General features: G+C 35.7%; 192 protein-coding genes and 4 tRNA genes (2 of these 196 running past the window's edge). 130 read left to right on the forward strand and 66 right to left on the reverse strand.

The window, feature by feature from the left end; all coding sequences use genetic code 11:
* Positions 1 to 406 carry the beginning of a beta-galactosidase gene (locus BW936_RS05210; protein WP_076547231.1) on the reverse strand. 2,102 nt of this gene lie to the left of the window's left edge, so the window shows 406 of its 2,508 coding nt (coding positions 1–406); it begins with the start codon at positions 404 to 406; its stop codon lies off the left edge, out of view.
* 448 nt (positions 407 to 854) lie between these two features.
* Here BW936_RS05210 and BW936_RS05215 point away from each other — a divergent pair, with 448 nt between their 5' ends.
* A complete protein-coding gene (locus BW936_RS05215; protein ID WP_084181985.1) occupies positions 855 to 3,119 on the forward strand; it encodes an alpha-L-rhamnosidase-related protein in 2,265 nt (754 codons plus the stop codon).
* A gap of 393 nt (positions 3,120 to 3,512) precedes the next feature.
* On the opposite strand, the gene BW936_RS05220 is transcribed toward BW936_RS05215, so the two are convergent.
* Positions 3,513 to 4,553, reverse strand: a complete 1,041-nt coding sequence (locus BW936_RS05220) for a GntR family transcriptional regulator (RefSeq protein WP_084182029.1) — start codon at positions 4,551 to 4,553, stop codon at positions 3,513 to 3,515.
* Between the two features lie 195 nt (positions 4,554 to 4,748).
* Between BW936_RS05220 and BW936_RS05225 the strand changes: the two genes are divergently transcribed.
* From BW936_RS05225 to BW936_RS05255, 7 genes are all read left to right on the forward strand, one after another.
* On the forward strand, positions 4,749 to 6,854 hold the full coding sequence (locus tag BW936_RS05225) for a bifunctional aldolase/short-chain dehydrogenase (protein ID WP_076547964.1): 2,106 nt from the start codon (positions 4,749 to 4,751) through the stop codon (positions 6,852 to 6,854).
* A gap of 78 nt (positions 6,855 to 6,932) precedes the next feature.
* On the forward strand, positions 6,933 to 8,213 hold the full coding sequence (locus tag BW936_RS05230) for a sugar isomerase (protein ID WP_076547234.1): 1,281 nt from the start codon (positions 6,933 to 6,935) through the stop codon (positions 8,211 to 8,213).
* A gap of 9 nt (positions 8,214 to 8,222) precedes the next feature.
* Positions 8,223 to 9,596, forward strand: a complete 1,374-nt coding sequence (locus BW936_RS05235) for an FGGY-family carbohydrate kinase (RefSeq protein ID WP_076547235.1) — start codon at positions 8,223 to 8,225, stop codon at positions 9,594 to 9,596.
* A gap of 2 nt (positions 9,597 to 9,598) precedes the next feature.
* The gene (locus tag BW936_RS05240) at positions 9,599 to 10,744 is read left to right on the forward strand and encodes an alpha-hydroxy acid oxidase (protein ID WP_076547236.1); all 1,146 of its coding nucleotides are present in this window, start codon (positions 9,599 to 9,601) and stop codon (positions 10,742 to 10,744) included.
* A gap of 19 nt (positions 10,745 to 10,763) precedes the next feature.
* Entirely contained in the window at positions 10,764 to 12,170 is a 1,407-nt protein-coding gene (locus tag BW936_RS05245; RefSeq protein WP_076547237.1) for a purine-cytosine permease family protein, read from the forward strand.
* A 368-nt stretch (positions 12,171 to 12,538) separates the two neighbouring features.
* Positions 12,539 to 13,744 (forward strand): bifunctional alpha/beta hydrolase/OsmC family protein, encoded by a 1,206-nt coding sequence (locus BW936_RS05250; RefSeq protein ID WP_076547238.1) that lies wholly within the window; start codon positions 12,539 to 12,541, stop codon positions 13,742 to 13,744.
* Between the two features lie 23 nt (positions 13,745 to 13,767).
* Positions 13,768 to 14,046, forward strand: a complete 279-nt coding sequence (locus BW936_RS05255; RefSeq protein WP_208611114.1) for a DUF427 domain-containing protein — start codon at positions 13,768 to 13,770, stop codon at positions 14,044 to 14,046.
* Positions 14,047 to 14,109: 63 nt separating this feature from the next.
* Here BW936_RS05255 and BW936_RS05260 read toward each other — a convergent pair whose 3' ends face one another.
* Positions 14,110 to 14,358, reverse strand: a complete 249-nt coding sequence (locus BW936_RS05260; protein WP_076547240.1) for a hypothetical protein — start codon at positions 14,356 to 14,358, stop codon at positions 14,110 to 14,112.
* Positions 14,359 to 14,490: 132 nt separating this feature from the next.
* Positions 14,491 to 16,869: a TonB-dependent receptor gene (locus tag BW936_RS05265; protein WP_076547241.1), complete on the reverse strand. Its 2,379-nt coding sequence runs from the start codon at positions 16,867 to 16,869 to the stop codon at positions 14,491 to 14,493.
* A gap of 184 nt (positions 16,870 to 17,053) precedes the next feature.
* On the opposite strand from BW936_RS05265, the gene BW936_RS05270 reads away from it, so the two are divergent.
* Together BW936_RS05270 and BW936_RS05275 are read left to right on the forward strand one after the other, a co-directional pair.
* Entirely contained in the window at positions 17,054 to 18,082 is a 1,029-nt protein-coding gene (locus BW936_RS05270; RefSeq protein WP_076547242.1) for a sensor histidine kinase, read from the forward strand.
* A complete protein-coding gene (locus tag BW936_RS05275; protein ID WP_076547243.1) occupies positions 18,079 to 18,786 on the forward strand; it encodes a LytR/AlgR family response regulator transcription factor in 708 nt (235 codons plus the stop codon). The genes BW936_RS05270 and BW936_RS05275 overlap by 4 nt, the downstream gene beginning before the upstream one ends.
* A gap of 100 nt (positions 18,787 to 18,886) precedes the next feature.
* Here BW936_RS05275 and BW936_RS20045 read toward each other — a convergent pair whose 3' ends face one another.
* Together BW936_RS20045 and BW936_RS05280 are read right to left on the reverse strand one after the other, a co-directional pair.
* Positions 18,887 to 19,009 (reverse strand): hypothetical protein, encoded by a 123-nt coding sequence (locus BW936_RS20045; RefSeq protein ID WP_262493991.1) that lies wholly within the window; start codon positions 19,007 to 19,009, stop codon positions 18,887 to 18,889.
* A gap of 532 nt (positions 19,010 to 19,541) precedes the next feature.
* On the reverse strand, positions 19,542 to 20,789 hold the full coding sequence (locus tag BW936_RS05280) for a 3-deoxy-D-manno-octulosonic acid transferase (RefSeq protein ID WP_076547244.1): 1,248 nt from the start codon (positions 20,787 to 20,789) through the stop codon (positions 19,542 to 19,544).
* A gap of 90 nt (positions 20,790 to 20,879) precedes the next feature.
* Between BW936_RS05280 and BW936_RS05285 the strand changes: the two genes are divergently transcribed.
* The 4 genes from BW936_RS05285 to BW936_RS05300 all read left to right on the forward strand — a co-directional run bounded on the left by BW936_RS05285 (position 20,880) and on the right by BW936_RS05300 (position 24,845).
* The gene (locus BW936_RS05285) at positions 20,880 to 22,034 is read left to right on the forward strand and encodes a DegT/DnrJ/EryC1/StrS family aminotransferase (protein WP_076547245.1); all 1,155 of its coding nucleotides are present in this window, start codon (positions 20,880 to 20,882) and stop codon (positions 22,032 to 22,034) included.
* A gap of 43 nt (positions 22,035 to 22,077) precedes the next feature.
* Positions 22,078 to 23,094, forward strand: coding sequence for a UDP-glucose 4-epimerase GalE (gene galE / locus BW936_RS05290; protein ID WP_076547246.1), 1,017 nt, complete (start codon positions 22,078 to 22,080; stop codon positions 23,092 to 23,094).
* A 76-nt stretch (positions 23,095 to 23,170) separates the two neighbouring features.
* Positions 23,171 to 24,445 carry a metal-dependent hydrolase family protein gene (locus tag BW936_RS05295; protein WP_076547247.1) on the forward strand — a complete coding sequence of 425 codons (1,275 nt, stop codon included), beginning with the start codon at positions 23,171 to 23,173 and terminating at the stop codon, positions 24,443 to 24,445.
* 46 nt (positions 24,446 to 24,491) lie between these two features.
* Positions 24,492 to 24,845 carry a hypothetical protein gene (locus tag BW936_RS05300; protein WP_076547248.1) on the forward strand — a complete coding sequence of 118 codons (354 nt, stop codon included), beginning with the start codon at positions 24,492 to 24,494 and terminating at the stop codon, positions 24,843 to 24,845.
* Positions 24,846 to 24,852: 7 nt separating this feature from the next.
* Here the strand turns inward: BW936_RS05300 and BW936_RS05305 are convergent, their stop codons facing one another.
* Together BW936_RS05305 and BW936_RS05310 are read right to left on the reverse strand one after the other, a co-directional pair.
* Positions 24,853 to 25,956: an acyltransferase family protein gene (locus BW936_RS05305; RefSeq protein ID WP_076547249.1), complete on the reverse strand. Its 1,104-nt coding sequence runs from the start codon at positions 25,954 to 25,956 to the stop codon at positions 24,853 to 24,855.
* Between the two features lie 36 nt (positions 25,957 to 25,992).
* The gene (locus BW936_RS05310; protein WP_143744057.1) at positions 25,993 to 26,484 is read right to left on the reverse strand and encodes an alpha-ketoglutarate decarboxylase; all 492 of its coding nucleotides are present in this window, start codon (positions 26,482 to 26,484) and stop codon (positions 25,993 to 25,995) included.
* A gap of 142 nt (positions 26,485 to 26,626) precedes the next feature.
* Between BW936_RS05310 and BW936_RS05315 the strand changes: the two genes are divergently transcribed.
* Both BW936_RS05315 and odhB read left to right on the forward strand, forming a co-directional pair.
* Positions 26,627 to 29,422, forward strand: a complete 2,796-nt coding sequence (locus BW936_RS05315) for a 2-oxoglutarate dehydrogenase E1 component (protein WP_076547251.1) — start codon at positions 26,627 to 26,629, stop codon at positions 29,420 to 29,422.
* Between the two features lie 25 nt (positions 29,423 to 29,447).
* The gene (gene odhB, locus BW936_RS05320) at positions 29,448 to 30,665 is read left to right on the forward strand and encodes a 2-oxoglutarate dehydrogenase complex dihydrolipoyllysine-residue succinyltransferase (RefSeq protein ID WP_076547252.1); all 1,218 of its coding nucleotides are present in this window, start codon (positions 29,448 to 29,450) and stop codon (positions 30,663 to 30,665) included.
* A gap of 42 nt (positions 30,666 to 30,707) precedes the next feature.
* Here odhB and BW936_RS05325 read toward each other — a convergent pair whose 3' ends face one another.
* Positions 30,708 to 31,157, reverse strand: a complete 450-nt coding sequence (locus BW936_RS05325) for a retropepsin-like aspartic protease (RefSeq protein WP_076547253.1) — start codon at positions 31,155 to 31,157, stop codon at positions 30,708 to 30,710.
* 37 nt (positions 31,158 to 31,194) lie between these two features.
* Here BW936_RS05325 and BW936_RS05330 point away from each other — a divergent pair, with 37 nt between their 5' ends.
* From BW936_RS05330 to BW936_RS05365, 8 genes are all read left to right on the forward strand, one after another.
* The gene (locus BW936_RS05330) at positions 31,195 to 31,962 is read left to right on the forward strand and encodes a TatD family hydrolase (protein ID WP_076547254.1); all 768 of its coding nucleotides are present in this window, start codon (positions 31,195 to 31,197) and stop codon (positions 31,960 to 31,962) included.
* 22 nt (positions 31,963 to 31,984) lie between these two features.
* On the forward strand, positions 31,985 to 33,016 hold the full coding sequence (locus tag BW936_RS05335) for an asparaginase (protein ID WP_076547255.1): 1,032 nt from the start codon (positions 31,985 to 31,987) through the stop codon (positions 33,014 to 33,016).
* Between the two features lie 71 nt (positions 33,017 to 33,087).
* Positions 33,088 to 33,175, forward strand: a tRNA-Ser gene (locus tag BW936_RS05340).
* Positions 33,176 to 33,252: 77 nt separating this feature from the next.
* A complete protein-coding gene (locus BW936_RS05345; RefSeq protein WP_027065007.1) occupies positions 33,253 to 34,002 on the forward strand; it encodes a MotA/TolQ/ExbB proton channel family protein in 750 nt (249 codons plus the stop codon).
* A 25-nt stretch (positions 34,003 to 34,027) separates the two neighbouring features.
* Positions 34,028 to 34,459: a hypothetical protein gene (locus BW936_RS05350; protein ID WP_076547256.1), complete on the forward strand. Its 432-nt coding sequence runs from the start codon at positions 34,028 to 34,030 to the stop codon at positions 34,457 to 34,459.
* Positions 34,460 to 34,474: 15 nt separating this feature from the next.
* Complete coding sequence (locus BW936_RS05355; RefSeq protein ID WP_076547257.1) at positions 34,475 to 35,098, forward strand: ExbD/TolR family protein; 624 nt, start codon at positions 34,475 to 34,477, stop codon at positions 35,096 to 35,098.
* A gap of 22 nt (positions 35,099 to 35,120) precedes the next feature.
* Complete coding sequence (locus tag BW936_RS05360) at positions 35,121 to 35,603, forward strand: ExbD/TolR family protein (protein ID WP_076547258.1); 483 nt, start codon at positions 35,121 to 35,123, stop codon at positions 35,601 to 35,603.
* 77 nt (positions 35,604 to 35,680) lie between these two features.
* The gene (locus tag BW936_RS05365) at positions 35,681 to 36,349 is read left to right on the forward strand and encodes a porin family protein (RefSeq protein ID WP_076547259.1); all 669 of its coding nucleotides are present in this window, start codon (positions 35,681 to 35,683) and stop codon (positions 36,347 to 36,349) included.
* A gap of 599 nt (positions 36,350 to 36,948) precedes the next feature.
* Here BW936_RS05365 and rpoN read toward each other — a convergent pair.
* The 5 genes from rpoN to pyrH form a co-directional block, all read right to left on the reverse strand.
* Positions 36,949 to 38,406 carry an RNA polymerase factor sigma-54 gene (gene rpoN / locus BW936_RS05375; RefSeq protein ID WP_076547261.1) on the reverse strand — a complete coding sequence of 486 codons (1,458 nt, stop codon included), beginning with the start codon at positions 38,404 to 38,406 and terminating at the stop codon, positions 36,949 to 36,951.
* 38 nt (positions 38,407 to 38,444) lie between these two features.
* Positions 38,445 to 39,878: an asparagine--tRNA ligase gene (asnS, locus tag BW936_RS05380; protein WP_076547262.1), complete on the reverse strand. Its 1,434-nt coding sequence runs from the start codon at positions 39,876 to 39,878 to the stop codon at positions 38,445 to 38,447.
* A gap of 92 nt (positions 39,879 to 39,970) precedes the next feature.
* Positions 39,971 to 42,358: an efflux RND transporter permease subunit gene (locus BW936_RS05385; protein ID WP_076547263.1), complete on the reverse strand. Its 2,388-nt coding sequence runs from the start codon at positions 42,356 to 42,358 to the stop codon at positions 39,971 to 39,973.
* Between the two features lie 130 nt (positions 42,359 to 42,488).
* Positions 42,489 to 43,043 (reverse strand): ribosome recycling factor, encoded by a 555-nt coding sequence (gene frr, locus BW936_RS05390; RefSeq protein WP_076547264.1) that lies wholly within the window; start codon positions 43,041 to 43,043, stop codon positions 42,489 to 42,491.
* A gap of 45 nt (positions 43,044 to 43,088) precedes the next feature.
* On the reverse strand, positions 43,089 to 43,796 hold the full coding sequence (pyrH, locus tag BW936_RS05395) for a UMP kinase (protein WP_076547265.1): 708 nt from the start codon (positions 43,794 to 43,796) through the stop codon (positions 43,089 to 43,091).
* Positions 43,797 to 43,951: 155 nt separating this feature from the next.
* Between pyrH and BW936_RS05400 the strand changes: the two genes are divergently transcribed.
* Positions 43,952 to 45,823 carry a M61 family metallopeptidase gene (locus tag BW936_RS05400; RefSeq protein ID WP_076547965.1) on the forward strand — a complete coding sequence of 624 codons (1,872 nt, stop codon included), beginning with the start codon at positions 43,952 to 43,954 and terminating at the stop codon, positions 45,821 to 45,823.
* Between the two features lie 83 nt (positions 45,824 to 45,906).
* Here BW936_RS05400 and tsf read toward each other — a convergent pair whose 3' ends face one another.
* The 4 genes from tsf to rplM form a co-directional block, all read right to left on the reverse strand.
* The gene (gene tsf / locus BW936_RS05405) at positions 45,907 to 46,872 is read right to left on the reverse strand and encodes a translation elongation factor Ts (RefSeq protein ID WP_076547266.1); all 966 of its coding nucleotides are present in this window, start codon (positions 46,870 to 46,872) and stop codon (positions 45,907 to 45,909) included.
* Between the two features lie 70 nt (positions 46,873 to 46,942).
* Positions 46,943 to 48,079, reverse strand: a complete 1,137-nt coding sequence (rpsB, locus tag BW936_RS05410; RefSeq protein WP_076547267.1) for a 30S ribosomal protein S2 — start codon at positions 48,077 to 48,079, stop codon at positions 46,943 to 46,945.
* A gap of 243 nt (positions 48,080 to 48,322) precedes the next feature.
* The gene (gene rpsI / locus BW936_RS05415) at positions 48,323 to 48,709 is read right to left on the reverse strand and encodes a 30S ribosomal protein S9 (RefSeq protein WP_076547268.1); all 387 of its coding nucleotides are present in this window, start codon (positions 48,707 to 48,709) and stop codon (positions 48,323 to 48,325) included.
* Position 48,710: 1 nt separating this feature from the next.
* Positions 48,711 to 49,166 (reverse strand): 50S ribosomal protein L13, encoded by a 456-nt coding sequence (gene rplM, locus BW936_RS05420; RefSeq protein WP_036151839.1) that lies wholly within the window; start codon positions 49,164 to 49,166, stop codon positions 48,711 to 48,713.
* Positions 49,167 to 49,796: 630 nt separating this feature from the next.
* Here rplM and BW936_RS19600 point away from each other — a divergent pair.
* Positions 49,797 to 49,937 (forward strand): hypothetical protein, encoded by a 141-nt coding sequence (locus tag BW936_RS19600; protein WP_159439000.1) that lies wholly within the window; start codon positions 49,797 to 49,799, stop codon positions 49,935 to 49,937.
* A gap of 374 nt (positions 49,938 to 50,311) precedes the next feature.
* Here the strand turns inward: BW936_RS19600 and BW936_RS05425 are convergent, their stop codons facing one another.
* From BW936_RS05425 to BW936_RS05435, 3 genes are all read right to left on the reverse strand, one after another.
* Positions 50,312 to 50,611 (reverse strand): T9SS type A sorting domain-containing protein, encoded by a 300-nt coding sequence (locus BW936_RS05425; RefSeq protein WP_076547269.1) that lies wholly within the window; start codon positions 50,609 to 50,611, stop codon positions 50,312 to 50,314.
* A 97-nt stretch (positions 50,612 to 50,708) separates the two neighbouring features.
* The gene (polA, locus tag BW936_RS05430) at positions 50,709 to 53,543 is read right to left on the reverse strand and encodes a DNA polymerase I (RefSeq protein ID WP_076547270.1); all 2,835 of its coding nucleotides are present in this window, start codon (positions 53,541 to 53,543) and stop codon (positions 50,709 to 50,711) included.
* A gap of 102 nt (positions 53,544 to 53,645) precedes the next feature.
* The gene (locus BW936_RS05435) at positions 53,646 to 54,632 is read right to left on the reverse strand and encodes an isoaspartyl peptidase/L-asparaginase (RefSeq protein WP_076547271.1); all 987 of its coding nucleotides are present in this window, start codon (positions 54,630 to 54,632) and stop codon (positions 53,646 to 53,648) included.
* Positions 54,633 to 54,673: 41 nt separating this feature from the next.
* Between BW936_RS05435 and BW936_RS05440 the strand changes: the two genes are divergently transcribed.
* The 3 genes from BW936_RS05440 (at position 54,674) to BW936_RS05450 (ending at position 57,073) form a co-directional block, all read left to right on the forward strand.
* The gene (locus BW936_RS05440; RefSeq protein ID WP_076547272.1) at positions 54,674 to 55,396 is read left to right on the forward strand and encodes a copper homeostasis protein CutC; all 723 of its coding nucleotides are present in this window, start codon (positions 54,674 to 54,676) and stop codon (positions 55,394 to 55,396) included.
* Positions 55,397 to 55,454: 58 nt separating this feature from the next.
* Positions 55,455 to 56,684, forward strand: a complete 1,230-nt coding sequence (locus BW936_RS05445) for a metallophosphoesterase (protein WP_076547273.1) — start codon at positions 55,455 to 55,457, stop codon at positions 56,682 to 56,684.
* A gap of 92 nt (positions 56,685 to 56,776) precedes the next feature.
* Positions 56,777 to 57,073 carry a thioredoxin family protein gene (locus BW936_RS05450; protein ID WP_073242336.1) on the forward strand — a complete coding sequence of 99 codons (297 nt, stop codon included), beginning with the start codon at positions 56,777 to 56,779 and terminating at the stop codon, positions 57,071 to 57,073.
* An 81-nt stretch (positions 57,074 to 57,154) separates the two neighbouring features.
* On the opposite strand, the gene BW936_RS05455 is transcribed toward BW936_RS05450, so the two are convergent.
* On the reverse strand, positions 57,155 to 60,478 hold the full coding sequence (locus tag BW936_RS05455) for a glycosyltransferase family 117 protein (protein ID WP_076547274.1): 3,324 nt from the start codon (positions 60,476 to 60,478) through the stop codon (positions 57,155 to 57,157).
* Positions 60,479 to 60,646: 168 nt separating this feature from the next.
* Between BW936_RS05455 and BW936_RS05460 the strand changes: the two genes are divergently transcribed.
* The 5 genes from BW936_RS05460 to infB all read left to right on the forward strand — a co-directional run bounded on the left by BW936_RS05460 (position 60,647) and on the right by infB (position 66,482).
* Positions 60,647 to 60,717, forward strand: a tRNA-Gln gene (locus BW936_RS05460).
* A gap of 246 nt (positions 60,718 to 60,963) precedes the next feature.
* Positions 60,964 to 61,296: a hypothetical protein gene (locus tag BW936_RS05465; RefSeq protein ID WP_076547275.1), complete on the forward strand. Its 333-nt coding sequence runs from the start codon at positions 60,964 to 60,966 to the stop codon at positions 61,294 to 61,296.
* 593 nt (positions 61,297 to 61,889) lie between these two features.
* On the forward strand, positions 61,890 to 62,351 hold the full coding sequence (gene rimP, locus BW936_RS05470; RefSeq protein WP_076547276.1) for a ribosome assembly cofactor RimP: 462 nt from the start codon (positions 61,890 to 61,892) through the stop codon (positions 62,349 to 62,351).
* Between the two features lie 12 nt (positions 62,352 to 62,363).
* On the forward strand, positions 62,364 to 63,596 hold the full coding sequence (gene nusA / locus BW936_RS05475; RefSeq protein ID WP_076547277.1) for a transcription termination factor NusA: 1,233 nt from the start codon (positions 62,364 to 62,366) through the stop codon (positions 63,594 to 63,596).
* Between the two features lie 42 nt (positions 63,597 to 63,638).
* The gene (gene infB / locus BW936_RS05480; RefSeq protein WP_076547278.1) at positions 63,639 to 66,482 is read left to right on the forward strand and encodes a translation initiation factor IF-2; all 2,844 of its coding nucleotides are present in this window, start codon (positions 63,639 to 63,641) and stop codon (positions 66,480 to 66,482) included.
* Positions 66,483 to 66,519: 37 nt separating this feature from the next.
* Here the strand turns inward: infB and BW936_RS05485 are convergent, their stop codons facing one another.
* The gene (locus BW936_RS05485; protein ID WP_076547279.1) at positions 66,520 to 66,891 is read right to left on the reverse strand and encodes an SPOR domain-containing protein; all 372 of its coding nucleotides are present in this window, start codon (positions 66,889 to 66,891) and stop codon (positions 66,520 to 66,522) included.
* Between the two features lie 231 nt (positions 66,892 to 67,122).
* On the opposite strand from BW936_RS05485, the gene BW936_RS05490 reads away from it, so the two are divergent.
* The 9 genes from BW936_RS05490 to BW936_RS05530 all read left to right on the forward strand — a co-directional run bounded on the left by BW936_RS05490 (position 67,123) and on the right by BW936_RS05530 (position 79,840).
* Positions 67,123 to 68,469, forward strand: coding sequence for a c-type cytochrome (locus BW936_RS05490; protein ID WP_076547280.1), 1,347 nt, complete (start codon positions 67,123 to 67,125; stop codon positions 68,467 to 68,469).
* Positions 68,470 to 68,504: 35 nt separating this feature from the next.
* Positions 68,505 to 71,624, forward strand: a complete 3,120-nt coding sequence (locus BW936_RS05495) for a TAT-variant-translocated molybdopterin oxidoreductase (protein WP_076547281.1) — start codon at positions 68,505 to 68,507, stop codon at positions 71,622 to 71,624.
* 32 nt (positions 71,625 to 71,656) lie between these two features.
* Positions 71,657 to 73,402 (forward strand): NrfD/PsrC family molybdoenzyme membrane anchor subunit, encoded by a 1,746-nt coding sequence (gene nrfD / locus BW936_RS05500; RefSeq protein ID WP_076547282.1) that lies wholly within the window; start codon positions 71,657 to 71,659, stop codon positions 73,400 to 73,402.
* 2 nt (positions 73,403 to 73,404) lie between these two features.
* Positions 73,405 to 73,935, forward strand: a complete 531-nt coding sequence (locus BW936_RS05505; RefSeq protein ID WP_076547283.1) for a DUF3341 domain-containing protein — start codon at positions 73,405 to 73,407, stop codon at positions 73,933 to 73,935.
* Positions 73,936 to 73,937: 2 nt separating this feature from the next.
* Positions 73,938 to 74,498: a c-type cytochrome gene (locus tag BW936_RS05510; RefSeq protein WP_076547284.1), complete on the forward strand. Its 561-nt coding sequence runs from the start codon at positions 73,938 to 73,940 to the stop codon at positions 74,496 to 74,498.
* Positions 74,499 to 74,513: 15 nt separating this feature from the next.
* The gene (locus tag BW936_RS05515; RefSeq protein WP_076547285.1) at positions 74,514 to 75,848 is read left to right on the forward strand and encodes a quinol:cytochrome C oxidoreductase; all 1,335 of its coding nucleotides are present in this window, start codon (positions 74,514 to 74,516) and stop codon (positions 75,846 to 75,848) included.
* A 32-nt stretch (positions 75,849 to 75,880) separates the two neighbouring features.
* On the forward strand, positions 75,881 to 76,984 hold the full coding sequence (locus tag BW936_RS05520) for a cytochrome c oxidase subunit II (protein WP_076547286.1): 1,104 nt from the start codon (positions 75,881 to 75,883) through the stop codon (positions 76,982 to 76,984).
* Positions 76,985 to 77,045: 61 nt separating this feature from the next.
* Positions 77,046 to 78,875 (forward strand): cytochrome c oxidase subunit I, encoded by a 1,830-nt coding sequence (locus BW936_RS05525; RefSeq protein WP_076547287.1) that lies wholly within the window; start codon positions 77,046 to 77,048, stop codon positions 78,873 to 78,875.
* Positions 78,876 to 79,012: 137 nt separating this feature from the next.
* On the forward strand, positions 79,013 to 79,840 hold the full coding sequence (locus BW936_RS05530; RefSeq protein ID WP_076547288.1) for a GIN domain-containing protein: 828 nt from the start codon (positions 79,013 to 79,015) through the stop codon (positions 79,838 to 79,840).
* Here the strand turns inward: BW936_RS05530 and BW936_RS05535 are convergent.
* Positions 79,837 to 82,101, reverse strand: coding sequence for an acyl-CoA dehydrogenase family protein (locus BW936_RS05535; RefSeq protein WP_084181986.1), 2,265 nt, complete (start codon positions 82,099 to 82,101; stop codon positions 79,837 to 79,839). The genes BW936_RS05530 and BW936_RS05535 overlap by 4 nt on opposite strands.
* A 129-nt stretch (positions 82,102 to 82,230) precedes the next feature.
* Here BW936_RS05535 and ruvB point away from each other — a divergent pair, with 129 nt between their 5' ends.
* From ruvB to tsaB, 26 genes are all read left to right on the forward strand, one after another.
* Positions 82,231 to 83,253, forward strand: coding sequence for a Holliday junction branch migration DNA helicase RuvB (gene ruvB, locus BW936_RS05540; RefSeq protein WP_076547289.1), 1,023 nt, complete (start codon positions 82,231 to 82,233; stop codon positions 83,251 to 83,253).
* Between the two features lie 2 nt (positions 83,254 to 83,255).
* On the forward strand, positions 83,256 to 84,176 hold the full coding sequence (gene queG / locus BW936_RS05545) for a tRNA epoxyqueuosine(34) reductase QueG (RefSeq protein ID WP_076547967.1): 921 nt from the start codon (positions 83,256 to 83,258) through the stop codon (positions 84,174 to 84,176).
* Positions 84,177 to 84,342: 166 nt separating this feature from the next.
* Positions 84,343 to 85,662 carry an MFS transporter gene (locus BW936_RS05550; RefSeq protein ID WP_076547290.1) on the forward strand — a complete coding sequence of 440 codons (1,320 nt, stop codon included), beginning with the start codon at positions 84,343 to 84,345 and terminating at the stop codon, positions 85,660 to 85,662.
* Positions 85,663 to 85,781: 119 nt separating this feature from the next.
* Positions 85,782 to 88,076, forward strand: a complete 2,295-nt coding sequence (locus BW936_RS05555; protein WP_076547291.1) for an NADP-dependent malic enzyme — start codon at positions 85,782 to 85,784, stop codon at positions 88,074 to 88,076.
* A 75-nt stretch (positions 88,077 to 88,151) separates the two neighbouring features.
* Entirely contained in the window at positions 88,152 to 88,733 is a 582-nt protein-coding gene (ruvA, locus tag BW936_RS05560; protein WP_076547292.1) for a Holliday junction branch migration protein RuvA, read from the forward strand.
* A gap of 5 nt (positions 88,734 to 88,738) precedes the next feature.
* Positions 88,739 to 95,917, forward strand: coding sequence for a T9SS outer membrane translocon Sov/SprA (gene sov, locus BW936_RS05565; RefSeq protein WP_076547293.1), 7,179 nt, complete (start codon positions 88,739 to 88,741; stop codon positions 95,915 to 95,917).
* Between the two features lie 131 nt (positions 95,918 to 96,048).
* Complete coding sequence (gene gcvH, locus BW936_RS05570) at positions 96,049 to 96,429, forward strand: glycine cleavage system protein GcvH (protein WP_076547294.1); 381 nt, start codon at positions 96,049 to 96,051, stop codon at positions 96,427 to 96,429.
* Between the two features lie 37 nt (positions 96,430 to 96,466).
* Positions 96,467 to 96,814, forward strand: coding sequence for a VanZ family protein (locus BW936_RS05575; RefSeq protein WP_076547295.1), 348 nt, complete (start codon positions 96,467 to 96,469; stop codon positions 96,812 to 96,814).
* A gap of 62 nt (positions 96,815 to 96,876) precedes the next feature.
* The gene (locus BW936_RS05580; RefSeq protein ID WP_076547296.1) at positions 96,877 to 97,581 is read left to right on the forward strand and encodes an energy transducer TonB; all 705 of its coding nucleotides are present in this window, start codon (positions 96,877 to 96,879) and stop codon (positions 97,579 to 97,581) included.
* Positions 97,582 to 97,888: 307 nt separating this feature from the next.
* On the forward strand, positions 97,889 to 98,791 hold the full coding sequence (gene cyoE, locus BW936_RS05585; protein ID WP_076547297.1) for a heme o synthase: 903 nt from the start codon (positions 97,889 to 97,891) through the stop codon (positions 98,789 to 98,791).
* Between the two features lie 2 nt (positions 98,792 to 98,793).
* Positions 98,794 to 99,375, forward strand: coding sequence for a cytochrome c oxidase subunit 3 (locus tag BW936_RS05590; RefSeq protein WP_076547298.1), 582 nt, complete (start codon positions 98,794 to 98,796; stop codon positions 99,373 to 99,375).
* A 96-nt stretch (positions 99,376 to 99,471) separates the two neighbouring features.
* Positions 99,472 to 100,446, forward strand: coding sequence for a cytochrome c oxidase subunit 3 (locus BW936_RS05595; protein WP_076547299.1), 975 nt, complete (start codon positions 99,472 to 99,474; stop codon positions 100,444 to 100,446).
* 53 nt (positions 100,447 to 100,499) lie between these two features.
* Positions 100,500 to 100,883, forward strand: a complete 384-nt coding sequence (locus tag BW936_RS05600; protein ID WP_076547300.1) for a cytochrome C oxidase subunit IV family protein — start codon at positions 100,500 to 100,502, stop codon at positions 100,881 to 100,883.
* Between the two features lie 124 nt (positions 100,884 to 101,007).
* The gene (locus BW936_RS05605; RefSeq protein WP_076547301.1) at positions 101,008 to 101,643 is read left to right on the forward strand and encodes a thioredoxin domain-containing protein; all 636 of its coding nucleotides are present in this window, start codon (positions 101,008 to 101,010) and stop codon (positions 101,641 to 101,643) included.
* Entirely contained in the window at positions 101,636 to 102,367 is a 732-nt protein-coding gene (locus tag BW936_RS05610; protein ID WP_076547302.1) for an SCO family protein, read from the forward strand. The genes BW936_RS05605 and BW936_RS05610 overlap by 8 nt, the downstream gene beginning before the upstream one ends.
* A gap of 4 nt (positions 102,368 to 102,371) precedes the next feature.
* Positions 102,372 to 102,905 (forward strand): DUF420 domain-containing protein, encoded by a 534-nt coding sequence (locus BW936_RS05615; RefSeq protein WP_076547303.1) that lies wholly within the window; start codon positions 102,372 to 102,374, stop codon positions 102,903 to 102,905.
* Positions 102,895 to 103,113, forward strand: a complete 219-nt coding sequence (locus tag BW936_RS05620; protein WP_076547304.1) for a hypothetical protein — start codon at positions 102,895 to 102,897, stop codon at positions 103,111 to 103,113. The genes BW936_RS05615 and BW936_RS05620 overlap by 11 nt, the downstream gene beginning before the upstream one ends.
* Positions 103,114 to 103,221: 108 nt before the next feature.
* Entirely contained in the window at positions 103,222 to 104,469 is a 1,248-nt protein-coding gene (locus BW936_RS05625; protein WP_076547305.1) for an ABC transporter permease, read from the forward strand.
* 38 nt (positions 104,470 to 104,507) lie between these two features.
* Entirely contained in the window at positions 104,508 to 105,764 is a 1,257-nt protein-coding gene (locus tag BW936_RS05630) for an ABC transporter permease (RefSeq protein ID WP_076547306.1), read from the forward strand.
* Positions 105,765 to 105,794: 30 nt separating this feature from the next.
* A complete protein-coding gene (locus BW936_RS05635; RefSeq protein ID WP_076547307.1) occupies positions 105,795 to 106,910 on the forward strand; it encodes an efflux RND transporter periplasmic adaptor subunit in 1,116 nt (371 codons plus the stop codon).
* Positions 106,911 to 107,005: 95 nt separating this feature from the next.
* Positions 107,006 to 107,707 (forward strand): ABC transporter ATP-binding protein, encoded by a 702-nt coding sequence (locus BW936_RS05640; RefSeq protein WP_076547308.1) that lies wholly within the window; start codon positions 107,006 to 107,008, stop codon positions 107,705 to 107,707.
* Positions 107,700 to 108,929 (forward strand): ABC transporter permease, encoded by a 1,230-nt coding sequence (locus BW936_RS05645; protein ID WP_076547309.1) that lies wholly within the window; start codon positions 107,700 to 107,702, stop codon positions 108,927 to 108,929. Before BW936_RS05640 ends, BW936_RS05645 begins: the two co-directional genes overlap by 8 nt.
* Before the next feature lies 1 nt (position 108,930).
* Positions 108,931 to 110,187 (forward strand): ABC transporter permease, encoded by a 1,257-nt coding sequence (locus tag BW936_RS05650; RefSeq protein WP_076547310.1) that lies wholly within the window; start codon positions 108,931 to 108,933, stop codon positions 110,185 to 110,187.
* Positions 110,188 to 110,230: 43 nt separating this feature from the next.
* Positions 110,231 to 111,355: an efflux RND transporter periplasmic adaptor subunit gene (locus tag BW936_RS05655; RefSeq protein ID WP_076547311.1), complete on the forward strand. Its 1,125-nt coding sequence runs from the start codon at positions 110,231 to 110,233 to the stop codon at positions 111,353 to 111,355.
* A gap of 68 nt (positions 111,356 to 111,423) precedes the next feature.
* Entirely contained in the window at positions 111,424 to 112,764 is a 1,341-nt protein-coding gene (locus BW936_RS05660) for a TolC family protein (RefSeq protein ID WP_076547312.1), read from the forward strand.
* 85 nt (positions 112,765 to 112,849) lie between these two features.
* The gene (gene tsaB, locus BW936_RS05665; protein ID WP_076547313.1) at positions 112,850 to 113,545 is read left to right on the forward strand and encodes a tRNA (adenosine(37)-N6)-threonylcarbamoyltransferase complex dimerization subunit type 1 TsaB; all 696 of its coding nucleotides are present in this window, start codon (positions 112,850 to 112,852) and stop codon (positions 113,543 to 113,545) included.
* Positions 113,546 to 113,685: 140 nt separating this feature from the next.
* Here tsaB and BW936_RS05670 read toward each other — a convergent pair whose 3' ends face one another.
* From BW936_RS05670 to BW936_RS05685, 4 genes are all read right to left on the reverse strand, one after another.
* Entirely contained in the window at positions 113,686 to 114,510 is an 825-nt protein-coding gene (locus tag BW936_RS05670) for a mechanosensitive ion channel family protein (RefSeq protein WP_076547314.1), read from the reverse strand.
* A 77-nt stretch (positions 114,511 to 114,587) separates the two neighbouring features.
* The gene (locus BW936_RS05675) at positions 114,588 to 116,639 is read right to left on the reverse strand and encodes a thioredoxin domain-containing protein (protein WP_076547315.1); all 2,052 of its coding nucleotides are present in this window, start codon (positions 116,637 to 116,639) and stop codon (positions 114,588 to 114,590) included.
* A gap of 67 nt (positions 116,640 to 116,706) precedes the next feature.
* Entirely contained in the window at positions 116,707 to 116,907 is a 201-nt protein-coding gene (locus BW936_RS05680) for a dodecin family protein (protein WP_076547316.1), read from the reverse strand.
* Positions 116,908 to 116,980: 73 nt separating this feature from the next.
* The gene (locus BW936_RS05685; protein WP_076547317.1) at positions 116,981 to 117,892 is read right to left on the reverse strand and encodes a NifU family protein; all 912 of its coding nucleotides are present in this window, start codon (positions 117,890 to 117,892) and stop codon (positions 116,981 to 116,983) included.
* A 123-nt stretch (positions 117,893 to 118,015) separates the two neighbouring features.
* Here BW936_RS05685 and BW936_RS05690 point away from each other — a divergent pair, with 123 nt between their 5' ends.
* On the forward strand, positions 118,016 to 119,038 hold the full coding sequence (locus BW936_RS05690) for a PorP/SprF family type IX secretion system membrane protein (protein WP_076547318.1): 1,023 nt from the start codon (positions 118,016 to 118,018) through the stop codon (positions 119,036 to 119,038).
* 46 nt (positions 119,039 to 119,084) lie between these two features.
* Here the strand turns inward: BW936_RS05690 and BW936_RS05695 are convergent, their stop codons facing one another.
* Positions 119,085 to 120,260 carry a vWA domain-containing protein gene (locus tag BW936_RS05695; protein ID WP_076547319.1) on the reverse strand — a complete coding sequence of 392 codons (1,176 nt, stop codon included), beginning with the start codon at positions 120,258 to 120,260 and terminating at the stop codon, positions 119,085 to 119,087.
* A 202-nt stretch (positions 120,261 to 120,462) separates the two neighbouring features.
* Between BW936_RS05695 and BW936_RS05700 the strand changes: the two genes are divergently transcribed.
* The 7 genes from BW936_RS05700 to BW936_RS05730 all read left to right on the forward strand — a co-directional run bounded on the left by BW936_RS05700 (position 120,463) and on the right by BW936_RS05730 (position 132,738).
* Positions 120,463 to 122,664 (forward strand): histidine kinase, encoded by a 2,202-nt coding sequence (locus BW936_RS05700; protein WP_076547320.1) that lies wholly within the window; start codon positions 120,463 to 120,465, stop codon positions 122,662 to 122,664.
* The gene (locus tag BW936_RS05705) at positions 122,661 to 123,392 is read left to right on the forward strand and encodes a LytR/AlgR family response regulator transcription factor (RefSeq protein WP_076547321.1); all 732 of its coding nucleotides are present in this window, start codon (positions 122,661 to 122,663) and stop codon (positions 123,390 to 123,392) included. Before BW936_RS05700 ends, BW936_RS05705 begins: the two co-directional genes overlap by 4 nt.
* Before the next feature lie 10 nt (positions 123,393 to 123,402).
* Positions 123,403 to 123,912 carry a gamma carbonic anhydrase family protein gene (locus BW936_RS05710; protein ID WP_076547322.1) on the forward strand — a complete coding sequence of 170 codons (510 nt, stop codon included), beginning with the start codon at positions 123,403 to 123,405 and terminating at the stop codon, positions 123,910 to 123,912.
* Between the two features lie 76 nt (positions 123,913 to 123,988).
* Positions 123,989 to 124,876, forward strand: a complete 888-nt coding sequence (gene fabD, locus BW936_RS05715) for an ACP S-malonyltransferase (RefSeq protein ID WP_076547323.1) — start codon at positions 123,989 to 123,991, stop codon at positions 124,874 to 124,876.
* 157 nt (positions 124,877 to 125,033) lie between these two features.
* Positions 125,034 to 129,827, forward strand: a complete 4,794-nt coding sequence (locus BW936_RS05720; protein WP_076547324.1) for a Calx-beta domain-containing protein — start codon at positions 125,034 to 125,036, stop codon at positions 129,825 to 129,827.
* 47 nt (positions 129,828 to 129,874) lie between these two features.
* Entirely contained in the window at positions 129,875 to 130,816 is a 942-nt protein-coding gene (locus BW936_RS05725; RefSeq protein ID WP_244156169.1) for a PorP/SprF family type IX secretion system membrane protein, read from the forward strand.
* Between the two features lie 11 nt (positions 130,817 to 130,827).
* Positions 130,828 to 132,738 (forward strand): OmpA family protein, encoded by a 1,911-nt coding sequence (locus tag BW936_RS05730; protein ID WP_076547326.1) that lies wholly within the window; start codon positions 130,828 to 130,830, stop codon positions 132,736 to 132,738.
* Positions 132,739 to 132,743: 5 nt separating this feature from the next.
* Here BW936_RS05730 and BW936_RS05735 read toward each other — a convergent pair whose 3' ends face one another.
* The 5 genes from BW936_RS05735 to mutS all read right to left on the reverse strand — a co-directional run bounded on the left by BW936_RS05735 (position 132,744) and on the right by mutS (position 137,662).
* Complete coding sequence (locus BW936_RS05735) at positions 132,744 to 133,994, reverse strand: NRAMP family divalent metal transporter (RefSeq protein ID WP_076547327.1); 1,251 nt, start codon at positions 133,992 to 133,994, stop codon at positions 132,744 to 132,746.
* A gap of 48 nt (positions 133,995 to 134,042) precedes the next feature.
* Positions 134,043 to 134,678, reverse strand: coding sequence for a SanA/YdcF family protein (locus BW936_RS05740; protein ID WP_076547328.1), 636 nt, complete (start codon positions 134,676 to 134,678; stop codon positions 134,043 to 134,045).
* 103 nt (positions 134,679 to 134,781) lie between these two features.
* A tRNA-Leu gene (locus BW936_RS05745) sits at positions 134,782 to 134,868 on the reverse strand.
* Between the two features lie 42 nt (positions 134,869 to 134,910).
* Positions 134,911 to 134,982 (reverse strand) — tRNA-Gly (locus BW936_RS05750).
* A gap of 97 nt (positions 134,983 to 135,079) precedes the next feature.
* Positions 135,080 to 137,662 carry a DNA mismatch repair protein MutS gene (gene mutS, locus BW936_RS05755; protein WP_076547968.1) on the reverse strand — a complete coding sequence of 861 codons (2,583 nt, stop codon included), beginning with the start codon at positions 137,660 to 137,662 and terminating at the stop codon, positions 135,080 to 135,082.
* 165 nt (positions 137,663 to 137,827) lie between these two features.
* On the opposite strand from mutS, the gene BW936_RS05760 reads away from it, so the two are divergent.
* Complete coding sequence (locus BW936_RS05760) at positions 137,828 to 138,358, forward strand: RNA methyltransferase (RefSeq protein ID WP_076547329.1); 531 nt, start codon at positions 137,828 to 137,830, stop codon at positions 138,356 to 138,358.
* 117 nt (positions 138,359 to 138,475) lie between these two features.
* On the opposite strand, the gene folK is transcribed toward BW936_RS05760, so the two are convergent.
* Positions 138,476 to 139,618, reverse strand: coding sequence for a 2-amino-4-hydroxy-6-hydroxymethyldihydropteridine diphosphokinase (gene folK / locus BW936_RS05765; RefSeq protein WP_076547330.1), 1,143 nt, complete (start codon positions 139,616 to 139,618; stop codon positions 138,476 to 138,478).
* 72 nt (positions 139,619 to 139,690) lie between these two features.
* Here folK and sppA point away from each other — a divergent pair, with 72 nt between their 5' ends.
* Genes sppA through BW936_RS05780 form a run of 3 tightly spaced genes read left to right on the forward strand, consistent with a single transcriptional unit; the run spans position 139,691 to position 144,930 of the window.
* On the forward strand, positions 139,691 to 141,451 hold the full coding sequence (sppA, locus tag BW936_RS05770; RefSeq protein WP_076547331.1) for a signal peptide peptidase SppA: 1,761 nt from the start codon (positions 139,691 to 139,693) through the stop codon (positions 141,449 to 141,451).
* A 3-nt stretch (positions 141,452 to 141,454) separates the two neighbouring features.
* Positions 141,455 to 142,165, forward strand: coding sequence for a queuosine precursor transporter (locus tag BW936_RS05775; protein WP_076547332.1), 711 nt, complete (start codon positions 141,455 to 141,457; stop codon positions 142,163 to 142,165).
* Between the two features lie 38 nt (positions 142,166 to 142,203).
* Complete coding sequence (locus tag BW936_RS05780) at positions 142,204 to 144,930, forward strand: AsmA-like C-terminal region-containing protein (protein ID WP_076547333.1); 2,727 nt, start codon at positions 142,204 to 142,206, stop codon at positions 144,928 to 144,930.
* On the opposite strand, the gene BW936_RS05785 is transcribed toward BW936_RS05780, so the two are convergent.
* Positions 144,923 to 145,717, reverse strand: a complete 795-nt coding sequence (locus BW936_RS05785) for a DUF2797 domain-containing protein (RefSeq protein WP_076547334.1) — start codon at positions 145,715 to 145,717, stop codon at positions 144,923 to 144,925. The genes BW936_RS05780 and BW936_RS05785 overlap by 8 nt on opposite strands.
* 79 nt (positions 145,718 to 145,796) lie before the next feature.
* On the opposite strand from BW936_RS05785, the gene BW936_RS05790 reads away from it, so the two are divergent.
* Together BW936_RS05790 and BW936_RS05795 are read left to right on the forward strand one after the other, a co-directional pair.
* On the forward strand, positions 145,797 to 147,311 hold the full coding sequence (locus tag BW936_RS05790) for a GH3 auxin-responsive promoter family protein (protein WP_076547335.1): 1,515 nt from the start codon (positions 145,797 to 145,799) through the stop codon (positions 147,309 to 147,311).
* A gap of 253 nt (positions 147,312 to 147,564) precedes the next feature.
* Positions 147,565 to 148,122 (forward strand): hypothetical protein, encoded by a 558-nt coding sequence (locus BW936_RS05795; RefSeq protein WP_076547969.1) that lies wholly within the window; start codon positions 147,565 to 147,567, stop codon positions 148,120 to 148,122.
* Between the two features lie 81 nt (positions 148,123 to 148,203).
* Here the strand turns inward: BW936_RS05795 and clpX are convergent, their stop codons facing one another.
* The 6 genes from clpX to BW936_RS05825 all read right to left on the reverse strand — a co-directional run bounded on the left by clpX (position 148,204) and on the right by BW936_RS05825 (position 153,577).
* Positions 148,204 to 149,439, reverse strand: a complete 1,236-nt coding sequence (gene clpX, locus BW936_RS05800) for an ATP-dependent Clp protease ATP-binding subunit ClpX (protein WP_076547336.1) — start codon at positions 149,437 to 149,439, stop codon at positions 148,204 to 148,206.
* An 87-nt stretch (positions 149,440 to 149,526) separates the two neighbouring features.
* Positions 149,527 to 150,207, reverse strand: coding sequence for an ATP-dependent Clp endopeptidase proteolytic subunit ClpP (gene clpP, locus BW936_RS05805; RefSeq protein WP_076547337.1), 681 nt, complete (start codon positions 150,205 to 150,207; stop codon positions 149,527 to 149,529).
* A gap of 87 nt (positions 150,208 to 150,294) precedes the next feature.
* Positions 150,295 to 151,617: a trigger factor gene (gene tig, locus BW936_RS05810; RefSeq protein WP_076547338.1), complete on the reverse strand. Its 1,323-nt coding sequence runs from the start codon at positions 151,615 to 151,617 to the stop codon at positions 150,295 to 150,297.
* Positions 151,618 to 151,717: 100 nt separating this feature from the next.
* Complete coding sequence (locus tag BW936_RS05815; RefSeq protein WP_076547339.1) at positions 151,718 to 152,065, reverse strand: phage holin family protein; 348 nt, start codon at positions 152,063 to 152,065, stop codon at positions 151,718 to 151,720.
* A 25-nt stretch (positions 152,066 to 152,090) separates the two neighbouring features.
* Entirely contained in the window at positions 152,091 to 152,867 is a 777-nt protein-coding gene (locus BW936_RS05820) for an alpha/beta fold hydrolase (RefSeq protein WP_076547340.1), read from the reverse strand.
* Entirely contained in the window at positions 152,864 to 153,577 is a 714-nt protein-coding gene (locus BW936_RS05825; protein WP_076547341.1) for a pyridoxine 5'-phosphate synthase, read from the reverse strand. Before BW936_RS05825 ends, BW936_RS05820 begins: the two co-directional genes overlap by 4 nt.
* Before the next feature lie 92 nt (positions 153,578 to 153,669).
* Here BW936_RS05825 and BW936_RS05830 point away from each other — a divergent pair, with 92 nt between their 5' ends.
* The 7 genes from BW936_RS05830 to BW936_RS05860 all read left to right on the forward strand — a co-directional run bounded on the left by BW936_RS05830 (position 153,670) and on the right by BW936_RS05860 (position 160,866).
* Positions 153,670 to 154,326 carry a CBS domain-containing protein gene (locus tag BW936_RS05830; protein WP_076547342.1) on the forward strand — a complete coding sequence of 219 codons (657 nt, stop codon included), beginning with the start codon at positions 153,670 to 153,672 and terminating at the stop codon, positions 154,324 to 154,326.
* 1 nt (position 154,327) lies between these two features.
* Positions 154,328 to 155,209, forward strand: a complete 882-nt coding sequence (locus BW936_RS05835) for an NAD kinase (RefSeq protein WP_076547970.1) — start codon at positions 154,328 to 154,330, stop codon at positions 155,207 to 155,209.
* 113 nt (positions 155,210 to 155,322) lie between these two features.
* Positions 155,323 to 156,009 carry a type IX secretion system protein PorG gene (porG, locus tag BW936_RS05840; protein WP_076547343.1) on the forward strand — a complete coding sequence of 229 codons (687 nt, stop codon included), beginning with the start codon at positions 155,323 to 155,325 and terminating at the stop codon, positions 156,007 to 156,009.
* A gap of 8 nt (positions 156,010 to 156,017) precedes the next feature.
* Positions 156,018 to 156,758: an isoprenyl transferase gene (locus tag BW936_RS05845; RefSeq protein WP_076547344.1), complete on the forward strand. Its 741-nt coding sequence runs from the start codon at positions 156,018 to 156,020 to the stop codon at positions 156,756 to 156,758.
* A 4-nt stretch (positions 156,759 to 156,762) separates the two neighbouring features.
* Entirely contained in the window at positions 156,763 to 159,366 is a 2,604-nt protein-coding gene (locus tag BW936_RS05850) for a BamA/OMP85 family outer membrane protein (protein ID WP_076547345.1), read from the forward strand.
* A 103-nt stretch (positions 159,367 to 159,469) separates the two neighbouring features.
* Complete coding sequence (locus tag BW936_RS05855) at positions 159,470 to 160,303, forward strand: OmpH/Skp family outer membrane protein (protein ID WP_076547346.1); 834 nt, start codon at positions 159,470 to 159,472, stop codon at positions 160,301 to 160,303.
* A gap of 53 nt (positions 160,304 to 160,356) precedes the next feature.
* Positions 160,357 to 160,866, forward strand: a complete 510-nt coding sequence (locus tag BW936_RS05860) for an OmpH/Skp family outer membrane protein (RefSeq protein WP_076547347.1) — start codon at positions 160,357 to 160,359, stop codon at positions 160,864 to 160,866.
* 49 nt (positions 160,867 to 160,915) lie between these two features.
* Here the strand turns inward: BW936_RS05860 and BW936_RS05865 are convergent, their stop codons facing one another.
* The 4 genes from BW936_RS05865 to gcvP all read right to left on the reverse strand — a co-directional run bounded on the left by BW936_RS05865 (position 160,916) and on the right by gcvP (position 166,385).
* A complete protein-coding gene (locus BW936_RS05865; RefSeq protein ID WP_076547348.1) occupies positions 160,916 to 161,770 on the reverse strand; it encodes a glycosyltransferase family 2 protein in 855 nt (284 codons plus the stop codon).
* A 15-nt stretch (positions 161,771 to 161,785) separates the two neighbouring features.
* Positions 161,786 to 162,307: a methyltransferase gene (locus BW936_RS05870; protein ID WP_076547349.1), complete on the reverse strand. Its 522-nt coding sequence runs from the start codon at positions 162,305 to 162,307 to the stop codon at positions 161,786 to 161,788.
* A 2-nt stretch (positions 162,308 to 162,309) separates the two neighbouring features.
* A complete protein-coding gene (locus tag BW936_RS05875; RefSeq protein WP_076547350.1) occupies positions 162,310 to 163,368 on the reverse strand; it encodes a 3-oxoacyl-ACP synthase III family protein in 1,059 nt (352 codons plus the stop codon).
* Positions 163,369 to 163,532: 164 nt separating this feature from the next.
* Entirely contained in the window at positions 163,533 to 166,385 is a 2,853-nt protein-coding gene (gene gcvP / locus BW936_RS05880; RefSeq protein ID WP_076547351.1) for an aminomethyl-transferring glycine dehydrogenase, read from the reverse strand.
* A gap of 129 nt (positions 166,386 to 166,514) precedes the next feature.
* On the opposite strand from gcvP, the gene BW936_RS05885 reads away from it, so the two are divergent.
* Positions 166,515 to 167,348: a UbiA prenyltransferase family protein gene (locus tag BW936_RS05885; RefSeq protein WP_076547352.1), complete on the forward strand. Its 834-nt coding sequence runs from the start codon at positions 166,515 to 166,517 to the stop codon at positions 167,346 to 167,348.
* A 219-nt stretch (positions 167,349 to 167,567) separates the two neighbouring features.
* On the opposite strand, the gene BW936_RS05895 is transcribed toward BW936_RS05885, so the two are convergent.
* The gene (locus BW936_RS05895; RefSeq protein WP_076547353.1) at positions 167,568 to 168,122 is read right to left on the reverse strand and encodes a sigma-70 family RNA polymerase sigma factor; all 555 of its coding nucleotides are present in this window, start codon (positions 168,120 to 168,122) and stop codon (positions 167,568 to 167,570) included.
* A 72-nt stretch (positions 168,123 to 168,194) separates the two neighbouring features.
* On the opposite strand from BW936_RS05895, the gene BW936_RS05900 reads away from it, so the two are divergent.
* Positions 168,195 to 168,545, forward strand: a complete 351-nt coding sequence (locus tag BW936_RS05900) for a rhodanese-like domain-containing protein (RefSeq protein ID WP_076547354.1) — start codon at positions 168,195 to 168,197, stop codon at positions 168,543 to 168,545.
* Between the two features lie 26 nt (positions 168,546 to 168,571).
* Here BW936_RS05900 and BW936_RS05905 read toward each other — a convergent pair whose 3' ends face one another.
* The 5 genes from BW936_RS05905 to BW936_RS05925 form a co-directional block, all read right to left on the reverse strand.
* The gene (locus tag BW936_RS05905) at positions 168,572 to 168,970 is read right to left on the reverse strand and encodes a response regulator (RefSeq protein WP_076547355.1); all 399 of its coding nucleotides are present in this window, start codon (positions 168,968 to 168,970) and stop codon (positions 168,572 to 168,574) included.
* Positions 168,971 to 168,982: 12 nt separating this feature from the next.
* Entirely contained in the window at positions 168,983 to 173,146 is a 4,164-nt protein-coding gene (locus BW936_RS05910; RefSeq protein ID WP_076547356.1) for a PAS domain-containing protein, read from the reverse strand.
* Between the two features lie 462 nt (positions 173,147 to 173,608).
* Positions 173,609 to 175,627: a M3 family metallopeptidase gene (locus tag BW936_RS05915; RefSeq protein ID WP_076547357.1), complete on the reverse strand. Its 2,019-nt coding sequence runs from the start codon at positions 175,625 to 175,627 to the stop codon at positions 173,609 to 173,611.
* Positions 175,628 to 175,678: 51 nt separating this feature from the next.
* Complete coding sequence (gene purE / locus BW936_RS05920) at positions 175,679 to 176,167, reverse strand: 5-(carboxyamino)imidazole ribonucleotide mutase (protein WP_076547358.1); 489 nt, start codon at positions 176,165 to 176,167, stop codon at positions 175,679 to 175,681.
* A gap of 5 nt (positions 176,168 to 176,172) precedes the next feature.
* Complete coding sequence (locus tag BW936_RS05925) at positions 176,173 to 177,327, reverse strand: 5-(carboxyamino)imidazole ribonucleotide synthase (RefSeq protein ID WP_076547359.1); 1,155 nt, start codon at positions 177,325 to 177,327, stop codon at positions 176,173 to 176,175.
* 136 nt (positions 177,328 to 177,463) lie between these two features.
* Here BW936_RS05925 and BW936_RS05930 point away from each other — a divergent pair, with 136 nt between their 5' ends.
* The 4 genes from BW936_RS05930 (at position 177,464) to BW936_RS05945 (ending at position 180,987) form a co-directional block, all read left to right on the forward strand.
* Positions 177,464 to 178,573: an adenylate kinase gene (locus BW936_RS05930; protein WP_076547360.1), complete on the forward strand. Its 1,110-nt coding sequence runs from the start codon at positions 177,464 to 177,466 to the stop codon at positions 178,571 to 178,573.
* 56 nt (positions 178,574 to 178,629) lie between these two features.
* Complete coding sequence (obgE, locus tag BW936_RS05935; RefSeq protein ID WP_076547361.1) at positions 178,630 to 179,631, forward strand: GTPase ObgE; 1,002 nt, start codon at positions 178,630 to 178,632, stop codon at positions 179,629 to 179,631.
* Positions 179,632 to 179,639: 8 nt separating this feature from the next.
* The gene (locus tag BW936_RS05940; RefSeq protein ID WP_076547362.1) at positions 179,640 to 180,353 is read left to right on the forward strand and encodes an ion transporter; all 714 of its coding nucleotides are present in this window, start codon (positions 179,640 to 179,642) and stop codon (positions 180,351 to 180,353) included.
* A 115-nt stretch (positions 180,354 to 180,468) separates the two neighbouring features.
* Positions 180,469 to 180,987 (forward strand): DUF4136 domain-containing protein, encoded by a 519-nt coding sequence (locus tag BW936_RS05945; RefSeq protein ID WP_076547363.1) that lies wholly within the window; start codon positions 180,469 to 180,471, stop codon positions 180,985 to 180,987.
* Between the two features lie 2 nt (positions 180,988 to 180,989).
* Here BW936_RS05945 and BW936_RS05950 read toward each other — a convergent pair whose 3' ends face one another.
* Positions 180,990 to 181,955 (reverse strand): transglutaminase domain-containing protein, encoded by a 966-nt coding sequence (locus BW936_RS05950; RefSeq protein ID WP_159439001.1) that lies wholly within the window; start codon positions 181,953 to 181,955, stop codon positions 180,990 to 180,992.
* A 41-nt stretch (positions 181,956 to 181,996) separates the two neighbouring features.
* Positions 181,997 to 182,728 carry a carboxypeptidase-like regulatory domain-containing protein gene (locus BW936_RS05955; protein WP_076547365.1) on the reverse strand — a complete coding sequence of 244 codons (732 nt, stop codon included), beginning with the start codon at positions 182,726 to 182,728 and terminating at the stop codon, positions 181,997 to 181,999.
* 275 nt (positions 182,729 to 183,003) lie between these two features.
* Between BW936_RS05955 and BW936_RS05960 the strand changes: the two genes are divergently transcribed.
* Positions 183,004 to 185,052 carry a M13 family metallopeptidase gene (locus tag BW936_RS05960; RefSeq protein ID WP_076547366.1) on the forward strand — a complete coding sequence of 683 codons (2,049 nt, stop codon included), beginning with the start codon at positions 183,004 to 183,006 and terminating at the stop codon, positions 185,050 to 185,052.
* 167 nt (positions 185,053 to 185,219) lie between these two features.
* On the opposite strand, the gene BW936_RS05965 is transcribed toward BW936_RS05960, so the two are convergent.
* Both BW936_RS05965 and BW936_RS05970 read right to left on the reverse strand, forming a co-directional pair.
* The gene (locus BW936_RS05965) at positions 185,220 to 191,267 is read right to left on the reverse strand and encodes an alpha-2-macroglobulin family protein (protein WP_076547367.1); all 6,048 of its coding nucleotides are present in this window, start codon (positions 191,265 to 191,267) and stop codon (positions 185,220 to 185,222) included.
* Positions 191,268 to 191,625: 358 nt separating this feature from the next.
* Positions 191,626 to 192,762, reverse strand: a complete 1,137-nt coding sequence (locus BW936_RS05970) for a histidine decarboxylase (protein ID WP_076547368.1) — start codon at positions 192,760 to 192,762, stop codon at positions 191,626 to 191,628.
* A 166-nt stretch (positions 192,763 to 192,928) separates the two neighbouring features.
* Between BW936_RS05970 and BW936_RS05975 the strand changes: the two genes are divergently transcribed.
* On the forward strand, positions 192,929 to 193,381 hold the full coding sequence (locus BW936_RS05975) for an Lrp/AsnC family transcriptional regulator (protein WP_076547369.1): 453 nt from the start codon (positions 192,929 to 192,931) through the stop codon (positions 193,379 to 193,381).
* Positions 193,382 to 193,603: 222 nt separating this feature from the next.
* Here the strand turns inward: BW936_RS05975 and BW936_RS05980 are convergent, their stop codons facing one another.
* Both BW936_RS05980 and BW936_RS05985 read right to left on the reverse strand, forming a co-directional pair.
* Complete coding sequence (locus BW936_RS05980; protein ID WP_076547370.1) at positions 193,604 to 195,934, reverse strand: alpha/beta hydrolase family protein; 2,331 nt, start codon at positions 195,932 to 195,934, stop codon at positions 193,604 to 193,606.
* 454 nt (positions 195,935 to 196,388) lie between these two features.
* Positions 196,389 to 197,174 (reverse strand): SDR family oxidoreductase, encoded by a 786-nt coding sequence (locus tag BW936_RS05985; protein ID WP_076547371.1) that lies wholly within the window; start codon positions 197,172 to 197,174, stop codon positions 196,389 to 196,391.
* Between the two features lie 256 nt (positions 197,175 to 197,430).
* Here BW936_RS05985 and BW936_RS05990 point away from each other — a divergent pair, with 256 nt between their 5' ends.
* Positions 197,431 to 198,786 (forward strand): UDP-N-acetylmuramate--L-alanine ligase, encoded by a 1,356-nt coding sequence (locus BW936_RS05990; RefSeq protein ID WP_076547372.1) that lies wholly within the window; start codon positions 197,431 to 197,433, stop codon positions 198,784 to 198,786.
* A 137-nt stretch (positions 198,787 to 198,923) separates the two neighbouring features.
* Here BW936_RS05990 and BW936_RS05995 read toward each other — a convergent pair whose 3' ends face one another.
* The gene (locus BW936_RS05995; RefSeq protein WP_076547373.1) at positions 198,924 to 199,367 is read right to left on the reverse strand and encodes a DUF1569 domain-containing protein; all 444 of its coding nucleotides are present in this window, start codon (positions 199,365 to 199,367) and stop codon (positions 198,924 to 198,926) included.
* A gap of 61 nt (positions 199,368 to 199,428) precedes the next feature.
* Here BW936_RS05995 and radC point away from each other — a divergent pair, with 61 nt between their 5' ends.
* From radC to BW936_RS06025, 6 genes are all read left to right on the forward strand, one after another.
* Positions 199,429 to 200,127, forward strand: coding sequence for a RadC family protein (radC, locus tag BW936_RS06000; protein WP_076547374.1), 699 nt, complete (start codon positions 199,429 to 199,431; stop codon positions 200,125 to 200,127).
* Positions 200,128 to 201,423, forward strand: coding sequence for a polysaccharide deacetylase family protein (locus BW936_RS06005; protein ID WP_076547375.1), 1,296 nt, complete (start codon positions 200,128 to 200,130; stop codon positions 201,421 to 201,423).
* On the forward strand, positions 201,416 to 202,105 hold the full coding sequence (locus tag BW936_RS06010; RefSeq protein WP_076547376.1) for a YjjG family noncanonical pyrimidine nucleotidase: 690 nt from the start codon (positions 201,416 to 201,418) through the stop codon (positions 202,103 to 202,105). Before BW936_RS06005 ends, BW936_RS06010 begins: the two co-directional genes overlap by 8 nt.
* A 49-nt stretch (positions 202,106 to 202,154) precedes the next feature.
* The gene (locus BW936_RS06015; RefSeq protein WP_076547377.1) at positions 202,155 to 202,703 is read left to right on the forward strand and encodes a hypothetical protein; all 549 of its coding nucleotides are present in this window, start codon (positions 202,155 to 202,157) and stop codon (positions 202,701 to 202,703) included.
* A complete protein-coding gene (locus BW936_RS06020) occupies positions 202,700 to 204,139 on the forward strand; it encodes a DUF5723 family protein (protein WP_076547378.1) in 1,440 nt (479 codons plus the stop codon). The genes BW936_RS06015 and BW936_RS06020 overlap by 4 nt, the downstream gene beginning before the upstream one ends.
* Positions 204,140 to 204,218: 79 nt before the next feature.
* Positions 204,219 to 205,121 carry a hypothetical protein gene (locus tag BW936_RS06025; protein ID WP_076547379.1) on the forward strand — a complete coding sequence of 301 codons (903 nt, stop codon included), beginning with the start codon at positions 204,219 to 204,221 and terminating at the stop codon, positions 205,119 to 205,121.
* Here BW936_RS06025 and BW936_RS06030 read toward each other — a convergent pair.
* On the reverse strand, positions 205,118 to 206,395 hold the full coding sequence (locus BW936_RS06030) for a replication-associated recombination protein A (protein WP_076547380.1): 1,278 nt from the start codon (positions 206,393 to 206,395) through the stop codon (positions 205,118 to 205,120). The two genes, BW936_RS06025 and BW936_RS06030, sit on opposite strands and share 4 nt — an antisense overlap.
* Before the next feature lie 138 nt (positions 206,396 to 206,533).
* Between BW936_RS06030 and BW936_RS06035 the strand changes: the two genes are divergently transcribed.
* Entirely contained in the window at positions 206,534 to 207,280 is a 747-nt protein-coding gene (locus BW936_RS06035) for a rhomboid family intramembrane serine protease (protein WP_076547381.1), read from the forward strand.
* A 7-nt stretch (positions 207,281 to 207,287) separates the two neighbouring features.
* Here the strand turns inward: BW936_RS06035 and rlmB are convergent, their stop codons facing one another.
* From rlmB to BW936_RS06065, 6 genes are all read right to left on the reverse strand, one after another.
* Positions 207,288 to 208,022 (reverse strand): 23S rRNA (guanosine(2251)-2'-O)-methyltransferase RlmB, encoded by a 735-nt coding sequence (rlmB, locus tag BW936_RS06040; protein WP_076547382.1) that lies wholly within the window; start codon positions 208,020 to 208,022, stop codon positions 207,288 to 207,290.
* Between the two features lie 66 nt (positions 208,023 to 208,088).
* The gene (locus tag BW936_RS06045; RefSeq protein ID WP_076547383.1) at positions 208,089 to 208,835 is read right to left on the reverse strand and encodes a hypothetical protein; all 747 of its coding nucleotides are present in this window, start codon (positions 208,833 to 208,835) and stop codon (positions 208,089 to 208,091) included.
* 62 nt (positions 208,836 to 208,897) lie between these two features.
* The gene (locus tag BW936_RS06050) at positions 208,898 to 212,269 is read right to left on the reverse strand and encodes a CRTAC1 family protein (protein ID WP_084181988.1); all 3,372 of its coding nucleotides are present in this window, start codon (positions 212,267 to 212,269) and stop codon (positions 208,898 to 208,900) included.
* A gap of 81 nt (positions 212,270 to 212,350) precedes the next feature.
* Complete coding sequence (locus BW936_RS06055; protein ID WP_076547384.1) at positions 212,351 to 213,220, reverse strand: hypothetical protein; 870 nt, start codon at positions 213,218 to 213,220, stop codon at positions 212,351 to 212,353.
* Positions 213,221 to 213,231: 11 nt separating this feature from the next.
* Entirely contained in the window at positions 213,232 to 214,926 is a 1,695-nt protein-coding gene (locus BW936_RS06060) for a SusD/RagB family nutrient-binding outer membrane lipoprotein (RefSeq protein WP_076547385.1), read from the reverse strand.
* A 30-nt stretch (positions 214,927 to 214,956) separates the two neighbouring features.
* Positions 214,957 to 218,199: a SusC/RagA family TonB-linked outer membrane protein gene (locus tag BW936_RS06065; RefSeq protein WP_076547386.1), complete on the reverse strand. Its 3,243-nt coding sequence runs from the start codon at positions 218,197 to 218,199 to the stop codon at positions 214,957 to 214,959.
* A gap of 400 nt (positions 218,200 to 218,599) precedes the next feature.
* On the opposite strand from BW936_RS06065, the gene rpsL reads away from it, so the two are divergent.
* From rpsL to rplO, 24 genes are all read left to right on the forward strand, one after another.
* Entirely contained in the window at positions 218,600 to 218,974 is a 375-nt protein-coding gene (gene rpsL, locus BW936_RS06070; RefSeq protein ID WP_036152127.1) for a 30S ribosomal protein S12, read from the forward strand.
* A gap of 23 nt (positions 218,975 to 218,997) precedes the next feature.
* On the forward strand, positions 218,998 to 219,474 hold the full coding sequence (gene rpsG / locus BW936_RS06075) for a 30S ribosomal protein S7 (protein WP_027064831.1): 477 nt from the start codon (positions 218,998 to 219,000) through the stop codon (positions 219,472 to 219,474).
* A 6-nt stretch (positions 219,475 to 219,480) separates the two neighbouring features.
* Positions 219,481 to 221,613 carry an elongation factor G gene (gene fusA, locus BW936_RS06080; protein WP_076547387.1) on the forward strand — a complete coding sequence of 711 codons (2,133 nt, stop codon included), beginning with the start codon at positions 219,481 to 219,483 and terminating at the stop codon, positions 221,611 to 221,613.
* Positions 221,614 to 221,622: 9 nt separating this feature from the next.
* On the forward strand, positions 221,623 to 221,928 hold the full coding sequence (rpsJ, locus tag BW936_RS06085) for a 30S ribosomal protein S10 (RefSeq protein WP_007094989.1): 306 nt from the start codon (positions 221,623 to 221,625) through the stop codon (positions 221,926 to 221,928).
* 143 nt (positions 221,929 to 222,071) lie between these two features.
* Positions 222,072 to 222,689 (forward strand): 50S ribosomal protein L3, encoded by a 618-nt coding sequence (gene rplC / locus BW936_RS06090; protein ID WP_036152131.1) that lies wholly within the window; start codon positions 222,072 to 222,074, stop codon positions 222,687 to 222,689.
* Between the two features lie 5 nt (positions 222,690 to 222,694).
* The gene (gene rplD / locus BW936_RS06095; RefSeq protein WP_076547388.1) at positions 222,695 to 223,327 is read left to right on the forward strand and encodes a 50S ribosomal protein L4; all 633 of its coding nucleotides are present in this window, start codon (positions 222,695 to 222,697) and stop codon (positions 223,325 to 223,327) included.
* Positions 223,328 to 223,331: 4 nt separating this feature from the next.
* Entirely contained in the window at positions 223,332 to 223,622 is a 291-nt protein-coding gene (gene rplW, locus BW936_RS06100; protein WP_036152136.1) for a 50S ribosomal protein L23, read from the forward strand.
* Between the two features lie 9 nt (positions 223,623 to 223,631).
* Positions 223,632 to 224,456, forward strand: a complete 825-nt coding sequence (gene rplB / locus BW936_RS06105; RefSeq protein ID WP_076547389.1) for a 50S ribosomal protein L2 — start codon at positions 223,632 to 223,634, stop codon at positions 224,454 to 224,456.
* A gap of 13 nt (positions 224,457 to 224,469) precedes the next feature.
* A complete protein-coding gene (rpsS, locus tag BW936_RS06110; protein WP_027064825.1) occupies positions 224,470 to 224,748 on the forward strand; it encodes a 30S ribosomal protein S19 in 279 nt (92 codons plus the stop codon).
* 3 nt (positions 224,749 to 224,751) lie between these two features.
* On the forward strand, positions 224,752 to 225,159 hold the full coding sequence (gene rplV, locus BW936_RS06115; RefSeq protein WP_073242600.1) for a 50S ribosomal protein L22: 408 nt from the start codon (positions 224,752 to 224,754) through the stop codon (positions 225,157 to 225,159).
* Between the two features lies 1 nt (position 225,160).
* A complete protein-coding gene (gene rpsC / locus BW936_RS06120; RefSeq protein WP_027064823.1) occupies positions 225,161 to 225,877 on the forward strand; it encodes a 30S ribosomal protein S3 in 717 nt (238 codons plus the stop codon).
* Between the two features lie 20 nt (positions 225,878 to 225,897).
* Positions 225,898 to 226,326 (forward strand): 50S ribosomal protein L16, encoded by a 429-nt coding sequence (rplP, locus tag BW936_RS06125; RefSeq protein ID WP_036152144.1) that lies wholly within the window; start codon positions 225,898 to 225,900, stop codon positions 226,324 to 226,326.
* A gap of 12 nt (positions 226,327 to 226,338) precedes the next feature.
* Positions 226,339 to 226,530: a 50S ribosomal protein L29 gene (gene rpmC, locus BW936_RS06130; protein WP_036152146.1), complete on the forward strand. Its 192-nt coding sequence runs from the start codon at positions 226,339 to 226,341 to the stop codon at positions 226,528 to 226,530.
* 12 nt (positions 226,531 to 226,542) lie between these two features.
* The gene (gene rpsQ / locus BW936_RS06135) at positions 226,543 to 226,800 is read left to right on the forward strand and encodes a 30S ribosomal protein S17 (protein ID WP_027064820.1); all 258 of its coding nucleotides are present in this window, start codon (positions 226,543 to 226,545) and stop codon (positions 226,798 to 226,800) included.
* A 3-nt stretch (positions 226,801 to 226,803) separates the two neighbouring features.
* Positions 226,804 to 227,172, forward strand: a complete 369-nt coding sequence (gene rplN, locus BW936_RS06140) for a 50S ribosomal protein L14 (RefSeq protein ID WP_027064819.1) — start codon at positions 226,804 to 226,806, stop codon at positions 227,170 to 227,172.
* A gap of 13 nt (positions 227,173 to 227,185) precedes the next feature.
* Positions 227,186 to 227,500, forward strand: coding sequence for a 50S ribosomal protein L24 (gene rplX, locus BW936_RS06145; protein WP_076547390.1), 315 nt, complete (start codon positions 227,186 to 227,188; stop codon positions 227,498 to 227,500).
* A gap of 2 nt (positions 227,501 to 227,502) precedes the next feature.
* A complete protein-coding gene (gene rplE, locus BW936_RS06150) occupies positions 227,503 to 228,054 on the forward strand; it encodes a 50S ribosomal protein L5 (protein WP_036152150.1) in 552 nt (183 codons plus the stop codon).
* Position 228,055: 1 nt separating this feature from the next.
* Positions 228,056 to 228,325 carry a 30S ribosomal protein S14 gene (rpsN, locus tag BW936_RS06155; RefSeq protein ID WP_076547391.1) on the forward strand — a complete coding sequence of 90 codons (270 nt, stop codon included), beginning with the start codon at positions 228,056 to 228,058 and terminating at the stop codon, positions 228,323 to 228,325.
* Between the two features lie 66 nt (positions 228,326 to 228,391).
* Positions 228,392 to 228,790, forward strand: coding sequence for a 30S ribosomal protein S8 (rpsH, locus tag BW936_RS06160; protein WP_076547392.1), 399 nt, complete (start codon positions 228,392 to 228,394; stop codon positions 228,788 to 228,790).
* 19 nt (positions 228,791 to 228,809) lie between these two features.
* Positions 228,810 to 229,352, forward strand: a complete 543-nt coding sequence (gene rplF / locus BW936_RS06165; RefSeq protein ID WP_076547393.1) for a 50S ribosomal protein L6 — start codon at positions 228,810 to 228,812, stop codon at positions 229,350 to 229,352.
* Between the two features lie 11 nt (positions 229,353 to 229,363).
* Positions 229,364 to 229,720: a 50S ribosomal protein L18 gene (gene rplR, locus BW936_RS06170; protein ID WP_076547394.1), complete on the forward strand. Its 357-nt coding sequence runs from the start codon at positions 229,364 to 229,366 to the stop codon at positions 229,718 to 229,720.
* 9 nt (positions 229,721 to 229,729) lie between these two features.
* Entirely contained in the window at positions 229,730 to 230,254 is a 525-nt protein-coding gene (rpsE, locus tag BW936_RS06175) for a 30S ribosomal protein S5 (RefSeq protein ID WP_058103817.1), read from the forward strand.
* Between the two features lie 10 nt (positions 230,255 to 230,264).
* Positions 230,265 to 230,444 (forward strand): 50S ribosomal protein L30, encoded by a 180-nt coding sequence (gene rpmD / locus BW936_RS06180; RefSeq protein WP_036152161.1) that lies wholly within the window; start codon positions 230,265 to 230,267, stop codon positions 230,442 to 230,444.
* A gap of 12 nt (positions 230,445 to 230,456) precedes the next feature.
* A protein-coding gene (gene rplO / locus BW936_RS06185; protein WP_076547395.1) for a 50S ribosomal protein L15 crosses the window boundary here: on the forward strand, positions 230,457 to 230,686 show its 5' portion. 223 nt of this gene lie beyond the right edge of the window; only the first 230 of its 453 coding nucleotides appear in the window; it begins with the start codon at positions 230,457 to 230,459; its stop codon lies off the right edge, out of view.

Below are 230,686 nucleotides of genomic sequence, written 5' to 3' on the forward strand. Positions count from 1 at the left end.
GTTTGGCACACAATTCTATAAAATGACGTATATCTAGATTTTTGTCAAATGAAATTTCTCCTTCATTCTGTTCATGAAGTAGCCAAAGAGCATAAAATCCAATAGCGTCAATTCCGCTTGCTTTCATTTTTAATATTCCTTCTTCCCAATCCTCTCTTGGATATCTAGAATATTGAAATTCGCCCATTACCATTATTACGGGCTTACCATTTTTGGTTATGTAATAATTATTAATCTCAAATTTGCCTTCTTTAGGAGATGTGTTCGTTCCTAACTTATAATACTCATCATTAATGATTTCTGAATCATCTATAATAGTTATTTCATGTTTTTCTACATTTTCTTGTCCGTTTAGGTGAACACAACCAGTTACAAAGGGTAGAAGTAAGTAAATAATATATTTCATAATCTAATAATTTTATTCAAAATTAGATGTTAGCTACATGTTAACTGTTCTGTACTTACCTGTTTCAGTGAATAATAATTTATAATCTTAGATAGCTTTAATTGTACGTTATTCAAGAACTCGTGTTTCTTTTCATTCTTGGTATTGATGTTTGTGTTAAAGTCTCTACCTATCGGTTTTTACAACTATATTACACCCTGGTTTAATAGTTAACTCCTTCTTACCGGTGCTTTTAGGTAATGCATATATGCACCAAAAGGTAGCAGCGAATTTCTTTTTAGATTTGGGTCTAGATTGAGCTTTATGTTCTTAAAATCTACTGTATTTACAATGCTGGTTGGTTTAGAAAGAACTGTCATTACTTATTTGGAGAATTAGGCTACAGGTCAGTACAGGATAGGTATGTATATAGTAAGCTATAGATTTACCTGAATAAAATTTATAACTCATGATGAAGAATACTATTCTTTTTGCTTTTATTATTTTGTGTAGCTGTAACGTTGTAAACACAAGGTCGAAAAACGATATGGCTAAATGGATAACCGTTTCAGATTTTCAGCACGCACCTAACCAATGGTATAATTTAAGAAAATCATTCAATTTGGATGAAATTCCATCAAAGGCGACTGTAAAAATTTCGGTCGATAGTAAATATTGGTTATGGGTTAATGGAACTTTAGTGATTAGAGAAGGGATGGTTAAACGAGGGCCAAACCCTAGTGATACCTATTATGACGAATTAGATCTTGCTAAGTTTTTAAAAAAGGGCAAGAATACCGTAGCGGTACTGGCATGGTACTTTGGTAAAGAAGGTTTTTCTCATAAGGATAGCGGTAAGTTCGGTTTCTTTTTCAATGGGGATATAGGGGGGCAAAGTGTAGTTAGCGATCATACGTGGAAGATACGTGAAAATAGCGCTTATCAGCGTGTAACCGGGTGGGAGCGATCTTCAAATTATAGGCTACCGGAAGTTGATGTAAAATATGTGGCTACAGCAAATATAGAGAACTGGCAAAATATAGATTTTGATGACTCTTCTTGGGATACTCCTATTGAAGTTGGAGCGGAAGGCGTAGCTCCATGGAACAACTTGGTAAAACGTAATATTCCACAATGGAAGGATTTTGGATTGAAAAAAGTAGCTGCTGCAGATTTGGTAAAAAACAAGAATAGGGTAACCCTAAAATTACCCTACAATATGCAATTTTCATATTATATCAAGGTAAAATCTAAAGGAGCAGGTAAAGTTATTGATATTAAGACCGATAGCTATGATTGGCTAAATGACGTACCTATTAGTTCTCAATATGTAACAAAAGAAGGTATTCAAGAATATGAACATTTTCCTTGGATGAGCGGTCATGAGATTACCTTTGATTTGGAAGATGGAATTCAATTATTAGAGGCAGGCTATCGAGAAACTGGCTATAAATCAGAAATAGATGGTTCGTTTGAAATTGATGACCCCTTTATGATGACCTTTCTGCAAAAAGCTGAAAATACCCTATATGTAAATATGAGGGATACATGGTTCGATTGTCCGGATAGAGAAAGGGCACAATGGTGGGGTGACCTCGTATTACTAATGGAAGAGAGTTTCTATGTTCTGGATAATGATGCTCATGCTCTCAGTCTCAAGGGTATTCGTGAACTAGTAGATTGGCAAAAAGATAACGGTGTCTTGTATTCACCGATACCGGCAGGTAATTGGGATAGAGAGTTGCCTCAACAAATGTTGGCTGCTGTTGCTTTAGGCTTCAAAAACTATATGATGTATACTGGTGACATGGAAACCTATAAATATGTGTTTCCTCACGTAAAAAAATACCTTGACCTTTGGTCAGTAGATCCAAATGGACACGTAAATTTTAAATCTGGTGGATGGAATTGGTCAGATTGGGGTAGTAAGGTGGATTCAGAGCTATTAGAACAGGCTTGGTATTATATGGCCTTGGAAACCTATGCAGATATTGCAGATAAAGTAGGTGAAATAGCAGAGCGGGATAGGGCGACTGCTACATTGGAGAAAATTAAAACATTTGTCAACGATAATTATTGGACAAAAAAAGGGTATCGATCATCTAATTATAAGGAAGAAATTGATGACCGTGGAAATGGTATGATGGTTCTAGCGGGTATTGCGGAGCAAGATAAATATGAGACCATTTCAACTTTATTGCAAAATGTAAAACATTCCAGTCCTTATATTGATAAATACCAATTAGAGGCTTTGTTTATGATGGGGAAAAGTGAGCAAGCATTATCTAGAATTAAAACGAGGTATAAAGCCATGGTAGATTCAGAACTTACCACTTTATGGGAGCTCTTTGAGTTAGGAAATAGCTCTTACAATCACGGCTGGAGTGGAGGTCCCCTGACCATAATGTACAAATACATGGCAGGTATAAAGCCAATTAGACCTGGTTTTGAACAGTTTGAAGTATTTCCTGAACCATTAAGTTACAAAAACATAAAATGTAGTATATCTACCATTAAAGGTAATATATCCTTAAAATATGCTCAAAACTTGGATAATACATCCATAGAGATTTCAGTACCTGAACAGTCTGAGGCTATGATAAGGGTGCCGTCCGGGGCATTGAACGTTGAGATTAAAGGAAAGGGAGATTACCGTTCCGTGGCATCTAAAAATGATGAAAAATACAAGTACTATACGCTTTCAAGTGGTAAGTGGGTAGTAAATTATAAGTAATTAAACTTTAAAACTCGTACTACAAAACCAATTCATTTGGTTATGATAGCTAAGGAATTTATAGAAGTAGCCTCTAAAGTAAGTTTTAGAGGCTATTTTGTTCTCGTTAATAACAATATAGAACTAGGTGTCCCTTATTTGTAAATAGGTATTGATTCTGTCCTGAGTGTGGTGTCTATTGATGTCCTAATCGCCATTGGTGCCCATAACAAGTAGTTATACAAGTTTTAGACTGTTGAAGTATTTTCTTTTTTCTTTTTTCAATATTTAAATAGACAGATGATCGGTATTGACTACTATATGCTATTGTAAGTCTGATAAAAAATAGCACTCTGGAGTTATATGTTTAAGGGAGAATTAGTTGTTTTACTGTTGCCTTGGTTACTTGTAATATTACAGTGAGTTGCGGTCAATAAAATTAAAGGGGTTTTTAATTTTACCTTTCTCTTTGTTCATAATCATACGGGAAGCAGTTTCGCCCATGGCCTTAAAATCTGTAGAGATGACGGTAATGCCCAGTAGTTCCTTTAATGGGGTGTCATTATAAGAGATAACCCCTATTTCTACGCCTAAAATAAATTCTTTGTCACGTATTTGGTTTACCAAACTTACCAAGTCGTTTTCTTCAATGGTAATAAAAAGGTCACCCTTTTTAAGAATGATGTCATCAAAAATTTCATCTAGGATTTCAAAATCCAATTGGTGCTCACCGCAAAATTTACGAAAGCCATTCAAAATCCTTTTAGGATAAGGGTAAACGGCTTTTTCAGGATAGACTAAAATCAATTTTCCGTATCTAGATATTTTGGGTAACCCTTCCTTTAATGCATTATAGATGTCATTTTCAAAATCTTGATAAATTTCAACAATGTTTCCTTCAATGTCAAGATTGTTATTGTCCATTAAAATAAGCTTGTCCTTAGGAATCGCATTAATAGCGTTTATGGCTTCTTTGGTATAGCTTACATGTTTTAGATTTTCAGTCTTGAAATGCGGCATGATAATATAATAGTCATACGTATTGGAGTTTTTTTCTAAAGCATTTAAAAACAAAGAGTTGTCGCAATGGTAAATATGAAGGTCTGTATGTGAGTTGCCACCTATCGTATTTATGAATGAATTATAAATACGCATTTTATAGGCACTTAGCTTGTTAATGAGGAAAAGTATATTGACTTTAGATATCAGTTTTGTGCGGGTAATATAATACCCTTTCCCTCTTATAGATGTTATTATCTTACGTTCCTTTAAAATTTGATAAGCCTTTTCTACAGTATCTCGAGAGAGTATAAATTCTTCACTAAAGCTATTTATTGAAGGTATTTTGTCATCTATCTTTAGATTGCCATTGGCAACATTACTGATAATGGAATCTACTATCTGTCTATATTTAGGAATTCTAGAATTATTATCTATTTTAAAGTGTTTGTACATATCCATACTCATGAGTAATTTAAAAAGTTAAGTTTACCACTTTTTATTGTAAATAAACAATGTCGGATATTGGTTTTTCTTTTTTACCATACTCACCTAGAAAATCAAAAAGACCTGCTTGCAGTACAGTACAGGATGCAATAAGAAAAACTCTATTATACTTTAGCGAATATAAATATTATGAAGTTTTTAAATATGAATCATTCCATAAAGAATTTTAAGTATGTTAACTATCTCTGGGAAGAGAGTAAGGCAGAGGCGCTAGGTGATGACCAGGTAGAATTGTTTCTTTACCGGTCCAATATTTTGGGTGCCGATCTGCGTATTACTAATTACGGGGGGGGTAATACCAGTTGTAAGACTATAGAAAAAGACCCGCTTAGTAATGAAGAAGTAGAGGTAATGTGGGTTAAAGGTTCTGGAGGAGATATTGGTACTTTGAACAAAGCTGGTATTGCCGGGTTATATACAGAAAGGTTAAGAAACTTAAAGAATATTTATAGCGACCTTTCAGATGAGGACCGTATGGTTGGCCTTTTTAACCATTGTATCTATGACCTAGACAGTAAAGCACCATCTATAGATACGCCCTTACATGGTTTATTGCCTTTTAAGCATATAGATCATTTACATCCAGATGCATTGATAGCCGTAGCTGCTGCTAAGGATAGTGAAAAGATTACGAAAGAAATCTGGGGAGATACTATGGGTTGGGTGCCATGGCAAAAGCCAGGTTTTGATTTAGGCCTACAATTAGAGAAGTGTTTACATGATAACCCTGGAATACGAGGAATTGTTCTGGGAAGCCATGGTCTTTTCACTTGGGGAGATACTTCTTATGAATGTTATGTAAACAGTCTTGAGGTTATAGAATCAGCTTCGGCATATATTGCCAAAAAAATAGAGGAAAAAGGTAGTGTATTTGGAGGGCAAAAGGTGCAATCGCTGCCTAAAGAAGAGCGATTGGAAAAAGCTTCTCAATTAATACCGTTGCTTAGGGGGCTTTGTTCTTCTGAAAATAGGATGATAGGGCATTTTACCGACAATGATGTAGTCATGGAATTTATAAATAGTAATGACCTTTTGCGTCTAGCTCCTATGGGAACTTCTTGTCCTGATCATTTTCTTAGAACCAAAATACAACCCTTAGTATTAGATTTAAGTACTGACGAGGATTTGAGTGATCCAAAAGCGGTTCTGAAAAAACTAGAACCAGCTTTTGAAGCGTACAGAACAGAGTACAAAGACTATTATGAAGCCTGTAAAAAAGAAAACAGCCCAGCGGTACGTGACCCAAATCCCGTAATTATTATTTATCCGGGTATAGGAATGTTCAGTTTTGCCAAGAACAAACAGACCACCAGGGTGGCCAGTGAATTTTATATTAACGCAATAAACGTAATGAGAGGTGCAGAGGCTATAACGGAATATACCTCTTTGCCCAGACAAGAAGCTTTTGATATAGAATATTGGTTGCTAGAGGAGGCTAAATTACAACGAATGCCTAAAGAACAACCGCTGTCTAGGAAAGTAGCCTTGGTCACCGGGGCAGGAGGAGGCATAGGTAAAGCTATTGCGGATAAATTGGTGAAAGAGGGCGCTAACGTGGTATTGGCAGATATAGCCGAAGATCGATTAATGGAAGCAATGGAGACCTACAAACCAGATACCGTAAGTTATGCGGTTTGTGATGTTACCAAAAGAGAATCTATTGAAGCGGCTTTTAATAAAACTTGTTTAGAGTTTGGTGGTGTTGATATTGTGGTGCATAGCGCAGGCTTGGCTATTTCTAAACCATTGCAAGAAACTTCAGAAAAGGATTGGGATATTTTACAGAATGTGCTAGTAAAAGGACAGTTTGAACTTGCTAAACAGTCAGTTGCCATAATGCGAAAACAAGATTTTGGAGGTAATTTTATTAGTATAGCTAGTAAGAACGGCTTAGTTTCCGGTCCAAATAACGTAGGGTATGGAACAGCAAAGGCAGCACAACAGCATATGGTCCGTTTGTTGGCCGCAGAATTAGGTGGTGATAAAATACGGGTAAACACCATAAACCCTGATGGTGTGATCGTGGATAGTAAAATTTGGGAAGGCGATTGGGCCGAAGGTAGGGCAAAAGCTCATGGCATTACTGTAGATGAACTTCCTCAACATTACGCAAAAAGAAATTTATTGAATGAAATTATTTATCCAGAGGATATTGCAAAAGGTGTTTTTGCCTGTGTTGCCATCTTGGAAAAGACCACAGGTAATATAATAAACGTAGATGGTGGTATGGCCAACGCATTTGTAAGATAAATAGTGAGTTAGTTTTGTTAATGACCTGTCAGAATAACGTGTTAATTTCTGATAGGTCTAATGCTAATTGGGATTATAATGAGAATAGATAAAGATAGAATACAGGATAAGAACCAAAAAGATTTAAAATCGCATCAAGAAAGTTTTGATTTTTTATCGAACAGGCTAGAAAAGAACAATTGCAATGTTAATGATATCATTGATAAATTATCTAAATTTCAAGTAGCCATTCCTAGCTGGGCCTTAGGTGCCGGAGGAACTAGATTTGGTAGGTTTTCCTTTCAGGGAGAGCCATCTACCTTAGAACAGAAAATAGATGATGTGGGTATTTTACATGCTCTTACCCAAACTGCAGGGGCTATATCTCTCCATATTCCTTGGGATGTTCCACAGGATTATGAAGCTATAAAGCAGTTGGCAGTCTCGCATAATATTATTTTTGATGCGGTAAACTCAAATACTTTTCAAGATCAAAAAAACGCAGAGAAAAGCTATCGGTTCGGTTCGCTTAGTAACCGGGAAAAGACCATAAGGGAACAAGCGGTACAGCATAACATTGATGTGATCAATATAGGCAGAAAATTGGGGTCAAAAAGTCTAACGGTCTGGTTGGCAGATGGATCTAATTTTCCTGGTCAAAACAATTTTCAAAACGCTTTGCAGCATACACAGGATAGCTTAAAAAACATCTATGGGGCATTACCAGATGATTGGAAAATGTTCATTGAATACAAGCCTTATGAACCAAATTTTTATAGTACCGTAATCCAAGATTGGGGTACATCTTTTATGTTGGCTAACGAATGTGGCGAAAAAGCATATACTTTAGTGGATTTGGGCCACCATTTGCCAAATTCAAATATAGAGCAGATCGTAGCAACATTAATGTTAAAGGGAAAACTGGGGGGATTTCATTTTAACGATAGTAAATATGGTGATGACGATATTACCGTTGGTAGTATTAAGCCATACACCCTCTTTTTAATATTTAATGAACTGGTCTACGGGATGAATAATAACCCTCAAAATCCTTACCCAGCTTGGATGATAGATGCTAGCCATAATATTAAAGACCCATTAGAAGATTTAATCCAATCTTTGGAAGCTATTCAAGAAGCATATGCCAAGGCGCTTTTAATTGATCAAGCGCAATTGAGAGCTGCGCAAATAGAAAATGATGTGGTACGCTGTCAAGAGATACTTCAGAACGCCTATCGTACAGATGTAAGGCCTTTGTTGCAACAGGCTAGGCTCACAACCGGAGGGGCACTTTCGCCTTTACATATTTATCGATCACTTAAGGTAAGGGAGAATTTGATAACTGCTAGAGGTGTAAACAGTAAAGCCGTAGGATTATAATTCAACGAAATGAAAGAGAAAGTAACGGCTGTATTCGATATTGGAAAGACCAACAAAAAATTCTTTTTATTCGATAAAGATTTTCAAGAGGTGTATCGTGAATATACTCGTTTTGATACTACTGAAGATGAAGATGGCTATCCAACGGAAGACCTGGAAAAACTAAAAAAATGGTTGAAGAAGGTTTTTGATAGCATATTGAACGCTAAGCAGTACAACATTACTTCTATTAATTTTTCAACTTATGGTGCAAGCCTAGTTCATTTAGATGAAAATGATGAGGTGTTGACGCCCCTTTACAATTATACTAAAGATATTCCTCAGGATATTATAGATTTATTTAATGAAAAATATGGCTCAAAATTAGACTTTGCAGTAACCACCGGTTCACCCGTTTCGGGGATGCTAAATTCTGGTTTACAGCTTTTTTGGTTGAAACATACAAAACCGGAAATCTTTAAAAAGATAAAATATTCTTTGCACTTGCCGCAATATGTAAGTTATATTTTTACTGGTATAGCAGTAAGTGAATATACCAGTATTGGTTGCCATACTGCACTTTGGAATTACGCAAAAAAAGATTATCACGATTGGGTCTATAAAGAAGAAATAAACAAAATATTACCTAGAATTGTTTCTGCCGAGACCAGTATAAATATGAACTATAATGGTAAGCGTATTAAATTAGGTGTTGGTATACATGATAGCTCGGCAGCACTGTTGCCCTATATTCGAAGTGTTAAAAAGAAATTCATACTGGTGTCTACCGGTACATGGAGCATTGCCATGAATCCTTTCTCTAAAGGAGGATTAAAAGATTCTGATATTAAAAAAAAATGCATCAATTATATGCGTATTAATGGTAAGACCGTAAAAGCTTCTCGTTTGTTTCTTGGAAATGAATATAAGGAACAGATTAAAAGACTTTCTAATCATTTTCAAGTTCCATTAGATTATCATAAAACCATTCGTTTTGATCATGATATTTATTTTACAATCGTGAAGAATTTCGAACATATGTACAAGTGGGTTTGCATTAGTGATGAAAAGATGGCAAAGTCAACCAAAATTCCTTACACCACTTTTGAATATGCCTACCATCAATTAATGGTAGAGTTGGTTTTAATGCAGGTAGAAAGTATTAAGACCGTAAGTGGAAAAGAAAAAATAAAGAAATTATATATCGATGGAGGGTTTTCAGATAACGAAGTATTCATACAACTAATGTCACACTACCTTAGAAATATGACATTGAGTACTACAAATTCGTCTTTAGGATCTGCTCTTGGTGCGGCACTGTGTATTTCTGATACAAAACTAAACGCTAAGTTTCTTAGAAAGAACTATACCCTGAAAAAGCACTTGCCCTTTATAATTCAATAATTATGGAATTAAAAATAAATTCACGATACCCATCTGTAGATGACTTACGGATAAAAGCAAAAAAGAGGGTGCCTCAATTTGCTTTTGACTATTTAGATGGTGGTTGCAACGAAGATGTAAGTATAACAAGAAATACGGCAGAAATTAGAGAGGTGCAGTTACAACCCCGATACCTTCGAAATTTTGGGGAGAGCAACACCCGATCAAAAATTTTAGGATTAGAGTACGATGCTCCTTTTGGTATTTCTCCAGTAGGACTTCAAGGTCTAATGTGGCCTAATTCTCCTGAAATTTTGGCAAAGGCCGCGCATAAGCACAACGTTCCTTTTATTTTAAGTACCGTAACCACCATGGGTATAGAAAAAGCAAGTGAGCTTACGGAAGGGAAGGCTTGGTTTCAGTTATATAATCCTGTCGATGATGCTTTACGCGATGACATCATTGATCGTGTAGAAGCTTCCGGGAGTCCTGTATTGGTGCTTCTTTGCGATGTACCAACGTTTGGATACAGACCGCGCGATATCCGTAACGGTCTGGCATTACCTCCTAAAATGTCTTTAAAAAATATGCTTCAGATTTTAGGAAAGCCAACTTGGGCTTACAATACACTAAAATATGGACAGCCTACATTTCAGACCTTGAAACCCTATACCCCTGAAGGATTAAATCTAAAGCAATTGGGACAATTTATGGACCAGACCTTTTCTGGTAAATTAAATGCAGAGAGGATAAAGCCAATTCGCGATAGATGGAAAGGTAAGCTAGTACTAAAGGGCGTTACCTCTGAACAAGATGTGAAAGACTGTATAGGTATGGGTTTTGATGGTGTTATTATGTCAAACCACGGCGGTAGACAATTAGATGCCGCGCAATCGACAATAAATTCACTTCGTGACATTACCAAGTATAATGATCAAATTGAAATTATGATGGATAGTGGGCTTCGTTCTGGGCCAGATATAGCAAGAGCCATCGCCAGTGGCGCCAAGTTTACCTTTATGGGACGCTCTTTTATGTACGGAACCGCAGCTTTGGGAAACAGTGGCGGTGATCATACCATTGCTTTATTAAAGATTCAATTTAAGCAGGTGATGGACCAGCTTTGTTGCAAGCGGGTAGAAGATTTGCCTAGCTACCTATTGAAATAATGACCACTAATACCAATATATGAGCCAATTTAATATTGAAGAAGAAATAGAGGAGATTGCAGGAGGGGAATTTGAGCGTGTACCGGTACCTGCATCCAAACTTAGAAGTTGGAAGAGTTTTCTTGGTATGTATGCCGGTGAACATGCTGCCGGTACTGAATTTGTCATAGGACCTTTGTTCCTAACAACTGGGGTAAGTGCTTTTGATCTTATTGTGGGGCTTCTTTTAGGGAACCTATTGGCTGTGCTCAGCTGGCGTTTTTTGACAGCCGAGATTGCAGTAAAGTATAGATTGACCTTATATTATCAACTAGAAAATATCTGTGGTAAGAACCTGGTTACTGGCTATAATTTGGCCAACGGACTACTTTTTTGTTTTTTGGCGGGTGCTATGATAACTGTTTCGGCTACAGCAGTGGGTATACCGTTTGATATGGAAATGCCTAAACTTACCGATACGATGCCTAATGGTATAACGTGGGTCGTAATTGTTTTGTGTCTTGGTGCGGTTATCTCTTTAATCGCCTCAAAAGGGTATGAAACCGTGTCCAAAGCGGCAAATTGGATGTCTCCGGTTATAATAATGGCATTTGTGGCATGTGGTATAGTGGCCTTGAATAAATTGGAGGTAAATAGTCTATCTGAATTTTGGAGTATATGGGGTGAAGGTGCCGAGCCATTTCCAGGGCAGATTAAATTTACTTTTTGGCATGTACTTATTTGGTCATGGTTTGCTAATGCGGCTATGCACATTGGCATGTCTGATTTATCGGTTTTTAGATTTGCAAAGAAAGCTAGTAGCGGGTGGACCACGGCAGCCGGTATGTACGTAGGGCATTATATGGCGTGGATAGCGGCAGCCTTGCTTTACGCGGTTTATTTGAAATCACCAGAAGCTAAAGCATTGCTCTCTATTGGTGAAGCCCCAACGGTGGCTCCAGGTCCTTTGGCTAATGATGCTATTGGTATTTTTGGAATTATAGCTGTTGTTTTAGCTGGTTGGACCACTGCAAACCCAACTATCTACAGGGCAGGTCTTGCTTTTCAGGCAATTATGCCAAAAGTTTCTACTTTTTGGGTAACTATAATTGCAGGTTCTGTCGCAACTATAGCTGGTCTTTTTCCGGCATTTGCGATGAAATTATTAGGTTTTGTAGCATTCTACGGATTTATTTTGGCACCTTTTGGTGCAATTATAGTGTTTGAACATTTTTTCTATAAACAAGCAGGTATCGTTAAAAATTATGCCAGGGTAGCAAACCTAAAATTCAACAGTGCGGTGTTTTTTGCTTGGTTAATCAGCTTTGGACTGTTCTATTTTATATCAGTTCAATTTAACGTTTTCCTATCATTTGTAACATTGCCGGCATGGTTGCTTTGTGGATTACTTTTTCTAGTATTTAGTAAATTTATTCAAAGAAGGTGAATGGGTACCGTTAGTTCGTAAATAGTCAATTCAACTTTGTTTGTTGCAGGTTTTAGCCTTCTTGTTTTGGATTTATATAAGGTTGATGAGGTTGAAGTATTTAGTTCTGAATAATGAATAGGTAAGGAAATTTCAAAAAAAACAGTATGTTTTTATCATATATAATGACCGGTTATCAATGCTAAAGCTCAATCTATTGTCTTACAGATAGAGTTCATGCTTTTATGACCATTATAATATGAAGTTTTCTATTGTGTTGCGAAGTTTTTTATAGACTTACCTCATATTACTTTTCAACGACGTTGTAAGTTTTTCTTTTTGTTTACTTCTAATACCGTATATTAGGTAATAGCATAGAAAAATAACATATGGGTTTCGAAAAAGTATCTTTCACTAATTCTCAAGGTAAACAATTGGCGGCAAGATTAGAATTGCCTACAAATCAAGAAGCGCATAGTTATGCGATTTTTGCGCATTGTTTTACATGTAATAAGAATTTTTCTGCTGTTCGTAATATATCAAGGGCATTGGTTGGTAAGGGTATTGCCGTTCTCCGATTCGATTTTACCGGTTTGGGGGAGAGTGAAGGAGATTTTGAAGAGACCAATTTTTCTTCTAATGTATCTGACTTGATTGAGGCTGCTAAATTTTTAGAAGAAAATTATAAAGCACCTTCGTTGGTAATAGGTCATTCTTTAGGCGGGGCTGCGGTTATTTTTGCAGCTTCTGAATTAGATTCTGTAGTTGCCGTTTGTACAATTGGTGCACCTTCTTCTCCAGCTCATGTTCAACATTTGTTTAAATCTAATGTGGAAGAAATTAATGCAACGGGCAAGGCAAGAGTGAATATCGGTGGGCGTGATTTTACAATAAAAAAAGATTTTATAGACGATATTGAATCTAAGTCCATGAAAGAGGTTTTAAAGAGTATGAGAAAGCCATATGTGGTCATACATTCTCCTCAAGATACCGTTGTAGGTATTGAAAATGCAAAAGAACTGTATCAATATGCGCATCATCCTAAAAGTTTTATATCTATTGATAAGGCAGATCACCTTTTAACAAGTAGTGATGATTCTACTTACGTTGGTAATGTAATTGCAGGTTGGGCAGAACGTTATTTGGGAAAACCTAAAAGACAAAAGCTGAAAACTAATCATCAGGTTGCAGTAAGTATAGGTAATGAAGGGTTTACATCTGAAATTGTCTCTGGTAATCATTTGCTCATTGCTGATGAGCCAAAAGATTTTGGAGGTAATGATTTTGGACCATCACCCTATGATTATGTCTCTTCTGGTTTAGGTGCTTGTACGGTAATGACCTTGAGAATGTATGCTAGTAGAAAAAAATGGGATTTGACGAAAGTAATTGTTCATATTGACCATGGAAAAGAACATGCCCCAGATTCTGGAAATACGCAATTAGTTAATAAGATTGATACCTTTAGAAGACGAATAGAACTTTTTGGTGAATTAGATGATAAACAAAGAAATAGATTGATGGAAATAGCGGATAAATGTCCTGTGCATAAAACACTTTCTTCGGTAGCGCACATTGAAACGGAATTAATATAAATCTACTAAATTAAATACACATGATACAAGCCATTTGGAATGATACGGTTATAGCAGAGAGTGATGCTACCGTTGTAATAGAAGGTAATCATTATTTTCCTCCTCAAGATATTAAAAAAGAGTTTTTTAAACCTACAGAAACCAGTTCAATTTGTGCCTGGAAAGGAATAGCGTCCTATTATGACGTGGAAGTCAATAATGAGGTGAATAAAGACGCGGCTTGGTATTACCCTGAAGTTTCAGAATTGGCAAAAGGTATTAAAGGGTATGTGGCTTTCTGGAAAGGCGTTGAAGTAAAATAGTTTTGCATAAAAAAAGGACAGCCTTAGGCTGTCCTTTTTTTATGCAATGTGTAATTGTTGTATTTAAGCGGAGGCATTCTGTGGAGCCCAATGGCTACATGACATACCTGGAGCTGCTTTTTTAGGATTAGCACAATCGCTAGATTCAAAACGAATACAGGTTACACAATTGGTATCATCTTTTAAAGCGGCTTTCATTTCAAAACTATCACAGGTATAGCTGTTTCCAACTTGTACGCCGTGTACTTTACAAGTGTTACCTTCAACTAAATTGTCACAATTGACACAGCTATTTCCTAATCTTATCGACATAATCTTCTGTTTTAAATTCAATTAAAGCTACATCCATAGTCCTTTAGAAACAATTTAAATAGCTGTTTTTCAGTAGTATGTATTTAGATTATTTAAAAATAGCCGTGATAATATCTATGGTTTTTATGTGATTTAGAATCGCTTCTGACCTGAGAATTCCATGGCTTCTCCTTTTCCAAAACCGAAACTGATACCTAAGGTTACAAAGCGTCCTCTATTGCTATAATCCCTTAAGTAGTAGGTAGGTTGGCTAGTAATACTCTCGCTTATACGAGAAGCAAAAACATCTCTCACGCTTAAGTTAACAATAGCCTTGCCTTTAAGAATCTTTTTACGTGCTCCAAAATCCATAAATAGATTATCGGATACTTCTTGTTGAAGTGTTCGGTAGCTAGAGCGGTAATTGCCTGTAAGCTCTAAGTCAATAGCTGCGGGTAATTTAAATTTACCGGTTAGGCGTGTAGACCATTGATCACCTTTAAAATCGAACGAACTACCTTCAAAGTCTCCTTCTCTTGTAAAATGACTGTAATTGAAATCGTTAGTGAAGGACAACCAATTTGCGGGAATATATTTGGCATTAAACTCTACACCGGTAGTATTATTAATACCTACATTTTCAGGTCTTGAAATACTTATGTTGTCTTCAAACGCTACAATATCTTCCACAACGTCTTCTGTATGTCTATAAAAAACACCAAGATTCATAGAGACTTTTCCTAGCTTATAGATGCTGGTAACTTCAAAACTGTCGGTAAATTCTGGCTGTAGGTCTGCGTTACCAGTGCTAATGCTGAAATTGTTTCTAATATTATAAAACGGATTCAAATCCCATAGACGAGGTCTGAAAATACGTTTTGAATATCCTGCTTGCAATGACAGGTCATCGTTTATTTTATAAGATGTGTGCCCACTAGGGAAAAGATTATTATAATTTTTGTCATTGCTTACATTGGTAGTCTGTAGCAAGGTGGCAACATCGGTATCTTCAAAACGAAGCCCTAATTTTATACCCCATTTATCACCTTCATAAGCTGTTGTACCATAAATTCCTAATACCTTTTGGGTCCATTCGAATACATTGGTCAAGTTAGGATCTTCAATAAAATTTGCTCCATCAAAATTGCTAATGGCAAAATCATTTTCTACGTCGTTTATTTGATATTGAGCTCCGGTCTCCAATGTAAATTGTTCTGACCAAGGGTGTGTGTAGTCTGCCTTAAATGTATATTCTGCCTGAGTGAAATCTGTTCTACTTTTTTGAAGTGTGTCGTCATCAGTACCAATAGTAGTCGTGTTATTAAAGTCTGATGTTTGGTCTTTTGCAAAAAGATTTCCGGTTGCACTTAACAATAACGATTGTTCTTCATTGCCTTCAAAGTCTTTTTTGTATTGCAGTTCGTAGGAGTATTTGGGGTTTGTGGCTTCCGTCAGTTCTTGTCTTCTAAAAGCATCTGTCAATGTGTTGCTATCATCAAAAGTGCTGAATATGGCATCTGCATTTTCTTTTTCCCATTCATAAGCGAAATTTCCTGATAGTGTAATGACGTTAAGGTCGTTGATATGATAATCTGTACCTAGAATTAGGTTGAAGAATGTCTCGTTCTTGTCACTTTCGCCAAAACTGTTGATGTACGTGCCATTTTCCAAATTACGATTTTCGGTCTCTTGATCCCTAGGAAAGGTTCTGCGACCAAAACCAAGCTGACTAAATAGGTTGAATTTTTCTGTACGCCTATTTAAGCTAAGTCCTAAACTGTGATTGTTAGGTATACCCGTATTCAATGTAACAGCACCATTTAATCCTTTCTTCTCCTCTTTTTTAAGAACGATATTAATAATTCCTGATGTGCCTTCGGCATCGTATTTTGCAGAAGGGTTGGTAATAACCTCTATACGCTCGATCATATCTGCGGTTAAGGTTCCAAGGGCATTGCCTTGCTCATTGGCTAAAACAGATGGTTTTCCATTAATCAGCATTTGAACTCCTTGACTACCACGAAGACTTACCGCACCTTCAATATTTACATTTACAGAAGGTACATTGTTCAATACTTCTAAAGCACTGGCACCGGTACTGCTTAAATCTGCGCCTACATTGAAAACGCGTTTGTCTAATTTAAATACCGTCTGACTAATTTGACCTTCTACCACCACTTCGTTTAATTGTTGAGAATCTTCAGCAATGGAAACTGTTCCTAAATTAATTTTTCCGTTGGTAATGGTAGGGTTGTCAAATCTTTTGGTAGTAAACCCAATAAAACTAACTTCTATGTAGAATTCAGAAGCTGTGGTTTCTAAGGTGAAACTACCATCTTGTAAGGTTGTTGTACCTGCAATAGGTTTTTGATTGGTTGGGTTACCTACAAGAACGGTCGCAAATTCTATAGGACCGCCATTATTTGTTTCTACTATTTTTCCGGTAATAGTGGTTATATTTTGTGCAAATGTGCTGTTATTTGCTAATATTGAAATAACAATAAGTAATAAAAGATGGAACTGTTTATGCATAATTCTAATAATGTTGATCACTGTAAAGATGCATTTTACTTTTTTGGTATAAAATCTTAATTCTGCAAACGACAGTTGTTTTAGTGTAAACGACATTAGGTCTTTCTATGGCGTTTACCTGTTTAAATACGTTGATGACGGTTTTGTTAATTGGATTATGTTGGTAAAATGGTATTTTTAAATAATGACCTTAAACTCCTACATTGGCACTAGTCATACTAAAGAAGTTCTGTTTCAGATTTTCTTACATGGTGTGGTTTTTCTTTTTTTTACATTTGACAAATATGAGCCTGAAATACAAGGGTTTAAGGTTGTGGGATTTTTAAATTATGCGATAGGGGCTTTTATTATCAATTACATTTTGTTGCCTCGTTTTTTTTATAAAAAAAGGTATTGGTATTTTTTAAGTTATGTGGTAATTGTAGTAACGGTTAATATAGCTATTGAAGAGCTGGTTTTAGAACAAATTTTTTATCCAGATACGCGTGCTATGCATTTTCCGGGAGTTATATATAGCCTTCTTGACGTTATGCCGGTAATTTTGATTTTAGTAGGATTCAAATTTGCTTGGGACGCTTCTAAAAAACAATTAGAGGTAGAGGAGCTTCGTACCTCTGTTAAAGAAAGTGAATTGCTATTTTTAAAGTCACAGATAAATCCTCATTTTTTATTCAATAATTTAAACAATTTGTATTCCTATGCCATAGAACAATCACCGAAAACACCTTCTATTATTCTTGAGTTATCTTCTGTATTGCGTTACATGCTTTATGATTGCAAAGAGGAATATGTTGCTATACGGAAAGAAATGGAACACTTAAGGAACTTTACCCAGCTCAACGAAATGCAAATTGAAGAAAGGGGGAAAGTAAGTTTTCAAACTCCACAAATAACAGATGGTTATAGAATTGCACCATTAATTCTATCGGTATTTATAGAGAATGCCTTTAAACATAGTACGGGTAGCCAGTCAGAGAATATTTTTATAGATGTGAATATTTCTTTAAATGATAAGGGAGTTTTAAATTTTGAATGTAGAAATTCATTTTTGGCAGTAACAAATACAGCAAACCTCTCTAAAGGTATAGGGTTACAGAATGTGCAGAAAAGACTAGAATTACTATACCCAAAGTCACACCGATTGTTTATTCAGAAAGCGAATAATGTATATTATGTGCATTTAAAACTGCAACTAACCGAGACGCATAAATGATAAAATGTATAATCGTTGAAGATCAACCACCAGCGCAAAGGGTACTGAAAAAGTACATTGACGATGTTAAGAATCTTGAATTGAAAGCAATTTTTGCAGATGCAATTTCAGCTATAGATTATCTAAAAGAAGAAAAAATAGATCTAATTTTCTTAGATATTCATTTGCCTAAAATTTCAGGTATTGAATTTTTAAAAGTACTTAAAAACAAGCCAGCTGTAATTTTAACTACTGCATTTTCAGACTACGCTTTAGAAAGTTACGAATATGATGTGGTAGATTATCTCTTAAAACCCTTTTCGTTTAAGCGTTTTGTTCAAGCAGTACATAAATTGCCAAACCCAAATGAGGTTTTAGAACACAATTTTGAGGTAGCGGTACATGATGTTTTAGCTAACGTTATATTTATAAAATGTGGTTACGAGCATATTAAAATTGAAGTGGGAGATATACGATTTATACAGTCAGATGCGGATTATACGGAGCTTTATACAAAAGATAGAAAGTATCTTTCACATGAAACTTTGAAATACTGGCAAGAGTTTTTGGATTCGCAGCTATTTTTAAGAATTCATAGATCATACATTCTTAATATTTGTAAAATCCATAAAATTATTGGTAATCAGGTATTGTTGGAAAGTGGTGAAAGCCTGCCTATTGGTAGAGCGTATAAAGAAGATTTTATGAATAAAGTAATAAAATAACCTTAGGTCAGGAGTTTGTAAAATAATTTTAGAAAAAAAGCTCCTAATTAAAGGAGCTTTTTTAAAGTAGTTTTTACAATAAGGGTATGGTGTTAAAAGATTAAACAATCCCTAAAAGGGCTAATAATGAACCTACTGCAACAACTGCTAAAAATGCATTCATTGCTACAACAAGCACGGATAGATACGTTTCTACTCCGGTTTTAAATGATAAATTGTTCATAACATTACCTACTTTAAAGTTACACTACTAAAGTTAGTTGAATTAGGCAACAATTCTGCGAAAAAAGTTGTAAAACACTCATTTTCAGTTGTGAAGAGGTGTTTTTTTGTGGTCTAGAGTTTTGTGGGTGTGAATTTTAACCTAAAAATAAGTAGCTCGTCGACATTTAAATTACGGTTTGTTATAATTTGTGGCTTTTGTGAGCAACATAACTATTTTTCTAGTTAATCAGATTTAACCAATCTGCTATTGCCGCCAAGGGTACTGATAAAAGTATTATTATTAAGCAGATAATCATTAATTTAAGAAAGCCGTTAAGTATTTTAACTCCTGAAGATAGTTCTTGTTCCATAATAATTGTTCTATTGTTCTGTAATCAATATGGTGAATCTAACTTAAAGTGCTATCAAATAGGATAGTAAAAACGATTAAAGTATAAAAAATACCTTTGTATAGTTCACTTTCTGTAAACTAATGTATTGTTTTTAAGCCTTTATAATAAGAGGCGGGGCAGATGATCAATGGAAAGAATTCAATCATTTGAAGTAAACACTGCGTTTAATTCATTGACAATGTGATCGGTTGCACCAGATTTCTCTTTGATGTAATTCGTGTTAATTTGCCCGGTTTTTAATCTATAAGCATTGTTTTTATAATACTTGTTAGTAAGTTCTTCAAATTTCTCGGTACTTTTTATAGAGATAACTCCTCCTAGATTTACTAATTCTTCAGCCTCGGTAAATCCTTCAAACTTTGGGCCAATAATTACTGGAATACCAAAAACAGCAGGTTCTAATGTATTGTGTAGACCTGTGGCAAAACCACCGCCAACATATGCCATATCCGCATAGCTATACACCTTGGTTAAAAGACCAATAGTATCAATGATGATGACATCGTTATTAGCTAAGTTCTCATTATTCATTTCAGAATAACGAACAACCTTCTTATTAATAGCGTTAACAATCTCTTGAATGTGACTGTCCTTAATGGTGTGTGGTGCAATAACAAATTTTATTGGCCGTGTATTCTTATTGATGTATGCTATGATGATTTTTTCGTCTTCTGCCCAAGTACTTCCCGCTACAAAACAATAGTGCTTATTTTTAAAGCGTTTCATGAAGTCTAATTCATTATTGCGCTCTAATATTTCACTTACCCTATCAAAACGAGTATCACCTGCAATAGTAGCCTTAGTGTATTCAACGGAGTTTAGTAATGTTTTTGATTTTTCATTCTGTACAAAAATCTGTGTAAAGTTGTTCAGTGCTTTGCGCATAAAACCTCCAAAAGGCTTAAAGAAAATCTGATTTTCTTTAAATAGGGCAGAAATTAAGAAGGTAGGTGTATTTCGTTTTTTTAGGGCGGCAAGGTAGTTGGGCCAAATTTCATATTTAATAAATATGGCAATATCTGGGTGTGCGGCATTTAAAAAGGAAGAAACTTTTCTTTTGGTATCTAAAGGTAGATAGCAAATGACATCGGCAATTTTACTATTCTTCTTTACCTCATATCCTGAGGGAGAAAAGAAAGTGAGAAGTATTTTGTAGTTAGGATATTTGAATTTTAATTTTTCTAAAACCGGCAACCCTTGTTCATACTCACCTAACGATGCGGCGTGGATCCAAATGACTTTGTCTTCCTTTGAAATAGCTGCATTGATTAATGAAATTGTCTGTTTTCTTCCTTTTACAAATAAGGATAGTTTTGAGTTTGTTAGTGCTAATACCTTTAAAATGGCAGATGCGCTTATGACGAGAAAGTTATAGAGAAAGTACAAACTAATGGTTTTGGGCTAAATTACGTTTCTTTCCATAAAATTACTGTCGTCTGTTTTGTATTTTTGTATCACTTCATGTAATTATAACAGATGAAAAAGATACAAATGGTAGACCTAGGCGGTCAATACCAAGAAATTAAAGATCAAGTAAATACTTCAATAACCCAAATATTAGAAACATCGGCATTTATCAACGGTCCTGAGGTGCATGCTTTTCAAAAAGAACTAGAAGATTACCTACAGGTTAAACATGTAATTCCATGCGCCAACGGTACAGATGCTTTACAGATTGCAATGATGGGTTTAGGATTAAAGCCTGGCGATGAAGTCATAACTGCAGATTTTACTTTTGCCGCTACGGTAGAGGTAATTGCATTGTTACAATTGACTCCGGTTCTTGTTGATGTTTATCCTGATACGTTCAATATTGACATAGAGGCCATTGAAAAAGCGATTACGCCTAAAACGAAAGCCATTGTACCTGTGCATCTTTTTGGACAATGTGCCAATATGGATGCTATTCTTGCATTAGCTAAAAAACACAATTTATTCGTAATTGAGGATAATGCACAGGCAATTGGTGCTAGGTACTATTCAGAAGATAGTACTAAACATATGGCCGGTAGTATGGGCCATGTAGGTGCTACTTCATTTTTTCCGTCTAAAAACTTGGGTTGCTATGGAGATGGTGGGGCTATTTTTACCAATGATGATGAATTGGCCCATACCTTACGTGGTATTGTTAATCATGGTATGTATGAACGTTATCATCATGATGTAGTTGGGGTAAACTCAAGGTTGGATTCTATACAAGCTGCAGTGTTACGAGCCAAACTACCTAAACTAGATGGCTACTGTGAAGCGAGAAGAAATGCGGCACGTGCCTATTCAAAAGCATTTGAAGGGCAAGAGCATATTATTACACCTGTTACCGTGAATAATTGTGAAGGTATTTGTGATGTGTGCGACTGTCACGTTTTTCATCAATATACTTTGAGAATAACAAATGGTAAAAGAGATGAATTGGCACAATTTTTAGCTAAAAATGAAGTTCCTTTTGGTATCTATTATCCAATTCCTTTACATAAGCAAAAAGCGTATGTAGATGATCGATACAACGAAGCAGATTTTCCTGTAACGAATCAATTAGTGACAGAAGTCTTGTCGTTGCCAATGCATACAGAATTAGACGAAGAACAGATTAACTATATTACGGAGTTAATTATCGGGTTTGTAAATGGATAATAAGATAGTTTTTAAATTTGATAATGTTCAAATAGCAGTATAAATGAAAGTATTAGTAACAGGCGGATTAGGTTTTATTGGTTCTCATACCGTGGTAGAATTACAGAATAAAGGGTTTGAAGTTGTCATTATTGATGATTGTTCAAATTCTGATGAGAATGTACTTGATGGTATTAAAGCGATCACAGGTAAAAAGCCACTTTATGAGAAATTAGACTTAAAAGAAAAGCATAAGGTCGAAGACTTTTTTCAGCGTTATCAAGATGTTACAGGAGTCATTCATTTTGCAGCTTCAAAGGCGGTGGGAGAAAGTGTTGAGAAACCTCTTTTGTATTATGAAAACAATATCGGGACGTTAGTGTACATTCTAAAAGAGCTATGTAAAAAGAATAAAGCTAGTTTTATTTTTAGTTCTTCATGTACGGTATACGGGCAGGCAGATAAAATGCCAATTACGGAAGATGCCCCTGTTAAGGTTGCAGAATCTCCTTATGGCAATACGAAACAAATGGGCGAAGAAATAATTGCGGATACATGTAAAGTAACCCCTAGTTTAAATGCTATTGCCTTGCGTTATTTTAATCCAATGGGTGCACACCCAAGTGGGGAGATAGGAGAATTGCCTATAGGTGTGCCTCAGAATTTAGTGCCGTTTATTACCCAAACAGGCATTGGGTTAAGAGAGGAGTTGTCGGTTTTTGGTGCTGATTATCCTACTCCAGATGGTACTTGTATTAGAGATTATATTTATGTGGTAGATTTAGCTAAGGCCCATGTTGTAGCTTTAGAACGTTTACTAAATGATAAAAATGAATCTAATTATGAGGTTTTCAATGTTGGCACTGGTACAGGCAGTTCTGTCTTGGAAGCTATAAAAAGTTTTGAAAAGGTGTCTGGCAGAAAATTAAATTATAAGATAGTGGATAGAAGACCCGGTGATATCACTAGTGCGTATGCGGATACCACTAAGGCAAATAAAGTTTTAGGTTGGAAAGCAGAATATACTTTAGAAGAAGCTATGAATTACGCTTGGATCTGGGAGCAGAAAATACGGGATTGATTTTTTCACGTTTAACAGTATTAATAAGGGGAAATATAGCTATATTTCCCCTTATTAATTTAAAGACCAACCTCTTATGAAAAATGTATTGTTCCTTTTAATGTTAATGATGATTTCAGTTACAACTGCTCAAGATATTTATCTTCAGTGTGGTAAAATAGTTGATGTTGCATCTGGTAAAATTTTGTCTGAAAAAACAATAGTCATTTCAGAGAATAGGATAAAAGAGATTAAGAACGGTTTTGTAGTTGGTAGTGATACTGATCAAGTGATTGATTTATCATCTAAAACTATTTTACCAGGTTTTATAGATATGCATGTGCATATAGAAAGCGAATCTAGTCCGTCTAGATATTTGGAAGCTTTTACGATGAATGAAGCCGATGTGGCTTTTGAATCTACCGTATACGCCAAAAGAACTTTAATGGCGGGCTTTACAACGGTAAGGGATTTAGGAGGGTCAGGTGTAAATATAGCTTTAAAGAAAGCTATTGATAAGGGAGTGGTTGTAGGTCCAAGAATTTTTACTGCAGGTAAAGCATTGGCGTCTACGGGCGGTCATGCCGATCCCACTAACGGAAGAAGTAATGAATTAATGGGTGATCCAGGACCAAAAGAAGGTGTTGTAAATTCTCCTGAAGATGGAAGGAAAGCAGTTCGTCAACGCTATAAAGACGGTGCCGATGTTATTAAGATAACTGCTACTGGCGGAGTGCTGAGTGTTGCTAAGAGCGGTCAAAACCCTCAATTTACGATAGAAGAAATAAAAGCGATTACCGATACTGCAAATGACTACGGAATGCTGACTGCTGCCCATGCACATGGTGATGAAGGTATGCAAAGAGCAATTTTAGGAGGAATTAAAACTATTGAACACGGAACCTTGATGTCTGAGGAAACGATGGACTTGATGATTAAGCATAATACCTTTATGGTGCCTACTATTTCTGCAGGACAAGAAGCGGCAAGGTTGGCGAAAATACCAAACTACCTGCCACCGGTTGTAGCTAAAAAAGCGTTGGAAATTGGACCTAAGTTGAACGCTACCTTTACAAAAGCTTATAAAAAAGGGGTGAGTATCGCTTTTGGTACCGATTCTGGAGTGTCTCCTCATGGCGATAATGCCAAAGAATTTATTTATATGAACAAGGCAGGTATGCCTATAATTGAGGCTTTGCGTTCAGCTACGATTACTAATGCAATGCTTTTAGGTGAAAAAGAATTAGGCCAGATAAAAGAGGGTTATATAGCAGATATTGTAGCGGTAAATGAAAACCCTTTAGATCATGTTGAAACACTGACCAATGTGGTTTTTGTGATGAAAGAAGGGGTGGTTTATAAGAAACTATAACCGTATGGTTTTTTCCATTTAAAGATGTACTTAAAAGGGCGATGGTATGAAGTTGATAGTAGATAATAGTGAGCAGTTGATACAAGCTGCCTTGGGCAATTCTCTTTTTAGTGAATTAAAGCAACAGGTAGAAAAGGACTTTGTTCTTGCTAATATTCCCCTGCAAATACCTGAAATATTAGACCATTCTGATTTTATAGCGCTTATTCGCGAGAAGGTATATTACTTAATGATGGAGCATTTTGCTGAATATCTAAACTTAATGTACATCATAGATATTCCAGAAAGTGCATTTCATAATATTGAAATTACCGATACTGTTGATGTAGCGGATCAGATTACATTATTAATTTTAAAGCGGGAGTATAAAAAGGTGTGGTACCGTAATAGATATCAATAATGCTGTGCTATACTTTTATGTATACTCCTTTTTTATCCATAATATAACCAACAAGCCAGCAGGTAAACATAATCCATAAGGCAAATAAAAGTGAGCCGAAATAGTCTCCTGCAGAGGCGATGAATATATTGTCTGCAATCCAATTATAAGCTGTTGTGCCTTTCATGTTTATTTCTGCCAAACTGATAATGAACAGTTCTGATAATAAATAAATGAAGAGCGTATTTCTGCCAAATACTTCGAAGAAATAAGTCCATTTACCGGGTTTGGACATATCTAATAGATAGATTAAAACAGCTATTACAAATATGTCGATACCACTAGTTAATAAAACAAAAGAGCTAGACCATAGCTTTTTGTTGAACGGGAAAATCAAATCCCAGGCAAATCCTGCTACAACAAGAAGACCGGCAATCATTAAAAGTTTAGCAATAGTTTCAAAATTCTGACCACTCTTTTGAATGAATTTTCCAGTGAGGTAGCCGGCAATAACATTTACTATGGCAGGTAAGGTGCTTAGTAATCCTTCGGGGTCAAAGGCAACACCGCCATTACCGTGGTACATATGGTCTGTACCAATAAGAAATTCGTCAAGTTTTAATACTGCATTACCTGTCAACGACAAGTCGCCGAAAATCAATAATATAATATGATACCCTACTAGAGCTAGGACGCTAAAAATTAGAACAGATTTTGTTTTGAAATAATGGAGTAGAATTGATGCAAATAAATAGCATAATGCAATTCGCTGTAATACTCCGAAAATTCTGGTTTCGGCAATTGGTTTTAATTCGCCGTTTTCAAAAAATGGAAACCAATACATAAGAAATCCCAATAAGAATATAATAGAGAAACGTTTAAGTACCTTTTTAAAGAATGCGCCACTACCTTCTGCTTCGTATTTTTTCATACTAAAACTCATGGCATTACCAACGACAAATAAAAAAGTAGGGAAAACTAAATCGGTAAGTGTAAATCCGTTCCAGACGGCATGTTTTAAAATTCCAAAACTTGTATCGCCATTTCCGGGAGAGTTTACAATAATCATAAGGGCAACATCTATCCCTCTAAAGACATCTAAAGAAAGATATCGGTTTTTTAATTTGCTCATTGCGGTTGGTTTGGTCTAAGGAAAGGTAAGGATTTATTAAAAATAAACACGTACAAATGGCATTAAGGCATTACCGTAAATACTTTTATTGTCGTCATAAAGTACATCGTAACGTAGTCCAAATGTTACATTTCTACTGCTGTACCCTACGCCAATGAAAAAAGCTGGTAACCAATAATTGTCTTTTAGGTCTATGGTACGTGTTGCTATAGTCCTATTTATTCGTAATTGTTCAAATTCTGCAGACAGTTGTATTGGTGATATTGGGTTATATAATGAGAGAACACTACCACCATAAGCAAGTAATTTATCGTTATGGAACTTGGCATAGTTAAAACTTAAGCTCGCTCCTGTAGCAAATTGTTCATTAAATTGATAAATAGCACTCGGTGCAATGGATCCGTTAAAGCCATTATTTGAAAATCCCAGGCCAATACTTCCTCCAAATCTAACGTTACTCCAGAAATCAGTATTGTTCTTTAAAGATTGAGCCAGTGAAAAAGTGATATTCCATAGTACTAACCCCATAAAAATTATTTTTTTTAATCCCATGTCATAAATTTGTCTTTAAAGTCCCGTTTTTTTTAATAATACTTGGCATTATATCGTTAGATATTGTAAATGTTGTATTTTTGTTGGAAATTTATTCTAAAGATACAGAAAGTAATTCATGGATAAATATTCCTTTTTGAATACCGCTCATACCTCTTTTTTTTCAGAGTTATACGATAAGTATTTAGTAAATCCGGATAGTGTAGAGCCAAGTTGGAGAGCCTTTTTTCAAGGGTTTGATTTTGGCATGGAAAGTTCATTGGATGAACTTGAAATTGATGAGAATCGAACTACAGTTTTAGTAAACGGCAACAAGAGCGAAATGCCAGAATCTCTACAAAAAGAGTTTCAGGTAATTCGTTTAATTGACGGTTATAGAAGTCGGGGACACTTATTTACGAAAACTAACCCGGTACGTGAGCGAAGACATTATGAACCATCATTAGAGATTGAGAATTTCGGACTTTCATCGTCTGACCTTGAAACCATATTTAATGCGGGTGATATAATTGGTATAGGACCAAATTCCTTAAAAGAGATTGTAAGACATTTACAAAGTATCTATTGCGATGCCATTGGTGTAGAATACATGTTTATTCGAAAACCGGAACGTGTAAAATGGATTCAAGATTGGATAAATGTCAATGACAATCATCCGGATTATGAGCCAGATCGTAAAAAACACATTCTTAAGAAGCTAAACCATGCCATTTCTTTTGAATCTTTTTTACATACTAAATATGTAGGTCAAAAAAGATTCTCATTAGAAGGTAATGAATCTTTGATACCTGCCTTAGATGTAATTGTAGAGCGCGCAGCTGAAATGGGCGTTAAACAATTTGTTATGGGTATGGCTCACCGCGGCAGATTAAATGTGCTGACCAATATTTTTGGCAAGTCTGCAAAAGATATTTTCAGTGAGTTTGATGGTAAAGATTACGAGCAAGAGATTTTTGATGGTGACGTTAAATATCACTTAGGTTGGACATCTGATAGAAAATCTGATAACGGAAATAAAATTAAAATGAACATTGCGCCAAACCCTTCTCACTTAGAGACTGTTGGTGCAGTTGTTGAAGGTATAGCCAGAGCAAAACAAGACGCACATTACCAAGATGATTTTTCAAAAGTTCTACCCATAGTAGTTCATGGTGATGCAGCAATTGCTGGGCAAGGTTTAATTTATGAACTTGTGCAAATGGCAGGTTTAGATGGGTATAAGACCGGTGGTACCATACATATTGTTGTTAATAACCAAATAGGTTTTACAACGAACTATTTAGATGCTAGAACATCTACTTATTGTACTGATGTGGCTAAGGTAACATTGAGTCCGGTATTACATGTTAATGCAGATGATGCGGAAGCTGTTGTACATGCATCTCTTTTTGCTTTAGAATATAGAATGCGTTTTGAAAGTGATGTGTTCATAGATTTACTTGGGTATAGAAAATACGGTCATAATGAAGGTGATGAGCCAAGATTTACACAGCCAAAACTCTATAAAGCTATTTCAAAGCATAAAAATCCAAGAGATATTTATGCTGAAAAATTGATACAAGAGGGTGTTATTGACGAAACCTATGTTGCCCAATTAGAAAAACAATACAAAGATTCTTTAGAAGAGAAATTAGAAGATTCACGAAAAGAAGATAAAACTGTGATTACCCCGTTCATGGCAGATGAATGGAAAGGTTTTGAAAATGTTCGTGAATGGGAAATGATGGATCCTGTAAAGACCACATTCGCTAAAACAAAACTTGACAGAATAGCTAAGGTAATTACGGCCTTGCCAAAAGATAAGAAGTTTTTGCGTAAGGTGGAGAAATTAGTTAAGGATCGCTATAATATGTATTTTGAAGCGGATAACCTTGATTGGGCTATGGGAGAGCTTTTAGCTTATGGTAGTTTGTTGGAAGAAGGTTTTGCGGTTCGTATGTCTGGACAAGATGTTGAGCGTGGTACTTTTTCTCACCGTCATGCAGTTATGAAGGTTGAAGAGAGTGAAGAAGAGGTTATTTTGCTAAACCATTTATCTGAAGAACAAGCTAAATTTCAGATTTATAATTCACTTTTGTCAGAATATGGAGTTGTAGGTTTTGATTATGGCTATGCCATGGCTAGTCCTAATACACTTACTATATGGGAAGCTCAATTTGGAGATTTCAGTAATGGAGCCCAGATTATGATCGATCAGTATATTTCTGCAGCAGAGGATAAGTGGAAACTTCAAAACGGATTGGTAATGTTGTTGCCACATGGGTATGAAGGTCAAGGGGCGGAGCATTCTTCTGCTAGAATGGAACGTTACCTTCAATTGTGTGCTAAGGATAATATGTACATTGCAGATGTGACTACCCCGGCACAAATGTTTCATATTTTGCGTAGACAAATGAAGGCTAATTTTAGAAAGCCTTTAATCATATTTACGCCTAAGAGCTTGTTAAGACACCCTAAGGCGGTTTCTAAAATTGCGGACTTAACAGACGGTAGCTTCCAAGAAGTAATAGATGATGAAGTTGCAGATGCTAAAAAAGTGAAGAGCTTGGTTTTCTGTACTGGTAAGTTTTATTATGATTTATTAGCTACTAAAGAAGAGAATAATAGAGAGGATGTTGCTTTGGTAAGAGTTGAGCAGTTGTTCCCTGTGCCAGAAAAGAAGATGAAGGCTGCAATTGCTAAATATAAGAATGCAGATGATGTAGTTTGGGCTCAGGAAGAACCTAGGAATATGGGGGCATGGAGTCATATGTTAATGCATTTTAGTGAAGCTCAGAAATTTAGGGTAGTGTCTAGACGTTTTTATGCGGCGCCGGCTGCTGGTAGTTCTGTACGTTCAAAAGCACGGCATCAACAAGTTGTAGATTACGTCTTTGACAAGACAAAGGACAATATGTCCAAACCAAAAAAATAATATAACATATCAAATTATAGAAAGAATGATTCTAGAAATGAAAGTCCCTTCGCCGGGAGAGTCTATCACAGAGGTAGAAATAGCGGAATGGTTAGTTGAAGATGGGGATTATGTAGAAAAAGATCAGGCAATTGCAGAGGTAGATTCAGATAAGGCTACTTTAGAGCTGCCTGCTGAAGCTAGTGGTACAATTACATTGAAAGCAGAAGAAGGTGATGCAGTGGCGGTTGGTGCAGTGGTTTGTTTAATTGATACCAGTGCAGCTAAGCCAGAAAGTGCTGCCAATGTATCTAATGCTCCAAAAGAAGAAAAGGAAGCGCCTAAAAAAGAGGTTGCCCCTCAGCCTGCTAAAGCTAAAGAAACATATGCTTCTGGTGTGCCTTCGCCAGCTGCAAAGAAAATATTGGATGAAAAAGGTGTGGATAGTAAATCCGTAACAGGTTCTGGTCGTGATGGTAGAATTACCAAAGAAGATGCTGTAAGTGCGGTGCCTTCTATGGGGTCTCCTACAGGTGGTAACCGTGGTGAAACACGTTCAAAACTTTCCATGCTGCGTAGAAAAGTTGCGGAGAGATTAGTTGCAGCTAAAAATGAAACAGCTATGCTTACCACTTTTAACGAAGTGGATATGAGTGCCATTTTTGAACTAAGGAATAAGTACAAAGAAGACTTTAAAAGTAAGCATGGTGTAGGACTTGGGTTTATGTCCTTTTTCACCAAGGCTGTAGTTAGGGCCCTAGAAATGTATCCTGCGGTAAATTCCATGATAGACGGTAAAGAAATGGTTTCTTATGATTTCTGTGATATTAGTATTGCGGTATCTGGGCCTAAAGGATTAATGGTGCCTGTTATTCGTAATGCTGAAAATTTGACATTTAGAGGTGTTGAGGCTGAGGTAAAAAGATTGGCAATTAGAGCACGTGAGGGTGAAATTACTGTTGATGAGATGACAGGAGGTACATTTACTATTACTAATGGTGGCGTATTTGGGTCTATGTTGTCTACACCAATTATCAACCCGCCGCAAAGTGCTATTTTAGGTATGCATAATATTGTTGAAAGACCGATTGCTAGAGATGGCGCTATTGCAATTGCACCTATAATGTATGTTGCGGTTTCTTATGATCACAGAATTATTGATGGTAAAGAATCAGTAGGTTTCTTGGTGGCTATTAAAGAAGCTTTGGAAAATCCAGAAGAATTATTGATGAATAATGATGTAAAGAAAGCTTTAGAAATGTAAAGTTTTTAAAATTTGATATATGTAAAAAGCGTTGAGGTTATCTCAGCGCTTTTTCTTTTTTAAATAAATACACTTTTTATTATAGTCGATAATCGCTTTTGATTTTTTTAGAATATCTGCCCCAATAATACCGTCAACGGGTGCTGCATTGTGTGTGGTTAGGGCTTCGTTAACATGTTTTAAATCAAATAGTACAATTTCCAGTTTTTTATATTGCCAAGAGTTTAAATTAATCGTATTCTTTTTAGATACCAAGGTTTCCATATTGGTGGCGCCGGCACCTGCGGCTTTAATTATGGACTCTTCAGAAATCAATTTAAATTGTTCTATGCGATCCAGGCCAATGCAAGTGTTGGAAGCTCCGGTATCAAGAATAAACCTTCCTTCAACTGAATTTATTTCTGCAATAATTTCTAAATGGTCTGTTGCTGTTAAAGCTAAGGGGATGCGTACGTAATTTTTATCCTTCAAAATCTTTTTGAGGGTTGCCATAATTCATTTTTTTCAAAGATAAGTCTATTTTTGTGGCATGATTATAACAGATACGCATACCCATTTATATAGTGAAGCTTTTGATGAAGATCGAAAAGAAGCTGTGCAGAAAGCAATTGATTTAGGAGTGAAACGATTTTTCATCCCTGCTATAGATTCTACCTATACAGAAAGTATGTTGGCCTTAGAGAAAGACTTTCCGGGGTTCATGTTTTTAATGTCAGGGTTACATCCCACGCATGTGAAGGAAAATTTTGAAGAAGAGTTGGTGCATGTAGAAGAAATGTTAGCTAAACATACGTATTATGCTATTGGTGAAATAGGAATTGATCTGTACTGGGAAAAGAAGTATTTGAAACAACAGCAGCAGGCTTTTAGAAAGCAAATACAGTTGGCAAAAAAACATAGGTTGCCAATAGTAATACATTGTAGAGATGCCTTTAATGAGGTTTTTGAAATATTAGAAGAAGAGAAAGGAGATGATTTAAGAGGGATATTTCATTGTTTTACCGGAACATTTGAACAAGCTGAAAAAGCTATATCCTACAATATGAAGTTGGGTATTGGTGGGGTTGTTACTTTTAAGAATGGTAAAATAGATACATTTTTAAATAAAATTGACGTTAAGCATGTGGTCCTAGAAACAGATTCGCCTTATTTGGCACCAACACCGTATAGGGGGAAAAGAAATGAAAGTGCATACATTATAAATGTAATGGAGAAATTAGCCGATATTCACAGTGTTTCTAATGAAGAAATAGCTTTTTTAACTACGGAGAATTCTAAAGCTGTTTTTGGGGTGTAACTATTAATTTAAGATAAAGGTTTTGGGTACGGATAAAAGAAGTATTTTATTGATATATACAGGTGGTACTATAGGTATGATGAAAGATTATACCTCTGGTGCCTTAAAAGCTTTTGATTTTTCGCAATTGGTGAAGAATATACCGGAACTTAATCAATTGGATTGTACCATATCTAGTTTTTCATTTGATCACCCTATAGACTCATCTAACATGAATCCTGCACATTGGGTAGCTATTGCAGATAGTATTGCAGAAAAATATAAGGACTATGATGGTTTTGTGGTATTGCATGGTAGTGATACTATGAGTTATACGGCTTCTGCATTGAGTTTTTTGTTAGAGAATCTTTCTAAACCCGTGATATTGACCGGCTCACAATTGTCTATAGGTGACTTAAGGACGGATGCTAAAGAAAATTTGATTACTGCCATTCAAATTGCGGCACTTTATAAAAAGGGGAAGCCGGTAATACAGGAAGTAGGGCTGTATTTTGAATATAAGTTGTATCGCGGCAACAGAACTACGAAGATAAATGCAGAGCATTTTCAGGCTTTTGCATCCCTAAATTATCCTCATTTGGTGGAGTCTGGTGTTCATTTGACTGTTTTTAATGAGTATTTGTTGCCTCAGAAAAGAAAAATAGCGTTAAAATCTCATAGAATAATGGATGATAATGTAGCTATTTTAAAAATTTTTCCGGGAATTAACAAAAATGTTGTTAACGCAATATTGCAAGCAAAGGATTTAAAGGCATTGGTTTTGGAAACATATGGTTCTGGAAATGCACCTATGGAAGAATGGTTCTTACAGAAATTAAATTATGCAATAAATAATGGTATTCATATAATTAATGTTACACAGTGTTCAGGTGGTGCTGTTATGATGGGACACTACGAAACAAGCTCTAGACTAAAAAAAATGCAAGTAATTAATGGTAAGGATATTACAACTGAGGCTGCCATAACAAAGGCAATGTACTTACTTGGTAGTGGTGTGTCCAATGAGTTGTTTAAAACTGTGTTCGAGACCTCGCTACGTGGAGAGATGCTATAAATTTAACAGTGCTTTAATTTCTTAAACCAATATTTTTTTTGTTATTTGCTCACCCTTAAAAAAGGTATTTTAGAGAGGTGGCCGAGTGGTCGAAGGCGCACGCCTGGAAAGTGTGTATACCCCAAAAGGGTATCGAGGGTTCGAATCCCTTCCTCTCTGCAAGTAAGTTTTACTTTTTTTATATTGTTTTTTTTTTATCTTTAACCCTATTAACTAACTAATTTAAGTTTGAAAAAATGAAAAAATTATTCCCAAGCCTAGCAGTCGCTGGGGCATTTGTAGCAGGTACAAATATTGTAAGTGCAAAAGTAGCAGCAGTAGCGTTGCTAGTTCAAGAAGGAGCACCAGAAGCTGAAAGAGGATTTACTCAACTTTTAAAAGAGATGTTTATTACAGGTGGTGCCGGTTTTATGGGTATCGTTCTTTTATGTTTGATTCTTGGTTTGGCAGTTGCTATTGAAAGAATTATTTATTTGAATATGGCTAGTACAAACTCTGCCAAGTTGAAACAACAAGTTGAAGACGCTTTGGCTTCTGGTGGTGTTGAGGCTGCAAAAGAGGTTTGTAGAAATACTAAAGGTCCTGTTGCTTCAATATACTACCAAGGTTTGGATAGAGCTGGTGAGAGCATTGAATCTGCGGAGAAAGCGGTTGTAGCTTATGGTGGAGTTCAAATGGGTCAGTTAGAGAAAAACGTTTCTTGGTTGTCTTTGTTTATTGCTATTGCACCAATGCTTGGTTTCATGGGTACGGTAATTGGTATGATTGCAGCCTTCCAAAAGATTGCGGCGGTTGGTAACTTAAGTGCATCTCTTATTGCAGGTGATATTCAGGTTGCATTATTAACAACTGTATTTGGTCTTATTACGGCTATTATCCTTCAAATTTTCTATAACTACATTATCGCTAAAATTGATAGCATCGTTAATGATATGGAAGACTCTTCGATTACTTTAATCGATATGTTGGTAGATCACAAAAAATAAGTATCACTTTTAATACCTAAAAATTATGCAAAAAATTATTAAAATAGCATTAATTGCTATAGGTGTATTAAGTGCTATACTATGGTATTTATTACCAAGTTCAGATATGCCGGCAGCTGAGGCTGCTTCAAGTGGAGCTTTGAACACCATGTTTATTATTACATATGTTTTATTAGGAATAGCTGTGGTAGTAAGTTTAGTGTTTACTCTAAAAAACTTGTTTGCAAACCCACAGGGTCTTAAGAAGACTTTGTTCGTAGTAGGTGGTTTTTTATTGGTTGTTGGAGTTTCTTATGTGCTAGCTAGCGGAACGGATGTAGATCCTGAGTTTGCTGCTATGTCAGATGAGGGTACTGTGAAGTATATAGGAATGGGATTAAATGTATTTTTTATCCTTACTATTATCGCTGTATTGTCTTTGATTATACCAGCTGTTAAAAACATGTTTAGTAAATAATAAAATTAGAAAACTATGGCTAGAAGAGCAGGAGCACCAGAGGTTAGTGCGGGTTCAATGGCGGACATAGCTTTCCTATTACTTATCTTTTTCTTGGTGACAACTACTATTGAAACAGATGCAGGATTGGATCGTATGTTACCACCAATGGAGCCACCTACGGAAGCACCACCTATAATTAAACAAAAGAACATTTTTACGGTCAATATTAACCGGAATGGTCAATTGTTGGTGGAAGAGGAAATTCTTTCAATTGATAAATTGCGAGAAAAGGCAATAGCATTTTTAGATAATGGTGGCGCACCATCGGGAAGTCCTGATTATTGTAGCTACTGTAAGGGGAAACGACTTGCTGAATCTTCGGATAATCCGACGAAAGCAATTATTTCTTTGAAGAATGATCGTGAAACAAAGTATAGTACCTATATAACTGTTCAGAATGAATTGGTTGGGGCTTACAATGAGCTAAGAAATAGAGAAGCTAAACGTTTGTTCGGTAAAGATTATGTTGATATGGAAGCTGAGTATCTGAATCCTGAAACTGAAGATTCTGTTAAAGAGGAATTGAAAGAAAAGGTACAAAGAATACAAGGTTTGTTTCCACAGAAATTATCTGAAGCTGAAACTTCAAGCGAGTAATTAATAAATAAAAAGTAACACTATGTCAAAATTTGCAAAGAAAAAAGATGGAGAGGTACCAGCGGTATCAACAGCTTCCCTTCCTGACATTGTATTTATGCTTTTGTTTTTCTTTATGACGGTTACCGTTATGAAGGATAGTTCCTTGAAAGTTGAAAACGTACTTCCGAATGCTAGTGAAGTGAAGAAATTGGAGAAGAAAGATCGTGTAATCTATATTTATGTTGGTAAGCCAACTAGAGAATATGAGAAAACTTTTGGTACAGAACCAAAAATTCAATTAAACGACAAATTTGCTAGTCCATCAGAAGTTGGTGATTATATTTTAATGGAAAGAGCTAAGAAGCCTCAAGAAATTCAAAATGTGTTGACCACCGCGCTTAAGGTAGACAAAAACGCTAATATGGGTCTAATATCCGATATTAAACAAGAGTTAAGAAAAGTTAATGCCTTAAAGGTTAATTATACGACCTATGAAGGTGATGCTTTCAATAATCTACAATAGTTAGTTAAGTAGAATATTACAATTTCTAAACGCTTCAAATTTATTTGAAGCGTTTTTTATTTCATTAACTTTACTTCATGCGTTTCGTCATTTTATTTTTTTTGGTCACACTTTATTCTAATGCTCAAGTAGTAAGGGATAGTATTGAGGATAAGCGATATTTAGAAGACCAGTTTTATATAGGTTTGTCCTATAATTTTATTTTGAATCATCCTGAAGGTTCTGCTCAACGAAATCTTTCTTATGGACTACAGGCAGGTATAATTAAAGATATTCCTTTAAATCGAGCAGGAACTAGGGCTATTGGTATAGGAGCAGGCTTGGCACTAAATAGCTATTACTCAAACCTGGTGGCTGATATCTCTGGAGAAACTATTTCCTATAGTATTAACGATGATATTACTAGAAGTAAGTTAGAAACACACTTATTAGAGTTTCCTTTAGAGTTAAGGTGGCGTAATTCTACAGCAGAAGAGTACAAGTTCTGGCGTATTTATGGAGGTATAAAAGCTGCTTATGTGTTAGGGGCTCGATCAAAGTATGACTTAGAGGATATTAGTCAGGGTTTTAATAATACGGATCTCACTAAATTCCAATACGGACTCACGCTAAGCTTTGGATATAATACATTTAATATTAATGCATACTATTCATTAACCGAGTTGTTTGATGGGAATGCCGCTGTAAATGGAGAGGTGTTGCAATATCGACCGCTTAGGGTAGGACTTATTTTTTATATTTTATAACCAAAACCTTACGGTTAATAACTGTGATAGTAAACCTATAAACAGACCAATTACTACTTCAATAGCAGTATGTGCCTTTAAATAAAGTCTTGCACTTATAACACTTCCCGTAAAAAAAATAAAAAAGGTAATGGCTATAATTAGATTAATTTCAAAATGTATACTTAAATTAATAAGATACATTAAGAGGCCACTGACACCAACGGTATGTAAACTGGTTTTAAAGTTAAAAAGTAGCAATAATATGCACGCAATGGTAGCTCCTAATAGCCCCGTAAAATAAAAGTAGAGTTCACCTATATAATTGTCAGGAATAACCTTGTAGAGAATTAGAAGAAGAATTGAAGCGTGTATGTAAAGGGGGTATTTTCTTTCTTGTAAAGAGTTCAGTGAAATAGATTGAACCAAACCTAAATTCCTTAATATTAAAAATGTTATTATGGGTATTATAACCGTTAATATAAAAATAGGTAGAATGCTTGCGCTTTGAATTTCAGGCGGTGTGAATTTAGGGGTAATTAGAAAATAAGCAAGGGTGCCACTAATAGGAGTGAATAAAGGGTGTAGAGTGTATGAGATTAAATGAGAGAAAACCTTCATTATATTTCTTTTCTCATACGCGCTACGGGAATACCAAGTTGTTCCCTGTATTTGGCAACCGTTCTTCTGGCAATTGGGTAACCTTTTTCTTTTAAGATGGCAGCAAGTTTGTCATCTGTTAATGGCTTTTTCTTAGTTTCGTCTTGTATGACTGTTTCTAGAATTTTCTTTATCTCTTTAGTAGAAACATCTTCCCCTTGTTCATTTTTCATGGATTCGGAAAAGTACTCTTTAATGAGTTTAGTGCCGTATGGTGTGTCAACATATTTACTGTTTGCAACCCTAGAAACAGTAGAGACGTCCATACCAATTTCGTCCGCAATATCCTTTAAGATCATAGGTCTTAAATTACGCTCATCTCCTGTTAAGAAATATTCTTTTTGGTAATGCATAATAGAGTTCATTGTAATGAACAATGTCTGTTGACGTTGTCTGATGGCGTCTATAAACCATTTTGCAGCATCTAACTTCTGTTTAATGAACATTACCGTGTCTTTCTGAGACTTGGACTTTTCTTTGGCTTCTTTGTAGCCTTTAAGCATATTGCTATACTCTCTAGACACGTGCAATTCTGGTGCGTTTCTGCCATTAAGCGTAAGTTCTAATTCACCTTCTGTAATTCTAATAGCAAAATCAGGTACAACGTGCTCTACAATTCTGTTGTTTCCAGAATAAGAACCACCTGGCTTAGGATTCAATTTTTCTATTTCTCCAATAGCTTCCTTTAGTTCGGTCTCGGTGATATTGTGTTTTTGAATTAACTTTTGAAAGTGCTTTTTTGTGAAATGCTCAAAAGACTTTCTAAGAATATCAGTGGCAAGTTCAATACTTGGAGTAATTTCTTTACGTTCTAATTGTATGATCAAGCATTCTTCTAAAGATCTAGCGCCAACTCCTGGTGGATCTAACTCTTGAACTATAGATAATATTTTGGTGATAGTTTCTTCATCTGTGTAGACATTTTGCGTAAAAGCCAAATCGTCCATAATATCGGCAATGGGTCTACGTATGTATCCACTTTCATCTACACTGCCTACTAAGAACTCGGCAATGTTCCACTCATCATCTGTAAGATATACGGTGTTGAGCTGATTTAATAAATGCTGATTGAACGAAATACCTGCGGCATAAGGAACACTTTTTTCTTCATCGTCAGCACTGTAATTGTTTGCTTTGGTACGATAGTCGGGAATTTCATCGTCACTTAGATAATCATCTATATTGATATCTTCTGTGTTAATGGTTTCATTGTCCGACGAATCGTCATATAAATCATCATAATCATCCGTAGTGCTTTCAGTATCTTCTTTACCGGTTTCCAATGCCGGATTCTCCTCTAATTCTTGTTTTAGACGTTGTTCAAATGCCTGCGTAGGCAATTGAATCAGCTTCATCAATTGAATTTGCTGGGGAGATAACTTTTGGGATAGTTTAAATGATAAGTGTTGTTTTAGCATTACTTTAATCTAGTACTTGTAAAAGTAATTAAATCCGCTTAGAATTCTGCATTCTGCGGTGTTCTTGGAAACGGAATTACATCTCTAATATTGCCCATGCCTGTTGCAAAAAGAACCAAACGTTCAAAGCCAAGACCAAATCCACTATGTTCTGCGGTACCAAATTTTCTCAAATCTAAATACCACCATAGTTCTTTTTCATCGATACCCAATTCTTTGATTTTCTCTTTTAAGACATCTAAGCGCTCTTCTCTTTGTGATCCACCCACAATTTCACCTATTCCTGGAAATAAAATATCCATTGCTCTAACGGTTTTGCCATCTTCATTTAAGCGCATGTAAAAAGCTTTGATCTTCGCAGGATAATCAAATAAGATTACCGGACATTTAAAGTGCTTTTCTACTAAGTAACGTTCGTGTTCACTTTGTAGATCCGTACCCCATTCTTCAATTGGGTATGTAAATTTTTTCTTTTTATTGGGCTTGCAATTTTTTAGAATATCTATAGCTTCAGTGTAACTAACTCTTTTGAAGTTATTGTCTGCCACGAACTTTAATTTTTCAATTAAAGCCATATCGCTACGTTGCGCTTGTGGCTTGCTTTTCTCTTCGTCTATTAATCTCTTTTCTAAAAACTCTAAATCTTCTTGACAATGTTCTAACGTATAAGAAATAACGTTTTTAATAAAGTCTTCTGCCAGGTCCATATTAGCATCTAGGTCAAAGAAAGCCATTTCTGGTTCGATCATCCAGAATTCAGCTAAGTGTCTAGAGGTGTTAGAGTTTTCAGCCCTAAATGTTGGTCCAAATGTATATACTTTTCCTAAAGCCATGGCGTAAGCTTCAGCTTCCAATTGACCGGAAACGGTCAAATTAGTTTCCTTTCCAAAAAAGTCTTCTTTGTAATTAACATCACCTTCATCTGTTAAGGGAGGGGTTTTTTCATCTAATGTAGTTACACGGAACATTTCCCCCGCACCTTCTGCATCTGATCCTGTAATGATAGGAGCATGGAAGTAGTTGAATCCGTTTTCTCTAAAATAGTTGTGTATAGCAAAAGATAAGGTAGATCTAACGCGCATTATAGCTGCAAACGTGTTGGTTCGTATTCTTAAATGTGCCTTTTCTCTTAGGAATTCTAAAGAGTGTTTTTTGGGTTGAATAGGGTATTCTTCAGGATCCGCTACCCCTAATACTTCTAGAGAACTTACCTGTATCTCTACAGATTGACCACGACCTTGACTTTCAACAAGTGTACCGGTAACTTTTAATGCAGCTCCTGTATTTACTTTTTTTAATAATTCTTCATCAAAATTTTCAAAATCAACAACACATTGAATGGTGCCCAAGGTTGAACCATCGTTCAAAGCAATAAATCTATTGCTTCTAAAGGTTCTAACCCAACCTTTAATAGTTACTTCTTGTAGTAAGTTCTTACTTGCTAGTAATTCTTTTATTGTTGCTAAACGCATGATAGTGAATTGAAATTTAAAGTTCCAAAGATAGGATTTTGTTAAAAATAGAGGGCTTAAATAGCTATATAACTTAGCATGAAAATATTTTATTAGTTATTATTTTCATCTTGTGGTAAAATATCTATTTGTGGCTTTTTTAAAGTTTGTTTGTTGGCGATACTTTTCTCTAATGATAATAATAAAGAAGGTAACAGGATTAAATTGGCCAACATCGCTAATAATAGCGTCGCGGAAACTAAGGACCCTAAGGCTACGGTTCCGCCAAAATTAGATATTACAAAGACTGAAAAACCAAAGAATAATACAATAGAGGTGTAAAACATACTTACTCCTGTTTCTCTTAGAGCATTGTAAACTGATTTTTCTATGCGCCAATTGTTCGCCGTGAGTTCCTGTCTATATTTTGCAAGAAAGTGTATGGTATCATCTACTGAAATACCAAAGGCAATACTAAATACCAATATGGTAGATGGTTTTATAGGTACCCCTACAAACCCCATGATACCTGCGGTTATAATTAGTGGTAGTAAATTAGGGATCAATGAAATGATAATCATTCTAAAAGATCTAAATAAGTAGGCTATAAATAATGCAATCAGTCCAATTGCTAAGGCTAATGACATTATTAAGTTCTTTACTAGGTATTTGGTTCCTTTTAAGAATAATAAGGCACTACCTGTCATATAAACAGTATAACGTTCTGCTGGGAATATCTTCGTAATATTCTCTAACAGTCGTTGTTCTATTTCCTCCATGCGACTGGTGTTTACATCTCGCATAAATGTAGTCATTCTGGCTATTTGACCCGTGCTGTCAACAAATGACTTTAGTAATTCTCCATTGTTACCAGATTTACGGGCAACATCCATAATGAAGGTGTTTTCTTGACTTGTAGGTAATTGGTAATATTTTGGAATGCCATTATAAAAGGCTTGTTTGGAATATTTTACCAAATTCACTACAGATACCGGTGTTGAAAGTTCAGGAATTTCTTCTATATATTCCCCTAACTGATTCATACGTTTTAGGGTGACCGGTTTTAAAACACCTTTTGGGGTTTTGGTATCTACAACGATCTCTACAGGCATAATACCTTTAAACTCTTGTTCAAAAAAACGGATGTCATGAAAAAACTCCGCATTCTTAGGCATGTCTTCTATAGGGCTCCCTGAAATTCTTATTTGATATATACCAATAATGCTTATAACCAGTAAAGAGATAGAAACAATATAGACCGTAATTCTTCGGTGTCTTACAATACGCTCCATCCATAGTACAAAAGCATCAATCCATCTTTTGTTTAAATGTTTTAAATGTTTTGTTTTGGGTAAAGGCATAAAGCTATACACAATAGGGATGATCAGTAGTGATAGTATAAAAATCCCTAAGATGTTTATAGATGCGACAATCCCAAATTCTTTTAATAATGTACTGTCTGTTATAATGAACGTAGCAAAGCCAGATGCTGTTGTTATGTTCGTCATTAAGGTAGCATTACCAATTTTAGATATAACACGTTGCAGCGAAAGTGCTTGATTGCCGTGTTTCTTAACTTCTTGCTGATATTTATTGATTAAGAAAATACAATTGGGTATACCTATGACAATAATTAATGGAGGTATAAGTGCAGTAAGAACTGTGATTTCATATTGCAGTAAGCCTAGTAAGCCAAAGGCCCACATAACGCCAATAATTACCACACACATAGAAATGAACGTAGCTCTGATACTTCTAAAGAAAAAGAAGAAAATTAATGAGGTTACGCCAAGTGCCGCTAGTATAAATTTGCCAATTTCATCAATGATATTTTGAGAATTCATTGTTCTTACATAGGGCATACCAGATATGTGAACATCTAAATTCGTTTCTTCTTCAAATTTTTCAACTAACGTGTTTATGTCCTGTAATATGAAATCCTTTCTAACTGAGGTATTAACAATATCCTTATCTAGATTAACAATTGTTCTTATTGTTTTACTTTCCTTATTGTAAAGTAAGTTGTCGTAAAAAGGAATATCATTAAAAAGATGATTGGTAATACTGTCTATTTCTTCTTTGTTTTTTAGTTCGCCATTGATTAACGGACGCATTACTAATTCTTGCTTCTCGTTGTCTTTAATAAGCTCTTTTAAGTTATCTGTAGAAATAACAAATTCAACTTCTGGAAAAGCGGCCAATTGTTTACTAAACTTATTCCAACGGTTAAAGTTGTTAGGCGTAAACAAAGCACTATCGCGTATACCGAAAACGACTGCGTTACCTTCTTCACCAAATTTGCTTAGAAAATCTTGATATTGAACATTTACCGGATGGTCATCTGGCAGTAAGTTTGTTTGCGAGCTTGAAAATCGCATGTATTGCCATTGCCAACCCATAAAAACGGTAAAACCGGCAATCAAGAATAAAATTAGGATTCTGTTTCGTAGAATTATGTTTGCCGTTTTAGGCCAAAATCCTTTCGTAAGTTTAGCTACCATAACTGTTTTTGCAGGTCGCAAAGGTAACTATTAGCTACATCTGTTCCTAAATTGAAAAGTTTAAATTTTTTACAAAAAAATAAAGCTACCTAATTCAGATAGCTTTAAATGATAATTATAGATTTCTTGATCAGACTTTCATGATCTCAGCTTCTTTCTTGGCTAAGAAGTCGTCGATTTTCTTTATGAAAACATCGGTTAAATCTTGAACATCTGCAGTGGCATTTTTTTGAAAATCTTCAGAAATATCTAAATCCTTAATTTCTTTATTGGCATCTTGCCTTGCGCTACGTACACCTACTTTTGCATGTTCGGCTTCTGCCTTGGCTTGCTTTGTAAGTTGTATTCTGCGTTCTTCTGTTAATGGCGGAACATTAATAATGATCATATCACCGTTATTCATAGGGTTAAAACCTAAGTTGGCGTTCATGATCGCTTTTTCAATCTCTTGAAGCATGTTTTTTTCCCAAGGTTGAACTGAAATAGTTCTACCGTCTGGTGTATTTACATTAGCTACCTGAGATAGCGGAGTTTGCGACCCATAATAATCAACCATTACAGATGATAACATGGCGGGACTGGCTTTACCAGCTCTAATCTTTAAAAATTCACGTTCTAAGTGTGCTATAGCGGCATTCATGCCTTCTTTTGTAGCGTCTAAAACAAATTGTACTTCTTCGTTCATATAATAGGTATATTACTATCGCAATAACATAAACTATACCGCAAATTATAGATTGACAGTGGTGCCAATAGTTTGGCCGTCAACAATTTTTAGCAAGTTTCCTTTTTTGTTCATATCAAAAACTACAATGGGTAGTTCATTTTCTTGGCTAAGGGTAAAAGCTGTGGTGTCCATAACCTTAAGACCTTTGGTGAGTACATCTGAGAAAGAGATAGTATCGAATTTCGTTGCACTTTTATCTTTTTCTGGGTCGGCAGTGTAAATACCATCTACACGTGTACCTTTAAGAATTACATCGGCTTCAATTTCAATAGCGCGTAATACGGCTGCTGAATCTGTAGTAAAATATGGGTTTCCCGTACCACCGCCAAAGATAACAACTCTTCCTTTTTCTAAATGCCTCATGGCACGTCTTCTGATGAAAGGTTCGGCAACCTCATTAATTTTAATGGCACTCTGTAGTCTTGTTTGTACTCCGTTCATTTCTAGTGCACTCTGTAATGCCAAGCCATTTATAACCGTGGCTAACATGCCCATATGGTCACCTTGTACTCTGTCCATACCAGTTGCTGCACCAGCTAAACCACGAAATATATTTCCGCCGCCAATAACTATGGCTACCTCAATGCCTTTTTCAACTACTTCTCTTATTTCTTCTGCGTATTCATTTAAACGGTTAGAGTCTATTCCATATTGCTTTTCTCCCATCAATGCTTCACCGCTTAATTTTAGAAGAATTCTTTTGTAGTGCATCTTAATTTTTTATTTGCCATCAAAAATAATGAAAATTTTTGATGGGTGTAGTCATTATTTAAATCAGGCAAAACTTAATTCATCAAGATAGGGCGTAACATATTATCTATCTTTGATATTGTTGAAATTTTAATTAGTCATATATGAAGTTTTTTATGAAAAAAAATGTTTTAATTTTTGCTTATGCCTTAGTGCTTTATGGTTGTGGGGCAGGTAAGTCACTGTTGTCTGTTGAGAGTAGTCCTATTGTGACTTCTATAGATTTGGTAAATGTTGTTGATGATAAAGTGCAGGTAGGTATCAATCCTGGTGCATTTACATCGGCAACGGTAATTTTTAGAATTCCTAAGACGGTACCGGGAACTTATAGTTCTGATAATTACGGAAAGTATGTAGAGGATTTTGAAGCTCTTGATTATAAAGGCAATGTCTTATCTACTACAAAGCTAGATGACAACTCTTGGAGTATAACTAATGCTGAGCTATTAGATAGGGTTCAGTATTGGGTGAATGATACGTATGATACGGAGAATGATGTAGCGGATGCTGTTTTCTCACCGGCAGGTACCAATATTGCCAAGGGAAGCAATTTTATGCTTAATCTTCACGGATTTGTTGGTTATTTTGAAGGATTCAAAGAAGTACCTTATGCTATTCAGATTAAGAAACCGGCAGATTTAGTGGCTACTACCACACTTGCTAGTGATACAAATAGTAAACAAGAGCTCCTTTGGGATGCTTTTATTGCAAATCGGTATTTTGAGGTAATCGATAATCCCATTATGTACGCAAAACCAAATAGGGAATCTTTCGAGATAAATGGTATTACCGTTACTTTAAGTCTTTTTTCACCTAATAATGTGTACAAGGCATCAGACTTAAAAGAAAAAATGTTGGCTATGATGGGTGCTCAAAAGAGATTTTTGGGAGATGTTGATAGTACAAAAGAATATAATATTTTGTTGTACCTGTCTGACATTAACGTACCCGACGCTCAGGGTTTTGGAGCTTTAGAGCATCATACTTCAACCGTTGTCGTGTTGCCGGAGGCAATGGATATTGGTCGTTTAGAGCAGGCTATGGTAGATGTGGTCTCTCATGAGTTTTTTCATATTGTTACTCCATTGTCCGTTCACTCCAAAGAGGTTCAGTATTTCGATTTTAACGACCCAAAGATGTCAGCGCATTTATGGATGTATGAAGGAACTACAGAATATTTTGCCAATCTATTCCAGATTCAACAAGGTCTAATTTCTGAAGAGGATTTTTATGAGCGTATGCTAACTAAAATCACCAACTCAAAGTTCTATGATGACAGTATGTCTTTTACTGTTATGAGTAAAAATATATTAAACCAACCTTATGAGCCAAACTATGCCAATGTATATGAGAAAGGTGCTTTAATTAATATGTGTCTTGATATTATATTGAGGGAAAAAAGTGGTGGAGAAAAAAGTATGCTTTGGTTAATGAAGGAGCTGTCTAAGAAATACGGTACTGATGTGCCTTTTGAAGATGAGGCTTTATTTGATGAAATTGTTTCTATGACATACCCAGAAGTTGATGCCTTCTTTAAAGATCATGTAATTGGCGTAACCCCTATAGACTATAATTTGTATTTTGCTAAAGTGGGTTTAGCTACTAAGGAGGTTGAAGAGTCTACGGGTTACTTTTTTGATGGACAGGTGCCTTTTGTTGATGTTGATGTTAAAAATGATAGCGCAGTGTTCATTCGAAAGAATATGGAGTTGAATTCTTTTTTTGAGGATCTAAATTTAAAGGGAGGCGATATTTTTAAATCGATTAACGGGCAAGATATCAACTTGGAAACATTTCGTACGATCATAGGTGAAAGCTTTACTTGGACTCCTGAGACTGTAATTAATGTTACTATAGAAAGAGATAATGAGGTAATATCTATAGAAGGTCCGGTTGGGCAGCCTCTAAAGAAGGTTAATAGAATTGTTCCGTTACAGGGCGCTACTGAACAAACCGTTAAGCTTAGAAATGCCTGGTTGAAAAATTAGTAAATAGCTAAAGTATAGTAAATAAAAAAAACCGTCTACTTTTTACAGTAAGACGGTTTTTTATTGAGTTAGTTGTATTGTAATTAACCTACGGTTACACGTTTAAAACCTAAAACAGAAACATCTCCATGAGATTCAACATATTTAGCTACGTTAATTTTCTCATCTTTAATGAAGTTTTGGTCTAACAAACATTGCTCTTGGTCCAAAGTTGTATTGTCAGATACGAATCTTTCCATTTTTCCAGGAAGAATTTTATCCCAAATTTTCTCTGGCTTACCTTCAGCTTTTAATTGCGCTTTAGCATCTTCTTCTGCTTGAGCCATTACGTCAGGAGTTAATTGTGACATAGAAATATACTGAGGTACATTTTTAAGTGTTTTACCTAAACGACCTAATTCTTCATTGTCTTTTTCAATAACAGCTATTCTAGCTTCTGTTTCAGCAGCAACATATTCAGGGTCAAAATCTTTATAAGACAATGTAGTTGCACCCATGGATGCAACTTGCATAGAAACGTCTTTTGCCAATACATCAGCAGTTTCAACCTTAGCGGAAAGACCAACTAAAGCAGCGATTTTGTTAATATGAACGTAAGAACCAACATATGGTGCTTCTAATTTTTCAAAAGCAGTGATTTCTAATTTTTCACCAATAACACCAGTTTGCTCAACTAATTTGTCAGCAACTGTCATACCTCCAAAATCAGCAGCTAAAAGCTCTTCTTTAGAGTTGCAGCTAAGTGCTATTTCAGCTAATTGGTTGGCAAGAGCAATAAAATTCTCGTTTTTACCAACGAAGTCGGTTTCGCAACCTAGTACTATAGCAACACCAACGGTTTCGTCAGCGTTTAACTTAGCAATAGCAGCACCTTCTGATGAATCTCTGTCTGCTCTTTTTGCTGCTACTTTTTGTCCTTTTTTACGAAGAACTTCAATGGCTTTGTCAAAATCACCTTCGGCCTCAACCAAAGCGTTTTTACAATCCATCATTCCAGCGCCAGTCGCCTTTCTTAATTTATTTACTTCTGCGGCGGTAATCTTTGCCATTTTTTTTTCTTTTAAAGTACCCGTTTTAAAGGGTTGTTCTTAGATTTATTTATATCAGAAATAGAGAAACCTATTCTACGCCACCTTTAGCATTGTCTTGCCATTCTTTTAGCTCGTCCCATTTACCATCTGCAGCCATTTTAGCTTGTTTTGACCAAGAAGTTGGGTCTAAATGAGCCAGCTTAGGGTTTGCTTCGGTTAAGATTTCTTTAATCTTGTCAGCATCTCCTTTAGAAAGGTCGTTGTACGTAGTTAAACCTGCAGCAACTAATGCTTCGGCTGCTTTTGGTCCAACACCTTCAATTTTAGTTAGGTCATCAGCTTCTGCTTTAGCATCTTTTGCAACAGCTTCTTTAGTAGCTTCAACATCTACTTCAACGTTTGGTACATTGTCAACCATTGGTGCTGGTTTAGTATCAACTTTTGCTGGAGTTGGTGTTGGCTTTTCAGCTGTAACTTTTTTCTTGGGAGCTTTTGCTTTTTTTTCAGATTTACCTTCAGATGCATCACCTTTTTCAGCCTTACGCTCAGCAAGACCTTCAGCAACTGCATTGGTAACTTCTGTCATAATGATGTCAATAGACTTAGAGGCATCATCGTTAGAAGGAATAAGGTAGTCTACATCTCTAGGATCACAGTTGGTATCAACCATTGCGAAAATAGGAATGTTCAATTTTTGAGCTTCTTTTACAGCAATGTGTTCTCTCATTGTATCAACAATGAACAAAGCACCTGGTAAACGAGTCATTTCAGAAATAGAACCTAAGTTCTTTTCTAATTTTGCACGTAAACGATCAACTTGTAATCTTTCTTTCTTAGATAATGTAAGGAAGGTGCCATCTTTCTTCATACGATCAATAGAAGCCATTTTCTTAACAGCTTTACGGATAGTAACGAAGTTGGTTAACATACCACCTGGCCATCTTTCTGTGATGTAAGGCATGTTTACTGCTGCTGCTTTTTCAGCAACGATATCTTTTGCTTGTTTTTTGGTAGCTACGAAAAGTATTTTTCTACCTGATGCTGCAATCTTGCTAAGAGCCTCATTGGTCTCGTCTAGTTTTGCAACTGTTTTGTAAAGGTTGATTACGTGAATACCATTACGCTCCATGTAGATGTAAGGAGCCATGTTAGGATTCCACTTTCTTGTTAGGTGACCAAAATGTACACCTGCTTCTAATAATTGTTTTACTTCGACTCTCGCCATTTTAAATTTAGTTTACGTTCTTATGAATTAGCAATGATAAAGTGGTATTTCGATTTTAAACCGAAAAGCCTTCATCATTTAGATGCTAAACTAATCTTACCTATAATTTGTAAGAAATTAAAGGATTTTTAATTGACCCCGAAAGGACTTTCAATGAACTTGTTAATAATCTGGATTTTCCAGTAATATGAAATATAAAAATAGACACCCAAAAAGGGTGCCTGGTAATCTTGTAATTCCGAATTAACGTTTCGAGAATTGGAATTTTTTACGTGCTTTCTTCTGACCGAATTTCTTACGTTCAACCATTCTTGGATCTCTAGTTAATAGACCTTCTGGCTTTAAGATAGTTCTGTTCTCAGCGTCAATCTCACACATTGCTCTGGATAAAGCAAGACGAATAGCTTCTGCTTGCCCAGTGATACCACCACCGTAAACATTTACTTTTACGTCATAAGTATCTAAACTTTCAGTTAATGTGAAAGGTTGTTTTACTTTGTATTGAAGTGTTGCAGTTGGGAAGTATACGCTTAAATCTTTGTTGTTAATAGTGATGTCGCCATTACCATCAGAAAGATATACTCTCGCTACAGCGGTCTTTCTACGACCAATTTTATGAATTACTTCCATCTTATTTAATGTCTTTTAAATTAACAACAGTAGGTTTTTGAGCTTCTTGACCATGCTCTGTACCCGCGTAGACTTTAAGGTTTCTAAAAAGTTCCGCCCCTAATCTGTTCTTAGGTAACATCCCTTTTATTGCTTTTTCAAGAATACCTTCTGGATTTTTATCCAATAATTGTTTTACACTAGTAGTACGTTGACCACCTGGGTAGCCAGTGTATCTCATATATGATTTATCAGACCACTTGTTTCCTGTAAGAACAATTTTCTCTGCGTTGATAATAACAACATTATCACCACAATCTACGTGAGGGGTGAAACTTGGTTTGTGCTTTCCTCTTAACAAATAGGCGACTTTAGAAGCCATGCGTCCTAATGTTTCTCCTTCGGCATCTACCAATAACCACTCTTTGTTGACAGTTGTTCTGTTGGCCGAAACGGTCTTATAACTTAATGTATCCACTACTGCTATTTTTAACTATTATTTTAATCAATCCCTAGAAAGGGGCTGCAAATCTACGATTATTAAGTTGAATTGCAAATACTTGTTTCTTATTTTTTTTGCATTTTTTAAATTAAAACAAAATCTAGCTGTGTTGCATTTATTGATATGTTGTTAAACTAGTTGGTTTTATTACTATTTCCCTAACAATAGTATTTATTTTCAGCTTACCAAAATTGATATTATATGAAGAATAAATGGCTTTTTATGAAAAAAAAACTATGCTAAATTAGCTTTATTGGTGTTTAGAAATGAAAGTAATCGTTAAAAATATTCTTAGTATATGCACTAATAATTCTTTTAAAAAGACGGTAAAAATAGAAAATAGTATTACATATATGTAAAGGACTTTCTAATGTTTTCTTTGTAAGAATTTGAGTGATATCTGTTCAGGTAATTTTTGAAATTGGAATAGTCGTTTGTAATTTATATTGGATTCTCAACTTAAATTGGTACTTAGATTAAAAAGATGATAATGTTATTTTTAAAAAGATTCTTTAGCTGTATTTGATAATTATGTTGTTGGTAATTGTCAGTTTTGAAATAATGGACATAGTATTCGTTTTTAAAAGCGACTAAAAAACAAAAAGGATGTTTATCTATATTTTGCTATTTGCAGTAGAGATATTAATTCTTGTTTCCTGTAGTATTGATAAAGATGATGTTCAGGATGGCGCTGAAATTAAAAGCTATGCAATAATTGGCACGTGGAATGCTACAGAACTTGAATAGGAGATCGCAAGTAGTGATATTAATTTCCTTAAATAAATATTGGATTTTCTAACTGCAAAAGATTATTAAGTAATAGGGTTACAGTTTAATGAGGGCTTAATAGCTAGTGCTTCAAATGCTGTAAATTACATTATTGTAAATTCTGCTGCGACAGGGTTGGATATTCCTTATCCAACAGAGGCTGATACAAATGTAAGTACCTATACTTTTGATGGTGAGAGCGTAATTACCATAGATGAAGATGGTTAAGAGTTAGAAATTTGTGTAAATATAGAAGGGGATGTAATGATAGTTGATGCAAATGATCTTGATATTCCTAATTTCTCCAGAGAAGGAATATTGAAATTCTTGAAATGATAAAAATGCTTGGTTTGTTATTTCTTATAAAATTTGGCTTTTACATTTTGAAGCTCGGATTGAATGGTTATCATGTATAAACCTTTTTCAAGTTTGATGACGGGAATGTTCAAGGCATTTCTTCTAATATCCCACTTGTGGTATATAAATTGTGTGCCATAACTATCTGTGATACGTATAACGGCGTTCAAATCATTTTTAAGTCCTAAGACGTTAATGACATTTGTAGCGGGATTAGGAAATATCTTTATCTCTTGTGCTTCAATTTTACCTGTACTTAGCGTTATAAAAATGAATATGGTCAAAATATTTTTCATAAAATATAGCGTACATAATCATAATAGTACGCAATGTTTTAACGTTCAAAGAGTACATTTTCGTCTCTTTTTGATGAAACTTTAACAAAGATTAGGTTTAATGCGCAACCAACCAGTTATCTCCCATACCCACTTCAACATCTAAGGGAACTGCAATTTTATAGGCATTTTCCATTTCAGATTTAATAAGTGTCTGTAATTCTTCTAATTCTGGCTTGTAAATATCGAATACCAATTCATCATGTACTTGCAAAAGCATTTTAGATTTGTAATTGCCTTCATCTAATTTGTGATGAATATTAATCATGGCGATTTTTATAATATCTGCCGCACTACCTTGAATAGGTGCATTTACGGCATTTCGTTCTGCGGCACCACGAACTATGGCGTTACTTCCATTGATATCTTTTAGGTATCGTCTTCTTCCTAAAACAGTTGAAACATAACCATTGTCACGTGCAAAATTTACTTGCTCGCTCATGTAGTTTCGTAATTTTGGATAAGTTTTATAATATGTGTCTATTAATTCTTTCGCTTCTTTTCTTGACAAGTCCGTTTGGTTACTTAAACCAAATGCTGATACACCATAGATGATTCCGAAGTTTACTGTCTTGGCATTGCTACGTTGTTCTCTAGTCACTTCTTCCAAAGGCACGTTAAATACTTTTGATGCCGTAGAAGCATGAATATCTTCCCCGTTTTTAAAGGCTTCTATCATGGTAGTTTCTTCACTTAAAGCTGCAATAATACGCAGTTCTATTTGTGAATAATCTGCCGCTAATAAAGTGTAGTTATCATCTCTTGGTACAAACGCTTTTCTAACTTGTCTACCGCGTTCTGTTCTAATGGGTATGTTCTGTAAATTCGGGTTATTACTACTCAAACGTCCTGTTACAGCAACGGTTTGCATATAATCTGTATGCACTCTTCCTGTAGATGGTTCTACCTGCTCTGGCAGGGCATCTACATAAGTACTTTTTAATTTGGCAAGACCTCTATAATCTAATACGTTCTGAATGATTTCATGGTCCTTTGCTAAATAGGATAATACATCTTCTGCAGTGGAATACTGACCGGTCTTGGTCTTTTTGGGCTTGTCTACTAATTTAAGCTTATCAAATAGAATTTCACCTAATTGTTTAGGAGAACCAATATTGAATTCTTCACCTGCAACTTCGTAAATTTTCTTTTCTAGATTGCTAATATCATTGTTCAAATCTTCTGAAAGTGAATTCAAGAATTCTTTGTCTAAATTGATGCCTTCCAATTCCATATCTGCCAATACGCGTAATAAAGGAATTTCAATTTCTTCAAATAATTTTTCTGTATTGGCTTCTTTTAATTCTGGTCTAAAATGTTGTGCAAGCTGATAGGTGATATCGGCATCCTCAACCGCGTATTCCGTTTGTTTTTCTAACGGAACATTGCGCATGCTCAATTGATTTTTACCTTTTTTACCTATAAGTTCTGTAATCGAAACCGGAGTATAGTTTAAATACGTCTCTGCTAATACATCCATATTATGGCGCATATCAGGATTGATAAGGTAATGAGCTAACATGGTGTCGAACAAAGGTCCTTTAACATCAATATTGTACTTGTCCAATACCTTGATATCGTACTTAAGGTTTTGACCTATTTTTTCAATTTCTTCGGCTTCAAAGAAAGGGCGTAATTCTTCTAAAAGTGTCTGCGCTTCTTCTTTGTTGTCCGAAAAGGGAATGTAATATCCTTTTGTTGCTTCCCAAGAAAAAGCAATACCAACTAATTCTGCCGTTAATGGATCTAAACCTGTAGTTTCCGTATCAAAACAAACTGAAGTTTGCTGCATTAGGCTTTTTAGAAATAACTTCATTGCCATACCAGGAGCAACACTTTGGTAGGAGTGTGCTACATCTGCAATAGTTTTTCTGCTAGAAAAGTCTTTTACGGTTGCGCCAGAATTTGCAGGGCTGCCAAATAATGAAAACTGTCCAGATCCGGCATCTTGAGTTTCCTTGTTAGTTGCGGGTTTATTTGAAGTCTCTGTGGTAGTTTCTTCAACTTCCGCAGAAAATAATTTTATAAACTGGTCTTTTAATCTTCTAAACTCAAGCTCTTCAAATATTTTCTGAACCTCTTCGGCATTCGGTTCTGACATTTCATAATCACCGGCATTAAAAGTGACATCAACCTCTAAACAGATAGTAGCTAATTTTTTAGAAAGCAAACCAAGTTCGCCATTAGCTTCTACTTTCTCTTTCATTTTGCCTTTTAGCTTGTCTGTATTTGCTAAAAGTCCTTCCATAGAGTCAAACTGCTCAATAAATTTCTTGGCAGTTTTATCGCCAACACCTGGCAGTCCTGGGATGTTATCACTAGCATCACCCATCATTCCCAAGTAATCAATAACCTGTTCCGGTCTTTCTACGCCAAAGCGTTTTTGTATTTCTGGAATACCCCAAATTTCAATACCATTACCCATTCTTGCCGGGCGGTACATAAAGATATTTTCAGACACTAACTGTCCAAAATCCTTATCTGGTGTTACCATAAAAACCTTGTACTCTTCTTTTTCGGCTTGTTTTGCCAGGGTCCCTATGATATCATCCGCTTCCCAGCCTTCCTTTACAACTACGGGAATATGCATTGCTTTTAAAATATCTTGAATGTAAGGTATGGCAATACGTATGGCATCTGGTGTTTCAGATCTATTGGCTTTATATTCCGGGAACAATTCTGTGCGTTCAGAGCTTCCTCCTTTGTCAAAACAAACGGCTAAATGGTCTGGTTTTTCACGGCGTATAACATCGAACAAAGAGTTCATGAACCCCATAATTGCAGAGGTGTCCATACCTTGAGAATTTATTCTTGGGTTTTTTATAAGTGCGTAATAACCACGAAAAATAAGTGCATATGCATCTAGCAAAAAGAGTCTTTTTTGGTCTGCCATTTTTGAATATTAGTTGTAAAGCGTTAAAAGTACAAATTGATAGGGAAACAATAGTCGGAATTACGCTATTGCTTCGGGATTAAATCATTTTGCAATATCAAATTAACTTTTTAAATAGCTATCAGAAGGATTGTTTATATGGCCTTCTTTAGTGTAAGTTCTATATGTAAAACCTGGGTGAATACAATAGCCACCTGTTTCTCCTTTTTTATTGATTGCGATAAATCCGATTTGAAAATCTTGTTTGTCCTTATTTTTTGCAATAATGCGCTTTACACCTTCTTCGCAAGCTTCTTGTGGCGATTTACCTTGCCTCATTAATTCAACAATTAGAAAACTACCTACGGTTCTAACTACTTCTTCGCCAACTCCTGTAGCCGTAGCTCCGCCAACTTCGTTATCTACAAAAAGTCCGGCACCAATAATGGGGGAGTCACCAACTCTGCCTGCCATTTTATAGGCCATACCGCTAGTAGTACATGCGCCTGCAATATCGCCATCGGCATCAATTGCCAGCATGCCAATGGTGTCATGGTTCTCTATATTGATGATAGGTTTGTATTGCGATGTTTTTTTCCATTCTAACCACGCCTGTTTCGACTCTTCTGTCAATAGGTTGGTTTTTTCAAAACCTTGTTCGTATGCAAATTGTTCGGCTCCTTTTCCGGCAAGCATAACATGTGGGGTCTCTTCCATTACTTTTCTGGCCACAGAAATTGGATTGGCAATATTTTGCATTGCCAATACAGCACCGCAGTTACCGTCTTTATCCATAATGCAGGCATCTAAGGTGACATTGCCATCTCTATCAGGTCTACCGCCATTACCTACAGTGCTGTTATTTAGATCGTTCTCCTCTACCATAACTCCTTGGTGAACGGCATCCAGGGCATTACCTCCTTTTTCGAGAACTTCCCATGCTTTTGCTGTTGCATTACCAAAATTCCAAGTGCAAATTGCTATTGGTAATATAGGTGGCGTTTCTGTCTTGTTTGCTGTTGTTGTCTCATTACATGAGGCAAAAATTGGAGCGGACATAATACCAGCTGCAACGGTACTAGAATTTCTTAGAAACTTTCTTCTTTTCATGGGTTTGGTTCTTTACTTTTAGTGACCTTAAATATAATAATATGATAGTAGAAGTTTGTGCTAATTCTTTAGAATCTGCTTTAGTGGCCGAATGTGCTGGGGCAGACCGTATTGAGTTGTGCTCAGAATTGGCAGTTGGTGGATTAACCCCTTCTTATGGGTTGTTGAAAGCGGTAAAAGATCAAGTATCTATTCCTGTTCATGTATTAATTCGTCCTAGAAGTGGAGATTTTACGTATTCAGAAGACGAGTTGGACATTATGCTTTCGGATATAAAACTCTGTGCGGAATTAGGTTTTGACGGAATTGTATCGGGAGTGCTTTTAGAGAATTTTTCATTGGACGTGGATCGAACAAAAAAACTAATGGCGACGGCAGGTAATTTGAAATTCACGTTTCATAGGGCATTTGATTGGATCAAGAATACATCTGAAGCATTAGGTCAGCTGGAAGCTATGCAGGTAGATTACATTTTGTCATCTGGTCAACAAAAATCAGCACCTTTAGGAATTGATTTTTTATCTGAATTAAATAGTAAAAGTAAGAAGGTGCAAATTATGCCTGGGTCAGGTGTAAATGCAGGAAATGTAAATGCTTTTAAGCTTAAGGGCTTTCCTGCAGTTCATCTATCGGGAACGGCAATGATCAAAACATTGTCTAATAAGCCTGCTATTTCTATGAATTCTGAGGGCTTTTTAAGTGATGATCATTGTGCCGTTACTCAATTAAGCAATATAAAAGAAGTAATAGCTAAGGTTAAATAAATTGCAAATGGGAGCATATACCGCTGTGATACAGATATCTTTGTAAAAAAAATTCATCATGATTCGTTGGTTTATTTTCGTTGTAGGCTATGTAGCTTTAAGTTTTTATGTGCTTCAGGCATTGAAAACCATCACTAAACAGCCGTGGTGGTCATGGATTTATATAGCGATTTCATTGGTGGTCATGTTAAATTTCATCTACCAATTTTCAATAGGTGAAGAGACAGGGCGTGTTTTAAGTATATCTAAAAGTTATGCTTTCGGTTTTTTATTGACCATGCTCACTTTTAATATCATAACGATTATATTTCTTTTCTCGGAAGATATGTATCGCTTTATTTCTGGGGTTTACCAAAAAATGTATGGAGAAGGAAAAGAATTTGGTTTGCCGGCACGTAGACGATTTCTTAGTTTATTGGCCCTAGGTGTTGCCGCTATTCCTTTTGGGGCTCTTTTGTACGGTATGTATAAAGGCAAGTACAACTTTAAAGTGTTGCGTTACAACTTAGAGTTCGATGATCTTCCCGATAGTTTTGATGGTTATCAAATTACCCAAATATCTGATATACATAGTGGTAGTTTTGATGATAGAAAAATGATTGAATACGGTGTAGATTTAATCAATAAACAAAAAAGTGATATACTTTTGTTTACAGGTGATATGGTAAATAATATGACCTCTGAAATGGAACCTTGGGCAGAACTTTTTAGTACGCTTGAAGCCAAAGATGGTAAGTTTTCAGTTTTGGGTAATCATGATTATGGTGATTACATTCCATGGGAAACAGAAGAGTTAAAGCATCAAAATTTAGAAGACCTAAAAGTATTACAAAAGCAAATGGGATTTGATCTTTTGCTTAATGAACATAGGTATCTTCAAAAAGGGGATGATAAAATAGCTTTGGTAGGAGTGGAGAACTGGGGTAAAGGCGGATTTAAAAAGGCAGGGGATCTTAAAAAAGCTGCTTCGCAGATTAAAGAGAACGATTTTAAAATATTAATGAGCCATGACCCATCTCATTGGGAAATGGAAGTGATCAAAGATGCCTACCATTACCATTTAACCTTGAGCGGGCATACCCACGGTATGCAATTTGGTATTGAAATACCTGGTTGGATCAAGTGGAGTCCGGTGAAATGGAGATACCCTTATTGGGCGGGCATTTACAAAGAAATGGGACAATTTATTAATGTTAACAGAGGTTTTGGCTTTTTAGGTTATCCTGGAAGGGTAGGAATTTGGCCAGAAATCACGGTAATAACTTTAAAGAAAAAGGCATTAACATGATTTTAACCCTATTACAGAATTACAATTGAGTTGTCAGGTGTAGTATTTTAACAATTTTTATTACATTTGGCTAACTAAGAAAAGCATTTTATATGTCCAAATTTGGTGAGCTAATAGATTTAAAGGTACCCGTTCTGCTTGATTTTTATGCAGAGTGGAACGAGCAGTCGACTGCAATGCATTCTGTATTAAGAGATGTAGCCGCTGCCTTGGGTAATAGAGGTAAGGTTATTAAGATAGATGTAGATAAGAACAAAGAGCTTTCTCAAGCACTACGTGTTAAAGGTCTGCCTACACTTATGATTTATAAAAAAGGTGAAATGGTATGGCGACAAAGCGGTGAGCAAGATGCTACTACTTTAATGGGTATTCTTAAGGAATACGTTTAAATTTTTTAATTATTTTAAACTAAAAAAAGCTTTGAGCGCAAAACTCAAAGCTTTTTTTATGTCCTATTTTGACAGTGTGTTCTATTCTATGATTTCAATTTTAGTATTGTCGGGTAAAATAGTGTCTGAAACCGGCATAGTGTCCATCATATCTGGATTTGGCTGTTGCATCTCTTCATGCATATCCATGTCGTCCTCATCTTTATAAAAGTGTTGGAACTTGTCAATGTATTCATTGAAGATCAAAGTTTCTTTTTCGGCAATATCCTCGCTGTCATTTGTTATGATAATATCTATATTACGTCTGTAAGCTTCCATATCTGCTATAATATCATCAATATTGCTGTATTGTTCATCTAGGCTTGTTGAAGCGTAGTATTCAAGTCTTTCTTGATACTTTCTTTTTAGTTTTTCAAACAAAGCACGTGCTTTCTGGTTTTCGCCAACTTTATAATACCCGTCTACAAATGGTTCTACTAAGGTGTAGTATCCAAATTTATCTACAGGCATGTTGGTTAAAGATATTTCAATAATATCTTTTGCCTTGTCCATTTTATTTTCCTTGATTAACGCTTCTGTTAAACGAGCTAAGTTGCCTCTGTAAGAAACGCTTTGAATACGAGTTTGGGTATCATGGTAAATATCGCCTCCGGCATTACCCCAATCCCATCCAGTAACAATTTTGTACATTAGTTCTGTATCAATTCTTCCTAATTCAAAAGCGTTGGGTCTTTCTGTGCGAATGGGCACTAGTTTATAAGCCAAGCCATCTAATTGAAGATAGTCTTTCATCCAAAGGTATTCTGCGTCATCAAAACTACCTCCGGAGAAATATAAAGGACGTTTCCAGTCATTATTTGCAAGAATATCAAGCATCATCATGCTTTTTTTGGTAATGGCACCTGGTAGGTCTATGTCAATGTAATCTACGATAAGATCTGCGTCTTTTTCCTTTACCAAACCGCTACTAAGTACATTTTGCTTGTTTACTGGTACCCTTATCTTATTGGTAGGGTAGTAAACCATATTTTGAGTGTCTTCAGAGTACTGGCTCAAATCTGCACCGTTTTGCTCAAATAAATATTTTAATTTCGTTCTTGGCTTGTCGCTATCTATCCAGTTAATGAAATCTTTTATGGGCCATCTATTTTCAGTTATACCTTGGTGGTATAATACGTCTCTTGATCCCCATCTGTATTTCTCATGAGTAATTTGAGAAGGTATGGGCGCACTTTCATAAGCGGCTGCCTTCATTTGGTCTACATACCAATCTGTTTCAAAAAGACTGGTACATACAATACGTACATCTGTTCTGTAATGCTCAATTTCTTGTGCATACCAAATAGGGAATGTATCATTATCGCCAATCGTGAATAAAATGGCACCTGCATCTTCTTGGCAAGAATCTAAATAGGCTTTTGCAGATGAGTTTGCTGTGAATTTACCTGATCTATCATGGTCGTCCCAGTTTTGTACAGCCATTACTGTTGGTACGGCAAGTAATGTAACAATCACAACTACTGGTGCTAATATTTTAGGAGTAATCCATTCTTTAAAACTATCATACAGCCCGTAGACCCCTAAACCGATCCATAGGGCGAATACATAGAATGATCCTACCAGTGAATAATCTCGTTCACGTGGTTGGAATATGCCTGGGTTCGTGTAAAATTGAATGGCCAATCCTGTAAAGAGAAAGAACATTAATAATACCCAAAATTGCTTTTTGTCTTTTGAGAGTTGAAAAACAATACCAATGATTCCTAAAATTAAGGGCAAGAAGAAATAGGTGTTTCTTCCGGGGTTGTTTTGAATGTCACTTGGTAAATTGTCCTGGCTGCCCAATCTCATGCTATCTATTGCATTGATGCCGCTTAGCCAGTTTCCATTATCATTATATCTACCTTGTACATCATTTTGTTTACCAACAAAATTCCACATGAAGTATCTTAGGTACATATAATTGAACTGAAACTCTACCATGTATCTTATGTTATCCCATAAAGTAGGTGGCTGTACTTCTATATATTCATCAAAACGCTTTAAAAAGCTAATGTATTGGTCCGCGCCGATCTCGCCATTGGCAAAACCTATTTTAACTTGCTCCGCAGCTTGTCTTAATTCTTGATTTGGTTGGGTTATCCTGAAATCCAATGCTCCAAAATAACGTATGTAATTTTCGGCATTTTGTGAACTCCACATTCTGGGTAATAAACCTTGATGTTTAGGGTTGGGACCTTGAACGGCATCTTTATACTTATTTACAATGATGTATTTTCCTAGTGTGTAATCTTTCTCATACTTAGGTTTACCATCTTGATCTTCTCCTGCTGGAGCAAACATGTCTGAGTAATAAGTGCCGTATACCGGGCTGTCAACTCCTGGGTATTGCTCTCTATTGTAATAGGCCAAAAGAGCTCTTGCATCTTCTGGATTGTTCTCGTTGATGACAACCTTGGCATTTGCCCTAATAGGCAACATTAACCATGAAGAAAACCCTAGAAATAAAAACATCAAACAAAGAACAATGGTATTACCAGTTTTGTAATTGTTTTTACGTGTGTAGTTTAGACCAAAGTAAAAAGCAGCTATAAATAAAAGACCAATGATAATAGAACCTGAATTAAAAGGTAGGCCAATGCTATTAATGAAGAAAACCTCTCCCCAACCAAATAGTTGAAGCACATAGGTCAGTGAAAATTTATATACTAACATTAAAATGGCAATAACAATAATGTTAGCCAATAAAAAGTTCTTTACGGTAGTCTCTTTGTAGGTTTTAAAATAATAAAGTAAACCAATGGATGGAATAGCCAAGAAGCCCATAAATTGAACTCCAAAAGTTAATCCTATTACAAAAGATATTAATACTAGCCATTTGTTTCCGCGAGGGTCATGTAGATTGTCCGTCCATTTTAATCCTAGCCATAATAATAAAGCCATTATAAGACTTGCCGTGGCATATACTTCTGTTTCGACTGCATTGAACCAAAAACTATCTGAGTACGTAAATGCTAAGGAGCCTACTAAGGCACTGCCAAATACTGCAATTGCTTTACTATTGGTAAAAGGACCGTCTTTGTCTATCAGTTTTCTAGTGATATTGGTAATTGTCCAGAACATGAACAGTATAGTAAAGGCGCTTGAAACACCTGAAACTAAATTGACCATCATGGCAATTTGGCTAGGTTCTAAAGCGAACATGGCAAAGAATGCACCTATCATTTGTAGTAAAGGTGCCCCGGGTGGGTGACCTACTTGTAGTTTGGCCGCAGTGGCAATATACTCTCCCGCATCCCAAAAACTATTGGTGGGTTCTACGGTGATATAGTATGTAATAAGGGCTATAAAAAATACGGACCATCCTAATAGAGTGTCCCACTTGTGGTAGTTCTTTGAAAACATGAAACTTGGGTTAAACCTAAGTGGCGAATTTACTAATTAATATAGAAAGGTGTGAACTATTTTTATAAACCTTTAACATGTTAAAAGAACTATTTTTTAATTTTTCCTTTAAAAAATGTTTGGAGAAACAAAACTTTGTTTTAAATTTGCAGCCTCTTAAAAAGGTATTGGCCCATGGTGTAATGGTAACACTTCGGTTTTTGGTACCGTCATTCAAGGTTCGAGTCCTTGTGGGCCAACTAAGAGAGCAAGGTAAATCCTGATGTCATTTGATGTCAGGATTTTTTGTTTTATGGTTGGTTGTACTCTGTTTAATTTTAGATTCAGCTGAATTAATACATATTTTGAAAGTTGAATGTGAAGAAATGGTGATCTGTATGTCAGTATTTTTGTACATTTAGTCCGATAACGTTACAAATTCATCGGAAAAGAAGCTTTTTCGAAGTTGTTATTATCTACTTTGGTACCCTAAAGAACTTAGCCCTATGAAACTATCTCCAAAAGTTTTAAAGATATTATTGATTGTTGTTTTAGTTGGATTTGGAATCGGATTCTACTTGCAGGATGTAAAACATGAAGAAAGTACTGCTCATGCTTGGAAGGCGAATCGCTATAATTTGGATCGCTTTAATAAGATTATGGAGTATAACAATAAAATGAACTCCTCTAATTGGAAGGTTTTGAAAGATAGTATAGATCAGCAATTAGATACGCTTATGATACTTCGTTTTCGTAAAGAGGTAGATAGTTTAGAGGGGGTTGAGCCGCAGGCATATAACGACAAAGTTGAGATGCATGCGTCTTTTTTATCAGAATAAAAATTTGTTAGAAATCGTTGTAGGGAATTTTATATATTGAAGTTTGTTGTTGTTTACGTCCTTAGTGATGGTATGTAGGCTACGGTGGTTGTTTGAATTCTGAATTTCTAAAGGTTTTTGCTATTTAAGGTTTTGTGGGTGTCTCTTCATCTGTATTGTTGTGGAGAAATAAGGAGCGTAGTATCTATGTTTTTTTTTGTTTTTAATGCAATTTCTGTGGGTGTTGTTGGTAATTAAGGACTTTTTTTTGTTTTGTTGAGCTTGGTTATTTAAACAGGGTTGGTGCTTGGATTTTGAATGTATTTTTTGCGATACTATTTAGGAGTAAAGGTAGGGGTGATAATTTAAAAACTTGCTGTTAATGGACTGTGCGTAGGAGAAGGGTTCGTTTGAACTATTGTAGAGAGGCAGTGTATCATGAAGTAGGGTAAGGTTTAAATGAATGTATTTTTGTTGATTCTTTTCAAAGTGAATGAATTAGGTATCAATAGTCTATTGTAGGAAATTAAATTTATTGTATATTTGCAAAGCTGAAAGGATATAAAGGTATTCATGAGGGGACAATTAGTCCCCTCTTTTATTACTTATTATTTATGCTAAAGGAAAAAGTAAAAGAATTATTGGAACAAGGTCTTCAAGAAGACCCTTCGCTATTTTTAATAGATTTTACCATGGGTGCTGATAATAGCATTCACGTTGTAATAGATGGTGACCATGGAGTTACGGTTAGTGATTGTATTAAAATTAGCAGGGCTATTGAGCATAATTTAGATCGTGATGAACACGATTTTTCTCTTGAAGTTGCCTCTGCAGGTGCAGCGGCACCATTGGTTTTGCCTCGTCAATATGTTAAGAATATTGGAAGAAAACTTGAAGTGCGTACAAGCAATGATAAGTTTGAGGGAAATTTATCGGCTGTAAATGAGGGTTCTATTGTTTTGGAATGGAAGGCTAGGGAGCCTAAGCCAATAGGTAAGGGTAAAGTGACCGTTCAGAAAAGAGAAGAAGTGGATTTTTCAGCTATTATTAAAGCAAAAGTTGTATTAAAATTTTAATTGTAATTACCAATGGAAAATATTGCGTTAATTGAATCTTTCTCAGAGTTTAAGGACGATAAGTTCATAGACAGGGTGACATTGATGGCCATTTTGGAAGATGTATTTAGAAATGCGCTTAAAAAGAAGTTTGGTTCAGATGATAACTTTGATATCATTATAAATCCAGACAAAGGTGATTTGGAAATTTGGAGAAACCGTATAGTTGTCAACGATGGTGAAGTTGAGGAACCGAATGAAGAAATTTCACTATCTGCAGCTCGTAAAATTGAGCCAGATTTTGAAGTTGGGGAAGATGTGTCTGAAGAGGTAAAGTTGATTGATTTGGGTAGAAGGGCGATTTTGGCCCTGCGCCAAAATCTTATTTCTAAGATTCATGAGCATGATAATACAACAATTTATAAGCACTTTAAAGATTTAGAGGGTGAAATTTATACGGCAGAGGTTCATCATATTCGTCATAAAGCAATTATTTTGTTAGATGATGAAGGTAATGAGATTATCTTGCCAAAAGACAGACAGATACCATCTGATTTCTTCCGTAAAGGTGATAATGTAAGAGGGGTAATTGAAAGTGTAGAATTAAAAGGTGCAAAACCTACCATTATCATGTCTAGAAGTTCACCTAAATTTTTGGAACAATTGTTCTTCCAAGAAATACCTGAGGTGTTCGACGGATTAATTACTGTTAAAAAAGCGGTTAGAATTCCAGGGGAGAAAGCAAAAGTGGCTGTAGATTCTTATGATGATCGTATTGATCCGGTTGGTGCCTGTGTGGGTATGAAAGGGTCTAGGATTCATGGTATTGTACGCGAATTAGGAAATGAAAATATCGATGTTATCAACTGGACGGCCAATCCGCAATTATTGGTTACAAGAGCATTGAGTCCGGCTAGGGTTTCTTCTGTTAAGTTGAACGAGGAGAAGATGACAGCGCAAGTTTATTTAAAACCTGAAGAGGTTTCTAAAGCAATTGGTAGAGGTGGACATAATATTCGATTAGCAGGTCAATTGACTGGATATGAAATAGATGTGTTCCGCGAAGGAGTTGAGGAGGATGTTGAGTTAACAGAATTCTCTGATGAAATCGATGCTTGGATTATAGAAGAGTTCAAGAAAATTGGTTTTGATACGGCACGTAGCGTCTTGGAGCAAGATGTTAACGATTTAGTGAAGCGTACTGATCTAGAAGAGGAAACTATTTTGGAAGTTGTGCGTATCCTAAAAGAAGAATTAGAAGATTAGCTATATATTAGCACTTAAATAAAAGAACGGGAATCAGTATTTATGGCAGACAATGCAAAAATAAGGCTTAATAAAGTTCTTCGTGAACTTAATATTTCCTTGGACAGGGCAGTGGACTTTCTTAACGGAAAAGGACATGATGTGGAAGCGAGGCCTACCACAAAAATTTCTGATGATGTTTATCAAGTTTTGCTTGACGAGTTCCAGACGGATAAGAGCAAAAAGGTAGCTTCAAAAGAAGTTGGTGAGGAAAAGCGTAAGGAGAAGGAGGCAATTCGAGTTCGGTTAGAAAAAGAACAAGAGGATCGTCGCTTGGCCCGTGAGCGAAGAAACGCTGAATCTGAAGATAAGTCTTTGGTGGGGAAGGTGGAACTTGCTGGGCCTAAAATGGTCGGTAAAATTGATCTTAATCCTAAGAAAAAAGTGGAGGAGGAGCCTGCTAAGGAAACTCCTAAAGTTGAGGAGAAAAAGGCAACGCCGAAGGTGGAAGAAAAGGCTGCTCCAAAAATTGAGATTAAAGAAACAAGAAAAGTGGTTCTAAAAGGACCTAAAATTGTATCTCAGCCAAAGCCAAAGCCGGAGGTTAAGAAAGAAGAGCCTAAGGTTGAGGCTCCAAAGGAGGTTGCGCCAAAAGTTCAAGAGACTCCAAAGGCAGAAGTGAAAAAGGAGGCTGCGAAAGTGGAACCTGCTACGGAAGCTGCTCCAGAACCAGAAGCTCCTAAAACTATAGAGACCCAATATCAGAAACTGTCTGGGCCAAAAATTGCAGGTGAGAAAATTGATCTAAGCAAATTTGAGAAGCCGAAGAAGAAGAAGGAAGATAAGAAACCTGCTGCTGGTGCAGATCGTAAAAAGAGACGTAGAAGAATTGTCACTAAAAATCCTTCTGGTCCTGGTCAAAATAGAAACTCTGGTAATTCAGGTGATAGAAATAAAGGTAGGGGAAGGTTTGCTCCAGTAGCAAAAGTTGAGCCTACTGAAGAAGATGTACAAAAACAAGTACGTGAAACCCTAGAAAAACTTCAAGGTAAATCTAAGAAAGGTAAAGGGGCCAAGTACAGAAGAAGTAAAAGAGATCAGCACCGTGAGCAGACTGAGAAAGATCTAGAGCAACAGGAATTAGAGAACAAGGTACTTAAGGTTACCGAGTTTGTTACTGCAACTGAAGTTGCAACTATGATGGGTGTTTCTACAACTGAAATTATTTCTGCTTGTATGTCATTAGGTATCATGGTGACTATGAATCAGCGTTTAGATGCTGAAACTTTATCTATCGTTGCAGATGAATTTGGTTACGAGGTTGATTTTGTTACTGCTGATATTGAAGAAAGTATTGTTGAAGAGGAAGATGCTCCAGAGGATTTAAAACATAGAGCTCCAATTGTTACTGTAATGGGGCATGTGGATCACGGTAAAACTTCTTTATTGGATTATATTCGTAAGGAAAATGTTATTGCTGGAGAGAGTGGTGGTATTACACAGCATATTGGTGCATATGGGGTAACTCTTGAAAATGGTGAGCGTATTGCTTTCTTGGATACTCCGGGTCACGAAGCTTTTACGGCGATGCGTGCAAGGGGTGCTCAGGTTACGGATATTGCAATTATTGTGATAGCTGCAGATGATGATATTATGCCACAGACCAAGGAGGCAATTAGTCATGCACAAGCGGCTGGTGTACCAATCGTTTTTGCAATAAACAAAGTGGATAAATCAACATCCAATCCAGATAAAATTAAAGAAGGTTTAGCACAAATGAATTTATTGGTAGAAGATTGGGGTGGTAAAATACAGTCTCATGATATTTCTGCTAAAACTGGATTAGGTGTTAAGGAATTGTTGGAAAAGGTTTTACTGGAGGCTGAGTTGTTAGAGTTACAAGCTAATCCGGATAAGCATGCTACGGGTACTGTTGTAGAAGCTTTCTTGGATAAAGGTAAAGGATATGTGTCAACTGTTTTGGTACAGTCGGGTACGCTTAAAATAGGTGATTATGTGTTGGCGGGTACCACTAGTGGTAAGATTAAGGCAATGCAAGATGAAAGAGGTAATAATGTAAAAGAAGTAGGTCCTTCAACTCCTATATCTATTTTAGGGCTTGATGGAGCTTCACAAGCTGGTGATAAATTCTATGTTTTAGAAGATGAGCGCGAAGCTAAGCAAATTGCTTCTAGAAGATCTCAATTGCAACGTGAGCAATCTGTAAGAACGCAACGTCATATTACATTAGATGAAATTGGTCGTAGAATTGCTTTAGGTGAATTTAAAGAGCTTAATATTATTCTTAAGGGTGATGTTGATGGTTCTGTGGAGGCGCTTACGGATTCTTTCCAGAAATTATCAACTGATGAAATTCAAGTGAATATAATTCACAAAGCAGTTGGGCCTATTACAGAGTCAGATGTATTGTTGGCTTCTGCTTCAGATGCGGTAATTATCGGGTTTAATGTTAGGCCTATGGGTAATGCTAAGGCAATTGCGGAAAAAGAGGAAATTGATATTCGTATGTATTCTATCATATATGCAGCGATCAATGATCTTAAAGATGCAATGGAGGGTATGTTGTCTCCTGAAATGAAAGAAGAGATATCTGGAACTGCGGAAATTAGAGAAACGTTCAAGATTTCAAAAATTGGAACCATTGCGGGTTGTATGGTAACTAGCGGTAAAATATTTAGAAATTCTAATATCAGATTAATACGTGATGGTGTTGTAATATATACGGGTACGTTATCATCGTTAAAACGATTTAAAGATGATGTTAGGGAAGTAGCTAAAGGTTATGACTGTGGACTTCAGATTAAGAACTACAACGATATCAATGAAGGGGATATTGTTGAAGCTTTCCAAGAGGTAGCTGTGAAGAAGAAATTAAAGTCTAAATAGATTTTTAATTCCGATATAATAATAAAAAAAAATCGACCTATTTGGTCGATTTTTTTGGTTTTAATAACATTGCATCAGGATATTTGATTCGAACCTCATTAAACTTTCTTTCGGCATTTAACCTTGAGGTAAATCTGCCAACTCTTACGCGATACGTTGGGGAGTCAAAATCAATTTTAGATGGTAGGTCAGGAAAATCCTCTTCAACATTTGATTTTATCTTTTGTGCTTTAGCGTAATTTCCAAAACCTACTTGTATTCTGTAATATTCATTATTACTTAAAGAAGATTTATAGACCTCTAGTAACTGGTCGATCTTTTGGTCCTGCTCTATGTTTATTTGTGCGCTTTGTGAATGGCTAAAGTGAGTAAAACATGCAAAAACCGCTATAGTGCTTAGAATTTTCATAACCTATTTTAATTTTATTTTCATTAAGGGCAAAAGTAATTTATTAAGGATCAAACAAATAAATCGAGATCTATTTAGAACATTTCTAAATTGTAAATTATAGATAGATTAACATTTTTCAAATAAAGTCTATGTCGTATTTTTGTCTTCGATTTAGGCATTTGGTGGATTTTAATATAGTTTCATCTATGACCAAAATCATGCCAAGATTCCGATAGAAATATTCGATATATGAAAAAGGTTCCAAACCGAAATCAGTTTTCTAAAATTTTAGGATTATCCCTAATTACATTTTTGCTTTTTGCGAGCCCGTTAACAGCGCAGGATGAAGCTGCTGCCGCTGGTGGTGACGCTAAGAAAGGTAAAGCTTTGTTCAATCAGAACTGTGCTGCGTGTCATTCGTTAAATCGTAAAATGACAGGGCCTGCATTGGAGAATGTGGAGAGCAGGTTAAGCGAAGAAGAGGGCTTAGATAAAGAGTGGTTGTATGCTTGGATTAGGAATAGTTCAGCAGTTATCAAATCTGGTGATGCCTATGCTAACAAGTTGTATGCTGAGTATAATCAAGCTGCAATGACGGCTTTTCCAACCTTGTCTGATAGCGATATCGATGATATTTTGGCATATACTGCAGCTGCTCCAGCTGCTGCGCCTGCCGCTGCTGCGGGAAGTACTGAGAGTGCTTCTGGTGGTTCGGGTGGTTCTACTGGGGTTTCTAATGAAATTATACTAAGTGCATTGGTGTTGGTGTTTGGTTTGTTGGTTGTGATGTTGTTGCTGGTAAACAAGACTCTTCAGCGTATAGCTCAGGCAAATGGTATTGTTCTTGAAAAGGAGAATGCAGCGAAGAAAACACCAATATGGAAAGCATTTGCTCAGAACCAATTTTTGGTATTGGTAACTGCAATTTTCTTACTGTTGGGTAGTGCTTACTTTGCCTATGGGTGGATGATGCAAGTTGGCGTTGATCAAGGTTATGCGCCAATTCAACCAATTCACTATTCGCATAAAATTCATGCTGGTGATAATAAAATTGAGTGTAAGTATTGTCATTCTTCTGCAAGAGTTTCTAAAACATCGGGTATACCATCATTAAATGTTTGTATGAATTGTCATAAGTCAATTTATGAGTATACAGGTAATCCGGAAGGACCTTCTCAGGAAGATTTGGCGAATGGTTATACCAATGAGTTTTATACTGGTGAGATTAAGAAGTTGTACAAGGCTGTGGGCTGGGATGAGGAGACTCAGAAATATACAGGAGAGAGCCAACCAGTAGAGTGGGTTAGAGTTCATAATTTACCTGATTTTGCTTATTTTAATCACTCGCAGCATGTTTCTGTTGCTGGTGTAGATTGCCAAACTTGTCATGGACCTGTGGAGGAAATGGAGATCATGTATCAGTATTCGCCTTTGACAATGGGTTGGTGTGTTGATTGTCATAGAGAGACCAATGTTAAGGTTGAGGGTAATGAATATTACGAGAAAATTCATGCTGAACTTTCTAAAAAATACGGCGTAGAAAATTTAACGGCTGCTCAATTGGGCGGACTGGAATGTGGTAAATGTCACTATTAATAATAATTTAAAGAAGCTAATTACAGATAATACGTATGGCATCAAACAAAAAATATTGGAAGAACGAAGCGGAGTTAAATCCTAACGATTCCATTGTTGAGGCGCTTAAGCAGAACGAATTTGTAGAGCAGATTCCTGTGGATGATTTCTTGGGTGACAAGGAAACGTTGTCTTCTACAAATACAAATCGTAGAGATTTCTTGAAGTATGTTGGGTTTAGTACTGCGGCTGCTTCTTTGGCAGCATGTGAAGGTCCGGTGGTAAAATCGATTCCTTATGTGGTGTTACCAGAAAATATAGTTCCTGGGGTTGCTAATTATTATGCAACTACAATCGCTAATGGCTTTGATTTTGCAAGTATATTAATTAAGACCCGTGAAGGTCGTCCTATCAAAGTTGAAAATAACACTTTGGCAAATGTAGGAGGTGCGGCAAACGCCAGGGTTCAAGGTTCTGTTCTTTCTTTGTACGATAGTACAAGGTTGCAAGGGCCAATGGCTAACGGTGAGTCTGTTGAATGGGATGTGTTGAAAGCAACGGTAAAAGCTAAGATGGGCGGACTTAAAGGTTCGGCTAAAAAAATTGCTATACTTACGCAGACATATGCAAGTCCGTCAACTGATCGACTAATGTCAGATTTGGTTGCGTCCAACGAGAATGTTGTTCATGTTACGTATGATGCTATTTCTGAAGATGCTGCTTTGACAGCTTTTGAAAATAAATATGGGGAGCGTGCTCTAGCTGATTATGATTTTGAAAAAGCTGGACTGATAGTTTCTTTTGGTGCTGATTTTATTGCTGATTGGCAGGGTGGTGGTTATGATGCCGGATATTCTAGGGGTCGTGTGCCTAAGAATGGTAAGATGTCAAGACATGTGCAGTTGGAGGCTAATATGTCATTGACCGGGGCCAATGCGGATAAGCGTGTGGCTATGAAGCCAAGTGTGCAAAAAGTTGTTTTAGCAAAATTATACGGAAAATTAAATGGTACTTCTGTAGGTGGTAACACTTCAGAGTATGATGCATTAGTTGACTCTATTGCTACGGAAATAAAGAAAGCGGGTTCTAATGCGGTCGTTGTAACTGGTTTGGACGATGTTAATGCTCAGGCAGTTGTTTTGGCAATAAATGAAATGCTATCTAGTAAAGCTTATGATGCTGCGGCTCCTAAGTATATTAGAAAAGGTAGTGTGAAAGCGGTTAATGCTCTTGTTGCCGATATGAAGGCTGGTAGGATTGGTGCTTTATTGATGGACGGGGTGAATCCTGTTTATTCTTTACCGAATGCTGCGGATTTTAAAGAAGGTTTGGAAAAAGTGGATCTTTCGGTTGCATTTTCTACGAACTGGAATGAAACTACAGAGGCAGTGCAATATGTGGGTGCAACAAACCATTATTTGGAGTCTTGGGGAGATGTTCAGATGAAAAAGGGGCATTATAGTTTAATGCAGCCTACTATTAAAGAATTATTTGATACAAAGCAGTTTCAAACGGTAGTTTTAGAATTACTGGGGAGTGAGCAAACGTATTATGATTATATAAAGGATACTTGGTCTTCATCTGTACTTAATGGTGCTGGTTGGAATCAAGCATTGCAGGATGGCGTTTTCAGTGCCGAAACAATGGTAGTGAATGCTGAAGGTGCGACACAAAGTATTTTAGCTGCAGAAGATGCAACTGAAGTGGAGTCTAAGGTGTCTATGGATGCTGCTGTACGTAGTTTAGTGAATGCCAATAGTGAAGGTATGGAGCTTACTTTGTATTCAAAAGTAGGTATGGGTGATGGTCAGCAAGCAAGTAATCCTTGGTTACAGGAATTTCCTGATCCAATAACAAGGGTTTCTTGGGATAACTATGTTACTATTTCCAAAGCAGATGCTGTTGAGTTAGGTGTGGAAAACGTAAATGTTGCTGATGGCGGTATGGATGGTAGCTATGTTAAGCTTACCGTAAATGGTGTTAGTCTTGAGCAAGTTCCGGTTGTTGTTCAGCCAGGTCAAGCTAAAGGTACTGTCGGACTTTCTTTTGGATATGGTAAAACAGTAGGATTGAAAGAAGATATGCAAACGGGGGTTAATGCCTTTAAATTGTATGAAGGTTTTAATGCTAATCAATCCGTAAGTGTAGAAAAAGTATCAGGTAACCATGAGTTCGCTTGTGTTCAATTGCATAAGACCTTAATGGGGAGGGGTGATATCATAAAGGAAACAACTTTAGAGATATTCAATACTAAAAATCATTCAGAATGGAATGAGGTTCCTATGGTTTCTTTGGATCACCAAGAAGTTCCTGCAACTTCGGTTGATTTGTGGGATAGCTTTGATCGTACTATTGGTCATCATTTTAATATGTCTATTGATTTAAATGCATGTACCGGTTGTGGTTCTTGCGTTATCGCTTGTCATGCTGAGAATAATGTGCCGGTAGTTGGTAAGGCCGAAGTAAGAAAATCAAGAGATATGCACTGGTTGCGTATTGATAGGTATTATTCATCTGAAGAAACTTTTGAAGATGATAACGCTAAGAAAGATGGTTTTGATGGCTTGTTTGGTGATGCAGGTTCGTTAGGAGGTTTTGGAGAGTTAGAAGATCCTTCTGCGAATCCTCAAGTAGCGTTTCAGCCAGTAATGTGTCAGCACTGTAATCATGCGCCTTGTGAAACTGTATGTCCTGTAGCGGCTACTTCACACGGTAGGCAAGGTCAAAATCAAATGGCTTATAATAGATGTGTGGGTACAAGATATTGTGCCAACAACTGTCCTTATAAGGTACGTAGATTTAACTGGTTCTTGTATAATAATAATGACGAGTTCGATTTTCATATGAATAACGATTTGGGTAAAATGGTATTGAACCCAGATGTCAATGTTCGTTCTAGAGGTGTTATTGAGAAATGTTCTATGTGTATCCAAAAAACACAAAAAACTATTCTTGATGCTAAAAGAGACGGTCGTGTTATTGAAGATGGAGAGTTCCAAACGGCTTGTTCTTCTGCTTGTAGTAATGGAGCCATTGTATTTGGTGATGTTAATGACGAGAAGAGTAAAGTATCAGAATTAAAAGCGAGTGACCGTATGTACCACTTATTGGAGCATGTAGGAACTCAACCAAATGTTTTCTACCACGTTAAGGTTAGAAACACCAACGAAGCATAAACAATAGTAGAAAGTAATTATAACAAAAGTCTATGGCGTCGCATTACGAAGCACCTATACGTAAACCTCTAGTAATTGGAGACAAAGGCTACCACGATGTAACAGTGGATATTGCCGCTCCGGTAGAAGGTAGAGCTAATAAGCATTGGTGGATAGTTTTTTCCATTGCTCTAGTAGCATTTCTTTGGGGAGTAGGTTGTATTATTTATACGGTCTCTACCGGTATCGGTACATGGGGTCTTAACAAAACTGTAAACTGGGCTTGGGATATTACCAACTTTGTTTGGTGGGTAGGTATCGGTCATGCCGGTACATTGATCTCAGCAGTATTATTATTATTCCGTCAAAAATGGAGAATGGCAATTAACCGTTCTGCAGAGGCAATGACTATTTTCTCGGTAGTTCAAGCAGGTTTATTTCCAATAATTCACATGGGACGTCCATGGTTAGCATACTGGGTTTTACCAATTCCTAATCAATTCGGTTCGTTATGGGTAAACTTTAACTCTCCGCTTCTTTGGGATGTATTTGCAATATCTACATACTTATCAGTTTCACTGGTATTCTGGTGGACAGGTTTGCTTCCTGATTTTGCTATGATCCGTGATAGAGCTGTCCTGCCTTTTCAAAAGAAGATTTATAGCTTATTGAGCTTTGGTTGGAGTGGTCGTGCTAAAGATTGGCAACGATTTGAAGAGGTGTCTTTAGTACTTGCTGGTCTTGCAACGCCGTTGGTACTATCTGTACATACCATTGTATCATTTGACTTTGCTACATCGGTTATACCAGGTTGGCATACAACAATCTTCCCTCCTTATTTCGTGGCGGGTGCAATTTTCTCTGGTTTTGCAATGGTGAATACATTATTGATTATCATGAGAAAAGTATGTCACTTAGAAAATTACATTACTATTCAGCATATCGAATTAATGAATATCGTAATCATGTTAACAGGTTCTATTGTAGGTTGTGCCTATATTACCGAGTTGTTCATGGCGTGGTATTCCGGTGTAGAATATGAACAATATGCATTCTTGAATAGGGCAACTGGACCTTACTGGTGGGCATATTGGTCAATGATGATTTGTAACGTATTCTCTCCACAGTTTATGTGGTTCAAGAAGTTAAGAACAAGTATTATGTTCTCTTTCTTTATCTCTATTGTGGTGAACATAGGAATGTGGTTCGAAAGATTTGTAATTATTGTAACATCATTGCATAGAGACTACCTTCCATCATCTTGGACAATGTTCTCGCCAACTTTTGTTGATATAGGTATATTTGTTGGTACTATTGGTTTCTTCTTTGTATTGTTCTTATTGTATTCAAGAACATTCCCTGTAATTGCACAGGCAGAGGTGAAATCTATTTTGAAATCTTCTGGTGAGAAGTATAAAGTATTAAGAGATGCAGGTAAACCACTTTACCAAATTTCAACTACTAATGTTGAAGTAAAGGAGCCTGTTACTGATGATGTTTTAATGGGTGAGGTTGTGCCTACTATCGGTGATAAGGTTGGGGTGTCTGATTTGTTAAGTGTTGTTGGTACTTTTGATGCTACAACAGAACAAGCAGATGATTTGAAAAAAATTAAGGGTATTGGACCTCAAATGGAGGCTACCTTAAATGAAATAGGAATCTATACATTTGCTCAGGTGGCTAGAATGACAGCGAGTGAATACAACTTGTTGGATTCCATTACAGGATCTTTTCCAGGTAGAGCACAACGTGACGACTGGGCCGGACAAGCAGTAATTTTATTAAATAACAAAAGATAAATATGGCATCTAAAGTTATACACGCTTTTTACGATGATGATGATGTGCTAATGCTTGCCGTTAAAAAGGTAAAGGCAGCAAAGCTTCATATAGAAGAGGTATATTGTCCTTTTCCTGTTCATGGATTAGATAAAGCTATGGGTTTAGCTCCAACTAGATTGGCTATAACAGCTTTCTTATATGGTTTGGTTGGTCTTACAGTGGCAACACTTATGATGAATTACATCATGATAGAAGATTGGCCGCAAGATATTGGTGGTAAACCAAGTTTTAGTTACTTAGAAAATTTACCGGCATTCGTTCCAATTATGTTTGAATTAACGGTGTTCTTCGCAGCTCACTTAATGGTAATAACTTTTTATTTAAGAAGTAGGTTATGGCCTTTTAAAGAAGCTGAGAACCCTGATGTAAGAACTACGGACGATCATTTTTTAATGGAGATTGAAATCCATGACAACGAGCAAGAATTAAGAGATTTATTAATGAATACTGGTGCAGTAGAAATTAATATTTCAGAAAAAAACAGTCATTAAATATGAACAGTTTTAAGAAATTAGCAATAATATTCGGTTTCGCTATCGTAGCAACTTCTTGTCAAACTGAGGGGTCTAGAAACTATCAGTACATGCCTAATATGTATGAATCTGTAGGTTATGAAACTTATGGGGAAGTTGGTTTTTTACCTAATCAGTCAGAGGCAATGTTGCCACCGGCTAATACAATTAATAGAGGCTGGTTGCCTTATGAAATAGAGAATTCTCCAGAAGGTAAAGAATTATCTAGATTACAATCTAGTCCATTGGATTCAATGAATGTTGAATCTAATTTAGCTAAAGGTGGTCAATTGTATACTATTTATTGTGCCATTTGCCATGGCGATAAGGGTGATGGTAAAGGAACTCTTGTAAAAAGAGAAAAGATTTTAGGGGTTCCTAGTTATGCTGACCCAGTAAGAAACTTGACTGTAGGATCTACATATTATACAATTCATTACGGATTGAATTCAATGGGATCTTATGCATCTCAAATGAATACTGAGGAAATGTGGCAAGTATCTGAATATGTAATGAAACTGAAACAAGATTTAACCAAATAATAGGTAGACAATACTATGTATACGTTTTCAAATAGACTCAAAATAGCTTCCATTATACTAATGATAGTTGGTGCATTAGGAATTATAGGTGGATTTGTTATGGCTCCTGGAACTATAGCAGAGGCAAAAGAAATGGTAGCAAGTCATGATCAAGGTCATGGTGATGCTCATGCAGCTAAAGCTGATCATACAACAAATAAAAGTGATCATACAGTTGCAGAAACACATGGAGATGAACATGATTCTTCTCATGATCAGCATTTGTTGGATCAATTAAAGAATAGACCTTGGGCGGCATTATACGTAGCTGCATTCTTTTTTATGATGATATCTTTAGGGGTGTTGGCATTTTATGCGATACAACGTGCTGCGCAAGCAGGTTGGTCTCCTTTATTGTTTAGGGTGATGGAGGGTATTACAGCTTACTTGGTTCCTGGGGGAATTATAGTCTTTGTGATTTTACTTTTATCTGTCCTTCACATGAATCACTTATTTATATGGATGGATGAAAGTGTAGTGGCACATGATGCTCTTCTTCAGGGTAAATCAGGATATCTTAATCCTACGTTCTTCCTAATAAGAGCTGCTATATTTTTAGCAGGTTGGATAGGGTATAGAGAGTATTCAAGAAAATTATCGATTGCTCAAGATGCTTCTGATGATAATTCCAATTTTAAATTAAACTTTAGAATTTCTGCAGGCTTTTTGGTATTCTATTTAATTTCTGAGTCAATTATGTCATGGGATTGGATAATGAGTGTTGAACCACACTGGTTTAGTACATTATTTGGTTGGTATATTTTTGCCAGTATGTTTGTTTCTGGTATTACCGTTATAGCAATGGTAACGATCTACCTAAAATCTAAAGGACATTTGCCAGATGTAAATGATAGTCATATTCATGATTTGGCGAAGTTTATGTTCGGTATCAGTATTTTTTGGACCTATTTATGGTTTTCGCAATTCATGCTAATTTGGTATTCTAATATACCTGAAGAGGTAACATATTACGTAACTAGAATTGCAGATTATAGATTACCGTTCTTTGGTATGGTTGCTATGAACTTCTTATTTCCGGTTCTTTTGTTAATGAATAGTGATTATAAAAGAATTAACTGGTTTGTAATTTTAACTGGTATTGTGATACTGGCAGGGCATTACATGGACATTTTTAATGCTATTATGCCATCAACGGTTGGTAAGAATTGGTATATTGGTATTCCTGAAATAGGTGCTGTTTTATTTTTTACAGGCTTATTTATATTCTGGGTATTTAGAGCGCTGTCAACGCAGCCCCTACAACCAAAAAGAAATCCTTTTATTGAAGAAAGTAAACACTTTCATTACTAGTAATTAAGTAAAGTATAACATTTATATATACAATGACGACATTATTAACTTTAGCTGTACTTGTTCTTGTAGCCATTGCCATTTGGCAGTTGACTAAGATTTTTGAATTGTCACAGCTTAAAACTGAACAACACCAAATAGCAACGGATATTGATAATAAGAATAACGGTTATATGTTATTCGGGTTTTTGGTATTTATTTACGGAATTACCATTTTTAGTTTTTGGGAATATGGTAAGTTTTTGCTACCTGAAGCAGGGTCTGCGCACGGTGAGGAATATGATAGCCTAATGTTGGTTTCAATGATTATTATATTCATTGTTCAAACTATAACTCAGGCCTTATTGCATTATTTTGGATATAAGTATGCTGGTAAAAAAGATCAGAAAGCATTGTTTTATGCTGACAATGATCGTTTGGAGTTTATTTGGACTATCATTCCTGTAATTGTATTGGCGGGTTTAATTCTATGGGGATTATATACATGGACATCTATAATGGATGTAAATGATGAAGATGATCCATTGATCGTTGAGCTATATGCACAACAATTTAACTGGACTGCCAGATATAGTGGTGATGATAATGTATTAGGTGGGGCTAATGTAAGGATGATTGATATCGACAAAGCAAATATTTTAGGTTTGGACGAATCTGATTCTTATGCCCATGATGATATTATTGTAAAAGAATTACATTTACCTGTAGGTAGAAAAGTGAATTTTAAAATGCGTTCACAAGATGTGTTACACTCTGCTTATATGCCACACTTTAGAGCTCAAATGAACTGTGTACCGGGTATGATTACCGAGTTTTCATTTACCCCTATTTATACAACAGAAGAAATGAGGGCTAATCCTGATGTAATGGATAAAGTAAAAAGAACTAATAAAATTCGCGCAGAAAAAGCTGTTAGTACTGGAGAACAAATTGATCCTTGGGAGTTTGATTATGTATTGCTTTGTAATAAGATTTGTGGAAAATCGCACTACAACATGCAGATGAAAATAATTGTGGAAACTGAAGAAGAGTATAACAAATGGATGGAGAGTCAATCTACCTTTGCCGAAACGGTAATGAAAGATGATTTAAGTTCTGGACTTAATACCGTAAGTACCGTTTCTGCAGGAAAATAACTGTTAAGTCTCAAGTCAACAAAGCTATAATTAGAAAATTAATAAAAATAAGAGTACGATTATGTCAGCAACAGCACATGCACATGTAGATGATCACGCACATGACGATCATGGACATCATCATAAAGAAACTTTTGTAACAAAGTATATCTTTAGTCAAGACCATAAAATGATTGCTAAACAATACCTTATAACCGGGGTATTGATAATGGGTTTTATTGGTATTGCAATGTCCATATTGTTTAGAATGCAACTGGCTTGGCCAGGTGAAGCATTTCCTATTTTTGAGGCTCTTTTGGGTAAATGGGCTCCGGGTGGGGTTATGGATGCTGATGTGTATTTAGCATTGGTTACAATGCATGGTACTATTATGGTATTCTTTGTCCTTACTGCGGGGTTAAGTGGTACGTTCAGTAATTTATTGATTCCATTACAAATAGGTGCACGTGATATGGCATCTGGTTTTCTTAATATGGTTTCATTTTGGTTGTTTTTTGTATCGGCAGTGATAATGGTTATTTCATTATTTGTTGAAGCAGGACCTGCAGCAGCAGGTTGGACCATATATCCGCCTTTGAGTGCCTTGCCAATGGCTCAACCTGGTTCAGGATTAGGGATGACATTATGGTTGGTATCAATGGCAATATTCATTGCTTCGTCTCTTTTAGGATCATTAAATTATATCGTAACTGTTATCAATTTAAGAACTAAAGGTATGTCAATGACTAGATTGCCTTTAACAATTTGGACTTTCTTTGTAACCGCTATAATTGGTGTTGTATCATTTCCGGTTCTGTTGTCTGCGGCATTGTTATTGATAATGGATAGAAGTTTTGGTACTTCTTTTTTCCTTTCTGATATATTTATACAGGGAGAAGTTTTGCATTACCAAGGGGGGTCACCAGTTTTGTTTGAACATTTATTCTGGTTTTTAGGACACCCAGAGGTTTATATTGTGATTTTACCTGCAATGGGATTGGTTTCTGAAATTATGGCAACTAGTTCACGTAAGCCTATTTTTGGCTACCGTGCTATGATTGCCTCGGTACTTGCTATTGCATTCTTATCTACCATTGTATGGGGACACCATATGTTTATTTCTGGTATGAATCCATTCTTAGGATCGGTATTTACATTTACAACATTGTTAATTGCTATTCCTTCTGCGGTTAAAGCATTTAACTGGATTACAACATTGTGGAAAGGGAATTTACAATTAAATCCTGCTATGTTATTCTCTATTGGTTTTGTGTCAACTTTTATAACCGGTGGTTTAACAGGAATTATTTTGGGTGATAGTACATTAGATATAAATGTCCATGACACTTATTTTGTAATTGCACACTTTCATTTAGTAATGGGTATCTCTGCATTGTATGGTTTATTTGCAGGTGTATATCACTGGTTCCCTGTAATGTTTGAAGGGAAACTTTTAAATAAAAATTTAGGTTATGTTCATTTTTGGATAACTGCAATTAGTGCCTACGGTGTATTTTTTCCAATGCATTTTGTTGGTATGGCAGGTGTTCCAAGAAGATATTACGAAAATACAGCCTTCCCAATGTTTGATGAACTTACCGATATACAAGTTCTAATGACCGTATTTGCTATAATAGCAGCAGCGGCACAATTGATTTTTGTAGCTAACTTTATCTATAGTGTATTTTATGGAAAGGTTGGACCTAAGAATCCGTGGAAATCTAATACTTTAGAATGGACAGCAGAACAGAAACATGTTCATGGTAACTGGGCAGGAGCTATACCTGAGGTTCATAGATGGTCTTATGATTATAGTAAAGTTGATGCTAACGGTGAATATATTATTCCTGGTCAGGATTATATTCCACAACATATTCCTTTACAGGAAGATGAGGAAGAAATGAATCATTAGAATTATAGGATAGACATATAAAAAAAAGCCCAACTAGAAATAGCTGGGCTTTTTTTATACAATCATCTTAAGATATTGCTAAGTTGTTCTTATTTTAAATAAAATTAAATACCTTCATTTTAAACAGAAGTATACTTATGAAAAAGTTCACTCTTATTGTTATTCTATTACTAATAGGTGTTAATAGTTATTCTCAACGTAAGCCAAAGATAAAGGGGAATAAAAATGTGATAGAAGTTCGTGAAAATTTAGAACCGTTTACGGCTATAGAGTTAATGGATGATTTAGATATTGTTCTTCAAAAAGCAACTACAGAAGGTTATGCTTTAGAATTAGATGAAAATTTATTGGATGTTCTTCAATTTAAAGTTGATGATGGAATATTGCAGATTTCTTCTTTTTATAATATTACCGCCAAGAAGAAATTAGAAATTACCGTTTTGTTTCATGAGTTAGTGAGCATTAAAATGATGAATGGTAAAATTAGCATGCAAGATGTTATTTCTGGCCAAAGATTAAATGTGGAAACTTATGGTACATCAAGATTAGAATTGAATGCCACTGCCGATATAATGGATATTACCATGGAGGAAATAAGTTCTGGTGATTTTAATTTGGCAAGTGATTCTTTAAATCTCATATTGAAGGATAGAATTGATGTTAAATTATATACCACAGGGGCAAAAAATACCATATATATGTATAAAAATGCTTCGGCTAAATTGGAAGGGACAACAGACTTTTTGTCGGCTAAATTATATGGTAATACTTCCTTAAGAGCACCTGACCTGCAAGCAAATGATGTTTTATTAATTACAGAAGATTCTCCCGATATTGAAGTAAGAGCTCTAAATACATTAAGGCTTAGCTCAAAAGGAGGTACTAGGACCAAACTTTATGGTGAACCTGAAATTACCATATTAAATTTTCTAGATACCTCTAAGTTGCAGAAAGAACAAGATTAATTGGCTATAGGTGCCGTCATTAAATGATCAGGTATTCCAAACCCATCAACAAGGCTATCAAGGTGGGGTCTCAATTCTGTACATAGCCGCTCTACGCGTTGCCGGATGGCTTTTGACTTTGTTCCGCTAATATATCCTTGCTCTAAATACCATGATGCATCTTTTCTTATTTCATGAAGAGCGTATAAAGTGCCTAGTTTTTCAAAAAGTGCTTTATATTCTGCATTTGTCATAGCCTTATTATGCTCTAAAAATGATTTATAAGCCAGTTCAGCACTATATGCCTTACCAAGTGTCATTAAATGTGTTTGCACCTTTAAAAAGGCTTGATATGAAGGAATTCCTTTTTTAATATATCCTCTGATACGCATGGCAATGGTATATGTTAATCTTCTGGTTCTGTGTTCTAATGCGTGCACATGAAACTTTGGATTATATAAGTGTTCTTTATCCGTTTTGTTGGTGTACAGCGGATTTATAGTCGACAGCTTATCACTCAATTGTGAGCTCAACAATTTCAATACGGTTGAAAATCCTGCGCTGTTAAACTCGGCGTTGAAATTAGAAAGCACACCTTTGGCCGCTAATTGTAATAAAACATTATTATCACCTTCGAAGGTGGTGAATATATCAACATCGCCCTTTAAATCAGCAATTCTATTTTCTAAAAGATATCCTTTGCCACCACAGGCTTCTCGGCACTCTTGTATAGTGTCGTTTGCATACCAGGTAATGATAGATTTGAGCCCTGCAACTTGGGTTTCAATTTGTCTTTTATCCGGTTGTGATTCGTCGCAATAAAGTGACATCATTTTATCTAAGGTAATATGGTACACATATGCGCTTGCTAATAAAGGGGTCAAGCGTAATTGATGTGAAGGATAATCCATTAATAAATCTTCCTGTATTTTAACGCTATCATTGAACTGTCTTCTTTTTAAGGCGTGTTTTATAGCTACGGTCAATGCAAATTTGGCTCCTCCTAGCCCCGCTCTGGCTACACATATTCTGCCACCTACCAAGGTGCCCAGCATGGTAAAGAATCGCTTGTTCGGATTCTTGATTTCTGAATAGTAGTCTCCGTTGCCTAAAATAGTACCGTATTTGTTTAGCAGGTTATCTTTAGGGACTTCAACTTGGTTGAACCATATTTTACCATTATCAACTCCGTTAAGCCCAAGTTTATAGCCATTGTCTTCAACAGTTACGCCCGGTAACAATTCATGCTTTTTATTTCTAAGCGGAACCAGAATGGCATGGACACCTTCATTTTTTCCGTTCACAATAAGCTGGGCAAATACAGAGGCCATTTTTGAATGTATGGCATTACCTATATATTCTTTATTGTCATTTTTTCCAGGGGTGTGTATGATAATGGTTTCTGTGTTCTTGTTATAAGTAGCGGTCGTTTTAATTCCGCGAACATTTGATCCGTGTCCAGTTTCTGTCATGGCAAAGCATCCTAATAATGCTGATTTACCTGTTGCGCTTAAGTATTGGTCATGGTGTTTTTTGGTTCCTAATTTTTGAATACTGCCGCCAAACAATCCAAATTGTACTCCGAATTTGATAGTTAAACTTCCGTCTGCCCACATCATATTTTCAAAAATGGTAGCATAACCCTCCATATCATTGGTGCCGCCATATGCTTCTGGGTAAGCCATTGCCCCATAGCCTTTATCTGCTAGAAATTCTACCTGTTTTAAAACATGATTACGAAACTCTTCTTTATTGCGCCTTACCTCCCAAGAAAAAATAGGGTCTTTTAACACTGCTCTAAAGGAATCTATGGCTTCGGCATGTTCTCCTTTTAAAATGGTATCTATAGTTGTTGCGGAGTATTGTGATGATTTTTTTTCTAAATCAATATGTACGTCAAATAAATGATTGTAATGATTGGGCTGTATGCCCAAGTTGATTTCAATATTTTTTATTTGATCGTTAAAGGAAATATCGTTGTGGTAATGCGATGTTACTTTTTGACTGAATGCTGTTAGTGGAAACGTTTCGTGTTCTATCAACTTTACATCACTATTAATAATTAGTTGTTTCCAAGACTTGAACAATTCGTTCTTTGGCGGAGTTTTGACATTCAGCCACCCTTTAAGTTGTTTCTTGTCTGCTGAGGATAAGGAGACATCATTAGAAATGGCATTCTCAACAACATTTATTTCTGAGGCCGACAATAGGTCGTCTGACCATATAATATAAAAGACTGGAATATATTGTAATACTGGTGCAGTGTAATGTTCTTTTATCATGCCATGAAATTACAATTTTTAGTTATACTTTTTAGAAGTATAAAACCCTCATTTAGGTATTCTTTTAAATTGAATAAGCTGCCGATATAGGTGCAAAGTTATCTGGTGTTTGTCTATCTTTGTTAGTGTATGAACGAGTATTTAGATCCATCTAATGATGGTTTCTCTAATGAGGAACTTGATATTGAAAGAGCATTAAGACCTGTAAATTTTGACGATTTTACTGGTCAAGAGCAGGTGCTTGAAAACCTGAAGGTGTTTGTTGAAGCTGCCAATAGAAGAGGAGAAGCATTGGATCATACCTTGTTCCATGGTCCTCCAGGCCTGGGTAAAACTACGCTGGCAAATATTCTTGCCAATGAGCTTGGTGTGGCGATCAAAATTACTTCGGGGCCTGTTTTGGATAAACCCGGAGATTTAGCCGGTTTGCTAACAAATTTAGATGAGCGCGATGTTCTGTTCATTGATGAAATACACCGATTGAGTCCAATTGTTGAAGAGTATTTGTATTCTGCAATGGAAGATTATAAAATTGATATCATGTTAGAATCAGGACCTAATGCAAGGTCTGTTCAGATCAATTTGAATCCATTTACATTAATTGGAGCAACTACTCGATCGGGCTTATTGACCGCACCAATGCGTGCCCGTTTTGGTATTCAAAGCAGATTGCAATATTATTCTACAGAGCTACTTTCTACCATTGTAGAGCGTAGTGCAGAAATTTTACGCGTACCTATTTCACAAGATGCAGCCATAGAAATTGCAGGTAGAAGTAGAGGGACACCTAGAATTTGTAATGCCTTACTTAGAAGAGTGCGTGATTTTGCAGAGATAAAAGGCAATGGCGCTATAGATATGGAAATTTCAAAGTTCAGCCTAAAAGCGTTAAATGTTGATGCCCATGGTCTTGATGAAATGGATAATAAAATTTTAACTACTATAATTGACAAATTCAAAGGAGGACCCGTTGGTATTACAACCTTGGCAACCGCGGTATCTGAAAGTGCAGAAACTATAGAAGAGGTATATGAGCCATTTTTAATTCAGCAAGGGTTTATCATGAGAACGCCCCGTGGTCGTGAAGTAACTGAATTGGCGTACAAACACCTAGGAAGGATAAAAGGAGGAATTCAACCTGGCTTGTTTTGAGTATCGATATAAAACATAAATGGACAAATAGTATTAAAACCGAAGCCAAACGCCTCGGTTTTTTATCATGTGGCGTATCGAAAGCAGATTTTCTTGAAGAGGAAGCTCCAAGGTTAGAAAAGTGGCTCAATAATAACATGAATGGCGAAATGAGCTATATGGCCAATCATTTCGATAAAAGATTGGATCCAAGAAAATTAGTAGAAGGGTCTAAATCTGTAATCTCCCTTTTACTAAATTACTATCCTGAAGAAACGCAAACCGAAGATTCCTATAAGATCTCCAAATATGCTTACGGTCAGGATTATCATCATGTAATAAAAACGAAACTTAGGCAATTACAAGAGTTTATATCTGAAGAAATAGGTGAAGTCAACGGACGGGCTTTTGTAGATTCTGCTCCAGTACTTGATAAAGCCTGGGCGGCAAAAAGCGGATTAGGTTGGATCGGTAAACATAGTAATCTTCTAACCCAAAGAGTTGGTTCGTTCTATTTTATAGCAGAGTTGATCGTTGATCTGGAATTGGAGTATGATCATGCGGTTACCGATCATTGCGGTACATGTACGGCGTGTATTGATGCTTGCCCAACACAGGCAATTGTAGAGCCTTATGTTGTGGATGGTAGTAAATGTATATCTTACTTTACCATTGAATTGAAGAATGAATTACCTAATGAAATGAAAGGTTCTTTTGATGATTGGATGTTTGGCTGCGATGTTTGCCAAGATGTTTGTCCGTGGAACCGTTTTTCAAAACCTCATAATGAACCGTTGTTTAATCCTAATCCAGATTTGCTCAGTATGACCAAAAAAGATTGGGAAGAAGTTACCGAAGAGGTGTTCAGAAAAGTATTTCAAAAATCTGCAGTGAAACGAACAAAGTATAGCGGACTTACTAGAAATATCGATTTTCTGAAATAAACTTTTTTCAATCGTTTTCGTAAGCTTTTTTCTTTACTTATGACTTAGAGGAGACTTAATTATATTATATTGGTAGTCATGTGAAATTATATTATTTCTAATAAATTGTATGATTTATGTAGGAATGTAATAATATTCACTACCAAATTAATAACAATTCTCTTAGATGAAAATCAAAAAACCAAGTCTTAGTTTTTGGCAGATATTTAATATGAATGTTGGGTTTTTAGGAATTCAATATAGTTTTGGGTTACAACAAACAGCTATAAATCCTATCTTTTTGTACTTAGGTGCTCCAGAAGAGATGCTGCCAATTTTAAATATTGCCGGTCCAATAACGGGTTTAGTCGTACAGCCAATTATTGGTGCAATGTCAGATAAAACATGGTCTGAGCGCTGGGGTAGAAGAAAGCCTTATTTTTTGATTGGGGCAATACTGGGTAGCTTGTGCTTGTTTGCCTTTCCTCACAGTCCATTACTGTGGTTTGCAGTTGGTTTGCTATGGATTCTCGATGTAGGTAATAACATGGCAATGGAGCCTTACCGCGCATTTGTAGGTGATAAGCTTCCGGAAAAACAATTGAGCCTGGGATATCAGATGCAAAGTCTATTTGTGGGGGCAGGTATACTCTTGGCAAATGGCTCTATTGTATTGTTTCAATATTTATTTGGAGGAGAGTCTGTAGAAGTTGCCGGAACTATTCCTACTTGGTTGTACTATTCGTTTTATATAGGTGCAATTCTTTCTATTACAACAATTCTTTATTCAGTTTTGAAAACTCCGGAAATTCCGCCCTCATCAGAAGAATTGTCCGATATCAACACCGTTAAAGCTAAACCTTTCATAGAACGTATTGCTTTGCCTTTTAAGGAAATCATAGCGGCAATAAAGAAAATGCCCAAATTCATGTGGAGAGTTGGTGCAGTATATTTATTTCAATGGTACGCTCTTTTTATTTACTGGCAATATACGACGCCGTTGTTTAAGCTGACAATGGGGTATTCTACTGGTGAGGCAGCATCTCAATCTGCACAAATGAGCTTGACGTATAATATAGTAACTATGGTCGTAGCTTTGGCTTTGGTGCCACTTACCTTAAAATTTGGAGGTAAAAAAATATACGCGTTAAGCTTGTTCGGTACTGCTATCTCATTGTGTACTATTCCATTTATTTCAGATCCGTTTCTGGTTTTGGCGCCAATGGTTTTATTTGGAGTTGGATGGGCTGCCATGATGGGTATTCCTTACACCATGGTTTCAAAAGTGGTTCCGCAAGACAAACGTGGAGTGTATATGGGTATCTTAAATATGATGATCGTAATTCCTATGGGGATAGAGACGCTCACTTTTGGACCTATTTACAAGTGTTTGCTAGGTAATAACGCTATAAATGCTATGTTGTTTGCAAGTGCATTTTTTGCAATTTCCGGGTTTTTGGCATTGCGGCTTAATGTATCCAGTAAAGAAAAGGAGGGGAACTTGTAATGTAAAATGCTACTTTAAGCCAATGACAGTTGAATAATACATTTTGTTCATATAAATAGAGCACTGCTAAACACTTTCTTACAGAATACCTTTAAATTTGTTTTTTTAAATAGAAGCGTATGAGCAATGAAAAGCTAAGAAGAGAGGCACTTATTTATCATGCAAAGCCACAGCCCGGCAAGATAAAAATAGTTCCTACTAAACCATATAGTACACAACGTGATCTCGCTTTGGCGTACTCGCCTGGTGTAGCAGAACCATGTTTGGAAATAGCAAAGAATAAAGACAATGCTTATAAATATACCTCTAAAGGTAATTTGGTAGCCATTATTTCTAACGGTACGGCTGTACTTGGATTAGGAAATATTGGTCCAGAGGCTTCAAAACCGGTGATGGAAGGTAAAGGTCTTCTGTTTAAGATTTTTGCAGATATTGATGGTATTGATATTGAGGTAGATACTGAAGATGTAGAAAAGTTTATCGAAACCGTAAAAATGATTGCCCCAACTTTTGGTGGTATTAATTTGGAGGATATCAAAGCACCTGAAGCTTTTGAAATTGAGCGTAGGTTAAAAGAGGAGTTAGATATTCCTGTAATGCACGATGATCAACATGGTACCGCAATTATTTCTGCAGCAGCATTGTTAAACGCCCTTGAAATTTCTAACAAGAAAATAGAAGAAGTTCGCATCGTTATTAGCGGTGCAGGCGCTGCGGCTGTTTCATGTACAAAATTGTATAAGGCATTTGGTGCAAAGGCAGAAAATATAGTAATGCTTGATAGTAAAGGTGTCATTAGAAAAGATGCCGATAACTTATCGCCGGCAAAGAAAGAATTTGCTACTGATAGAAAAATAGATACGTTAGATGAAGCAATGGTAGATGCAGATGTATTCGTTGGGTTATCTATTGCGAATGTGGTTACTCCGGCAATGTTGACGTCAATGGCCAATAATCCTATTGTGTTTGCAATGGCGAATCCGGATCCGGAGATTGCTTATGATTTAGCTGTTGCTACTCGTAAAGATATTATAATGGCCACCGGCAGATCAGATCATCCTAACCAAGTGAACAATGTACTTGGTTTTCCATTCATATTCAGGGGAGCATTAGATGTTAGGGCTACGGTAATTAATGAAGCTATGAAAATGGCTGCGGTAAAAGCTTTGGCAGACTTAACAAGACAGCCTGTGCCTGAACAAGTAAATATCGCCTATGGCGAAACAAGATTGACTTTTGGTAAGGAATATATAATACCGAAACCATTTGATCAGCGATTAATTTATGAGATACCACCAGCTGTAGCTAGAGCGGCAATGGAAAGCGGTGTTGCAAAGGCGCCAATAGATGATTGGGATAAATACAGAGAGGAGCTAATGCTTCGTTCTGGGAACGACAATAAAGTTGTTCGTTTGCTTCATGGAAGGGCTCGTAGTCATGCCAAGAAAATTGTGTTTGCCGAGGCCGATCATTTAGATGTTTTGAAAGCGGCACAAATTGTTCATGAAGAGGGTATTGCAATACCTATTCTTTTGGGTAGAAAAGATATTATTCTTGAATTAAAAAAAGAGTTGGAGTTTGATGCTGACCTGGTGATAATTGATCCTATGTCAGAGGAGTTTGATGAGCGACATGTTCGTTATGCTACAAAATATTGGGAAAGTCGTAAACGAAGCGGAGTAACTTTTTACAGTGCCAAAATAAAAATGCGCGAGCGTAATTATTTTGGAGCCATGATGGTTCTTGAAGGCGATGCCGATGGAATGATTTCTGGTTACTCAAGAGCATATCCTACAGTAGTAAAACCTATTTTAGAAGTTATTGGTAGAGCAAGTGGAGTTAAAAAAGTAGCTACGGTGAATATTATGATCACGGATAGAGGTCCTCTATTTTTAGCTGATACGTCAATCAATATTGAGCCAAATGCCGAAGAATTAGCAGATATTGCAAAAATGACTGCTAACGTTGCTTCTAATTTTGGATTTGATCCCGTATTGGCAATGTTGAGTTATGCAAATTTTGGTTCTTCAACCCATCCGAACGCTAAAAAGGTAAGAGAAGCCGTGCGTATTCTTCATGAGACTAAACCAGATTTGGTGGTTGATGGTGAAATACAAACAGATTTTGCTTTAAATAGAGCGCTTCATGAGAGTAAGTTCCCATTTTCTAAACTAGCAGGTAGAAAAGTAAATACTTTGATATTTCCGAATTTAGAATCGGCAAACATTACCTATAAGTTGTTGAAAGAATTGAATAGTGCAGATTCTATTGGTCCAATCATGGTAGGATTAAGAAAAGCCGTTCATATTATGCAATTAGGGGCCAGTGTTGATGAAATAGTAAACATGGCGGCAGTTGCCGTAATTGATGCTCAAGAGCGCGAAAAGCGCAAGAAAGCTAAAGAATCAAAATAGTATTTAATTAGAAAACTAACTCAAATAGGGAAATAGGTAGGCATACTTCTTTCCCTATTTAATTTAAAAATAATCATGATACATCACTTAAGAGGAAAGCTAGTAGAGAAGAATCCAACTCATGTTATTATCGAATGTGGTGGTGTTGGCTATTTTGTAAATATTTCTTTGAACACTTTTTCTAAGTTGCCAGAGCAAGAGAATATCTCTGTTTTTACGCACCTTCAAGTGAAAGAAGATTCTCACACATTGTTCGGGTTTGTTGAAAAATCTGAGCGTGAAATATTTCGTTTATTACTATCCGTTTCTGGCATTGGGTCAAGTATAGCAAGAACCATGCTTTCTTCAATGTCTCCTTCTCAAGTTAGAGACGCCATTGCTAACGGAGATGTTGCTGCAATACAGGCTGTAAAAGGTATAGGAGCAAAAACAGCGCAACGTGTAATTTTGGATCTTAGGGATAAGGTCTTAAAAGTTTACGATATAGACGAACTTTCACTAAGTACAAACAATACAAATAAAGATGAAGCGTTATCTGCTTTAGAAGTTCTAGGCTTCGCACGTAAACAATCAGAGAGGGTTGTCGATAAAGTGCTTGGTCAAGATGCTTCGCTAAGCGTTGAGAATATTATTAAACTCGCGCTCAAAAATTTGTAATAAGTTTGAAAAACGGGGTAACTAAATTTCTTAAAGTTTCTTTTAAGCGCATCTTTGTATTCTTTATGTTTTTGGGTTCCATAACAATAGGTGTGGCTCAAGAGGCAGAAGAACAGGAAATTGATTCGGTAAAGACAGGATATGACCTGGGTAGAATTCTAATTGAGAATCCAGAAAGCATAGTATCAAAATATATTTATGACCCTAAACTTGATCGTTATATCTATAATGAAAGCGTGGGTAATTTTAATATCGGTTATCCTATTATTCTTACACCGGACCAATACTTTAAATTAATTAGAGAGGAAGGAATAAAATCTTATTTCAAAGAAAAATCTGATGCTTATTCAGGTAAAAAAGAAGGTAGTGAAGAAGCTCGTAAAAATTTACTTCCTAATTTTTATGTCAATAATGATTTCTTTTCTACCATTTTTGGGGGTAATACTATTGAGATCATTCCTCAAGGATCTGTGGCAATGGATTTAGGGGTTATCTGGCAGAAAAATGACAATCCTTCTTTATCTCCAAGAAACAGAACAAATCTTTCTTTTGATTTTGATCAACGTATTAGTCTTAGTATGTTAGGGCAAATTGGAGAACGTTTACAGGTAACTGCAAATTATGATACCGAAGCAACTTTTGATTTTCAGAATATTGTAAAATTAGATTACACGCCAACAGAGGATGATATCATCCAATCTATAGAAGTCGGTAATGTAAGTATGCCACTTAATAGCTCGTTAATTTCTGGTGCGCAGAGTTTGTTTGGTGTAAAAACCAAGCTGCAATTTGGTAAAACTTCGGTAACCGCAGTTTTTTCTGAGCAACGGTCGCAAAATAATACAGTAGTTGCACAAGGTGGTGGTACATTGAATGATTTCTCGTTAACGGCGTTAGATTATGATGAAAACAGGCACTTCTTCTTGGCTCAGTACTTTAGAGATAACTATGATGAAGCACTTTCTTCTTATCCGTACATTAAAAGTCAGGTACAGATTACCCGTATAGAGGTTTGGATTACCAATAGAACACAACAGACATTAAATGTCCGTAATGTAGTGGCTATCCAAGATTTAGGTGAAGCAGATAGAGAAAAAACCAGAGTTGGTCAAAACAATGGTAGTGCAAGCGGGTTTTTTAATGATCCAGCAAATTTAAGACCTAGAAACGGCGCCAATGATTTTGATCCGGCTTTAATACTGACTAGTGGCGGAGCTTTAAATGACAATATCAGGGAAATTGCAACAGTGGAAAGCGGATTCAATGCCGGGAGTTTTGCTGGTGGGTATTCTCCTAACCAAGGTTTTGATTATGCATATTTAGAAAATGCAAGAAAATTAGAGCAGGGTAGAGATTTCGATTTCAATACGCAATTAGGGTATATCTCTTTAAACCAACGTTTAAGTAATGACGAAGTTCTAGGGGTTGCGTATCAATATACCTATCAAGGTCAGGTATACCAAGTTGGTGAATTTGCAAATGGAGGTATAGAAGCTACGACAGTTACACAAGATGTAAGTACGGTTATTGAAAACAATACTTTAATATTAAAACTTCTTAAAAGTAATATTACAAATATCACCGATCCTATTTGGGATTTGATGATGAAGAACATTTATGCAACTGGGGCATATAGTTTAAGTCAAGAAGATTTTAAGATGAATATTCTATATTCTGATCCTACTTCAAGAAACTATATTACTCCGGTGGAAGAAGGTCCGGGGTCTGGTTGGCCAGAAGGTTTGGAGGAAACAATTCTTTTAAATGTCTTTAATTTGGACCGATTAAATGTCTATAATGATATACAACCTGGTGGTGATGGATTTTTTGATTTCATCAGTGGACAAACCATAGATGTACAGAATGGTCGTATCATATTTACCAAAGTAGAGCCTTTTGGAGAATATTTATATGAAAAGTTACAGAATGGTAACAGCGGTCAGTATGATGTTACTTCTGGTTATAATGCCAACCAAGAGCAGTATGTATTTAGAGATATGTATTCCTTGACTAAAACTGCGGCACTACAAGATCCGGAAAAAAATAAATTCTTATTAAAAGGTTCATACAAATCAGAAGGTAGTAATGGTATTTCTATTGGGGCGTTTAACGTGCCGCAAGGTTCTGTAACGGTTACCGCAAATGGTAGAACCTTACAAGAAGGTATTGATTATACGGTAAACTACCAATCTGGTACGGTTCAGATTTTAGATCCAAGTTTAGAGGCTTCAAATGTGCCTATCAATATATCGGTAGAGAACAATGCGGTTTTTGGACAACAAACACGTCGCTTTACCGGTGTTAATGTAGAGCATCAATTTAATGAAAAATTTATCTTAGGAGGAACTTTATTAAACCTGAACGAGAGGCCATTAACACAAAAGTCTACCTACGGGGTAGAATCTGTGAATAATACTATTTTCGGACTAAATACGAACTTTTCTACAGAGGTGCCTTTCTTGACACGTATGGTCAATAAGTTACCAAATATAGATACAGATGTACCTTCTAATATTTCTATAAGGGCAGAAATGGCTGCGTTGATACCTAGTTCTCCTAAAAATGCGGATTTTGAAGGAGAGACTACTACTTATTTAGATGATTTTGAAGGCGCGCAGGCGTTAATAGATATTAGGGCTTCTCTTGGGTGGTCTCTGGCTAGTATGCCTTTGGAATTTGGAAATGATGATCAACCCTTTGGTAGTTCTCCAGAAGATTTAAATAACTTAATAAATGGTTATGGTAGGGCTAAGTTGTCTTGGTATACAATTGATCCAATATTCTACACAACACAAAGACCTGCTGCAATAAGTGATGATGATATTTCTACCAATGCTACCCGTAGGGTATATATAGATGAAGTTTTTCCAGAAACAGATGTTGCTCAAGGGCAAACACAGGTGCAGTCTACTTTAGACATGGTCTATTATCCTGAAACTAAAGGTCCTTATAATAATAATCCAGATTTTGAAACTGAAGACCCAACAGAAAAGTGGGGTGGTATGATGCGTTCTTTAAGTAGTACGGATTTTGAACAGAGTAATGTTGAGTTTGTACAGTTTTGGGTAATGGATCCTTATGTTGATGGTATTGCAAATGGTTCAGGTGAATTGGTTTTAAACTTAGGTAATATTTCTGAAGATATTTTGCGTGACGGTAAAAAGCAATATGAAAACGGTTTACCAGGTGTAAGCAGTAATGATTTTGTGTCCCCAACTTCTTGGGGAGAAGTGCCGGCAACGCAATCACTGGTGTATGCTTTTGATGCCGATGAGGATAATAGAGGTTTACAAGATATTGGTTTTGATGGTTTAGATGATATCCGTGAAGCTGATGTGTATACGAATAATGGTGGTGATGATCCTGCCTTAGATAACTACGGGTATTACCTAAATAGAGAAGGTAGTATTTTAGATAGATATATAGATTTTAACAACCCAGAGGGTAACTCGCCGGTTACGGTTACCAATACGGATAGGGGGTCTACGACATTGCCAGATGTAGAGGATGTTGATAGGGATTTAACTATGAATACGGTAAATAGCTATTATGAATATCGTATTTCAATAAAGCCGAATACTTCTATTAACGACAAATATGTAACGGATATAATAGAAGGTACCGCAAGTGGAGATGTTAGAATACCAAATGGTGATGATGTTAATTACCGTTGGATCCAATATAAAATTCCATTAAGTGATTTTAGTGACGCTATTGGCGGCATTACAGATTTTAGGTCTATTAGCTTTATGCGTATGTATATGACGGGTTTTAATAGTCCTACTATTTTACGTTTTGCTACTTTAGATTTGGTTAGGGGAGATTGGCGTACGTATACGAATACGTTACAAGATAAAAATATTGATAGTGACCCATCTGATGACGGTACCACTTTAGATGTTAATACGGTCAATATTGAAGAAAACAGTAGTAGGGCACCAATACCTTATGTATTGCCTCCTGGTGTTATTAGAGAGCAGCTAAATAATAATAATACCATTATTAGACAGAACGAACAGTCTCTTTCTTTGACCGTTTCTAATTTAGAGTCCCAAGATTCACGTGGAGTATTTAAAAACCTAAATGTTGATATTCGCCAGTATGAGAAATTGAAAATGTTCATTCATGCAGAAAAAATTATAGATAGTGATTACGCGGATACGTCTACACCTTTGATCGGTTTCTTGCGTATAGGTACAGATTTTACACAAAATTACTATCAAATAGAACTGCCGTTAGAATTTACACCTTTTACCGCGGTTGCAGATGATGAGGTATGGCCAGAGAATAATGAGATGAATATTCTTCTTAGTGATTTAACAAAGGTTAAATCTCAATGGATTGCCGATGGTGATTTAAGTGATGTTCGTTTCTTTGAAATTGAAAATGATGAGGTGATTCCTGTTGGTGAGTTCGATGTTCGTACGCCGGGTAGAATTCGTATAGGTATAAAAGGTAATCCGTCTTTAGGTAGTATTCGTACTATGATGGTGGGGATAAAAAACCAGGATATTTTACCTGCAAGAGGTGAGGTATGGTTCAATGAACTTCGTTTGGCAGGTTTGGATAATAATGGTGGCTGGGCTGCAGTAGCCGCAGTTGATGGTAACATTGCCGATTTCGCCAATTTTAGCGCAACAGGCAGTAAAAGTACTTCTGGTTTTGGGTCTATAGATCAAATGCCAAATGAACGTGCTCGTGAAGATGCTATTTCATATGATGTGGTTACCAATGTTAACGTAGGGCAATTGCTTCCTAAAAAATGGGGTATACAATTGCCGTTCAATTACGGTATATCAGAACAAATGATCACACCAGAGTTTGATCCTGTGTATGATGATCTTAAGTTAGAAGATAGGATAACGGCAGAAGACACCCAAGAAGGTAAAGATGACGTGTTGGAGCAGGCTGAAGATTATACAAAACGCACCAGTATCAACTTAATTGGTGTACGTAAAGATCGAGGTGAAGAGGCTGATGCTAATTTTTATGATATAGAAAACTTTACATTTAATTACAGCTACAATGAAACTGATCATAGAGATTTTGAAATAGCGGAATTAAAAGAGCAAAATGTAAATACTGGTTTTGTATACAATCATAGTTTTGAACCGGTAGAAGTTGCTCCGTTTGCTAAAAAAGATTCGCTTTTAACAGGTAAGTATTGGCAATGGTTAAAAGATTTGAACTTGAATTTATTGCCATCTAATATTGGGGTTACCTCTAATATTAATAGGCAGTTTAACGCTCAACGTTTTAGAGATGTATATACAGATGGTGAGGATAGAATTCAATTGCCAGAGTTACAGCAACGTAATTACTTGTTCAATTGGCAGTATGCAATTAACTATAATTTGACCAAGTCGCTTCGTTTAAATTTGACCGGTTCTAATAATAATATCGTTAGAAATTACCTGAATGAAGATGAGCCGTTAGAATCCACTGACCGAATTATGAATGAACTGGGTATGTGGGACGGTTTCTTTGATGTAGGTGAGCCAAACAGACATTCTCAACAAATGCAGTTGAACTATGAGGTTCCGTTTTCTAAAATACCTGCGTTAGATTTTATTAGCACACAATATTCATATACCAGTAATTTTGACTGGCAAAGAGGTGGTGATGCGTTATTTGAAGTAGCTAATGAATATATAAATACGGTGCAGAATGCGAATACGCATACGATAACATCGTCTTTGACCATGCAAAAGTTCTATGACTTAATCGGACTAAAAAAGCGTGCAGCTCCTAAAGCATCTACTTCAGGACCTATACGAAGAGATAAATCTGGCGCTTTGTCAGAAGATTCAGAAAAAATAAAGGGAAAAACAAGCGATCTGTTCAATACGGTAGTAGATATCGTTACTATGGTAAAGCGACTAAACTTTAACTATAGTGAGAACAATGGTACGGTGCTTCCGGGGTACACGCAGTCTGTCGGGTTTGTTGGTACTACCAAGCCCACTATTGGTTTTTTGTTCGGTAGTCAGTCAGATGTTCGGTATGAAGCGGCAAGGAATGGTTGGTTGACAGGTTTTCAGGAGTTTAACGAACAATTCATCCAAAGAACAAATAAACAATTGAATATCACTGCAACTGCGCAACCAACAAAAGATATTACTATTGACTTGGTCGCGGACAGACAATTTTCAGACAGTTATCAAGAGAATTTTAATGTGGTGGATCAAGAATATAATGTTCAGTTGGGTAACAACTATGGTAGTTTTAGTATTTCTACTATGATGATCGGTACTGCCTTTGGTAAGAGTGATGAATTTGATTCCAATACATTTCAGGAATTTAAGGATAATAGAATTACTATTGCAAATAGAATAGCGGTAGAACAAGGTCTACCCGTCAATGCAGATGGTGAGTTTCCGGAAGGCTATGGAAAAACACAGCAAAGTGTTTTGTTGCCTGCTTTCTTTGCAGCATATACAGGACAAGATGCCGAACGTGTAAATTTAGATACGTTTAGAGATATTCCTATTCCTAATTGGAGTATAAAGTATACCGGTTTAATGAAGAGCAAGTGGTTTAAAAAGAAATTTAAGCGTTTTTCTTTGAGTCATGGATATCGTGCATCATATAGTATAAACTCTTACCAAACAAACTTAGAGAAAGTGCAGTTAATTAACGATGGTAAAGATGCTATTAATGCAGAGAATCTTGATATATTACCAGATCTGATTCTAAATAATGTGGTTCTTACAGATCAATTCAATCCTTTGGTTCGTGCAGATTTTGAAATGAAGAACTCTGTTAGTGTTTTGGCAGAAGTGAGAACAGACAGGGCATTGTCATTAAGTTTTGATAATGATTTAATGACAGAGATCAATGGTAAAGAATATACCGTTGGTTTAGGCTATCGTTTTAAAGATGTAAAATTTGTAACCAATATTGGTGGTAATAAAACAAGGTTAAAAGGTGATTTAAATTTAAAGGCCGATGTTACTCTAAGGGATAACATTACCATTATTAGAAATTTGGATATTAATAGCAATCAAATAACTTCTGGTCAGAATTTAATGTCATTAAAATTTACGGCAGATTATGCGTTGAGCAAGAGTTTAAATGCCTTGTTTTTTTATGATCATTCGTTTTCTAAATTTGCGGTTTCAACGGCTTTTCCACAAACAACCATTAATACCGGATTTACTATTCGTTACAATTTTGGTAATTAAAAAAGCTGTTTACTAAAAGCGAATTTCATTGCTTAAGTGCCTCTTGTCAAAAGATATGATAGATAATTATTTTGATAACCTAAGTTGAAAACTCTACATTTGCCGAAGTAAAAAAATAATAAAGGATTATAATGAATATACCAGCTGAATTAAAATATACGAAAGATCACGAGTGGATTAAGATAGAAGGGGACGTTGCCACCGTAGGTATTACTGATTTTGCCCAAGGTGAATTAGGTGATATTGTTTATGTAGAGGTAGATACGCTTGATGAGACTTTAGATCGCGAAGCTATCTTTGGTACGGTTGAAGCTGTAAAAACTGTTTCTGACTTGTTTTCTCCTTTATCTGGAGAAATTGTTGAATTCAATGAAGCACTAGAAGATGCGCCAGAAAATGTAAATAGTGATCCTTACGGTGAAGGATGGATGGTGAAAATTAAGTTTAGTAACCCTAGCGAGCTAGAAGATTTGCTGAACGATGCTGCGTATAAGGAATTAATAGGTGGTTAAAAACACTATTTATAAAATACTTTTCATAAGCTGGCTGATGTTTGTAACATTTTCCAGCTTATTTTCTTTCTCGGGTAATGCTACCTCAAGGTTTAATATACCACATATGGATAAGGTAGTGCATTTTACGTTCTATGGTGTTATGGTGGTATTAGGTTACTTGGCAATATCCAAACATAAAGAACAAAGGGTAGGTAGGTCTAAGTTGTTGTGGCACATAGTTTTATTCGCTGTACTATACGGCATAATTATTGAGGTACTACAACATGTAGCAACTACTGATAGACATGGAGATCTATTAGATGCACTTGCAAATTCTACCGGAGCAATGGTAGGAATGTTGGCGGTAAGATTTCTGTTTTTTCGGATACCGTCGTTAAAATGAAAATTTTAGTTGCATTTTTATGGATTAATTAGTTAAATTAGCAATCACTAAATTGAATATATATGGAACCTAAAAAGAATCCAAAGGCGGATTTAACAAAGAACAGCAGTCTTTATTTTGTTATCGGTTTGTTCGTAGTAATGCTATTTACTTTTGTGGCATTTGAATGGAAAACCTATGATGAGGTAAATGATTATGATATTTCTATGAATGTGGATGATCTTTTAGATGAAGAAGTTCCAATGACAGAACAAATTAAAACTCCACCGCCTCCACCGCCACCAGCTGCACCAGAAATTATTGAGGTTGTAGAAGATGAAGAAGAGGTTGAAGAAACTGTAATTGAATCTACTGAAACTAGTCAAGAAGAGGAAATCGTTGAGGTCGAAGATGTAGTGGTAGAAGAAATTGAAGAGGATGTTGATGTACCTTTTGCTGTTATTGAAGATGTGCCTGTATTTCCAGGTTGCGAGAACGAAAGCGATAAAAGAGCTTGTTTCAACAAAATGATTCAAAAGCACATTGGTAAAAACTTTCGTTACCCAGAAATTGCTCAAGAAATGGGTGTTCAAGGTAGGGTTAGTGTAATGTTCGTAATTCAGAAAGATGGTAGTATTGGTAACGTTAGAATGCGTGGACCAGATAAGAACCTAGAAAAAGAAGCTGCTAGAATTATAGGTAAATTACCAAAGATGACTCCTGGTAAGCAAAGAGGTAGAGCGGTTCGTGTTCCTTTTAGTATTCCAATTAACTTTAAATTACAGTAGTATTTACTTACTATATTAGATAGGATTATTAATCCCGGGCATACTGCTCGGGATTTTTTTTGCCTTGAGACTTTTGAGTTCTATTAATTCTAAGGTGAAGTAATTGTTAGGTCTGGGCTGTGTTCAAATTTCTGTTATGGAATAGGTTATTGTGAAATTTTAACGTAAAAGTGTCCAGTTTTTTTGTGTAGGCTATATGCAATGGGTAGCGGTATATCCTTTGTTGATTTCCATAAATTAGAAATAAAGGTTTTAGGTTGCAAAAATATGACTAGGGCGTTATCTTTGCAGATCTATTGAAAAAAGTATGAAGACGGCTGTTGGTTCGGAAAGGGAAGGTGCATTAGCATTGATTTTTGCCGATTTTAAGGAGATTACCAAAGCTAGATTGGCTATCAGTGTCGTTTTTTCTTCTATTGCAGGTTATTTTCTTGGAGCCTATGAGGTTCAGTGGGGTCAAGTATTGTTACTGGCGTTTGGTGGTTATTGTATGGTAGGTGCCAGTAATGCTTACAATCAGGTTATAGAGAAAGATTTAGATGCTTTAATGAAGCGAACTAAAAATAGACCTATTCCTGCGGGGCGTATGACCGTAAACATGGCAATGATACTTGCTGTTGTTTTAACGATTTTAGGTATTTTGTCTTTATATCTCTTAAATCCTAAAACAGCAATGTTTGGGGCTATTTCTATATTTCTTTATACAAGTGTTTATACTCCTTTAAAAACAATAACTCCGTTAGCAGTTTTTGTTGGTGCTATACCTGGTGCTATACCTTTTATGTTAGGATGGGTTGCAGCTACCGATGATTTTGGAATAGAACCGGGGACCCTTTTTATGATTCAGTTTTTTTGGCAGTTTCCACATTTTTGGGCTTTAGGTTGGATGTTGAATGATGACTATGCTGCCGGTGGTTTTAAAATGTTACCTACCGGAAAGAAAGATGCAGCAACGGTATTACAAATAATAATGTATACCATATGGATGATGGCGGTTTCCATTATTCCGGTTTACGGTATTACAGGAAGGTTAAAACTATCTGTTGTGGCAGCCGTGATTATTTTTATAATGGGGGCGGTAATGTTAGGTTTTGCATTGCAATTGTATAGAAAAAGAGATAATGTATCGGCAAGAAAACTAATGTTGGCAAGTGTTAGTTATATAACGCTCATGCAAATAGTATATGTAATAGATAAATTTTTGGCTTAATTATGGATTTAACACAAGGAACGGCAGAAGAAAAGAATGCAAGGGCTAAGAAGATGATGCTTTGGTTTGGTATTGTCAGTCTGTTAATGGGGTTTGCAGGGTGGACAAGTGCTTATATTGTAAGTAGTTCAAGAGAGGATTGGTCAAGTGATGTAGCATTACCAGAATCTTTTCTATATAGTACGGTTGTTATTATTATTAGCAGTATTTGCTATATGTTAGCGAAAAAAGCTATAAGTGCTGGTGATAATGCTAAAGGGACAAAATGGTTATGGATAACCTTAGGTTTGGGAGTTCTTTTTGTTATTTTGCAATTTTCAGGTTTTTCTCAATTGGTATCTGAAGGGTATTACTTTACCGGACCTACAAGTAGTATTAAGGTGTCCTATGTTTTTCTTATTGCAATGGTACATATAGTGCATGTTGTAGCTGGTATGATTTCCTTGTTAGTGGTATTGTACAATCAAAACAAAGGAAAATATAGTAAAGAGAACTATTTAGGTGTTACCTTAGGGGCAACATTTTGGCATTTCTTAGATTTGTTATGGGTCTATCTGGTGTTATTTATGTTCTTTATGAAATAAAAAGTGTATCAAAGTTAGTTTTGGGTCAAATTGCGTTTTTAAATAGTTCAAAAAAATGTAAATTTGCTAAAGTTTTATTAAAACGATAATTAGTATATGAATTCTACGGTGACTACGGGAACGGAAACAAGCGTATGGGGTGGTGGCAATCAGCCTTTAGGAGCAAGCTATGGCAAATTAATGATGTGGTTTTTCCTTGTGTCGGATGCGTTAACTTTCTCTGGATTTTTAGCGGCATACGGCTTTTCTAGATTTAAATTTATTGAAACATGGCCAATAGCGGACGAGGTGTTTACACACGTTCCTTTCTTTCATGGGAATTACCCCATGATTTATGTGGCTTTTATGACCTTTATTTTGATTATGTCATCTGTAACCATGGTATTGGCGGTAGATGCAGGTCATAAAATGAAGAAAAACGCCGTTATCTGGTATATGTTTGCTACAGTAATAGGTGGTATCATATTCGTAGGTTCCCAGGCTTGGGAATGGGGTACTTTTATTAAGGGCGATCATGGTGCATTAGAAACTAAAGGTGGTAGAATTTTGCAATTTGTAAAAGCGGATACGGGTGAAAGAGCTTCGTTGGCTGATTTTGCAGCTTCAATACCAGGTGAACGAATTATACATGAAAGAAAAAATGGTCTTTGGTTTTTTCAGGAACCAGCATTAACTAGTGTTTCACTAGAAGAGGTTGTTCAAGGGTTTAAAGCCAATTCTAATATTTTGATAAGAACTGAACTTATCAACGAAGAAGGTGAAAAGACGGTGCTTGATAGAAAATCTTCATTAGCTAAATTGGCAGAAGCAACACAGGTTGTTGAAGGGGCTAATTTAATTCACAATGAATATGGAAGTAGATTATTTGCAGATTTCTTTTTCTTTATTACAGGTTTTCATGGCTTTCACGTTTTCTCTGGTGTAGTACTTAATATTGTAATTTTCTTTAATGTTATTATGGGTACCTATGAAAGAAGAGGGCACTATGAAATGGTAGAAAAAGTTGGTTTGTACTGGCACTTTGTGGATTTGGTTTGGGTATTTGTATTTACCTTCTTCTACTTGGTATAATCCATTAAATGAATAATAGTATTACTGTAAATAGAATTTTAGATTAAAGAAACATGGCAGACGGACATAAATTAGAGATTTTTAGAGGACTTGTAAAGTTCAAATCTAATACACAGAAGATATGGGGAGTATTAGCGTTTTTAACGTTAATCACTGCGGTAGAAGTAGTTTTGGGTATTATAAAGCCAGTATCGTTAACAGATACCTATTTATTAGGTATGAAACTGATCAACTGGGTGTTTATTATTTTAACCTTGGTTAAAGCGTACTATATAGCATGGGATTTTATGCATTTACGTGATGAAAGATCTTCGTTAAGAAGAGCCATTGTTTGGACACCAGTATTCTTGGTTATTTATTTGACTATTATTCTTCTAGTTGAAGCCGATTATATTTATAATGTGTATAAAGATGGCTTCGTTAGTTGGAATTTCTAAGTTATAATTAACAGTATTAAAAGACGGTTTTACGACCGTCTTTTTTATTTTTGTATAGTTTGTGTTTTAATAGTTATGCTATTGAAATATAAATTTATATTTCAATAATTTCTCTTCTTTGTTTATGAAAAAGACTTTTGTTCTTGTTGTCTTATTTGTGCTGCCAATTGTTGCATATTTATTTTTTGCTTCGGGGGTAACTAAATTTGGGAAGTTGTCTAGGCTTACGGATAACATAGAAGAACTTGGATTTTCTGATCAGGTTAAATTTAAAAACAAGATTACCGTATTAGGCTTTTTAGGTTCTGATGTGCAGGGTAGAAAGGGTAATGCTTTTAATTTAAACCAGAAGATATATAAACGATTCTATCAGTTTAAAGACTTTCAATTTGTAATGGTCGTTGCTGAGGATACCAAAGACGAAGTTGAATCCTTAAAAAAAGAATTGGCAACTTTAGCTGATAACGATAAATGGAACTTTGTAGCCGCAGATGATTCTAAAATTACATCGCTATTTAATAGTTTAAAAACCGATATTGAGTTAGATGACAATAATAGTACACCCTATGTTTTTATCATAGATAAAGAATTAACCCTTAGAGGTAGATCAGATGATGAGGATGACGGTACAAAATATGGTTTCAATTCTAACTCTGTTGCAGATTTAAATAATAAAATGATAGATGATGTAAAAATCATTTTAGCAGAATATCGTCTCGCCTTAAAAAAGAATAATGTTGATCACGTAAAAAATGAATAAGAAATATACATACGTTTGGGTTTCCTTGATAGTTCTAATTTTTGGTATTATAGTAGTGCCTAAAATTGTTGATAGATTGTCTGGCGGCTCTATTGTAGAAAATGACCGGTTAAATACTGATATTAAAGATCTAAATAGAAAGTTAGGTTATATTTTAATAGATGGCAAACGAAGAAAAGTACCTTCTTTTGAATTTTTCAACCAAGACAGTGTTTTGGTATCTGATAAAGATTATTTAGGTAAGGTATACGTTGTAGATTTCTTTTTTACCAGATGTCCAAGTATTTGTCCGGTAATGACAACTAACTTAGTAGCTATACAAAAGCACTTTAAAGACGCTGACGACTTTGCCATAGCTTCATTTAGTATTACCCCAGATTTTGATACACCAAAGGTTTTAAGAGCTTATGAGGAAAAGTATGCTATTAATGGTGAGAGCTGGAACTTAATGACAGGAGATCATGATGGGATATATGAACTGGCAAATGCTGGTTTTAATATTTTTGCGGCTGAAATGCCTGATGTTCCTGGGGGATTTGAACATTCTGGTTTATTTGCCTTAGTAGATAAAGACGGATTTTTAAGATCAAGAATAGATGAATTTGGGAATCCCATAGTCTATTACCGTGGGGCTATTTTGGAAGAAAACGGAGTTAATGACCATGGAGAAAAAGAAGAAATCGGTATTCTGAAAGTTGATATCAAGAAATTGTTAGAAGAATAAGAATATGCAAGGGAACGTAAAGAACGAGAAAAGATTTAATAGATTAATAGCGGTGGTTTCTATTGTTATACCAATAGTTGTGGCCATTCTTTTTGGTGTTAAATTACCTAATGTTCAGCCTCTTTCTTTTTTACCTCCAATTTATGCTACTATTAATGGACTAACGGCTGTGTTGTTGCTGGTTGCGGTATGGGCAATTAAAAACGGAAATGAAAAATTGCATCAGAATTTAATGACTACCAATATTACGCTGTCTTTGATGTTTCTTATAATGTATATAGCGTATCATATGACTTCAGATTCTACCAGCTATGGTGGTGAAGGTGTAATTAAATATGTTTATTTCTTCATACTAATAACCCATATAGTACTTTCAATTGCATTGATTCCTTTAGTATTAAGAACTTATGCTTTGGCATATTTGAAGAAGTTTGAAGATCATAGGGCCTTGGCTAAATATACCTTTCCTATTTGGTTGTATGTAGCCGTTACCGGTGTGGTCGTTTTTTTAATGATATCCCCTTATTATGCGTATTAAAAAGATATTTTTATTGTTGCTGGTTTTGGTATTTTTATTACCTATTGATGTAGATGCGCAGTGTGCCATGTGTAGAGCGGTTTTAGAAAGTGAATCTTCTGGTAAAGCTGCGGAAGGTATCAATAATGGTATTGTGTATTTAATGGCGGTACCTTATGTTTTGGTAGCGGGGCTTTTCTTTTTTATCTACAAAAAAATGAGGGCTTAACCCTTTTCTATATTTTTATTACACTATTAGTGTAACAATTCTCTTTTTGATTAGTCTTATGATTGTGTGATAGTTGTATCGCATTCATCAATCAAACTAATCAATCTTATGTTCGACCTAGAACGTTGGCAAGAAATTTTCGACACTATTCGTAAGAATAAGTTACGTACATTTCTAACAGGACTTTCCGTTGCTTCAGGAATTTTTATTCTGGTTATTTTATTGGGTTTTGGTCAAGGCATGCAAAATGGTATAGCCAAAGAGTTTGAGCAAGATGCCGCTACAAGTGTTTGGGTTTGGCCCGGGGTAACCACTATTGGTTATAAGGGTATGAATCCTGGTAGACCTATCCAGTTCCGTAATGAGAATTATGATATGGCAGGTGTATTGTTCAAAAATCAAATAGAGAATAAATCACCAAGACTATTTGTGAGAAATATTTTCATAAATTATGGAAATGAAGCTTTAGCTTATAATGTTCAAGGTGTCTCTCCTCAATTTCAGTTTATTGAAAATGAGTATATGACATTGGGTAGATTTCTAAATCAGGAAGATGGGGATTCCAAGTCAAAAGTGGCGGTGATCAGTAATAAGATCAATCGTGAAGTATTTCATGAGTTAAAAAGTCCTATTGGGGAATATTTAGATCTCTCCGGCATTCCTTTTAAGATTATTGGTGTATATGGTGATATTGGTGGAGAACGCGAAGAGGATCGTATTTACATACCTGTAACCACCGCACAGCAGGTCTTTAACGGTGCAGATCATCTTAACAATCTTTCTTATACCTTGCCTCCCGTAGAAGATTTTGAAGCCGCAGTTGCACAATCCATCAAATTTAAGAACGAATTAAAATCGTATTTACAAAATGCACACACGGTATCTCCAGTAGATACTAGCGCCATACAAGTCTATAATCCCATGGAAGAGGCAAAACGTTTTTATGCGCTTATGGGTGGTATTAAATTTTTCTTTTGGTTTGTTGGTATATGTACCATTATCGCCGGTATTGTTGGTGTCAGTAATATTATGTTGATTGTAGTTAAAGAACGGACTAGGGAAATCGGTATTAGAAAAGCGTTAGGTGCTAAGCCTTTGTCCATAATTGGGATGATTTTACATGAAGCAATTTTTATAACCGCCCTAGCAGGTTTCACGGGGTTTATTTTGAGTATGGGCTTACTAGAAATTGTAGGTCCACATGTAGAGGTAGATTATATTTTAAATCCCTCGGTAAATTTCAATGTTGCATTGACTACGGTTTTTGTTTTAATATTTGCCGGAGCTATTGCTGGGTTCTTCCCTGCCTGGCGAGCGGCTAAAATTCATGTAATAGCAGCGTTAAGAGACGAATAATAAAAAAATGATAACGTATAATTAATTAAGACTTTACCATGTTCAATAGAGACCGGTGGAAAGAAATCTTAGAAGTATTATCTAGCAATGTGTTTAGGACATTGGCTACGTCTTTTGGCGTGGGCTGGGGCATATTCATTTTAATTATTTTGCTTGCTGCAGGGAAAGGATTGGAGAATGGTATTAGAGCAGATTTTGGAGATATTGCTACCAATACCATGTTCATGTGGTCACGTAATACAACCTTGTCCTATAAAGGATTGCCTAAGGGTAGACGCTTTAGTTTTAAACTGGAAGATGTACAGGCTATAAAAGATAATGTCCAAAACTTAAGATTCATCTCGCCCCGAAATCAGTTAGGTGGTTTTGGTGGAGGCAATAATGTGGTCAGAGGTTTAAAAACAGGTGCTTTTAACGTTTATGGTGACTACCCAGAGATTATACGGCAAGAACCTATGACCATTACTTCAGGTAGGTTCGTGAACTATAACGACATTCTAGGTAAACGAAAAGTAGCAATAATTGGCAATGGTGTAAAAAATGAACTTTATAATAAAGGTGAAACCGTTCTGGGAACTTATATAAAAATTCAAGGAGTGAACTTTATGGTAGTAGGTACTTATCAAAAAAAAGATGATGGCGGTGGTGAAGAAGGGCAGAAAGAAATTTATGTTCCGTTTACAGCTTTCTCGCAAGCTTTTAATATGGGGAATAATGTAGGTTGGATGGCAATAACCGCATTAGATGGTAGCTCAATTTCCAACCTTAAAGAGAAAATAGTAAGCGTCGTAAAAGACAAAAGAAAAATTCACCCAGATGATAAACGTGCCGTTGGATATTTTGATTTGTACGAACAATATAATCGAGTAGAAAGCTTGTTTAGTGCGTTGCGTTGGGTAGCCTACTTTGTGGGTGTGCTTGTACTATTATCCGGTATTATTGGGGTGAGTAATATTATGCTGATCGTTATTAAAGAGCGCACAAAAGAGATAGGCATTCGTAGGGCTTTGGGAGAAGCGCCTTGGTCCATTAAAAAACAAATTTTAATGGAGTCAATATTCTTGACGATCATATCAGGTATGATCGGAATTATATTTGGTGCCTTATTCATTTATGGTGTAAATGCAGTACTTGACTCCGTTGGTCCGGTAGACATGTTTGTAAACCCTAGTGTAAGTTTGGGCGTGGTAGTAACAGCACTTGTTATTTTAATATTTTCCGGCTTATTAGCGGGATTCATACCTGCACAAAGTGCCATTAAAATAAGACCCATTGAAGCTTTAAGAACAGAATAAAATTATCATCAAAATATAACCAATCAAAAAATGAAAAAGTCAACAACAATTATTATCCTGCTTATTATTGTACTAGCCTTTGGCGGGTCTATGTTTTATCTCTATTCAAAGAATGCGGAAAATCCTGTGGTTTACGTTACTGAAGAGCCTAGTAAACAAACGATTATTAAGAAAACAATGGCTACAGGTAGTATTCTTCCATTAGAAGAAGTGCTGATAAAGCCAAATATTTCTGGGGTAATAGAAAAGATTTTTGTGGAAGGGGGAGACTATGTAAAGTCTGGCGATTTATTATGTACCATAAAAGTAGTACCTAATCTAAGTGCTTTAAACGATGCTAGGAATAACATTGATGAAGCTAAAATTAATTTAGATGATCAATTGAGAAATCTAGATCGTCAAAAAGGATTGTATGCTAAAGGTGTAATTTCTAAAGTAGATTTAGAACGTGCCCAAGTAACTTATGACCAGTCTAAACAGACCTATGGTTCTGCCAATAAAAGATATGATATTGTAAAAACGGGTACAACCTCTGGGTATGGTAATGCTGCAAATACCCAAATTAGGGCAACGGTTAGTGGAATGGTGTTAGAGGTGCCGGTTGAAGTGGGTAATCAGGTAATTGAGAGTAATAACTTTAATGAAGGTACTACCATTGCAGCTATTGCAGATGTAGATAAAATGATTTTTGAAGGTAAGGTAGATGAATCTGAAGTGGGGAAAATAAAAGAAAATCTGCCGTTAGAAATTACCGTTGGCGCCATAGAGGATAAAGTGTTCAATGCCGTTCTAGATTATATTGCTCCAAAAGGAAATGAGGAGAACGGAGCCATTCAATTTGAAATAAAAGGGACACTAAAAAAACAAGATTCGGTATTTATAAGAGCAGGCTTAAGTGCTAATGCTTCTATAATTTTGGCACGTGCAGATAGTGTTTTGGCTATAAAAGAAGCATTAGTGCAGTTTGATGATACAACTAAAAAACCTTTCGTGGAAATTGCAACTAGTGACCAAGAATTTGAAAGAAGAGATATTGAGTTGGGTATAAGCGATGGTGTTCACGTACAAATCAATTCTGGCATAAAAGAAGGGGAAAAAATTAAGGTTTGGAATGAGTTAAAGCCCGACGAACTGGCTGAAAATTAATATTTTTAAAAAAAATAATTCAATTGGTGTAACAAATAATACACTACATAGTCTAATGAATAGGCAGTGTAAAATTGTTCAAAACAACAACCTATATGATTCAAATTAAAGATCTTCACAAGTCCTATAAAATGGGCAAGAATTCGCTTCACGTTCTTAAAGGAATAAATTTTAATGTTGAAGAAGGTGAGCTGGTAGCTATCATGGGTTCTTCTGGCTCGGGAAAATCTACCTTGTTAAATATTTTAGGAATGTTGGATAGCTCTGATTCTGGAGCGTATATTTTAGACAATGTTCCGATCAAAGATTTAAATGAAACCAAAGCTGCTAGATATAGAAATAAGTTTTTAGGTTTTGTTTTTCAATCGTTCAACCTTATTAATTATAAGAGTGCTGCAGAGAATGTTGCCCTGCCGTTGTACTACCAAAAAGTACCAAGAAAAGAACGTCAAGAAAAAGCTTTAAAATATTTAGAACAGGTGGGGCTTAAAGAATGGGCAGGTCATTTGCCTAGCGAACTTTCTGGTGGTCAAAAACAACGTGTTGCTATAGCTAGGGCATTAGCTGCTGAACCAAAAGTATTACTTGCCGATGAGCCTACAGGTGCATTAGATAGTAAGACTTCGTATGAAGTGATGGACTTGATTCAGAAAATTAACGATGCGGGAAATACCATATTAATTGTAACCCATGAGCCAGACATTGCAGACATGTGTAAACGTATTGTGCACTTAAAGGATGGGGTTATTATTGAAGATAAGAAAATAGAACAAGTAAGAGCCGAGCAATATGTTTGATAGAGACATCTGGCAAGAAATCTACCATAGTATAAGAAATAATAAACTTAGAACTTTTCTTACCGGATTTTCAGTTGGTTGGGGAATTTTCATTTTGGTATTACTCTTAGCTTCGGTAAAGGGTATGCAAAACGGATTCACACTGCAGTTTAATGATGACGCTACCAATTCTATTTTTGTGAGAACAGGTACAACCTCATTGGCCTACGGCGGATTTGAAGCTGGTAGAAGAATTCAACTTACAAATGATGATATAGAATATATTAAAAGAAGTTTTCCTAACGATATAGAGTATATAAGCCCCAGAGTATACAGAAATACATCGGCGCGTTATAAAAGTGAGACAGGTAGCTATACGGTTCAGGCGGTTTATCCTGATCACCAGGCTATTGAGAAAACCATTGTTAATAAGGGAAGGTTCATCAATACAAATGATTTGATCAACGCTTCTAAAGTTGCCGTCATTGGGAGAAAAGTTGAAGAGGATCTGTTCAAAAATGAAGATGCTATAGGCAAGTTTGTTGAGTTTAACGGATTACCGTTTAGAGTCATTGGTACTTTTACGGACGATGGTGATGATAACGCGGAACGTAACATTTATGCGCCAACCAGTACCTACCAAAGAATGTACGGTCAAACCGATCACATTAATCAGATTGCTTTAACGTACAATCCTAATTATGATTTAACGGAGGCACTAGCATTTTCAGAAAGGTTGGAAAATGTTTTTAAAAGGCGCTTTAAGGTAGCTCCTCAGGATCAAGCAGGAATAAGAATATTTAATTATGCAGAGGTTTTTGAAGATATCAGCAATTTTACGGGTGGTTTGGATATCGCAGTAATAATAGTAGGACTTCTAATCTTATTATCAGGTATTGTAGGTATCGGTAATATTATGGTGTTTATCATTAAGGAACGAACAAAGGAAATTGGTGTGCGTAAGGCATTAGGCGCAGAGCCATGGTCCATTATTAAATTAGTATTGTTCGAGTCTGTGTTTATAACGGCCTTATCTGGGTTTATAGGCTTGGGAATTGCAACAGGGCTATTGGCGGCTATAGGACCTAGTATTAAAACAGCAGCTTTTGCAAATCCGTCCGTGAGTATGTCAATGGTAGTGACTGCTACTGTAATTTTGGTCGTAGCAGGCGTTTTAGCAGGGTTGATTCCGGCAATGAAAGCATCAAGAGTTAAACCAATTGTAGCATTAAGCGATAAATAATATGTGGATATTTGATAGAGATTTATGGTCAGAGATTTTTGCCACATTAGGTAAAAACTTATTTCGCACATTTTTGACAATGCTGGGGGTTATTATTGCCATGATAATTCTTGTATTGCTTTTAGGTGGTGCAAATGGAATGAGCAACGGTTTTCAAAAAATATTTGCAGGTACAGCTTCTAACAGTCTATTTGTGTGGAGCCAAAGTACTTCAGAACCGTATAAAGGGTTTGAAAGAGGGAGAAGAATTCAATTTAAACTTGAAGACGCTACTATTCTTAAAGAACAGATTCCGGAAATAGAAGTTCTTGCTCCAAGAATTGAATTAGGTAGTCATAGAGGTGTGGTTACTGTCTACAGAAAAGGGTTAACTAGCGGTTCAGCAGTGTATGGGGATTATCCCAATATTGATGATATCATGAAAAAGAAACTGGTAGAAGGTAGGTTTCTTAATGAGAATGATATGACCAAGTCTAAAAAGGTCTGTGTCATTGGTGAGGAAACCTATAAGCTTCTATTTGAAAAAGGAGAAAATGCCATTGGTGAAGATGTTCGTATTAACGGTGTATTTTTTAATATCGTTGGGATATATAAACCTAACCAAAACATTAATATAGACGGAGAGAATTCAGTTTATATTCCTTTTTCAACATTTCAAAAAGCATTTGGATCAGGTGATAGAATGGGGTGGATGGCCATTTCGGTACAATCGGATACCAAGGTTCCCGTAGTAGAAAGTCAGATTAAACGTTTGTTGAAGAACAAATATGATATCAACCCTATAGATGAACGCGCTATTGGTAGTTTTGACATGTCTGAGGTTTTTAATAACGTATCGGCATTTACAGGGGTTTTGCAAGGGGTGTCTTTCTTTGTTGGTATTTTAACATTGCTTGCTGGTGTTATAGCTATTAGTAATATTCTTTTAATCACCGTAAAAGAACGAACTAAAGAAATTGGGATCAGACGTGCCTTAGGTGCCACACCTAAAGTTGTAAAAAGACAAATTGTACTAGAATCGATCGTAATTACGGTATTTGCGGGCTTTGTAGGTTTTGCCATCGCAGTAGGTTTTTTGGCAATAGCAAATAATATGATTGGCGAAAATAGCGATATGCCATTTTATAACCTTATGATTAATATACCACAATTTTTAGGTTCCTTTATTTTAATGGTAGGCCTCAGTGTATTAATTGGATTGATACCGGCAAATAGGGCCGTTAGAATAAAACCAATTGATGCCTTAAGGGAAGAGTAACAGATTATACAACAAGAAATAAATAACAATCAAATAGTTGAGCATGAACAAGTATGTAAAGTACGTATTAATAGGAATAGCAGTAATAGGGATACTGGCTGCAGTTGTCTATTTTTTAAAGAAGAATAGCACTCCTTTAAAAACATATGAAACGGAGACCGTAGAAAAACGAGATATTACCAATAAAGTGGTAGTTACCGGAAAGGTAATTCCACAAGATGAAATTGAGATCAAACCTCAAATTTCCGGTATTATACAAAAGGTATATTTAGAAGAAGGTGTACAGGTAAAAGCTGGAGACTTGATAGCTACTATAAAAGTAGTGCCTAATGAGCAGTCCTTAAACCAGGCACGTGGACGGGTAAACAATGCTAAAATTTCTTTAAACAATACAAAAATTGAATATGATCGTAATAAAACGCTTTTTGATAAAGGGGTGATCTCTAGTCAAGATTTTAATGCTTTGCAATTACGATTTGATCAAGCTACACAAGAACTACAGAATGCGCAGGCAGATTATCAGATTATTAGAGTAGGTTCTGCTGGCGGTTCGTCAAGTGCCAATACAAACATTAGGGCTACGGTAACCGGTACCTTATTGGAGATCCCCGTAGAGGTTGGTGATCAGGTTATTGAAAGTAATAATTTCAATGACGGTACTACAATTGCCTTTATTGCAGATATGTCCAAAATGATTTTTGAAGGTGAAGTTGATGAAGCCGAAGTAGGGAAGCTTAAAGTGGGTATGCCTTTAGAAATTAGCATGGGTGCTTTGCAAGATGAAAAGTTTAATGCTAATTTAAAGTTCATTGCGCCTAAAGGTGTAGAGGAAGAAGGTGCGGTTCAGTTTAAAATAGAGGGAGATTTAGTAGTATCTGACAGTACTAATATAAGAGCCGGTTATAGCGCAAATGCGGCTATTGTTCTAGAAGAGAAGAAAGATGTGCTTTCTATCAAAGAAGCATTGTTACAGTTCGATAAAGAAACCAATAAGCCATATGTTGAGGTGGAAACTGGAGAGAATGAGTTTGAAAAGAAAGAACTTATACTTGGTGTAAGTGATGGTATTGATGTGGAAATTGTTTCTGGGATAGATGAAAATGCGAAAATAAAAATCTGGAACAAGCTAGAAGCCAAGAGTGAAGATAATGGTCCTAATGAGGATTAAGAATAATCAATCATATCAAAAAACGAATCGTTCAACCTAGGTTATAGGTTGGTTTAAAAAAGAGTAAAATGAAAGTAAAAATCACAGGATTACTACTATTATGTTCTGTTGTACTGGGTATGGCGCAGCAAAAAAAATGGACGCTAGAAGAGTGTGTGTATTACGCTGTTGAAAATAACCTTACGGTAGAGCAATTTGAATTGGATTTAGAGAATGCTAAAATTGATAAATCTGATGCTGTAGGTGCATTATTACCTAATCTTAGCAGTTCCATTAGCGCTTCTGCTAATACCGGACTTGCATTAGATCCCACGACCAATAATTTAGTTTCTGCAACTATATTTTCAGCTTCAGGGAGTATGTCATCTTCTATAACTTTGTTTGACGGCTTACGAAATTATAATCGTATTGAAAGAGCTAAATTAAGCGCAATTGCCAATCAGTACCGCTTAGATGATATAAAAGATGATATTAAATTGAATGTGGCAAATGCTTATTTGCAGGTGTTGTCAAATAAAGAGTCTCTAAAAGTTTTTAAAGCACAATTGGCGGTTACCGAGCAAGATTTGAAAAAAACTAAAGAACTTGTGGAATCTGGTGTTGTGGCCCGTGGCGATTTATTAGAATTAGAGGCTACTGCGGCAGGTCAAGAACAACAAATTATAAATTCTCAAAATTTAATATTGATTTCTAAGCTTAATTTAGCACAGTTATTAAGTATTACCGATTATGAGAATTTTGAAATAGCCGAAGAAGAATTCGATATTCCGCCTTCCAATATTTTGGACAACTCTGCCAAGATTATTTTTGATACTGCTCTGACGTTTAGAAATGATATTAAATTTGCGTTGTCTGGAGTTGAACTGGCTCAGAAAGACTTGGAGATTTCCAAAGGGGCTAAATACCCTACTGTAGGGGCTTTTATAAATTATAACACAAGATATTCAGATCAGAATAATGACCCATTTACTGGCGAGCCAATTCCATTTAAGGATCAGTTATATATCAATGATGGTATTTCTTATGGTGCACAAATGAGCATTCCAATATTTAATGGTTGGAGTGTAAGAAATAATATTAAAAGATCACAAATTAGTGTTGATAGGGCTCGTATTGAATTTGAAAAGACAAAACTACAATTAGAGACCGATGTTAACCAGGCTTATGTAGATGTTACTAGTTTTTACAAGGCATATGAAGCTGCTCAAAAAACATTGGAGGCTAGAAGCCTTGCATATCAATATTCAAAAGAGAAATTTGATGTAGGGTTAATGAATTCGTTCGATTTTAGTCAGGCACAATCTAGAGTTGATAATGCCGAAGCAGAAGTAATCAGGACAAAATATAATTATATATTCAGATTAAAAATATTAGAATTTTACTTTGGAATTCCTATTTCACTAGAATAGTAAAAAAGAAAATTAAATTCTAAAGCCTGTAACATTTTCGTGTGTACAGGCTTTTTCATTTTACAGTAAGTAATACCTTTGTATTATGGGTATAGTATTAAATCTAGAAACATCATCAACAAATTGTTCGGTAAGTGTTGCTAAAAATGGCGAAATCCTTGCAATGAAAGAATTGAATTCCGTGAACTATTCGCATGCAGAGAAATTGCATGTGTTCATTGAAGAGGTAATGCAAGAAGCCTCCTTGAAAATGGAGGATTTAGAGGCTGTAGCGGTTAGTAAAGGACCGGGTTCCTATACAGGGTTAAGAATAGGTGTTTCCGCAGCAAAAGGCTTGTGTTATGCATTAGGTATCCCGTTGATTTCGATTTCTACATTGAAGAGTATGGCGTCCCAAGTTAAAGCCAAACAAGATGAGGTTTTGATTCCGGTTTTAGATGCTAGACGTATGGAGGTATATTCATCAGTTTTTGATGCAGCACTCAATGAAGTAAGAGAGACAAAAGCAGAAATAATTGATGAGCGGTCTTTTCAAGAATATATCAATACAAAACATATTCATTTTATAGGTAGTGGTGCCGAGAAAATTAAAGAAGTTTTTCCTTTGAAATCTATTACTTACCATTGTGAAATAGTCCCTTCTGCAAAAGAGATGGCAGCTATTTCATCAGATAAATTTAATGCTTCTGATTTTGAAGATGTAGCTTATTTTGAGCCTTACTATTTAAAAGATTTTGTGCTTCAAACTAAGAAAACAAAACCGAAAAGTAACTTAGGGTAAGCCAGGAAAGAATTAAAAACATAATTAATATTTCTAGAAAAACGTTGAAGCTCTTGGATATCAATAGGCCAATAAAAGTCTAGATATAAAAAGAGGTCCTTATATGATAAGGACCTCTTTTTGTAAAATTACATGGTAGTTTAACTTTGTACCTGTGTAATAACTCTTTGTGGAAACGGAATTTCAATTCCTGCTTCATCAAAACGTTTTTTTGTTTCTTCACGAAGGTAAAAGTGTGCAGGCCAAAAGTTATCGTTACTGGCCCACCATCTTAATGAAATGTCTACAGCGCTATCACCTAAATTTCCAACATATACCTGCGGAGCGGGAGTTGTAGCAATTTTCTCATTATCTGCACAAATTTGAAGAAGAATCTCTTTTGCTTTTTTAATGTTAGAGTTATACCCAATACCCACTACAAAATTTTCTCGTCTTGTGCCTTCGCCATTATAGTTTACGATATTATCATTTGATAATTTACCGTTGGGTACAATAGCAATTTGGTTCTCAAAAGTATTTAGTTTGGTAGTGAAAATAGAAATTTCCTTAACGGATCCACTAACACCTTGAGCAGAAATCCAATCTCCAATTTTAAATGGCTTGAATAATAGGATTAGAACACCGCCGGCAAAATTTGCTAAAGAACCTTGTAATGCTAAGCCTATAGCTAATCCTGCTGAAGCTAATATAGCTACTAGGGAAGAAGTTTGAACTCCTAATTGGGTTATTACCAATATGAATAAAATGATTTTTAAAGCAATACTTATAAAACTTTGCAAAAATGTTTCCAGTGCTTGATCATAATCTTTTTTAGAGAAGAATTTACGAACAAGTCTGTTGACTACTCTAATAATATAGATACCAATTAACAGGGTGAAAATAGCCCACAATAAATGGGGCAATGCTGCCCATATCCATTCTATTGCTTTGTCTGCATGTTCTTTAATATTTGTAATCTCGTCCATAAAATAATTTTTGTTTTATAGGGGTTTAACTTAAATATACCTTTCTGGCTAGATAGACCTGTTAGGTCATGATTTTGCTAATCATTTGAAGTAATAAGATCCAAGGCTTTTGATGTTTCTTCTACGGGCATTTGACAACTACCGTGATTGCAAACGTAGATAAGCGTTTTGTTCATTACATACCTATTCATTAGTAAAGGTAAGTTGCTATTTTTAGCATTTGAAGCAGCAAATATAGCGTTTGGCAAATAGTTTTTCATGAGGGTTTTGCAAATGAGTTCAAAGTTTTCACCGATAACGACCACTTCAAAGAAATTTTCGCTCATTAGCTGTGTCAATTGAAGCCAATTGGCATGATTTTGTGGATTTTCGGTAATCAATGGTTTCATAGTTTTCATCATTTGATCTAAGCGACCTTCAAAATTATCTTCAGGAAAATACTTTGAAAGTTTATGTAAATTATGAGCCATCATTGAGTTAGAAGAAGGAATAACATTGTCTGCAACTTCCAATGTCTTTCTAATAAGTTTATCCTCTTTATTAGATGTAAAAAAGAATAGTCCGGTTTCACCATCTGAGAAATTTTTAATGACATATTCTGTTAACTGGAAACTATGGTTTAACCATTTCTCGTTAAAGGAAACCTCATATAAGCTAATTAGCCCATCTATTATAGCCGCGTAATCTTCTAGAAAACCATGAATAGTGCTTTTTCCATTTTTGAAATTACGATACAAACCACCATCTTCAGCGGTCATTTGATTTAAAATGAAATCTGCATTTTTTATGGCGAGCGTTAAATATTTATCTTCTTCTAAATATCTGTAAGCATCGGTAAGTCCTTTTAAGGCTAGTCCGTTCCAAGAGGTTAAAATTTTATCATCTAATCTTGGTTTGTTTCTTTTGGCTCTCTCAGCTTTTAATAATGAAAGGCACTTAGAAATTATGTCTTGCAATTCTATTTTCGTGATAGAGTGCTTCATGGCAATATCCAATGCCTCTCCATCCCTGATCAATACATAGTTCCCTTCTTCCCATAAGCCATAAGAATTAATGTTAAAATAATCGGCAAATATTGGGTAGTTAGTTTGTAAAATAGCTTTCAGCTGATCCTCTTGCCACACATAAAAAGCACCTTCTTCTAATTTATGGTCCGGAGTTAAACTATCTGCATCTAAAGAAGAATAGAGTCCGTTGCTCTTATCTAATAGTTCTTCTTCTAAAAAGGTAATACTTTTTTCTACGACACTTTTGTAAAGGTCATTTTTAGTAGCGGCATATGCTTTTGCATATAAGCTTATTAATAACCCATTATCATAAAGCATCTTTTCAAAATGGGGAACATGCCACTTGGTGTCCACGGAATACCTAGAGAACCCGCCACCAATATGATCGAATATGCCTCCCCAGGCCATTCTGGTTAAGGTGGTATTCACATATTCATTAATAGTATTGTCCTGTTTTGCGTGAGAAAAGTATTGTAAAAAGTTGAGGTTGGTAGGCATCATAAATTTTGGAGCCCGTTTATAACCACCTAAAAAGGTGTCAAAATATTTAGACCATTCTGCAACCATGACTTCAATTTCTGAATCTTGAATTAAATCTTGATTTTCGCCTGAGGTTATGGTATTTATTTCTTTTAGTCCGGTTGCCATGTTCTCAGCATAACCAATTATTTTTTTTGGGTCTTCAATATATAATTGTTGAAGTTGATTCAATACTTGTATCCATTCTTGTTTTTTTACAAATGTTGCTCCCCAGAAAGGCCTACCGTCAGGTAATGCAAGAATATTCAATGGCCAACCGCCACTACCGGTCATCATTTGTAAGGCATCCATATAAATATGGTCAATATCAGGTCTTTCTTCCCTGTCTACTTTAATGTTTATAAAATGGGCATTCATGGTTTTTGCAACTTCTTCATCTTCAAAACACTCATGCTCCATAACATGGCACCAGTGACAAGCGGCGTATCCAATACTAATAAGAATAAGCTTGTTTTTTTCTTTAGCTTTTAGTAAAGCATCATCGTTCCAAGCTTCCCAATTTACAGGGTTATGTGCGTGTTGTAGTAAATACGGACTACTTTCCTTTATTAGATTGTTAGTGTGCTTCTGTTCAGTGGGCATGGCGTATAATTTATTTTTATAACAAAAAAAAGCGCCTTATGGCGCTTTAAATCCTGTAAGGTAATTGCTAATTCACTTCAAAAGTGATTTTTACATTCACTCTATAATTTTTAATTTTTCCGTCTTCAACGGTAGCACTTTGTTCGTTGATATAAACCGATTTTATATTCTTTACCGATTTAGATGCTTCTGCCACGGCTTTTTTAGCGGCGTCTTCCCATCCGTTATCAGAATTTGCTAATATTTCAATTACTTTTAAAACTGCCATAATTATATGTTTTTATTAGTTTATGTTAAGATACAAAAACGTGAAACAAAGTTTAGTTCAATACATTGATAAATTAGCCGTTTAACGCAACTACCTCATTGATCTTTTCTCCCATCATGTTTTTTAGCATGGTTTCTATTCCGTTTTTTAGTGTAAAAGTTGAAGAAGGACAACCACTACATGCACCTTGTAATATAACACTTACCGTTCTGGTATCAGCGTCATAAGATTGAAACATAATATTGCCACCGTCACTAGCTACTGCCGGTTTTACGTATTCTTCTAAAATATCAACGATTTCTTGAGATGTTTCGTCAAGTTCTATTGTATTCTCGGCAGAAACTGTTTCTGAAACCTGTGCCTCTTTACCAATGGCTTTGGCATTATCTGCTACAATCTCCTTGCCGTCAGCAATGAAATTTCTAATTACTTCACGTAATTCAATGGTAATATCATCCCACTCTGCAACTTCAAATTTAGAAACAGAGACGTAATTCTCATCAATAAAAACTTGCTTTACAAACGGAAACTGAAATAACTCCGTAGCCAATTTAGAATCTCTTGCTTCATCAATATTCTTAAACTCGAAAGCTGATGCTACTATTTTCTTGCTCGCTACAAATTTCATAGTAGCAGGGTTAGGGGTAACCTCTGCATAAACGGTTACCGGTACCGGTTTGTCCATGTCTTCTTCTAAAACTATAGGCTCGCCGGCATTTAAATACTCAACCAACTGTTGGGCAACTTCATCTTTTACATCTTCCCACTGTACAATGTCATAACGTTCAAGCCCAATAAAATCACCAGAAATGTATACTGTTTTAATAAATGGCAGATGAAATAATTGCTGTGCTAAAGGGGAATTTTTGGCATCGTCAATATTCTTGAATTCGTAATTCTTTCGTTGAACTAAGATATGATTAGTTTCAAACTTTAATATATTTGGGTTATTGGTCTTTACAACCGTAATGGAATACTCTTTCATCTCTCAATAATTTTATGCAAAAATACGAAGGAAATCTTACTTTGCCCCAACATAATAATGTTGAGGTTAACTCGTTATACACTTTATATTAGTGAAACTAAACCTTAGTTTTAAAGTCCCAAGATGAGATACCACATACTTGTATTGTTTACCGTGCTAATGATTGGATTAAAATCTACTGCACAAGAAGGTATTCCTGTATACTTTGATTATTTATCTGATAACTATTATTTAGTTTTTCCATCTATGGCGGGAATTGGCGAAGGAGGGAAAATTAGGGCTACTGCTAGAAAACAATGGTTTGATGTTGATGATGCCCCAAGTTTACAGACCATAAATGCACATTTTAGATTAGGAGATTCTCCAAGTGGTATTGGTGCAATTATATTTAATGATGCCAATGGATACCATTCGCAATCAGGATTAAAGTTGACATATGCCCACCATTTAAGAATAGGTAGTAAAGATGTGAGGATTTTAAATCAACTTTCCTTTGGCTTAAGTGCCACAATTTTGCAAAGTAGTTTAGATGAGACCGAGTTTAGGTCGGCTATGCCGGATCCAGCGGTTTCTGGTATAAAATTAAGCTCTTCTTATTCTAATGTTGATATTGGGGTTTCTTATAACTTTCAGGAATTTTATACCCATTTTGCGGTTACCAATGTACTTACCGGTAGTAAACGAAATGTATATTATAGAGATAGAGATGATAACCCAGATGAGTTGGTTATTGATAATATTAGAAGATTTTTAATATCCGCAGGCTACGTTTTTGGTAGAAGTGAATGGCAATTTGAGCCTTCTATACTTTTTCAATTAACAGAATTTACAAAGGAAAAAAGCATGGATATCAACGCTAAAGTGTACAAGGATGTAGATTTTGGACGTATTTGGGGCGGACTATCCTATAGACGAAGTTTTGAAGGAGCGCAGTTTCAAGATGGTGCTTCTTTTGGAGAACAACGCTTGCAGCTGGTTACCCCGATTGTTGGTGCTAATTTCAATAACTTTATGGTTTCATATAACTACTCATACCAAATGAACGATTACCGTTTTGATAACGGAGGTTTTCATCAAATTACGTTAGGGTATGATTTTGGACAAACGGAGCGTAAGTATGATTGTTACTGCCCAGCTGCAAATTAAATATAAAGGCCTGTACTTATAGTAGCAGACCTTTTGTTAGTTCAATTTATTCCCAGCTATAATTTTTTGTTGAAGCTTGCTTTTTTATCGCCTTGATCATGGCGTTTTCCAATTCGCCCGACTTTTCACTCGTTTCATGTTCAGCAATGTAAGCCAATCGTTTCTTGTTATATTCTTGTATTTCTTTTTGAATATTTTCCCTTTCATTCTTTTTTAGTTCAACATACATTTTTATTTCGCTTTCGTTTTTATCTTGTAACTCTTCTGGTAATTCATCGTTTTCCACAGAACTTATTTCAAATTCGGCATCATCAAACGCATCTACTAAATCCCATTTCTTGTTATTATACAGTCTTGAACTTTTACTAACCGCTCTTTTAACGGCAACCGCTTCTTCCATCTCTAACGCATTGCTGTCTTGTACTTCTTGTGCGATAATCTTTGATTCACCCATTGATCCGTAGGAAACGTACGTGGTGTTTAATTTAGAGTTTAATTTGATAATGATGTCGTCATAGGGTGTTTCTATATGCACTGTCTTTTTATTATGGTCGATAGCTATATACTCCCCACCAGACAATGATGCCCCATTTTTCCACTCGGTATTGATACCTAGTTCATAATTTCCACAGAAAATAGTATTTACTACAACATCTTTCTCATTTGCATTTGCCAATGCAGTTTTGTAATTATATCTACCCTGAGTAAAAGGTTCGTTACCTGCAATAAAAATCATACGAAGTAAATCAGGATTTTTATTCCACGGTAATTGATGTAGTGAGGTTTGTAGCACTTTACCACAATATTCTTCACCGCCATTGGTTGTCAAAGAAAATAGCTTTTCAGATATTTCATCTAAATCGCTACTAAAACCTAATACTTGTTGTATGTATCCTTCCTTGGCAGAAAGGTTGTCATTTCCATATTGGTACAGCGCTATTTGTAATTCTGGCCTGGCGTCATTACCACATTTGGCATAACTAAATTCGTTTACAATATCCCATAGTTGAGATTTAGCTTGGTTTATTAAACCGTCCATACTATTGCTAGTATCCAACAATAATGCTATTTGTACAATATTAGCTTTTTTCAACTCTTTAGTGTCTATTGCGTGTGCAATTAGTTCAATAGGCTTTTTCTTTTCATTTGTATTACATGCATATATGGTAGATAATGTTAGTAATGCTATGCCTATTGATCCAAGTTGTTTAAATGTTTTCATCATTTTCGTTTTAAAATCATAGCCAAACTAAGGGCAAAGTATTTCTTGTAATAACGTTAATGAGTAAACGTGCTTTTCAACTTAGTAAAGTGGTATGTAGAGTTTGTGAACTTATATTATAACGAGTTTAAAATAGCTATTATGCGTATTTGTCATTTTTTAATACCACAATATTCAGCTAAGTTTACCGTAGTATTAGCAGATGAAAAACTATAGTATCTACATATTAATTTGTTTTGTATTTGGTTGGAACATGCTTCTTTCGCAAACTCATAATGATGCCTTAAAATTTAATTTAAAAGGTAGGGTAGAGGTGAGAAACACGGGCGAGCCTATTTCTGGTGTATCAGTATCAAACCAAATGGGAGTTTTTGTTGTAACTAACGCACTTGGAGAGTTTGTAATAAAAACTAGAATTGGAGATCAGCTCATTATAGAGCATGGTGATATTGAAACGCTGAGGTATGATGTGAAGAAGAATGATGATGTTTTAATTTTGGTTGAGGATTTTGATTCATCATCAATTGGTAGGTCTAAATCTGTACCAAACATATCGGTAAAACACCAGCAGTTATTAGATGCTGCAGAAGAGTACAAAACAAAGGATATTAAAAGAAGTATAGATTTGGTGACCCAATCTATCTCAATTCTTGGAAAAAGAGGGCGAAAGAAAGAGTTGGCACGATCGCTTTCTAAACTTGGCGAAATCTATCAATACCATAAGCAATTAGATTTAGCTATTGATAATTATGAAGATGCCCTAGAAAATAATAAAACTATAGCTACTTCTCTATTACTAGGTAGAGCCTATAATCTAACCTCTAGGTTTAGTGAAAGTATTGATCTTTTATATCCACTATTGGATTTCAAATCTATGCCGCCACAACAAAGTGTTGTATTATATGAATTAATGGGCGATGCTAAAAAAGGAGAGGGTAAAACGCAGGAAGCTTTAGACTTTTACAACAGGGGTTTGTTGATAGCAGATAAAAACCAGATCACATCAAAAATGATCGATTTAAATTCTAAAATTGCCGATACATATTCGTTGGGAGATTTGTCTATGGAGGCTGAGGCGTATTACGGTAATTCGCTAGAGTTAGCCAATAAATCCGCACCAAAAAGAGCTTTACAAGAGAAAGAAAAAGTAGCTGATTTTTACAATACTAAAAGTCGATATAACGAAGAGATCAACATGCGTAAAAGCAGTCTTCAAGAGCTTAAAAAGCTGAAATCTCCAAATGCTGGTGTAAAAAAAATAGATTTTGGAGATACGATAACCTCTCAGCGTATAAACTATAAAATAGCAAACGCCTACATTTCTCAAGATAGGTATAACGAGGCTATACCTTTTTTGGAGAAAAGTATTGTAGAGGCAGACTCAGATGATGATTTGGTAGTGCAAAAAGATGCTACTAGAAAACTGTCTGAAGTGTATAAGGTGAAGGGTGATTTTACCAAAGCTTTAGATACGTATCAAACATATGTAGCATTGGTAGATTCCTTGTATGTGCGTAAAGAACAAGAAATTTCAAGGGCAACTCGTTTTAATAGGGAAATTTCAAGTGCACAAAATAGGCTTAAAGGTTTAGAACAAGAACGAGAACTATCGCAAAGTAAATATGACCTTGCGTTAACAGAGCAGGAGCTAGTTAAAGAAAGTAATAAACGCCAACAATTAGTGATATACTCACTGATATTTGGACTCCTATTAACCTTACTTGCCGCTTTTTTCTTTTATCGAAGTAATCAGCAACAGAAACTGGCAAACAATCTTTTAGCATTAAAATCATTGCGGTCTCAAATGAATCCGCATTTTATATTCAATGCGTTGAATTCGGTAAATAATTTTATATCTAAAAGTGATGAACGTAGTGCCAACAGGTATTTAAGTGATTTCTCTAAATTAATGCGCTCGGTTCTTGAAAATTCTGAAGAAGATTTTATTCCCTTAGAAAAGGAATTGCAACAGTTAGAGCTGTATATAAAACTAGAACATTCTCGCTTTGAAGATAAGTTTGATTACCAAATAAGTGTAGATGAGAATGTGCAGGTTTCTAAGTTTCAGATTCCGCCTATGTTATTACAGCCATATATAGAAAACGCTATTTGGCACGGATTGCGATATAGGGATGAAAAAGGGGAGCTGTTGGTTACCATAAAGGAGAATATTGCAGATTCTATAATTATAGCTATTACGGATAATGGTATTGGTAGAAAAAAATCTGCCGAGATTAAAACCCAAAACCAACGGAAACAGAAATCTAAAGGAATGGGAATCATTAAAAAACGTGTGGCGATCCTAAACGATATGTATACCGATAAAGTAGATATTAAAATTTCAGATTTACAGTCAGACGGTACGGGAACTAAAGTCCTGTTTATTTTAAAAAGAGAAAAATGAGCTTAAACGCAATTTTAGTAGAAGATGAGGCAACTAGTAGAGAAATTCTAAGAAACTATATTGGTAAATACTGCCAAAATGTAAACTTATTGGGAGAGGCTTCATCAATTAAAGAAGCGCTAGTATTGATTAAAAATAATGAACTAGACCTAGTGTTTTTAGATGTGGAGATGCCTTTTGGTAATGCATTTGATCTACTTGATCAGTTGCCGGATAGAACTTTTGAAACCGTTTTTGTAACCGCATATGACCATTATGCAAAAGATGCCTTGAACAACCATGCCGCGTATTATTTGACAAAACCCATTAATATAGATGAGTTGGTAAATGCGGTAGATTATGTAGAAGGTGTTCGGGAAAAAGAAGCAAGTTTAGAAGGAGAGGTGCTAAGGACGAAATCTAACGGAGTAGAAGGGAAGTTGACATTGCCTCAGCAAGACGGATTTCAAGTATTGAATATTGCTGAAATACTATATTGTAAGGCAGATGATAATTATACGGAAATTTACTTGTTGAACAAGAAGATATTGGTAAGTAAGACATTAAAGTATTTTGAAGAAGCGTTAACGGAATACCCTTTTGCGCGTGTACATAAATCTTTTTTGGTAAACGTAAACGAGGTAGTAAAGTATAAAAAAGGAAAGGGAGGTAGCGTAGTAATGTCCAACGGAAAAGAGGTCATGGTATCCGCATCAAAAAAGAAAGATTTTCTTTCCTATTTTAATTAAACGAATTACAATGATAAAAGCTGTTAGAGGTAAGGAGCCTATTATAGGAGAAGATTGTTTTATTGCTGAAAATGCAACCATAGTAGGTGAAGTGAGTATGGGTAAGCAATGTAGTGTATGGTTTAACGCTGTGTTACGCGGTGATGTGCACTACATAAAAATGGGAGATAAGGTAAATGTACAAGATGGTGCCGTAATACATTGTACATATTTAAAATCTCCTACTATCATAGGTAATAATGTGTCTATTGGGCATAATGCTATTGTACATGGATGTACTATTCATGATAACGTGTTGGTAGGTATGGGGAGTATTATAATGGATGATTGTGTTGTGGAAAGTAATAGTATTATAGCTGCTGGAGCTGTACTTACAAAAGGGACCCATGTACCAAATGGAAGTATTTTTGCCGGTATGCCAGCAAAGAAAATAAAAGATATTAGTCCTGAATTAAGTGCTGGTGAAATCAATAGAATTGCTGAAGCATATACCATGTATTCCGTTTGGTTTAAGGAATAAAGGTTGACTCAAAAAACCAATTACCTGTTGCAATCTGTCTAAAATACGTACTTTTGAGCTACCAAAATTAAAAGTTATGAATGCGTATGTTTTTCCTGGGCAAGGTGCTCAATTTGTTGGAATGGGTTTAGATCTATATGAAAAATACCCTATTGCAAAAGAGTTATTTTTAAAGGCAAATGAAATATTAGGCTTTGAGATTACAGAGGTAATGTTCAGAGGTACTGCCGAAGGATTAAAAGAGACCAAGGTTACCCAACCTGCTATATTCCTACATTCTGTAATTCTAAGCAAGGTGATGGGAGATACATTTAAACCAGATATGGTTGCCGGCCATTCTTTAGGAGAGTTTTCTGCATTGGTGGCAAATAATACCTTGAGCTTTGAAGACGGACTAAAATTAGTATCGCAACGTGCTTTGGCAATGCAGAAAGCATGTGAGCTTAAACCATCGACTATGGCTGCCGTTTTAGGATTGGAAGATACTGTGGTGGAAAAAGTGTGCGCAGAAATTTCAGGGATTGTGGTCGCTGCAAATTATAACTGTCCGGGTCAATTGGTAATTTCTGGTGAAATATCTGCAGTAGAAGAAGCTTGTGAAAAATTAAAAGAAGCAGGGGCTAGACGTGCATTGATGCTTCCTGTTGGTGGAGCTTTCCATTCACCATTAATGGAACCTGCTAGAGAAGAGTTGGCTGCGGCCATTGAAAATACTACTTTCTCAACGCCTAGTTGCCCAATCTATCAGAATGTACCAACAACGGCAATTAATAGTGCAGAAGAAATCAAAAAGAATTTAATGTTGCAATTGACGGCGCCTGTTAAATGGACGCAGAGTGTTCAGCAAATGGTAAAAGACGGTGCTACTGTTTTTACTGAAATAGGTCCTGGTAAAGTATTACAGGGGTTAGTTAGAAAAATTGAACCTAGCGTTACAACGCAAGCCCCGGCGCTAATAGCTTAGCCTTTGTTTCACTTATCGTACCATTTAACCTATAAATCCTTTTTTCAACTGTTTCTGAGCGGTTTACCTTGATTTTTTTGTATTATTGAGACCCTCATTTTTGATTATGGATTTAGGTCATTCCTTAATCAAATTGTAGGGTTTGATAAAGAATGCTATGAAAATAAGTATATACAATAGTCTATTGAATTCTAAAAAGGTCATAGGATTTAAACAGTTTCTATTCGTTTTTGGGTTTTTTTTATTTGGAGTTTTTTCTCAAAATGTTTCAGCTCAATTTGTAAGTTTAGATGTTCTAGATGCGGATGCAGGAGAATTGGGAGGTAATCCTGGTTCGTTCAGGGTTAGTTTATCAAGTACAAGAATTATAGATACTGAAGTTGAAGTTTTAGTTGATCAATCTGTGACGACGGCTATTGCAGGTACTTCTGCAGCTAATGGGGATAGGTCATCAATTAGCGGAACTATCGTGATTCCTGCAAATACGTTGAGTTTTATTATTGACGTTACGGTATTTGACGATAATTTGATTGAAGGAACTGAAATTATAAAGCTTGATTTAATATCTTCCTCGGGACTTACTATTATAAATCCAGGTTCTAATACGGCAACTTTAGAAATCGCTGACAATGATTTTGCAACCTTAAGTATAAGTGATGCTATTAACGATGAAGGCATTGGTTTGGTTTTTACTGTTACTTCAGATGAACCTGTTCAATATGACTATGAAGTAGACGTCAATTTTTCTGGAGGAGATGCTACTGGTGGTGGTCCCGGTATTACTCATCCACTAGATTATAATAATACTGCACAAACATTTAGTTTTCCTGAGGGCTCTGTTTCACAAACCTTTTTGGTGCCTACAGGTAATGATAATGTTATAGAAGAGGATGAAACTTTTGGTGCTCAAATAGTAAGCGCTACAAATACAAATGTTATCATAGGGGCATCATCAAAAGGTACAATAGTAAATGATGATTTTCCTGGTGTCAATGTAAGCACAATTAGCGGAAATACGGGTGAAGATGGCACAACGGCTACTTTTAATGTTACTTTAGATTCACAGCCGGAATCGCCGGTAACAATTGCTTTATCAAGCGATAATATAAATGAAGGTACCGTACTTCCTTCTGTGACTGTTCCTGTTGCGGATTGGGATACTGGAAACTTGGTTACTGTGACAGGTGTTGACGATGCTATTGTTGATGGTGATATTTCATATTCGATTATAACGGGGAATGTAACTTCCTTAGATGTCAATTATAGTGCATTGACCGCAGCTGATGTTGCTGATGTTCCCGTGATTAATGCAGATGATGATGTGTTTAGGGCTTCGATAGTGGCTACCGATGATAGTGCTACAGAGGCAAGTCCGGTAATCGATACTGGTATTTTAACGGTTAGTTTAGATGAAGTAAATAATACGGGTAGTCCAATTATAGTAAATTATACTGTAGCTGGTTCAGCTGCGTCAGGGAGTGATTTTGTTACATTAAGTGGCACGGTTAGTATAGCAAATGGTCAACAGGATAATACAATAATTATCACCCCTATAGATGATAACGATGTTGAGGTTGCAGAAACAGTACAGGTGACACTTACGGCGGGCTCAGGTTATGATACCGGAAACCTGGCATCTAGGCGAGATATAGTTACGATCAATGATACCGATACTTTTCTGGTTTCTGTAGCGTCTACTGGTGCTACGGCTAATGAAAATCCCTTAAGCAGTGGGGTCTTTACAGTAGATTTAGGAGCAACAAATGGCACGGGTTCGGCTATAGTTGTTAATTATAATATTTCAGGTACTGCAACGTCAGGTGATGATTTTAACACATTAGGAGGTACCGTTTCAATTCCAAATAATCAAAGTACAGGTACGGTGACGGTTACTCCAATAAACGATACTGATATTGAAAATAATGAAACTGTAGTATTAACGCTTGCTCCAGGAGGTGATTATGCTGTTGGTTCGCCCAATAATGCAATAGTTACTATAGTTAGTGATGATAGAAATGTTGCACAAATCATAGCGTCAGATGGTTCTGCGGCAGAGAGTAATGCAGCGGTTTCAATAGGGGAATTTACCATTAGTTTAAGTGTACCTAATAATACTGGTAATACAATGACCATTAACTATACCATAAGTGGTACTGCGGTTAATGGTACAGATTTTACTGCCATTAATACAAATGCCGTAAATATACCAAATGGAGAACAAGCGGTTGACATTGAAATTTCACCAATTAATGATATAATTCAAGAAGGCGAAGAAACAGTTGTACTAACCTTGGCTACTGGTACGGGTTATGTTTTAGGTGCTGGACCTACACGTACGGCAACCGTTGAAATAGATGATAATGATCAAGCAATGCTGACAATTTTAGATGCGTCATTAAATGAAGATGATTCAGCAGGGGAGATGGTGTTTGATGTGGTTTTAGATTTAGAAGTTGTAGGTGGTACAACAGTATCGTATTCATTTATAGATAATACGGCTACTGGTAGCGGTACGGATTACACAGGCACTAATGGTTCCCTAATTTTTACGGGCACAGCCAATGAGACCAAAACTATTACCGTGCCGGTAAATAACGACGCCGTTCTAGAAAATACAGAAACATTTACGGTGCAATTAGGTGTGCCAACAAATAATGTGCAGCGTACAAATGGTGGATCCGCTATAGGAACTATTCAAGATGATGATAATTGTGTTGCTGCACCGGTATTGGACGCTTCCGTGTCAACTGTATATTGTGTAGAAACAGCTGGAGATGATTTTTCCGCAAATTTATTCGATTTTACTAGCAGTACGGCGCCCGCGGGAACGGTATTAACTTGGAGTAGAGTGTCTAACCCTTTAAATACCAATTCTCATTTAACAGTTGCAGAGGCAGAGGATGTAGATTTACCAGCTTCTTATTATGGTTTTTTCTATGATGAAGCAAATGACTGTGCAAGTGGTACTATAGAAGTTCAGATAGTTAGAAATGTACTGCCACAATTAGTTGTTGTCAATGATAACGAACGTTGTGGTGCCGGATCATTGCTTTTAAGTGTTGAGCCAACTGATGGGGCTTCTGTAAATTGGTATGATTCTTTAGATGCTGTTACCCCAATTGCAATGGGTGAAACATTTACAACTCCTTCTTTAAACGCTACGGCAACCTACTATGTAGAAGCCACCGAAAACGGATGTAGTACAGAAAGAGAACCGGTTATTGCTACTATAGGTGTACAGGCAACTACGGGTACTGCTCAAAATGGTGCCATTTGTAATGTTGCTGCGAACGGACTTACAGCTATAGATTTAGACAGTAGACTTTCTGGTGCTGACCCAGGGGTTTGGGTTTTTGTGTCCGGACCTGCAACCGGTATTGATATTAGTTCTACCAACGTTGTTGAATTTGAAGGGGCTACCTCTGGTGCCTATATCTTTAGGTTTACGACCACCAATTCTATTGCGCCATGTGAAAACCTAACCGCAGAAGTTACTATTAATGTAAGTGATTGCGAAACTGATGATGATAATGACGGGCTTCTAGGTGGTGAAGAAGTAGCATTGGGTACAGATCCTAATGACCCAGATACTGATGATGATGGTATTGAAGATGGTATTGAGGTTGGTGATGATATCAACAATCCTTTAGACGAGGATGATGATGGCATTATTGATGCGTTGGATTCTAATACCGAAGACGCTGATAATGACGGAATAAACGATCAAGAAGATCCTGCAAATAATAATCCCTGTATTCCTAACCGTTTTAACGGGAATTGTGATACCGATGGTGACGGAATTTCAGATGTAGAAGAACAGGAAAACGGTTCTGACCCTGATGATCCATGTGATCCTGTGGCAACGCCCAACTGTGATGATCCAATTGATTTAGAAGTGTTGAAATCTGTTGATAATAGAGATGCTTTAATTGGAGACACTGTTATATTTAAAATTTTGGTTTCCAATTTATCGGATAGAACAGCCAGAGCTATTGTTATTGGTGATCTTTTAGAATTAGGTTTTGATTTTGTTTCTGCAGATGCCCCAGACGCTACCAATTATGATGAAGTTTCCGGTAATTGGACGGTTCCTGAACTTGCGGCAGGTACTTCTATAGAACTGTCTATTACAGTTAAAGTAGCGGAACAAGGCCCTTATATTAACACTGCCGTATTGCTAGAATCTATTCCTTCAGATAATAATCCAGAGAATGATGAAGCTACTGTAGAATTAAATACAGAGGTTCCGGAAGGCGTTGATCTTAAAATTGAAAAAGAGGCTCGCCCAGATAAAGCTTTAGTGGGTGATGTGGTAGAATTCATAATCCGGGTTACCAATATTTCTGAATCTGACGTGGTAACGGATATTGTTGTCAATGATTTGATTTTGATTGAAAACGGATTTGAATTTGTTTCGGCTGAGTCAGATTTTAACGGCACCTATGATCAGGCTTCTGGTAATTGGAATATTCCATCCCTAAATAGGGAAGAGATCGCAACATTGATAATTAGTGCTAGAGTTCCAGCAGTTGGTACCTATACCAACACCGCAAATATTGTAAGTTCAACACCAAGGGATGGAAATTTAGAAAACAATGAAGCTACTGTTGAGGTTGAGGTGATTGAGAAAAGCCCTGCGGACCCTGGTTTCCTTTTCAATCAATTCTCGCCGAACGGAAATAATCAAAATGAAGTTCTAAGGATAAACAGAACTTACACGGATCCCGTTACCGGTGCGTCAACAGAAGTTAATTTACAATACGACATAAAAATATACGATCGGTATGGAAACCTTGTTTTTGAAACGGAAAAAGTAAATGATGGCGATGTTTGGGATGGTACTTATAAAGGGAAAGAATCGCCAAAGGGAACTTATTTTTATATCATGAATTATAGTATTGATAACCAACCTACGGTATTGGAAAAAGGTTGGATACAGCTTATTAGATAAACTAAATTATGGATTATAACTTAAGTATATCCAGTTATACAATTGCTTTGAAACTATTTTTTCTGTTGAGCTTTAATGCCTATTCACAGAAAGAACCCCAGTATACGCAGTACATGTATAATATAGGTAGTTTTAACCCGGCATATGTTGGTACGGTAGAGAATCCTGAATTTTCTGGATTATATAGAGCTCAATGGATAGATATTCCTGGTGCCCCTAGAACGTTTCGTTTTGGTGCTAATCTACCTTTTCAGAATGAAAAGGTAGGCTTGGGTATTAATATCGTAAATGATGAATTAGGGCCTGCAACGCAGACTTACGCGGATATTTCTTATTCATATCAAATAATGGTTTCTGATGAGACCAAATTATCTTTTGGTATCGATGCCGGTGGTTCATTTTTAAATGTTGATTTTTCTAAAGGAACTTTTGAAAACCCAGGTGAAAACCTTAGTGATGAAATGCTTACAAAGTTTTACCCAACGGTGGGTGCAGGTGCCTTCTTATACTCAGAAGATTGGTACTTAGGAGCTTCGGTTCCTAACTTTCTGACTGAAGGGGTATATAATGATGAGGTAGCATCTATTGTGGAAGATAAGCTCCAGTTCAATTTTATAGGGGGGTACGTTTTTGAGCTTTCAGATAATTTAAAATTTAAGCCGGCATTTTTGGTGAATACTATTTCTGGTTCGCCGATCAATGTTAACTTATCTAGTAATTTCTTGATTGCTGATGTGGTTACTGCTGGTGTCTCATATCGCTTAGATAATGCTTTTAGTGGTTTGGCTGGCTTTCAGGTGTCAAACTCTTTGTTTGTAGGTTATTCATATGATTATAATACAAATTTACTTGGCGAATTTAATAATGGGTCTCATGAGGTGATACTCAAATTCTATTTGGGAAGAAAAGAATCTTCGAAATCTAAAGGGAATAGAGATAAGAGTGTTAAAGGAAAACCTAAGCAAATTGATTCACCTAGATTCTTTTAAAGTAAACTAAAATGAGATTCAAATTAATCATAGTATTACTAGCTTTTGTACCATTTACAAGTATGGCACAGGACAGAAAGTCTAAGGCCGATATTCTTTTTTATGAATATCAGTACGAAAAGGCCATTGCAGCGTATAGAGTTGAAATGGAAAAAAATACCTTAACTAATCACCAATTATTAAACCTTGCAGATTCGTATTTTAGTACAGGTAATCACAAAAATGCGTCTAAGCTTTATTTAAATGTGAATAAGAATGACACGATTATGTCTGCTAACAGATTTAATAAAATGTTGCAGAGTCTTTCTAAAAATTCAGAAAAAGATAGAATAAAAACGTTTCTAAATTCAAAAGCTGATAAACTATCTCCAGAACTTTTAGAAAATGCAGCGTTTAATTACAATTTGTTAGAGATCACAGAAGATACAGATAATAGTATCATCCGTAATCTGGCTATTAATAGTGCGCAAGGCGACCTTTCACCTGCATTTTATAAGAACGGAATACTATTTAGTAGTAGTAGGGCGCGCAATAATAAAAATATATATGAACCTACAGGTGAATCTTATTTAGATATCTATTTCGCAAGATTAGGTTCAAATAATACGCTGATAGATGTTGAAGCATTTAAAGAAATTCCGGCTACGGACTATCATAAATCTACGCCATACTTTTCAGAAAAATTAGCTACATTCTTTTATACTCTTTCTAATGCAGAGGAAGGAGAACTTAAATATGACGAAAATGGTAAAAACTCATTAGCAGTAGGTACATTTTCAAAAAATAATCGCTTTCGGTTTATATTGAAAGATTTAAGTACTTCCTTTTACTATCCTTTCTTTGATGATAATACAGAACGACTATATTTTGCAGCAAGTTTTGACGATAGTTACGGTGGTACAGATTTGTATTATGTGAACACAAATAATGGACAGATCATGTCCGCACCTATAAACTTGGGACCTAGAATAAATTCTCCCGGTAATGAAATTGCTCCTTATATTTTTAACGGAACTTTGTACTTTTCTTCTGATATTTTTTATGGGCTGGGTGGTATGGATATTTATAAATCTAATATATTGCCCAATGATTCTTTTACTATTCCGGTAAACCTTGGTGAAGGAATGAATTCATCATTAGATGATTTCGGGTTCATCATCCAGAATGATGAAAATTCTGGATTGTCAGGATTTTTTGCTTCTAACAGAGCAGGGGGCAAAGGCAGAGATGACCTATATGGTTTTGTGGTTAAAAATACACCAGGTATAAAGACTTTTTCCTTAGGAGGTAAAGTGGTTAACCTTAGTACTAAAGTAGGTCTAAAAGGAGCTCAGGTTAGATTGTTAAATCAAAAAGGAGCTATTTTAAGAGAAGTTATCGCAGGTAATGACGGTAGCTTTAGAATAGAAATACCGTGGAAGTCTCAGGTGACCATACAAGCTATGAGTGATGGTTATTCTATTTTTTCTACCACATATTCAGAAGAGGGAATGGAAGAAATTCAAAACACGTCCTATAATATGGGGCTTGTTAAAATGGAAGATTTAATGGTACAGTTAGAAGATAAGACCGTATTGAAATTAAGTAAGTTTTATTTTGACAAGGGTACATCTGTATTGAATGCTCAAGTAGAAAATGAGTTGAAGAAAGTGGTAGATGCTGTACTACGTTTTCCGCAAATGAAATTGAGGATACAATCACATACAGATACTAGAGGTAGTTCTTCGTCTAACAAAAGGCTATCACAAGAAAGAGCTGATGTTATTAAGAACTATCTTTTAAAAAACGGGTTAAATTCAAATAACATAATAGAGGCGATTGGGTATGGTGAAGAAAACATTGTAAACAATTGCGTTAATGGTGCCTACTGTTTAGATTTTCTTCATAAACAGAACGAACGAACTTTGTTCGTTGTAGAATAATTCTATTATAAAATAATGATATAGAAATAGTAAAAAGCAAAACAAGACAGGAATAAAATTCCGCCATAAGTAAGGATTTTCAATTTCTTACCGGGTTGAAATTTAGGGTTTAAGTCGGTACTGGTCACATTCTTTAGATTCATATATCCTATAATAGGTGCTACAACGAAAGATACAAATGTTGCCAAAGCTACCAAATTACCCATATTGGCACTGAAGGCGGCTATCACTACAAAATTGATTAGGGTCAAAATCAATACTCCTACAGCAAATGCCGTTTTGGTGGTGTACCATTTATTTTTTGGTTTCAATAACGAGATAATATCTAAACTTACCCTAGCTAAAGCATCATGTGCGGTCATGCAAGTACTGAACATAGTAGCAAATGCAGAAATGGCAATAAAAAGATATGCCCATGCCCCTATGTGTTGGGTAAACAAGCGTACTACTTGATCGGCAAAACTCACGGCATGATTACTAAGTTGTATGTTGGTGCCATATAAAGTGTACCATCCTATTATCATAAAGAAAATAGCAAGTATAGCAGTGATGCTGTAGCCTATGTTAAACTCCTGTAAAGATTCTTTTAAGCTTGGTTTATTTTGGGTTTTCCATTTTTCTATACTCCATAAACTGATCCAGCTAGAAGTTTCTACACTAGTTGGCATCCACCCTATTAATCCTATTAAAAATAATATTCCTGCTTCGTTAAAAATAGGTAGGGGTTTAAAGTCCGGTACGTGTGTCACCGGTCCTTTTATTAAAACTAGTATTGTGGTCACTAATAAAGCAATGAACAATATGCTAATAACGAATTTCAGGCTCATTTCCAAAAACCGGTATTTACCAAAAATGAGTAAAATGCTTATGATTATAAATAGACATAAAGCTACCGTAGCTATAGAACTATGGCCAATACCGAATAAATTAATAAATAGACCGGCGGTAACCGTATACAAAGCTGCTAAGATGGTAAATGTGGTAACTAAGGTAATTGCAGCATAAAACCATAGATAGCCTTTGCCTCGGTTTAAATAGCCTTCAATAAGGGTTTTGTTAGTGACGTTGGTGTAGCGCACACCAAATTCAAAAAAAGGGTATTTTAAAAGATTTGCTAAAATGATAGGGATAACCATTAACCAACCATATTGTGCTCCTGCCTTGGTGGATAAAACAAGATGAGATGTACCTATGGCCATACTGGCAAACAGAAGTCCGGGACCTAAGTTTTTAAGTATTGTTTTAAAATTGAGCATTGTAGTTGGTTTGGTTGGTGCTCTTAAATGTAGTCTTTTTAATTAAACTTATTTTATTTCTATTGTGGTGCCGTAAAATTTTGGTTGTGTATTTAAAATCATATCTATAAATACTTTTACGCGGGCAAGGTATTCTCTAGTTTGTACTTTAAGACCTTGACTGGTAGAAACGTCCTTTGCATTAAAGCCAATGGCGTTTAACCCTTTCTGTTGAGCGATGTAAATAGCTCTTTCATTATGAAATTTTTGAGAGATAACGGTAACATCGTCCAAACCGAATATAAACTTAGCCCTAAACATAGAGTCTAGTGTACGAAAACCTGCATAGTCCAAGAAAATCACTTTTTCTGGTATACCCGCTTTTATCAAATCTTTTTTGAAGGTGTCTGGTTCATTATAATAAATGCTGCCATTGTCTCCGCTCACCAATATAAATTTAATCTTTCCTGCCTTGTAAAGTGCTCTGGTGGCGTTTATGCGATAGGTGTAGTATGGATTTGCCGAACCGTTGGTTAATCTGTTAGAAGTGCCTAAAACAATACCTACTCTATTGGTGGGGATTAATGATGTGTCGGAGTAAGTTTTATCTTCTACAGTGCTTGAAATAATACTATTGCAAACAAATATGATTAGAATTAGCGCTAACAGTAATACCCCAGATATTTTTAAAATTGTTTTCAGCATACATTGGTAATGTATAACTAAAGTTAATGAATAACTGAAGACTATGATTTAAAAATATGTATAAAATAAAAAACCCCTGAAATCAATTGATTTCAGGGGTTTGTGGTACTCGAGGCGGGACTTGAACCCGCACGCCCCAAAGAGCACAGGATTTTAAGTCCGGCGTGTCTACCAATTCCACCACTCGAGCATACTTGGCATTGAAAAAAATGTTGATCGGCAACATTTTCTGAGCGAAAAACGGGATTCGAACCCGCGACCTCCACCTTGGCAAGGTGATGCTCTACCCCTGAGCTACTTTCGCAAATTTTAAAGAACGTGCATCTCTTTCCAGATGCGGGTGCAAATTTAATACAATTCTGTAAAAACCAAAGTAAAAATGAGCAAAAGAATTAAAAAAATTACGAAGTCGCTTTTTTATCCTTGGTTAACAGCCTTTTAATCTCATTTAATTTCATCAAAGCTTCTACGGGAGTAAGCGTATCTATGTCTAAATGCGTGATTTCTTCCTTAATTTCTTCTAATAATGGATCGTCTAAGTTGAAAAAACTGAGTTGCATTTCGTCAGGATCATTTTTGAGCTTGTCGCCAACATCTTCACTAACATGTTTATTTTCCAGCTTTTTTAAAATCTTGTTCGCCTTCTGAATTACCTGTTGGGGCATTCCTGCCATTTTAGCCACATGTATACCAAAACTATGTTCACTACCCCCTGGAACCAATTTTCTTAGGAATAAGACCGTATCTTTTAGTTCTTTAATAGCGACATTATAGTTTTTAATGCGATTAAAGGTGTTGGTCATTTCATTAAGCTCGTGATAATGCGTGGCAAACATTGTTTTTGCTCTTGCAGGGTGTTCATGCAAGTATTCTGAAATTGCCCATGCAATGGAAATACCGTCATACGTACTGGTGCCTCTCCCAATTTCATCTAACAACACTAGACTTCGTTCAGAAAGGTTATTAAGTATAGATGCCGTTTCATTCATTTCTACCATAAAAGTAGATTCGCCCATTGAAATATTATCACTAGCGCCTACACGTGTAAATATTTTATCTACAACACCAATTTTAGCTGTTTCCGCAGGAACGAAGCTTCCCATTTGAGCTAGTAAAACTATCAAGGCAGTTTGTCTTAATAGTGCAGATTTACCACTCATGTTAGGTCCGGTAATCATTATAAATTGCTGATTGGAACGGTCTAATTGTAAATCGTTGGCTATGTATTGCTCGCCTAGCGGCAATTGCTTTTCTATTACCGGGTGTCTTCCATCTGTTATTTCTAAATCTGTGGAATCATTTAAAGTTGGACAGTTATAAGCATTTTCTTTTGCCAATTGGGCAAAGCCACAAAGGCAATCTAACTGGGCAATAAGGTGGGCATTATTCTGAACCGGGGCAATGTATTCTTGCATCCATACAACCAATTGAGAAAACAACTGTTGCTCTAATGTTGTTATGCGATCTTCTGCACCAAGTATTTTTGCTTCATATTCTTTTAACTCCTCGGTAATATAGCGCTCGGCATTTACCAAGGTTTGCTTACGTGTCCACGTTTCTGGGACTTTATCTTTATGGGTGTTTCTAACTTCTATATAATACCCAAAAACATTGTTGGACGCTATTTTAAGGGAGGTAATTCCTGTTGCGGCAGTTTCCCTTTCTAGCATGTTGTTCAGGTAGTTTTTGCCAGACGTTGCTAAGCCTCTTAATTCATCTAGTTCTTCTGAAAAGCCTTTTGCAATGGTGCTGCCTTTTAAAATATTAACAGGTGCTTCTTCGCTTAGCATTTCTTTTATTTTAGCGCGTAGCAAATCACAAGATTGTATTTGGTCTCCCGTTAATGCTAGCGACTCATTTTTAGATGAAGTGGCCAGTTGTTTAATGGGAATTAACGCTTCTAAAGAGTTCTTTAATTGAACTACTTCCTTAGGGTTGACTTTTCCTGTAGCGACTTTAGAAATTAATCGTTCTAAATCGCCCATTTGTTTAATATGATGCTGAAACTTTTCTAAAATAACTTCTTCATCATACAGAAAAGAAACGATCTGCTGCCTCCTTTTAATTTTTTCTAAATTTTTAAGCGGTAGTGCAAGCCATCTTTTGATCATTCGCCCACCCATGGGTGAAATCGTTTTGTCAATGACATCTAAAAGTGTCACGGCATTGATATTGGTAGAATGGTAAAGTTCTAGGTTTTTAATGGTGAACCTATCCATCCATATATAGTCATCTTCAGCAATACGTTGCAGTTTTGAAATATGTTGCAGTTGGCGATGTTGTGTTTCTCCCAAGTAATGTAAAACCACACCAGCGGCAATAATACCACAGTTTAAATGGTCAACGCCAAAACCTTTTAGTGTATTGGTGTTAAAATGCGATGTTAGATTTTCTAATGCATAATCTTCTTGAAAAACCCAATCTTCTAAATAGAATAAATGGTGATTTTTGCCAAATACCTCTAAGAATTCTTTTTTATGGGCTTTGGAAATTAATACTTCGTTGGGTGAGAAATTTTGTAATAATTTATCAATCTGCTCTTCGCTACCTTCAGAGGTTAAAAACTCACCTGTAGAAATGTCTACGAACGAAATACCTATTTTCTTTCGTCCGAAGTGAACGGCACAAAGAAAATTATTCGTTTTAGAGTTTAATATATCATCGTTCATGGCCACTCCTGGAGTAACCAACTCGGTAACGCCTCTTTTAACTATAGTTTTGGTCTGTTTGGGGTCTTCTAATTGATCACAGATGGCAACGCGCTGACCTGCTTTTACCAATTTAGGTAAATAGGTGTTTAGAGAGTGATGGGGAAAACCGGCCAGCTCCGTTCTTTCGCCGCCATTGTTTCTATTGGTGAGTATAATTCCTAAAATACGTGACGCCTTTACGGCATCTTCACCAAAAGTTTCATAAAAATCTCCTACACGAAACAGCAATAAGGCATCAGGATACTTGGTCTTGATGGTGTTATATTGCTTCATTAAAGGGGTTACCTTTTTTGTCTTGCTTTTATCCGCCACTTTATCTTTATCTCATTAATTTTGCTCCTTTACGAAAGTATGGTTTAATCTCTGGAAATTTAATCATTGTTGATATTTCAGGATAAGTTTATACCCCTTAAAACTAATGCTATTGAATTGTAAAGTATGAGAAAATTAAGAAATGACGAGTTAGAAAGAATTGATGTAGACGGATATAAGCTTGCCGGCAAATCTCCTATAATAATTGTTCTTGATAATATAAGGAGTTTAAACAATATTGGTTCTGTCTTTAGAACTGCCGATGCTTTTTTGATCGAAAAAATATACTTGTGCGGAATTACCGCAACCCCGCCGCATAAAGATATTCATAAAACTGCTTTAGGGGCTACAGATAGTGTAGATTGGGAGCATGTTGCGGATACCGTTGCCTTAGTTGATAAGCTTAAAAAAGATGATTGCCATATAATTTCTGTTGAACAGGCAGAAAAAGCTACTCAATTAAACGAATATGTTCCGGACAAAGATAAAAAACAGGTGCTCATTTTTGGAAATGAAGTAAAGGGCGTCTCTCAGAGTGTGGTTTCTGCTAGTAACGAGGTTTTGGAAATTCCGCAGTTTGGAACCAAACATTCGTTAAATATATCAGTAAGTGTTGGTGTGGTTGTATGGGATTGCTGGAGTAAGTTAAACGCATAAAAAAACCTGGTTATTAACCAGGTTTTTAAATATAGTTTGAGTTAGTTAGTTGCACGTATGCCTTCACAAGAAAAGATTTTCTTTCCATTTACGCAAGAAATAGGGTTATTAATATGATCATAAGTTGGCTAAAGCAAAATCTTCGATCTTTGTTAAAATAATCTCATAATCTCTTTTTCGGCTCACAAAATCAAGCTCGCTCACGTCTATAATTAGTTGGTTTTCTTTAGGGTATGTTCTTAAAAAGTCAAAATAACCACGGTTAATTTTCTTCAGATAAGTGAGCTCTATATTCTGTTCATAATCTCTACCTCGTTTTTTTATTTGTTGCAATAATCTATCTGTTGTCTGATACAGATAAACGTAGATTTTTGGCTTTTTAACCTCTTTGTACATGAAATTAAATACCTTTCTATATAAATCAAATTCATTTTGCTGTAAGGTTACCTTAGCAAATATTAATGACTTATAAATATCATAATCGGTTACCATAAAACTTTTAAATAAATCTAATTGATTTGTGTCTTCGGTAAATTGTTGGTAACGATCTGCTAAAAAAGACATTTCTAGAGGAAAGGCATATCTTGCCTGATCTTCGTAAAAATTGGGTAAAAACGGATTCTCGGCAAATCGCTCTAAAATCAATTTTGCATTGAAGTCTTCAGAAATTTTGGTCGCTAAAGTTGTTTTGCCTGCGCCAATATTACCTTCTATTGCAACGTATTGTAAGCTGGCAAAAAATGAATGTCTATTTTTGAACAATCTCTTAACCTGCTTGGTAATGTTACTTTTGTCTTTGCACTCTTGCAGTAAATTTCTAGTGTCTTTCTGGAATATTGGATGATAAAATTGCGGGGTAATATCTGCAAGTGGTTTCAGAATAAACTTTCGGTCTTGCATTTTAGGGTGTGGAACCGTTAAGTTTTCTGTGTTGATAATATCTTTTTCGTAATAGATAATATCAATATCTAAAGTTCTGCTGTGATAACGGTCGCCTTCATTTCTTTCTCTTCCAAAACTGGTCTCTATAGCTAATAGTTTGGCTAGTAAACTATCTGGAGAAAGTAAGGTTTGTAATTCTAGGCAGGCATTCAAGAAATCTTCTCCTTCAAAACCCCATGAAGGAGTTTCGTAGGTGGCAGAAACTTGCCTAATATCGCCGGCTACTTTATCAATTTCAAAAATGGCTTTTTGTAATAATAAATGACGGTTACCTAAATTGCTGCCAATAGATAAGAATGCTGTTTTGTGTACTCCCATAATATTAGGGCAAAATAACTAAAACATATTCACATTAGTTATCTTTGTTAACTATTTAAAATAAAGATTTAAATGAATTTTTTAAGAAATTTTCTAGCTTCTATTTTGGGATCCTTGTTTGCATTTGGAATCATGTTTGTTATGTTTTTAATTTTTGCGAGTTTGGTCAGTAGTGGAGAAGATGCTGTTTCTGTTGAAAACAACTCTATTTTGGAATTGCAATTACAAAGACCAATTTCAGATTATACTGGAAGTAATGAATTGGATCCTTTTGCAGGTATTTTTGAAGAATCGCAAGGGTTAGATGAAATAATACAGGCTATTGAAGTTGCAAAAAATGATGACCGTATTAAGGGTATAAGTATTAATAATAATTTTATAATTGCCGGGTTGGCACAAACTCAGGCTATCAGAAAATCATTGGAGGATTTTAAGGCTGGGGGTAAATTTATTTACGCCTATGCTGATTTTTTTATGCAACGTGATTATTACTTGGCAAGCGTGGCAGATTCTATTTTTATTAATCCAGTTGGGGTTTTAGATTTTAAAGGCTTGTCTACAGAAGTACTGTATTATAAAGAGCTTCAAGAGAAATCCGGAATAAAGATGGAAGTTATTCGTCATGGAAAGTATAAAAGTGCGGTAGAGCCGTATTTAGAGAATAATATGAGTGAAGCTAATAGAAGCCAATTGACCTCATTACTTCAGTCTCTTTGGAATGCTATGATAGTTGATATCTCCCAAACACGTGCTATTTCTGAGTCGGATCTAAATGTTATTGCAGATACTTTAGGTGGAAGAACGCCTAAATATGCAAAACAATCAGGCTTGATCGACGATGTAGTGTTTTATGATGAGTATGAAAGTAAATTGGCAAGTGTGCTTAAGCTTAAAAAGGATGAGGGTATCAGTTACAGTAAATTAGATGACTATGTAAAGTATTCTAATAAAAAGAAACTGAAATCAGGTAAAGATAAAATTGCAGTCGTTTTCGCGCAAGGTGAAATATTTTATGGTGAAGGCGGTCCTAACATAATTGGGCAAGGCATTATAAACGAAGCATTGATTAAAGCTCGTGAAGATCAAGATGTAAAGGCAATTGTGTTACGTGTAAATTCACCAGGGGGCAGTGCTCTTACTTCGGATATTATTTGGAGAGAGGTTGCGCTGGCTAAGAAAGTAAAGCCGGTAATTGTCTCTATGGGTAATGTTGCTGCATCTGGTGGTTATTATATTGCGGCCGGTGCCGATAAGATTTTTGCCGAACCAACAACAATAACGGGTTCTATAGGTGTTTTTGGAACTGTGCCTAATATGACCGAATTGGCAGATAACATTGGTGTCAATGCAGAGCAGGTAGGTACCAACAAAAATGCTATAGAGTATTCACTTTTTGAGCCTATGCAGGAGAGTTTTAAAAATCAAATTCAAGAAAGTATAGAGGAAACCTATCAAACATTTTTACAAAGAGTATCTGAAGGTAGAAATATGAGTATGGCGCAAGTAGATAGCGTTGCGCAAGGTAGGGTTTGGAGTGGCACTGAAGCTTTGGAAGTTGGTTTGGTAGATGAGTTAGGAAATTTAGAAGATGCTATTGTTGCTGCTGCAGAAATGGCTGAATTAGGGTCTTATGGTGTAAAGAAGTTTCCGAAATACAAAAGCGGATTTGAGCGCTTTATGGAAGATTTAGAAGGAGCAAGTTTACAGATCAAAGAACGTCTTTTAAAAAATGAAATAGGTGATGAAGCTTACAGAGTGCTAAAAGAACTACAGTCTTTTAAAGAGCAGAAAGGTATACAGGCTAGAATGCCGTTTGCATTAGATATTAAATAATATATGACCTTAAAAGATAGAAAGCTAGCACAACGTATTTATCTGTATTTGGGGGCTTTGTTCATTACGTCCTTGGTGGTTTCCAACCTTATATTTCAAAAGTTTTTTTATTGGAATCCTTTCGGGGATTTTACGGTCTTTGGAGTTTCGCTTTTTGAAGTCTCGGTAGGTATTTTGCCTTACCCGATTACATTCTTGATTACCGATCTTATTTCTGAAATCTATGGCAGAAAAATGGCCAACCAAATTGTTACGGCGGGTATTTTTGCTTCGTTCTTTTCCATGGGTATAGTTTTAATTTCTGAAATTGTACCTGCAATACCATCTTCACCAATAGATGATGCTACTTTTACACAGGTTTTTGCTTTGTCTCCAATAGCTGTTTTAGCATCTATGATAGCTTATTTGTTGGCTCAATATGTAGATATTACCATATATCATTTTTGGAAAAAATTGACCAAAGGAAAGTATTTATGGCTGCGTAATAATTTTTCAACATTTTTATCGCAATTTCTGGATACGTTTACCGTTGTGGGGTTATTATGTGTCTTTAAAGTATTGCCGTGGGAACTTTTTTTCGGATTGGTGGTCAGTGGATTTATTTTTAAGATTTTTATAGCATTTATAGATACTCCTTTTCTATATTTCTTCGTATATATTATGAGAAAGCGTTTTAATCTAAAACCAAATGAAGAATTGGATTTAGATTTTTAGAATAAAAACATCAAAGAAAAACAGTATAAAAGTATACTATGGGTAAGAAAATTTTAAAAATTGTTGGAGTATTATTAGTGGTCATTACTGCGGTTTTAATTGCAGCTCCTTTCTTCTTAGAAGCTAAAATAGGGGAGATTATAAAAAATAATGTTAACCAGAATGTGAATGCTACTTTAGATTTCTCAGAGGCTAACTTAAGTTTGGTCAGTAGTTTTCCTAATGCAGAAGTAGATTTTAAAAATGTTGTTTTATTGAATAAAGCTCCTTTTGAAGGGGATACGTTGTTTAAGGCTAAAAATTTAGACTTAACCATGGGTATTATGCAATTGTTTAAAAATAAGGGAGATGCAATTGCAATTAATAATATCAATTTAGATGGCGCATTTATTAATGTAGTTGTTGATAAGGACGAAAATGCCAATTTTGATATTGCAAAGCCTTCAGAGACAACTGTTACTACTGAAGAACCTAGCTCAACAGATGGTTTTAATTTAGATTTGCAGTCCTATGAAATTACGAATACAAGAATTTATTATACTGATAATTCTACAGGTGTAGTTTTTAAATTGGACGATTTTCAACATAAAGGAGCTGGTGATTTATCTTTGGCTACTTCTGAATTAGACACACATACCAATGCTCTTATTTCCTTGGAAATGGATAGTGTTAACTATTTAAACAAGAATAAAATTAAGTTAGATGCCCTTGTAGGTATAGATTTAAATGAAAATAAATACTCTTTTTTAAAGAATGAGGCATTACTAAATCAGTTGCCCTTGGTGTTCGATGGTTTTATTAAATTAAACGAAACCAACCAAGAAGTAGATGTAACGTTTAAAACTCCTTCTTCAAATTTTAAAAATTTCTTAGGGGTTATTCCAGAAGTGTACTCTAAGAATATAGAAGATGTAACTACTACAGGTGATTTTGCTGTTAACGGTAATTTTAAGGGTGTTGTAGATGAAGCACATATTCCAACTTTTCATATTGAATTAAAATCAGACAATGCGTCATTTAAATATCCAGATTTACCTAAAGCCGTTAGTAATGTTTTTTTTGATATTCAGTTAGATAATAAAACCGGTATTGCAGAAGATACTTATGTAAATATAAATAAGGCTTCCTTTAAAATTGATGAAGATAAGTTCAATCTTACTTCAAATATTACGGAGTTAATGGGCAATACTAAAGTTAAAGCGCATATAAAAGGTGCCATGAACTTGGCAAATATCTCTAAGGCGTACCCTATACCTGAAGAATATGATTTAAAAGGTATGTTGAAAGCGGATATCACTACGGCGTTTGATATGCAATCTGTAGAGAAAGAGCAGTATGAAAAAACAAATACTACTGGAGACTTAAGCTTAACTGATTTTGAATATCATTCTGACGAGCTTGCAAATCCTGTAAAATTTAAAGCGGCACTTTTAACTTTTAACCCTAAAACGGTTACTTTAAATAGTCTAAATGGTACCACGGGTACTACAGATTTTGATGCAACCGGTACGATCAATAATCTGTTAGGGTTTATGTTCAACGATGAAAAAGTTGAAGGTAACTTCAATTTAAAATCTAACACTTTTGCTATAAGCGATTTTATGGTTGCAGAGACGGAGACCCCAGTTTCTTCAAATGAAGGTCGTACAACCAGTGAAGGTACTGTTGAAGAAGAAAAAATTAAAATTCCATCTTTTTTAGATGCGACGATTAATGCAGAAGCTAAAAAGGTAATTTATGATGACCTTGTTTTAAGCGAGGTTAAGGGGGTTTTAAAAATTAAAGATGAAACTGCTACCCTTAGTAATATGACGGCCGGTATGTTTGGTGGTAAAATTGGGTTTAATGGTAATGTATCTACTAAAAATGAGACTCCGACTTTTAATATGAAGTTAGATTTAAATAAGTTGGGTATTCAAGAAACTTTTGCGTCGGTAGATTTGTTCCAAAGCATTGCGCCTATCGCTAAAATGTTGAAGGGTAAATTGACTTCTGATATTTCTTTGTCAGGTAATTTGACCAATGATTTAGTGCCAAATTTATTGTCATTAAGCGGAGATTTATTCGCCGACCTAATGACTGAAGAAATAAATACAGAAGACGCACCTGTATTAAATTCATTAGTTTCCAACTTGAGTTTTATCGATTTAAAACAATTGAATTTAAAAGACTTAAAAACATCATTGTCTTTTAACGATGGAGTAGTGGTAGTAAAGCCTTTCACATTAAATTATAAAGACATTGCCATTAATGTTGATGGTAGCCACTCATTTGATCAAAAACTTAACTATAAGGCAACTTTGCAAGTGCCAGCAAAGTATTTGGGTTCAGATATTAATAGCTTGATTGCAAAAATAGATGACCCTTCTTTAGCTGATTTGACAATACCTGTAGTGGCAAATGTTAGTGGTTTTTATAAAAGTCCTAAAGTTACAACTGATATGACTACTGGCGTAAAGCAGTTAACGGCTAAACTGATTGAAGTTGAGAAGCAAAAGCTAATCACTAAGGGCACAGATAAAGCAAAAGATATAATTGGGGGATTAATAAATGGAAATAAAACCTCCCCAGATTCTACGGGTCAAAAAACGACTACAAAAGACATTTTAGGAGGTATTTTATCTACCAAGAAAGATACTGCAACGTCAGGTACGGCAAAGAAAGATTCTATACCTGCGCCAACGGAAAAGGAAGAAGTTAAAAAAATGGCGAAAGATATCTTAGGGGGCTTATTTGGGAACAAGAAAAAAGATAGTACTAATTAATGGTTAGCCCAACGTAAAAGCCTTCACTGCCCCTTACATTGAAGACAGTATTGTCTTCAAAAATGAGGTACTGACCTTTAATTCCTTTTAGCTTGCCTTCAAAAGAAGGGGTTTTAGTTAGGTTAAGGCTTTTGACCTTAGTTGGGTATTGCAATACGGGAAATTGCATCTCTGTCTCTGTGTTAGATTCTAAGAAATAGGTTAGGGCCTCCTCTGGTATATATTGTTTTAATTTATTACGCCATTCTTGTAGATTTTCATCTACAACATTATTGGTAAGCATAGTGCGCCAATTGGTTTTGTCGCCTACGTGATCTTTAAGGGCAACTTCAGTGATACCTGCCAAATATCTATTGGGAACTTCTACAATTTCAATAGCTTCATGCGCGCCTTGGTCAATCCACCGTGTTGGAATTTGTCCCTTTCTGGTAACGCCCACTTTTACATTGCTAGAGTTTGCCAAATAAACAATGTGTGGTTGTAGTTGCACTTTTTTCTCGTAAGCCAGATCTCTATCTTCTTGGTCCAAATGTGCTTTGCTTAATTCTGGTCTCATGATCCAATCTCCAGCAGAAGGTATTTCAAAAAAACATGTTTTGCAAAACCCTTGTCTGTAAATAGGTCGGTCATTACCGCAATTTAGACATTGATGTTTTATGAACTCTATTTTTAGTGTTCTGTCCAGAACTTGATTTACATTTAAAAAATCAGATTCAAACAGCATATAATATTGAATAGGACTTCCTATTTCTGTCTGCATTTTTCTAAGTACTCCCTCGTATTGCATGTAAATTTGGCTTATTGAATTATCAATTTGAAAATGATAGTTAGATGCGCTATTTTTATCAACACAAAGATACCTATAAATGCCAATTACCCTATTTAATTCAATTGCCTCTTGGTTACTTAAAAAACGATATCACCAGATAGAACTTTTTTTGAAATATCCAGATGAGGTTCAAGAAGAGGTTTTGTTGCAGTTACTTGAATTTGCAGAAGATACTGAGGTTGGTAGAACCTATGATTTTGAGTCTATTAAATCATACAATGATTTTAAAGAACGGCTACCTATAGTTTCTTATGAAGAAATTCAACCCATCATAGAACGTACTAGAAGAGGTGAACAAAACCTATTTTGGCCAACCAAAGTTAAGTTGTTTGCTAAAAGTAGTGGTACAACAGATGCTAAAAGTAAATTTATACCGGTCAGTGGCGAAGCGTTAGAAGATTGCCATTATAAATCAAGTAAAGATTTGTTGTGTCTTTATTTAAATAACAATGAAAACTCACAACTATTTACCGGCAAGAGTTTGCGTTTAGGGGGTAGTAAAGAGCTCTATGAGGACAATGGTTCTTTATTTGGTGACCTGTCTGCTATTTTAATAGATAATATGCCATTATGGGCAGAGTATAGTAGTACACCAAGTAATAAGGTGTCATTAATGAGTGAATGGGAAAGTAAGCTTATGGCTATCATTCATGAAAGTGTTCAGGAGAATGTAACAAGTTTGGCCGGTGTGCCTTCTTGGATGTTAGTTTTAATGAATAAGGTACTTGAGGAAACTGGTAAAGAAAATCTTTTTCAAGTTTGGCAAAATTTAGAGGTTTACTTTCATGGAGGGGTTAGCTTTAACCCTTATAAAGAGCAGTACAAAAAGATCCTTCCGAGTAGTAATTTTAGGTACTATGAAATCTATAATGCTTCTGAAGGCTTCTTTGCTATACAAGATAGAAATGATGCCGATGATTTATTGTTGATGTTAGATTACGGGATTTTCTATGAGTTTATTCCAATGGATGTTTACGGTTCTTTGAAGGAAGAGGCACTACCGTTATGGGAAATTGAAGTGGATAAGAATTATGCCATAATAATTACCACCAATTCGGGCTTATGGCGTTATAAAATTGGTGATACGGTACGTTTTACTTCTAAAAGTCCGTATAGGATTAAAGTTACAGGTCGTACTAAACATCATATTAATGTTTTTGGAGAAGAGTTGATTATAGAGAATGCCGAGGAGGCTTTAAAAATAACTTGTGCAAAAACCAATGCTGAAATCATTGACTATACGGCCGGCCCCGTTTTTATGATGGGTAAAGAAAAAGGAGCTCACGAGTGGATAATAGAGTTTAGAACTTTACCAAAGGATTTCAATGCATTTGTAGAGATCTTTGATAACGCTTTAAAATCGCTCAACTCAGATTATGAAGCCAAGAGGCTTAATAATATCACATTGAATTCTCCAAGAGTTCATTGTGCACGTAAAAACCTGTTTTACGATTGGTTAAAAAGGAATAACAAACTTGGGGGTCAACATAAAATTCCAAGGCTTTCTAATAAAAGAGACTATTTAGAAGAGCTTTTGCTAATGAACAAGTAATTTGCTCTATACACACTAAATATTAACCTAATTACAATAAACTTTAATATTTACTGAATACATGCCATACATTTGTCTTGGTTAAGGGAGCTTTTGTGTAACACCTAAGATGTATTAATTTTTGTCTTTGTAATTATAGAAGGAAGGGACTACATCGATAATTTTAAGCGTGTAAACAATTAAATAGCTGTAAGTGAATTTATTATTTAAACTTGCTTTAGTATTACCTAACCAAACTATAAATACTATTATTATGGCAGAGAAATTAATAATTGTTTCCGATATGTGGGGCGCTAAGAAAGGGTTGTGGATTACTTCATATTTAGGGTATTTACAACAGTATTTTGATATTACATTTTATGATAGCCAACAGCTTGCTAATCTAGATATTCTAATCCAAACAGAGGAGAATGTACATAGCGCTTTTATAAACGGGGGAATTGATACGGCCGTATCTCATTTGCTGAAAAAAGAAACACAACCTTGTTACTATTTAGCATTTAGTACTGGTGCATCAATTATTTGGGAAGCGGCCAAAAAAGGGTTACCGGTTAAATCATTGTACGGAGTGTCCCCTACTAGAATTCGAAAAAAGAATGAAAGACCAAGTGTTCCATTTCAATTAGTTTATGGTGCTAATGATAAATTTAGACCAAGTGAAGAATGGGCAGATAGGTTAGGTGTAGAAATGGAAGTTGTACCTAATTATGGGCATACTTTATATACTGATGAGAAAATTATTCAAAAAGTATGTATGGATCTATTACAGGAAGTAACGCAAATTGCCCCACAGATAAAAAAAGTGGTCTGAAAATAATATAAGAGTACGTCATATAAAAAAAGCGAAGATTTAAATCTTCGCTTTTTTTATATGTTATATTTCGTAAAAATATTATGAAACCGCCTTTAGCTTTTTGATGGTATCGTAAGACAACATTTGTTCGGCATAAGGTTTTGTTACTTTAAAGTTGGTGTCACCTGAACTTGGCATTTCAAACATTGCATCTGTAAAGATTGCTTCACAAAGAGATCTTAGCCCTCTTGCTCCAAGCTTGTATTCAATGGCTTTGTCTACAATATAGTCTAAAGCCTGATCTGTAATGCTGAATGTAATATCATCCATAGCAAACAGTTTTTCATATTGTTTAATGATCGCATTCTTAGGTTCGGTCAAGATAGCTCTTAAGGTCTTCTTGTCTAACGGATTCATATGGGTAAGGACTGGAAGCCTACCAATGATTTCGGGTATAAGTCCAAAATCTTTTAAATCTTTAGGTATAATATACTGCAATAAGTTATTATCATCTAAAAAGTTATCTGATTTTGAGGCACTATAACCTACCGCTTGCATGTTTAAACGCTTTGTTATTGCTCGTTCAATGCCATCAAAAGCTCCGCCTGCAATAAATAAGATGTTTTCTGTGTTTACTTCAATGAATTTTTGATCAGGGTGTTTTCTTCCTCCTTTAGGCGGAACATTTACAGAAGTGCCTTCCAGTAATTTTAAAAGCCCTTGTTGAACTCCTTCTCCAGATACATCTCTTGTAATTGAAGGGTTATCGCTCTTACGGGCAATTTTATCGATTTCATCAATAAAAACAATGCCTCTTTCTGCTTTTTCTAGATTATAATCTGCCGCTTGTAAAAGGCGGGTAAGAATACTTTCTACATCTTCACCTACATAACCAGCTTCGGTCAATACGGTTGCGTCAACAATAGCTAATGGTACATTTAGTAACTTGGCAATAGTTTTTGCCATTAAGGTCTTACCTGTACCGGTTTGACCCACCATTATGATGTTACTTTTTTGAATTTCTACATCATCTTCTTGAGAAGAAGGTTGTAGTAATCTTTTGTAGTGATTGTAAACTGCAACGGACATCACCTTTTTGGTACGTTCCTGTCCTATGATAAAAGTGTCTAAGAAATCTTTAATTTCTTGAGGCTTTTTCAAAACAAGTTCAGAAGAAAGGTCATTGGTCTTTGTCTGTTTTGATTCTTCGGCAACAATGCCGTGAGCTTGTTCAATACAACGGTCACATATATGTGCGTCCAAGCCAGCTATCAATAAATTTGTTTCAGGCTTTTTTCTACCGCAAAATGAACACTCTAAATTTTCCTTTGCCATTATCTATCTTCTCTATTCTATTCCTTAACGATCAAAAATCGTTTTTGGTTTAAAAATCATTTATTTCTTTGATTCCATCAGTCGGAATTATTTCTTCTCCCTTACCAAAATTTCATCAATCATACCGTATTTAAGTGCTTCGTCTGCCTTCATCCAGTAGTCACGGTCACTATCATCACGTACTTTTTCTATATCACTGCCAGAATGTTCTGCTATGATCTGGTATAATTCGTCTTTTAACTTTAAGATCTCTCTAGCTGTAATTTCAATATCACTTGCTTGACCTTGAGCACCACCCATGGGTTGGTGTATCATAACACGGGAGTGTTGTAATCCACTTCGTTTTCCTTTTTCACCTGCACATAAAAGAACAGCTCCCATAGAGGCGGCCATACCTGTACAGATAGTGGCAACATCAGGGGTAATAAACTGCATGGTATCATAAATACCTAAACCTGCATATACGCTACCACCTGGTGAGTTGATGTAAATTTGAATATCTTTTTTAGCATCAACACTAGCTAAAAATAATAATTGTGCTTGTATGATGTTGGCTACTTGGTCATTGATGCCGGTACCCATAAAAATGATGCGGTCCATCATTAAACGTGAATAAACGTCCATGGCAACGATATTCATAGAGCGCTCTTCAATTATGTTCGGCGTCATGTTCGTTGGGTACATGCTGCTCATTATAGAATCATAATATGTGCTGCTAATACCTTGGTCGTTTATAGCGAAATTCTTGAATTCTTTTCCGTAATCCATAAATTGTATGTCTATTTTTTAGAGTAAAAAAAGGTGCCGAAAATTTCATTTCCGGCACCGTAAAGATACTTAATTTATTGTTGGAATTTATCCGTAAACTTCTTTCACGAAATTTTCATAGGTAACTTCCTTTGTCTTAAGGTTTGCCTTTTCTTTGTAAAGATTCAATAATTTCTGACTCATCAACTGTTCAGATAGTCTTTTTACTTCATCTTGGTTGCCAAGTACACGTGCTGCAATGGTATCCAATTCTTCTTCTTTTGGATCCATCTGTCCAAATTGAGCCATTTGAGAACGGATAAATCCTTTAGAGAATTCTTTCAATTCATCAAACTGAACTTGTAGTTCATTATCCTTTATTATCTTACCTTCAATAAGTTGGTAGCGTAATCCTTTTTCAGATTTTCCAAACTCTTCAACAGCCTGCTCTTCAGACAATGGCTCTTCACCGGTCATTTGAATCCACTTTGTCAAGAACCCGGTTGGTAACTCAAATTTTGTATTATCAATGAAATATTCGGTAACGTCGTTCAATAGCTTTTGATCCGATTGTTGCTCAAATTGTTTTTCAGAATCTTCTTTGATACGCTCTTTTAATTCCTTCTCAGTTTTTACGCTGTCTGGACCAAAAAGCTTATCAAATAATTCTTGATTTAATTCAGCGGCCTCTCTTTCGTTAATTTCAGAAATAGTGAAAGTAACTTCAGTATCCAATGCTTCGGCTTTTTGTTTATCAATGCCTAAAGCGCTTGATAGCATGTGATCTTCATTGAATAAACCTTTTGTTTTCAAGGTAACTACATCGCCAACTTTTTTGCCATTTAAAGCATCTAAAGCCTTTTTGCTTTTTAACTTATCAGTCTCAAGCATAGTTTTGTTGTCTATTTCTTCAGCTTCATTAGTGAAAGTTCCACTTACTTCATCATTCTTGCTAACAACATCTTTACTTACAAGTTTACCGTATTGCTTTTGAATACGTTCTACTTGTTCGTCGATCATTTTTTCATCGGCAACAATTTTATATTGGGTAATCGCTTTTTTAGTTTTTAAGGAAACTTCAAAGTCAGGAGCTAATCCTAGTTCAAACTCAAAGGCCAATTCATCTTGATCCCAGTCAAAATTATCTTGTTGTTTTGGTAATGGGTTGCCTAAAACGTCTAGCTTTTCTTCTGTTAGGTATTTATTAAGATTGTCTTGCAACAATTTATTTACTTCGTCAACCAATACAGCTTTGCCATATTGCTTTTTTATAAGGCCCATAGGAACTTGGCCTTTTCTAAAACCAGGAATATTAGCTTGCTTCTTATAATCCTTTAAAACGGTGTCTACCTTGTCTTGGTAATCTTCTTTTGTGATAGCAACTTTAACTACTGCATTTAAATCGTCTATCTGCTCTTTCGTAATATTCATTCCTTAATATCTATTTGCATGTGTAAAATGGGATGCAAAAATACTACATTTTGTAAAGTCAACCAATTTTTTAAAGTATTGAATTTCAAATCACAAGCAACTATGACTTGTCGTCTTTTAACAGTGTAAAAAAGATTGATTGTAAAAATGATAGCAAGAGGCTAAAAATCAATGCCCACCAAATATTTCCAACGGCAAACCCGTCAATAAGTTTATCTGCTAATAAAATAATAATCGCATTAATGATTAAAAGAAAAAGACCAAAGGTGATTACGGTTACAGGTAGTGTTAGAATTACCAAAATAGGCTTTACTAATAGGTTTAAGATGCTTAAAACTACTGCTACGACTATAGCAGTAATAAAGCTGTTAACTGTCACAGTTGGTAGTATGTTGGCTAAAATAACAACGGCAACGGCACTTAATAGAATTCTTAAAATTAGTTTCATAGCTTATGGTATTATGTGATTATAATTATTCTTGATTTAAAAAGGTAATTGATTTTTTAAAGAACTGTTCGGGGTTTTCAGCATGTAACCAGTGTCCTGCATTGTCAATAGTTTCAACTGTTGCCTTGGGGAAATGACGTTGTATGATGCTGAAATCATTGTTGGTTACATATTCAGATTTATCCCCTCTTAAGAATAAGGTGTGACCATCAAAACTATCTGTACTGTTGATGTTGTCACCAATTTCTTCCATCTTTTCGCTCAGTACTTCCAAGTTAAATTTAAAGCATAATTTTTTGTCTTCATTTCTATGTAGGTTTTTTAATAGAAATTGTCTGATGCCCGGGTTAGAAAGATGTTTTTTTAATTGTTCGTCGGCGTCTTTTCTAGATTTTAAATTGGTGGTGTCTATGGCATTTAAGCCATTAATAATCTCTTGATGATGTGGTGGGTAATACTTTGGCGCAATGTCCGCTATAATTAATTTATTAACCCGTTCTGGGTAAGTGCATGCGAATTGCATGGCAGTCTTGCCGCCCATAGAATGTCCAATTAAGGCAGTGTTTTTTATGTTATGTTCATCTAAATAATTTAGAAAATCATTAGCAAGAATGTCATAGTTGAAATCTGGTGAATGAAAACTTTTGCCATGATTTCTTTGGTCGATAAGGTGTACACAGAATCCGTTTTCTGCGTATTGTGTACCTATTGTTTTCCAATTGTCAAGCATGCCTAGAAATCCGTGTAGAATACATAAAGGCTTACCTTCTCCTAAAATTACCGAATGTAATATCTGTTTCATTTTAATCTCTGTAAGTACATGTTAACTACATTGTCAAGTCCTAAGTATAGCGCTTCGCTAATAAGCGCATGACCTATAGATACTTCTAGTAAGTTAGGTATATTTTTAGCGAAATATTCAATATTGTCCAAACTTAGGTCGTGACCTGCATTAATGCCAATGCCTAATTCGTTGGCGCGTTTGGCAGCTTCAATAAATGGTTTTATCGCAGTTTCTTTATCTTTTGCGTAATCTGTAGCGTAACTTTCTGTGTATAATTCTATTCTATCTGTACCTACCGCTTTGGCTCCATCAATCATTTTTGGGTCTGGGTCAACAAAAATTGACGTACGAATACCGGCATCCTTAAAGGTTTTAATGACATCGGTTAAGAAGTCTTTGTTTGTAACGGTGTCCCAACCGGCATTAGAGGTGATAGCATCTACGGAGTCAGGTACCAGGGTTACTTGTTCTGGTTTCACTTCAAGAACCAATGCAATGAATTTGGGAACCGGGTTGCCTTCTATATTAAATTCTGTGGTTACCATCTTTTTTAAATCTCGTGCATCTTGGTACCTAATATGACGTTCGTCTGGTCGTGGATGAATGGTGATCCCTTGAGCACCAAAATCTTCTAAGTCTCTAGAAACCTTAAGTAAATCAGGTACATTTCCACCACGGGCATTTCTAAGGGTTGCAATTTTATTTACGTTAACACTAAGCTTTGTCATTATGTCTTATTTACCTTTTAAGAGCATCAAAAATACAAATAAGGCACGCCTTTTGATATTATTAATTGTTATTTTGCGTTATATATAGGTGTATGAATATTCAAGAACATATCATTACGAGCTTACCGACATTCGATATTAACGATGCCGCTGAAAAAGTGTTGGCTTTTTTTCATGACACTACTTATTCCCATATCGCTATTTTGGAGGATGGTAGATTTTTAGGGCTTTTTTCTGAGATTGATGCTGATGGGTTGATTAAAGGTTCTAGTGTTGAGGGGTTTAGGTATGATCTTCAAAGTTTTTTTGCGCGTAGAGATACCAATTGGTTAGATGTATTGGAGGTTTTTGCACGTAATGAAGCTAATTTGCTTCCGGTTCTTAACGAGAAAGAGGAAGTGACCGGTTATTATTGTTTAACTGATGTTGTAGCTGAATTTATAGATACACCGTTTTTTACCGATCCCGGTAGTATTCTGGTTGTGGCAAAGGGTGTTAAAGATTATTCCTTTAGTGAGATCGCGCAAATTGTTGAAAGTAATAACGCAAAATTGTTTGGTGGTTTTATAACCGACACTCAAAATGACGTTATTCAAGTAACCTTAAAAATCACTGCTAATAACTATAATAAGGTAGTGCAGACTTTTAGACGTTATAATTACCATATTATATTTGGTAATAGTGATGATGAATTTTTAGAAGATTTAAAAAACAGATCAGATTACTTAGATAAATATCTTAATGTATAATATGAAAGTAGCTGTTTACGGTCAAACCTATCAAGATAATGCCATTGAATACCTTATAGAACTGTTAGATGAGCTACAAACGGTGTCTGCTGAAGTTCATATAGAAAAAGATTTTTACGAATTATACCAATCCAAAGGTAATAGCCAGGCCTTTCCTGTTTTTACCATGGAAGAAGGGTTAAATGCTTCTTTTGATATGTTCGTTAGTTTTGGTGGTGATGGTACTATTTTAAGGGCAACAACCTTTGTGCGGGATTTAGGTATTCCTATTGTGGGTGTGAATACTGGAAGGTTAGGGTTTCTTTCAACCTTCAAAAAAGAAGATGTGCGTAAGGTGGTTCAGGAGTTTAAACAGGGTGCTTATACTGTAGTTGAACGTAGTTTGGTGCAGTTGAATACGGAAAAATTGAATGCCGAGTTTGGTGATTTAAATTTTGCGTTAAATGAAATTACCGTAAGTAGAAAAGAAACTACTTCTATGATTACGGTAGAAACATATTTAAATAATGAATATCTAACTTCTTACTGGGCAGACGGACTAATAATTTCCACTCCAACAGGGTCTACTGGGTATTCTTTAAGTTGTGGAGGACCGGTAATTGTGCCTACGGCAAAATCATTGGTATTGACCCCAATTGCACCGCATAACTTAAATGCAAGACCATTAGTAATTTCAGATGATACTGTTATTAGATTAAGGGTTTCCGGTAGAGAGGATAATCATTTGGTTTCTTTGGATTCAAGAATAGCATCGTTAGAAAATGGAGAGGAGATAACCATTAGCAAGGCACCTTATACCATTAAAATGATAGAATATACTTCAGAAAGTTTTTTAAAGACCTTAAGAAATAAGCTTCTTTGGGGTGAGGATAGGCGTAATTGAGCCAACTTTTAAACAATAATTGTCCTTAATCACTGTTTATCTTTTGAGAACATAAATATTATTGCAATTTCAAATTAACGTATTACATCTGCAATAATTGTAAAACCTATTTTATGCGTTACGTAGCGTTAGTATTATTGCTTTTTTCACTGTCAGTTTTGCAAGCCCAGACTTATGAGGTGGGTATTTTTGCCGGTGGTGCAAATACCATTGGTGATGTAGGTAGAACAGATTACCTATTGCCTTCCAATATTGCGTTTGGCGGCTTGTTTAAATGGAACAAAAGTAAAAGATATGCGTGGCGTGGTAGTTTAACTTATGGTAAGTTTACGGCAAATGATAGTAAGTCTAGTTCTGCCGCAAGGCAGCAAAGGGGTTATGTGGTAGATAATGCAATATTAGAAGGTTCTGTGGGTTTGGAATTTAACTTCGTAGAATATAATTTACATAAACTTGGTCCTGCTTTTACACCTTATTTATATACCGGTATCACCTATTTTAGGTATGAATATCAGTATTTTAACGGTGGAGTTCTGCAAGATATAAATCAAAAAGACGGAAGTTTTGCGGTGCCAATGACCGTTGGTTTTAAGTATCGTATCAATCAGTTTCTTATTTTTGGAGGCGAAATAGGTGCAAGGTATACCTTTACAGATAACTTAGATGGTAGTAATCCTGAAGGTTCTAACTTTGAAGAATTTAAATTCGGTAATATTTTTAGTGATGACTGGTATGTGTTTTCTGGTCTAACGCTAACGTATACTTTTGGAAGAAAGCCTTGTATGGACTGCTTTGAGTAAATTTTAAGATGGGTGATATAAACGAGATTGATAAACTAAATGTCCCAAGACATCTTGCTATTATTATGGATGGTAATGGCAGGTGGGCAAAGGAACGTGGTAAGCTAAGAGTTTTTGGTCATGAACATGGTGTAAAAACGGTCAGGATTGTTGTTGAGCAATGTGTTCAATTGAAAATTGATTACCTAACATTGTATACTTTTTCTACAGAAAATTGGAATAGGCCAAAGGTTGAAGTGCAAACACTTATGCGTTTATTGGTGTCTTCCTTAAAGAAAGAACTTAAAACTTTTAACAAAAATAATATACGTCTAAATACTATTGGCAATATAGCTGCATTACCAGCTAAGGCTTATAAGGAATTGGTAGATGTAATGGAGCAAACCAAACAAAACACGGGGATGACGTTGACTTTGGCTCTAAGTTATGGAGCTCGCGAAGAGTTGCAATCCATGGTAAAAGAGATAAGTACCAAAGTTAAAAATAATATAATTTCAATTGAAAACATTGACCAAGAAATTATAAATAACCATCTTTACACGCATGATTTGCCTGACGTAGACTTACTTATCCGTACTAGTGGAGAACATCGGATCAGCAATTTCTTATTATGGCAGATAGCGTATGCAGAGTTATATTTTATTGATGTATATTGGCCTGATTTTAGAGAGCATCATTTAGTTGAAGCCATAAAAAACTACCAGAACAGAGAACGAAGATTTGGAAAAACAAGCGAACAACTCACTTAAAGGTATGACCAGACGCATATCATTGAACCACTTTTTAACTACCATTTTATTTTTATTCACCTTTATTGCCGCCGCGCAGGATGCTTCCTACGAGGACGGTAAAAGCTATATTTTAGGGGGATTAGATGTTACTGGACTACAAAGTTATAATGAACAAACAGTTAAAACGTATACAGGGTTAAGAGTAGGGCAGCCTATTACCTTGCCAGGAGAACAAATTAGTGAGGTCATTAAAAAATTATGGGGTCTAGAGCTTTTTAGCGAAATAGATATCTTTATTACCAATATAGAAGAGAATACAGTTTTCTTAGAATTGAATATTATTGAACGCCCAACATTGACCAATGTTAAATTTTATGGTGTAAAAAAAGGTAAAATTGAAGGCTTAATAAAGGATACTGATCTTAAAAAAGGAAAAAAAATAACCGAAAGTTTAATTTCAAACTCGAGAAATTACATCACCAATAAATACAAAAAACAAGGCTATCTAAATGCTGATGTTACTATAGCTACGGCTAAAGATACTATTGACGGTAATACCCGTAGTATGGTGGTAAATGTCAATAAAGGTGATAAAGTAAAAATTCGTGATATTATATTTGAGGGTAATGAACAGTTGTCAGACAAGAAATTACGCAAAGCTTTAAAAAGTACAAAACAGAAAAAATTTGGTCGTTTCTGGAAAAAATCAAAATACATACAAGAAGATTACGAAGAAGATCTTGGTTTGTTGGTTGATAAATTTGCAGAAAATGGTTATCGTGATGCAAGGGTAATTTCAGATTCTGTAATTAAAGTCGATGAGAATAATATCGATTTAAAGATAAAAGTAGAAGAGGGCGATAAATATTATTTTGGTAATATTGATTTCGTAGGTAATACTGTATATACGGACCGTCAATTAAATCAGGTTTTGGGTATTAAGAAAGGTGATACCTATAACGGTGTATTATTGCGTGAAAGAATAGCGGATAATTCTCAGCCAGAGCCTAATGATGTTACTAGTTTATATCAAAATAATGGCTATTTGTTCTCTACTATAAATCCTGTAGAGATTTCAGCGGCCAATGATACCATTGATTTTGAAATAAGAATTATTGAAGGTAAGGAAACATTCTTGAGCCATGTTACCGTTTCTGGTAACGATAAAACTAATGACCACGTTATCTTTAGAGAACTACGTACAAGACCGGGTCAAAAGTATAATAAGGCAGATATTATTAGAAGTATTCGTGAATTAGGTCAACTTGGCTTTTTTGATGCGGAACAAATTACGCCAGATGTTTTAAACGCAAACCCTAACGAGGGTACGGTTGATTTAGCTTGGAGCCTGGTGGAATCTGGTTCAAGTCAGATAGAATTGCAAGGAGGTTATGGCGGTGGCGGTTTCATTGGTACATTGGGACTTTCATTTAGTAACTTCTCCATTCAAAATTTATTTAAGGGTGAAAAGTACAAACCGGTACCTATGGGTGATGGACAAACTTTTGCTTTACGTTTACAAGCAAGTCAGACTTATAGGGTGTATAGCCTAAACTTTGCAGAGCCATGGTTGGGTGGAAAAAAACCGGTACGTTTTAATTTAAGCATGTCAAGAACACAACAGTTTGCGGCTTCATATGATAGTAGTGGTGATATTGATATTAATAAGGACCAACAGTTCTCTATTACCGGTATCACAGCAGGTTTAGCAAAACGTGTTCAATGGCCAGATGATTTCTTTACCATTTCTCACTCGCTTAGTTACCAGTTATATGATTTTAGAAACTATAATATAGGTTTGTTTAATTTTGGTGATGGTAAAGCAAATTCATTGGCTTATACATTTGGGATCTCTAGAAATGCAACCCAAGGTGGTCGCATTTTCCCAAGAGGGGGGTCTAACTTTGAAGTAAGTGCAAAATTTACACCGCCATGGTCTTTATTTAGCAACAAAGATTTTAGAGGGTTAAAGAATAGGTCTGAAGAATTGGAGGAAAAAAAGAATTCAGTCGGTGTAACTTCATTAGAGCAAAATGAATTGGAAGATTTGGATCAAGAACGTTTTAGGCTTCTAGAATATTATAAAGTTAAATTTAAAGGAGATTGGTATACTACTTTGGTAGATAAATTGGTGTTGCGTAGTAATGCTGAATTTGGTTTCTTAGGTAGTTATAACAGCGCTGTAGGTAATGTGCCTTTTGAAAGATTTTATGTTGGTGGTGATGGTCTAGGTAACTTTACTTTAGATGGTAGGGATGTAGTTCAATTAAGGGGTTATGACAACCAATCTATTACGCCATATTCAGAAGGTGCAACTTCACCAGATGGTGCCTTGGTTTATAATAAGTTCTCTTTAGAATTGCGATATCCGTTGACTTTAAAGCCTTCTGCTTCTATTTATGGACTAGCCTTTTTAGAAGGTGGTAATGCCTTCAACAATTTTCAAGACTTTAATCCGTTTGAATTAAAACGATCGGCCGGTGTGGGGCTGCGTATCTTTATGCCAGCATTTGGTTTGTTAGGTATTGATTTTGGTTACGGATTCGATGAGGATCTAGTTCCTGCTTCTGCAGGACAAGGACCAAGCGGATGGCAAACACACTTCATTATTGGTCAACAGTTTTAATTTTTATTGAATTATAATATTCGTGCTTATTGCTAATCCTTTAGTTTTTAAAGATTTAGTATTTTTGGCACGATATTTTCTATAGGATTAAACGATATTAACAATGAGTGCAAAAAGAAAATTTTTAATACTAGTTTCGGTCTTCTTCATGACAATACAAGGTTTTGCCCAGAGAGGGGTGAGGATGGCTTACGTAGATATGGAGTACATTTTACAAAATGTAGATGAGTATAGAGAGGCAACAGAGCAATTAGAAACTAAAGTACAGCGTTGGAAGGTAGAAGTTGAGCAAAAGCAAAGTGTTGTGGAGCAAATGAAAAAAGATTTAATGGCAGAAAAAGTGTTGTTAACTCCAGAACTTATAGCTGAGCGTGAAGAGGAAATTCAAATTTTGGAACGTGAAATGATAGAGTATCAACAAGATCGTTTTGGGCCACAAGGAGATTTGGTATTGCAAAAAAGAAGGTTAATACAACCTATACAAGATCAAGTGTTCAATGAGGTGCAAAAAATTGGCGCCAATAAAAAGTATGATTTTATTTTTGATAAATCTGCGGATGTTGTAATGTTGTATTCAGAAAAAAGACACGACATCAGTGATTTGGTGTTAAGAGGTATTGCTAGAACAAGAAAAATTAGCAAACCAACGAAAAAATCAGATAATCGTAGTAGATTAGATGATTTTGAAGGAGAAGAGGAAGAAGTAGTCAGTGAGGCTTTGCAGGAGCGTTTAGATAAAGCGACCCAAGCGGCTAAAACTAGAGAGAAAAGTGCGGCAGATGCAAAAGCGGAGCAATTAAAATTGCGTGAAGAACGTAAAAAAGCATACGAAGAAAGAAGAAAAAAACTGTTGGAAGAGCGTGAAACTAAAAGACAAGAAAAATTAAGAGAAAGAAATAGCGATACCGAAAAAGATGATAATAGCGGTACTATTTAAATAGGTTTAATAGCCATAAAAATTAACACTCAATTAGAATTAAAATTACACTCATGAAACAAGTAAAACAAATTGTGGTAGCCTTATTGTTGTTCGTAGCAACGACAAGTTTTGTAAATGCCCAAAGTAAGGTAGCTCATATAGATGTTACTCAATTATTATCTGCAATGCCAGAAATGAAATCTGCAGAAGCTGAACTTAAGAAATTACAAGAAACTTACAATGCGGATATTCAAGCTTCAATGACAGAATTGCGTAATAAGTATACGCAATACCAAAATGAAGCAGCATCAAAGTCGAAAGAAGAAAATGAAAAAAGAGCTGTAGAATTGCAAGGTTTCGAAAAGAATATTGGTGATGCACAACAAGCTGCTCAACAAGAATTTCAAAAGAAACAAGCCGAGTTGTTTGCTCCTATTTCTGAAAAAGCTAAAGCGGCTATAGAAAAAGTGGCGGCAGCACAAGGTTTTGACTACGTTATTGATGCGCAAGCAGGTGGTGGTCTTATCGTAGCAAAAGGTAAAGACCTTTTAGCTGATGTTAAAAAACAATTAGGTTTCTAAATAGAATCTAATGAAATACTAGAAAAGCCATCTGTTAAGATGGCTTTTTTTATGCTTTAATTTTTCTTTTAATATTTGTCCAACGAAGATTTCTTATAAATTTACCTTGAGCTTGGTTTACTAGGTACGGGGTTTTGTTCTTTGCAGCGTTTAGATATCCTGCCATGTTGTTCCAGAATGATAATATAGATTTGTTTTTCAAAGCCATTTTAAGAGATGCAATACAGGTAATTACGAATCCGTAGCGCATGGTATACATTGCTTTACCTTGTAGTTTCTTTGCTTTTTTGTTATAACTTCTTCCGGTAGGCCTTAGGTGCTTAACTTTTAGTGTGCCGTCTGTACGTAATTTAAAGCCATAATACTTCGCTAAGAGCTCATCTATAGTGTCCCATCCCATAGCGTTCTTGAGTCCTCCAATCGTTTTAAAACAAGCTCTGGAGTAGGCTTTAATGGCTCCTCTAACATGGTCCTTGTCCATTGGGTGATTTAAAGCCCATTCACCAGCATTATTTTGCTCATAAATAAATCCTCCGGCAATACCCAATTTTTCATCAGTTCTAAAATGATTGCTTATGATTTCAAAGTAGTTGGATGGTAAAATTACATCGGCATCTAGTTTTACAATAAATTCAAAGTTATCATCTAAAAGTTTTAAACCTTTGTGGAAGGCATTAATCACTTTGCTGCCCGGCAGGTGTTGAGTAGAAGATGTAGTATTTAACTTTTTAAATAAAATGCTTTTAGCGCAGTATGCATCAATTATAAATTCTGTACGGTCCGTAGAGTGGTCATTGACAAGAATAACCTTCTTAGGGGGTAATGTTTGTTGTTGAATAGAGTCAAGAGTGCTTTTTAAAAAAGCCTCTTCATTATGTATAGGAATAACTATGTAGTAATCCATTTTAGATATCGTCTCTTATTTTCTGGTGGCGTACACAATATAATATCTAGGTGTAAATAAGCGAAGCAAGGGCCTGAAACCTAATTTATTTACGGGATTGGTCCATTTCATGGAGTCTTGAATTTCCCAGCCGGCTTTCTCTAATAACCAATTAAACTGCCAATCTTCAAATTCATGGTAATGCCTGTCCCATTTGTCCGTTTTGCTTCTGTATGCGGGCGAGAACCATAGTTTTAGAGGAATACTGGCCACAAGTTTTTTTGATTTTGAATTAGATAGAAGGTGTAACGGAGCTAATAGGTGTTCACATATTTCAAATGCCGTCATTACCTCTGCATCAGAATTGATTACGGTGCTGATGTCTATATCTAAATCTTCTCCGTTTGTGTTGGTTACTTGATAGCCGTCTTTTTGCATTATTTTCGTAAACGGATTCTCTACACCTAAATCTAAAATAGACTCATTGGTGTTGATGTGTTTACGTAAAAATTGTAATGTATGCTCGTAGCGTTTGTTCGGAAAAGTGTTTTCGTACATGTTTAAATTCTATATACCATTGCATTGACGTTCATTCCGGCGCCAACACTAGCAAAGATAACAACATCTCCCTTTTTAATTTCCTGATTTTCTAATTTACCGTCCTTTACCAAATCAAAAAGAGTAGGTATGGTAGCAACAGAGCTGTTGCCTAACTTGGAAATACTCATAGGCATAATGCCTTCTGGCATTTTTTTGCCATATATTTTGTAGAAGCGTTTTACTATTGCTTCATCCATTTTTTCATTTGCTTGGTGAATAAATATCTTTTTCACCTCATCTATATTAATGCCGCTATTATCTAGGCATGATGCCATTGCAGTAGGTACGTGGGTTACGGCAAATTCATAAATTTTTCTACCGAGCATTTTTATATAGTATGCCTTTTTTTTATCGTCTTTATTATAAGACTCTCCAAAGAAAAGGAAGTTGGCCTCATCATTGGCATAGGTTGCAGATTCATGTGCAATAATTTCGCCACCATCATTGGATTCTTCTACAATAGCAGCACCTGCACCATCAGAATAGATCATAGAGTCGCGATCATTATCATCAACAATTCTTGATAATGTTTCAGCGCCGATCACCAAGCATTTTTTTGCGATACCACTTTTAATAAATGCGTTGGCTTGGATCATCCCTTCAACCCAACCTGGGCAGCCAAAAATTAAGTCGTAAGCAACACATTTTGGGTTCTTTATTTGTAACTGGTGCTTTACTCTAGTGGCTAAACTTGGTAGGGTGTCACCTTGAATATAACCATCTTTTAAATCACCAAAATTATGGGCTACAATGATATAGTCTATGGTTTCTTTGTCTACTTTGGCATTTTCAATAGCTTTCTCTGCAGCGAAAAATGCTAAGTTAGATGTTGTGTATTCTTTAGGAGCATATCGCCTTTCTTCAATACCCGTTATAGCTTTGAATTTCTCAATGATAACCTCGTTGCTATATTGGAAAGAAGTGCCGTCTAAATTTAAAAAATTATGGTTATTAAAATCTGCGTTAGAAATTTTTAAGTCAGGAATATAACTTCCTGTTCCCGTAATTGATATGCTCATTTTTAACTTTTGAATTGTAACCGAAATATAAGTAAACTGTAGAAATATTATATGCACGCATACTATAGTTTACGACGGTCAAGGTATTTTTGATTTAAAAATAGGAGAATAAAAAAAGCCTTTTCTAAATGTTGAAAAGGCTTTATTATATGGCTTTAGGGCTGTTATTCAGTTTCCATATACGCTTCTATAGGGGCGCATGTGCAAATTAAATTACGGTCTCCATATGCATCGTCAACTCTGCGTACAGATGGCCAAAATTTATTTTCCGAAATGTATGGTAATGGAAAAGTGGCTTTTTGTCTTGAGTATGGGTATTGCCAATCATCTGTAGTGGCCATTTCTAAAGTATGAGGAGCATTTTTAAGAACATTATTGGGCTCGTCAATAGTAGAATTGTCAATTTCTGTACGAATGGAAATCATAGCTTCACAGAACCTGTCTAATTCGGCTAAATTCTCACTTTCTGTAGGCTCTATCATTACGGTACCCGCAACAGGAAAAGACACGGTAGGTGCGTGAAAACCATAATCCATAAGTCGCTTTGCAATATCTGTAACCTCAATACCATTTTTCTTGAAAGGCCTGCAATCCAAAATCATTTCATGGGCAGCTCTTCCTTTTTCACCAGTGTATAATACATCAAACTTGCCTTCAAGTTTATGTTTTATGTAATTGGCGTTAAGAATTGCGGTTTTTGTTGATTGGGTCAGGCCTGGCTCTCCCAGCATTTTTATATATCCGTAAGAAATAAGGCAAACTAATGAGCTGCCCCATGGTGCTGCTGATATTGCTGTGATCGCATCTTCGCCGCCAGTTGATATTACCGGGTTACTTGGTAAAAACGGTACCAATTGTGGGGCAACACAAATTGGACCAACACCAGGTCCGCCACCACCATGCGGTATGGCAAAAGTTTTATGTAGGTTCAAGTGGCAAACATCTGCGCCAATAGTTGCAGGGTTGGTTAAGCCTACTTGTGCATTCATGTTGGCGCCATCCATATACACTTGTCCGCCATGGTCATGTATTAACTTTGTAATTTGCTTGATAGACGACTCAAATACACCATGTGTAGATGGGTATGTTACCATTAATGCAGCTAAATTGTCTGAATGCAATTTTGCTTTTTCCTCAAGATCCGCAACATCAATATTTCCTTTTTCATCGGTTTTGGTAACTACAACTTTCATACCCGCCATTACAGCGGAAGCCGGATTGGTACCGTGAGCGGAAGAAGGGATCAAGCATATATTTCTTTCAGATTCTCCTCTAGATGCATGATATGCTCTTATGACCATCAATCCTGCATATTCCCCTTGTGCTCCAGAATTTGGTTGCAATGATGTATCTGCAAAACCTGTTATTACAGAAAGATCTTTTGCAAGTTCTCTTAGTATGGTTTGGTATCCTTCTGCTTGATCAACTGGTACAAATGGGTGAATATTGCCCCAATTAGACGAACTTAACGGTAGCATTTCACTGGCCGCATTTAATTTCATGGTGCAACTTCCCAAAGAAATCATACTGTGGTTTAGAGCTAAATCTTTACGCTCTAGTTTTTTAATATAACGCATTAATTCAGTCTCTGAATGATATGAATTAAATACCTTGTTTTCCATAAAAGTGCTGGTACGTTGCACATTATTTGGAATTGAGGTTGTGTTTAATAAATTTGTTATTTCTGACGAGGTTTTACCAAGTGCTTCAGAGAATATGGATAGAATTTGGTTTAGGTCATATAGAGAAGTTGCTTCATTGACCGCAATTGAGATAGTGTCGTTATCTATGTAATAGAAATTCACTTCATTTGCTTCGGCAATTGGACGTATTTTTTTAGCATTTGCTTTGACCGTTATAGTATCGAAATAAGCTGAGTTTGTTTGATAAATGCCTAAATTTTCAAGGGCATCAACTAAAGTAACCGCTGTGGCATGAATTTTTGATGCTATATATTTTAATCCTTTTGGGCCGTGGTATACCCCATACATTCCCGCCATTACGGCTAGCAATACTTGCGCTGTGCAAATGTTAGAAGTAGCCTTGTCTCTTTTTATATGTTGCTCTCTGGTTTGTAAGGCCATTCTCAAAGCAGGCTTACCGTCAGTGTCCTTTGTTAGGCCAATTATTCTTCCTGGAATATTTCTTTTAAATTCTTCTTTAGTAGCAAAGAATGCTGCGTGCGGACCACCATAGCCAAGTGGAATACCAAAACGTTGCGTAGTACCAACAACTACATCTACACCAAAATCTCCGGGAGGAGTTAATAATACCAAGCTCATGATATCTGCAGCTACGGCTACCTTAATGCCATTATCTTTTGCTTTGGCTACAAAACCGGCATAATCATATACTTGACCGTATTTACCAGGATACTGTAATAAAGCGCCGTAAAAACCTGAACTGAGGTCAAACTCTTCATGGTTTCCTATTACCAATTCAATTCCTAAGGGAATAGATCGTGTTTTTAATAGTGATAAAGTTTGTGGTAAAATCTCTTCCGAAACAAAGAATTTTACTATAGCATTCTTTTTCTGATCACGGCTTCTGACATCAAAAAGCATGGTCATAGCTTCGGCAGCTGCCGTACTTTCATCAAGTAGTGAAGAATTGGCCAATTCCATACCTGTTAAATCAGAAACAATGGTTTGGAAGTTTAATAAGGCTTCTAATCTACCTTGTGCTATTTCAGCTTGATATGGTGTATAAGCGGTGTACCAACCCGGATTTTCAAGAATATTTCTTTTAATTACGGACGGTATTAAACTTTCATGGTATCCTAAACCAATATAAGTTTTAAAAATTTTATTCTTTTTAGATAGGGCCTCTGTGTGTGCAAGAAACTTATGCTCACTCATCGCTGGGTCTAGTTTTAAAGGCTCTTTTAGGCGAATATGTTCTGGTATGGTCTCATAAATAAGTTGTTCTAGATTTTCAACACCAACAGTGTTGAACATGGTATTTAAATCTTCTTCCCTAATGCCGATATGGCGTAATGCAAACACGTCCGTCTTCATAGATACTATTGTTATATAATGTGCAAAATTACCACTTTTATGTGTTTTAATTAGTGTTGCGAGATGCTCATATCTTGAAAGTTTTTAACCAAAACATAAGGTTATAAACACTTTAACTACTTTTGTTTAATGGCCCTGCTCAAAAAGATTTTCGATTTTTATCTTGATGCTAGTATTCATGTTGCTTTGGCAATATTTAGTTTAGTTCATGTTACGGCACTTACTTTAGACATAAACGTACCTATTGAGCTTTATTTTTTTATTTTTTTTGGATCTATTAGCTGTTATAATTTTGTAAAATTTGGAGTAGAGGCACAGAAATATATTCTTGTGGTTAATACCTATCATAAAAACATTCAGTTTTTTAGTTTTGGTTGTCTATTAGTTGCCGGTTATCAGTTGTTTTTTCTGCCGGAAAGGGTAATGGTAGGCCTCTTTGTTCTCACGGCAATTACAGGGCTTTATGCATTGCCCGTATTGCCCAAGCATAAAAACTTTAGAAGTTTCAGCGGACTAAAAATTTTGATTGTTGCAGCTGTTTGGGCTGGGACGACAGTGGTATTGCCTGCTGTTTCTGAGTTAGATGTTATTTCTTGGAACGTAAAGGTGGAGACCGTGCAGCGCTTTCTTTTTGTGCTGGTGCTTTTAATACCTTTTGAAATTAGAGATTTAAAATACGATAGTCCAGCTCTTAAAACTTTACCACAGCGATTAGGTGTAAGAGGAACAAAAATTATAGGATATGTCTGGGCTATACTTTTTTATATAGCCACTTTTTTGAAAACAGAATTAGAATTTGCTCAAATTATTGTAAAAACTGTTCTAGTCCTAATGGTGATATTAGTAATCTACTTTACGAAAATAAATCAAAAAAAATACTACGCCTCTTTTTGGGTAGAAGCAATACCTTTATTTTGGTGGTTGTTGTTTATTGCGGGTAAGAAGTTCATTATTCTACCTTAGTAAATAGTTCTTTCATTTTCTTTTTTTCTTCATCAGATAAAATAGATAACCGCGCTTGGTTGCATAATGAAGTTAATTTTACATTGTTTTTACTGTGATTTGCACAGGTTTTACAAAGTAATAAATGGTAATTTAACTTCATTCTTTCCCATAAGGATGCTTCTTTATACTGAGCTTTATCGCAAATAATTACCGCCTTTTTACATGAAATCATCATAATTAAAACCAATTTTGATTTAAACAATTCATTAAGCCAGTTCTGGCTCTATGTATCATTACCCATAGATTAGACGCATTAATTCCTAATGTATTACAAATATCTTCAGTTTCCATTCCTTCTATTGTTTTCATGGTGAAAACTTGTGCTTGCTTTTTTGGTAATTTAGAGATGCAATTTTGTATGGCAAGTCCTAATTCTTCATTTTCAAGGGTGTCATTTTCAAAATTACTATTGGGGTCGGCAATGCGTTCTTCTATCCAATCTCCCTCCGCATCGGTCTGTGAGCTATAGCTCATACGTACCTCCGCTTTTCCTTTTTTAGAATTTATTTTACGATAGTGGTCAATGACCTTACGTTTTAGAATTGCAATGAGCCAAGTACGTTCTGCCGCATCACCTTTAAATTTTTTAGCTGATTTTAAACCTGCTATAAAGGTGTCTTGAACAAGGTCTTTTGCAATTTCCGCATCACTTACCCTTGTTACGGCATAGTTAAATAGGTAATCTGCATAGAGATCGACCCACTTGTCTGGATTAAGATTGTTTGTTTCCATTTTTTATTCTGCGCTTCAAAAGTAATAGAATTTTAGTTATTATTTTTATTTTTGGTTACAAACGCTGTTATTATGAGGATTTTACTAGTTGTTTTACTGCTTATAAGTGTTCAATTTACAATAGGGCAAATAGTGTCAAGACCTATTACAGAGTTTACTGGATTTAATGAGTTTACAGAAGTGTTATTGGATGTTAGAACATCGGTAGAATTTAAGGCAGGCTGTATTGATGGGGCGGTAAACATTGATTGGTTATCAAATCAATTCAATGAAAGAGTGCGGTATTTAGATAAAAATAAAAAGATTTATGTGTATTGCAAAAAAGGAGGAAGAAGCATAAAATCTCAAAAAAGGTTAGCTGAGCTCGGTTTTAAAAATGTTGTTAACTTAGAAGGTGGTTATGATGCTTTTTTAATGAAATAATACCTTATGAATTACTAATCAAGTATTTATAATTCTGCTAAAATCTTTGTTAATTGGGTGTCTCTAATTGGTTTTATAATGTAATCAGTTACTTCTTTTATCTTTTTAGTCTTTTCAAAGTCAACTAAGTCTACGGAAGAAGATAAGATGTAAATAGTAATATTTTTAGTGATTTTTGGTATTAAATCAATGTATTCGTCCATAAATTTATACCCATCCATAACTGGCATATTAACGTCTAAAAAAATAATATCGGGTAATATGCTGTGGTTATCCTTGTTTTCTTTAAAAAAAGTCATTGCTTCTGCGCCATCGGTAAAGGAGATGATCCGGTCTACAGTTTTGTGCGCTTGCAAGGTGTGGAATATGGTATATTGAAAAACCTCATCATCATCTATTACGCAAACCTTAATATTATTGTCCATTTTTAGATTTGTTTAATTTAAAGTGATATAAAAAGTTGTTCCTATGTTTACTTCGCTAGCTACTGAAATGGTTCCGCCCATTGATGTAATTTGGGCTTTTGTTAAAAATAATCCAATTCCCCTTGCTTCTGGATGTTTGTGAAAAACTTTGTTTAGCCCAAATATTTTTTGCCCGTGCATTTTCATATTTATCCCTAGTCCATTATCCTTGAACTCTAAATGTGTTGTTCCATTAATCATTTTTGAAGATATAAAAATTTCAGGCACTCTATCAGGTGACTTATATTTTAAAGAATTACTAACTAAGTTAAGAAAAATACTTTCTAAATAGATAGGATTGTATTTTACATTTTTAGCTTTCGTGAAATTACTAGTTATACGGGCTTTTGTTTCTATTAATTCTGCGGCTAAAATTTCTTTGGTCTTGAGTAAAGTTTTGTCAAAAGAGAGTTCTTCTTTGATGACAGCGGTATTATGTTTTAGGGTTATCGTTTCTATTAAGGCATTCAGTGTTTCTGTTAAATGATCTATTACGATTTCAAACTTTTCAAATATCTCAATCTTAGCATGTTCATTATCGGTTTTTTTGTATATGTGTAAGAGGGCGTTTAAGTTACTGACCGGAGAACGTAAATTATGTGAAGTAATATGATTGAATTCTGCAAGTTGTTCATTTTTTGAAGTTAAGGTCATGGTTGACTTTTCTAAGCTTCTATTGGTGTCTAGAATTTTTTGTTGAGCTTCTATTTGTTCTGTAATGTCCTGACTTGAGCCTATGAGTTCTATAACATTACCTTCCTTGTCTAGTATAACCTCCCCAATTATCTTAATTGTTCTTATTGACTTATCATCTTTTACGATACGGTGATGAAATTTATTAAATTGTTTTGTGTCAATAATTCTTTGACCTAGTTCAATAACTTTATCACGATCAGCTGGATGTACTCGTTTTAAATACGTGTCAAAATCCGGTCTTGTTTCTTCGTTAAAATCTAAAATCTTTAATAAATTTTCAGATTTCTCCAGATTATCGTTGATGATATCCCATTTCCAATGACCTATACTAGATAATTGCTCGGCAAAATTTAGTAGTTGATTTTTTTCTAACAAATCTTGTTCTCGCTTTATGCGATCCGTAACATCTTGTGTTGTGCCAACAATTTCTATGATATTTCCGTTTTGATCTTTTGTGATTTCGGCTAGTAACTCTAAAGATCGTATAATGCCGTGACTCTTTATAATACGAAATGTTAGGGTTTTGTCACTATTATTGGTGTTAAGAATTTCTTTGATGAATTGATTTACTTTTTCAATATCATCTAAATGTACTTTGGATAAAAATAGTTCGGTAGTTATTGTGGAGTGTAACGCTATCCCATAAATTTTATAGAGATTATCTGACCAAGTAGACTCTCCCGTTGCCGGATTCCATTTCCAGGATCCCATCGTGGCTATTTCTTCTGCAATGGAAAGGATATGGTTCTTTTCTTGTATTTGTTTTTTTGCCTTTACCTGGTCGGTAATGTCTTGTGTAGAGCCTATAATTTCAATATTTCCGTCTTTATCCTTAGAGGTTTCACGTCTAACCTCTAATGTCTTTATTTCTCCATTATTTAGAATTATGCGGTAGATATCGTGTTTGTGGTCTATACCTTTAAAAATTTCCTTAATTATCTTTTTTACTCGGTCTAAGTCTGGCGGGTATACACTTGCCAATGCACGTTCAATAGTTACCGCTGATCCAAGTTTAAAGCCATATATCCTATAAAGATTGTCTGACCATTTGTAGATATTTTTTTCAGGCTTCCATTCCCAAGAACCAAGCATAGCCATTTGTTCTGCCATGTTCAGTTGCTGGTTACGCTGTAAAAGCTCTAATTCCTTAATCTTGGTTTCAGTAATATCTTGACAGACCCCGGTCATCTCAATAACTTCTCCCTTATTATTTCGTATGATTTTTCCTATAGATTTAATAATTTTAATTGTGCCGTCAGCTAGTTGTATCCTATAGGTAGATTTTGGAAAACTGCCGCTTTGCATGGCGTTGGTAAGTTTGGTGACTATATGCTCACGGTCTTCTTTGTGAATATAATTTATATAAGTTTCAAAGGTTAAGGGTGCTTCTTTGGGGTGACCATAGATTTCATGTAAATTATCTGACCAAAAAACTTCATTTGTAGGTGTGCTCCACTGCCAATACCCTATTTTTGCCATTCCTTCGGCTATATTTAAACGGTAATTTTTCTTTGATATTTCTAAATCTTTAGTGTGACTTTCGGTGATATCTAAACAAGTGCCAAGTAACTCTTGTAGGCCGTCACTTTTGTTGACGGTAACTTTACCAATAATTTGTATTACTTTGGTTTGGTTGTTTTTTAGCACTATTCTGTGGGTAAAATCATAGAATTTATTATCTTTTATGGATAGGGATACCTTTTCCTTTACAAGCTCTTTATCTTCTGGGTGTATTTTGTCAAAATAAGAATCAAAAGTTAGTTTATCTGTTTTAGGTTGGTCAAACATATGATATAGGTTTTCTGACCAAAAGACGCTGTTTGTAGCTGGTTTATATCTCCAGTAACCCATAGAAGTTAGGTGTTCTGCAAAATTTAGAAGTTGGTTCTTTTCTATTAACTCTTGCTCTATGTTCAGTGTATTGGTTATGTCACGTGCGGTGCCAATTAACTCTTTTTCAGTATTAAGCGTATTGGAGATGATATCTGCGACAATTTCTAAAGTTTTAATACTGCCGTCATTGATTATAATTCTATGAATGAAGGTACACTTGGAATTTGTGTCTTGTACAAATTGCATAGAATCGTCAACAATATGTTTGTCTTCTGGATGAATACGGGTATACAGTATCTCAAAATTCATAGGGATGTTTTTGTCGAAATCCATAATTTCATATAGATTTTCTGACCATTTAAACATGCCTGTGATAGGGTTCCATGACCATGTACCTGCTTTTGATGTTTTTTCGGTTAAACTTAATTGTTGGTGCGTTTGTATTAGTTCAAGTTCTTTATTTATTTTTTTGGAAATATCTTGTGTAGTTCCTATGAGGTATATTACTTGCCCTTTGGCATCTGTAATAGTGTCTGACACTACTTGTACCGTTTTAATAGTACCGTTTTCTAGTTTTATGCGATGAGAAAATGATTGTGATCGATTCTTAGTTATTATTTCATTGAATTTTACCTTTAGAAAATCTAAATCATCTGGATGTGTATATTTTTGTAATACTTTGAAACTTATTTTTGTGCCAAGAGCTATTTCGAAAATTCTATATAGATTATCTGTCCATTTAAATTCATCTATAGAAATATCTAATTGCCATGAACCAATTTTATTAATATTGTTGGTTAGCTTTAATTGTTGGTTTGTTTGTTGAAGTTCCTGTTCTTTAACAATACGATCTGTAATGTCCTGGCAGGTGCCTAGCATAGTAATTACTTCTCCATTTTCATTTGAGATTACTTTACCTATTGTAAACACTGTTTTTATAGTGCCATTTTTCAGCTGAATTTTATAACTACATTCTGGGAATATTTTCGTTTTTAATGCTAGGTCAAATTTTCTGGCTATGGCTTCTCTATCGTCTTCGTGAATATAGCCTAGGTAGACATCATATGATATTGGATTACTTTTTTTATGATCAAAAATCTCATAAAAGTTAGCTGACCATTTTAATTCTCCCGTAATAATATTCCAATTCCAAGAACCTGATTTGGCTAATTTTTCAGCATTGTTTAGTTGATGTTTTAGTTGAAGAATTTCTGGATTTTGATTTCTGTTTTGTGAGATTTCTTTTACTACCCCATATAAACTGGTGCATTGCCCATTTACCATAAAAGGTTGTACTGTTACTTCTAAATGCCGAGAATTGCCTGTTGCAGTTATAATCTCATACATTAATTGGAACGGAGTGCTATGTTCTATAGCATTTTTATGTGCTTGTAGAATTTTTTGTTCTGAAACGTCATTCCTGTAGTTTCCATAGCAATTTTCCATAGTTGGAATGTAATCTAATGGTACTTCGTGAATATGTTTTAAGTTATTGTTCCAGTCAACTAGGTTTGATCTTAAATCGATTTGAAATATAGCCGGCTGGGGTGGTGTATGGAAGGTTTCCAAATGCTGATTTGTGTGTGAAAGAGTGTTCTCTTTACTCATTCTAAAAAGGTATTTAACATCTTTACGAAAAGCCAAGACCGAAAAAGGCTGCCATAAAAGAGTTGTTTTGTGGTTATCTAGTTACAATATAATTATTAAATATTTGATATACAGTACGTTTTGTGACTTTATGAAATCTAAAAGTTTAGGATTTTAGATGAAACTAGTTTATTTATGGGATGTAATGGACGATACCATTTTAATTGCTGTAGGTGTTGAAATATAGGGGTTTAACATTTTTAAAGCAATTAAAAAATTGTTTCAAATAATTCTTTAGAATAGCTAAATTGCCTAAATGTTACTAAAAAATGTATTGATGTTTAAAAGTTGTACTAAATTAACTAAACACTGTTGTTTAATAGGTTTTGTACGGTAATATTTTATAGTAAATAAAAAAAAGGGAGTTGATATTCATCAACTCCCTTTTTCATGATGGTAGCCATTTGGCTTTAAAAGTTAAGATTATAATAATCCAGCGCGTTCCAATAATGCTTCAACCTTAGGTTCTGCTCCTCTAAACCTTTTGTAAAGTATCATAGGGTTTTCAGTGCCGCCTTGTGAAAGTACATTATTCTTAAACTTCGTGGCAACTTCTTTATTGAAAATTCCTTTTTCTTTAAAGTAGGCAAAGGCATCTGCGTCTAAAACTTCTGCCCATTTGTAGCTGTAGTAGCCAGATGAATAACCGCCTTGAAAAATATGGGAGAATGCGGTGCTCATGCACGTTTCTGGGGTTGCTGGGTAAAGATTAGTGCCTTTAAATGCTTCTTCTTCGTGTGCTTTTACGTTGGTAATGCTCGTTGGGTCAATTCCATGCCAAGACATATCCAATAGTCCAAAACTTAATTGTCTTAAGGTTTGCATGCCTTCTTGAAAGGTTGCCGATTCTTTTATTTTTTTAACCAGTTCCATTGGTATGGTTTCTCCGGTTTCGTAATGCTTTGCAAATAACTCTAATGCTTCTTTTTCATAGCACCAGTTTTCTAAAACTTGACTAGGCAATTCTACAAAATCCCAAAAAACAGATGTACCAGAAAGGCTAGGGTAGGTGGTGTTTGCCAGCATACCGTGCAAACCATGACCAAATTCATGGAATAAGGTTGTAACCTCATTAAAAGTTAGTAATGAAGGCTTGCTCTTGGTTGATGGAGTAAAGTTGCATACGTTTGATATATGCGGACGCACATTTTCGTCATTACGCTTCCATTGAGATTTGTAAGATGTCATCCATGCGCCACCACGTTTTCCTGCTCTTGGGTGAAAATCGGCATAGAATAATGAAATAAAGTTTTTATCGATATCATAAACTTTATAGGTTTTTACTTCCTCATGATATTTTTCAATGTCATGAACTTCTTCAAACTGTAAATCGAATAAATTTTCTGCTACTTTAAAAACTCCGTTGATTACATTTTCAAGCTTAAAATATGGTTTCAGTTTTTCATCATCCAAGTTGAATAACTCTTGCTTTAGTTTTTCAGAATAATAGCTACTGTCCCATTTTTCTAAACGGTCAATATGATCTAGTTTTTTAGCGAAATCTTCTAATTGTTTAAACTCACGTTCTGCAGCTGGTTTCGCTTTTTCAAGCAATTCGTTTAAGAAGGAATGTACTTTTTCAGGTGTTTCTGCCATGCGTTCTTCTAGAACAAAATTGGCATGAGTTTTATAGCCTAGGAGCTTTGCTCTCTCAAAACGTAATTTGGCTATTTTTAGCACATTTTCTTGATTGTCCAATTCATCGTTATGAAAAGCTTTGCTGCCAAATGCCAGCGAAAGTTTCTTGCGTAGTTCTCTGTTTTTCGCATATTTCATGAAAGGTATATAGCTTGGGTAATCTAATGTGATCATCCAACCATCTTCCTTGCCTTTGGAAATCGCCAATTGTGCGGCTGCTTCTTTTTCTCCTTCTGGTAATCCGTCTAAATCTGCTTCATCCGTTAGGTGTAGTTGAAATTTATTGGTTTCGGCAAGTACGTTTTCGCCAAAAGTCAAATTTAGTTTAGCAAGTTTAGCATCTATCTCACGTAAACGTTTCTTTTTATCTTCCGATAAATTAGCGCCGTTTCTACTAAAGCTTTTATATTTTTTATCCAAAAGAGTGTTTTGCTCAACAGTAAGGTCCAAATCATCCTTTTGGTCATAAACTGCTTTTACTCTTTTGAATAAATTTTCATTTAAGGTAATATCATTACTAAATTCTGATAATAACGGAGAAATTTCTTGTGCTATTTTTTGTATTTCTTCATTGGTCTCGGCAGAATTTAAATTAAAAAACACGCTAGAAATTCTGTCTAATTGGTGACCTGAAAATTCTAATGCTTCTACAGTGTTTTCAAAAGTAGGAGCTTCGGTGTTATTGGTAATTGCATCAATTTCCGCTCTTGCATCTTCTATAGATTGTAAAAATGCGGGTTTAAAATGCTCGTTTTTTATTTGTGAAAATGGAGCAGTATCGAAAGGGGATAATAATGGATTCATATTTCTAGTATTGAGAAATTAGATTTGAGAATTGAAATTTCTTGTAGATGACTATTTGCCATTTACAGCTTTAGCGCCATCTATAACTTTTTGCTTTAGACCTTCTTTGTATAAAATAACTTTGTCTAAAACACATTTGTCAGAACTGCCAATGATTTGCGCAGCCAAAATCCCTGCATTTTTTGCACCGTTTAGTGCTACAGTAGCCACCGGTACACCGCCTGGCATTTGAAGAATGGATAGTACAGAATCCCATCCATCTATAGAATTACTACTTTTTACTGGAACACCAATTACAGGTAATGGGGACATAGAAGCTACCATGCCCGGTAAATGTGCTGCACCACCGGCACCTGCAATAATTACGGAATATCCATTAGTGTGAGCGTTTTTACTAAAATCGAACAATTTTTCTGGTGTTCTGTGGGCAGATACAATATCTACATCTACTTCTATATCAAAACCTTTTAATATATCTATGGCGTCTTGCATTACGGGCATGTCACTTGTGCTACCCATTACTACGGCTACTTTACTCATCTTATTTATTTTGAAATCACTTGAATCGTTTCTTTTACTTTTTCGGCAATGGCTCTTGCTTGCGCCAAGTCGTTATTGACAATGGTTACATGACCCATCTTCCGAAATGGTCTGGTTTGTGCTTTACCATATATATGCGGAGTAACACCGTCCATCGCTAATATATCTTCAATGTTTTTGTAAACCACATCACCCGTATAATTTTCTGCTCCTACCAAATTCACCATTACACCTGCTACTTTACTATCAGTGTTTCCTAACGGTAGGCCTAGAATACTACGTATATGTTGTTCAAACTGATTGGTGTAACTGGCTTCTATGCTATAATGCCCACTATTGTGTGGTCTTGGCGCTACCTCGTTCACCAATATTTTGTCATCTTCAGTTTGGAACATTTCTACGGCTAGCAATCCTGTAAGCCCTATTTTATCTGCTACTTTTAACGCTAACGCTCTTGCTTTTTTAGCTACTTCATCATCAATACGTGCAGGGCAAATAACGTATTCTACCTGGTTGGCTTCTGGGTGAAACTCCATTTCTACAACAGGATAGGTCTTAATTTCTCCTTCCGCATTTCTTGAAACAATCACCGCTAATTCGTTTTTAAACGGAACCATGGTTTCCGCAATACACTCACCAGCTGGTAATCCTTTTAAATCTTCTATACTGCGAACCACTTTTACGCCTTGTCCGTCATAACCAAATTGGGCTACTTTCCACACAAATGGGAATTGTAGCGCTTCGTTCTCAATACTATCTTTAATCTCACTTAAGTAGGCAAAGCGCTGAAAATCTGCAGTAGGTATTTCATTATCTACATAGAATAATTTCTGTTTTGCCTTATTCTGGATAATGCGTAACGCCTTTGGCTGTGGATATACTTTTACACCTTCATCCTCTAGTTTCTCTAAAGCATCAAGATTTACATTTTCAATCTCAATGGTCAATACATCTACATCTTTGCCAAAATTGTAAACCGTATCAAAATCCAAGAGACTGCCTTGAACAAACTCGTTACAAGACATACTACTGGGCGCTTCAGAAGAAGCATCTAAAACTTTGGTAAAAACATCCCATTTTCGTGTTTCGTACAACATCATTTTACCTAGTTGCCCACCACCTAAAATGCCTAATTTAAAACCTGAAGAAAAATAATCCATATAATTATTGCTTTTGGCAATTGAAAAATGCCTTAAGTACTACAAAAATACGGCTAAATCTTAGAAACCAATTCCTTTCTATTCAAAAACACATGGCAATAGCTTATCTTTGCAAAACCTTGATAATTTATGAAAATTGATACAAATTCACGACAAGTTTTTTAAACCTTATCTCAGCGAATCTGAAATTTTTCAGGCGGTGAAAACGGTTGCCGATAAAATTGCTGTAGATTATAAAGATGAGACACCTATTTTTGTTGGCGTGTTAAACGGATCTTTTATGTTCGTTTCAGATTTAATGAAAGCCTACCAACACCCATGTGAAGTGTCTTTTGTAAGACTAAGTTCTTACCAAGGGTTAACATCTACGGGTATAGTAGAGACTTTGTTAGATGTACCGGAGAATATAGAAGGGCGTAGTGTCATTATTTTAGAAGATATTATAGATACGGGACGTACTTTGCAGAAATTGGTGCATTTATTTTCTAAGACAAAAGTCAAAGAATTTAAAATAGCCAGTCTTTTTTATAAGCCAGATGTGTACAGAGGAGAATATGTCATAGACTATTTTGGGTTGGCCATACCTGATAATTTTATTGTAGGTTACGGGCTAGATTATAAAGAACAAGGAAGAAATTTAAAAGAAGTATACCAATTAAACCAAAAGCATATGATTAATCTTGTACTCTTTGGCAAGCCAGGAGCCGGCAAAGGCACGCAAGCAGAATTTTTAAAAGAAAAATATAATTTAAAACATATTTCTACGGGAGATGTTTTTAGATTCAATATCAAAAACGGAACAGAGTTAGGAACTTTGGCTAAATCGTACATTGATAAAGGGGAACTAGTGCCAGATGAGGTAACCATAAAAATGTTACAGGAAGAGGTAGAGAAAAATGCCGATGCAGACGGCTTTATTTTTGACGGATTCCCAAGAACGGCGGCACAAGCTGAAGCTTTGGATAATTTCTTGGAATCTAAAGATATGGGCATAAATGCCACTATAGCTTTAGAGGCAAATGACGAAATCTTAATTGATCGTCTTTTAGAGAGGGGTAAGGTTAGCGGAAGAACAGATGATCAAGATGTAGCTAAAATTAGAAATCGTTTTGATGAGTACAATGCAAAAACTACTCCTGTTAAAGAATTTTATGAAGCTCAAAATAAGTTTCATAGTGTAAACGGTATTGGCACTATTGCCGAAATTACCGAACGCCTAACCGAAGTAATCGAAGGCTTAAAATAATATCTATTTTTTATATCAACTTGTTTGATGTAGATTTTTGAACTGAAAGAATAACAATGACCGAAGGTAATTTTGTAGACTACGTAAAAGTGGGTTTGACTTCTGGTAAAGGAGGCAAGGGGTCTGTGCATTTGCACCGTGAAAAATTTATTACCAAAGGTGGTCCTGATGGTGGTGATGGTGGTCGTGGAGGACATATAATTGTTCGTGGAAACGAGAATCTTTGGACCTTGATCAATTTTAAATATACAAAACATTTTAAGGCCGGTCATGGTGCCCACGGTAGTAAAAGCCGTAGTACTGGGGCAGATGGTGAAGATGTGTATTTAGATGTGCCGCTAGGTACGGTGGTTAAAGATTTTGAAACCAAAGAAGTGCTTTTTGAAATCACCGAACATGGTGAGGAGAGAATTCTACTTAAAGGTGGTATGGGCGGTCGTGGTAACTGGCACTTTAGAACATCTACCAACCAAACCCCTAGATATGCACAACCTGGTATGGACGGTTTGGAAGGGGAGTTTCTCTTGGAACTTAAAGTATTGGCAGATGTTGGTCTAGTTGGTTTCCCCAATGCAGGTAAGTCTACTTTATTATCTGTAATAACTTCTGCAAAACCTAAAATTGCAGATTATGAGTTTACGACACTGAAACCAAATTTGGGTATTGTTGAATACCGAGATTTTAAGAGTTTTGTAATGGCAGATATACCCGGTATTATAGAAGGTGCCGCAGAAGGTAAAGGTTTAGGTCATTATTTTTTAAGGCATATAGAACGTAATGCCAATTTGTTGTTTTTAATACCTGCGGATAGTAAGGATATTAGCAAGGAATATGAAATTTTATTGGATGAGTTGCGTCGTTACAACCCAGAGCTGTTAGATAAGGAACGTCTGATCTGTATCTCTAAAAGCGATATGCTTGATGAAGAATTGATGGATGAAATGCGGGAAGAACTGAACAAAGATTTAAACGGAATGCCTTTTATGTTCATATCATCTGTTGCGCAAATGGGTATTGTAGAACTGAAAGATAAACTCTGGGCAATGCTTAATGCATAGCTAGTATTATGAAGCAATATCTTAAAAATATTGTTGAATTAAATGATAATAGGAAAAGTCGGATTTTTGCCTATTTCATTCAAATACTGATTTTTGTTTCTATAGCAGCATTTACGTTAGAAACGGTGCCCGATATTAAACCGTTAACTAAAAAGATATTAAGAATTATAGAGATTCTCTGTATCATAATCTTCACTATAGAGTACATTCTAAGAATATATGTTTCGGATAGCAAAACGAGGTTTGTATTTAGCATTTTTGGAATTATCGATTTTCTGGCTATAGTGCCATTTTATTTGTCATTAGGTATAGATTTAAGATCACTAAGGGCATTACGGTTTTTAAGATTGTTCCGAGTGCTTAAATTGTTGCGTTACAATAAAGCTATTAAGCGCTTTTCTAGAGCTATAACTTTAGCAAAAGAAGAAATTCTCTTATTTTTATTCGTCACACTCATATTAATATATTTTGCCTCTGTAGGTATTTACTATTTTGAGCATGATGCCCAGCCAGAACATTTTGCATCTATTTTTGATAGCCTATGGTGGGCAATTATTACACTTACCACTGTTGGTTATGGAGATGTATATCCTATAACTGTTGGAGGCAAGGTTTTTACCTTCTTTATTCTAATGATTGGTTTAGGTGTAGTGGCGATACCCACAGGTATTATTTCGTCAGCCCTGACCTCTGCAATGGATCAAAAAGATTTAGAAGAATAATTTAAATTCAGCTATATTGAAAATTATTGATCTAATGACGTTCGCTTAGACGAATACCTACTTAAAATTAAACGTTGCTCTTTATTTTTCTTTAATTTTAAGGAAATACATTTTCATGAGAATTTTAATTGTCAGTATTTTAATGATTGTTTTAACATCTTGCGGAGTCGTAAAAGTTAATTATGATTACGATGACCAAACCGATTTTACGGCATATTCTACCTATAATTATTTTGGGGATATGGAAACCGGCCTAAGTGAATTAGATGAGAAACGGTTAATGGAAGCCTTGGATGCCACACTTAGGGAAAATGGTTTTATGTTCGCCGAGGAGCCAGATTTATTTATCAATATTAAAAGTATGGTATTCCAAGCCCAACAAGGTAATAATGTTGGTGTTGGTCTTGGTGGTGGTAATGGAGGTGTTGGTGGCGGAGTGTCCATTGGTATTCCCGTTGGTGGACCAAAAATGACCAGAGAGCTCCAGATAGATTTTGTAGACAGCAATAAAGACATGCTTATTTGGCAAGCCATTAGTGAAAGTCCTTTTCGTGAAGGGGATACACCTCAAGAAAAATCAGAGAATCTCCAAGCTGTAGTAGATAAGATATTTAGTAAATATCCACCAGAATAATACTATTTTACTTTAATCACATAGGTAGCAACCAATTGTTTGTCAACCGTAATATGTACGTCATATAAACCTTTCTTTTTAAAATTTTGTTCCAGGTTAATTTTATTTTTCTTTTTAGTAACAATTGGGCTGCCGTTCTTTTGACTGCCACCTTTATTCAATAAAAGTTCAAGATCTCCATTAAATTGGTTTGGTACTTGTAATGTAAAGGTTACACATGCTCCTTTTTGAATAGTATGATGCATTACTGGCGGTGCAATGGGGATAATAGGTGCTAAAAATGCTTCTTTGTAAATGACTGGTCCTGCAACATAAGCTTTAAATGCATCTGTTTTTAATTCTTGCTTGTTTTCTTTATTAATGGGAAAATGATTTTTTGCAAATAATTCTGGATTGGCTAAAAAATAGCCATCGAAATAGTTTGCTTGAAAAAATGGGGTGCCATTAACAACGGTAGTTTCTCCCGCAGACCAAGTGGCATCACACACATACCAGTTATTATTTATTTGCACCTTGTTCCAAGAATGGTTGGGTGTGCTATCTTCCTTTAATAATAAAGTAGGTGTACGTCCGTAGCCGTTAATAATTTTACAATTGAATCCTGCTAAATTTGCCATTTCTTTGATCATATAGGCATAGCCTGTGCAGGCAGTTTTTCGGTGTTCTAACAAATTTTTAAAGACTTTAGGAGTAATGCTTGTATTCCAATTTAAAAAGGCTTGGCGGTCTTTGGCAAAACGCTTTCTTTTATTGCTGATTTTTACATAGGACGCATAATCATTGGTAATGTTAGAACTGACCCAAGTGTATATTGCCCTGAATTTTTCAACATCGGTTTCTAAAGCTGCGGTTAATTTATGGGTAAGAACAGGTAAGTTTTTTAGGCTTAGATCCTTATAATAATGAGCGATGCTGTCCGCTTTTGTAAAATCAATTTCTTGAAAATCTGCGCGTTGAGCAAAGCTCATTATCGATAATAAGAGCGTGATTAATAGTGTGGATATCCTCATTATTTGAAAACACCTCCGATTTTTTGAAAAATATTTCTTTTACTTGAGTACGTGCCTTCAATTACGATATCGCCCATTAAAACCATATCATATTCATCAAATGTTATATCAATGTCTATGTTAGAATTTGCACTTGCTACAACTTTATAGGTCTTGGTTTCGTAACCTAAAAAACTAAGGACTAAAATATCATTTGCGGCTAGTTGTTGTGGAAATTTAAACTTACCGTCAAAATTAGTTTGGGTGCCAACGGCAGTGCCTTTTAAAACTACATTTACTCCAGGTAAAGGTTCATTGTTTTCATCAACTATGGTACCGGTCAAGGTATACTTTTCTTGTATAATTTCAACATACGGAATTCCGCCCTTTATAGCTGTAGAAACTACTTCAATAGGTGGTTCTATACTGGCGGTTTCTTGACCCTTAGCTTCTGTAGCGCAAAGAGCCAATAAAGAAAAACTCATCATGGCTATTCCCTTATGTAACATAGAATTATTCATAGTTTGTAACGAGTAGGTTTCATATGTTTTTAGTTGCGACGCCTTGAACATTCCGCAGGCTTTCTTATTTCCACTGTTTAAATAATTTATAAGCTCATGATCTGAGAAGTTGGTAAAGTCAATGACTTCTTTTTCACAACTTTGGCAAAAACCTCCTTTTTCGGTTTTACTAAAATTACTGAATTTTTCTTTGCATGGTTCGTTTACGGCAATTGTTAATGTGCTTTTCATATTATTTGTGGTTTTGTTTTATAGTTCTAAAATATGGTGAGCTATGGTTTTATAAAATGAACAATGAGTATGAGGGCCTTTTCAGTTAGTTAACTTGCTTTTACGTTTTATTAAGGGCTTTATTCTTTTTTTTATGGGTAATACTTTAGTATTCAAATGTTAATAATGAGGTTTGTGAGTTTAAATAAATGCATTTAACATAAAATCCTGTTATTTTTGTAACAAATCTTAAAATGTACGTCATATATTTTGACACATTAAAAACGAACTCATAAATGAAAAGAATTTACTTTTTAGCTGCCGGTATGGTAGCTCTAGCTTCATGTAAGGAAGAAGCTAAACCTACTGCAGAAGTAGAAAAAATTCCAGGTATCGTCCTTACGAATATGGATACCACTCAAAATCCTAAGTCTGATTTCTATAATTATGTAAACGGGAACTGGATGAAGTTTACTGAAATTCCTGATGATAGAACAAGTTGGGGTGGTTTCAGTGTACTTCGTAAATCTACAGATGACGATGTATTGAAAATTTTAGCAATGGCTAAAGAAAGTGGAAACTATGCTGCAGATACCGATCAGGCGAAAGCTTTGGCAATTTTTGATACAAAGTTAGATACCGCTGCCAGAAATAAGGCGGGAATTACCCCGTTGAAATCAGCTTTTGAGGCGATTGCATCGGTAAAAAATTTAAAAGATCTACAAACAGTTTTGGCAACTAATGCCGCTGTGTCTTCACCGTTTTTGAATATTGGTGCTGGTGCAGATTTAAATAACAGTAGCATGAACGCTGTCTATTTAGGTGCCAACGGATTAGGATTGCCTGATCGTGATTTCTATTTAGAGGAAGATGAGAAGTCTGTTGAAATACGTGAAGAATATAAAAAGCACGTATCTAAAATGTTACAAAGGTTAGGTGACTCTGAAGCTGACGCAATAAAAGCTGCGGATAAGATTTTAACTTTAGAAACACAATTAGCTGAACCACGTTTAAATAAGGTTGAGCGTAGAGATGCTAGAAACTATAATAATCCTAGAACCATTGCTGAGGTTGATAAAATGATCTCTACTATAGATATTGATAAATTTATTTCTGATTTAGGAATTACTAAAAAGTTTGATACGCTATTGGTTACTCAACTAAGATATACCGAAGCCTTGGACAAGTTCTTAAAAACGACTCCGATCGAGGATATCAAAACTTTGGTTAGATGGGATACCTTTAATAGTGCTGCCGGAAAATTAACAACGGAGATTGAAACTGCAGATTGGGAATTTTATAGCAAATACCTTAGAGGAGCAAAAGAACAACGTGCTGCAGATGAGCGCGCATTGGCAACCGTAAACGGTACGGTTGGTGAAGCTTTAGGTCAATTGTATGTTGATGCTAAGTTTCCGCCAGAAGCTAAGGCTAAGGCTGAATTGATGATCGCAAATGTAATCGATGCTTTTAAAGAGCGTATTTCTGTTTTAGATTGGATGAGCGATTCTACAAAAACAAAAGCTATTGAAAAGCTGGATAAATTCACCGTTAAAATTGCTTACCCAAATAAGTGGGAAGATTATTCTACTATGGAAGTTTCTGCAGACAAGTCTTATTTTGAGAATATGACTGCGGTGAACAAATGGGGAGAGTTAAAGAACTACGCTGAAATAGGTGAGCCGGTTGATAAGACAGAATGGGGAATGTCTCCACAGACGGTAAACGCATACTTCAATCCGTTGAATAACGAGATTGTTTTTCCTGCTGCGATCTTACAACCTCCTTTCTATAACTATACTGCTGATGAAGCTGTAAATTATGGTGGTATTGGTGCGGTTATCGGTCACGAGATTTCTCATGCTTTTGATGATAGTGGTTCTCGTTTTGATGCTGATGGAAATTTAAAGAACTGGTGGACAGATGCTGATTTAGCTGCATTTACAGAAAGAGCTGATGCTTTAGCGGTACAGTACGATAGTGTAATGGTATTGCCAAATGTTTATGTTAACGGTAAGTTTACCCTAGGTGAAAATATCGGTGATTTAGGCGGATTGCTTGGAGCTTATGACGGACTTCAGAAATACTACGCTGAGAACGGTCGGCCTGAAGATATTGACGGCTTTACGGCAGAGCAACGTTTCTTTATGTCTTGGGCTACGGTTTGGAGAACGAAGAGTAGGGATGAAGCTTTAAGAACCCAGATCAAAACTGATCCACACTCTCCAGGTATGGTTAGAGCAACGCAACCTTTATTGAACATTCAAGCATTCTATGATGCTTTTGATATCAAAGAAGGTGATGCTATGTATCTAGCTCCTGAAAAGAGAGTTCATATTTGGTAAATTATTTATTAGTAAAAGACGAAAGGGCGCTACATTGTAGCGCCCTTTTTTGTTTTAATAAGTCTTTGCGAGGAGTAATTTCCCGGCGAAGCAATCTGTTTATTATTGGTTACGAGTGAGTTTTAGTCAGCCCATAAACAGATTACTTCACTTTGTTTGTAATGACGTTAATTTTCCACTGTTACACGAACTCCTTCACTATGACTGCTAAACTCTGGTGCATACATACTTTGTATGGTGGTAATACCATTGCTGAAGTCACCGGCATTATTTACACGGACATCATATTCAAATACATAAACTCCTTTTGGTAAATAGTCAAAGAAGAAATTGGTACTTGCATCTTTGGTGCTTTCATAATAGCCTAAGCCGTCTTGCCATTGGTATCTAGAAATTACGTTTACGGGTTCAAAACCGGCAGCACGCATATCTTTCATGTGTATGAATTCCATATCTCGGTCTGCTCGTAATTCTATTCTTATTTTGACAAGGTCACCTACTTTTAATGTAGTATTGTCGGTTACTTCAGAAATCACCTCGCCAGAATCAGTATTCTTTTTCAAAAAGATTTTTTTCTTTAATTTTAACGGGGTTTTAGCACTTGTAATTTTATCTAAGTCCTGAAAATACTGCCAGTACAAAGCACCCCAAGCAATTCCGTTGCCTTTTTTACTGATTTGTACTTCACCCATTTTAGGTTCAATCTCGGTAGTGTTCCAAGAGGTTTTAAAGTAGCCGGTTCCCGCTTCTACCTGTACATCTTCTAAAGTGGATGGGTCTATCTCTTTTCCACCTATTAGAACATCAACCGCATCGGTGACTGATAACCACTCACTACCTTGTAATAATAAGGCGTATACCGCTTCGGTAGTTGCTTTGGTGGTGCTCCATTGATTGGTCTGTTTGTTTTTAAGTAGCCATATTTTAAGATTATCTATAGTTTCAATATCCGCAGGGCGAATTTCAGAAAATGCTTCAATTAACAATGATTGGGTTTCTATTGGCGCTTGGTACCAAAACCATGAGCTGGTATTGCTTTTCCAGTACATACCCAATTCATCACTGGTAATGCTATTTTCTTCCAATGCACGTAGAATTTTAGTAGACGTTTTTACATCATCTTTTCGGTGTAGCACCAATGCTAACATCCCCTGTGCATACAACCTTCTTTTTGTCCAATATTTTTGAGCTTGGTTTAGATAATACGTTGTTATCTCATCCACTTTCTTAGAGGTTTTAATATCCTTAAAAAAACTACGCATGTACAAGTAATGTACTTGATTCGCGCTCAAGTGGTCATTATTAATATTAGAAGTATGTTTCTTCATATACTCATACTCTTTCACAAACTCAGCATCTAAATATGAAATGGCTTTTTCAATCATATCAGTTTGCTGGCTTGCTGTAACCAAATGATTTAAATGCCCCATGCCAGAAATAATGTGTTGGGTGATGTATCTGTTATCCGGTCCGCCGTTGAACCAAGACCAAGCACCATTTGAATGCTGATTTTGAGCTAGCTTATTTAAAGTTGATTGCTGCTCGTTTTTCATCTTGTTCAAATTAAACAATAATCCTATTCTTTTCTTTTGTTCGGTTTCAGATTGTGCATCTCTCAACCAAGGTGTTTCTTGAATTAAAAGCGATCTTAATTCCTCGTTCTTTTCTAGATTGCTCAGTAAGGCATCTGAGTTTGCCCATTGATCGAATACTTCACGAATTCTTGGATTGCTATTTGTGATGTGGCTAGCTAATGTATTTGCATAATATCTAGAGAAAATCTGCTCATTACAATCATACGGGTATTCCATTAAGTAGGGCAAAGCTTGCACTGCATACCAAGCAGGGTTTGAAGTCATCTCTAAAGTCAACTTATGATGATTTAAGGTTGACGAAAACGTGTTCTTCAATTTATCAAGAGTGAAGGTCTTGGTTTGGTTACTGCGGATCCACATAGGTAATGTTTCCGTTACCAAGGTTCTGTTAGATAAAACGGGTAACATATTCTGTTCACCGTCAGAGAAATCTCCTGCTTTAGCAATGATTTTATATTGAACTGATTGCAATCCTTTCGGGATATTCAATCTCCATGATACTTGGGTATTTCCCATGGCATCTACCTTAAAGGATGTGGTGTTCTGAGAGTTGGATGAGTCCATTAATTGATCGGATATGTCTGAACCGGTTACGGCATCTGTCAATTCTAATTTTGCCTGACCAGAAAGTAGTTTTTCCGTTAAATTAGAGATTTTACTGCTAATTGTTATTTCATCCCCTTCACGTAAAAATCTAGGTGCATTTGGTGTCACCATCAACTCTTTTTGAGTTACTGTGGTGAGTTTGTTTATCGTGCTTTCTAATTCTCTGGTATGTGCCAAGAGTTGTAAATTCCACCGTGTTAATGCTTCGGGAGTTGTGAAATTGAAAGAAACGTTCCCTTCTTTATCGGTCTGTAATGTAGGGAAGAAAAAAGCGGTTCCCTGTAAGTTTTTACGAATGGTGACAGCATCAAAATTCTCTTTGTCTGTTTCAGGTTTAGTTGACGCTTCAGCGATTTCAACACCATCGGTCCTGCCAGCTAATTTACTTTCTGTATCTGAATTAGAATCCTCAAGCATTACCGCTTCCTCTAAGGGCGCATTGTCTGCCATCATAGATTTTCTCAAGGGACCAGAATTATAACCAATAGAACGGCTTTGGTAAAAATTACCTAAGTTAAAATTTAGTCCGAAGGAATCAAAAGAATCAAAACTAAGACTTGGATAGGTAAAGTTGGTATGGTGAGAAAATGTCTGAAAGCTTGCAGTAGAAAAACTATGGTACCCGCTAGTTCTTCTTCGAGTATAATAATGAGGCTGGTTTATTGGTTTAAAGGACCATCTATGTGGTCTAAATTGATCCAAAGAAGCATCATACATACTTGCCAATAGTTCTGCGCTGACCTTTTCACCTGTAGGGCCTTTTACTTTGAAAGACCAGGTTTCATCAACACCAGGTGCTATTTTGTCTCTAAAAGTGGTGGTTTCTATTTGTAAATCATTAGACGGGTAAGGCACAAGTACGTTCAAAGTACTTTCATAAAAATGATTGGCGAATGCATAACTGTATGTAATAGCAAAGCCACCTAAATCATCTTTGGTAACAGGTACTGCTATTGTTTTAGAATTGTTGTTTAACCTAATAACCTTTTCTTCAAAAACCTTCTGTTTTTTTTCTATAATTACCGTAATAACAATATTTTCTGCACCTGAAAGAAAGGTGATTTGTGCCTTGTCACCAACCGAGTATTGATCCTGATCCGTTTTTACGTAAAACAATTGGTTATCGGCTAGGGTTTGCTCATTGCCCGTAATTGAAAAAACGGCAATGTCTTTTACTTCTTGCCCAAATTTGTCTTTTGAGAAGAGTTCCATTCTATATTTTCCCGATGCCCAATTTTTGATTTTCCCAAAACTAATCTGCTTAGATTTCTCAGTATCAAATGTAGATTGCCAAACCATTTTTCCTTTCTGCCAATTAGCAGGGTTGTCTTCATTTATAAAAGCATCATGCGGATATAACTTTTTAAATTCTTCTTTAGAAAAACCGGAATAGTCCGGTGCGGCCCATGGTCTTGGTCTAAGCACATGATCAGGTGCCTCTAGCTTATATAATTTTACTTTTCCGCTGGCATTAACCGGCTGTCCGTTTAAATTTTTGCTGGTAATGTCAAAGCTTTTGTTTTTCTTGGTTTTGTCTACAGACTCGGGTAGTAATAATTTGACATTTAATGCATGATAGCCAACATTGACCGTTGTTGTGCTACTACGTGTTTCTCCATTGATATCGGTTACATCTGCCGTAACTTCGTAAATAAAAGTTGGTAAGTTCTCTTTGTTAATAGTATTGTCGGGTATTGCTTTAAAAGTGACTTCATAATTACCCAAAGCGTTGGTTACGGTTTCGCCCTGAATGATTTCTTGAGAAGAACCGTTAAAATATGGTCTAGACCAATAAAACCATCTTGGTAGATTTACTATTCTTTTAACTCGGTACACTACTTTAGCGTCAGATATGTTACTACCTGCATATGCTGTTGCTTTACCGGTTACGGTGATACTATCGTTTACTTTATAGGTATCTGTAACAGGTTCAAAACTGGTTTCAAATTTTGGTCTTTTGTATTCTTCAACTGAAATAGCTGCATACCCATTTAAGTTTAAGTTGTCTGAATTGGCACGAATGGAAAATTGCCCAGTTAAACCGGAATTTGGTAGTATAAATTCTCCTGAAACGGAACCATATTCATTAGAGGTTAACGATAGTGTTTCAACTGCTTGTCCGTTTACATCCCTAAGAGTTACATTAATATTCGTCTTTTCCAATACTTTAGATACGCCTTTGTCTTGGCTAATGGCAATTCCTTTAAAATATACGGGCTGCCCTGGTCTGTAAATACTTCGGTCCGTAAATAGAAAACAGGAGTAGTTAATTTGTTCTTTATCTTGGGTATAACTTCGGTTAACGTAATATTCACCAAAATAGGCTCTGTCATTATTAGTTTTAACCGTAATGTTTAAATTGTTCCAGTTTGCTTTACTTTTTTCAATGGTAATAAACCCTGTTTTGTCCGTACTGTAAGAGGCTCGTTTAAGTGCTTCTTTATAGTTTTTTTGATACGTAAAAACAATCTCTGCGCCAATAATTGGTTTGCCGTTATTACGGTCTATGATTTGGTATTGTTGATGCGTGTTGGTTTGCGATTCTATTATTGCCACATCTGTGGCCTGTATGGTAGTATAACTAAATACATCTATTTTTTCATCTTTGGATTCAGCAGTTAAAATATAACTTCCGTTTTCTAGTGCCGATACTATAATTTCCGTGCTGTGGAATTGAAAATCTTTTTCGGTCTTTAAATCTGCAGACCAGGTTTTAGCACTAGGAAGATTTTTAATAAAAGATTTTCTTTTAGAATCTGAGTGAATATCTTCTAGCTTTGAAAGTTGATTTTGGGTGATTTTGTAGGCATTTAAATGTAAACTTTTAACATTCTTGTAATTGACCAAAAGTCTACCAATAGTATTATTGGGAATGTACTTCTCAGCAGTTAATTGTACATTAAAATCTTGGATTTCTGATTTTAGAACCTCGCATTTTTGTGCACCTAAGCTTTTTGGAAATCGTGCAATAACATTATCACATAAAGAGATCGCTTCTTTAAGTTTCCACTGGTGTACTGCATTGCCTATAGGTGTATAAGTGAGTCCTAATTGTTGGTGTTGAAGCGCTACCTCATACGTGTATAGACCAGAAAGCGGACTGTGCTTTATATTCTGGGCAGAATTTTTAAGTACTTCTAAATACAATTCGTCCTTATTGTTGAAAGTGGCGTTTTGGTGAATAAAACGTAATCGTTCTATGTCTACTAGTACTAACGGACTCATATCTGGATTGCCAAAATGAAATGCTACCAGTTTTTGGTATATTTCAAGTGCTCTAGATTCTAATGACAGATTTTGAGTATCATCAAAATTTAAAAAACTAGCCGTATATGCTTCGCATAAAATAGCTTCATCGTCAATCTCAAAAGCATCTGCAGGTTTATTGATGCTATTTTCGCTTGTAGTATAAAATTCTAAAGCGGTATGTGCCAAAAGGTCGAATAAAGTAGGTCTATAGATTCTAGTTTTCTCTTCTACTTCTAAAATGTCATTAAATTGAGAAATGGGTAATTTTTGTGTTGCGCTAGGGTTTTCTAACGAGGCGCTAAAGTTGATGTCGATTTCCTTGAAAAGGGTGTCCACATCCCAAGTTCTAAAATCTACCGAATCTACTTTAGTATCTATCGTAGTTCTATTATAAAAACGATATCTATTTTGTTGAAAATACTGCCAATATAGTTTTGCTAAATAACTATGGAGAATGTTTTTTGTGGCACCATCAGCAGTTGCTATTTCAGATTTGAAATCATTAACGATTTTTAATTTAGAATCTTCCTTAAGGCTTATGATGAATTTAGACTTGTATAGAAGTGCTTTGATAATCTGAACTTTATTATCTTCTTTTTTAGCCTTTGCAAAGATGTCTTCTGTCTGCTTTAATGCCGTTGTACTCAAATTTTCCTTCTCCAAATCAAGAACCTTATCCCAAAGTAAATCATAAGAAGTGTGCTCTTGGGCATTACCAAATTGTGCGGATATAAACAAAATAAGAAATAGATATAGTTTTTTCATCATAGTAAAATTACAATACAAAACTGTGCCAAGATAAGTTTATATGCAATCAAAAATGAGTGAAACGTACTTTTCAAAGCGTAATCATATAATTTATACTAATATATAAGCTTCAAAATTTATAGAGAAACGAACTATTTCTTTATGTCGTTCCTAATTTGTGTACTTTTTAATAGAAATTTCAAACGTTACAGGTAAATGAATAATCATTTCCTAGGCCATTTTTAATTATAGCAAATCTTTGGCTGCTCAGAATAATTATGTTTTATAATTTCCCTGTGTAGGTTTAAAGCCTAAGTTAAACCCCATTTGTTGAAGTGTTAAACGGGGTTTTTAAATTTTATGAATACGGTGCTAATTAGACTAATGCTGCGTATTCCTTGTCGTTAACCTTAAGACTATCTTCTTTTACTATATCTTTTATAAACTCATCAATTTGAGTTTTGGTAACATTGGGCATACAGATTACGTGTGTAATATCATCTGTTGCTAATTGCCATTTTTCTTTAATACGGTTGGCAACTTTTGGAAGTACTACAGTAATGGCACCTTTATTGGTCCATGCCTTAATGCCTATTTTTTGTAGTTCCTTTGTACAATACTCTGCGGTTTCTAGACTATGACGGTATCTTTCCTCTAAACCTTTGACGCCCATTTTTTTAATGGCATACCACAAGAACAACGGACTATGACCGTTTCTAGATCCGGTAATGGTCGTATCTAAAGAGCCAATATAAGATATGCCTCTAGCTATTCTGTCCCGTAAAGAACGTTTTGCTATTATAACACCTGAAGGAAAAGGAGAACCAATAAACTTATGGCCACTAATAGAGATGCTATCTGCCCCGTCTTCAAAATCGAAAGGTATACGTGGTTCTATAAAGGGGCCGTAAGACCCGGCCAAAGCAGCGTCACAATGTATATAATGATTCTGAATGGCTAATTTCTTCAATATTCTTTTTACCTCAGAAACATCATCTTTAGCTTCGGTCATTGTAGTGCCAAAGGTGGTTAAGATAATTGCTGGTTTATCTCGGTTCAATTGCAGGGTGTTTTCAAGATCTTCATAATCTAGTTCTCCATTTTCTTGAGCTCTTATGGTAATACTGGGCAGGTTTAATAAATGTATATTTTTTTTTACGCTATAATGTGTAGATTCTGAAAAGTACACCATTGCCTTTGGGTGCGACTCTCTTGCCAAATAAAGACCATAAAGATTACTTTCAGATCCTCCGTTGGTAACATACCCCCAAAAATCCGTTGGGTCTGCCCTAAATAACTTTGCAAAAAAATCAACTACTTCCCTCTCCATTTCATGTGTCTGAACCTTATACGTATTATCCTCATAAGGATCGCCCACGTTATTGATCGGATGTTTTAAAAATTCGTATAACCTAGAATAATCAAAATCCTTTGCTACCGGATAACCAATAACTCTATCTTTTTCTTGAATTAACTTGGTTAACAGGTCATCTATTTGTTGTTCATTAGTCATATATTGAAAATTTTATACGTATTTTAATACTGTAAAATTACAATTGTTAATAATTAGTTACTTGTATTATTTATAGTATAGAATATTTTACTGACATATTTAATTTAACAGTTTTAAATTACTGTTTGTTGTAGTTTTGATTTCGTTAAAAGAAAAATAATCTAGTATGGATACCATAGACGGAAAGATTTTAATGCAACTTCAGAAAAATGCGAAGCAAAATACCAAAGAAATTGCAGCTAAAGTAGGCTTAAGTGTTACGCCTACCTATGAAAGAATTAGAAAGCTTGAACAGCAAGAGATTATTAGGTCATATGTAGCTTTGGTAGATAGAAATAGGATTGGGAAAGAATTAATTGCGTATTGCCAGGTGACACTATCTGAACAACAAAAAAAAATTGCAGACAGCTTTAAGAAAGAAATTTTGTTATTGCCTGATATTATGGAATGCCATCAGGTATCAGGAAACTTTGATTACCTATTGAAAATTGCAGTTGATGATATTGCGGGTTTTCATAAATTTCTTAATGAAAAACTTTCCATTATTGGTGGCATTTCTACAATACACAGTTCTTTTGTGTTAGATTCTGTTAAAGATAGTACAGCTTATAATATCTAAGTGTAGATGTAAGTTTTACATGTTAAGAGACAAACCCTTTTTAGGATTATATAATGTCTAATGGTTGCTTCTTGCTTGATAATTGAGAATTAAGTGATCAGATGCTTACGTTGAAATCTAAATAAAATGCTAAATTTAATGCTTTACGGGTCTGTAACTAGGTTGTTAATTTCTAATAATCATAATTCAATATAGTACGCTATTTATTAAGAGAATGACCTTTTATAAAACTTTCATGAAACCAATATTGTCAATAATAACGCCCCCTGTTTCATTCTTGTCAAAAATAAATTTCACACGCTCTATTTTGGAAAGATCCAATTTTGAATTATAACTTTGAAACTCTTTGATCGGGAAATAAAAAGTTTGAAACACCTTTTCCGATTGATAATTATTCCGTAAAAGATCTGTTTTCATAAGCATTACCCTTATTTCATTTTGAAGGGGCGAAAATTCACTAATAGGAAAAGAAATTTTGTGATCATCAGCATCGCTTAATTGAATAGTGAAATCTATAGATTCATTACCACTGGTTTTGTTTTTATCATTTGTTGTTCTATTACCATCTAGTATGTTCCCCTTTCTAGTCATTTTTTCTTTTGATTTTTGCGGGGAAGACTTTTTTGATTCAGCCATTGAGAAGACTAAAACAGAAGAAGAGTCAATTGGAATGGACGAAAAATCTATATTGTAGCTGGCAATCAATGAATCTGGCACTGATTCGAATGGGCTAGTTTGGTTTTTATCATTGTAATCCCAACCAAGAAAAAGTGCCCTACTTCCCTTTTTTTGCCAATTGAGTTTTATTTCTTGCTCTCGCCATATGGATAAGTTTTTGGTATATATGCTGCCATTACTTAACGTTGTGGTAGAAACATCAAAATCTTCATCAAAATTGGTAAGTGTTTGTAAGTTAGAATCTTCAAATTGGTTTAAATAAATAGTTTCTGGTAACCATGCTTTACCTTTTCTTGCATCTACAAAAAGGGGTAGATATTCTTTTTTGTTTTTTAATGTGATGTCCAAGAAGGCGCTTATATAAACTTTGGCAATTTTTTGCTGATTTTTTGCTGATAGTAATGGTTGTAGATTAAAAAGTCCTATAAAAGGATTGTCAGTATCATTTTTGCCCCAACTTTCATTAAATTGACCATGATTGGCACCATAAATATAAAGTCCTGATTTAAAATGGTAAAGACTGTCTTTAAAAGTTATTCTTTCATATTGTTGAGAGCCCATATAAGAGCTAACATCTGCATCTTGTGATCCATGAAGTGTAAAGTAATCTATATCTTTTAATTCTGTTCTGCTTCCTGCTGGCTCATATTGCCCGTCAACAGGTGCAATGGCAACAATTGATTTAATGTTGTAATTGTAATTAAATGGTATGGTAGCATCATCAGGATAAAAAGGTAGCTGGTTGAACATGGCAGCGTGTGCAACAGCCTCACCTCCTCTAGAGTGACCCATAAGTGCAATGTTGGAAGTGTCAATTTTTTGGTAGAATAGGTGGTCGTTTGTTTTATTCCATTTATGCCACACTTTTAAATGTTCAAGTAATAACCAAGCGCGAGCATCATTCTCTTTATTTAAACCTCCAGTACTATTTGACCATGATTCATTTAAGAAGTTCTGATCTACAGATGCTAGAATTATGCCTTTGGAAGCAAGTAGCTCACCAAGGTAACCATATCCGGAATCTGAATAATCTTGCATATCATGATTGCCATGTACAATAAGAGCCAATGGAAAAGGACCTTTCCCTTCTGGATACCAGACCCGGGCATTAATAGGTAAAGATTTAGAATCGAATCCGAAGTGTCTTTTACGCCACCAACCTCCAAAGCCTGTCCATTTATCCGTAAAGGCTATGCCATTGACAGATTCAGTAATCATATCAACCTCAGAACCAAATTCTAATCGGTTTAGGTCTTTACCACTGCCGTATGTAATTTTCTGTACTGAATATGCGCCTTTTGTTGATGGTGAAATTGCATTAATTGGCGAGATATTACTTTTGGGTGATTTTGCTTGATTAGTTAATTGGTTTTTGTCAAAACCATCATAAAAGTATAGTATCCCAAGACCAATTAATCCTCCAAAACTAAATAATATTCCAAAAGCTGTAATTAGCTTTTTTATGTTGGATAAATTTTGGAATTTGCTTCTTAATAATACGAAAATAGCAGCTCCGCATAGTGAGGACAAAACGAAAATTATGGCGGGAGTAATCCAAGTAAAACCCATAATAATTAACAATGGCGATGCAATACATACTGCCAATTGATAATATGGAGGCACCTTGTTTAAAACCCTTAGCCCCCATCTTAGGGCTAAGGCAAAAAATATAGAGAGGAATACCAAAAGCAAACTTAATAAGAGTATCCAGGGGTCATTAAGTTTCAAGTAAATATGTATTGAATATATGACCCATAAAATGATAGATACGGTTAATAAACCGAATGAAGCGCCCCTTGTGGCATTCTTTCCAGGAGTTATGGTTCTTAATAGCGTATGTATCCATTTTAGTGTTTGGTTATATATTTTCTTCATATTGAATTTAATTTCTTAATGGTAGCTATTTACACCCTAAGTAAGCTGGTTTTTAAATGTATTAAAGGCATATCAAGATACACAGAATTAAATTTCTAATAGTATATAAGGTTCTGTTTCAAAATGTTTTAAAGTTATTTGTATTACTAATTGTTGGATAAATTAATGAAGATAAAGGTGAAGAACTGCTTTTAGATTTGTATAATGACGAGACGAAGTCTATCTGGGTTATTGAAATCTAGTTTTAAAATAAAGCTTCGTTTAAATTTTGCTCCAACTGATTTAAAGTAAATAGAATTTAGATACCTTTTATAAGTTGCATCATTAAACCATATTGGGTTATATGTTATGGGCAAATTATAAGATGAAATCTGAAAATTCCTCTATTTATAAATGAATGCCAAGCGTATTCAATGGCAAATAGGATAGTGGTAATGAGCTAACAGTAAAAAAACTACAGTGATTTTAATAATCCGCCATCAATAGGAATGTTTGTTCCTGTTATATAAGCAGCATTATCAGATGCTAAAAAAGCTACTAAAAAACCGTATTCTTCTGGTTTGCCAATACGTTTAACCGCAACGCTCAATTCCATATCTTTTCTGATCTGGCTTGGTTCAACACCTAACTGTTTCGTTTTTTTTAAATTGAGTTGCGTAATACGGTCCGTATCAAAGTATCCAGTAAGTACGCTATTGACGGTTATGTTGTGTTTGCCCACCTCTACAGCCAAAGATTTTGCCCAGGTAACCACTGCCGCTCTGATCGAGTTAGACAAAGCTAAGTATGAAATTGGCTCTTTTACAGAAACCGAAGCTACATTGATAATACGTCCCCAATTATTTTCTGTCATTGACTTCAAAGCTAATTCAGTAGTGAAAACTACAGTCTTAAATAAGAGGTCAAAAGCTTCTTGATAATCGTTTACTTGTTTTTCTATTGTACTACCTGCGGGCGGACCTTGAGTATTATTGACAAGAATATCTACACTGTTGTTTTTAAAGTATTTGGTAATGATTTTTTGATAATCTTTAAAATTATTAAAATCTACCGCTAGATATTGGTGGTGTTGATTTTGGTCCGTGGGTAAGCTATTGACTATTTGCTGTAACTTTTCTTCGCTATGGGACATTAATGTGACACTAGCGCCGCTAGCAGCTAATTGCTGGGCAATTGCTTTGCCAATACCGCTGCTGCTACCACCAACTAGTGCTTTTTTATGTTGTAGTGAAATATTCATTGTAAGCCGTACATTTTTAAATTTAACTAGCTGTAAGATATCAATATACAATTATACGCATAGTTGAATAAAAATCAATGCTCTGTATAGTATTGTCTTTTTGTACAAAGATATCTTTGGCAGTAATAGCAGAACTTATTTCTAAAAAAGCATGAGGAACAACAACCCTGTCGAAAACATTTCTTATTGGTGAAACACTTCCTGTGCCAATAATATTACATGTACAATACGTATCTTTGGCACCTAAATTTTAGGAATGCAAATACACTTTATTGCGATAGGAGGTAGTGCCATGCACAATTTAGCACTGGCATTGGAACACAAAGGATATGTTATTACTGGTAGTGACGATGTTATTTTTGAACCTTCTAAATCTAGATTAGACGCAAAGGGATTATTGCCAAACGAATTTGGATGGTTTCCTGAAAAAGTTACAAGTGATCTTGATGCTATTATACTGGGTATGCATGCCAAAGCGGATAACCCAGAATTGCTAAAAGCACAAGAACTGGGAATCACTATTTATTCTTATCCTGAATTTTTATATGAGCAATCAAAAAATAAAACTAGAGTAGTTATTGGTGGCAGTCATGGTAAAACGACCATTACATCTATGATACTTCATGTGCTTAATTTTCATGATATTGAGGTAGATTATATGGTAGGTGCACAGTTAGATGGTTTTGATAGAATGGTGCACCTGACAGATGATAACGATTTTATAGTTTTAGAGGGCGATGAGTATTTGTCATCACCAATAGATCGTAGGCCCAAATTTCATTTATACCGACCTAATATTGCATTGCTAAGTGGGATCGCTTGGGATCATATCAATGTATTTCCAACTTTTGAGAATTATGTAGAGCAGTTTCAAGTATTTGTAGATAGTATAGTAAATGGCGGTTCTGTCACCTATAATATGGAAGATGCCGTAGGAAAAAAAGTTGTTGAAGCTTCTGAAAACGCCATTAGAAAATTACCATATACTACTCCGGAATATACAGTTGAAAACGGCGAAACTTTATTGGAAACCAATGAAGGACCTATGCCTATAGAAGTTTTTGGTAAACACAACCTGAGTAATTTAGCTGGTGCAAAATGGATTTGCCAAAATATGGGTGTAGATGAAGATGATTTCTATGAAGCCATTGCTACATTTAAAGGAGCATCTAAACGTTTAGAGAAAATAGCGGAAGGAAACTCTAGTATTGCCTATAAAGATTTTGCACATTCGCCTAGTAAAGTGGCAGCAACTACAAAGGCGGTAAAAGAGCAGTACCCAAATAGGAAATTGATAGCCTGTTTAGAACTACATACGTACAGTAGCTTTAATCCGGAGTTTTTAAAGGAATATAAAGGAGCTTTGGATGCTGCCGATGAAGCGGTTATTTTCTTTACGCCAGAATCTGTGGCAATTAAGAAGTTAGAAGCTGTTACTCCAGAACAAATTTCAGAAGCTTTTCAAAGAGATGATTTAAACATCTTTACCGATGCCGTCTCTTTTCATGAGTATTTGGAAAGTAGACCATATGACAACACCACATTATTACTTATGAGTTCAGGTAATTATGGCGGATTCGATTTGAAAAAATTTCAGCAGTTGATGAGTTAAGGTAGAGGTACAAAGTACAAAGTTGGAATAGAGAAAATAGAGAATAGAGTAAAGAGTATTAAGTACAAAGTCTTTTTGAATTTGAGCTTGAACTTGGACTTTTATTTTTTCAACAACCAACAACCAACAACCAACAACTAAACTCCAAATTGTTTTAAATGGTGGTCTAGGTGTTTGTATTCCAGTTGTCCCCATTGTTCAGGTGTAAAGACACCAAAAGAAGGATGAGGATACCATTTGTCTCTTGAACGAACAGCATAAAAATCATCGACCAAAGATTTTAATTTTTCTATTTCACTATTGAAATCCTTATCATCCAAGGTTTTCATTAGTGAAGAGGTCGGTAAATTTTTGCGCCATGGCTTTTCATTATAAAGTGATTTTTTGAAAAAGGTTTTAATAAACCAATTGCCTTTAGAAGAATTGGGTGTATTCTTAATTGCTATGTTTAGCGGGTGTTGGCAATGCCATGCCATTTGACCAACGGTCATTTTACCCCAACCTTTTTGAGAATTCTCAGATAACTTTTCAATTCTTGAGGTAATATCTTGGTATCCGTCTTCTGTTAACAATGATTTCATGATCGGTTTTTAAATGATGTATAAATTTACCATAAAATAATTTGTTCTGTATCTTTAGCCAATGCACGATAAACCCACTTCGTTTTCCATTAAAAATTGGTCAGATGATGATAAGCCCAGAGAAAAGCTAGTACAGAAGGGTCGTTCTGTACTGTCTGATGCTGAATTGATTGCCATATTAATTGGTTCGGGTAGCAGGTCTGAAAGTGCAGTAGAATTATCTAAGCGTATTTTGGCATCTGTAGATAACAACTTGAACGAATTAGGTCGACTTTCCATTAAACAATTAATGACCTTTAAGGGAATTGGAGAAGCAAAAGCAGTAAGTATTGCGGCAGCATTGGAAGTAGGTAGAAGACGTAGAGGGGAAGATGCCGCCAAAATTGAGAAAATAGGCAGTAGTAAAGACGTATACGAGATTCTGCAACCGCTTTTGGGCGATTTGGATCATGAAGAATTCTGGATACTTTTTCTTAACAACTCCAACAAAGTACTGCATAAGGCACAGCTAAGTAAAGGAGGTATAACGGGTACTTTGGTAGATGTACGTATAGTTTTGAAACAGGCATTAGAACTAGGAGCTATAGCTATCATTTTGGCGCATAACCACCCTTCTGGCACATTAAGACCTAGTGCAGCGGATAAGCAGATTACCCAAAAGTTGAAAATTGCCAGTGAAACTTTAGATATCAAAGTGTTGGATCATTTGATTATTACCCAAAAAAGTTACTATAGCTTTGCAGACGAAAAAATTCTTTAAATGTTATTGATCTATACACATAAAATTACACCTAGAGTAACCTATATCATGAGGCATATCTTCGTGAATATATTGGGTATTGAGCTAGATTTTACTACCAAGGTAGAGGAGTTTATAAAACATAAGGGACCAAAAATCACCTATACAAAGCAACCACTGCAGAACGAATTTTTTATTCGAAGCAATGAGCTGTTGTTTGAACAGGGTATTAATGATATTCAGTTAAGTATAGGAGATTGGGAAGGTACACCTTGCTTTTTTCAAGCAGGAGAAAGGAGCACATTGCCTTTTGATGTTTTTGCTGCCAGTTTTTTTATGCTCTCTAGGTATGAGGAATATTTGCCACATGTAAAGGATATACACGGTAGGTTCTCACCTAAAGACAGTATTGCTTTTCAAAACGGATTTCTTCAAAAGCCCGTAGTTGATATTTGGGCATTCAAGTTATTGGATGCACTAAAAGAACGTTTTGAAGATTTAGAATATAAAAACAAGGGCTACGACTTTATTTCTGTCATTGATGTAGCCACATCTCATTGTTATGCCAACCGCGGTTTTGTGCGAGGTATGGTAGGAATGTTGATGGACCTGGGAACCTTCAAGCTAAAAAGGGTGGTGGACCGTATTGCCGTAGGTTTACATAGACAGAAAGATCCTTATGATAACTATACTGAGCTCATCGCTTTACATAAAAAGTATAAGATAAAATGTAATTTCTTTTTTCAATTTGCAGACTATTCTAAGTACGATAAAAATGTATCTACCAATAGTATAACATTTAAGTCACTCATAAAGCATGTGGCGGACTATATGCCGGTGTCATTGGCGGCTAGCTATAGCTCATTTTCTGATCTTGAACTTTTAAAGAAAGAAAAGTCGAGTTTAGAGGTGGTTATCAATAGACCTGTAAACAATTGTAAAATGCGCTATAATAGGGTAGATGTACCGCAAACTTATAGGAATTTGATTGCTGCGGAATTTACGAACGACTACACTATGGGGTATACCTTTGAGCTTGGTTTTAGAGCAGGTACTTGTACTCCATTTCAGTTTTATGACATACCGTTAGAGGTAAAGCAACCTATAAAAGTTCATCCGTTCGCTATTCATGATATATCACTTTCTAAAATAAAAAAGGATCAAGAAATATTCCGTCAAGTGCAATTGATATCGAACGAAGTAAAAAAAGTTAATGGTACGTTGATAGCCATGTTTTCTAATGAAGTTTTGGGAAACAAGGAAGATAGGGATTGGATGACCGTTTATTCAGAGGTAATAAAACAACAGCATGTTTAAAGATAAAGTAACAGATATTTTTTTCGATTTAGATCATACCCTTTGGGATTTTGATAAAAACTCAGCTCTAACATTCAGTAAAATATTTAAAGAGCAAAAGGTTGAAGTAGCACTAGAAGATTTTTTAGAGGTATATGTGCCGGCAAACTTGAAATTTTGGAGATTGTTCAGAGAAGATAAAATAACTAAAGCTGAATTGCGGTATCAACGCCTTAAATCAGTTTTTGATACAATGGGCTATTCTGCTTCAGATGATTTAATTCATATGTTATCCGAAGAGTATATTAATCATTTATCCTCTTTTAATACGCTTTTTCCAAATGCTATAGAGGTATTGGAGTATTTAAAACCTAAATATAAACTACATATTATTACCAATGGTTTTCAGGAAGTTCAAGATAAGAAGCTCAGAAATTCTGGTATTCATAGCTATTTTGATCAAATAATAGACTCTGAAACAGCAGGTGCAAAAAAACCTAATCCGGTCATTTTTAATTTGGCTTTGGATAGGGCTGGTGTGTTGCCGGAAAAGTCATTAATGATCGGTGATAGTTTAGAGGCAGATGTCAAGGGCGCAAAATCTTTAGGATTCCACTCCTTACACTTTAATGCGCATAAAGAAAAAAGTCATGATGTAGCTCCTATTATTTACAATCTACAAGAAATAAAATCCCTTTTATAGAGTTACTATTACTATAGACGCCTGTCTATGTGTATTAAACTTTACAAAGGTGAGGAAAGGGGTGCGTATTTTGTTAATAGTTTTGGTAGGTCTACTACTGGTAACGTCTTGTTCTGAAGAGCAGGATTTTGACCAGATAAACGACCTGGCTATAGCCCCAAGTTATGAAACCAGCATTTTCTATGTAAAGGCTCAGGAACCTTTAATTAATAGTATAGAGGACCTTAGTTTTTTTACGCAAGAATTTAATTTTGATGCCTTTGAAGAGCCTTTTTTTGCCAACAGGGTGCTAGCCGGTGTGTTAACTTATGAGCTAGAGAATACCACTAGTAAGCCCATTGAAATTAGACTAGAGTTTTTAGACGAAAATGAAAACGTATTGGATACTGAAGTTTTTAGTATGGATGCGGCACCAACGGCTATTCTACAACGAGAGGTAGCATATGGTCCAAGTGGTAAAAGTATAGATATTATTAAAGCTACTTCTGAAATGAGATTGACCGCTATTAATTTGGGAGACCATAGTAGCGAGTCCACTTTACAAGACCCGGCAATAGTGCTTCGTTCTAGCGCAGAATTTACTTTAGAATTGCAATGAGATTATGCCATTGCCTTTTTGTAGCTGGCGTATTGCTTACCTTGGGTCTATCAGCTCAGAATAGGCAAATTCTTTATGATTTCAATGAAATACCACAATCCCTTTCTGTAAATCCTGGTGTAGAAACAGATTTTAAATGGTATGCAGGTGTGCCTTTGTTATCCGGTATTTCTGGCTATGCAGGTTCTAATGCCATTTCTATAAATGATATTTTTGCCAATGATGGTATAGATATTAATTTAAAATTTAGGGAACGTGCTTTAGATGTTCTTACCCCAAAAGATGAATTTAGTTCTACCGTTCAAATAGAATACTTAAGTGGCGGATTCCGAAGTGTGAATCCCAATATATTTTATTCTTTTGGTGGATACCTTGAACTAGATAATATTAGTTACTGGCCCCAAGATTATGCTTACTTATTATTTGACGGTAATGCGGATCAATTAGGTAGAAGGTATGATTTGGGCGATTTGAAGGTTCGTGGTTCTTTGGTGAATGTTTTTCATTTCGGTATCAATAAGAAAATAGATCGTAACCTAACCATTGGTGCAAGAGGAAAACTGTATTCGGCAATTGCAGATTATAGTTCTTCAACCAATAACGGACATTTAAGTACTACAGAAGGACAAAATAATAGAATTGCTACAAACCTAAATGCAGATTTACTTTTACGTACATCTGGACTTCAGGTTTTAGAGGAAGCTAATGATGCTGAGACTTTAGGAAATGAAATAATCAGTAGGGCGCTGTTAGGTGGTGATCTTGGTTTAGGTGTTGATCTGGGGTTTACATATCACCTATCTGAACGTACAACAGTAACTGGTAGTTTATTAGATGTAGGTTTTATATATCATACTAGTGACCCAAAAAAATACCGGCTAAAAGGGAATACATCTGTAGAAGGTATTGAAATAGATATCTTGGATAATTTTGCGAGTCTTGATCGAGATTTTTGGCAAGATCTAGTCGATGAAATTGAGGAAGCGGTGCCTTTTGAGACCGATACAAAAAGTTATATCTCATTTAGACCTACAAAATTATATGCTTCTATAAGAAATGATTTTGGAGAGCCTATAGGAAACGGAGGCTCTCAAAGTTGCGATTGTACTACGGGTTCTTCCGGTGGTGGCGAATTGCGAACTAAATACAGAAACTCTGTTGGCGGGCAATTATATATGATCAATAGACCTAGAGGCCCACAAACGGCATTAACAGGTTTCTATACTCGTAGAATAGGAAATGTTTTAGCCCTTAAAGGAACATATACCATAGATAAATTCAGTAAAACCAACATTGGGTTGGGAATGAATTTACAAGCGGGTCCGGTTAATTTTTATGTTATGGCAGATAATCTGTTTTCTTACAACAATATAGCAGCTACGAACTATGCATCGTTTCAACTTGGGTTCAATGTAATATCATGGGGGCGTAAATAGTAGGTATCTTCTTCAGTCTTTTTTATTTTTTTGGCATGCTTTTTTCATATATTACCATGAATTTAAAATTTACATCGTTTTGAAAACAGTTATCGCATTACTATTTACATTTATAGGGCTTTTCTCAAATGCCCAAGCCAACCTGAATGATTATAAGTATATCATCGTTCCAAAAAAGTTTGATGCTTTTAAACGTATTAACGAACACCAAACTAGTACATTGGTGAAATATCTTTTTTCAGGAAAGGGTTTTATAGCGGTCTATGACGATCAATTACCAGATGACTTAAAATTCAATAGATGTTTAGGGGTAGTTGCAGATTTACAAGATGATAGCAGTTTGTTTTCTACCAAAACTATTATTAACCTTAAAGACTGTAATGACAAAGTTGTTTTTAGTACCATGCAAGGTATAAGTAAGGAAAAGCAATATAAGGAAGCATATAACGAAGCAATTAGAGAGTCTATGCGCTCTTTTAATGGTATGAACTACACCTACAATGCTAAGTATGAAAATGAGGAGCCTGTGACCGTTAACTTTAGGAATGACGTTAAAAAATTAGACGAGTCTAAGGCAGCTAAGATTTTAAAAGCAGAAAAAGCGAAGGAAATGCAAAGTGCTACCAAAAATACTGCGGTGATTTCAGAGGAGACGGAGAAAACGCAATACTACCAGGATCGTACTCCAGTAGCATCAACTATTAGAAAATCAGAGCCAACAACACCTGGTTTAAAAAATGTAGAAGTCAAAAAGCCAATGACAAAAGATATTTTGTATGCGCAGGCTACTGATACCGGTTACCAATTGGTAGATAGTTCACCTAAGATTAGAATGAACCTAATGAAAAGCTCTGCAGATAATGTTTTTATGGCTAGGACCGATACAAAAAACGGTATGGTCTACCAAAAAGATGGTAATTGGATATTTGAATATTATGAGAATGATAAATTGGTTCAAGAAGAACTGAATATCAAATTCTAAAAATCATATTTCATTTTCCATCTATTCTTTAGAAAATCGCTAAGCGCTTTTTCCCTGGCATTGTTTCCTGGTTTATAGAACGTAGTTCCGGTAATTTCATCTGGTAGAAACTCAGCATCTACAAAGTTATTTTGGTAATCGTGGGCATATTTATATTCTTGTCCGTAACCCAGGTCTTTCATTAATTTGGTAGGTGCATTTCTTAAAGGAAGCGGTACGGACAAATTCCCTGTTTGTTTTACCGCCTGCTGTGCTTTTCCTATGGCCATATAACTTGCGTTGCTCTTTGCTGAGGTAGCCAAGTAAATTGCACATTGGCTTAGTACAATGCGTGCTTCTGGATAACCAATGGAAGTCACTGCTTGAAAAGTTGTATTGGCCATCACCAAAGCAGTAGGGTTTGCCAAACCAATATCTTCAGAGGCAGAAATTAGCATTCTTCGTGCAATGAATTTTACGTCCTCACCACCTTCAATCATTCTCGCTAACCAATACACCGCACCGTTGGGGTCACTACCACGTATAGATTTTATAAAAGCCGATACAATATCGTAATGCTGCTCCCCGGTTTTATCATAAAGAACTGTGTTTTTTTGAACTTTAGAAAGCACTAATTCATCGGTAATAATTATAGTATCACTTTCTTCGGAATTAACGACCAATTCAAAAACGTTCAATAATTTTCTGCCATCACCTCCAGAAATACGCAATAAGGCTTCGGTTTCTTTTAGTTCTATTTTTTTAGATTTCAGCAATGCATCCTTTTCCATTGCCCTTTTAATCAAGTTTTCTAAATCGGTTTTTCCAAAGGCATTTAAAATATAGACTTGACACCGAGAGAGTAGTGCCGGTATCACCTCAAAACTTGGGTTTTCCGTGGTTGCTCCAATTAACGTTACCCATCCTTTTTCAACTGCTGCCAATAGCGAATCTTGTTGAGATTTACTAAAACGATGTATCTCATCAATAAACAGGATAGGATTTTTAGCAGTGAATAATCCGCCAGCCTGTTTTGCTTTATCAATTACCTCTCGAATATCTTTTACACCACTATTTATGGCACTTAAAACATAAAAGGGTCTCTTGCTTTGTTCTGCTATAATATTTGCCAAAGTTGTTTTTCCCGTTCCCGGAGGTCCCCAAAGAATTAATGAGGGAATAATACCTTTCTTAATTTGATTTGTTAAAGAGCCCTTTTCACCCACTAAATGGTGCTGACTAATATATTCGTCTAATGTTTTTGGACGTACGCGTTCTGCTAAAGGTTCGTTCATAATACAAAAATATGATAATCTTAAATGAGAAGAGAAAAGTATGTTGCCAATTGATTGTTAAGTAAGGATTGGAGTGACAATATGACCAATTTGTAAACGTTGGTAGTATAATTGTAAGCTATATATAAAAACAAGCTCATGTCAGAAATGGGACATTTTAAGTTTTCTAATAAAGTGCTGGCTATTCCGCTATTTGCTATGATAGCCATATGGTGCGTGTATTGGGTAGAACTGCTTTTGGGTGTGAATTTCAATGAAATGGGGGTAATGCCAAGAACACTGTTGGGATTACGCGGAGTAGTATTTAGTCCGTTTATTCACGGTTCATTAGAACACTTATATAACAATACGATCCCTTTAGCCGTATTGCTTACGGCGCTTTGGTATTTTTATAAAGATGTTGCTTGGAAAGTAGTTGTCTATGGTATTCTATTATCTGGGATAATGACTTGGTTAATAGGTAGAACATCGTATCATATTGGTGCAAGCGGACTCATTTATGTGCTGGCAAGTTTTATTTTTTTTAAAGGAATATTTAGTTCTCATTTTAGGCTGGTAGCACTTTCTTTAATCGTAGTTTTTATATACGGAAGCATGCTTTGGTATATATTCCCGGTAAAGGAAGGAATGTCTTGGGAAGGTCATTTAGCTGGTTTTATCACGGGATTGTTACTTGCTAAAATGGTGAAAGCACGTATTCCACCAACCAAGAAATACGAATGGGAAAAGGAAGATTTTAAAGAAGAGGATGATTTATTTTTACAACATTTTGATGAAAACGGAAACTTTAGGGAACTACCTGTTGAAGAAAACTTTGAGGAGGATGAAGATTTTAAATTCAACTACATCTTCAAGAAAAGCTCCAAAGGTGATTCAGATATATAGTCTGTAATTACAAACGTTGGCGAACCGCTTCATATAAGAAAACAGCACAGGCAACAGAAACGTTCAACGACTCAATTTCTCCAAGTAAAGGAAGCTTAGCTCTATAATCAGAAGCTTTTAAAATAGAAGGGGTGATACCACGATCTTCAGACCCCATAACAATAGCTATAGCATCAGTGAAAGGAATATCGTAAACAGAATCATTTGTTTTTTCGGTAGCCGATACTATTTTAATATCTGATGCCTGTAAATAGAAAACGGCATCTTTTAAATGATCAACCTTTGCAATAGGAACCCTATATGCAGCACCTGCAGAGGTTTTGATCGTATCAGCAGTTACAGGAGCGGCACCTTTCTTTTGAACAATGATACCATCTACTCCGGTACATTCTGCAGTTCTAATAATAGCACCAAAATTACGTACATCAGAAAGTTGATCCAATAATAAGAATAAAGCCGGACCTTCTTTTGCATTTGCCTTTTCCACTAAATCTTCAAGGGTATGAAATGCAATTGGGGAGATGTTGGCAACGGCTCCCTGGTGATTGTTTTTGGTTAGTCTGTTCAATTTTTCAATTGGCACATAGACCATATTGATTTCATTACGGCGCAATAAACCTTCCAGTTCTTTCATAAGGTCTCCTTTAAGGCCTTTTTGTAGAAATACCTTGTCTATCTCTTCGTTTGAATTGACAGCTTCTATAATGGCTCTTAAGCCATAAATCTGAGTGGTTTTTTGCATGGGGCAAAGGTAAATAAAAACCGCCCAACATTTGTTGGGCGGTTTTAAATATTAAAGTTAAAAATTTTAGTGGTTTAAGTATTGAAAAACTTTTAGCAAATCTAGTTCAGATTTGATGTTTAAATCTTTTTCTTTCAAGAATAATTTGAGCTCTTCTTTCTTGGATTCATCAACTAGTTTTATAAGTTTTTTATTCTTTTGTGGAATTTGGTCAATTCTGTTTACACCATTCTTTTGGAAATAAAACTCGGTAAATTTCGTAAACCTACTTGGTACAGCTGCTACAAAAGAATTTTGAGCTGGTTGCCCTTCTGTAAACTTAACAAGAGTTCTCTTATATAAATCATATTTATTTCCTTTTTGTATAAGGGACAGATACCCATTTAAAGTAGCATTTTTCTCAGTTACAAAAGTTTTAAAACTTAAAGGTTTAGCATTAATAAGTAAGCTAATTTCTTTGTCTTTTACCAAAGCTTGGTATGCTTCTTCTTTTGAAGCCGTTTTTTTAATTTCAATCTCCTCATTTAAGGCATTATATCTGTAATAGATATTCCCAACAACTTCGTCATTATGTTTTAAAATAGTTGGTGCAAAAGTATTGGATGTGTAAGGGGAACCTTGAAATTTGTCTAAATCTATTTCTCGCCTTTTTTGATATGCCTCGTTCACAGGACCTAGGAAATTTGCTATGACAGCACCTACTGCTGCATTTTGACTAGCACCTCCCATATTAGTAGGTACTTGCCCAGAATACTGACCTTGTAAACTTGTACTGGCTATTGCGGTAATAGCTAACATTAAAATTTTTTTCATGGTTTGGTTGTTTAAGAGTTATAATTTAAAAATAATTTTTAAACCTCTTATATTCAGGACGTTTAATTTTTTGTTAATTTGAAAGTTCTTAGTTTATCATTATTAAAACCCGTAATTAATAAAGTCTGATCATTAAACTTTAACGATTGCATACTTTTTACATTTCCTCGCAAATAAAGCCCTGTTTCTTCCATGGTAGATGGGGTATATCCATTATTTCCATTTGAGATTAAGGCCAGACCGGAAATGGCGTCCAATCTAGGTGTTTCTACTTCCGTCTCGTAAATGTTACCAGAAATAACACAATCTTCAAAACCATCATTATTTAAGTCAAACAACGAAATTGCCAAAACAGGAAATAATTGAGATTCTATAGGTAAATTAATTTTTTCGAACTTATTTTTTCCTTTGTTCAAGAGTAATATGGAACTGAATTCTGTGGCTTCATTAGAATAGGCTTCTTTTAATTTTTCACCATATATATCTTCCATGCTTGCGTGGGCGAAGTCATTGTAAGTGGCAAATTTATCTTTAATAAATGGCATTTGTTGTGATGAACATTCTCTTCCTCTAACAGGTACATATGTTTCATGGTATTTCTTGCTTAATACTACATCATTTACACCATCGTTATCAAAGTCGTTTGCAAAAATTTTAAATGGTTTTTCTTCACTAGCGGTAAATTTGATATTTCTGCCTACATTACCAACAATGTAATCTTTGTTGCCATCGTTGTTAATATCGGTCTCTTTTATCTTAAACCACCAGCCTTTTATATTCAGGGATGAGTCATCTGAATTTAAACGTTGAAATTTTCCATTTTTGTTTTCGAACATACCTATAGTGGTCCATTCGCCAACTGCAATGAAATCTTGCCACCCGTCGTTATTGAAATCGGTGGTAATTATGCTATTGATTAATCCAAAATTTTCTAGCTCAGGAGCCATGGCCTTGGTAACATTTTTTAGTGTTCCATTATCATTTTCATATAGTATGGAGGCACTATACATGGGGTAGTTATGTGGTATTATTCTATTGCCTACTAAAACATCATTATCTCCATCTTTGTCAAAATCTATTATTGTAACAGATTTACCACTCTTGGGGAAAGATTGTAAAACCGGTGTATTCAACTTTTGAAAATTACCATTACCATCGTTTAGGTATAGCCGGTCTGCATAATAAGAAGAACTTTCTCCATATTCATTACCACCGCTCACTACATAGAGATCAAGGTCGTTATCATTGTCAAAATCAAAGAATACAGATTCAGCATCTTCTTTACCTTTATCTAACTGAAAAGATTTAGGTGTGTTGTTTTCAAATCCATTTTGTGTCTGTATATACAAAGTACCTGTTTGCCCAGCCCCGCCACCTACATAAAGGTCATCTTTTCCGTCACCATTTATGTCGCCTTTAGCTATAAATGGTCCGGTGTTGGATTGTTTGTAGGGTAAAAGAGTTTCTTTTGCAAAGTCATCATAGGTGGTTTCTTTATGTTTAAAATCTAAATCATTGTTCTGTTGATTCTTTGCAATGAAGAAGGAGTTGCTGTTAGAATAAGGTGTGCTGGAAATAGGTTTGGCATCCGTTTCTGAAAAAGTTAGTATTGAATTTGGTGCAACATTAAACTGGTAAGCTACTTTTCCGCTGAGCCATTCTACTTTTATTGTGTCTATAAGGGTAGATTTACCTATACCGAAATGTGCAGAATTTTCTTGTGAAGACATATAGCCTCTAACTCTTTTAATTTCTTCAAATTGATTTTGGTTATCATATGAGATAGTGACTTTGGCAAAAGACTCTTTGTTTATGTCATTGATATTAACTTTTAAAAAATTTCCTAGATTGTTTTCAACGGTATTATTTTTATATAATAAGGCCTTCTGGTCTATATTGTTAATGATTAAATCTAAGTCGCCATCATTATCAAAATCTGCTTGTGCTGCGCCATTACTAAAGGTAAGATCTTCTAATCCCCAATCATTACTGGTTTCTAGAAAGTTTAGATTGCCATTGTTTTTGTACATTAAATTACCTAAACTTTCTGAAGGCATTTCGTCGTATAATTGTTGTTTTATTTTATTTGGAATATTGCCTTTGTATTTTAGCTTAGTGTTATAGACTTTGTTTTGAAAATCATTATCCAATGCATATTTACGGTAACCATTGGTTATGAAAACATCTTTTAACCCATCATTGTCAAAATCTGACATTAATACAGACCAACTCCAATCTGTACTTGCCATAGATGTAAGTTGAGAAATGTTAGAAAAATAGTTTTTTCCTAAATTCAATTGTAGGGAATTGAACATATATTGGTGTTGAAACTCAGCAGTAGTAGTTAAGTAATTAAATTTATCTGTACTCATAGAAGCCATAAGTGTTTTTGCTCTGAAATGGTCATTAGAGGCCATGTCTAAAACAAATATATCTTGTAGGTTATCATTGTTAATATCTGCAATGTCTAAGCCCATACCATAAAACGATATTTGTTGTGTTAGTTCTTTAATAGAGTTCTTAAATCCTCCATTTTGGTTATTCATATAAATGACATCGGGTAAGTAATAATCGCTTGAAATATAAATATCTAAATAGCTGTCAGCATTGATGTCAGCTACGCATAAGCCCAAGCCAAATATTGGATTCTCTAATCCAACTTCTTTGGTGACATCTTTATATTTTCCATCTATATTTTTATAAAAATGACTGCTATTGAAGTATTTGTTTTCTTTAGATGTGTTAACTGTTTTAAGAAGGGAAATAGGGTCTAAACCATATAGCTCATTTTCGTTCATTACAATGCAGTCAAGATCTCCGTCTTTGTCAAAATCAAAAAAAGCTGTTTGTGTTGATATTCCTGGGTCATCTAGACCATATTCTTTAGCGCTCTCTGTAAACGTTTGATCATGGTTGTTAATGTACAAGAGGTTACTTCTGTTACTTCTATTATTTGGACCTCCTTGAGAAACATAGATGTCTTGCCAACCATCATTGTTGATGTCTACAAAGGTTACGCCGTTACTCCATTTTTTGTTGATGTTAATGCCCGCTGTTGTTGAAATATCTTCAAATATAAAATTGCCTTTGTTTAGATACAGTTTGTTTTCTACCTGATTTCCTGAAAAGAAGACATCTAATAATCCATCGTTATTTATGTCTTCAACGCCTACACCTGCCCCATTATAGAAGTAATCAAAATTAAAAACATTGTCGTAGGTTTCAATATTTTCTACAAGGTCATTACTGAAATTAATTTGACTATGGTCATTTGAGATTTTTTCAAAAATTTTAGTATTCTTGGCCTGTTTGGTCGAATCTTCCTGTACACTGTTTTTTTTGTTTTCAGAACATGACAAGAAAATGGAAATACATGAGCCCAAAACGGTTGTTATCAATTTTGCGTTTATTTTTGTCTTGGAAAGATGTGACATAGAAATGGATATAGTATGTGAAAAAAAATAGCTGCCCTAAATGAATAGGGCAGCTACTTAATAAATTAAAATTTACCGGTACTACCCTTTACAGATATTTAAGGTGATAGCCCCTATCGCTGGACTTGGTCCGTCTGAAATTGCAATTTCTTCAGTTGGAGCTGTAATTTCATAGGAAACTTCATTGTCAAAAGCTCCGGAAACATATGTTAGTACAAACTCTGTAGTTCCTTCAGGTACTGTGAAAGTTGCTGAACCTGCACTTCCATCTTCTATTGTATACGAAGATTCAACACCATCTATAACTACATCAATAGAAGCTCCGTTCCAGCCATCGCCATAACTATCTTCTAGTTCTATAGTGTATTCACCTGCAACAGGTGCTGGAGGTATACATTTAATAACTGGACCATAAAAATAGGGTGCATTAAAGAATGAGCCGGTAATGGTACCGGTACTATCATCATTTGTAAATGTTCTACCGTCCGTTAAAGTTAATATTAAACGAAACTGTATAGCATCGCCACCATCAAAATCACCTTCAATCAAACCTAATTGAGATAAAGCATTGGCCAATGTAGTTTCATAACTTGCTCTTGGTAAACCAAACTCGCCATCGGTGAAATCTGCAGGTAAAAAAGTTTCAATTAAAATTTCAGCTACGGAAGAATCTCCGTTAGCCTCGGTATTGTCATCAAAACTGATATATAAATCTACTTTCTCTAACAAATCTCCATCTTCATAATCTTGCTCTTCAAAAGTAAAACCAAAAGAGGTAGAAGTATCGAAACGGTCAAATACACCGCCAGACTCAATAGTTCTTAATACGGCGCCCCTAGTAGTATTTGCAAAGACTTCATCGATAACTTTGCCGCCGTCGTCGTCACATGATGTTATTAGAAGCGAGGAAACACCAATGATTGCGCCTAATATTTTATTGTTTATTTTCATTTTCTTATTTTTTAGTTAGCAGATGGGAAAGTTGGTCCGGCTGGATTGTTATCCCAAAATACTTGAGTTGATAAATCAGATTTCTGCGAAACATTTGAGTTCGTTATAACCTCTGTTTGAGGATACAAAAATGATCTTGGAAAGGCACCTGGATTCAGTTCCCAGTTTGGGTCTAATGTAGTAGGGAAGCCTGTTCTTCTATAATAGTTATAAGCTTCAACACCACCACCATAAAGAGCGATCCAATATTGTTCCGATAAAATATTGGTTTGGTCAGCACCTGTAGCAGCTAGAAAGTCTGCTTTTGTGTCTGCAATATAAGTAGCTACTTCAGTTTCTGAAGGAGCAAGAGATAAATCAGCACTAGAGTCTAGAGAACCAAAACTTTGAACTTTTGCTATTGATTTAGTCATAGCAGCCTCCATTAAGTCTGCTTTAGCAGCGGCAGATGTAGCCATTTCAGCTTGCCAAAAATCAACATAAGAAGCAAGGAAGATTGGTTCTATACCAGCTCCGCCTCCGCCTAGACCTAAGCCAACGGTTGAATTATCTTCATCTAAATCGAAATCATTATCGTCAAATTTACCTCCGGCTGGATAAACACCAACTGCAGTTCTTAGGAAGTTATCAGGTGGAGTACCCTCGTTATTCCCGTGTGATCTACCCCAATACCCGTTAGGTACAGAGCAGTAGATAAACCCATCATAATGAGGTGGAGGTGTAGCAAGTGAACAAGCTAAAGTTTCTTCGTTAGCAGGTTCTACCCCGTCACCTGGTGTAGCACCTTGTTGACGATAGAAGTAATATCTAATTCTTGGGTCATTTCTTGTTTGCATGTTACTCATTAACCAGTTAGACTGATATATGTTTGCACCACTTGCCGTGTAATCATCTTGGTAATCTGGATGACGTGTGTCTGGTTGTAGATCTCTAGTGCCGTATTGCCATTGGAAATCCTCTGAAGTTTCAGAAATATAATCACCACCTGCAATTATTGAGTTAAATGTACTAGTGTCTCCTGTGGTTACAGCAGCTTTCAATCTTATAGTGTTAATAAGCTTGATCCAATTTTCAGTATCTCCACCATAAAAGAAATCTTCACCACCTTGTAATGCAGGATCAGCAGCGAAAAGAGCTTCTGCTTCGGTTAATAAGGCTAATGCACCGGTGTAAACATCTTGTCCATCATCTAATAATGGTGCAGGAAATTCTGTTGGGTTGCCAGCTTCACTTAATGTAGCTTTACCAAGATAGTCAGTTAGTAATAAAAGCATGTGCGCCTTTAATGTTTGACCTACGGCAATATGAAAGGTGTAATCTGTATCAGTTTCAGCATCAATGGTCTTTAAATTCGCTACATTAGGGAAAATACCTAAGTCAACGGTATTGGTAAAAACATCATTGTTACCATCGGTACTACTGTAAAGACGTTCCCAGATATCATCAAAAGTATCACCTGGGTAGGTATTAAAATAGTTACGACCAAGCATGTAATCTATTCTAGTTAATTCTGAACCTATGTCATTTATAGTGTACATATTAGCAACATATGCTAATTGAATAGAATTCAATAGCAAATTAGGATCTGCTTGGTCAGAGGCAAGGTCATTAGGGCTAGTCCTAAGGTCTAGGTCTGTTGTTTCACAAGAGTTGAATAGCACTCCTGCAGTAAAAACAACGGTTATATATTTAATTATTTTTTTCATAATATTTCTATTAATTAAGATTAGCAATTTTTAAAAGGTTGCTTTGATACTAACTCCATATCTTCTAGAACTTGGACCGTTAATAAAGTCAAAACCTTGTGAGTTACCAACACCTGCACCTTGAATGTTTGGATCGAAATTGGCGCCATCTGGTGTGTTGTAGGCATCATACCACAAGTTGAAACCTTGTGCAGTTATAGTTAATGATCCAAAAGGGGTTCTTTCTAAAGCTTTAGCAGGGAACGTGTATCCTAGTGAAAGTTCCTGTAAACGAACTACCGATGCATCATATACCTTAAGTTCAGTTGGACCGAATAAGATATTGTTGAAGTAATACGTAGAATTGTTGATCTGCTTATTGTTTACTTCGCCTGTACTTTGTGAAACACCTGGTAAAATGTAAGTATTCTCTCTGTCTAAGGTTTCGGTAATTAAACCTCTACCTAATAAAGTACCAATAGTGTTAGATACGATATCACCACCTTTTGTATGACTGATCTGAAAGCCTAAATTCCAATTCTTATAAGAAAAAGAATTGATGATGTTCATAATATAATCAGGATTTGGATTACCTATTACCGGTACATTTCCATTGATGTCAACTTCTGTAGTAACATAATCGCCACCATCATCAATTAAGAAGTTACCGTCGGCATCTCTTGCAATGGCATCACCTACTATTGCTCCTAGTTGCTCTCCTTTTATGGCTGCGTTTCCACCAACTGATAGGGTAGAACTACCGGCATAAATGATGATATCTTGTTCTTGTTCTGTTACAATAAATTTATTTTTGGTAAAGTTAGCTCTGGTATTCCAGTTAAATCCACTTGGGTCATTACTTCTTATCCAGTCAACACCTAGGTCAATTTCAATACCGTCACCTTCTATTTTTCCAACATTACTTTGTGTAAAAGTAAAACCTGTTGAAGGAGAAAGTGGCTCTCTAACAATAAGGTCTTTTGTAGTTCTGTCAAAATATGTGAAGTCTAATGAAATTCTATTGTTAAGTAATTTTGATTCAAAACCTACTTCAAATTCAGAAAGTAATTCTGGTTTTAAATCTGGATTAGCCTTGAAGCCTGCAACTTGGTTAGTGGTTACTTCTCCGCCTTCACCATATACTTGCGTGTTCTGCTCAACCACACTTACTGTTGGGTAAGCAGTTGGGAATGTTGCTGACTGACCTAAGCCTGCTCTTAATTTTAAGAAGTTTAGTCCATTCTCAGACTTAATGCCAGGCCATGCCGCAGTAGGTAAAAAAGAAGCACTTACACTTGGGTATGTTTGGCTATTGTTCTCGGTAATAAGGTTAGATACCCAGTCAGTTCTAGTTGATGCGGTAAAGAATAACATATTGTCATAGTCTAAAGTAACTTGACCTAATAAACCGGCAATGTTTCTCTTTTCTGTATATTGAATAGGAGACTGGTTTGCATAATTGAAATGTCTCTGTATGTCAAATACAATTTGACCTGTGCTAGCAACACCAGATTGATCAAATGTGGTAGACCTGGATGTTGCACCCACGTTGAAGGACATTCCTAGTTTTTCCGATAAATCATAATTACCATTTAAAGCCAAATAGTGATCCCAAATGGTATTGTTGTTATCGTAGGTGTTTAAGAACCCAAAAATGGCACTGGTAAATTCAACACCACCCTTGTTAGAGTACTGTTCATTTCTTTCATTGTAATAATCTAAACCAGCTCTATACGTCATGTTAAGATTATCGTTGATGTCATATTGTACAGATGCATTCCAGAAAACACGTGTTGTTAGCTGGGAATATTTCGCATTATTAGCTGTCCAACGTGGATTGATAATGTCATTACCATTTCTATAGTATACACTAGATCCATCAATGGGATTTTGATAGGGTAACCCTAATAGGTCAACACTACGTGGTGTAAAGTAGATGTTGCCAAATATAGAAAGACCAGTTGTACCGTTACCTTCACTTGCCGCAATAGGTGGTGAACTGTAATCTGTTCTAGAATAGTTCATTGCTCCAGCTACGGTGAATTTATTCGATAGTTTGGATCTACCGCCAATAGATACGTTAGCTCTTGTTAAACCATTTCCAGGTATAAAAGACTCATCATCTAAAAAACCAAAATTTGCATTGAACGTAGTATTCCCATCTTGAGAAGCTCCATTAATGTTAACGGAAGTTGAGCTCACAGAACCAGGTTTGAAGTAATCTTCAACAGAATTGTAAGGCTTCCAATCATATCTTGCATCTTGAAATTCTGGAAAAGCCTCTCTTGTAGCTCTAACGGATGTTGTACTATAAGGATGCGCTAAAGTTCCATTTTCGTCAATGGCAGATTGTCTTCCCCATCCAGAAAGGCCACTTTCTTCAAAACTAGGTCCCCAGTTACTAAAGAACCAACCAAATGCTTGGTCAAAACCATTACCATATTCATCTTGGTAATCTGGTAAGGAAGCAAATTCGTTAACAAAGTAAGACTGATTCACTGTAATTTCGGTTTTCTTTTTACCCCCAACAGCAGAACCTGCTTTTGTAGTAATAAGAATTACACCATTTTTACCTTGAGAACCATAAAGCGTTGCAGCGGCAAGACCTTTTAATACTTCAATTTTTGCGATGTTGTTTGGGTCTAAATCTAAAAATCTAGAAGAACCGGTGTTACCCGTTAAGAAGTTAGATCCACCTCCATTGGTATCTTGTGCATTCGTATCGCTACTAAAAGGTACACCATCAACAACAAAGAGAGCTTGGTTACTTCCGCTAAAGGAACTTAAGCCCCTAACTACAACGTTGGTAGCGGAACCTGACATACCTCCAGCTGCGGTGATCTGTACCCCAGATGCTTTACCAGATAAAACACGGGCTACATCCCCTTCGGAACGAGATTCCAAATCTTCTTCGCCAACAGAGGAAACTGCAAAACCTAAAGCTTTTTTCTCACGCTTAATACCTTGGGCGGTAACAACAACTTCTTCAAGGGCTTGAGCGTCTTCTTCCATCATCACACTTACTGTGTTACTGGCACCTACAGATTTTCTGACGGCTTTTTGTCCAATGTAAGTGAATAATAATGTCTCTCCTTGCGAAGCCATGATGGAATAGTTTCCATCAAAATCGGTTTGGGTACCTGTAGTAGTACCTTCAACTACAATGTTAACCCCGGGCAAAGGAAGCCCTCCTTGATCAGTAACCGTACCGGATACTGTTTTTTGTTGTGCAAAAGAAATATGCACAACTAACGCTAAAAGAAGCGTTAACAATCCATTTAGTTTTGTTCTCATTTTTAAATTATTTGAATTAGCTATCGACAAACATCATAATAAAGTGTTAATAATGCAAGATAATTTTAATAAAACTTTAAGAAATGGACATAAAATCCGAAGTTGCAGATAAAACATGATAGTTATTTAAAGTTAAATAATTCATCAAGTATCTTTTTGTCAATTTCGTAATTCAATATAAATACTCAAAAAACACTGTAAAATATTTAAATAAATTTTGATATAAATTGTTTAATGTTTTGTGTGTTGTTAAGGGTATTTTAACAAGGTTAGGAGTGTGTGAAATAAGGGGTGTTCAAAAAAAATAAAAATAAATTCAATTTGGTTTGAATTTTAGCGAAATATCATTACATTTGCCGACCCTTAAAGTAGGGGTAATTTTTTTATATATTATTATAGTATGCCAACAATATCACAATTAGTACGAATAGGAAGAGAGACGATTACTAAGAAGAGTAAATCGGCTGCTTTGGATTCGTGTCCTCAAAGAAGGGGTGTTTGTACACGTGTTTATACTACTACGCCAAAGAAACCAAATTCAGCTATGAGAAAAGTAGCAAGGGTGAGGTTGACCAATGGTAAGGAAGTGAACGCTTACATTCCGGGAGAAGGTCACAATCTTCAAGAGCACTCGATAGTATTAGTAAGAGGCGGAAGAGTTAAAGATTTACCAGGGGTTAGGTATCATATTGTACGTGGTGCATTGGACACAGCAGGTGTGGCCGGTAGAACACAGCGTAGATCTAAATATGGTGCAAAACGCCCTAAGAAGTAATTAAACTTGTTTAAAAGGAAGTAATGAGAAAAAGACAGGCAAAGAAAAGACCACTTTTACCGGATCCAAGATTTAATGATCAATTGGTGACACGTTTCGTCAATATGATGATGTGGGATGGTAAAAAATCAGTTGCTTTTGGTGTGTTTTATGATGCAATTGACATCGTAGATGCAAAAAAGACTGATGAAGAAAAGACAGCTTTAGAGCTTTGGAAAGATGCATTAAGTAATGTTATGCCTCACGTAGAGGTTAGGAGTAGAAGGGTTGGTGGTGCAACATTTCAGATTCCAATGCAAATTAGGCCGGATCGTAAAATATCAACAGCAATGAAGTGGTTGATTAGTTATGCAAGAAAGCGTAACGAGAAGGGTATGGCTCAGAAATTGGCTGGAGAAATTTTAGCTGCAGCTAAAGAAGAGGGTGCGGCTGTTAAGAAAAGAGTCGATACGCACAAGATGGCTGAGGCAAACAAAGCATTTTCGCACTTTAGATTCTAAATAGACATGGCAAGAGATTTAAGATATACAAGAAACATAGGTATTGCTGCGCATATTGATGCTGGTAAGACTACTACGACTGAACGTATACTTTTTTATACGGGTGTAAGTCATAAAATAGGTGAGGTGCATGATGGTGCCGCTACTATGGACTGGATGGAGCAGGAGCAGGAAAGGGGTATTACCATTACTTCTGCTGCTACTACATGTACATGGAAGTTTCCTTTGGAGAATGCAAAGGAATTGCCGGATACTAAAGATTACCACTTTAATATAATAGATACTCCGGGTCACGTTGATTTTACTGTAGAGGTGAATCGTTCTTTACGTGTGTTGGATGGTTTGGTCTTTTTGTTTAGTGCTGTTGATGGGGTGGAGCCTCAGTCAGAGACTAACTGGAGATTAGCTGATAACTATAAGGTTCCTAGAATTGGTTTCGTGAATAAAATGGACCGTCAGGGTTCTAACTTCCTTAAGGTTTGCAAGCAGGTTAAGGAGATGTTAGGTTCAAATGCTGTTCCTATTGTCCTTCCTATCGGTGATGAGGCTGATTTTAGAGGTATTGTAGATTTGGCTAAGAACAGAGCTATTGTTTGGCATGATGAAGGATTCGGTTCTACATTTGATGTAATTGATATTCCTGAAGATATGAAGGCGGAAGTTAAGGAGTATAGAGCTGCCTTAATAGAAGCTGTTGCGGAATATGATGAGGAATTGATGGAGAAATTCTTCGAAGATGAAGATTCTATCACTGAAGAAGAGGTTCACGCTGCTTTAAGGGCTGCGGTAATGGATCGTGCGATTATTCCTATGGTTTGCGGTTCTTCGTTTAAAAATAAAGGTGTTCAGTTTTTATTGGATGCGGTTTGTAGATATTTGCCTTCACCTGTAGATAAGGATGATATTGAGGGTACTAATCCTGATACAGGTGCTGTTGAAAAACGTAAGCCTAATGTAAAAGAGCCGTTCTCGGCTTTGGCATTTAAGATTGCTACTGATCCTTTCGTAGGTAGGTTGGCATTCTTTAGAACATATTCTGGTCGTTTAGATGCTGGTTCTTATATATTGAACAACCGTTCAGGTAAAAAAGAACGTATTTCCCGTATTTATCAAATGCACTCTAATAAGCAAAATGCTATCGATTTTATCGAGGCGGGTGATATTGGTGCGGCTGTAGGTTTTAAAGATATTAAGACTGGTGATACCATGTCTGATGAAAAGCACCCAATTGTTTTGGAAAGCATGGATTTCCCGGAGCCAGTAATTGGTATTGCTGTTGAACCTAAGACTAAAGCGGATGTTGATAAGTTAGGTATGGCTTTGGCTAAATTGGCTGAAGAAGATCCTACTTTCCAAGTGAAAACTGATGAGGCTTCAGGTCAAACAATTATATCTGGTATGGGTGAGCTTCACTTAGATATTATTGTCGATCGTTTAAGAAGAGAGTTTAAGGTTGAAGTGAGTCAAGGTGAACCTCAAGTAGAATACAAGGAAGCATTAACCAAAACGGCTGGACATAGAGAAACTTATAAGAAGCAATCTGGTGGTCGTGGTAAGTTTGGTGATATTGTATTTGAAATGGGTCCTGCTGATGAGGATTTCGAAGGTGAAGGACTTCAGTTTGTTGATGAAATAAAAGGTGGTCGTATTCCTAAAGAATTTATTCCGTCTGTAGAGAAAGGTTTCAAAGTTGCAATGCAAAACGGACCTTTGGCTGGATATGAAATGGATTCTATGAAAGTTGTTCTTAAGGATGGATCTTTCCACCCTGTAGATTCTGATGCACTTTCTTTTGAATTAGCTGCTAAGATGGGTTACAAGGCTGCTGGTAAAGCTGCTGGTGCCGTTATTATGGAGCCAATTATGAAGTTAGAAGTTATTACTCCTGAGGAAAATATGGGTGATATCGTTGGAGATTTAAATAGACGTAGAGGTACTATTGGTGATATGAGCGATAGAGCTGGAGCAAAAGTTGTTAAGGGTACAGTGCCATTATCTGAAATGTTCGGATATGTTACTTCTCTTAGAACATTATCTTCAGGTCGTGCAACTTCAACAATGGAATTTTCACACTATGCAGAGACTCCTTCTAATATTTCAGAAGAAGTTATCAAAGCAGCAAAAGGTATAACAGCATAAATTTAGGACATGAGTCAGAAAATTAGAATAAAACTAAAATCTTACGATCATAACTTGGTGGATAAGTCTGCTGAGAAGATTGTAAAAACGGTAAAGACTACCGGTGCTGTTGTAACAGGACCAATTCCTTTGCCAACACATAAAAAAATATTTACAGTTTTGCGTTCACCGCACGTAAATAAGAAGTCTAGAGAGCAGTTCCAGTTAAGTTCTTATAAGAGGTTATTGGATATCTATAGTTCTTCATCTAAGACTATTGATGCACTTATGAAGTTAGAGCTTCCAAGTGGTGTAGAAGTAGAGATTAAGGTGTAACTCACTATCTAATCTTAATGGATTAGATAACATGTCCTGAGCTGCGTGCGAGGGAAAAACGGAAAAAATAATTTAGGGTTAAATTATTTTGACCCTATTTTTTTTGAATAGAATTTAATAAGTAATAATTAATATAAATAAGTATGTCTGGGTTAATAGGAAAGAAAGTAGGCATGACCAGTATTTTTGACGAGAATGGAAAAAACATTCCATGTACCGTTATACAAGCTGGACCATGTGTAGTTACCCAAGTCAGAACCGAAGAGGTCGACGGGTATAGTGCCCTTCAACTTGGTTTCGATGACAAGGCAGAAAGTCGTGCTATTAAGGCTGAATTAGGCCATTTTAAAAAAGCAGGTGCTTCTCCTAAGAAAAAAGTCGTTGAATTCCGAGATTTTGAAGGTGAATTTAAATTAGGTGACACGGTTGGTGTTGATGTTTTTGCTGAAGGTCAGTTCGTAGATGTTATTGGTACATCTAAGGGTAAAGGATTTCAGGGTGTTGTAAAACGTCACGGATTCGGTGGAGTTGGTCAAGCAACTCATGGTCAGCATAACAGACTTAGGGCTCCAGGTTCTATTGGTGCTGCATCATATCCTGCAAGAGTATTTAAAGGTATGAAAATGGCCGGTAGAATGGGTACTGATCGTGTAACGGTTCAGAACCTTAGAGTTTTAAAAGTAGTTCCAGAAAAAAATCTTTTAGTAGTAAAAGGTTGTGTTCCGGGCCATAAGAATGCTTATGTAACCATACAAAGGTAGATGTAATGAAGATAGCAGTTTTAGATATTAAAGGAAAAGACACAGGCAGAAAGGCAAACCTTTCTGATGATGTTTTCGCTATAGAGCCTAATGATCATGCGGTTTACCTAGATGTAAAGCAGTATTTAGCTCATCAGAGACAAGGTACGCACAAAGCTAAGGAAAGAGCTGAGATCGCTGGTAGTACTAGAAAGATTAAAAAACAAAAGGGTACAGGTACTGCGAGAGCAGGTAGTATTAAATCTCCAGTCTTTAGAGGTGGAGGTAGAATATTTGGCCCTAGACCTAGAGATTACGGTCAAAAGTTGAATAAAAATTTAAAGCGATTGGCAAGAAAATCGGCATTGACTTTGAAAGCAAAGGAAAATGGGATTTTAGTAGTTGAAGATTTTGATTTTGACACTCCTAAAACTAAAGATTTTATTGAAGTTTTAAGGACCTTAGGTCTTGAGAATAAAAAGTCTTTGATAGTGTTGGGGGATTCAAATAAAGGTGTATATTTGTCTTCGCGTAATTTTAAAGGCTCTGAAGTTATAACTAACTCAGAATTAAGTACTTATAAAATACTTCACGCTAATAGTGTAGTATTGTTAGAGAGTTCTTTGGAAGGAATTGAATCGAATTTAAATAAACAATAATATCATGAGTGTGTTGATAAAACCAATTATAACGGAAAAAATGACTGCTGATAGCGAGTTGAATAACCGTTATGGATTCGTAGTTGACCCTAAGGCTAACAAGTTGCAGATTAAAGATGCGGTTGAGGCTACTTATGGTGTTTCTGTGAAGAAGGTTCGTACAATGAATTACGGTCCTTCAAGAAAATCCAGGTATACAAAAACTGGTGTGCAGCATGGTAAAACAAATGCTATTAAAAAGGCGATTGTTGATGTTGTAGAGGGTGATATTATCGATTTTTACAGTAATCTATAAAGACAAGAAATGTCAGTTAGAAAATTAAAACCAATCACTCCAGGACAGCGTTTTAGAGTAGTAAATGGATTTGACGCCATTACTGCTGATAAGCCGGAGAAAAGCTTGCTTGCTCCGTTAAAAAAGTCCGGAGGTAGAAACAGTCAAGGAAAGATGACCATACGCCAAAAAGGTGGAGGTCATAAAAGAAGGTATCGTGTAATAGATTTTAAGAGAGACAAGCAAGATGTGCCTGCAACTGTTAAGACAATTGAGTACGATCCAAATAGAACTGCATTTATTGCTCTTTTAGAGTATGCGGATGGTGAGAAGCGTTATGTTATTGCTCAGAATGGTTTGCAAGTTGATCAGCAGGTTGTTGCTGGTTCTGCTGTGGCGCCTGAGATTGGTAATGCATTACCGTTAAGTGAGATTCCTTTAGGAACTATAATTTCATGTATTGAGTTAAGGCCTGGGCAAGGTGCTGTTATGGCGCGTAGTGCTGGTACGTTTGCTCAGCTTATGGCAAAGGACGGTAAGTTTGTTACGGTGAAAATGCCATCTGGTGAAACAAGGTTAATTCTTTCAGGTTGTTTGGCTACTATAGGTGCTATATCTAACTCTGATCATCAATTGTTAGTATCAGGTAAGGCTGGTAGAAGTAGATGGTTGGGTAGAAGACCTAGAACTAGACCGGTAGCTATGAACCCTGTCGATCATCCAATGGGTGGTGGTGAAGGTAGAGCTTCGGGTGGTCATCCAAGATCGAGAAACGGAATACCTGCTAAAGGGTTCAGAACTCGTTCTAAGACCAAGAGCACCAACAAGTATATAATAGAACGTAGAAAGAAATAAAAACTAAGAAGAAATGGCACGTTCACTAAAAAAAGGACCTTACGTTCACTATAGTTTGGAGAAAAAAATCCAACAAAGTGTATCATCCGGTAAGAAAGCGGTAATCAAAACTTGGTCTAGAGCATCTATGATCACTCCTGATTTCGTTGGGATGACAATAGCGGTTCATAACGGAAAACAATTTGTACCTGTTTTTGTAACAGAAAACATGGTAGGACATAAACTTGGGGAATTTTCACCAACTAGATCTTTTAGGGGTCATGCGGGTGCGAAAAACAAAGGAAAAAAGTAAGCTATGGGAGTTCGTAAAAAACAGATGGCCGAAAGAATTAAGGCTGAAAAGAAGATGGTAGCTTTCGCTAAGTTGAATAACTGTCCTACATCACCTAGAAAAATGCGTTTAGTTGCAGATTTGATTCGCGGTGTAAAGGTAGAGCAAGCTTTAGCTATACTAAGGTTTAATCCTAAGGAAGCTTCTAGAAAGTTGGAAAAATTATTACTTTCAGCTTTGGCTAATTGGCAAGCAAAAAATGAAGAGGCAAGTTTAGAGGATGCTGATTTAATTGTAGCTGAGATTAGAGTAGATAGTGGTGCAATGTTGAAGAGGTTGCGTCCTGCTCCACAAGGTAGAGCACATAGAATTAGAAAACGTTCAAACCATGTTACATTGGTTTTGGGTTCAAAAAATATAACAGAAAACTAGGATGGGACAGAAAACAAATCCAATAGGAAATCGTCTAGGAATCATAAGAGGTTGGGAGTCTAACTGGTATGGTGGTAACGATTACGGAGATAAATTGGCTGAGGATGATAAAATACGTAAGTATATTCATGCCAGACTTTCTAAAGCTAGTGTTTCAAGAGTTATAATTGAAAGAACTCTTAAGTTAATCACTGTTACTGTTACAACTGCTAGACCTGGTATTATTATCGGTAAAGGTGGTCAGGAAGTTGATAAGTTAAAAGAGGAGTTGAAAAAGATCACCAATAAGGAGGTTCAAATCAACATTTTTGAAATAAAAAGACCTGAACTTGATGCTAATTTAGTAGCGGCAAGTGTAGCTCGTCAGATTGAAAGTAGAATTTCTTTTAGAAGAGCGATTAAAATGGCAATCGCCGCAGCAATGCGTATGAATGCTGAAGGAATAAAGATTCAAATCTCTGGTAGATTGAACGGTGCTGAAATGGCACGATCTGAATCTTATAAAGATGGTAGAATTCCATTATCAACCTTTAGAGCGGATATTGATTATGCTTTACAGGAAGCTCAGACTACATATGGTAAACTTGGTATTAAAGTTTGGATTATGAAAGGTGAGGTATATGGTAAAAGAGATTTATCTCCATTAGTAGGAATGCAAAAGGATTCTTCTAAAGGTGGTAAGCAAGAAGGTGGAAGAAAACAACGTCGTAGAAAGTAATTTTTTAAAGAACTAAAGTAATGTTACAACCGAAAAGAACGAAGTTCCGTAAGATGCAGAAAGGCCGTATGAAAGGTCTTGCTGGAAGAGGACACCAACTTTCAAATGGTATGTTCGGTATAAAGAATGTTGATGATGCTGCATTTTTGACTTCACGCCAAATAGAAGCTGCTCGTATTGCTGCTACTAGATTTATGAAGAGAGAAGGTCAATTGTGGATTAAAATATTTCCAGACAAGCCGATTACCAAAAAGCCATTAGAAGTACGTATGGGTAAAGGTAAGGGTGCACCAGAATATTTTGTAGCCGTGGTTAAACCGGGTAGAATTATGTTCGAAGTGGCCGGAGTTCCTATGGAAGTAGCAAAAGAGGCTTTAAGATTAGCGGCTCAGAAACTTCCTGTAAAAACAAAATTCATTGTAGCTCGTGATTACGAGGCTGGAAATTAAACGTAAGTGATAATGAAAAAACAAGAGATTAAAGAAATGTCTGTGGAAGGACTTACGGAGAAACTGGCCGAGTACAAGAAGCAGCATGCAGATTTGAAAATGGCACATTTTGTAACTCCGTTAGAAAATCCGCTTCAGATTAGAAAAGTAAGGAGAACGGTAGCAAGATTAGCTACTGAATTAACTAATAGGGAGAACCAATAACTGGTGGGCTTTATGGAGAAAAGAAATTTAAGAAAAGAGAGAGTAGGAGTTGTTACTAGTAATAAAATGGAGAAATCTATTGTTATTGCAGAAGTGAAAAGAGTAAAACATCCTATGTACGGAAAATTCGTTTTGAAGACAAAGAAATATGTTGCACATGACGAAAAGAACGATTGTAACATTGGTGATACTGTAAAGATCATGGAAACAAGACCTATGAGTAAAACCAAATGTTGGAGATTAGTAGAAATCTTAGAAAGAGCTAAATAAGTTATGTTACAGCAAGAATCTAGACTAAAAGTAGCGGATAACACAGGGGCAAAGGAAGTTTTAACTATCCGTGTTCTTGGTGGTACCAAAAGAAGGTATGCTTCAATAGGTGACAAAATAGTGGTTACTGTTAAGGAGGCTACTCCGAATGGAGGTATCAAAAAAGGTGCGGTTTCAACTGCTGTTGTAGTTCGTACAAAGAAAGAGGTTAGAAGACCTGATGGATCTTATATAAGATTTGATGATAACGCTTGTGTGTTATTGAATCCTGCCGGAGAAATGAGAGGTACTCGTGTTTTTGGACCTGTAGCAAGAGAGCTTAGGGATAAGCAGTTCATGAAGATTGTATCATTGGCCCCAGAGGTATTATAATATAACTGACAAGATGAAAAAGTTAAAAATCAAAACAGGAGATACGGTAAGAATTACTGCTGGTGACCATAAAGGTACCGAAGGTAAAGTTATGCGTGTAAATCTTGAGAAAAATAAAGCCATCGTAGAAGGTGCCAATATGGTATCTAAACATGAGAAGCCTAGTGCTAAAAATCCTCAAGGTGGTATTGTAAAAAAAGAAGCTTTAATCCATATTTCCAATTTGGCATTGATCGACAGTAAAACTGGCGATGTAACAAGAGTTGGTTACGAAATGAAGGATGGTAAGAAAGTTAGGGTTTCCAAAAAATCCAATGAAGTAATTTAGTTATGGCATACGTTGCAAGATTAAAGAAAGAGTATAAGGAGCGAATAGTAGCTGCCCTTACCGAAGAGTTTGGTTACAGTAATGTAATGCAGGTTCCTAAGTTAGAGAAGATAGTAATGAGTAGAGGTGTAGGAGCTGCTGTTGCTGATAAAAAACTTATTGACCATGCAATAGATGAGATGACTATGATAACGGGTCAAAAAGCCGTAGCTACGATGTCTAAGAAAGATGTTGCTGCCTTTAAATTAAGAAAAGGTATGCCAATTGGTGCAAAAGTTACCCTAAGAGGTGAGCGTATGTACGAATTTTTAGACCGTTTGGTTACTTCTGCATTACCACGTGTTAGAGATTTTCAGGGAATTAAAGCAACAGGTTTTGATGGTCGTGGAAATTATAACCTTGGTGTAACGGAGCAAATCATATTTCCTGAAGTTAATATTGATAAAATCAATAGAATTAACGGTATGGATATTACATTTGTAACTTCTGCAGATACAGATAAAGAAGCAAAATCATTATTAACAGAATTAGGTTTACCTTTTAAAAAGAATTAGTATGGCTAAGGAATCAATGAAAGCCCGTGAGAGAAAAAGGGAAAGAACTGTAGCGAATTATGCTGAGAAACGTAAGGCTTTAAAAGAAGCTGGAGATTACGAAGCGCTTCAGAGATTACCTAAGAATGCATCTCCGGTTCGTTTGCACAACAGATGTAAGTTGACGGGAAGACCTAAAGGTTACATGAGAACTTTTGGTATTTCAAGGGTGAAATTCAGAGAGATGGCTAATGCTGGGTTGATACCTGGTGTTAAGAAGGCTAGCTGGTAAGTAAAGAATTATTAATGGATTTAGGTTTGGCTTAAGTGCTGAAAACCATCTCCGAATTATATACATATGGTAACAGATACTATTGCAGATTACCTAACGAGAGTTAGAAACGCGAGTAGAGCGGGACATAGGGTTGTTGAAATTCCTGCGTCGAATCTAAAGAAAGAAATTACTAAAATATTATTCGATCAAGGATATATTTTAAGCTACAAGTTCGAAGAGAGCAAAGTTCAAGGATCTATAAAGATAGCTTTGAAATATGATAAGCTTACTAAAGAACCTGTTATCAAGAAAATACAGCGTATAAGTAAGCCTGGTCTTAGAAAGTATGCGGGTAGTGAAGATTTACCTCGTGTATTAAATGGTTTGGGTATTGCTATTGTGTCTACATCTCACGGTGTAATGACTAGCAAGCAGGCTAAGGCAGAGAAAGTTGGTGGTGAAGTTTTATGCTACGTTTATTAATTGATAAAAGATTTAGAAAATGTCTAGAATAGGTAATAATCCAGTCGCAATTCCTGAAGGGGTTACAGTTGAAATCAACGACAACATCATTTCCGTAAAAGGAAAATTAGGTGAGTTGACTCAAGAGTTCTCAGGAGTATCGATTAAAGTAGAAGACGGACAGGCTTTTGTAACAAGGCCATCTGACTCTAAGGAGCATAAAGCAAAACACGGTTTGTACAGGTCACTTATCACTAATATGGTTGATGGTGTCTCTAAAGGTTGGACCAAAGAATTAGAATTAGTAGGTGTAGGTTATAGAGCAAGTAATCAAGGTCAAAAACTTGATTTGGCTCTAGGTTTTTCTCATAATATTGTTTTTGATCTGGCCCCTGAGGTAAAGGTGGAAACAATTTCTGAAAAAGGTAAGAATCCTATAGTGAAGCTTACTTCTCATGACAAACAATTAGTGGGTCATATAGCAGCAAAGATTAGATCTTTCCGTAGTCCGGAGCCGTACAAAGGGAAAGGAATTAAGTTTGTAGGTGAAATATTAAGAAGAAAAGCTGGTAAGTCAGCTTAATAAAGGATATTATGGGATTATCAAAAACACAAAGAAAATTAAGAATCCGACGTAGAATACGTAAGGTTTCTTCTGGAACTGCAGCTAAGCCAAGATTATCTGTATTTAGAAGTAACAGCGAAATTTACGCGCAAGTTATAGACGACGTTAAAGGAGTCACTTTAGTATCCGCTTCTTCAAGAGATAAGGATATTGCGAAAGCAAAAGGAAATAAAACCGAGATTGCTGCTTTGGTTGGTAAAACAATCGCTGAGAAATCTGTAAAAGCTGGCTTGGATAAAGTTGCTTTTGATAGAGGAGGTAATTTGTATCATGGAAGAGTGAAATCTTTAGCAGATGGTGCAAGAGAAGCAGGACTAAAATTCTAATATACTAGTATGTTCCAAAAATATAAAAACGTAGAGACTGTTAAACCAGGTGGTCTAGATTTAAAAGATAAATTAGTTGGTATTCAACGTGTAACTAAGGTAACAAAAGGTGGTAGAGCATTCGGTTTTTCTGCAATTGTTGTTGTAGGTGATGAGAATGGTGTTGTTGGTCACGGTTTAGGTAAATCAAAAGAAGTTGCTACTGCTATTGCAAAAGCAATTGAGGATGGTAAAAAGAATCTAGTTCGTATTCCTTTAAATAAAGGGACACTACCTCACGAACAAAAAGGTAAATTTGGTGGCGCAAGAGTTTATATTCAACCTGCATCCCATGGTACCGGTGTTATTGCCGGTGGTGCTGTAAGATCAGTATTAGAATCTGTAGGTGTGCATGATGTATTATCTAAATCTCAGGGTTCATCAAATCCACATAACGTTGTAAAAGCAACTTTTGATGCTTTATTACAACTTAGAGATGCAAAGACTATTGCTACACAAAGAGGTGTTTCTTTAGAAAAAGTATTTAAAGGTTAAGAGGAAAATTATGGCAAAGATTAAAGTTACACAGTTAAAAAGTGGAATTAAGAAACCTCAAAATCAAAAAAGAACTTTAGAGGCTCTTGGTTTAAAAAGAATTGGTCAGGTCGTTGAACATGATGATACGCCTAATATTCTTGGTATGATAAATAAAGTTAAACATTTAGTTTCCACTGAGGAAGCTTAAATTTAGGATAAAATGGGTTTACATAATTTACAGCCTGCAGAAGGTTCGGTGAATAGAGACGGAAAACGACTTGGAAGAGGTCAGGGTTCTGGAAAAGGAGGCACAGCTGCAAGAGGTCATAAAGGAGCAAAATCAAGATCTGGTTATTCTAAGAAGATTGGTTTTGAAGGTGGTCAAATGCCTTTACAACGTCGTGTACCTAAGTTTGGTTTTACAAATATTAATCGTAAAAGCTACCAAGG

Source organism: Maribacter ulvicola, assembly GCF_900155985.1.
GTDB classification, from domain to species: Bacteria; Bacteroidota; Bacteroidia; order Flavobacteriales; family Flavobacteriaceae; genus Maribacter; species Maribacter ulvicola.

Coding starts and splice junctions, on each gene's coding strand:
- BW936_RS05220 (WP_084182029.1), bottom strand. CDS start 4,553: ATGTACAAACACTTTAAAATAGATAATAATTCTAGAATTCCTAAATAT.
- BW936_RS05735 (WP_076547327.1), bottom strand. CDS start 133,994: ATGCTCAATTTTAAAACAATACTTAAAAACTTAGGTCCCGGACTTCTG.
- tsaB (WP_076547313.1), top strand. CDS start 112,850: ATGGGTATAGTATTAAATCTAGAAACATCATCAACAAATTGTTCGGTA.
- rpsG (WP_027064831.1), top strand. CDS start 218,998: ATGAGAAAAAGACAGGCAAAGAAAAGACCACTTTTACCGGATCCAAGA.
- BW936_RS05825 (WP_076547341.1), bottom strand. CDS start 153,577: ATGACAAAGCTTAGTGTTAACGTAAATAAAATTGCAACCCTTAGAAAT.
- BW936_RS05780 (WP_076547333.1), top strand. CDS start 142,204: ATGGGTAAGAAAATTTTAAAAATTGTTGGAGTATTATTAGTGGTCATT.
- clpX (WP_076547336.1), bottom strand. CDS start 149,439: ATGGCAAAGGAAAATTTAGAGTGTTCATTTTGCGGTAGAAAAAAGCCT.
- BW936_RS06065 (WP_076547386.1), bottom strand. CDS start 218,199: ATGAGAACAAAACTAAATGGATTGTTAACGCTTCTTTTAGCGTTAGTT.
- sppA (WP_076547331.1), top strand. CDS start 139,691: ATGAATTTTTTAAGAAATTTTCTAGCTTCTATTTTGGGATCCTTGTTT.
- BW936_RS05270 (WP_076547242.1), top strand. CDS start 17,054: ATGACCTTAAACTCCTACATTGGCACTAGTCATACTAAAGAAGTTCTG.
- BW936_RS20045 (WP_262493991.1), bottom strand. CDS start 19,009: ATGAACAATTTATCATTTAAAACCGGAGTAGAAACGTATCTATCCGTG.
- BW936_RS05860 (WP_076547347.1), top strand. CDS start 160,357: ATGAAACAAGTAAAACAAATTGTGGTAGCCTTATTGTTGTTCGTAGCA.
- BW936_RS05710 (WP_076547322.1), top strand. CDS start 123,403: ATGATAAAAGCTGTTAGAGGTAAGGAGCCTATTATAGGAGAAGATTGT.
- BW936_RS05925 (WP_076547359.1), bottom strand. CDS start 177,327: ATGGATTATTTTTCTTCAGGTTTTAAATTAGGCATTTTAGGTGGTGGG.
- BW936_RS05495 (WP_076547281.1), top strand. CDS start 68,505: ATGGCATCAAACAAAAAATATTGGAAGAACGAAGCGGAGTTAAATCCT.
- BW936_RS05965 (WP_076547367.1), bottom strand. CDS start 191,267: ATGAAAAAACTATATCTATTTCTTATTTTGTTTATATCCGCACAATTT.
- ruvA (WP_076547292.1), top strand. CDS start 88,152: ATGATACATCACTTAAGAGGAAAGCTAGTAGAGAAGAATCCAACTCAT.
- BW936_RS05265 (WP_076547241.1), bottom strand. CDS start 16,869: ATGCATAAACAGTTCCATCTTTTATTACTTATTGTTATTTCAATATTA.
- cyoE (WP_076547297.1), top strand. CDS start 97,889: ATGAAGACGGCTGTTGGTTCGGAAAGGGAAGGTGCATTAGCATTGATT.
- BW936_RS05505 (WP_076547283.1), top strand. CDS start 73,405: ATGGCATCTAAAGTTATACACGCTTTTTACGATGATGATGATGTGCTA.
- BW936_RS05535 (WP_084181986.1), bottom strand. CDS start 82,101: ATGATAAAAGAACATTACACTGCACCAGTATTACAATATATTCCAGTC.
- BW936_RS05690 (WP_076547318.1), top strand. CDS start 118,016: ATGAGATACCACATACTTGTATTGTTTACCGTGCTAATGATTGGATTA.
- BW936_RS05225 (WP_076547964.1), top strand. CDS start 4,749: ATGAATCATTCCATAAAGAATTTTAAGTATGTTAACTATCTCTGGGAA.
- BW936_RS06045 (WP_076547383.1), bottom strand. CDS start 208,835: ATGAAAAAAATTTTAATGTTAGCTATTACCGCAATAGCCAGTACAAGT.
- rplB (WP_076547389.1), top strand. CDS start 223,632: ATGTCAGTTAGAAAATTAAAACCAATCACTCCAGGACAGCGTTTTAGA.
- folK (WP_076547330.1), bottom strand. CDS start 139,618: ATGGGAGTACACAAAACAGCATTCTTATCTATTGGCAGCAATTTAGGT.
- BW936_RS05580 (WP_076547296.1), top strand. CDS start 96,877: ATGGAACCTAAAAAGAATCCAAAGGCGGATTTAACAAAGAACAGCAGT.
- BW936_RS05980 (WP_076547370.1), bottom strand. CDS start 195,934: ATGAAGAAAATATATAACCAAACACTAAAATGGATACATACGCTATTA.
- BW936_RS05835 (WP_076547970.1), top strand. CDS start 154,328: ATGAAAGTAGCTGTTTACGGTCAAACCTATCAAGATAATGCCATTGAA.
- nusA (WP_076547277.1), top strand. CDS start 62,364: ATGGAAAATATTGCGTTAATTGAATCTTTCTCAGAGTTTAAGGACGAT.
- BW936_RS05615 (WP_076547303.1), top strand. CDS start 102,372: ATGCAAGGGAACGTAAAGAACGAGAAAAGATTTAATAGATTAATAGCG.
- BW936_RS05650 (WP_076547310.1), top strand. CDS start 108,931: ATGTGGATATTTGATAGAGATTTATGGTCAGAGATTTTTGCCACATTA.
- BW936_RS05295 (WP_076547247.1), top strand. CDS start 23,171: ATGAAAAATGTATTGTTCCTTTTAATGTTAATGATGATTTCAGTTACA.
- BW936_RS05720 (WP_076547324.1), top strand. CDS start 125,034: ATGAAAATAAGTATATACAATAGTCTATTGAATTCTAAAAAGGTCATA.
- rpoN (WP_076547261.1), bottom strand. CDS start 38,406: ATGCTAAAACAACACTTATCATTTAAACTATCCCAAAAGTTATCTCCC.
- asnS (WP_076547262.1), bottom strand. CDS start 39,878: ATGCGTTTAGCAACAATAAAAGAATTACTAGCAAGTAAGAACTTACTA.
- obgE (WP_076547361.1), top strand. CDS start 178,630: ATGACCGAAGGTAATTTTGTAGACTACGTAAAAGTGGGTTTGACTTCT.
- BW936_RS05960 (WP_076547366.1), top strand. CDS start 183,004: ATGAAAAGAATTTACTTTTTAGCTGCCGGTATGGTAGCTCTAGCTTCA.
- rplW (WP_036152136.1), top strand. CDS start 223,332: ATGAGTGTGTTGATAAAACCAATTATAACGGAAAAAATGACTGCTGAT.
- rpmC (WP_036152146.1), top strand. CDS start 226,339: ATGAAAAAACAAGAGATTAAAGAAATGTCTGTGGAAGGACTTACGGAG.
- BW936_RS05905 (WP_076547355.1), bottom strand. CDS start 168,970: ATGGACAATAATATTAAGGTTTGCGTAATAGATGATGATGAGGTTTTT.
- radC (WP_076547374.1), top strand. CDS start 199,429: ATGCACGATAAACCCACTTCGTTTTCCATTAAAAATTGGTCAGATGAT.
- tig (WP_076547338.1), bottom strand. CDS start 151,617: ATGAATATTACGAAAGAGCAGATAGACGATTTAAATGCAGTAGTTAAA.
- BW936_RS05645 (WP_076547309.1), top strand. CDS start 107,700: ATGTTTGATAGAGACATCTGGCAAGAAATCTACCATAGTATAAGAAAT.
- BW936_RS05385 (WP_076547263.1), bottom strand. CDS start 42,358: ATGGTAGCTAAACTTACGAAAGGATTTTGGCCTAAAACGGCAAACATA.
- fusA (WP_076547387.1), top strand. CDS start 219,481: ATGGCAAGAGATTTAAGATATACAAGAAACATAGGTATTGCTGCGCAT.
- rimP (WP_076547276.1), top strand. CDS start 61,890: ATGCTAAAGGAAAAAGTAAAAGAATTATTGGAACAAGGTCTTCAAGAA.
- gcvH (WP_076547294.1), top strand. CDS start 96,049: ATGAATATACCAGCTGAATTAAAATATACGAAAGATCACGAGTGGATT.
- BW936_RS05310 (WP_143744057.1), bottom strand. CDS start 26,484: ATGGGGTTAGTACTATGGAATATCACTTTTTCACTGGCTCAATCTTTA.
- rplV (WP_073242600.1), top strand. CDS start 224,752: ATGGGAGTTCGTAAAAAACAGATGGCCGAAAGAATTAAGGCTGAAAAG.
- BW936_RS05285 (WP_076547245.1), top strand. CDS start 20,880: ATGAAAAAGATACAAATGGTAGACCTAGGCGGTCAATACCAAGAAATT.
- BW936_RS05790 (WP_076547335.1), top strand. CDS start 145,797: ATGCCAATTACCCTATTTAATTCAATTGCCTCTTGGTTACTTAAAAAA.
- BW936_RS05895 (WP_076547353.1), bottom strand. CDS start 168,122: ATGGAAACAAACAATCTTAATCCAGACAAGTGGGTCGATCTCTATGCA.
- BW936_RS05350 (WP_076547256.1), top strand. CDS start 34,028: ATGCAAAAAATTATTAAAATAGCATTAATTGCTATAGGTGTATTAAGT.
- rplR (WP_076547394.1), top strand. CDS start 229,364: ATGGGATTATCAAAAACACAAAGAAAATTAAGAATCCGACGTAGAATA.
- BW936_RS05945 (WP_076547363.1), top strand. CDS start 180,469: ATGAGAATTTTAATTGTCAGTATTTTAATGATTGTTTTAACATCTTGC.
- BW936_RS06020 (WP_076547378.1), top strand. CDS start 202,700: ATGAGATTATGCCATTGCCTTTTTGTAGCTGGCGTATTGCTTACCTTG.
- BW936_RS05465 (WP_076547275.1), top strand. CDS start 60,964: ATGAAACTATCTCCAAAAGTTTTAAAGATATTATTGATTGTTGTTTTA.
- BW936_RS05600 (WP_076547300.1), top strand. CDS start 100,500: ATGGCAGACGGACATAAATTAGAGATTTTTAGAGGACTTGTAAAGTTC.
- BW936_RS05245 (WP_076547237.1), top strand. CDS start 10,764: ATGAGCCAATTTAATATTGAAGAAGAAATAGAGGAGATTGCAGGAGGG.
- BW936_RS05865 (WP_076547348.1), bottom strand. CDS start 161,770: ATGGATTACTACATAGTTATTCCTATACATAATGAAGAGGCTTTTTTA.
- BW936_RS05830 (WP_076547342.1), top strand. CDS start 153,670: ATGAATATTCAAGAACATATCATTACGAGCTTACCGACATTCGATATT.
- BW936_RS05530 (WP_076547288.1), top strand. CDS start 79,013: ATGAAAAAGTTCACTCTTATTGTTATTCTATTACTAATAGGTGTTAAT.
- BW936_RS05635 (WP_076547307.1), top strand. CDS start 105,795: ATGAAAAAGTCAACAACAATTATTATCCTGCTTATTATTGTACTAGCC.
- BW936_RS05400 (WP_076547965.1), top strand. CDS start 43,952: ATGAAAAAAAATGTTTTAATTTTTGCTTATGCCTTAGTGCTTTATGGT.
- rpsL (WP_036152127.1), top strand. CDS start 218,600: ATGCCAACAATATCACAATTAGTACGAATAGGAAGAGAGACGATTACT.
- BW936_RS05795 (WP_076547969.1), top strand. CDS start 147,565: ATGGCAGAGAAATTAATAATTGTTTCCGATATGTGGGGCGCTAAGAAA.
- BW936_RS05685 (WP_076547317.1), bottom strand. CDS start 117,892: ATGAAAGAGTATTCCATTACGGTTGTAAAGACCAATAACCCAAATATA.
- BW936_RS05355 (WP_076547257.1), top strand. CDS start 34,475: ATGGCTAGAAGAGCAGGAGCACCAGAGGTTAGTGCGGGTTCAATGGCG.
- BW936_RS05315 (WP_076547251.1), top strand. CDS start 26,627: ATGGATAAATATTCCTTTTTGAATACCGCTCATACCTCTTTTTTTTCA.
- fabD (WP_076547323.1), top strand. CDS start 123,989: ATGAATGCGTATGTTTTTCCTGGGCAAGGTGCTCAATTTGTTGGAATG.
- BW936_RS05550 (WP_076547290.1), top strand. CDS start 84,343: ATGAAAATCAAAAAACCAAGTCTTAGTTTTTGGCAGATATTTAATATG.
- ruvB (WP_076547289.1), top strand. CDS start 82,231: ATGAACGAGTATTTAGATCCATCTAATGATGGTTTCTCTAATGAGGAA.
- BW936_RS05575 (WP_076547295.1), top strand. CDS start 96,467: ATGTTTGTAACATTTTCCAGCTTATTTTCTTTCTCGGGTAATGCTACC.
- rpsI (WP_076547268.1), bottom strand. CDS start 48,709: ATGGAAGTAATTCATAAAATTGGTCGTAGAAAGACCGCTGTAGCGAGA.
- BW936_RS05515 (WP_076547285.1), top strand. CDS start 74,514: ATGTATACGTTTTCAAATAGACTCAAAATAGCTTCCATTATACTAATG.
- BW936_RS05675 (WP_076547315.1), bottom strand. CDS start 116,639: ATGCCCACTGAACAGAAGCACACTAACAATCTAATAAAGGAAAGTAGT.
- rpsS (WP_027064825.1), top strand. CDS start 224,470: ATGGCACGTTCACTAAAAAAAGGACCTTACGTTCACTATAGTTTGGAG.
- BW936_RS05590 (WP_076547298.1), top strand. CDS start 98,794: ATGGATTTAACACAAGGAACGGCAGAAGAAAAGAATGCAAGGGCTAAG.
- BW936_RS05365 (WP_076547259.1), top strand. CDS start 35,681: ATGCGTTTCGTCATTTTATTTTTTTTGGTCACACTTTATTCTAATGCT.
- BW936_RS05520 (WP_076547286.1), top strand. CDS start 75,881: ATGACGACATTATTAACTTTAGCTGTACTTGTTCTTGTAGCCATTGCC.
- BW936_RS05490 (WP_076547280.1), top strand. CDS start 67,123: ATGAAAAAGGTTCCAAACCGAAATCAGTTTTCTAAAATTTTAGGATTA.
- BW936_RS05435 (WP_076547271.1), bottom strand. CDS start 54,632: ATGAAAAGAAGAAAGTTTCTAAGAAATTCTAGTACCGTTGCAGCTGGT.
- BW936_RS05325 (WP_076547253.1), bottom strand. CDS start 31,157: ATGGCAACCCTCAAAAAGATTTTGAAGGATAAAAATTACGTACGCATC.
- porG (WP_076547343.1), top strand. CDS start 155,323: ATGCGTTACGTAGCGTTAGTATTATTGCTTTTTTCACTGTCAGTTTTG.
- BW936_RS05845 (WP_076547344.1), top strand. CDS start 156,018: ATGGGTGATATAAACGAGATTGATAAACTAAATGTCCCAAGACATCTT.
- BW936_RS05555 (WP_076547291.1), top strand. CDS start 85,782: ATGAGCAATGAAAAGCTAAGAAGAGAGGCACTTATTTATCATGCAAAG.
- BW936_RS05730 (WP_076547326.1), top strand. CDS start 130,828: ATGAGATTCAAATTAATCATAGTATTACTAGCTTTTGTACCATTTACA.
- BW936_RS05660 (WP_076547312.1), top strand. CDS start 111,424: ATGAAAGTAAAAATCACAGGATTACTACTATTATGTTCTGTTGTACTG.
- mutS (WP_076547968.1), bottom strand. CDS start 137,662: ATGAAGCAATATAACACCATCAAGACCAAGTATCCTGATGCCTTATTG.
- rpsB (WP_076547267.1), bottom strand. CDS start 48,079: ATGGCGAGAGTCGAAGTAAAACAATTATTAGAAGCAGGTGTACATTTT.
- BW936_RS05510 (WP_076547284.1), top strand. CDS start 73,938: ATGAACAGTTTTAAGAAATTAGCAATAATATTCGGTTTCGCTATCGTA.
- BW936_RS05235 (WP_076547235.1), top strand. CDS start 8,223: ATGAAAGAGAAAGTAACGGCTGTATTCGATATTGGAAAGACCAACAAA.
- rlmB (WP_076547382.1), bottom strand. CDS start 208,022: ATGCAAAAAACCACTCAGATTTATGGCTTAAGAGCCATTATAGAAGCT.
- BW936_RS05330 (WP_076547254.1), top strand. CDS start 31,195: ATGATTATAACAGATACGCATACCCATTTATATAGTGAAGCTTTTGAT.
- BW936_RS06050 (WP_084181988.1), bottom strand. CDS start 212,269: ATGTCACATCTTTCCAAGACAAAAATAAACGCAAAATTGATAACAACC.
- BW936_RS05970 (WP_076547368.1), bottom strand. CDS start 192,762: ATGACTAATGAACAACAAATAGATGACCTGTTAACCAAGTTAATTCAA.
- BW936_RS05630 (WP_076547306.1), top strand. CDS start 104,508: ATGTTCAATAGAGACCGGTGGAAAGAAATCTTAGAAGTATTATCTAGC.
- BW936_RS05525 (WP_076547287.1), top strand. CDS start 77,046: ATGTCAGCAACAGCACATGCACATGTAGATGATCACGCACATGACGAT.
- BW936_RS05605 (WP_076547301.1), top strand. CDS start 101,008: ATGAAAAAGACTTTTGTTCTTGTTGTCTTATTTGTGCTGCCAATTGTT.
- BW936_RS05640 (WP_076547308.1), top strand. CDS start 107,006: ATGATTCAAATTAAAGATCTTCACAAGTCCTATAAAATGGGCAAGAAT.
- BW936_RS05250 (WP_076547238.1), top strand. CDS start 12,539: ATGGGTTTCGAAAAAGTATCTTTCACTAATTCTCAAGGTAAACAATTG.
- BW936_RS05820 (WP_076547340.1), bottom strand. CDS start 152,867: ATGAAACAGATATTACATTCGGTAATTTTAGGAGAAGGTAAGCCTTTA.
- polA (WP_076547270.1), bottom strand. CDS start 53,543: ATGGCAGACCAAAAAAGACTCTTTTTGCTAGATGCATATGCACTTATT.
- BW936_RS05360 (WP_076547258.1), top strand. CDS start 35,121: ATGTCAAAATTTGCAAAGAAAAAAGATGGAGAGGTACCAGCGGTATCA.
- BW936_RS05985 (WP_076547371.1), bottom strand. CDS start 197,174: ATGAATATTTCACTACAACATAAAAAAGCACTAGTTGGTGGTAGCAGC.
- galE (WP_076547246.1), top strand. CDS start 22,078: ATGAAAGTATTAGTAACAGGCGGATTAGGTTTTATTGGTTCTCATACC.
- nrfD (WP_076547282.1), top strand. CDS start 71,657: ATGGCGTCGCATTACGAAGCACCTATACGTAAACCTCTAGTAATTGGA.
- BW936_RS05620 (WP_076547304.1), top strand. CDS start 102,895: ATGCGTATTAAAAAGATATTTTTATTGTTGCTGGTTTTGGTATTTTTA.
- rpsE (WP_058103817.1), top strand. CDS start 229,730: ATGTTCCAAAAATATAAAAACGTAGAGACTGTTAAACCAGGTGGTCTA.
- BW936_RS05700 (WP_076547320.1), top strand. CDS start 120,463: ATGAAAAACTATAGTATCTACATATTAATTTGTTTTGTATTTGGTTGG.
- BW936_RS05485 (WP_076547279.1), bottom strand. CDS start 66,891: ATGAAAATTCTAAGCACTATAGCGGTTTTTGCATGTTTTACTCACTTT.
- BW936_RS05455 (WP_076547274.1), bottom strand. CDS start 60,478: ATGTTTTCAAAGAACTACCACAAGTGGGACACTCTATTAGGATGGTCC.
- BW936_RS05910 (WP_076547356.1), bottom strand. CDS start 173,146: ATGAGTAAAGAGAACACTCTTTCACACACAAATCAGCATTTGGAAACC.
- BW936_RS05610 (WP_076547302.1), top strand. CDS start 101,636: ATGAATAAGAAATATACATACGTTTGGGTTTCCTTGATAGTTCTAATT.
- BW936_RS05775 (WP_076547332.1), top strand. CDS start 141,455: ATGACCTTAAAAGATAGAAAGCTAGCACAACGTATTTATCTGTATTTG.
- BW936_RS05955 (WP_076547365.1), bottom strand. CDS start 182,728: ATGAAAAGCACATTAACAATTGCCGTAAACGAACCATGCAAAGAAAAA.
- rplD (WP_076547388.1), top strand. CDS start 222,695: ATGAAGATAGCAGTTTTAGATATTAAAGGAAAAGACACAGGCAGAAAG.
- BW936_RS06010 (WP_076547376.1), top strand. CDS start 201,416: ATGTTTAAAGATAAAGTAACAGATATTTTTTTCGATTTAGATCATACC.
- BW936_RS05975 (WP_076547369.1), top strand. CDS start 192,929: ATGGATACCATAGACGGAAAGATTTTAATGCAACTTCAGAAAAATGCG.
- gcvP (WP_076547351.1), bottom strand. CDS start 166,385: ATGAAGACGGACGTGTTTGCATTACGCCATATCGGCATTAGGGAAGAA.
- rplP (WP_036152144.1), top strand. CDS start 225,898: ATGTTACAACCGAAAAGAACGAAGTTCCGTAAGATGCAGAAAGGCCGT.
- rplC (WP_036152131.1), top strand. CDS start 222,072: ATGTCTGGGTTAATAGGAAAGAAAGTAGGCATGACCAGTATTTTTGAC.
- BW936_RS05300 (WP_076547248.1), top strand. CDS start 24,492: ATGAAGTTGATAGTAGATAATAGTGAGCAGTTGATACAAGCTGCCTTG.
- rplE (WP_036152150.1), top strand. CDS start 227,503: ATGGCATACGTTGCAAGATTAAAGAAAGAGTATAAGGAGCGAATAGTA.
- BW936_RS06005 (WP_076547375.1), top strand. CDS start 200,128: ATGTTATTGATCTATACACATAAAATTACACCTAGAGTAACCTATATC.
- purE (WP_076547358.1), bottom strand. CDS start 176,167: ATGAGTAAAGTAGCCGTAGTAATGGGTAGCACAAGTGACATGCCCGTA.
- BW936_RS05215 (WP_084181985.1), top strand. CDS start 855: ATGATGAAGAATACTATTCTTTTTGCTTTTATTATTTTGTGTAGCTGT.
- rplF (WP_076547393.1), top strand. CDS start 228,810: ATGTCTAGAATAGGTAATAATCCAGTCGCAATTCCTGAAGGGGTTACA.
- BW936_RS05705 (WP_076547321.1), top strand. CDS start 122,661: ATGAGCTTAAACGCAATTTTAGTAGAAGATGAGGCAACTAGTAGAGAA.
- rplX (WP_076547390.1), top strand. CDS start 227,186: ATGAAAAAGTTAAAAATCAAAACAGGAGATACGGTAAGAATTACTGCT.
- BW936_RS05940 (WP_076547362.1), top strand. CDS start 179,640: ATGAAGCAATATCTTAAAAATATTGTTGAATTAAATGATAATAGGAAA.
- rpsH (WP_076547392.1), top strand. CDS start 228,392: ATGGTAACAGATACTATTGCAGATTACCTAACGAGAGTTAGAAACGCG.
- rpsN (WP_076547391.1), top strand. CDS start 228,056: ATGGCTAAGGAATCAATGAAAGCCCGTGAGAGAAAAAGGGAAAGAACT.
- BW936_RS05815 (WP_076547339.1), bottom strand. CDS start 152,065: ATGAAACTAATTTTAAGAATTCTATTAAGTGCCGTTGCCGTTGTTATT.
- BW936_RS05915 (WP_076547357.1), bottom strand. CDS start 175,627: ATGAATCCATTATTATCCCCTTTCGATACTGCTCCATTTTCACAAATA.
- BW936_RS05450 (WP_073242336.1), top strand. CDS start 56,777: ATGTCCAAATTTGGTGAGCTAATAGATTTAAAGGTACCCGTTCTGCTT.
- BW936_RS05655 (WP_076547311.1), top strand. CDS start 110,231: ATGAACAAGTATGTAAAGTACGTATTAATAGGAATAGCAGTAATAGGG.
- BW936_RS05785 (WP_076547334.1), bottom strand. CDS start 145,717: ATGCAATACGAGGGAGTACTTAGAAAAATGCAGACAGAAATAGGAAGT.
- BW936_RS05855 (WP_076547346.1), top strand. CDS start 159,470: ATGAGTGCAAAAAGAAAATTTTTAATACTAGTTTCGGTCTTCTTCATG.
- rpsJ (WP_007094989.1), top strand. CDS start 221,623: ATGAGTCAGAAAATTAGAATAAAACTAAAATCTTACGATCATAACTTG.
- BW936_RS05230 (WP_076547234.1), top strand. CDS start 6,933: ATGAGAATAGATAAAGATAGAATACAGGATAAGAACCAAAAAGATTTA.
- BW936_RS05345 (WP_027065007.1), top strand. CDS start 33,253: ATGAAAAAATTATTCCCAAGCCTAGCAGTCGCTGGGGCATTTGTAGCA.
- clpP (WP_076547337.1), bottom strand. CDS start 150,207: ATGGATTACGGAAAAGAATTCAAGAATTTCGCTATAAACGACCAAGGT.
- BW936_RS05595 (WP_076547299.1), top strand. CDS start 99,472: ATGAATTCTACGGTGACTACGGGAACGGAAACAAGCGTATGGGGTGGT.
- BW936_RS06055 (WP_076547384.1), bottom strand. CDS start 213,220: ATGAAAATAAACAATAAAATATTAGGCGCAATCATTGGTGTTTCCTCG.
- BW936_RS05425 (WP_076547269.1), bottom strand. CDS start 50,611: ATGAAAAATATTTTGACCATATTCATTTTTATAACGCTAAGTACAGGT.
- BW936_RS05445 (WP_076547273.1), top strand. CDS start 55,455: ATGATTCGTTGGTTTATTTTCGTTGTAGGCTATGTAGCTTTAAGTTTT.
- BW936_RS05440 (WP_076547272.1), top strand. CDS start 54,674: ATGATAGTAGAAGTTTGTGCTAATTCTTTAGAATCTGCTTTAGTGGCC.
- BW936_RS05875 (WP_076547350.1), bottom strand. CDS start 163,368: ATGAGCATATCAATTACGGGAACAGGAAGTTATATTCCTGACTTAAAA.
- tsf (WP_076547266.1), bottom strand. CDS start 46,872: ATGGCAAAGATTACCGCCGCAGAAGTAAATAAATTAAGAAAGGCGACT.
- rplN (WP_027064819.1), top strand. CDS start 226,804: ATGTTACAGCAAGAATCTAGACTAAAAGTAGCGGATAACACAGGGGCA.
- BW936_RS05950 (WP_159439001.1), bottom strand. CDS start 181,955: ATGAGCTTTGCTCAACGCGCAGATTTTCAAGAAATTGATTTTACAAAA.
- BW936_RS05990 (WP_076547372.1), top strand. CDS start 197,431: ATGCAAATACACTTTATTGCGATAGGAGGTAGTGCCATGCACAATTTA.
- BW936_RS05670 (WP_076547314.1), bottom strand. CDS start 114,510: ATGGACGAGATTACAAATATTAAAGAACATGCAGACAAAGCAATAGAA.
- BW936_RS05260 (WP_076547240.1), bottom strand. CDS start 14,358: ATGTCGATAAGATTAGGAAATAGCTGTGTCAATTGTGACAATTTAGTT.
- rpsQ (WP_027064820.1), top strand. CDS start 226,543: ATGGAGAAAAGAAATTTAAGAAAAGAGAGAGTAGGAGTTGTTACTAGT.
- BW936_RS05305 (WP_076547249.1), bottom strand. CDS start 25,956: ATGAGCAAATTAAAAAACCGATATCTTTCTTTAGATGTCTTTAGAGGG.
- BW936_RS06060 (WP_076547385.1), bottom strand. CDS start 214,926: ATGAAAAAAATAATTAAATATATAACCGTTGTTTTTACTGCAGGAGTG.
- BW936_RS05740 (WP_076547328.1), bottom strand. CDS start 134,678: ATGCTGAAAACAATTTTAAAAATATCTGGGGTATTACTGTTAGCGCTA.
- rpmD (WP_036152161.1), top strand. CDS start 230,265: ATGGCAAAGATTAAAGTTACACAGTTAAAAAGTGGAATTAAGAAACCT.
- BW936_RS05275 (WP_076547243.1), top strand. CDS start 18,079: ATGATAAAATGTATAATCGTTGAAGATCAACCACCAGCGCAAAGGGTA.
- BW936_RS19600 (WP_159439000.1), top strand. CDS start 49,797: ATGTTTATCTATATTTTGCTATTTGCAGTAGAGATATTAATTCTTGTT.
- BW936_RS05850 (WP_076547345.1), top strand. CDS start 156,763: ATGACCAGACGCATATCATTGAACCACTTTTTAACTACCATTTTATTT.
- BW936_RS05680 (WP_076547316.1), bottom strand. CDS start 116,907: ATGGCAGTTTTAAAAGTAATTGAAATATTAGCAAATTCTGATAACGGA.
- BW936_RS06030 (WP_076547380.1), bottom strand. CDS start 206,395: ATGAACGAACCTTTAGCAGAACGCGTACGTCCAAAAACATTAGACGAA.
- BW936_RS05625 (WP_076547305.1), top strand. CDS start 103,222: ATGTTCGACCTAGAACGTTGGCAAGAAATTTTCGACACTATTCGTAAG.
- BW936_RS05695 (WP_076547319.1), bottom strand. CDS start 120,260: ATGAAAACATTTAAACAACTTGGATCAATAGGCATAGCATTACTAACA.
- BW936_RS05995 (WP_076547373.1), bottom strand. CDS start 199,367: ATGAAATCATTGTTAACAGAAGACGGATACCAAGATATTACCTCAAGA.
- pyrH (WP_076547265.1), bottom strand. CDS start 43,796: ATGCACTACAAAAGAATTCTTCTAAAATTAAGCGGTGAAGCATTGATG.
- odhB (WP_076547252.1), top strand. CDS start 29,448: ATGATTCTAGAAATGAAAGTCCCTTCGCCGGGAGAGTCTATCACAGAG.
- infB (WP_076547278.1), top strand. CDS start 63,639: ATGGCAGACAATGCAAAAATAAGGCTTAATAAAGTTCTTCGTGAACTT.
- BW936_RS06035 (WP_076547381.1), top strand. CDS start 206,534: ATGTCAGAAATGGGACATTTTAAGTTTTCTAATAAAGTGCTGGCTATT.
- rpsC (WP_027064823.1), top strand. CDS start 225,161: ATGGGACAGAAAACAAATCCAATAGGAAATCGTCTAGGAATCATAAGA.
- frr (WP_076547264.1), bottom strand. CDS start 43,043: ATGAACGAAGAAGTACAATTTGTTTTAGACGCTACAAAAGAAGGCATG.
- BW936_RS05885 (WP_076547352.1), top strand. CDS start 166,515: ATGGCCCTGCTCAAAAAGATTTTCGATTTTTATCTTGATGCTAGTATT.
- BW936_RS05870 (WP_076547349.1), bottom strand. CDS start 162,307: ATGTACGAAAACACTTTTCCGAACAAACGCTACGAGCATACATTACAA.
- BW936_RS05900 (WP_076547354.1), top strand. CDS start 168,195: ATGAGGATTTTACTAGTTGTTTTACTGCTTATAAGTGTTCAATTTACA.
- BW936_RS05760 (WP_076547329.1), top strand. CDS start 137,828: ATGAGAAAATTAAGAAATGACGAGTTAGAAAGAATTGATGTAGACGGA.
- BW936_RS05240 (WP_076547236.1), top strand. CDS start 9,599: ATGGAATTAAAAATAAATTCACGATACCCATCTGTAGATGACTTACGG.